Genomic DNA, 222771 nt, shown 5'->3' on the forward strand with positions numbered 1-222771 from the left:
GAGGTGCTCGGGTCAGTTCTGCGGGCGGTGAGGCCTCGGCCTCAGAGTTCTGCCTCTTCGACGGTGATCACCTGGATCATCTCCGTCACGCGGTCGGGCAGCGACACCTCGTCGCCGTCCACGCGGACGGTCATCATGCCGATGGGCGCCACGTCGAGGACTTCCACCCGCTGGTCCGGCGTAATTCCCTGCTTCGAGAGGTAGGACAGTTCCTCGGGGTCACGGTCGCTCACTCGTTCGACGACAACCACGTCACCGGGTTCCTGTTCCGCGAGCGTGATGCCAGGGGTTCCGTCCAGGGGCTCCAGCGTCTCGCTGGGGATGGGGTCTCCGTGGGGGTCGACCACTGGGTCGTCGAGGGCAGCGGCGACGCGACGCTCGAACTCCTCGCTGATGTGGTGCTCGAGTCGGTCGGCCTCGTCGTGGACCTCCGTCCAGTCGAACCCCAGTTGCTCCGTGAGGTACGTCTCGAGCAACCGGTGGTGGCGGATGACCTCGAGCGCAACCGTCTCGCCGTCCCGCGTGAGCCTCGTCCCCTGGTACTTCTCCCGTTCGACGAATCCCCGTTCCTCGAGCGTGTCGAGCATGCTGGATGCCGTCGGTGACGTCACGTCGAGCGCGTCGGCCAGCGCCGAGGTCGTCACCGGGCCGTCGCCGTCGCGCTGGAGGCGATAGATGGCTTTCAGATAGTCCTCCATCTTTGCGCTCAGCATTAGGGTCAACTAACGCCAAGGACAGGAAATAACTGTCGTTGGTCGGAGCGCCACAGATCGATACCGGTGACGCTGCGAGAACCGGCGCTCACTCCGTAGAATTTTAGGGCAGAACGCAGTAGGGCGCGTGTAAGCTACCACGGCCTAACAGCCGTGGCATTCAACATGGACTCACACTCTAACCGAATCTGGTACGGGAACTACCCCGTTCGTGGTCAACATCCCGTTGTTCAAGCGCACGCCTACGGGTGCGCCTCCCCCGCCCCCAGTCTGGTTGCGACGGAGCTTCAGACCGATGTTCTTCGCTGCGTTGTAGTCCGCGTGGTTCTCGTACCCGCAGTCCCGACAACAGAACGAGTCCTGCGACGAGCGATTCTGTTTGTGGGTGAATCCGCACGTCGAACACCGCTGGCTCGTGTACTGTGGGTTCACCTGTTGGATGGAGAGCCCAAGCGCTTCGCCTTTGTACTCGACGTAGCTGTAGAGTCGGCGGAACGCCCACTCGTGGAGCTTCTTGAGTCCACCCATACGATTGCGGATGTTCGTCAGGTCCTCGAAGGCGATGTACGAACACCCGTTCTCGAGCGCCTCGTCGACGATCCCGTTCGTGACCCGATGCAAGAGCTGCTCGAAACGTCCAGTTTCCGTTCGACCAACGGACTGGATGTTCTCGTGCGCCCATCTCGTCCCGCACTGTCCGAGCGATCCACGACGCTTCTCGTATTCGCGGTGCCAGTGGTTGAGCTCGTCTGCGCTCCAGAATGTTCCCGTCGAGGTGACGGCGATGTTCTCGACCCCGAGATCGACTCCAAGAACCGTTCCGTTCTCGGGTCGGTCGGGGACGTCCACGTCCGCCTTTGTTCGGACGTGCAGGAAGAACGAGCCCTCGCGATAATGGAGCGTGGCGCCGGTCGTTTCGAAGTCCTCGCTCGTGAGGTACTGCGAGTGGGGCGTGTCGCGGTCGTCGTCGGGAAACTGGTACCCGACGGTGACGCGCCCATCAACAGTCGACAGCGTTGCGTGATCGTCGTAGAACGTCGCGTTGCGGTGGTTGTACTCGCAGAACGGCGTCGTGAAGGTCGGGAGAGACGCCGATTCTTCATTCGACCACTTAGCGACGACGCTCTTGAGCGCGTCGACAGCACGGTCGCGTGCAGACTGCACGTGGTTACTGTGGAGCTCCGTTCGCTCACGGACGTCGCTGTACGTCTCCTCCTGAAGGACGGACTTGCGGGTCTCGACCCATTCACCGTCGTAGGCTGCGTCGACGACGTAGTTCGCAGCGTCGAGGAACTGTTGGATCGTCTCGTGAAGAAGGTTCGCGTCGCTCTCGTCGACGTCGAGTTTGACGGGAACGGTTCGACGAACCTCCATATAGTATCACAATATGTACTATGTACTTAAATATTAATAAGCAAAGCGAGAGTCGGCCTGCTATCGAGAGATGTATCGTTCATAAGTGTCGGTTTCCTCCTGCGCCTAAAGGCGCAGGTATCCACCTTGCTTCCCTATGATGCAGCTGGGTCACTACGGGACTGCCCTTCTCCTGTACTCACCGGTCGCCCGCTTTCTCCTCGCCAGCGGTGACGACGCCCTCGCTCTCGTCGGTGGCGCGCTCGCCATCGCGCTGGCGATGGCGCCGGACTGCGACCGCCCCATTCCGTTCGTGGACCACCGTGGCCCGACTCACACGTTCGGTTTCGCGGTTCTCGTCGGACTCCTCGTGGGCGCAGCGGGGTGGGTCGTCGGGTCGCAGGTCGACGCCGCGGCGGCTCGAACGTTCGGCCGGTTCGGGTTCGCCGTTGGCGCGCTGACGGTCGTCTCCCACCTGCTGGCCGACGTCATCACGCCGATGGGGATCCGGCCGCTCTGGCCGCTCTCAGACCGGCACTTCACGCTCGATCTGGTGTACGCGAAGAACTGGGCCGCGAACGTCCTGCTGTTCGTCCTCGGTACCGTCGCGACGCTACTGGTCGTGTTCGCGAGTCTCGGGAGCTGAGAGGGACGGATGTACCCATTTTGGCGACGCCGACCGGAAGGTAGCGTTTCAGCGGCTGCTGGACTACAGCGTGATTTTTCGACCGGTACGAAAATACATCCGTCCCTCTGAGATGCCCTAGATGAGGTCCTGATCTTCGAGATCGGCCATCACGTCGTCGACGAAGGCCTCGACGTCGTCGTAGGGGAAGTCCCCGGAGAGTTTCGTGTTGAGTTCCATCGCCGTCATGGAGAAATCGCCCGATTCGAACTTCGTCGACGGGCCGTTGGGAAGTGCCGGTACGAGGTCCATCGGACTGGAGATGGGGTAGTCTGCGCCCTCGAACGCCTCGGTGAACTGCTCTCTGAGGTCCGCTTTGTCGACCATTGTGTTGTAAAGTTTGCTCACTGGTCCCAAAAGTGGTTCGACTACGAGACACTCTCCCGTTGTTCCGAGTTTATCGGCGCGCGGGCCGACCTGCAAAACAGTTAATCGGCTTCGCCGAGCCTCTCCGGTGTGCGAACGAATCCCGTCACTCGCCGTCGTGCCCTCCAGACCGGAACCCTCCTCCTCGGCGCGCTCGCCGGCTGTCGAGGTGATCGAGGCCAAAATCGTGACGACAACGAGAATGAGGAGGACAACGAGACCGAGAACGACCCGTTCGGTGACCTGCGGCTCCGCGGTGAGCTACTCGCCGACGGGTTCACTTCGCCCGTCTCAGTGGCCGTTCCGGAGCCGGATCGCGTGTTCGTCGCCGACCAGACGGGACAGATCCACCTCGTCGAGGACGGCGACCAGCGGACCGAGCCGTTCCTCGACGTCTCGGAGCGCCTGGTCGCCCTCTCCGGGGTCACAGAGCAGGGATTGCTGGGACTGGCCTTCCATCCGGACTTCCCGGACGACGACCGCGTGTTCGTCCGCTACAGCGCGCCACCCCGGCCGAACACGCCGGACGATTACTCCCATACCTTCGTCCTCTCCTCGTTCCGGACCGGCCCTGACGGCACGACCGCCGACCCCGACTCCGAGGCGACGTTGCTCGAGATTCCCGAACCCCAGGCGAACCACAACGCAGGCGCCGTCACGTTCGGGCCCGACGGCTTCCTCTACGTCGCGGTCGGCGACGGTGGTGGCGGCGGTGACCAGGGCACCGGCCACGTCGAAGACTGGTACGACGCTACCGCGGGTGGAAACGGCCAGGACGTCACCGAGAACCTCCTCGGGAGCATCCTGCGAATCGACGTCGACGTCGACGGCAACGGCGGCGGCGAGGGCCGAAACTACGCCATCCCAGACGACAACCCGCTCGTCGGCGCGGACGGGTTCGACGAGCACTACGCCTGGGGATTCCGCAATCCCTGGCGCATTTCTTTCGGCCCCGATGGTCGACTGTTCGCGGCGGACGTGGGCCAGAACGCCTACGAGGAAGTCGACGTCGTCGAACGCGGCGGCAACTACGGCTGGAACGTCCGGGAGGGAACCCACTGCTTCGAGGCGGACAGCTGTCCGGACGAGACGCCCGACGGCGACCCGCTGGTCGACCCGATCATCGAGTATCCCCACGACGGTGAGGGAGTCGCCGGCGTCTCGGTCACCGGCGGCTACCTGTACGACGGCGACGCTGTCCCGTCGCTCCAGGGGACCTACGTCTTCGCCGACTGGCAGGCGGAGGGCGAGCTGTTCGTCGCTCGTGAGCGCTCGGAGGGGCTCTGGCCGGTGACGACCGTTCCGGTCGAGGACGTGGGACCGTTCGTGCCCACGTTCGGGCGGGACGGGGCCGGCGAACTCCTCGTCTGTACCAGCGAGGAAGCCGGAGTCAGCGGCTCGTCGGGTGCGGTGTATCGGCTCCGGCCGGCCTGAGGCTGGGTATCAACCCCAGTGGTTCCCTTCGATCGGCCCGTTACCGTCCCGGGTCTGCTCTGCCCCTTCGTCCTCGTCACGCGTGTCACGCCGAGCCAGCCGCTCGGCGGTCTCACGGTCTGTGGTCGTTCGCTGGTTCCGTTCGCCGCGCACCAGCGCGTAGAGGGCCAATCCGCCACCGACGGTGAGGAGGAGCGCTACCAGCGCGAACAGCAGGCTGACGCCGGGCACGACTCACCCCAGGAACACGTCGACGATGTCGCTGCCGGCCGAGCCGGTGTCGCGGTACAGTTCAGAGTACCCACAGTTGAGGCAGGAGACGACGCTGAACTGGTTCGTCTGTATATCGAACATCTTGCTCAGTCCGCCGCCGGTCGTAGAGATGGTGCCGACGTCAGTTTCGGTGTGACCGCACTTCGGACAGCCGGAGTCGGTCGCGTCTTCGGAGACCATAGCGGGTGTATCCGGACACGGAACCAAAAGCGTTGGTGAGGCTGAAAAATCGTTCGAGCGGTCGGAACCGGGGCGTCATAGTGGTGGTTGTAACTTTTCACCGGCGTTCGAAGGCACCCATCCCGTCGAACGCCGACGGACTCGCGCTGCTCGACCGTCGAGCCCTGTCTCATTGCGCTCGACAGGACGCCGGGAGACTCGCTGCACTCGTCTCCCGAGCCCCGACTCGCCATGCTCGTCGGGACGCCGATAGCCTCACTCCGTTCGTCTCTCGAGCCCGGCCTCACGCAGTTCGGCCGGACGCCGACGGACTCGCGCTGCTCGTCCGTCCAGCCCTGTCTCACTGCGCTCGACAGGATGCCGGGACGGGCTTACAACCACCACTATCAGTCGTCCGCGGCGACCGGTTCGCCGTGGCTCACTTCGGTCCCGAGCAGGTCGAGGAACTGCGCGATCCACTCCGGATGGTCGGGCCAGGCCTGCCCCGTCACCAGATTCTCGTCCGTGACGACGCCGTCGACCCAGGAACAGCCCGCGGCCTCGCACTCGGCGCGAACGGCCGGATAGGACGTCATCTCGTAGCCATCCAGCACGCCAGCCGCGGCGAGTATCTGCGGCCCGTGGCACAGCGACGCGACGGGTTTGCCCGCCTCGAAGAAGTGCTGGACCGCTTCGATAACTTCGTCGTAGGTCCGGAGGTACTCCGGGGCCCGACCGCCCGGGACGACGAGCGCGTCGTAGTCGGCGGGATCGACGTCCGCCATCGTCGCGTTCAGTTCGAAGTCGTGGCCCCGCTCTTCGAGATACGTCTGGTCGCCGCGGAAATCGTGAACCGCGGTCTTGACCGACTCGCCCGCTTCCCTGTCGGGGCACACCGCGTCCACGTCGTGACCGACCGCCTGGAGCGCCTGGAAGGGGACCATTATCTCTAAGTCTTCACCGAAGTCGCCGACGATCATGAGGATATCTGTTCCCATTGGTGACACCGTGCTCGCACGAGCACACTAGATGGTAACGATTGACACGACGATAAAGGCGCCGGCAGTGTCGTCAGTCGGACAGGTCGTCGAGGACGGTTCCGATGGCCGCCAGCGAGTCGAGGACGTAGTCTGGTTCGACGGGCGCCGTCGCGACGTCCGACCGGTCGCAGACGCCCGTAAGCACGAGAACTGTCGTCATTCCCGCACGGTCCCCCATCGCCAGTTCGGTGTTCAGCCGGTCGCCCACGACGAGGCACGCCTCCGGCGGCGCTCCGATCCGGTCCAGCGCGTACGCCAGCGCCGTCGGCGACGGTTTGCCGAGCACGCGGTCGACTTCACTACCGGCCGCGGCAGCCATAGCGCCGGAGATGGCCCCCGTCCCGGGGACGAACTGTCCCTTATCGACTGGGTACGTGCGATCCGGGTCGGTCGCCAGGAACGCCGTCTCCTCGTCGAGCCCGTCGAGCGCGGCCTGGAGGTGTTCGTAGGCGAACGACTCCGTCCACGACGCGAGGACGACGTCGGCACCGACCGGGTCGCTGGTGAGCGTGACGCCCTCGTCGCGGAGGACGTCCGACAGCGAGTCGCTACCGACGAGATAGACGGACGATCCTGGGTGCTCCTCGCGCAGGTACGCCGCCGTCACGTCCGCGGCCGAGCAGGCGTCGCCGGGCCGGGCGTCGACGCCCATCGCGACGAGGCGCTCGACGAACGCGTCGCCGGTCCGGGTCGGATTGTTGGAGAAGAACAGCGGTGCCACGCCGGCGGCGCGGAGGTCGTCGACGCCGTCGTCGGCGCCCTCGACCAGTTCGTCGCCCGTGTACACCGTCCCGTCGAGGTCGACTATCGCGCCGCGTAGCATCAGCCGATGGCACGGTCGTCGGGCGGAAAACCGTTCGCCTTCTGGGTCTGAACTGGGTCCGCGGCTTCACCCAGACTCACTGCTGCGGGCGTCTGACGGAACCCTTAATGGGCGGCTCCAGTGTTGTGAGGTATGAAGCGTCGCCAGCGCCGGGCGCTGTACTACCTCGGGACGTTCTTCGCGGTCATCGTCGTTTACGCGCTGGCGTACGAGTGGGGGATGGCGACGTTCGAGGGCAAAGAACGGGGCTTCTTCCGGTCGCTCCTGGTCGTCGTCGAGACGTTCACGACGACAGGGTACGGCGAGGACGCCGTCTGGGAGAGTCCGCAGATGATCCTGCTCGTCATCTCGATGATGTTCACGGGCGTGTTCTTCATCTTCATGGCCCTCCCGCTGTTCGTCGTCCCGTGGATCGAGGACCGCCTCTCGACGACACCACCCACGAGCGTCGCCGACCTCGAGGACCACGTCGTCATCTGCACCTACACCGATCGCAGTCAGACGCTCGTCGACGAACTCGACGTCCTCGACGTGGACTACGTCGTCGTGGAGCCCGACCGAGAACTGGCGACGGAACTGTTCGAGAGCGGAATCTCCGTCGTCCACGGTGACCCGGAGTCGGTCGACGACCTGGCGGCTGCGAACCTCCAGGCAGCGCGGGCGCTGGTGGTCGACGTCGACGACGAGACCAACGCGAGCGTCGTGCTCGCGGCCGGCCAGCTGGTCGAAGGCGACGGCGTCCAGGTCATCACGTTCGCCGAGAACCCGGACATGGCAGATTACCACCGCTACGCGGGCGCGGACACCGTTTTCTCACCGCGACAGCTCATCGGTGAGAGCATCGCGACGAAGGTGACGACCGGCCTCACGAGCGAGGTGGCAGACGCCGTCGAGATCGCCGACGACTTCGAAATCGCCGAACTCCCTGTGCAGGCCGGAAGTCGAATCGCCGGCGTCACCGTCGAGGACAGCGGGATCCGGGAACGGACGGGTGCCAACATCATCGGCGCGTGGTTCCGCGGCGAGTTCGTGACGCCGCCTTCGCCGAGTGCCCGCATCGACGAGCGGACGATACTGCTCGTCGCTGGCCACGAACACCAGCTCGAGACACTCAAAGAGTGGACGCGCTCGGAGACCAGACAGAACGGTCGCGGTGCCGTGGTCGTCGGTGGGTACGGCGAGGTCGGCTCGACTGTCAAACAGTCGGTCGCTGCCGCCGGATTCACCTGCCACGCAATCGACCTCGAGGAGAAGACCGGCGTCGACGTCGTCGGCGACGTGACCGATGCGGACACGCTCAGGGCGGCCGGCATCGACTCGGCGTCGACAGTCATTCTCACGCTCTCCGACGATACGCTCGCCGTCTTCGCCACTCTGGTCGTCCGCGAACTCAGCGAGGGCGTCGAGGTCATCGCTCGCGCGAACGAGCGGGAGAACGTCACGAAGCTCTACCGTGCCGGCGCCGACTACGTCCTGGCCCTGTCGACCGTGAGCGGTCGGATGCTCGCCTCGACGATTCTCAACGAGGACGTCATCTCCTTCGACCAGCAAGTCGAGGTCGTCCGCGTCGAGGCCGGTCGACTCGCCGGCCAGAGCCTCGAGGAGTCCGACATTCGCGCGCGGACCTCCTGTACAGTCATCGCCGTCGAGCGCGACGACGAGGTGCTCACGGATCTCCCGCCCTCGTTCACCTTCCAGACGGGCGACTCCGTCATCGTCGCTGGACCGGACAGCGGGATCAACGAACTGACTGCGCTCACGAGCGAGTGAGTAGCGGCTGTCCCGGTCCGCCCGCGTCAGGCGACCAGCGCGAGTGGCACCGGCGGCTCGATGAGCATCTCGACGCCGTCGCTGTAGTGGGCGAGGGGGTCCGTCTCGGCCGTTTGTACTTCGAACACGTCCAGCAAGTCGCTCCCAATCACCGATGCCGTCGCCGTCCTGAGTTTCCACGGCTCGTGGCCCACACTACCGCACAGGCGCGTGTCGAGCGCCCCCTGGGTGAAGTACCGGTAGCGCTCGGCGAGGAACGACGGGAGCGTGTCCGGTGACGCGGTCTGGGTAGCCCCCGACGGTTCGTACGTCACCTCGAACGCGCTCGTGGACTCGCCGTGGCCGGCCAGGCGAATCGCGATTTCGCCGCCGTTCGTCGACCGTTCGATGGTCGCTGTCGAGGTGGGGACCCGAAATAGACGGTTCGCGGCGTCAGCAACCAGGCGGTCGTCCACGGCCATCGAGAGCACGTACACGCCGCGGTCGCCCCCTGGTGAGCGGACGTACGTTCTGACCGTCACCGCGCGTACGTTCTCGCGGACCGGGAGGCCGAACACGTCGACACGGCGCATCGCCGTGGAGAGGACGCTTATCCAGGCCGTTCCGTCGGCAACGTCAGGCGTGAGCCAGCTCGGGACGACGTCTTCGACGACGGCTTCGGGAACCGGCCAGTGGAGGAAGCAGACGTCGCGGAGCGTCGTCGTCAGCGGGCGCCCGGCCAGTTGCATGGCGTCAGGTCGGGGCGGAACGGGCTTCAGTCCTCCCGTCGAAACCGTCGCCCCGAGAAACTTGGTGGTCGAGCGCGAACCCCGTCGTATGGAGTTCGACGTCGTACAGGGCGACATCGCACAGCAGTCCGCCGACGTTCTGGTCAACGCCGCCGGCACGAGCCTGCAGATGGGGTCCGGCGTCGCTGGCGCGCTGCGACGCGGCGCCGGCGAGGCGATCAACGACGAAGCCGTCGCCGAAGGACCCGTCGACCTCGGTGACGCCGCGGTCACGGACGCGTACGACCTGAACGCGGAGTACGTCGTCCACGCTGCGGCGATGCCCCACTACGGCGACGGCAAAGCGACCGCCGAGAGTATCCGCGACGCGACGCGGAACGCGCTGGCAGCGGCGGACGAACTCGGCGCCGAGTCGCTAGTGATGCCCGCGCTGGGCTGCGGCGTCGCGGGATTCGATCTGCAGGAGGGTGCGCGCAGTATCTGCGAAACAATCGACGAGTACGACCCGGAGACGCTGGACGACGTGCGCTTCATCACGTACAGCGACGACGAGTTCGGAACAGTTCGGTCGGTCGCCGATGCCGTCCGTCGCGGCTGAACGGGCCAGACGACGAGGCACCGGTCCGGTCTACAGCGACTCGGGTTCGATCCGGTCGACGTAGCGCCGGGTGAGCGCGTACAGCACCGCGGCGACGAGCACGTAGCCGAGAACGTGGCCGTACGTCGTCGGCGTCGGGCTGTCGATGGCGAGTTTCGCCGCCGTCGTCGCCGGGTGTTCGGGTAACAGCACTGCGCCGCCGAAGACGACGAGCGTCACGACGGAGTACAGCAACTGGGCAGGACGGCGCCGACCCAGATGGAGCCCCAGCACGACGCCGACGATGACGACGATGGCCGCGATGGCCGTCACGAGCGTCAGCGTCCACAGCGGGTTCGCCACCGCCGTCCCGTTGACGGCGAGGAGAAGTATCCACAGTGCCGCTTGCGCCGGGGCCAGGAGGATCATTCCCAGCGCCTTCCCGTCGACGACGTCGACGAGCGAAATCGGCGCGACGCGGAGCAGTTCGAGCGTTCCGCGCTCTATCTCCTCGGTGACGCTGTCGACGGCGACCGATCCGCTGATGAACGGCGGCAGGAAGAGCAACAGCGGAATGAGGACCGTGTAGGTGAACCCGAAGTACGGACTCGCGTTCGCCTCTGGCGGGAGCGGAAGAGGGTCGTGTTCGATGTCGTCCTGCCGCTCGGCGCGCTCCTGGCGCTCCAGCGTCTTCAGGACCTGCCGGACCTGGACGACGACCACTGTCGTCCTGATGCTCCCGTCCGGCACAGTGGCCGACACCTGCATCACCGACCCGCCGCCCTCGGCTGCGGGCGCGCTGGTCGCCGTCAGCACCGCGTCGACCTCACCTCTGTGGAAGGCCTGCAGGGCGCCCGCTGGCTCCTCGTACCCGACGGGCGTCGCGCCGGACTGGTGCTGGACGGCCTCGAAGAGGGCGGACTGCTGGTCGCCCGAGACGCCGATCTCGATCTGGCCGGCCTCGACCGACCCGGGGTCGTACAGCGACGTGAGACCGACGACGAGGAACGACGAGAACGCCGCGACGAACAGCTGTATCAGCAGTGCAAGCACGATGGTCTTCTCCCGCGACAGCGAGGAGAGGTCACGCCTTGCGACGACGAGTCGCGGGTCCCACGACCGGCCACTCTGCTTAGACAAGGGTGCTCACCACCGCGTAGTTGTAGGCGAAGTGTATCGCCATCGCCGCGAGGACGGCGACGGCGTACTGCCGTTTGCCCTTGCGCGCGCCGAGCGACGACACGCTCGCCGTCACGACGTGGAGGGCGAGCGGTGCGAGCAACAGCGCGGCGACGAGCACCGGGCCGAGACCGTCAGGGACGTTGCTCCCGATGAACGCCGCTTCGCCGGTCGGAACGTTCTGCAGGTCGGCCAACTGAGCGATGAGCACGAACTTCTCGGCGATGAAGAAACCGACGCCGCTCAGCGCGCCGACGACCAGCGCCGGGCGAAGCGCCCGGGAGTACCGCCCGCTGGAAAAGCCCGCGTAGAGGTGGAGGCTCTTGGCTATCTCTTCGATGACGACGACTGCGAGGAGCACCAGCGGGATGGAGATCTCCTGCAACGCGAACAGCATCGCGACCGCCGCGAGTTCGGCGACGAAGACGAACGGGAGGAGCAGCGCCGACAGCTTCAGCGCGCTCCACTTCGAGAAGATTCGCCCGGAGAGCGAGTCGAGCACCTTCAGCGGGATGGCCCGCTGGGTGAACATGTCCTCCTCGCGGTAGAGTCCCGCGCCGAGGCCGAACAGGACGGCTGCGGTCAGCGTCGGCGGCGACACCGAGAACGCGAAGTTCAGCAGCGATATCGACTGGCCCTGCAGGTCCCGGACGACGATGGTCAGCGGCGAGATAAGCGCGATCGGGTTAATCTGCGTGAAGATGGCCGGGACGAAGGCGTAGCTCGTCAGCGAGACGGTGATGGTCACGGTGACGAACGTGAGTTCCTTGAACGACCTGGCGAACATCGCCCCGCAGAACGTCGCGGCGAGGAACAGTGCCGCCAGGGGCAGGACAGCCAGCACCGCGACGTAGCTCCCGCTCGGTGCGATGCCGCTGAACCTGAGCGCGAGCGTGATTGCCGTGACGACGCCGACAGCGCCGAGGAAGTACGGCAGCGTCTTGCCCGCGATAATCTCGGCGCGACTCGCCGGCGAGACGAGCAACAGTTCGCCGCGGCGGTTGAGTCGCTCGGAGAGCATCGTCGACCCGTAGGCCTGGATGACGAAGTTCAGCGGGACGACGAAGAGGAAGGCGAGCACGAGCGACTCGAAGGGGAACGGCGGCTGGATGTCCGCCGGCGTCCCGCTCGTCGCGCCGCCGGTCAGCCTGGCGCCGAGGCCGCCGAGACTCCCGGCGGCGTCCTGGTCGGTGGTGGCCGTTCCGGTCCCGCCTGACCCGGAACCGGATCCGGCGGCCGAATCCCCTTCGCCGCCACCCGAGCCGTCACTGCCACCGCCGCTGCCATCGGCGGTCCCATCGTCCCCAGTCGCGAGGCTCTCCTCGACGCCGCTCTGTTCGACGTACAGCAGGTTCACGGACACGGGATACGCGGCCGTTGCGTTGTCCTCCTCGGCCATCCGTTGCTCGTTGTAGCCGTCGACGGTGTCCCGGAACTCCGACTGGGCGGCGTATCCCTTCGACGTCCGCGAGCGGTCGACCAGCGCCGTACCGACGAACAGCAGTTCCTGCTCACCCCGATAGATGCCGGGCTGGCTCGGGGGCACGGTCGCGAACGTCGAATCGTTGTCGGCTGGTGCGTAGTACGGGCTCGACTGGTCGACGCCGACGCGGTAGATGCCCGAATCCAGTCCCGCACCGGCGCCGCCCACCGCCAGCGCGGCGACCAGTCCCATCCCGACGATGGCCAGCACCATCACCACGACCGTCCGCCGGTCGACGCCACCGGCGTTCTTCGTCACTTCCCAGCGAGCGATCCGCAGGAGTCGTCGCCCGTCCATCTACGCCTCCTCGACGGTGCGTGGGTTCGGCGTCGCCGAGTCGGCGACGTTGAGGAACACCTCTTCGAGGCTCGACTCCTCGGTCCGGATGTCGATGACCTCGCCACCGCGGTCGTTCGCGACGGCGCGCGTGGCGTCCACGCCGTCCATGCTGTCCACGACGCGACACCAGGTACCGCTCTCCTCGATGGCGTCGGGGACCTCGACCGTCGTGTAGACGCGGTACCGTCGCTCGCCGTACTGGTCCTGTAGCGCTTCGAGGTCGCCGCGGGCGACGATCTGGCCGTCGTTCATGATCGCGACGCGGTCGCAGATAGACTCGACGTGGAAGAGGTTGTGGGCCGAAAAGACGATGGTCTTGCCTTCCTTAGCCAGTTGCTCGGTGAACTCGATGACGTAGTTCGTCGTCAGCGGGTCCAGCCCGCTGGCTGGTTCGTCGTAGATCAGGACGTCGGGGTCGTTGATCAGCGACCGGGCGATGGCGACCTTCCGTTTCATCCCCTTCGACATGTCGCCGAGCTTCCGGTCGTGGTGTTCGAGATCCAGTTTTTCGAGCGTGTCGAGCATCCGCTCCTCGGCGACGTCTCCCGGTACCTCGTACAGGTCCGCGAAGAACTGTAGATAGGAAATCGGCGTCATCTCTTCGTACAGCGGGGACTCCTCCGGCAGAAAGCCCAGTTGTTTCCGCATCTCCGGGTCCGAGGCGTCGAAGCCGGCCACGGTAGCCTCCCCGTCGGTCGGTTCGAGCAGCCCGGCGAGCATCTTCAGCGTCGTCGTCTTCCCCGCGCCGTTGGGGCCGATGACGCCGAACACCTCGCCCTCATCCACCGAAAACGTGCTCCCCTCCACCGCCACGAAGTTCCCGTACTCCTTGCGTAGTTCCCGCGCGTCGATCATCTTGTGGCGGCTTTCGAACGGACGACCGTATAGCTTCGGCCCCGATTATCGCCCGTCGAAACCATCGGATGGCACGTTAGTCTGCGATTTTCCGAATGAGATGGGTCGCATTGACCGTTCGAATTTGGATAGCTACAACTTTTTTGCGTTTCGACACCGACCAGTATTATGACGATGCGTCTCGGTCAGCTCTTTTCCGGACCGAGCGGATGGGAGAACGCTCGCGTCTCCATTTTCGGTTCGCTCGCGTTTTTCGCGATCTACGCGTTCTCTGAGTTTCTGGCCAACGGCGGAATGATAGAAATGCTCGTCATCGGGGCCGCTGCGGGAACCAGTGGCGTCGCCGAAACATTGCCAGAGGGTCAATGGCGGGCAGCGAGCGTCCTGCGACTGCTAGCTCTTGGAATGCTCGTTGCGGTCCTAGTAACCAGTCTGCTTTCGTTGGTCTCTAGTCTGCTTTCGTTGGTCTCTAGTCTGCTTTCGTTGGTCTCGTAACTAGCGGACTGTGTAATGACTGTGCGACAGATGTCTATCGCTCGAAACCCGAGGCTCCGCAAACGCGGTTTTCTGTAGAATTACTTCGTCGCTTTTTCGAGTCGTACGTTCGATACCTGGTGGATGTCGTCGCCGATGCCGTCGCCGTCGCAGTCGTCGTTGGGGCAGCGATAGTGCCAGCCATCCTCGGTGGCGCGCCGCTCCGCGAACCGCTCGCCGCACTCGTCACAGAACAGCTCGCCGGCGTCGCACGTGTCGCGGTGGAGCTCGAGTTCGAGCTCCGTGTTGAACGTGCGCTTGCAGTCCCGGCAAATGTGGGGCATAGTCGAAAGTTCCCAGGCGCGGTATTTAGAGACACCGGAACGTTTACGTACTGTCCATGGTTGGCACAGGTCTCCCACTTTCTCCGGAAACGAGTGGACGTTCGTCGATTGATCTCTCCCGTTCCTATCGCGTCGGCTGCCGTCAATCGAGATGCTGGCCGCTCTCGGGATGGATTCTACCGCGTACGGTAGTGGGCCATTATCCGGAAATCGGAGGTCCCAGTCGCTGTTCCGGGGTTCCTACCGCGAAGAAAAATCGAATCGACGCCGTATGCCGCTAGCGCGACCGACCTACAGCGGGTCTTCGACGTTGTCGGCGACTTCCTCGGGCGTGTCGCCAACGGGGACGCCGATAGACTCACTCCGTTCGTCTATCGAGCCCTGTGCTCGCTCCGCTCGCACAGGACGCCGTTGTTCTCCAGTGCGTTGATCTTGGATTCGGCGGTACCGTACCGGAAACGGACACCGGAATTCGGACGAAACGTCCGGTGTCGGGAAAACCGTGTTACAGCAGGTCTTCGACGTTGTCGGCGACTTCCTCGGGCGTGTCACCAACAGGGACGCCGTTGTTCTCCAGCGCGTTGATCTTCGACTCGGCGGTGCCGGTACCGGACCCGGAGACGATGGCGCCGGCGTGGCCCATGCGCTTGCCCGGCGGCGCGGTGCGGCCGGCGATGAAGCCGGCGACCGGCGTGTCCATGTACTCGCCGATATAGCGGGCAGCCTGCTCCTCGTCCTCGCCGCCGATTTCGCCGCACATGACGACCGCCTTCGTGTCCTGGTCGGCCTCGAACAGTTCGAGGGCGTCGACGAAGGACGTCCCGATGATGGGGTCGCCGCCGATGCCGATGGCGGTGGTCTGGCCGATGCCGCGCTGGGTGAGGCTGTCGACGACCTGGTAGGTGAGCGTCCCCGAGCGGGAGACGAGGCCGACGTCGCCCGACGAGAAGATGTTGCCCGGCAGGATGCCGAGTTTGGCGACGTCCGGCGTGATGACGCCGGGGCAGTTGGGACCGACGAGGTGGACGTCGGTCTCGTCCTGCTTGCGCTTGACGCGGGCCATGTCCTGGGTCGGGATGCCCTCGGTGATGGCGACGACGAGGTCGAGGGGCGCGTCGAGCGCCTCGAACAGCGCGTCACCGGCGAAGGCCGGCGGGACGAACACGACGGAGGCGTTGGCATCCTCCGCCTTCGCGGCCTGCTCGACCGTGTCGTACACCGGGACGCCGGCGACCTCCTGGCCGCCCTTGCCGGGGACTGCACCGGCGACGACGTTCGTCCCGTACTCGATCATCTGTTCTGCGTGGAACTTGCCCTCGCCGCCAGTGATACCCTGGACGACGACGCGGGTGTCTTCGTCTACTAGAACGCTCATTGTGATCCCTCCTCTGCGTACGCGACGGAGCGCTGGACGGCGTCCTCCAGCGTCTCCTCGACCGTGACCAGGTCCTCGTTCAGAATCTCCATCCCCTCCGCGGCGTTCGTCCCCGCGAGGCGGACGACGACCGGCTTGGGAATCTCGTCGAACTGTTCGAGCGCCTGGTTGATGCCTTTCGCGACCTCGTCGCCGCGCGTGATACCACCGAAGATGTTGAACACGACGGAGTCGACGTTCTCGTCGGAGAACACCATGTCCAGCGCGTTCGCGATGCGCTGGGCCTTGGCGCCGCCCCCGACGTCGAGGAAGTTGGCGGGCTCGCCGCCGAAGTGGTCGACCAGGTCCAGCGTCGTCATCACGAGGCCAGCGCCGTTGCCGATGATGCCGACGTTGCCGTCGAGGCGGACGTAGTCGAAGCCGTACTCGTCGGCCTTCTCCTCGAGTTCGCTCCCCTCGAACTCGCCTTCCTCCTCCATCTCGACGAGGTCGGGGTGGCGGAACAGGGCGTCGTCGTCCGTGTTGAGCACGGCGTCGGCCGCGACGACCTCGTCGTCGGACGTGATCATCAGCGGGTTGATCTCCGCGTCGGAGCCGTCCTTGTCGTCCCAGATCTGATAGAGCGTCTGCAGGATGCTGGAGACGTCGCGGGCGAGTTCGCGGTCGACGCCCGCGTCGTAGACGGCCTTCCGGGCCTGGTAGGGGTGCATCCCGAAGGCGGGGTCGACGTGCTCCCGCGCGATGGCCTCGGGGTTCTCCTCGGCGACGGCCTCGATGTCGACGCCGCCCTTCGTCGAGACCATGGCGACGGGTTCGCCCTCGCCCCGATCCATCGTGACGCCGACGTACAGTTCGTTGACGAAGTCGACGGCCTCCTCGACGAGGACGCGCTTGACCTCGTAGCCCTTGAGGTCCATCCCGAGGATGTCCTCTGCGTACTCCTCGGCCTCGGCTTCGTTCTCGGCGAGTTTGATGCCGCCGGCCTTGCCGCGGCCGCCCACGTGGACCTGTGCCTTGATAGCCACCGGATACCCGATCTCCTCGGCCGCCGCGACCGCGTCGTCGACGGTATCGGCGAGCTGAGCCGCGGGCGTCGGGATTCCCGCGTCGGCGAAGACCTGCTTCGCCTGGTATTCGTGCAATCTCATGTCATGCGAAAGCGGGGCTCGGGCCCGCTTAAATCCCGCTCATCTGGATTTCACCAGCGACGTTTCATAACGATCGATTTCTATCACTATCGGGCAATATCCTCCGCGGCCGCGACGCGATTGATCGAAAAGCGAGTAAACAACTAGTCGTCCTACAACTCGACGCCGCCCGGAATGAGGCTCCGCTGGCGCAGCAGGCTCCCGTCGGCGTCGTAGACGAGCAGCGTCCCCTTGTCGTACACCGTCGGGTTCCCCTCGGCGTCGACGAGGCGCAACCGGTACCGACTCCCGTCCTCGCCCCCGGTCTCCTTGCTGGCCCGAACGAGGTCGGAGACGGCGCCCGGGTCGACCCGTACCTCCAGGACGAACTCCCCTGTCAGTCGGTTCGCCACCGAGAGTACGCCGCCGCGCGTCGTCCCGTCATCGCCTGTTCCGTTCTCGTCCGTCCCGTTCTCCCCGTTCGTCAGTCGATACGTGACGTCGATCTCGCTCGATTCGAGCGGGCCGTCGTCCGTCCCGAGCCGTTCCGAGAGGAGGCCCTCGGGGCCGTCGAAAGCGATCGCTATCACTGGCCGGTCCTGCTCGTCGTCGTCGACGTTCGCGTCGAAGTAGTCGCGCCGCATCTGAGTATTCTCTCCTTGGGTACCCATGACAAAGAACGTAACGCCGCCGGATACTCGTCGGCGCGTCGATGCCCACAATTTAAGCCCCGCGACACTCGCCTCAGTGCATGGCCTGGGTCAAGTCAGAGTACGAGGGGGAGTTCGCCGTGCTGTCGACGTGGCTCGTCGCGTTGCTCCCGTGGTCGGCGACGGTGATGAACGTGCAGTTCCGCGGCGCCGGCGCCACCGTCGTCGTCATCCGCTTCCTGTACTTCCGCCTGCAGTACATCTTCGGCATCTCCTTCGGGAACCAGGAACGACCCTTCCTGCTGTTCACCGACGCCGTCTCGTTCAACCCCGAGTCGCTCGCGCTCGCCAGCTGGCTCTGGGTGGCCGGTGCACTCGTCTCGCTCCTCCCCGTCGGTGTCAGTATCGCCTACTACGCGGCTGAGGACCGCGTCGACTCGCAGTTCCCTGCCGACCCGGTCAGGGTCCAGGGCGTCCTCCTCGGTCTCGTGGGCGCGCTTCTCCTCGCCTCGAGTGTCCAGTTCGCAACGCAACAGAGCGTGACCGCACCGGTCGGTGCGCTGTTCGCGCTCGCGTTCGCTTACCTCCTTCTCACCGTCGATCGGGCGTAGGGTTCCTGCTGGGCGGTAGAACACTGTCGGTCGCTGTTGCGTCTGCTGATAATCGGGACCCCTCATTTATGTGCGATGGTACGAAACCTCGGAGCAACTGGCCACGAGCGCCGGGAGACCGATGTCAGAACACGAGTCCCCAGACGGAGACGACGCCTCGCGCGGACCGCTGGCCGACGTCCGCGAGTGGCTGTCCCGCACGGCGAAGGTCCTCAGCGGGTCGGCAGTGCCCGTCTCCAACTACGACCCCAGCCGCCACGGTACCATCGTTTCGTTCGACGGGCTCGACGGCTACGACGAGGTCGACCGCTACTGGCTCAACGCGCCCTTCGCTTTCGCGTCTATCAACCACGACCCGGAGGCCAACGAACACCGCTACCACGTCGTCGAGCCGAGTCTCGACGAGTTCGAGCGCGACCTGCTCGACAGGCTGTTCGACGACGTCCGTGACCCGCTCATCTACCGGGCGGACGTCGACGAGAATCCCGAGGACGCGCTCACAGAGGAGCTTCGCGCCCGCATCGAGGAGTACGGCGTCCTCGTCGAACCGGAGACGTTCTACCGCCTCTACTACTACCTCTACCGCTCGTTCCAGGGGTACGGCCGCATCGACCCGCTGATGCACGACCCCCACATCGAGGACCTCTCGTGTGACGGCGCGAACCTCCCCATCTTCGCCTACCACGACGACTACACCGACATCGAGACCAACGTCTCCTTCGCCGACGGCGAACTGAGCGACTTCGTCGTCCAGCTCGCCCAGCGCTCGGGCCGCCACATCTCCGTCTCCGACCCCGTCGTCTCGACGACGCTGCCCGACGGCTCTCGTATCGAACTGGCCCTCGGCGAGGAGGTGACGCCCCGCGGCTCGGCGTTCACCATCCGAAAGTACGCGGACGAGCCGTTCACCCCCATCGACCTGCTGAACTACGGCACGTTCAGCCTGGAGATGCTCGCCTTCCTCTGGCTGGCCATCGAGTCCAACAAGTCGCTCATCTTCGCCGGCGGCACCGCGGCGGGCAAGACCACGTCGATGAACGCCGTCTCGATGTTCGTCCCGCCCCGCTCGAAGGTGCTGACCATCGAGGACACCCGTGAGCTCTCGCTGTACCACGACAACTGGCTCTCCTCGGTCACCCGCGAGCGACTCGACGACTCCGACATCACGATGTACGACCTGCTCCGCTCGGCCCTGCGTCACCGCCCAGAGTACATCATCGTCGGCGAGGTCCGCGGGGAGGAGGCCATCACCCTGTTCCAGGCGATGAACACCGGCCACACGACGTTCTCGACGATGCACGCCGACTCGGTCCAGACCGTCATCAATCGCCTGGAGAACGAACCGATCAACGTCCCGCGCCCGATGGTCCAGTCGCTCGACGTCCTCTGCGTACAGGTGCTGGGCCAGTCCGGCGGCGAGCGCGTCCGCCGGGCGAAGACCATCGCCGAGATCGAGGGGATCGACCAGCGGACGGGCGAACTCGACTACTCAAACTCCTACGCCTGGGACTCGGTCGACGACTCCTTCCGCAGTTCGAGCAGCGACCTGCTCGACGAGATCAGGCAGGAGCGGGGCTGGACGCAGTCGGAACTCCGCCGGGAACTCGCCGACCGGAAGCGGTTCCTGCGATTCCTCCAGCAGAAGGGGATCTCCGACTACCGTCGGTTCACCGCGATGGTGAACAAGTACTACGCTGACTCGGACGTGGTCATCGAGCAGATAGACGCCGCCGACGTCGACGTTCCGTCCTGACATGGCGCTGAATCCACTCGGACTGGTCCCGCTGACCGTCGTCGTCGCGCTCGCAGCAGCCGTCTTCCTCGTCACCGTCGACGAGTCGTGGGACAGGGCGGCGACGCGATACGCACGTCGGCTGTTCGGGCGCTACGTCAGCGAGTCACCGGAGCGCTCGCGACTCCTGCGAGCGGCGTTCGTCCCGCAGACCTACCGGGCCTACGCCTCCCGTACCTACCTCTACGTCGGTGTCGCCAGCCTCGGCGGCGCCATCGTCGGCGCGTACATCTTTGGCGCGATACTGCTGTTCATCCCGGCCATCGTCGACCTCCTGCTGGGGCTACCGAACGACATAGTGGCCGCCCTGCGAATTCGCGGGTTCGAACTCGTCCTGGCGCCGAACCAGACCCTGCTGGTCGTTGCGTTCGGGGGCGTCTTCGGCGGGATTTCGGCTGCGCTCGGGACGTACGTCTTTCGATGGGAGCGACTCAAGAGTCGGGCGGCCGTCCGCCAGCGTAACGTCGAAGAAGGCCTCCCGCGCACCGTCGCCTTCATGTACGCGCTGTCTCGCGGCGGCGTCGCGTTCCCCGACGCGCTCCGGACCTTCTCCGAGAACGAGGAGATATACGGCGAGAGCGCCCGGGAGACCACCGTCGCGGTCCGGGAGATGGATCTCTTCGGTCGCGACATGATCACCGCTATCCGTCGAATGGCCGGCCGGACGCCCAGCGAGGAGTTCAAGACGTTCTCGGAGAACCTCGCGAGCGTCCTCCAGAGCGGCCAGCGACTCTCGGCGTTCCTGCGGAACCAGTACGAGCGCTACCAGGAGGAAGCGGCCGACCGCCAGGAGGAGATCCTCGAACACCTGGCGACCATCGCCGAGGCGTACGTGACGGTGCTGGTCGCGGCCGTGCTCTTCCTCATCACGATTCTGCTCGTGTTCGGGCTGACGACGACGGACACGCTCTGGCTCATCCAGTTGCTCGGCTACGTGATGGTTCCGCTGGCGAACGTCGGGTTCATGGTCTACCTCACACAGAAACTGGAGTCGCTTGGCATCGCCGCAAACCACACAACCTCGGTGCTGGACTCGACGGAGACTCGCTCTCCCGACCGGTCGGTCACCCACGACGGCGTTCCGCAGACCGACGGCGGCATCGTCGCGTCCAGTCGCGAGGGACTGTCACAGCTCGCGGTCTACGACGGCTTCGCGCGGATCAGCGGGATTCTGCGCTCGCCGCTCCAGACGCTGCTCTGGAATCCCTCCCGGATCCTGTACGTGACGGTTCCCATCGCGCTCCTCTCCGTCCTGATCCGGGCGCCGCCCGCGTTCGAGACCAGCGTCGTCAACGTCAGACTGCTCGACGACGTCCTCGTGCAGGCCGCCCTGCTGGTTCTCGGGAGCTTTGCCATCACCCGGACGGTATACGCCTATCGCGTCCGCCGCATCGAGGCTGCGACGCCCGAGTTCCTCGAACGCCTCGCGAGCCTCAACGAGGCGGGGATGACGCTCGTCGAGAGCCTCGAACGACTCCGGGGGAGTGACGTCGGTGCGCTCTCGCCGGAAGTCGAGCGCATCTGGGCCGACGTCAGGATGGGGTCGAACCTCGACGACGCGCTGGTCCGCTTCGGCCGTCGCGTCCGGACGACGTCTATCACCCGCGTCGTCACGCTGGTGACCAACGCGATGCGCGCGAGCGGGTCGCTCGGTCCGGTGTTGCGCATCGCCGCGACCCAGGCGCGGGCCGACCAGCGGCTCCGACGGCGCCGCCGTCAGCAGATGCTCTCGTACCTCGTCGTCATCTACGTCTCCTTCTTCGTCTTCCTGATCATCATCGTCGCCGTCCAGGAGGTGCTCGTCCCGGCGCTGCCATCGCACGTCCCGACGCCCTCGGCCGAGGAGACCAGCAGGCTGGGCGTCAACGCCGACCAGTTCGCTCGGTTCGGCAGCGTCGACAAGGCCGCCTACACCCTCGCGTTCTTCCACACCGCACTCGTCCACGCCGTCTTCTCCGGCTTTATCGGCGGGATGCTCGGGGAAGGGACGCTCCGTGACGGCGCGAAACACGCCGCCGTCCTGCTCGGCGTCGCCTACGTCGCGTTCCTCTTGCTCTCCTCGCCCGTCGCGTCGATAACGATGGACGGCCCCGCCGCGGGCGCCGAGACCGTGACCGTCGAATCCGCGTCGTTGTCCGAGGGCGGTTACGTCGTCCTCTACCTCGACGACCGCGAGGGGCCGGTCGTCGGCCAGTCCACGTACCTCGGTCCGGGTACCCACAGGGAGGTCGAAATTCAGGTGGATAGAGAATTACCGGACGGTCACACGCTCGTCGCCGTCGCCTACCAGGACGGCGACGGGGACCGAGCGTTGACGCTCGAGAACGGGGCGGACCAGCCGTACCCTGCACCGGGACAGAGCGACGTCGTCCGCGTCCCGGCCGAAATCGGCGGCTGAGCGCGGTCACTGATCGGCCCGGAACGCCCTCCTTATACCGGTGGATCACGAACTACACTCCCATGACAGTCCGTCACGACGACCTCACGGTCGACTGGCTCGGCTACGCGACTCTGCGGATCGAAGGCGACGACTCGGTCGTCTACTTCGACCCTGGACGGTACGGCGTCCTCACCGGCGACTGGGAACCCCACGCCGAGGGGATCCGACACCCGCCGGCCCGGGACTACGACGCGAAGGAAGGAGACGTCGTCTGCGTCACACACGTTCACCACTACGATCCGGAGGGGATCCGGCGGGTCGCCAGTGACGACGCAACCGTGGTGCTCTTCGAGGGGATAAACGTCCACGACAGCGACCGTGACCTGGACCGGCCGGCCGACCTCGACTACGACGTCGTCACCGTCGGTATGGAAGACGAACTGCTCGCCGGCGACGTTCCCATCTGGACTGTCCCGGCCTACAACGACCCCGAGGGCCCGAACGTGGACGCCGACGGCACGCCGGTCCACCCGAAAGGTATCGGCTGTGGCTTCCTGGTCGACGTCGACGGTACGCGCGTCTTCTGGCCCGGCGACTCCGACGTCATCCCCGGCCACGAGGAACTCGACGTCTCGCTGTTCGTCCCGTCCATCGCGAAGAGCTTCACGATGGATCGGCACGACGCCGCCGACCTCGCCGAGGCGATGGACCCGGACCTCGTGCTCCCGATCCACTACAACACGTTCGAGGCGCTGGAGAGCGATTCAGCCGCGTTCGTCGACGACGTGGCGTCCAGAAGCGTTCCGGTCGTGCTGGACGAGCGGTGACTTCGGCCGAGCGGTAGAAACGGAACCCCAGCTAGAGCACGCCCATCTCGTCCAGTCGCTCCGGGAGGTAGGTGTCCGTCACGAAGTCCAGCCCGCGAGCGGCCAGTGACTGCTGTTCAGCCTTCTTCTCGATGTCGAGTTGCAGTTCGATCTGTTCCTCCCAGAACTCCGTCTGGAAGCGCGGGTCTTCGAGTTCGGACTCCAGCGCGTTCACGTCGGAGTCCGACAGCGGGTCCGTCGGCAGGTCGTACTCGACGATGTCCTGCGGGCGGATACCGATGTACTGGGCGTCCGGCGTCGCGAGGTACTCGGAGAGATGGGCGGACTTGATTGAGCCGTAGGCCACCGAGCCGTAGATGCGATACGACCACGGGTCACCGTCGGCGAAGACCACGACGGGGAGATCGAGTTCGTCGCGCATCCGCTTGATGAGTCGCCGGGTCGCACGCGCTGGCTGACCACCGAGGTGGACGACGATGGAGTTGTAGTCGTCGTCGAAACCGTTCTCGACCAGGCGGTCGCGCATACCACCGGTCTCCACGGCCAGGACGAAGTCCGCGTCGTTGTCCAGGAACTCGATGGTGTCGGGGTTGTTCGGAATCTGGTAGCCACCCTGCCCGACGTCGTCCTGGCAGTGGATCTCGCGGTCGCCCCGCCGGGTCTGCTCGCGGAGGAGCAGCGGCCCCATCACCTTCGCGCCGGACTCCTCGGGGCGCATGTGGAAGTCCTCGCGCTTGACCTCGGAGACGATTTCGAGGTCTTCGATGAGGTTGTTCGACTCGTCCTGGCTGTTGAACTGGGCCTCGTCGAGGTCCCAGGACTCGGAGAGGTAGTACAACTCACGCAGGGTGGACGAGCGGTCCTGGTCGAGCTGGTCGGCCAGGAAGTCGATCGTGTAGGTCGCCTTCAGCAGCTTCTGGGCGCCGGAGACCGTCTTGGCGCTCCGGGTGCTGGAGCGGTCGCCGTACACCCACACCTTCTCGTCCTCGTCGTACTCGATGTTGGTCTTCGTCCGGGTTGGGATACGCATCCGGGGGACGTCACCGTCGGCGAACTGGTCGTAAAAGTCCGCCGCGAGATCAAGTAGCTGTTCGCGCGCTTCCGCTTCGTTGAGGTTGCTGTCTGTGCTCATAATTATGCGTTCACCGTCAGGAGTTCCTCCTCGACGCCGTCGACGGTGATGTCGAACTCCGCGTCACCCTCGACGCTGTACTCCAGCGTGGCTTCCTCGCCGGAACTCACCGTCTCCGACCACTTGACGAACCACTCGCCGTCCATCTCGACCACCTGGGCGCCGTTCGTGTCCTGGGGCTCGGCGCTGACGATGTCCGTCACGTCGACGTCGGCGTTCGTGTCGGAGTTGTTCTCGACGACGATTTTGACTGTGCCGTCCTCCACTTTCCGCTCGACGAGGACGTTGTTCATGATGCGGGCGATGGAGTCGTCGATGACGAGTTCGTCACGGCCCGTCACTTCCGTGAGCTTCTCGGCCATCTCGGGGAGGATGGTGGCGAGCTTGTTCTGCTTCTCGCGCCGTTGCTGCATCGAGCGGCGCTTGTTCAGGTAGGACTTCAGGTCGCGAGCGGCCTCGCGGATGGCGAGTTCGATCTCCGATTCCATCTCGGGCACGTTCGCGACGGCGTCCTTGGACTCGCTCGTGAAGGGCACGTTCGTCGAGGCGACGTGGACCATGATGACGACGGGGCCGTTCGGGATGCCGGAGCCGCCGGGCTGGTCGAGGCCGTAGTTGCGCCAGTTGATCGACTTGACGACGTCCGTCGTCGCACAGGCACCACGCTGGTAGACCAGCGGGACGCGGTTGGCGAAGCGCATCACTGTCGCCTTGTTCTCGGCCTCGACGTCGCCGCCGTAGGCCAGGCCCGCCTCGACGATGAACGGGTCACCGCCGTGGACCGAAGCGTCCCGGGTGGAGGCGGCGTAGAAGTCCGCGTCAAACTCCTTCTTCAGCCCCGCCTCGACCAGTTCGTCGGTGATGGGCGCGAGACAGTCGGTCGGTGGCGCGATGATGTCCGTCTCCCGCATCGCCTCCAGCAGTTCGCTGGCGGTGTCGCGGTCCCCGGCTATCTCCGAGACGTCGGGCGCGTCGTCCGGGACGGTCCGACCGATGGCCCAGAGCCGTTCGAGAACGTTCTCCCTGGCCGTCTCGCCGAAGGTGACGTCGTCGTACTCCTCGGTGTCTTCAGCGGACTTCCGGACGAACTCCGTGAGTTCGTCGTGCGTGAACCGGTCGCGGTGGCCGTCCTCGCGGACGAGTTTGGCCGCGATGCGGTCGGCGAGGCCCTTGATACCGGCGTCGTCCTTGCGGCTCGTGGTGGCCTCGTCGATCATCTGATAGAGGTCCGTCGCGCGATACTCCTGGGGCGCGTCCTCGTCCTCGGCCTCGGCGGTACCCGCGACGAGCCCCCAGACGGCATCCACGGCGTTCTCGCGCACCGTCGAGCCGAAGGTGACGTCGTGGTCGTCCTCGACGCCGTCGGCGACGTTGTCGACGATTTCGACGACGTCCTGGTGGGAGACGCGCTCCCGGCCGCTCACGACGTCGGCGACGTTCGTCGCGAACTGCGAGGTGGCGTCCGCACCCTTGTTCGAGACGGCCTGTTCGAGGAACGCCTTGTAATCTCGCTTCTTCTTCGCCTCGGGGGGCTGCCAGGCGAGTTCACGGCCGTAGTGTCGGTCTTTGAGATTCCCGATGACCTCCTCGGCGGTCTTCTGGCCGACGCGGGTGAACTCCCCCTGCATGAAACCGGAGACGGAGTACGAATCCGTCGCGTCGAGCATCTTGATCAGGGTCCCGAGTTCGACGCCGTGGGGGTGTGGCCGGATCTCCTCGGTCTCGGCGGGGAGCTGGTCGGTCGCCCGCTCGTACTTGAAGTGGTCGTTGGGCTCACGGAGTTCGATGCGAGCGTGAGGATTGACGACGGCGGTGTGCTTGATGTAGTCGTGGAGCTGCTGGCGGGCCCGCATGTTGGCCTCCATCTCCATCTCGATGCGGGTCCCGTGGGGCCGCTCCCACGTCGTCGTCTCCTCGACGTCGATCTCCGGTTCGTTCTGGTCCGTGTCGATGATCAGCTCGAAGTACTGGGCCTCGTCGCCACCCTGCGTTCGGCTGGTGATCTCCGCGGGTTTCCCGCTTGTGAGCTGGGAGTACAGCACCGCGGCGGAGATACCGATACCCTGCTGGCCGCGGTTCTGCTCGCGCTTGTGGAACCGGGAGCCGTAGAGCAGTTTCCCGAAGATCTTGGGGATCTGTTCTTTGGTGATCCCCGGTCCGTTGTCCTCTACTATCAGGCGGTAGTAGTCGCCCTGCTCCTGGATTTCGACGTAGATGTCCGGCGGGATGCCGGCCTCCTCGCAGGCGTCGAGCGCGTTGTCCACCGCTTCCTTGACGGCGGTGACGAGTCCCCGGGCTCCAGAGTCGAACCCGAGCATGTGCTTGTTCTTCTCGAAGAACTCGGCGATAGAGATGGCGCGCTGGCTCTCTGCCAGTTCCTCCGCAATCCCCTCCTCCTCCCCGAGTTCCGACTGTAGCGAGGTCATTCGTGGCCGCTTCTACCAGTTGCGGGATTAAAAGGTGTTCGGCACCGCGGTGAAAGTGATCCTCGCGCGTTCACCCCCGGGTTCGAGCGGTCCGATCGGGCTTCGACGGGGTCGAACGTTACTATACGTTGACTAATTTGTGCTCGGAAAGAAGCAAACGCTTCCGGTTTCCGGGGGCTTCCAACTCACACGCGCGTGCGCGGGCGGGGGATTTATCACCCCCGACCATCTACGGATAGCTACATTCTATGTCACAGGACAGGGAGTACGGTGCGAGCCAGATTCAGGTCCTGGAGGGGTTGCAGGCCGTCCAGAAACGGCCGGCGATGTACATCGGTTCGACCGACTCCAGGGGTTTGCACCATCTCGTCTACGAAGTAGTCGACAACTCGATCGACGAGGCGCTGGCGGGTTATTGCGACACCATCGACGTCACGATCCACGACGACGACTCGGTGTCCGTCTCGGACGACGGCCGCGGGATTCCGGTGGACACCCACTCGGAACACGACCGGCCCGCGCTCGAAGTCATCATGACCGTCCTCCACGCCGGTGGGAAGTTCGACAACAAGTCCTACCAGGTCTCCGGCGGCCTGCACGGGGTGGGCGTCTCCGTCGTCAACGCGCTCTCCGCCGAACTCGAGGTCGAGGTCAAACGCGACGGCGCCCTCTGGCGCCAGTCGTTCGACCACGGCGAACCCGTCGGTGACCTCGAACGCGTTCGCGACCTCGAACCCGACGAGGACAACGGCACGTCGATGCGGTTCTGGCCGGACGACGAGATATTCGAGACGACCGAGTACACATACTCGACGCTCGAATCCCGCCTCCGCGAACTGGCCTTCCTCAACTCCGGCGTCGAGATCACCCTTCGCGACGAGCGCGAGGAGGGCAAGACGGACACGTTCCGGTACGAGGGCGGCATCCGCGAGTTCGTCGAGTACCTCAACGAGACGAAGGAACCGCTCCACCGCGAGATCATCTACTTCGAGGACGACGAGGCGATCGAGGACGGCGTCGTCCAGGTCGAGATCGCGCTGCAGGGAACGAAAGACCTGCAGGGTTCCATCCACGCCTTCGCGAACAACATCAACACGCGCGAAGGTGGGAGCCACATGACGGGGTTCAAGACCGCGCTCACCCGGGTCGTCAACGACTACGCGACGGACAACGGGCTCCTCGACGACCTCGAGGAGAACCTCACGGGCGAGGACATCCGCGAGGGACTCACCGCGGTCATCTCTATCAAGCATCCCGATCCGCAGTTCGAGGGCCAGACCAAGACGAAGCTCGGCAACAGTGAGGTCCGCGGCGTCGTGGAGTCCGCGATGCACTCGGGACTCGCGACGTTCTTCGAGGAGAACCCGGACACGGCTCAGGCCATCGTGATGAAGGCCGTCGAGGCCGCCAAAGCCCGGAAGGCCGCCAAGAAGGCCGAGGAGCTCACCCGCCGTAAGTCTGCGCTGGAATCCACGGCGTTGCCCGGCAAGCTCGCCGACTGCCAGACGAAGGACCCGGCCGATTCGGAACTGTTCATCGTGGAGGGCGACTCCGCAGGTGGCAGCGCCAAGCAGGGCCGGAACCCTGACATCCAGGCCATCCTTCCCATCGACGGGAAGTTCCTCAACGTGGAGAAACACCGCCTCGACCGGATACTCGAGAACGGCAAGATCCGGACGATGATCCGCGCCATCGGTACCGGCGTCGGCGACGAGTTCGACATCGACAACCTGCGGTATCACCGGATCATCCTGATGACGGACGCGGACGTCGACGGCGCGCACATCCGGACGCTCCAGTTGACGTTCTTTTACCGGCACATGCGCCCGCTGCTCGAAGCGGGTCACGTGTACGCGGCACAGCCCCCGCTGTACCGCATCCGGTGTGGCGGCGAGACGTACGACGCGATGACCGAGGCCGAACGGACCCAGATCGTCGAGGAGAAGTGCGGCGGCGACCCGGACCAGGTCCAGCGGTTCAAGGGGCTGGGGGAGATGAACCCCCAGCAGCTCTGGGACACGACGATGAATCCCGAGACCCGCATCCTCAAGCAGATTACGGTCGAGGACGCCGCCGCGGCGGACAAGATGTTCAACGTGCTCATGGGTGACGCGGTCGGTCCCCGCAAGGAGTTCATCAAGGAGCACTCCCCCGAAGCAGAGTGGGTGGACATATGAGCTCCGAAGCGCCCGACGACGCCCCGTCGCCGGCCCAGCGGGTGAAGAACGTCCGCATCGAAGACGAGATGGAGCAGAGCTACATCGACTACGCGATGTCCGTCATCGCGGGTCGCGCGCTCCCCGACGTCCGCGACGGACTCAAACCCGTCCACCGGCGCATCCTCTACGCGATGCACGACATGGGTGTCACCTCGAACACTTCACACCGGAAGTGTTCGTCCATCGTTGGCGAGACGATGGGTGACTACCATCCCCACGGCGACAGCGCCATCTACGACACGCTCGTCCGGATGGCCCAGGATTTCTCGATGCGCTACCCCCTCGTCGACGGGCAGGGGAACTTCGGTTCGATGGACGGCGACCCCGCCGCGGCGATGCGGTACACGGAGGCCCGGATGGCCCCCATCGCCGAGGAGATGCTGGAGGACATCGAGAAGGACACCGTCGACTTCTCCGCGAACTACGACGACCGGCTGACCGAGCCGGACGTCCTCCCCGCGGCCGTCCCGAACCTCCTGCTAAACGGTTCCTCGGGCATCGCCGTCGGGATGTCGACGAACATCCCGCCGCACAACCTCGGCGAGATAATCGACGCGACGACCCACCTAATCGAGAACCCCGACGCCGCCGTCGAGGACCTGATGCAACACGTCAAGGGCCCCGACTTCCCGACCGGCGCGAACATCGTCGGCAAGGACAGCATCTACTCCGCGTACTCGACCGGACGAGGTCGACTCCGCGTCCGCGCGGAGTACGAGGTCGACCGCGAAGAGAACCGGATCGTCATCACGGAGATTCCGTTCCAGGAGAACAAGTCGCGGATGGTCGAGCGGATCGCCGACGACGTCAACGAGGGTGCCCTCGAGGGGATCTCCGACCTCCGCGACGAGTCCGACCGCAACGGCGTCCGCGTCGTCATCGAACTCAAGCGCGGGGCGAACGTCGACGTCGTGGAGAACCGTTTGCTGGAGAGCCACCTCGAGTCCACCTTCGGCGTCATCAACCTCGCGCTGGTCGACGGCCAGCCGAAGGTGCTCACCCTCAAGGAGACGCTCCAGCACTACGTCGAGCACCGCCGCGAGGTCGTCCGCCGACGCTCCGAGTACGACCTCGCCGAGGCCGAGGACCGCGCGCACATCCTCGAAGGTCGCCTCAGAGCGCTTGACATCGTCGACGACGTCGTCGCGGTCATCAGGAATAGCGAGGACCGCAACGAGGCGAAGGAGGCGCTGCGAGGCGAAGTCGACCCGGACGAACTGGACGGTGACCACGAGGTCGATCCGAACGTCACCCTCGACTTCTCCCAGGCACAGGCCGACCACATCGTCCGGATGCAACTCGGCTCCCTGACCTCGATGGAGTCCCAGGAGATCGAGGAGGAGTACGAGGGCGTCCAGGCAGAGATCGAACGCCTCGAAACGATTCTCGGCTCCGCCGAGGAACTCGACGCCGTGATCGAGGACGAACTCCAGGCGATCAAGGAGGAGTACGACGACGACCGCCGGACCTCCATCCTCGAAGACGAGGGCGAGGTCACGCACGAGGACCTCATCCCCGAGGAGGACAACATCGTCGTCATCACCGAGGACGACTACATCAAGCGCATGCCCGTCGAGAACTTCGACCCGCAGGGTCGCGGCGGCAAGGGCATCATCGGCGCCGACCCCAAGGAGGGCGACCGCGTCTCGAAGGTCTTCAGGGCCAACAGCCACGACTACCTGCTCTGTTTCACCAACCAGGGTCAGGTCTACCGGTTGAAGACCTACGAGATTCCGGAGATGTCCCGGACCGCCCGGGGCAAGTCCGCCATCAACCTCATCGATCTCGACGAGGGCGAGGAGATAACCGCCGTCGTCGACACCGACGAGTTCGAGGACGACGAGTCCATCACGCTCGTCACTCGCAACGGCTACGTCAAGCGGACCGCCGCGACGGAGTTCGAGAACATCCTCTCGACCGGCATCATCGCCGCGAAACTCGAAGACGACGACGCCCTCGTCGACGTCGAGGTCACCGACGGGACGCGGGACCTCGTCATCGCGACGGAGGACGGGATGACCATCCGCTTCGACGAGGACGAAGTTCGCAAGATGGGTCGTAACGCACGCGGCGTCCGCGGCATCGACCTGCAGGACGACGACAAAGTCGCGGCCATGGTCGCGATGGACGATGCGGACGACCGCGCGCTGTTCACCGTCACCCGCAACGGATACGGGAAGCGCACGCTGCTGGGCGAGTACCGCGCCCAGTCCCGCTACGGTATGGGACTCATCGACATCAAGACGAACGAGCGGAACGGCCCGGTCGCCTCGGCGAAAGCGGTAACCGAAGACGACCAGCTCGTCATCATGTCTGAACAGGGCCAGATCATGCGCATCCGCGCCGGCGAGGTCTCGCAGGTCGGCCGGAACACGATGGGCGTCACTATCATGGAGTTAGAGGGTGACGACCAGGTCGCCAGCGTGACCGTGGTGCCGGCGGATGTGGGTGCGGACGTGGACGCTGACGAAGAGTAGTACCGCGAGCGGCTTTTTCGCGGAGACGGTTCGATCACTCCAGCGCCAGCAGTCGCATCCCATCGACGTTCCCGTCGTCTCGCCGCTCGGTCACGACCGAGACGTAGATCGTACCGCCGGCGACGGCGAGGCCATGGACGTGGTCCTCGAACGTCCGTTCCCAGAGCCGGTCGCTGGAGCGGCGGTCGACGGCCGCGAGCGCTGCGTGACCGGGAGCGGTCTGCTCGACTGACCGGTCGTGTACCGTCGCGACGATAGTATCCCCGGCACCGACGACATCGATAATTGAGTGGTCGAACTCGCTCGCCCACGCTTCATCCCCATCGTGCGTGAACGCTCGAAGTACCCTGTCTCCGAGGCTCGTCACGACCAGGTCGTCGGTGACGACTGGTGCCGTCGGACGACCGACCGGATCCGGACGGTCGCGGGTCGCCTCGCCAGCGTGCCACTCCGGGGGTGACGAGACGCGCCACTGTTCCTCGCCGGTTTCGCGGTCGAGAGCCCGTAGTTGTCCGCCGTAGCTACCTTCGAATTCGACAGTGGCGAACACCGTGTCCTCGGAGACGGCCGGACTCCGGTAAATCCGTGGGCCCGTAATCCTCGATTCGGCGGGGACGGACCACTTCGTCGCCGCGTCCCGGGACGCGTGTGCCGGTTCGTCGTCGTCACGGTCTTCCCAGGGCCATTCGATTGCTGTCGCGGTCAGATCGACCGCCTCGGCGGTAAACGCCGTCGCGACGTAGGCGGTGTCCCCGACGACGGCGGGCGTCCCCTGCGCGTCGTGACTGCAAGCCCACGTCACTCGCCCCGTGGCATCGAGCGCAGAGAAGTAGCCGCCGTACTCCAGGTACAGTCGCCCGTCGGCGACGGTTCCGCTGGCGGTGTTGGCTCCGTGACAGGGGTCGCCGTGCCACGTCTCGTCGCCGCTCTCGAGATCCACACCGAAGACGCAGTCCACGCCCGTGACGTACGCCCGTTCGGCTCCGAGTGTCGGGGTTTCGAACCCCCAGGGTTCGGATTCTGACCGCCAATGGACTTTGCCGTCGGTCGAACGGAGGCACGTCACGTGGTCGTTCGCGTTCAGAACGACGCGGTCGCCCCGGACGAACGGCGCGTAGCAGTGTTCGAAGTCACGACTCCAGCGAACGTCCGGTTCGGAGCGCGGTGGAGCGGTGTCGCCGTTGTAACGGCTGTTCCGCGCGTCGTAGCCCTGTGCGGGCCAGTCTTCCGGTCCGGGCGTCGCGTCGGGGAGCGCAGCCGACTGTGATTCGCCCGTGAGCGCGGAGCAGCCTCCGAAAAGCGTCGTCGGACCGAGGACAGCGCTCCGGAGGACCGTTCGCCGGGAGGGGCGCTTGTCGGGCATCTGTATCGAGCACACCCGGCCCGTTGAAGTTACTTCTGGATGGACAGGCTCGGATTTTAGTCACGCTTTCTGCGCCATCGCGCGGTCGAACGAAGTCGTCCAAACGTGGAGTAGTTCTGAGATACTTTTTTGGAGTTCGGCCCGAAAATTATCGGGTAGGCCATGAGACACCTCCACTACGACGACCGAGCCGGTGGCCGCGTGCCGGGCTACCTGCCACTCGGCGCCTACGTGCGCTTGCTCGCGGGCGTTCTCGGTGCCGTCGCCATCGTAACGGGCGCCTGGGCGGGGTCGTTCCGCCGCCAAGTCCGGCGAGCCCTCCTCATGGGTATCCCGCCGGAAAACTGGCGGGAGCAGATCGAGGCGCTCTGGGCCGTCGAGTTGACCGGCGATCCGGTCCGGGACACGCTCGCCTTCGCCGTCTCCCGACTCGAATCGCCGGTCGTGGTCTGGACCGTCGTCGCGTTCGGTCTCCTCACGCTCGTGCTGGAATATCGGCGGGGCCGGTTCGATTCCGTGCTGGAGGAACGTGACTGACGATGTCCCGTAATCGATTCGGACGCGACGAAGTTCCACATCCGGTCGCACAGCCACCGCTCGCCGCGTTTCGGAGTCTGCTCGTCAGAATCACCGGTGCGGTGCTGGTCGGTGGCCTCGTGACCTGGCTCGTCCCGAAATCCCCGTGGTTCTACCGACTGCCGATGGATCCTCCTGTGACGGGCGAGGCGGTCTGGGGCGTCGAGGTGGGACAACCTGTCTTCTTCTTCCTCTTCGACTTTCTCGTCTCCCGTGTGACGTCGCCGCTGGTACTCAGTCCGGTGGTCGCCGCCGGCGTCGCCGCGCTCGCGTTCGAATATCGGAGGGGTCGGTTCGAAGCCGTGCTTGAACGAGGGGGCTGACGATGTCCAGTAAACGACACGAATATCGCGTGGACCGCCGCCCGGTAGCGCAGCCACCGCTCGACGCGTATCGGAGCCTGCTCGTCCGAATCGCAGGCGCGTTAGTAGTCAGTGGATTTCTGGTCGGCGGACTCCCGAAACCAGCTTGGTATTACTGGCAGGTGTGGGAAATGGCCGAGCGGTCCGAAGTTATCTGGGGCGTCGACGTAGTTCAGCCGTTCTTCCCCTTTCTCTTCGAGTTCTTCGTCTCCCGCGTGACGTCGCCGTTCGTCCTCGGTCCGGTAGTCGTCGCCGGCGTACTCGCGCTGGCGTTCGAGTATCGCCAGCGCCGGTCGGCGAGATAGCCTGGACACCGTGTTCCGGCCGAGACTCAGAGAATACGCTTGCCGAACGCGCTCGCGACGAGTTCACAGCCCAGTTCCGCCGTCTGGTTGTGCTGGTCGAGGATGGGGTTCACTTCGACGAGTTCGAACGAGCGCAACTGGTCGCCGACGTCCGCCACGTACTCCATCGCGACGTGGGCCTCTCGGTAGGAGACGCCGCCGCGGACCGGCGTGCCGACGCCGGGGGCCTCCGTCGGATCGAGCCAGTCCATGTCAAGACTGACGTGGACGCCGTCGGTGCCCTCCGTCGCGACGGAGATGGCGTCGTCGACGACGTTCGTGACGCCCCGGTCGTCGATGTCGCTCATCGTGTAGGCTGTGACGTCGGACTCCCGGATCAGCTGCTTCTCCCCGTCGTCCAGGTCACGGAGTCCGACAAGGGCGACGTTCGCCGGATCGATTCCGGGCGTCACGGCCCAGGGATCGTTTTCGAACGGGCCGACGCCGAGGATGGCGGCCAGCGACATCCCGTGGACGTTGCCGCTCGGCGTGGTCTGGGGCGTGTTGAAGTCGCCGTGGGCGTCGAACCAGAGGATACCGAGGTCGTCGCCGTCCGCCGCACCCGCGACGGACCCGATGGCGATGGAGTGGTCACCGCCGAGAACCAGCGGGAGGTGACCGGCCGAGACGGCATCACTCACCGCGTCGGTGATCCGACCGGTGACCGTCTCCGTCTCGGCGAGAAACTTCGCCTGGCCGTCGGCCGGCTGGGCGGCGTCCGGGTCCCGCTCTTCCGGTCGCGGGACGGCGACGTCGCCGCCGTCGACGCAGGTCAGACCAGTGGCTTCCAACTGGTCGGCCAGCCCGGCGTACCGGATGGCCGACGGCCCCATGTCGACGCCCCGCCGGTCGGCTCCGAGGTCCATCGGCACCCCGAGGATACGGACGGTTCTCGTCATCGAGAGAAGTTCAGGCGTGGACCGGCTAAAAGGCGCCGCCGTCCGCTGGGAGAATCGCCACTCGAATCGTCGTTACTTGTACTGAGCACAGACGCGCCGGATTCCCTCTTCGAAATCGATCTGGGGCTCCCAGCCGGTTGCCTCGCGCATCCTCTCGGCGTCTGCGCAGGTGTCGTGGACGTAGACGTCGTCGGGAATCGGGTTCTCGACGTACTCAGGTTCGACGTCGGTGCCGAGTTCGGCGTTGATCATCTCCACGACTTCGTTGAAGTCGTACGCCTCGCTCGTCCCGAGGTTGTAGATACCGTCGAGTTCGTGCTCGGCGGCCTGTTCGAGGCCGCGGACGATGTCGTCGACGTGCGTGAAATCGCGGGTCTGATTTCCGTCGCCGTAGAGGACGGGAGACTCGCCGCTGGCGACGTCGTCGGCGAACTGGGCGATGACGTTCGCGTACTCACCCTTGTGTTCCTCCGCACCACCGTAGCCCTGATAGACCGAGAAGAAGCGCATCCCGGCCAGCGAGAGGTCGTAGTGGTTGTGGAAGTATTCGGCGTACGTCTCGCGGGCCATCTTGGAGGCTTCGTACCCCGTGTTGACGGTGACGTCCATCGACTCGGGGGAGGGTTCTGTTCGACTGCCGTAGATGGAAGAGGTCGAGGCGTAGACGACGGTGTCACAGCCGTCCTCGCGAGCCTGGTGGACGGTGTTGACGAACCCTTCGACGTTCACCCGGGCGCCCTCCGTCGGGTTCTCTTCGTGCATGGCGTACGAGGAGAGCGCCGCGAGGTGAAACACGACGTCGACGTCGGTCGGCAGGTCTTCGTCCGTGACGCTCGCGTCGACGAACTCCACGTCGTCGTCGAGGTTCTCGGTCGTGCCGAGATACTGGTCGTCCAGCGCGACGACGTCGTTGTCGGCAGCCAGGTGGTTCGCGAGATTCGATCCGATGAAACCGGCGCCGCCGGTGACGAGAACGCGTTGGCCGTTCATGTACCAATTACGTCCACCGACTGACAAAGGCGTACCGCTTCGACCGATTCAACGGCCAGCGCGGCGTCCTGTCGCGCCGGCGACGCCCGGTCCACCGTCGGGTTTAAGGAACGGTATACCGAACCTTCCGTTATGTCATCGATCGAATTGACGCCCAGTCAAAAGAACATTCTCCAGGAACTCGTAAACCTGTACAAGGAGAGCGAGAGCGCGGTCAAGGGGGAGGACATCGCGGACAAGGTCGACCGGAATCCCGGGACGATCCGGAACCAGATGCAGAGCCTAAAAGCCCTCCAGCTCGTCGAGGGCGTCCCCGGCCCGAAGGGCGGCTACAAGCCGACCGCCAACGCCTACGACGCGCTACAGATTCAGGACATGGACGACGCGGCCCACGTCCCCCTCCAGCACAACGGCGAGACCCAGCCCGACGCCACCGTCGAGGAAATCGACCTGACGAGCGTCCACCACCCCGAGCAGTGCCGCGCAGAGATTCAGCTCCAGGGGTCCATCGCGGACTACCACGAGGGCGACACCATCACAGTCGGTCCCACGCCGCTCTCGAAGCTCCAGATCATCGGTACGCTCGCCGGGAAAGACGACACGAGCAACAAACTCGTGCTCACTATTGACGATATGCGCGCCCCAGCCGGCGAACCGGAACACTAGCTGTATCACTCTTTCTCTCCGTTCGACTCGTTCTTCTCCGACCTCTCGCCGTTCTCCGGTCGCTCCTGTCTCGATGGGTTTCGCGAGTTCCGACGACGAACGCCGAGCAGGCATTCGTTATGAATGATCGAGATAAACGGCGGCAAGCACGGCTCTTTCAAAGCATTTGTATCCTTTCAATTCCCAGCTAGCGGTGTATGACTGAGAAGGTCGTCGTCCTCGGCGCAGGGTATGCCGGCGCGGGCGCTATCAAGAGCCTCGAGGCACAACTGGACGGGGAAGCCGACGTCACCTGGATCTCTGACACCGACTACCATCTAGTTCTCCACGAATCGCACCGCTGTATCCGTGATCCGTCCGTCGAGGAACACGTGACAGTCCCCGTCGAGGCGATCAAGTCACCCGGGACGACGTTCCGGCAGGGCGAAGTGGTCGACGTCGACGCCGACGAGCGCGTGGTCGAACTGGCCGACGACGCCACCGTCGAGTTCGACTACCTCCTCGTCGCCATCGGCTCTCGGACGGCCTTCTTCGGCATCGAGGGGCTCGAAGAGTACGCCCACACGCTCAAGAGCCTCGACGACGCCCTCGGCATCCACGACGCGGTCGCCGACGCGGCCCGTGACGCGACCCAGAGCGACCCTGCCCAGATCGTCGTCGGCGGTGCCGGCCTCTCCGGTATCCAGACGGCCGGCGAGATAGCCAAGTACCGGGACGAACACCGGGCGCCCATCGAAATTCACCTCGTCGAGGGCCTGGACGAGGTCATGCCCAACGGCGACCCGGAACTCCAGGGCGCTATCCGCAAGCGCCTCCTCGAGCGCGACATCAACATCATGTGCGGCGAGTTCATCGGCGAAGTCGACGAGGACACCGTCTACATCGGCGACGACGACGAACTGGCCTACGACGAACTGATCTGGACCGGCGGCATCACCGGCCGCGAGGCCATCCACGACGTCGACGTCGACAAGGACGAGCGCTCCCACCGCATCAACGCCGAGCAGGACTTCCAGACGACGAACGAGCGAATCTTCGCCATCGGCGACTGCGCGCTCGTCGACCAGCCGGGCGAAAATCCCGCGCCTCCGACGGCACAGGCCGCCTGGCAGGCAGCCGAGGTCGCCGGCGAGAACCTCGCCCGCGCCATCCGCGGTCGCCCACTCCGGACGTGGACCCACAACGACATGGGGACGGTCGTCTCCATCGGCGACACCGCCGTCGCTCACGACGTCTCCTTCATGGGCGTCGGCGCGCCCATCGGCACCTTCGGCGGCTTCATGGCCGAATCGCTGAAGAAGGCCATCGCCGCCAAGTGGATCAACTCCATCACCGGCCCGCGCCGCGCCGTGAAGGCGTGGCCGGAGATGTAGTACCTTTTTACTTCGTCGGGTGTCCTCAGCCGCCTCCGGCGGCTTGCGGGCACCACTCCTCGTAAAAATCTACGCTAAAAACTTCCTTCACGCTCACTGCGTTCGCGTGAAGTGATTCGCGTGAGCACCGCGAACGCGAGCTCGTCAGAGCTTTGCTCTGACGGCGAACCGCGCTCCCGCTGGTCGCGCGGTATGCTCAACGCTATCTCTCTGCTCTCGACTACCGCTCGATGGACAGCCCGGCGTGCCAACGGTTCGCGCCGGTTTCTTCGACGACGTCGTCCATCTCGGCAAGGAACTTCACCGCGAGACTCGCGGTCTTCGCGGCCTTTCGCTCGCCCTCGGTGCGGAACTCACCGGTCACTCGATTGGCGTAGACCGTACAGACCGCGCCGGCGCGCAGTCCGTAGAGAGATGCCAGCGTCAGGATGGCAGCGGCCTCCATCTCGAAGTTGAGGACGCCCGCCTGACGGAGTTCCTCGATCTTCTCGTCGCTGTCGCGGGCTTCGAACCCGTCGAAGCCGGGCCGTGACTGGCCGGCGTAGAAGCTGTCCGTGCTACAGGTGACGCCGAGGTGGTAGTCGTAGCCGAGTTCCTCCGCCGCCGCGACCAGCGCCGAGACCACGCGGTAGTCCGCCGTCGCGGGGTAGTCCTCGCGGACGTACTCCTTGCTGGTTCCCTCCTGGCGGACGGCGCCGGTGGAGATGACCAGGTCGCCGACGCTCGCTTCCTCGCGAATCGCGCCACACGACCCGACCCGGATGAGGGATTCGGCGTCGACGCGGGCCAGTTCCTCGACGGCGATACCGGCCGACGGGGAGCCGATTCCGGTCGAGGTGACGGAGATAGGCGTCCCGTCGTAGGTGCCGGTCGCCGTACGGTACTCGCGGTGTTCGGCGACGACGTCGTGGTCGTCCCACGACTCGACGACCTTTTCGACCCGTTCGGGGTTCCCCGGGAGGAGCACGCTCTCGGCGACGTCGCCGGGGCCGACCGCCAGGTGATATTGCTCCCCGCCTTCGCTCGGATCTTCGCTGGGCTGCTCGTCGTCTACCGTCTCGTCTGTCTCGTCTGGACCGTCACCGGCCATCGTTATGCGAGGTCCTCCCTGCTGATGGTGGCGGGCAAGAGGTCGCCGAGGTGGTACTCGGTCGTCTCGTCGTCGCCCTCGTCGCAGACCACCGGGAAGTCCTCGTCACAGAATTCGGTGAGCGTCTGGCGGCACATCCCGCAAGGAGTCTGACCGTCGCGGGCGGCCGTGCTGACGGCGATTCTGGCGAACTCCTGGTGGCCGGCGCGGACGGCGCTGCCGATGGCGACCTCTTCGGCGTGGAGGCTGTTGCTGTAGTTCGCGTTCTCGATGTTACAGCCCGTGAAGACGGTGCCGTCGGCCGTCTCGAGTGCGGCGCCGACGTAGTACTCGGAGTAGGGAGCGTAGGACGACTCGGTCGCCTCCCGGGCGGCCTCGACCAGTGAATCCATGGACTGTGGGTCGACGGGGACGCTCAAATAGCCACCGACGCGCGACGGTTCGGCGGCGACGACTGGCTACGATTCGGCCTCGCCGGCGGTCTAGGACTCGGCTTCGACGGCGTCCTCGACGTCGGCGACGACGGCCGACACGAGGTCGTCGACGTCGTCGCTCTCGGCGTAGACGCGGACGTACGCCTCCGTGCCGGAGGGTCGAACGAGCGTCCACGAACCGTCGGGCAGCTCCAGGCGAACGCCGTAGTCGGTGTCCACGGTCGCGTCGGGGAACCGGTCCGGGAGCGACGACTGGAGGGTAGCCATCACCGCTTCTTTCGCGTCGTCCGGACAGTCAATGCTCACCTTACGGTACGGGCGCTCGGTGATGGGGCCCCGGAGGTCGGCCAGGCCACGGTCGGCGACGAGCTGTGTGAGTACTGCCGCGCTCGCCACGCCGTCGATCCACGGTCCGAAACTCGTGTGGATGTGTTTCCACGGCTCGGCGGCGAACACGACCGGGCCGGTCGCCCGGGCGATTCCCTCGTGTAGCGCACCGAGACGGACCCGCTCGACGTCGCCACCGGCTTCGCGGACGCGCTCGTCGATCCTGGCGGAGGCGTTGGGCGTCGTGACGACGACCGGATCGGCTTCGGTCGACTCACGGACGTAGTGTTCGGCCAGGATAGCGACGATGGTGTCCTCGTGAACGACCGACCCGTCCGCGGCGACGACGACGATGCGGTCCGCGTCGCCGTCGTGTCCGATGCCCAGGTCGGAGTCGGTGCCGGCCACGAACTCGCGAAGGGCTTCGAGGCTCTCCGGCGTCGGCTTGCTCTCCCGTGCCGGGAAGGTCCCGTCGACGTTGGCTTCCAGCGCCCGGACGTCAGCACCGAGTCGCCGGAGCACCTGCGGGGTGGCGAGGCCGGCCATCCCGTTCCCGCAGTCGACGGCCACGGTGAGGCCGGTCGACGTCGCACCGTGGGTTTCGGCGTACGTGGCGACGGCCTCGCGGTAGTTCGAGAGCGGCGAAATCGACCGGGGTGAGGTCCATTCGTCCCACGAAGCGGTGTCTGCCCCACTGGCGACCCGGTCCTCGATTCGTCGTTCGGCGTCGCTGTCGTACTCCGTGCCGTCGACGAACAGTTTGATCCCGTTGTCGCGGGCCGGATTGTGACTCGCAGTGACCATCACACCGCGTCGACCGCGCGACGCGAACGCGAGAGTCGGCGTCGGCACCTGGCCCGCGCGGAAGACGGAACCTCCCGCGCTCTCGACGCCGGCCTCGACGGCCGCCGCGAGCGCGGGACTCGTCTCCCGGCCGTCGTACCCCACGACGCACACGTCGCCGTCGGCCCCGACGGCCTGACCGACGGCGAGGGCCAGTTCGGGCGTCACCTTGTCGTCGACGGCGCCGCGGATCCCCGCCGTCCCGAACAGTGTCATATCCCAGTCCTCGGCAGGGGACTACTTGTCGATGGCGGTCACGGCCGTGCGAGCACACCGCTCAGGCGGGTTCGAGATACGGGCGAAAACGAACGACGGGAGACTGATCCGGTTACAGGAGTTCGTCGAACTCGTAGCTCTGGATGTCGACGCCCTCGTCGGTGACGTCGGCGAGGTAGACGCCGTTGCCGGAGCCGGTGTCGCGCTCGGCGGCGGCGTTGATGGCCGCGGCGGCGACTTCCTTCGCTTCCTCGTTGCTCATGTCCGCTTCGTAGAGGCTCTCGAGCGTCCCGTACGCGACGGTGAGGCCGGACCCAGTGACGGTGTAGTCGTCTTCCATGACGCCACCGGCGGGGTCGATGCTGTAGACGTGGTGGCCCTCGTCGTCGATGCCGCCGAGGATCGGATTGATGGCGAAGAAGGGACCACCGCGGGCGAAGTTCCCGGCCAGCGTCGCGAGGGCGCTGATGCTCATGTTCGCACCGCGCCGGGCCTCGTAGAGGTCGACTTCGGCACGGAGCGTCCGGATGAACGACTGCGCGCCGCCGACGCTCCCCACGAGCGTCAGCGCCGCAGTCGGGTGGATCTGCTCGACTTTCTGGACGTTCTTGTTCGAGACGAACCGACCGCCGAGCGAAGCCCGCTGGTCCGTCGCGACGACGACGCCGTCAGTGGTGGTGATCCCGATGGTCGTCGTCCCCGTCTTGTTGACGGACTCCTCGTCGCGGTCACTCGCGTCGGGGAGTGAGCCCAGTTCGGGCTCGTAGGGGTCCTGCTGGAACCGGTCTCGGTTCAGGGGGTCGTCGGCGAAGTTGGCCCCAGGCTCTGGGTCACGCATTGGACTCACCTATCACTCCAGTGCTGATAAAAGCATTCGTTCGGGTAGCTGTGGCCGCCAGGTGGGGACTGCCGGTCGGCTGTGTCGGCACCTAGTTCGGCGTCGCGTGGTCGTATGCCTCGTCGAGCCGGTTGAGTACTCTGTGCAGTGGGAGCGGGACGCCCAGTTTCTGGGCGGCCAGTGCGACCGGCAACAGGAAGATGCCGAGTAGCACGCTGAGTTGGTACAGTGCGAACACGCCGAGTTGGTACAGTCGGGATTCCATCGCCTTCGCTACCTTCTGGGGGAGTTCCACTACATAAGTGTTTGCAACGGGCCTCCAGAGGCGATTCGGCTGTGAAACACAGTTTGAGGCCTGCAAACGAGAGATCTACGGTTAGCATGAATTTGAGCTGGTTCAGAGTCCCGGCGCTGGCTCCGAAGCGGTAATACCGGAGTTGGAGTCGCCCGCCATTTCCATAACTTATGGCGAAGGAGACGATGACGTGCGCGGACCGGGATCAAAACAATAGAGTAGACGGACCGTGCACGTTGTGGTATGAACTATCTGGTCGCGATGGAAGCAGCCTGGTTGGTCCGTGACGTCGAAGACATCGACGACGCGATCGGTGTCGCCGTGAGCGAAGCGGGCAAGCGGCTCAACCAGTCGGACATGGAGTACGTCGAAGTCGAGGTCGGCGCGACCGGCTGTCCCGCCTGCGGGGAGCCGTTCGACTCGGCCTTCATCGCCGCCGACACGGCGCTCGTCGGACTGGTCCTGGAGATCAAGATCTTCAACGCCGAGTCGACGGAACACGCCCAGCGCATCGCCAAGAGCGAGATCGGCGGGTCGCTGCGGGACGTCCCGCTCAAGGTCGTCGAGACCATCGAGTTCGAGGGCGACGAGGCCGAGGTCGAATCCGACTCCTGAGGCCGACGTGCAGACAGATGCTCGCCACGGGGCGAGGCGTCTGGGCTGCCAGTGCCGATGGCTTTTTGTATTACCTGTAGTTATTACTCTGTATGGATTTGCCGACGCCCGAGGATCTGCGGGAGCGACGGACCGAACTGGAGCTCACGCAGAGCGAACTCGCCGAGCGCGCCGACGTCTCCCAGCCGCTGATAGCACGAATCGAGGGCGGAGACGTCGATCCGCGGCTCTCCACGCTCCGTCGCATCGTCAACGCGCTCGAAGAGGCAGAGGGTGGCATTCTGCGCGCCTCGGACCTCATGCACGCCCCCGTCGTCAGCGTCGCTCCCGACGATTCCGTCCACGAGACGAAACAGCTGATGGACGAGCGCGGGTACTCACAGGTCCCGGTGGTCAGGGACGGGATGCCACAGGGGCTCATCGGCAACAACGACATCCGCCAGCGGACGGGCGACAACGTCGGCGACCTCCCAGTCGCGGACGTCATGCACGAGTCCATCGCACTCGTCGAGCCCACCGCGACCATCGACGAAATCGACGCCTACCTCAATCACAACGCCGCAGTGCTGGTCGTCGAGAGCGGTGAGACCGTCGGCATCATCACCGAAGCCGACATCGCTGCCCGCGTTAGTTAGCGATTAACGCGCTAAACGGTGACAGCTGTATATATTCGACCGGGTCGTCGACCGATTCGATGACCCCTGAATTGCAGGAACGTGAAGACCCGATCGAACGTCAGCTGCAGGCGGCGCTTCGGGCCTCCGACGACGACGAGGCGCGATACCACCTTCGGGAAGCGCTGCAGCTTCGCATTGCGGAAAAGAGTGACGCGACCACTGGCGAGTAACGAGCCCCGATTTTCAGTTCAGATCTAGTCCTCGCACACTGACGGTCCCGTCACCGTCGGAAACTTGACCGATTCTCCTGCCGTCCTCGGTGGCGTCGACGACCGCTTCTGCGGCTGCTTCGGGTAGCGCCGCGACGAACCCGGTCCCCATGTTGAACGTCCGGTGCATCTCTTCGTCACTGACGTCGCCCGCCGACTGGACGAACTCGAAGACGGGCTGGGCGTCGAACGGGTCGTCGATTTCGTACCGGAACTCGCCCATCCGCGTCAGGTTCGTCCAGCCACCGCCCGTGACGTGGGCCGCGGCGTTCGCGTCGTGTTCACGGAGCGGTTCCAGTACCTCCGCGTAGATGCGTGTCGGCGTCAGGAGCGCCTCGGCGATGGTCTGGCTCTCGTCGTGCGGGAAGGGGTCGCCGTACTCGTGATTCCGGGTCGCCGCCTCCCTGGCGAGGGTGAGCCCGTTCGAGTGAATGCCCGAGGACGGCCAGCCGACGAGAACGTCGCCCACCTCGGCCTCGCCGGGGAAGACGGCGTCCTTGGGGGCGAGTCCCGCGCACGTGCCCGCGATGTCGAGGCCCTTGATCACGTCCGGCATGACGGCCGTCTCGCCGCCGACCAGCGCGACGCCCGCCCGTTTCGCGCCTTCCCGGAGCCCGGCGCCTATCTGTTCGGCCTCGTCGTCGTCTGGCTCCTCTACGGCGAGGTAGTCGACGAAAGCGACCGGTTCGACGCCGGCGGCGATCAGGTCGTTGACGTTCATCGCCATGCAGTCGATGCCGATGGTGGAGTAGTCGTCGACGGCTTCGGCGACGAGGAGTTTCGTCCCGACGCCGTCCGTCGCGAGCGCGAGGTACTGCTCGCCGATGTCGACGAGTCCAGCGTAGTCACCCTCGAACTCGCCCGCGGCGCCGATCAGTGCGGCCGTCGCCGCCTCGCTGGCGTCGATGTCGACGCCCGTCTCGGCGTAGGTGAGCCCCTCTGCCGCGTCGTCCGCGTCCTCCTCGGTCATGTGCGTGAGGGTGCGCGGCGCGGGCAAAAGGGCTCCGTTTCGTCAGAAGAACTCCGAGAGTTCGACGGGGCGTGGGGGGAAGGCCCGGTCGAGCGCCTCTACGAGTTCGTCGTCGTGAATCACCAGGTCACCGGCCCGCTGTGCGCGCTCGACGGTGCCGTCGCCGACGACCAACTGTGAGAGGGTGCCGACGGACACCGACACGTGTCCCGATTCGTTCGCGTTCTCGCCGCGGCGGCATCGGGCGTCGCCGTCCTCGATGGCGACGTGGAAGGTGGCGTCGTTCCAGTCGACCAGCCCGTCTTCGACGTCGAGGACGAACTCGGTGGCGACGTCGTCGGGATACGGGATGGCTTCGAGCGCAGTCGGCACGTCGGCGACGCGGACCATCGCCCCGTGGTCCAGTTCACAGGTGACGGTCTCCGGCGCGGCGATCCGGTCGAGTAGCTCGCCGGGCGCGTGGCTGGGGTCACCTGGAAGTTCGACGCTCTCGACCTGGGAATCGTGCGTGAAGAGGAGCCAGCAGACGTGGCGGAACGCCCTGTCGTCCACCGCCGCGACGTCGTGAACGGTGAGCGTCCGGTCGTCTTCGCCACCAGCGACGGTGTACACGACGTAGCTCTCCACGGTACCGTCACGTTCCCACGCGTAGACGTGGCGGCTGGTCCCGGACTGTTCGAACACGCGTTGGCGCCACCAGTGCTCGGTCCGCCGGAGTGTGAGCGACGTCTCCTCGCCGTCGGCCTGATTCACCCGACGGAGGCGTTCCCAGTCGTCCGGAGACGGACGGAAGAAGCGCCCCGTCTCGTTCACGGCGATCGGTTCCAGCGCGTCGGGCGGGAACCGGTACGTCGCGTGTTTGCCGGCGCTGGCCCAGCCAGTACTGGCGTAGAAGTCGTGGTCGAACGGCCACAGCACGACGAGGGGGATGTCGCGCTCGACGAACTCGCCGAGGGACTGCCGAAGCAACGTCGCCGCGCGCCCGTCCCGTCGGTACTCCGGCGGCGTCGCGACGGCCCTGAGTCCGCCGAGCGAGAGCCACTCGCCTCGGCAGCGTGCCTCGAACTCGAGGAGCCGGCAAATCGCGGTCAGTTCGCCCCCCTCGAAGAGGGCCCGGGGCTCACCGAACTGCTTGGACGGGTCCGCTACTCGGTCACTCTCGTCCGGTTGTTCCTCGGGGGAGAACGCGTAGTGTGCGACGTTTTCGAACGCCTGGAGACGGGATTCCGGGACGGGACGGTACTCCATACCACGAGTGGGGAGAGCGCGATCAAAAAGCTTCTCGCTCGCCGACGGCGGTCAGAAGATGGCGAACACGACCAGCGCGGCGAGGGCGAAACTCGGGAGCGCCACCACGGCGTAGGCTCCCTTGCTCCAGTCCAGCACCGTCTTGCCGTCGAGCGGACCGAACGGGATCATGTTGAACCCCGCCAGGAGGAAGTTGATCAACAGTCCGAACCAGGCGATTTCGGAGAGTATCCCCGACGGCGCGACGAGCCACGCGCCGACGAACACGGCGCCGAAGACGAGGTTCGTCACCGGGCCGGCGACGGCGATGAGGCCGTGTTCCCTGGGCGTAATCCGCCCGCGGTGGTGGACGGCGCCGGGCGCGGCGAAGAGAAAGCCCATGAACGCCCCGACGACGGCGACGAACAGCATGCTGTAATCGGCCCGGAACTCGGCGACCTGCCCGAACTGGACGGCGACGACTTTGTGGGCGAGTTCGTGGAAGAGGAAGCCGACGCCGACGGTGACCATCGAGACGGCGAACGTCGAGCCGAGTTCCCCGGCGACGCTGGCCACGTTGCCCCGGAGCGCGCTCTGGATCCCGGTCCGTTCGAGTAACACGGTGAAGGCCACGCCGAGCGTGACCCACGCCACCCCGAGGTCGCGGAGTTCGGGAGTGCTGAAGTTCATCCGCTCACCGCGGACCAGATGACGTCGGCGCCGGTCCGGGCGCCCTCGACGAGCAGTCCGCCCATCGCCTCGACGCCGCCGATGGGCGCCGACAGCCACGGGAGGATCGCCGGGAAGACGATCAGGCTCGCGATCATGCTCCCGACGTTGGTGAGGGCGACGACCATGATCAGCCGAAAGAGGGGCACCTCGCGCATCTGAGCGACCAGTTCGAGTATCGGTAGCTCCTGGTCGTCGAGAATCTCGTTGAGCGTCGCGATGTCGGCGACGCTGACGTCCTGGTACCTGAGTTCGACGTAGCCGGCGAACCAGCCAGGAGCGAGCAGTGGATTGACGCTCGTCATCCAGGCGATGCCGCCGCCGACGGCCGCGCTCGTCCAGCGGGCGCCCGCGACGAGCGCCAGTCCGCCCGCGCACACGGCGTTCACCACGAACCACGCGGCGAACAGTTCGAGCAGCCACTGCTGGCTCGCGCCGCCGAGCGCGAGCAGGACGAAGAAGGCCAGGAACGCGAGCGTGATAGCGTAGCCGACGATCTTGTAGACCGAGAATCGACCGCTTTCCTCCTGCCCGACGAGTGAGTCCATCGGCGGCAGCGAGGCCGGGTCGGCGAGGTATCGTTCGATGCCCTCCTGGTGGCCCGCACCGACGACGGCGACGACGTCGTAGCCAGCCTCACGAAGCGCGACAAGTCGGTGAGCGATGTAGGCGTCGCGCTCGTCGATGAGCGCCTCGGCGCCGCCCGGCGAGAACCGGCGGAACTCCTCCATCATGGCGCTGACGACGTCGCCGTCGGTGAGGTCGGACATGTCGAACTCCTCCATGTCCTCGTCGCCGCCCAGCGACGTCAGCAAGACTGCGATGGGGATCCCGACGACGAGACCGATTCCGAGCGCGACGATCAAAAAGTCCGCGGCGGCGATAGCGAGCCCACCGAGTAGCGGGATCGCCGGGAGCGTTCCACCCGCCCACGCGCCGGCGGGGAGGAGGACCGGACCGGCGATAGATTCGGCGGCGACGCCGACCACCAGTCCGATGGCCATCCCCAGCCCGGTCCCGACGACTCGCGGGTCGTCGAATTCGGCGAGTAGACTCCCCACGAGGACGAGTTTCTCCTTGAGCGTCAGCCGTGCCCAGAATCGCTGCACGGTGGTCTGGATCTCCCTGTCGACGAGGGCGACGCCGAGACCGAGTCGTTCTGCGGTCTCGACGCCGGCGAGCATGTCTGCCCCCGGGGAGATGTCGAAGCGGTCGCCGAGACGGGTCTGGACGTACGAGAGCATCCAGTAGGCCAGAAACTGGAAGACGGTGTTCCCCCGCAACATGTCGCTGGCGTCCAGGTCCTCCGGCGCCTCGCCCTTCATCTGCTTGTACCGGCCCTCGTCGAGTTCGACGGCGACGACGTCTGGCCGGCGGGATTCGATCGTCTCTTCGACCTCGTCGACGCTGTCCTGGGAGACGTGGGCCGTGCCCACGACCGTGACGCTGCCCTCTCCCCCACCCTGGGGCGGCAGGTCCCGGCCGGACTCGGCGGGTTCGGTCATCACCCTCGCTACTCATTCACCCCTGTTATCGTTGTCGGGACGGGAAGCGCCAGGGACGACGAAGGGGCGGTGTGCGTGCTCGCGGACTGTATGTCAGTAATAACAATTCGAAAACACGTCTTTCACCGCCTTGAGCGAACGCGTTCGGTGCCACACTGGACGATAACGTTGGGGTTATCTGGTTTCTATCGTCTCAGATAACGTGATATATACGGAGATCTTATACCTAGCTGGTTACCATGTACGATCTGACTGGATTCCAGCGTGATCTGTTGTACGTCATCGCGGGCCTCGAAGAACCCCACGGACTCGCTATCAAGGAAGAACTCGAGGACTACTACGAGAGCGAGGTCAATCACGGTCGACTCTACCCCAACCTGGACACACTCGTCGAGAAGGGGATGGTCGAGAAGGGCCAGCGCGACCGCCGGACGAACTTCTACACGCTCACCAGCCGTGGTCGGCGTGAGCTGTCGGCACGACAGGACTGGGAAGCCCAGTACGTCACCGCCTGATCACTGTTTCGCCCGGCGCAGTCACACGATTCTGTCTTCCTCTTTCGCGGTCGATACACTCTTTCGTTCCCGTCGGAAACTCGTCGCTATGCCGGATCTGATAGACACGTACATCGAGAACCGCTGGCTGGTCCAGCCCAACCACGCGAACAACCTCCAGACGACCCACGGTGGCAACGTTCTCAAGTGGATGGACGAACTCGGTGCGCTCTCGGCGATGCGTTTCTCCGGCGAGAACTGCGTCACCGCCCGGATGGACCAGGTGAACTTCAAGCGGCCGATCTCGGTCGGTGACGTGGCACTGATCCGGGCGTACGTCTTCGACGCCGGGCGGACGAGCGTCCAGGTTCGCCTGGAGACGTTTCGCGAGGATCCGCGGACGGGCGACCGCGTCCCGACGACCGAATCCTACTCCGTCTACGTCGCCGTCGACGACGACGGCGATCCGACGCCTGTCGCCGAGTTGACCGTCGACTCCGAGCGAGGCCGCGAACTCCACGAGCAGGCAGTCGCAGAACACGCTGACCGGTGAGCCGGTACCGGCGGCCAGAGTCCGTCGTTCTCGAACCTTGCTAACGGGTACCCTTTTCCCGACACCGACCATCTCTTCGGACATGCCTCTCGACGTTGACGCTCCGGAGCCGCCGGCGCTCGACCCCGCCCAGGACGCGGCGGACTACGACGACGCCGACCCCGGCGGGACCGAGTACCGACGCGAGGAACTCGAATCGTTTCTCGAGGACGGCGCCTGGGAACGGGCGTTCGAGGAGTGGGCCGACGGCACGGACCTCTCAGAGACGGCCTTCGGCGTCGTCCTCGACCTGGGCCTGATCGCCGAGTTCGACTTCTTCTGGGACGCCTTCGCCACCCGTGTCGGCTATCACGCCCCCGGTCTCCCGGAGAACTGGCGCGAACGGGATATCCACCCGGATCTCGACTCCTGGGACACGGTCTCGGGCATCAACGCCGCCATGGCGGAACTCGGCGGCGTCGTGAGCGAGGTGCTCGAGAACGAGTACGTCGACTGGGAGAGCGAGTACGACGGTCCCGACGACCTCCCGCAGTTCGAGTGAGGAGACTCCGGACCGGCACGCTGATTAGCCCCTGGAGAGATCCGTGTAGGTATGAACGAAGTGGTCCCACCGACCGAGCGGACCTGCGAACGATGCGGGCGACGGGACGTCTGGGACGAGGACGTCTCCACCTGGCGTATCGATTCCGAGGACGGTGAGAAACTCATCGGCGACCCGTACTGCCTCCACGAGTGGGACATCAACGGGAGCTACAACCCGCTCGCCGAGTGACCCCGTCGCGGCGCTCTCGCGACCACCGTCGCTGAAACTGCGGTACTGCCCGGATTACCTCGACCTCTTTTCCGCGGGGCCATCTATACTCCGCCTATGCCGACAGCCCTGGTCGCAGTTCCGCTCTCGGAGAGTGAACCGCTCGCACGAGCACTCGTCGAGAAGCGTCTGGCCGCGAGCGTCAACAGCGTCAACTGTACGTCGACGTACCGCTGGGACGGTGAGGTACAGTTCGCAGACGAGGCGCTCCTCATGGTCAAGACGACTGCCGACCGCTACGACGACGTCGTCGAACTGGTGGAGCGGCGCCACCCCTACGAAGTGGTCCCGATCGAACGGTTCGACGAATCGGACGCCGTCACCGACTTCGTCGAGTGGCGTCGAGAGAACGTCGCCGAGAAGTAATTGCCAGCGTCGGTCGGTGGCGAGGGTAGCCACCTCCTCGTGTAACAGAACTAGTCTCTGGCGGCTGGAACCAGCGATCCGGTCGTGTTGGCGTCCGTCCCGCTCTCGGTCGTCTCGTCACCGGACGTGTCGCTGGTCGAATCGCCGTCGGAGCCGTCCGTCCCGTTCCCGGCCGTCACGTTCTCCGAGCCGTCGGACTCGTTGCCCTGCTCGTTGGGGTTGAACAGTTCTGACCGCTCCATGTCGACAGTCGACACCGAGTCGTCCTTCCCGATGACCTGGCCCTCGCTGACGTCGGTCGTTCCGCTCCAGGAGTAGACGGTTCCGTTGTCGGCCTGGGTGGCGGTCTGGAACTGGTAGCTGGAGTTGGCCCGGACGCTCACGTTGGTGTGTCCCTCGTCGGGACCCCACTCGTCGTAGCCGGTCGTGGAGTAGGGGACGGTCATCGTGAACTCCCCGTTCTCGTCGGTCTCGGCGACCTGGTGGTAGGTGAACGTCTCGTCGGAACCGGGCATCTGCATCTCGACCTGTCCGCGGACGGTCGTGTCCGCGGGGCCGGTCCCCTCGATCGTCGCACCGGGGACGCGCTCGAAGACCTTCGTCCAGCGGGGTTCCGTGGGCTGAAGGAAGTCAGCGGCGCCCTGGCTGAGGCAGGCGTAACCGCCGCCTCCCTGGGGGACTGTCACGTCGCTGTTACAGTCCGCTCGGTTCTGGACTACGGTCGCTCCCTGGTCGCCGAACAGCGCCAGTCCGGTCGAGAGCAGACCGCGGTTGTAGTTGTTGCTCGTGGTGGCTGACCTGTCGCTGGCTCCCACGAGTCGGTAGTGCTCCATCGCTTCGACTCGCTGGCTCGGCTTGCCGCCGATGCCACCGATCCGTGCCGAGCTGTCGTTCGCGACGTAGGCCCGCGCGTCTGCCATCGAATCGAACTGGCGGAAACTGCTCGTGGAGTTCGGCTCCTGTGGCGGAACGGCGTTGACGGTCGCGCCGTTCTGCACCTGCGTCGGACTCCAGTCTATCACGTACGGTTCGGGCTCCACGGCGCTCCCGTGGTGCTGGTAGAGCCTGACGGCCGTCGTGTTGTAGAACTCCTGTGACTGGAGGCGGAAGTACGCGCCGTTCTGGAGGTTGTAGTAGATGCGCTGGGTGTAGTCGTCCAGGGTGACGTCGCCCTCGTCGTAGAACTGCGTGGGTGCGAAGAACTTCCCGCGGTAGTTGGAGTACGTGTCGACCATCTTGTAGTCGATGACGACGTAGCGGGTCTTCGCGTCGTCCTCGTCCATCTCGTCGAGGACGTCGTTGGCCTGCGTCTCGTTGGGCGCGATCAGGAAGTTCGCTGCCGATCGTGTTCCTTGCTGGAACGGGTTGGCGTTCGGAATCCGCTCGCCGATGGTAGTGATCCAGTGCCCGTAGTCCCACCAGGAGAGGACGCCGTACTCTCCCTGCGCGTAATCGTAGTCGTCCGTTTTCGAGTAGGTACCGTAGTAGTCCAGATTACCGTCGCTCCCGTTGAATGCGCCCTCCTCGGGCGTGTTCTCTTCCATCCAGCCGAGACCTTCACTCCACGCCCGGATGTCGCCGTCGGGGTGGTTGAAGCCCTGGTTGGGGGACCCTGCGGCCACCGCCGTCGGTGCGATGGGGACGAGGATGACGAGGAGGATGGCGACGATAGTCAGGGCCTGGTAGGCCTCGATGTTCGTCACGTCGCCGTCCAGTTCGAGGTCGATCCAGCCGACGACGATGCTCACCGCGTACCCCGTCAACACCGCGAGCGGGAACACGAGGTAGTACTGGAACCGGGCCTGGGTGAACGTCGTCGCGGTCATGAAGGCGAGCCAGACAACGATAAGCAGTTGCTCGGCCGGTATGTGGTCGTCCCAGATGTGGCGGGCAAGAACGACGAGACCGCCAAGGAAACCCAGGAACAGGGCGAACCCGTAGGCGTCGAACAGTTGCTGGATTCCGTAGCCGAGGCCCTGTCGCTCCCAGTTGACCAGTGGTTGGACTTCGCCGACGGTCCCACCCGTCTGACTCGTCGTGAACCCCAGTCCGAAGATTCGGAGAAATTGATTGACGAAGTAGTCGATTACGCCGGGAAGGACGAGCCACGTCAGGAGGACGAGGCCGGCGATGATCCCACCGACGCTCACCGGGTAGAGCGTCCTGTCGAGGTCGCGGTCTTCCCACTCGCGAGCCAGCCACGCCATGAATACGCAACCGCCAGCCACGGCGAACGCGAGGAGCGGATGAAGGATCGAATAATCGCTGGCAGTCAGCGTAGCGGTCTGCGTCGACGGGAGTATCGTGACGCCCGTGACGGCCAGCATCACCGCACCGGCGAATGCGGTGTGTTCCGGGCTCTCGCCGCGGACCACTTCGAGGCACATCTGGACGAGCAGGAAGACGCCGACGATACCGATGAGGAGGACGCCGAAGGGCCAGACCCAGAGGTAGAGCGTAATCGCGAACCCGGCGAGCGCGCTCCAGAGGAGCGTGGGCCGGAGCGTGCCGAAGTCACGTTCGACGACTTGCTCGTAGATCGGTTTCTCACGGTGGGCGGCAGTGATCGCGACCATCACGGCCAGGATGCCGAGCGCCTGGAACAGCGCCTCGGCGACGTGGTGGTCGGCGAAGCCGACCCGACTTCGGTTGAAGAAGGAACCGACGGAGAAGGCGAGGACGGTGACGGCGGTGATGCCACCGAGCCGACCGCCGAGGCGTCGGCCGATGACATACGTCGGGATGCCGGCCGCCGCGGCGAAGAATGCCGGGGCGACGAGGACGGTCAAGGCGACCGTCTGGTCACTCGGGGAACCGAGCCCCACGACGAGAGCGGCGGTCGCGATTATCTGGTCGAACAGCGTCCCGAACTGACCCGACGCGTTGCCGTACGGGAAGTAGGTCCACGGGTCGAACGGCATCGTCGCCGGCCAGTTCCGCACCGTATAGGAGACCGAGCGATAGTGATACCAGGCGTCGTTCCCGTGAAACAGTACCTCACCGTCGACGACGAAGTTGGAGACGCTCCGAAGCCGATTCCACAGCATGAACGCGAGCAACAGTGCGACGACCGGGATATGGTAGTTGGCTGTAACCCAGTCGGCGGCTGACTCGAGTTCGGGGTTCTCTTCGAGGCGGCCCCGCCATTGACTCATTGGACGGAAGGAGTCACATCGTCTCCATAAGCCTTGTCATATAACCGGGATCCGGCGTCGAACGCTTATATGCGAACGGCCCACCGCACTGCCCGTAATTCCGGGACAGGGATGCGAACGCGACCGGTGGGTTGGCGGATGAAAACGCCTTTCTCGCGTCACTGCTACCGGAGTGATATGCGCGTCTCGGTCGTCCTCTGTACGCACACGCTCGATCGATACGACGACTTTTCGGAAGCGGCCCGGAGCGTTCTCGACCAGACGTACGAGGACGTGGAACTTGTCCTCGTCTCCGACGGGAACGAGGCCGTCTACGACCGGTTCCAGGAAGATTTCGATGACCAGGGCGACGTCGTTCTCCACTGCAACGAGGAGAACGTCGGCCTGCTGGAGAGTCGGAACAACGGCGCGGCAGTCGCCACGGGTGACGTCGTCGCGTTCGTGGACGACGACGCCATCGCCGACGAACGATGGATTCAGGAACTAGTGGACGTCTACGAACAGCGGGATGTCCGGGCTGTTGGCGGCCGGATGACGCCCGCATGGGTCGCCGGGAAGCCTGCCTTCCTGCCCGAGGAGTTCTACTGGCTCGTCGGCGTGACTCAGCGCGGGTTCGGTCCCGCCGGCGGCGACGAGGACACACCTGGCGAAGTGCGCAACACCTTCGGGTCGAACATCTCCTTCGACCGTGAGACGTTCCTGGATCTCGGCGGCTTCGAGGACGACATCGGGGGGCGGAAGGGCGACGCCAACTTGCAGGGAGGCGAGACTGAACTCGCCGCCCGCCTCGATACCGAGTACGGTCATCGCGTCTACTACAACCCGGACGCGAAAGTCGCCCACAAGATCTTCGACTACCGCACCGACCCGGTCTGGCTCCTGGACCGGGCGTTCTGGCAGGGCTACTCGAAGCGGGGAATGCAGGTACTCGTCCCGGGATCTGCTGGTGAGGAGTCGGAATTCCTCGGTCAGCTTTTCACGAAGTTCGTGCCGTCGCGGATTAGCGACCTCGTCTCGGGGCCATCGGTCGAGAAGGCCCTTCAGCTAGTCATGCTCTTCGTTTTCACCGGGGCCGTCGGGCTGGGGTACCTCTTCGGGATATACAAGTGGAGATGACAATGAAAGATCAGAGTTCCGGTGCCGCTGACCTTCCCGATGTCTGTGTGGTCACGCATCCGCTCGCTGCCGCCGGCGAAAACGCGACCAGGAGTCTGTTAGATATACTGGCGGCCATCACGGGCGTGGCGCTCGTTACTGCCGACCTCCCGTTTGACTCGGAGATACGCGACAAACGAGAGGTGATAGAGGTGACTCGAAAGGGCGCGGGAGACTCTGTCGTCGTCGCTGCTGTACGATTCGCGGTAAACCAGGTGCGAATGGCCCGAACGGTGGCCGGACGTGACGAAGATGTGGTGCTGTTCTACGGGGCGACATCGTACGTGTTACCGATACTCGTTGCCCGAATCGTCGGGAAAACCGTACTCGTCGAACCCAGAGGTGACGTTCCCCTCACGCTTCGCCTCAATTGGGAACGAACGTTACCGTCTCCCGTCGCGCGATCGCTTGCGGGACTCGTCTGGGCCCTCGAACGGATAGGGTTCGCCCTCGCGCACGGTATCGTTACGTACACGCCCTCTATGGCGAAACAACTGGATCTAGACCCGGCCGCTCCGAAGGTGTTTCCATCGGGTGCCCGATATGTTCGAACCGACAAATTCGAAGTCGGCGTTCCGTACCGAGACCGCAACATGGTAGTCGGCTTTCTCGGACGGCTCGACGAGGAGAAGGGCATACGGGAGCTCGCCGCGGTCGCCAGGTCGTTGCCTGACGACGTGACGTTCAGGTTCATCGGCGATGGCGATCTGAGTGAGTGGTTGGCGGACGAACTGCGCACCGAGATTGAGACCGGAACCGTCGAGATGGCGGGTTGGGTCGACCACGACGAAGTGGCCGCCGAGTTGAACCAACTCCGGTTAGTCCTGCTTCCGTCACAGCCCACTGAAGGCCTGCCGACGACGATTCTCGAAGCCCTGTCGTGCGGGACTCCCGTGTATGCGACACCGGTCTCCGGCGTTCCGGACGTAGTCAGGGACGGCGAAACGGGCTTCCACATAACGTCCCGGGATCCGGAATCTCTCCGGTCCGGCGTCAAGTCTATCCTCGCACGCGACGATTTGGAAGCGATCAGTGCTCGTGGCCGCTCGCTGATAGAGGAGGAGTATAGCTTCGACGGGGCGTGTGAGCGATATCGGGCGATTCTTGCGGCCGTAGCATAGCCGAGACCGGCGAAAAATGGATTTGAATGGTGCGCGCTACTCCTTGTACCCGAGCCGTCGGAGTCGTTCCTTTACGTCTTCGTTCATATCCGGTCGTTCGACGCTATCGTCCTCGGTCGACTCGACGAGCTGCCGGTGCCGGTCGAGTTTCTGCCGGAGGCGGCGCTCCTCACTTGGATATTCGTCGATGACGTTCTCCTGCTCCTCGAGATCGTTCGCGAGGTCGTACAGTTCGTCGTTTGTCCCGTCGGGCCGCTCGATCAGTTTCCAGTCCTGTTCGCGGACCCTAAGGTGCTTGTCGTCGCCGCTGGACCAGCCCCCGATGACGTCCTCGCGCTCCCATTCTCCCTCGAACACGAGGTCAGCGAGATTGTAGCCGTAGAAGTTCGACGGAACGTCGAGTCCAACGGCATCCAGGAGCGTTACCGGGAGGTCGGCCAGCCCGACAATCTCGTCGTAGCTGCCTTCGTCGTCCCAACCTTCGACGAACAGCGGGACGTGATTCTTCACGTGAAGCGCGCGCGCGCCGCCGAAGTACCCGTGTTCGAGGAAGTGGTCCCCGTGATCTGCCGTCAGTGCGAACACGTAGTCGTCGCCCCAGTTGTCTTCGACGGCCTCCATGAGGCGGCCGACCTGCGCGTCGTTGAACAGTATCTCGGCGTCGTAGAGGTCGATGAACGTCTGGAGTTCCTCGTCGGTGACGTTCTCGGGTTCCTCTATCATCTTCCGTCGGAGTTTAATCGACTCTCGATCGCTAACGACGTCGTCCCTGAACTCCCGCTGATACTCCGCCGGCGGGAGGAACGGGTGGTGGACGTCCATGTAGTGAACCCACAAGAACGTGGGCTGCTCGTCGTCCCTCTCCATGAACTCGATGGCCATGTCCGTAATCTCGTCACCGGGGACGTGGTACGACCCGACGTTGACGCCGGCGGAGGACTCAAGGAGATCATATCCCCATCTGAGGAAGTCGAGAATCGGTCCGGAGAGATTCGTCTTCGCCCACTTCCGGAAACCCGCCGTCGTCGACTCTTCTGGGGCGGAGTCGTAGAACGTGTCCCATCCCCGGTCGTAGCCGAACTGTCCAGAGACGTACAGGTTCGAGTGGAACCCGCCGGTCCGGTAACCGGCGTCCTGAAAGACTTCAGAAACGAGCGTCTGTTCGTCGGAGATGCGGTCGTGTCCACCGTACATCAGCGGCGTCACGCCGGTGAGAAGAGACGGAAAGGAGAAGCGAGTCCCGCCGACGTGTGAAAATGCGTTCGTGAAGCGGCTTCCCCGCGAGGCGTACTCGTCGATGAACGGCGTGGTGTTGCGTTCGTAGCCGTGGTAGCCGACGTGGTCTGCCCGCAACGAATCGATAGTGACGAAGAGAACGTTTTTCATATCCGATGAGACGGTCACCGTCGTAATTAAGGATTCTCATACTTGATGTCGGGAGGGTAGCTCTATCCTCCGGCTAGGTCTCGATAACGCAACGTGGCTCACACCACACGGTTCCGTGCGGGCAACAGCGACCGCGTCTTCGAACGGACGCGACCGGAGAGCGAGAACAGCGTAGCGAAATAGACGACGGCGCCCAGCGTAACGAGCGCGAGAGTCCAGATCCGGGCGTGGGGGACAGCCGGTTCGACGGCGACGACTGCTACGCCCATCACACAGGCCGACAGTATCTGTGCGCCCACGGTCCGCACCGGAATCGTGACGTGGTCGAGGAGGCTGACCAAGGCGAAGTACCCCCCGGTCGTTCGCACTCCCGCGGATGCGGCAGTGGCGATAGCCGCGCCCGTCCAGCCGATCCACGAGACGAGAACCACGTTGAGGACGACGTTAGTCATGATGAAGGCGACGTTGACGCGCGTGGCGACGTCGGGCCTGTTCACCGCGTTGACGACGTTGAGTAACTGACTGGCGTAGACGTCGGCCAGATACGACCCGACGAGGATGACGAGTACCGTGGCGCCAACGGCGTACTCGGGCCGGTAGAACAGCAATATCCGCTCACCGATGAGCGCGGCCCCGACGAAACCCGGCAGGACGATGACGCCACTAAACGCGAGCGCCTCGTCGAGATAATGGGCGATCCGTTCGTGGTTACCGTCCGCGTCGAGTTCGCTCATTTCCGGAAACAGCGTGGCGCTGATCGACGAACTCGCCGTCCCGAGCAGTGAACCGATTCCCCACGCCACCTCGTAGACGCCGATCAGCGTCGCTCCTGCTGCTCCGGTCAGGAAGATGCCGAGGACGAGCGTGTCCATCCAGCCGTACACGCGCCCACGGAGAGCCCCTACCCAGGCGTACTTCGCGTACTCCCACAGGCTATTGAGATGTCGTCTGGCCGGGAGCGACGGTCGGATTCGGACGATAGCGACCCCAAAGATGGAGACGATCACGAGCGACGCCGCGTGACCGAGCGTGAGAGCTGCGACACCGAACCCCATCACTACGACGGCGACCTGAATCGTCGTCCTGACCACGCGGTCGAGCGCCTTGAGTCCGCCCGACCGCGCCACGAGCTTCTGACCCTGCATACCCGCGAGCGTGGTCTTCATGAGCGTCGCGGCGACCAGTAGCGTCGCTACCTCTGTGTTGTAACCGACGAGGACCTGAACGACGACCAGATCTGGTGGGTCGATGGTCTCTAGTACCCAGCCAAATCCGAGAATGATCCCTCCGAGTGCGACCGCTAACCCGGCGTTGATCAATACACCACCGCCAAAATACCTGTCCGGCTCTTCGCCCTCGCTCATTCGTTTCGTCACTGCCGACGAGACGCCACTCGCGGGAATGACGAGCCAGAAGAAACCCAGCGCGACGGCATAGGAGTAGTATCCGAGATCGGATGCACCGCCCATCACCCCGATGACGAACGTGGCGATAAACCCCGACAGCGAGATGACGATTTGGGTGCCGAAGTGGTAGAGAGCGGTCTTGCCGAGTCGCATCAGTCCATGTACCCGAGGTCGCGTAGCTGGCGATTGACGGCGTCGGAGAATTCACCCGATTGGCCGCGACCGATCGGTTGCCCGTACCGCTCCAACCATGACTCGAGTTTTTCAGAGAGTTCGTCCGCTATGTCGGGGTAGTCCGCCGATACGTCACGCTGCTCTTCTGGAAGTTCGAACAGTTCGGACCAGCCCACGCTTTGCTGGTACCGAAACGCGTCCGTCCGAAGCGACGTCAACGCAGACTCGTGGAACCGAGTTGTGTCGAAATCGGGGCTGTCGCGATATCGTTCTGGGAACTCTATCGGCCCACGTTGTGAAACGGCGTACTCCCGGGTCTCCGAACGGAGGTCCACGCCGACCGTTCCCTCGGCGTCTCCGCCTGCGATACCCAGAAGCGTTGTCATGACGTCGGCGTGCTGGACGATGCTGTCCCTGCCAACCGCCAGCGATTCCTCCAGCCCCGACACGACCAGTGGAACTCGGGTAACGGCGTCCGTCAGAACGTATTTGTGAGAGAGCAATCCGTATTCGCCAAACAGTTCCCCGTGATCCGCGGTAATAACAACTATGGTGTCTTCGGGCGTGTTCGCCCGAACGTATTTAACGAGTTTTCCGACCATCTCGTCGGTGTAGGCTATTTCGGCATCGTACATCGCTTTCAGTGCCGCCCATTCGCCGTCGTCCAGATCGCACCCGCCGGCGATTATCGACGGTAGATCGTAGTGGACGTCAAGGGCGAATTCGGCGGCTTCACGAGGCTTCATATCGATGTCGTCCGCGTACTCGTCGATGTATGAAAGTGGCGGATAGTACGGTCGATGAGGTTCGTTGTAGTGGAGATAAAAGAAAAAGGGACTCTCGTTCGACCGTAAGTCAAGAAGCCACCGTTCAGCGATCTCGTTCATCAGGAACGGCGACGCGTGCTTGGCAGTGTCGCGCGTCAATCCCGCCGAATGTTTTCGGATATTGAAAAGATACTTGGCGAGTGTCTTGAATCCAGCTTGGCGAATTGTTTCAGACGCGAGCCATTGGAAGCGATCGAATCCGCGGTTGAGTCCGGTCGCGGAACTCACGAAGGAATTGCGTGAGAGGCACGCTGTCTGGTAACCCGTGTTCGAGAATCGCTCTGCGATAGTCGTCACTTGCTCCGGGAGGACGTCGCCGTCGATCCCGAGCGTGTTTCTCGTCGGCGCGAGCCCAGTGAGTATCGCACCGCTCGACGGTTGCGTTGACTTACTGTGCGCGATACACGTATCGAACGTGTGTCCGTCGTCGCCCACCGCCGCCATTCGGGGCGTCGTATCGCGCTTATAGCCGTCCATGGTGGTGTGGTCGGCCCGAACGCTGTCGAGCGTAATCCAGACGATATTGGGCGAAGCCATTGGGGACTTACTGTCCGAAAGCTGCCGTGTCGTCTTCTGTATTCCGGTTCGGGTCCGAAAGAGATTAACCCGCCACAGTATTCCACCCGTACGAATGGTCCTCGTCGTCCTTGGCATCGACGCGCTCGACCCCGATCTCGTGGATCCGTCGAGACACCAGAATTTAACGCTCACTTCGCATCGATCGATCGAAACGATCGATAGCCACGCCGGTGAGCCCAGCACTCACGAGCTCTGGCCGACCATCATCACCGGGCTCGAACCGGCGGAGCACGGACTCGTTCTCGACGACGGAGTCGCGTGGGAGAATCCGCTGTTCCGTTACGGGAGCGCACTCGCCGATTACCTCGTCCCTCAGGGCCTCCAGATGAGAATCGGCGCCTGGTTGCTGACCAACACGCAGGCGGACGCCTTCCGCGTCCCCGCGACCTACTACGCCGACAACGACATATCGACAGTCTTCGACGGCAGAAAGGCGGCGCCCATCGGAATTCCGAACTACGTCGTCGATGTCGATACGGAGGACAGGGAACACAGCCTCAGGCGGAGCCTCGGTTCGCTGTTCGAACGGGACCTCGACGCCAAAGGCGGTCACACCTCGTCGGATCCCTACGAGTTCTACGAGAATTGCATGGAGATGGCGATGACCCGTATCGCTCGCACACGTCGCGGCCTCCGGGGCCGTCGCAACGAACTCCTCTTCGCCTACACGAGTAGCCTCGACTTGATCGGTCACGTAACCTACGACCTCCCCGAGCTCCAGATGGCGGCGTACGACGAACTCGACGAGTTCGTTGGCGAACTCCGTGACGATCTCTGCCCGGGTGACGAACTCCTGTTGATCAGTGACCACGGCCTCCAGCACGGAATACACACGCACGAGGCGATGGTCGCCGGAACGGACCCGTCACTGGTCAAAGCGATCGACAGCGTGCTTGACGTGCGTGACGCCATCGAGACGGAACTCAACGGAGGAAACCACCGTCCCACGCCAGATCAGACCGACGAGCGAGACGGCGATTCCTCCGGCGGCGAAGCGGTGAAGGAACGGCTCGAAGACCTCGGTTACATGTAGTTACGCGTTGGCCAGAACATCTTCGTAGAGGTCGCGATACGCAGTCGCGACCGATTCGATGGCGTAGTTTTCTTCGACCAGTCGGCGACCGCTGGCAGCGAGTCGGTCACGTTCGACCGGGTCAGCCGCGAGTTCAACGAGATGATCCGCCAGCACTTCCTGGTCGCCGGTCGGGTGGAAACGCGCGACGTCTCCGTACGGGTCCGTGAACGGCGGAATATTTGTGAAGATGGCTACATTTTCTGATGCGAGCGCTTCCACGGCTGCCGCGCTGAACCCTTCCCACAGCGATGGCATGGCGTACACGTCGATCTCGGAGAGCATCTTGTACACTCGCTTTCGGTCGAGGTATCCGAGAAAGTGGACCGACTCGTCGAGATTCAGATCGGTCACCAGTTGTCGCAACTCCGATTCTAGCGGTCCATCTCCGGCGAGGACCAGTTCGATCCGCCGGTCGGACCGCTCTCGGGCCAACTCCAGAGCCCGGACCAGCGTCTCGTGATCCTTCTGCTCTGTCAGCATCCCGGCCGTACCGACGACGACGGAGTCAGGGGAAGCTTTTGCATCTCCGAAAATGCTCCAATTCAAATCTCGGCCGGCAGCGAGTCGATCGAAGTCCACGCCGTTCGGTATGAAGGCAACTTTGTCGGCCGGGAGTAGCGCGTCCTCCCACCACTGAAACGAGTCGTACACCGCCCGAGAGTTACAGACGACGCGGTCCGCCAGTGGATTCGTCAGCCCGTTCGCGACTCTGCCGAGCCTGTTGAAGCCCATTCGCATGTTTCCTTCGCGCGAAACGGACGGTATCCCCAGTGAACGGGCAATAATCTTCGCGAAGGCGCCCGAATGATTGTGGTGGGCCTGAACTAGGTCGTATTGCCGCATGAAGTGCCGAGCGCGTCGAACGGTGTTCCAATCGACACCAACGGTCGTGTCCGGCGCATCGAGACTGGTGACGTCGATGGAATCAGACCCCGCGAACGGTTCCGCCGCGAACCAGGCCAGAACGTCTACCTCCACATCTGTGTTGTCAACGAGGCCCCGAGCGATGTCCGCGGGGACGCTCGTTTCACCGACCGCGTTAACGACGAAACAGACTTTGGGACCGTCCATTGTAGGGAAGCCATCCTCGGCAGGTTCCTATTAGTTCCGTTTCCAGTGCCCCGCGAGTCATTCGGTCCACTTGATCCGCTGTGCTCTGGTCACGACCGATACAAGGGCACGAAACGACTGAGCCCGATCCAGACGAAGAAACAACTTGCGATTAGCATCGGAATCACGACGAGTGATATCGCAATAACGGCCGTTTTGGCCAGAATAGTCGTGACTTTCATCGACGTAACCATACTGAGTGGGATCATCGATAAAATCGCAAGGAACGATATACTGACCGGCACGTGATTTTCAGTTGACGTAATTGCTGGTGTTCGCATACGGTTGCCTCCTCTACTAACTGTTGTTGCCCGTTTGTTTCATACATTTCTCGAAACCAGTCCGTGACTCCCCTCTCGCCCGTTCCGCTCACAGAGACCGGAATTGTATTATAGTGGCCTACTCCGGAATTACGTATATGATCCCTGTGCCGTTGCAAATACTTTCGGACTTCCATCTCTTGCTTTTCCTCGGTTTTTTCGGTGCGGCAGCGATAGCTATCAGGTATCACGATCGGAGGGGAGTGAGAGCGGGATTTCTCGCGTTCTTCGTCGTACTTCTGGTCGTGCAGGGAACCGTCGTTCCCCCTGGATGGCCTTTTAATGGATGGACCCTCTTCGGTAACGAAGCGCCGACGGAGGACGTCCGGTACGAGTTCCGCGTCGTCGACGCAGATGGAAACGAGCTACGGTACGACCCACGTGCCACGTCAGTGTTGATATCACCGGTAGCACACCGGTACGGCCAGAAGATTGACGATGAATACTGGGGTGAATCGTATACTGATCAGGAAGCGTCAGAGCTAGCGCAGTATCTCCTCTATCGAGCAACCAAGTATCGGACGACTGTCGAATCGGGCACCTACGACGGGACTTACAAGTTTCCACGACATCAACTCGACTACCGCTGGAACGAGCAGCGCCTGCAAGAGATAGGAGCGTTCGAAACGCTCCGTCTGTACCGAATTGCGATTCACGTTTCACACGACGGGAACGAAGTAGCGATGTCGGAAGCGGTCGCCTGGGAGTACGAAGCGTCGTACGGAGAGGCAAGGGGTGCAAACGCGTGACCTTCGTCAATTACTTCGCAACGGAACAGCGAGAGAGTCCGTTCAATCTAGCTGTCGCACGTGTTCTCGTCGGACTCTACGCGCTCTGGAAGGTAGATAGCTACGTGGACTGGGAGATCGTTCGCGTGTGGCCGGTCTATCTTCACGATGAGTATCAGTTCTTGCTGCTTTCAGAGGACCTGTGGTACCTCCCCGTTGAGCGGCTATTGGTCGTAATTACCCTCGTTGCGTTCGTCATCGGATTCCGGACTCGGATCACGGGATTCGTTTCTGCGCTTCTCCTGGCCCACATGAGTGCCATTCTCAATATGATCACGACTGGTGGCACTTCCACGACATTCCTCTACCCCGTGTATGTCCTCTTGCTTTTCGCCCTGTTCGCCGAAGAAGACCTGTTATCGGTCGATGGTTTACGTCGGACTGGTGGCAAATCTCTCGATCAGCTCACCGATAAACTAGATACTGGAACCTCCAAAACATATTCGATGTCGCCGCTGAAGTGGTTGCTCGTCGTTCTCGGAATTATATACGCGCATTCAGGTCTGACGAAAATCGTCGACGGACCCTTGACAGCCTGGATTGACCCCGCTAACTTGGCCCGGTATCTCGCTCTTTGGGAGACCATCTCGGGCCGAGAGTTGCTTTTCGTTGATTTCATAACCGGTTCACTGTTGCTCGCCACCGCCGTCGCCGCGGGAACCGTCTTCCTGGAGACAGGCTTTCTCGTAGCAGTACTCCTTCGTTGGTCGATTACGCCGTTCATCATCGGCCTCGGTGCAATGCACACAGGGATAGCGCTCGCCATGACCCCGTACTTCTTCGATATGTACCTGATCTACCTGTTGTTCCTCCCTTGGGACCGTATCTACGCGCGCATAACTAGCTCACGGGAAATTACGGTTACGTACGATGCGAACTGCTACTTCTGTGTTCAATCGATGTTGTTTGTAAAGTGGCTGGATACCGGCCGTACCATCAAATTCGTGGCGAATTCGCGCAGTGAGGAAAACCTGTCTTCGGACGACGCAGAACCCTCAGGAGCGATAGTTGCTGTTACAGACGGCGAGAGCGTCGAAGGATATCAGGCATTCAGAACGTTATTCAGTCACTTCGGCCTCCTATCGCCCCTCGCAATCGGGATGGCGATCGATCCTGTCGAGCGGATTGGTACGAGGATATACGGACGCGTCGTCTCGAACCAGTAGAATCGTTTTCACGATGTCGTCGATCAGAAGCGCGAACATCTGGATGGACAGAGAGGAACGTCAGGATTTGAGCCGCTCCACACCATTGCACGGCCAGCTGCGACGCTTCGATACATTCTTTGGCAGACCTCACAGAAATAACTTTCATGTGCGGAATCGCGGGCGTGTTCGGCAGGCAGATTGCCGGTTCTACATTTGATGAGATGATCGATTGTCTCACCCATCGAGGTCCCGACGACCATGGGCGATTCGTCGACGGTGACGTACCGATAGCGATGGGTATGCGACGTCTCGCCATCGTAGATTTGAAAGGCGGAGAGCAACCGATTCGGAACGAAGACGGCTCTGTTATCACCGTCTTCAATGGTGAGATCTACAACCACGAATCGATACGGGCAGACCTTGCTGACAAAGGCCATCGCTTCGAGACGCGTTCGGACACGGAGGTACTCGTCCACCTCTGGGAGGAGTACGGTACGGACATGACCCGGCACCTCGATGGGATGTTCGCCTTCGCTGTGTTCGATGCCGAAGACGACGAACTCTTCCTCGCTCGCGACCGGTTAGGAATAAAGCCGCTGTACGTCGCCGACACTGAATCAGGATTCGTCTGGGGGAGTGAAATCCAAGCAGTGCTCGCAGCCGGAGTCGATAGATCGATTGATGAACGGGCGGTTTACAACTACTTCACGCTTCGATATACACCGTCACCACAGACGCTTTTCTCGCAAATACAGAAGGTGCCCCCTGGATCAACAGTCCACGTCACGTCTGCAGGCGTTGAACGGCGCCAGTACTGGCGGCCGGGCGGTGACCCAGTCTCGGGCAGTCCGGACGAACTCGCATCGCGGCTCCGCACTCACCTCGAACGGTCAGTGGAACGGCGTATGATGTCGGACGTTCCGCTCGGAGCATTTCTCTCAGGTGGACTCGATTCGTCGAGTATCGTCGCTCTGCTCTCCGAGAAGATGGATTCGCCGTTACAGACGTTTTCGATCGGATTTCAAGCCGACTCGTACGACGAAAGTTCCGAAGCGCGATACGTCGCCGAGCATTTCGGAACGGATCACCACGAGATTACCGTGGATTTAGACTCTATGGACCTGTTTGATGGACTCGTCTCGGAGCTCGGCGAGCCGCTCGCTGACCCGGCAATCTTTCCGACGCTCCTGCTTTCAGACCTCGCGAGTGAGCACGTCAAAGTAGTCCTCTCTGGTGAGGGAGCTGACGAACTACTCGCCGGATACTGGTATTACAAAATTCAGGACGACCGACAGAAGTACGGACGATTGCCCGGGCCTGCTTTCAGGGTGGCAGCGTTAGCGGAGAAACACATCTCCGAAGGGGACAAGCGCCTCCGCTATTTCACATCCATGCGTGACGACGAAAGCGCTTTACAGGGGCTCATGCAACGATTCCAGATTCCCCCAGAGCGATACCTCGATTCGGATCAGACTCCCGATTCTAGCGGATTGACAGACGTTATCGACGCGTCTTTCGACCGGGCGATGACCGATCACTCTTTTGACCGGATCAGCGCTTTCGACGTCGCCTATTGGTTACCCGACGACCTGCTTTACAAAGTCGACCAAGCGAGTATGGCCCACTCGCTAGAGGCACGTGTTCCGTTCCTCGATCACGGTCTTGTGAACTTCCTATACCGCGTTCCTCGTAAACACAAGCGAGGTGAGTACAAACCATTACTAAAACGTGCGATGAGGGACGTACTACCCGATCGGACGCTTCAGCGGAGTAAACACGGTCTCGGCGTGCCTGTTAGCAATTGGTTCCGAGAGGGTCACGAGGCGATTGAAGGGTGGATCACCCGCGAACATCTCCAGACGACCCCCTACGTGAACCCAGACCGGGTGTTTGATCTGTGGGCAGATCATCGTTCAGAACGACGTGATTACGGACTCACGCTTTGGAAGGTACTCAATTACGTGGCTTGGTACGACCACTTTGGGACTCGTCAGTAATTTCTTCCGGCCATGAATTTGTCAAATTACTAATCACTTCGTCTATCTGGTCTGCGCGACGTTCGTACGTGTATTCGTACGCTCCTGTCTCACGTGGGTTTGAGATGGATGCATCGAGTGCATTCAAACTCGTGTCGGCGAAGTCGTCGACGTTAGCATTTTCGTAGAGATGGATCGATTCATCGTTGACTGCGATGTCCGCGATCGTCGGAACATCAGAGGCCACGACTTTGAGACCGCAAACGAGGTATTCGTAGAGTTTCAGGGGGGATGTGTAGTGGCTCGCGATGCGATCAGAATCTCTCAGCGGTACGAATCCGACGTCCGAAACTGCGAGATACTCGAATACGTCCTCCTGGGGTACGCGACCAACGAACGTTACGTCGTTCTCGACTCCGTGTTCCTCAGCAATCTCCCTGAGATCCGCTATTTCGTCGTCCGTGCCACCGACGACGACGAGTTTGGCCCGGACGTCGTCGACGATGAGTGAGAATCCCTCTATGACAAGTTCGAGATCGTTCTTCCAAGCAGAGATACTACCTGCGTAAACGAAGACCGAAGCGGATTCGACCGCGAGTTTGTCTTCGAGACGTTCCGAATCCGAGTCTGGAACTAGTGAAGCGGAGGCCGCATCTGGTACGACGGCGTCGACGGAGATACCTAATGACTCCAGGTCCGTTGCGATTGGCCGAGCAATGGTTAGGACGCCGTCGACTGCCTCTACACGATTCCGCTCCTCGTCTGAACCAATTTCGCCGATACCGCTGTACGCCTTGTGGGCCTCATAGATCGTCAGGGGGTAGACCCACGACGGAAGATGAGCTAACACGCGGAGGAAAGACACGTCACGAGTAAAGAGAACGTCATCGGAGCGAGAGCGAAACAACGCAGAGAGATAGTATCGGAGCCGGTCCGAGGTCGTGTCTTTCCCGGTAGTGCCAGTGTGGACGACTTCAAATTCAATTGAGAGGTTGTTGGCTCGTGCGTATTCGTGCGGATTTCCTGCCGCTAGTAGCGTTACGTTGTGGCCGAGACGTGTTAGGGCGTTACAGGTGTGAATTATTTGGTTTCCGTGGGCATTGGACGGGTCGAAGTCGGTGTGATAGACGTATGTAAGACGTGCCATTGCGGTTGAATACTTACACATTACTAAACGAGAGGAAGTAACCGTGACGCTTCGTTGGTCACTGCTAGAGAGGGCAGAAATAGGAGTGTTCAAATATCACGATGCACTTTTCGTTAACGTCATTATGTATTCGCTCGCTGGTATCAAACGGGCAATTCGTGACCCAGCACGGGCGATTCGGGAAGCTAACAAATTCTTTCATACCCGTGGATTTCGTCGCGATTTCAATCCCGACGGAGTGAACGTTCTCGATCGGGACTGGGACAATCTGATAATTCTTGACGCTTGCCGATACGATTACTTCAAAGAGGTCGCTGACCTACAGGGAACAACGGGATACGTCGAATCGATTGGGAGTGCCACCTACAGATTCATCCGGGGAACTTTCACTAACCGAACGCTTTACGACACCGTATACGTGATGGACAACGGCTGGTACCTGCAGTTAAAAGACGAGATTAACTCAGACATCTTCGATCACTACAACCTCCATAGCGGAAACTACGACGTTACCTGGGCAGACGAAGAGTTGGGAGTAGTTGCTCCCGAGAGCGTGACTGAATACGCGAAGCGAGCGGTCAACCAGTACGAAGACAAGCGACTCATCGTTCACTATCTGCAGCCACATCATCCGTTCCTCGGAGAGACGGGTGAGACTTTCACCCAGCACTCTTCTTCGTTACTCGAAGTAATCGACGAGAACGAGAACGCCACGAGAGAGCAATTGCGTCGCTCTTATCGTGAAAATCTGGAATTGGTGCTTGAGGAGGTTACAGAACTCCTTCCCGAACTGACGGGACGAACTGTTATCACGGCAGATCACGGTGAAATGCTCGGCGACCGTCACGACTTTTTCCCGATGCGTGACTACGGCCATCATCCAGGCATTTACAACGACGCGACGGTGAAAGTACCGTGGCACGTCGTCGAAAACGGCGAGAGGCGCGATATACGAGCCCAGGAGCCTAAGGAACAGGAAGAGATCGACGCTGCGAAGCTCAAAGAACAGCTCCAACAACTCGGATACAAGATGTGACCGAAGCGTACGTTCACAGCCGATCAGGTCCGTTCCAAGGCTTCGTACTCCCAAACAAGGTCAAAGTACCGCTTTAATCCAGCCACGAACGCCTCGTTTTCAGTTATTGCCGCTTGCCGCATGTGGTTCGGAACATCATCCTCCTGCACGAGCAGAATCGCCGTCCCGGAGTCGTACTCCATACTCGGGTCGGCCACAGTGCCCCGCCAGGGGAGTCGTTCCTCGCTGAACCGGATCCCGACTTCCGGATACGAATCAGAAATTTCCTCGACGATACCCGCCTGAACGTCTCTGTTCTCATCGCTCAGCCGATCGGGAGCGACCAGGAGCACGGAGACGTCGATTCCCCTGTCGAGGGCCGCCTCGAAGGCGGGGCGGACCGAGTCGAAGTACTCGAAGCTCTTCGACATAACGAGCAATTTTTCGTCGGCGTCGTCGTAGATCCGACGGGTCTCCCGCTCGCTGGGTTCGCCGACGTCGACGACGTGAAACAGTTCCGACGTCGGGGTGACCGACTCGGTGGCGCGCTCGAACAGCGGATCGTACTCGGAGAGGAACACCTCGCGGCGCGTATCCAGTTCGGCCTCGAACTGTTCGTACTCCTGTCGCTGGTTCTCGACGGCCCTGTCGAGGATTTCCTCGGGTGACTTCGACTGGTACTGCTTCGGTCGCCCGGGAATGACCTTGATGAATCCGCGGTCGGAGAGGGCGTCCAGCACGCCGTAAATGCGGGCTTTGGGGATTCCGGTCGCCTCGGCGAGGTTGGGCGCCGACGTCTGCCCGAGAGATATCAGCTCTTCGAGCGCGGTCTCCTCGTACTCCGTCAGCCCCAGCAGGTCGAAGACGTCGTCTGCCCGGCCGGTCATACGTCGTACTTTTATCGGCCCGTACAAAAGGGGGCCGAAACGTATATGGACCCGACGCCAGTAGTTACTCGCAAGATTAGTAACTATGGACGAACAGCAGATCGCGGAGTCGGAGGCGGTGGCGGAGGAGGTGGAATCAGCGGCGGACGACGCGTCACGGGCCGATTCACGGGCCGAAGACGACCACCTCGCCGGCGTCGAGGACGGCTGTGGCTGTACCGAAGTGTGGGAGCACCTGAGCGAGAACCGCGCGGACGAGTAGCAGAGATCTCACTCGAATTGGACGACCGATCTCCATGTGATCGACGGAGAGTCGGCGCCTCACTTCCGATCCGCAGCTTTTTGCTGGCGGCGTGACGAGTACCGCCAATGGCGGATAGCGACGACGTCTGCGTCCTCGTTCCCACGTACAACGAGGCCGAGACGATCGGTGCGGTCGTGACAGGGTTCGTCGACCAGGGGTACGAACACGTCTTCGTCGTCGACGGCGGGTCCGCGGACGACACGCAGGCAGTCGCGCGCGAGGCGGGTGCACGCGTCGTCGAACAGTCCGGGACGGGGAAGGGCCAGGCGGTCCGCGAGGCGCTTCAGCGCCACGTCGACCGGCCGTACGTCCTGATGCTCGACGGCGACTCGACGTACCGGCCGGAAGAGGCGGAGCGGCTCCTCGACCCGCTGCTCTCGGGGGAGGCCGAACACGTCATCGGCAACCGGTTTGCAAACATGCAGTCCGGGGCGATGACGCGGCTCAACCAGGTCGGCAATCGAATCATCAACCGTTCGTTCTCGCTCATCCACGGTCGGAACCTCGTCGACATCCTCTCGGGCTACCGGGCGTTCACGCTCGAATCGGCGAACCGGCTCCACCTCCGATCCGACGGGTTCGGCATCGAGACGGAGATGTCCGTCGAGTGCGTCAAACACAACGTCAGGACGGCGGTGGTCCCCATCACCTACGAGCCCCGGCCGGAGGACTCGGAGACGAATCTGCGCCCGTTTCGCGACGGCGCGAACATCATTCTCACGCTCTACCAGATGGCCAAGACGAACAACCCGCTGTTCTACTTCGGCAGCGTGGGAACGCTGAGTACGCTCACGGGCATCGGTCTGGCGGCCTACGTCGCCTACGAGTGGTTCGTCAGGAGCATCTCCCACGAGGTCATCGCGTTCCTCGCGGGGTCGGCGGTACTGCTCGGCGTCCAGTTGTTGATGTTCGCCGTCCTCTCGGACATGATCGTCGCCGTCAATCGAGAACAGACCCACCAGATCCAGCAGATCGCCCGCAAGATCGGCGACGAGAAAGGGGAAGATGCGGGTCCAGTGGGCGAGGACGCGGCCGGGCAGTCGGCGGACGTCGAAGAGTCGACGGTCGACGAGAGCGGCGTCGACCCGGCGGAGTCCTAGAACGGGATCAACGACCGTAACTGAGCGAGGAGGCTGTTGCCGGTGGCCTCACGTCTGGATTCGAACACGGGGTGCAGCGCGTTCAGCAGGTCCTGCTCGTGCTCGAACTCGCGTCGGTCGATCTCCTCGAGCGCTTCTGCGAGGGTCATCGCGTGTCCGGACGCGTCGTAGGGTACTTCGACGTGGCCCAGTTCGTCCCGCAGCGACTGTGCATCGGTCGGGTACGTCACTGCCGCGTCGCTCAGTCTGGCGTCCAGGGCCGCGATCCCGAACTCGATGACCTCGGGTCCGTCGTCGTCGTCGTTCGCCGGCGGGCGGACTCCCATTAGTGAATAAGACGGCCCTGGGGGTCGAAAAACCTGCGCTCCTGGCTCGAATGGCTGGGTACCGGGCGCCACTGATAAGCCACCGCGGTCCGTTCCGCAGTATATGTCGGCAGGTGTGCCGGTGGCGCTGGAGCCCTATCGCTGGCTCGTGGTGGTCGCGTCGGTGCTCGTCTCGTTCCTGGTTCTCGCGCTGATATCCGGGGACGGCAGGCGAACCGACGGCGTTCGCTCCCGACTCTTGCACGGCGTCCCCTGGGGAACGGCCCTCACCGTCGGGTTCGTCGCGTCGGTGTACCTCTTCGTCCAGGGTGGGCTCGCGCATCCGAGACAGCCGCTCGTCATCCCGTTCCGCTCGTGGTCGTACTTTTACCCGCTCGGAATGGTCACCGCCGCGTTCAGCCACGGGAGCTGGTCCCACGTCGTCGGAAACCTCGTGGGAACCGTGGCCTACGCTTCCATCGCGGAGTACGCGTGGGGCCACTATCCGAGAAAACGCGGCGCTCAGACGTTCACGGGCTGGCGAACGAACCCGTACGCCCGCATCCTCGCCGTTCCGGTCGTCTCTATCGTCGTCGGCCTGTTCACCGCCCTGTTCGCCCTCGGTCCCGTCGTCGGATTCTCCGGCGTCGTCTTCGCCTACGCCGGTTTCGCCGTCGTCCAGCGACCAGTCCTCGCGACGCTGGCGATCCTCGGTTCACAGGTCCTGAGCCTCGCCTTCTCCGCGGTGACGAACCCCCAGTCTGTCGCGTCACCGACGCCACGCGTCGTCACGCCCTGGTGGGCCGACATCGCCATCCAGGGTCACGCCATCGGGATCCTCGCCGGTATCTTGCTCGCTATCGCCCTGGCCCGATCGCGTGACGACTGGCCCGAACCCCGGCGAGTCTGGTTCGCGCTCGTCGCCTTCGCCACGTTCCAGGGCCTGTGGGCGATGTACCTCCCTGCGGACGGGGGTCGGTACGTCCTCTTCAGGTGGGCCGGCGTCTCGGTCGTGTTCCTCCTCGCGACGATCGTGGTGATCGCGGCGACGAGGCGCGAGGACGTCGCCGTTCCGTCATTCGGGAGCGTGCACAAGACGTTCGCCCTCGCGTTCGTCGTCGTCTTGCTGGCCTCGCTCTCCGGGTCGGCGGTGTTCTACAACGTCGCCCCCATCGACCAGCAGCCCGGTCCCGACCGGACAGTCGAGGTTCGCGATTACTCGGTCGGCTACGCCGAAGACATCCCGGAGGGGTACATCGACGCCGTCTCGATCCCGATCATCGACTACTCGCCCCAGATCAACACGAGCGGCGTCATCGTCACGAGTCCAGATCGATACATCTGGCGGACGGCCGTCGGACCGGCACGGCTCGAAAACCGCGGTCGCGTCTCCATCCTCGTCGGCGGACTCGGCTGGCGTGAACGCGTCGTCGTCAACCGGACCGGGTGGATACTGGCTGGCAACGAGGAGGTGTACAAGGTGTACCTCCGCCCCGAGGGCGAGGACCGGACGCTCGGCTTCTCGTCTGAGCCCGCAGCGGCCGACCCAACGATAGCCGGGCGTAACGTCACGATGCGTTCCACCGACGAGCAGTTCGAGTTCGTCGTCACACGGCGAGGTGAGACAATGGGCAGCGCGGCCGTTCCGGCGAACGGGACGTCGGTCACGACCGGCGGGCTTACGTTCCGTCGCGACGAGAGTCGCGTCTTCGCCATCGAGAACGAGACGCGCGTCCAGATCGCCCGACGGAACGGTGACTGAGCGAACGGCGATCGAGAGAACTACGCCTGAGAGGAGTTATCCGTCAGCCGACCACTCGATGCGGTACACTTCGGCGTCGATCGTCCGTTTCTCCTCGTCGTGGAAGTCGAACTGTCGAGGCAACTCGAACTCCGTCCGGTAGGAGTCGGTGACGTCGCCGCCCTCGTCGGCCGCGAACGACTCGACGAACTCCTGGCTCCCGTCGTTGTGGATGGAGTAGGAGACGCCCGCGACGTCGGCGGCGGTCGCCAGGAACGCCCGGTCGGCGTGTTCGTTCCCCGACTGGGCGCCGAACGGCGGGTTCATGACGATCGTCGTCTCCGCGGGGTCCGGTCGGAGCGGCAGGTCAGTCGCGTCGGCGCGGACCCAGGAGACGGAGGTGGTCGAGGCGACCTTGCGCTCGTTGTCCCGGGCAGTCCCAAGCGGCGCCGGGTCGATATCGACGCCGACGACGCGCTCCGGGCCGCGCAGCGCGGCACCCAGAGCGAGCATGCCCGTCCCACAGCCCAAGTCGAGGACCGTCTTTCCTTCGACGTCCCCCCGCAGGTCGGCGAGGTGAACGAGGTGAGCCGCCAGTTCCGGCGGCGTTCGGTACTGTTCGAGGGGGGCTCGCGGGTCCTCGAATCCCGCCACGACGCCGAGTTGCTGGGCCAGAGCCCGTTTTGTCGCCATCACTCACAATACATTATGCGCATTCAAAAAGTTTTGTAGATGCGCAGAAGTAATCGAGCCGCTGGTCGGGGAGTTCGACTTACCAGGTGTCGTGGAAGGTGTCGAACTCCAGCTGGTCCAGATCCTCCTCGCCGATGGCGATGCGGTACTCCTGGGGAGTGAGCATCGGCTGTTTGAACTGCGGGCCGTCGTCGGTGGTGATACGCGGACAGCCAGTGTTGACGTAGGCGTCCATCCCGAAGTTGGTGAGCCGGTCCGGCGTCACCTCGTCCATCGTGATGAGGTAGGCGTTGTCGTTGTTCTCGACGATCTCCTGGGCCTCGTCCCAGCGGCCCTGGCCAATCTTCGTACAGAAGATGACGCCCCAGCGCTCGGCGTCCATCGCCTTGTGGACGGAGGCGTAGCGCTGCTTCATGAACTTCTCCGTGTCGGCGACCGTGACGACGTTGTTGACGGGATCGGCGATGACCACGTTCTTGTCGGGGTGTTCCATCGCGAGGCCGAGCGGGTGGAACTTGCCACCGCCGACGTACAGCATCTGGTCGGCGTCGACGTCGGCGCTAGCGTAGTTGCAGCCGAGGACCTGGCCCTCGTGGGTGAGGCGGTCGTCGCCCTTGCGCGTGTGGACGGTGTAGCCGCGCTCCCCCAGCCACGCCTTCATCTCGTCGAACTTGTTCATGTGCTGGGCCGTAGTGACGAGACCGACGTCCGGATCCTCCTCGGGCGAGGCCAATTCCTCTTCGCGGGCCTGCTCCATGATGGGGAAGACGTCGACGTTCGAGAAGAGCGGGACGTAGATGATCTTCTCGGACTCCTTCATCGGCGAGTGGCCGAAGTGGACGAAGACGTCCGTCCGGCGCATCATGTAGGTGTCGAGGTCGCAGGCGCCGTAACAGGGCTGACCGGAGATCATCACCTGGACGTCCTCGGGCAGCAGTTCCCGCAGGTCGTCGGCGACCGCCGGGCCGCGTCGCTTGAGTCCTTCCGGGAACTGGAGGCCCACGGTCTCGGCGTCGCGTTCGTCGACGGCGTCGACGATGCGGTCGAGTTCGTAGTCCCACTCCCTGTCGTGCTTCAGCGAGAGACCTGTGTTCCGCAGGTCTCCGTCGGTACGCTCCTGGCTCATTACCCCGGCGTAACGTCCGAGCGCGTATAACAGCCGCGTTTCGGTGACTACGTGAGTGCCCGCAACGCGCCGTGAGGAACCCGGTGGGGTTCCGTCGGCGTGATTCAACAGAAGTTCTGCGTCGCGTACACCTCCCCGTCTTCGCCGTCGTAGTAGACGCCGATTCCCTCGGCGTTCCACCGTTCCCGGAGGATGTTCTCCCGGTGTCCGCTGGAGTTCATCCACATGTCCACGAAGGCGGTCGCGATCGCCGACTCCGAGGGCTCCCCGATAGTACCCCGCATCGCGATGTTCTCGCCACCCCCGACAGCGCAGTCGTAGCCGGCCTGATCGTACCGGTCGACGAAGCTGTCGCCGTCGGGCGCGGTGTGGCTGAAGTAGTCGTTCTCCGCCATGTCCCGGCTGTGGTTCCGGGCGACTGCGCTCAACTCGGAGTCGTGTTCGAGCGTACCCAGCCCGTTCTGACGACGGATTTCGTTGATCTGCGCGTGGATATCACGCTCGACCGCACGCTCGTCGAACGCTTCGTCTGTCGACGATTCTGTCTCGGTAGACGTCCCCGATTCGGTCTCGGTAGCGGTTTCCGTCACCGTCTCGGTAGTGGTCTCCGTCTCCGTGGGTGAGTCGGTGGTCGTTGCCGTCGGTGACTCGGTCGCCGTTTCTTCCTCCGTCGCCGTTTCGGTTTCAGTCGCCGTTTCGGTTTCAGTCGCCGTTTCCGTCTCGGTAGCAGTGTCCGTCTCCGATGGCGTGCTCGATTCGGTCTCCGTCGCTTCAGTTTGGGCCCCGCCGTCGTCCTCACCGTCACCATCGTCTGCTATCGGTTCGTCGTCGTCACCCTGCGCGTCATCCCCCTCCCGGGTATCGTCGCTTTCCTCACTGGACTGACCAGTCCCGCTGGATTCGTCGTCCTCCTCCGGTGTGTCGGGCGAATTGTCGCCGAAGCCGTACCCGTCGTCCGGGATGAACACCGAACAGTTCCCGTCCTCAACGTATTCGAAAGCCGTCGCGTTCGCGGCCGTCGCGTTTTCTTCCGACGCGTCACCGATTTTCTCGGAAGCGCTAACGGTGCCGACCCCAGCGGCAAGTACTGCCGCGACGAACAGCGCCGCGGCGATGGTCACCCCGATCCGCTGCCAGCCCCGTCGATTCGCGGTTCGATTCGCCTCATTCGTCATGGACTGCCTCCCCTGTTGACATGCTCCGTGGGGCACTACTGGCCCGGTTTAGTTCATTATCTGCGTCGTAAACGAAATTCCAGAAAACCGCCGCGTAATTGGGCCGACGCCGGCATTCGGTCACGACTCCGCCGTACACAGCGGAAATGCGAGATTAAGCGCAAACTGTAGCCTGGAACGAGCGATTACGGAGCGGCGGAGCCGACTGGCTTCTACACCGCGCCGATTGCTCGCCGTCGGTACTTTGGTCAGTCCACGGCGACCGCAAGCCGAGAAACGTCTGGTGCGGTCAGGACTCGTCGAGTAACTCGTCCACCCGGGAGTCGCGCCGCCCCATCATGACCGAGACGACCCGGTCCTGGAAGGCGAGGAAGCCAAACACGAGTACGGCCAGTCCGCCGCCGAACAGCATGGAGGTCTCCATACCCGGAGTTCACGCTCGCTGCCTATAAGCCTTCCCGGGGGTCCCGGACCCCGTTCTCGGGCGTCTCCGGCAGGTCTATAGGCGACGAGTCCCCAACGTCGATCAATGAGCGTCGAGACCGAGACCCGCGACGATGCCGGTGAGAACCCCGCCGACCAGCTCGCCAGCGAGTTCGGCGAGGCCATCACCGAGATGCCCATCTACCAGCGATTCGCAGAGGCCAAGCGGGCCGTCGAGAACGACGAGGCAGCCCAGGAGCGCATCCAGAAGTTCGAAACCATCCGCGAGGACTTCATGCTCGCCCGCCAGACGGGCCAGGCTGACGAGGAGGGCCTTCGCGAACTCCAGGCCGCCCAGGAGGAACTGCACGAACTCGACGTCATGAGCGAGTACCTGGCCGCCCAGAGCGAACTCGAACTCCGCCTTCAGGAACTCAACGAAGTCGTCTCCGACGAACTCGTCGTCGACTTTGGCGAGAAGGCTGGCGGGTGCTGTGAGGACTAGGGAGGCGCGCCCGAAGGGCGGGCCTCCGACAGTCCGAGGGGGAGCGAAGCGACACGCGAGGACTAAAACGGCGCCGACCGGAGGGAGGGGCCGTCTCGAATCCGAACGGTGAACGAAGTGAACCGTGAGGACCAGGCTGGCCTGAGCGAAGCGAAGACCAGTTATACTGCGAACGGGGAGCGGAGCGACCCGTGAGTGAGTTCTGAGCGAAGCGATGATCGCCGTCTGTGGCCGAATAAAAGAGGTGGCTTCGAAACGCATTAGCCCCAGCCATCCGACTCCTCGTCCATGACAGTCGATAGCGACTGGGGCGACTGGTTGCCGCGCGCCGTAGAAGACGCCGACCCGGACGGACTGGCAATCTGGTATCTCGGGTGTAACGGGTTCATCGTCAAGTCCAGCGGCGGGACGACGGTGTACATCGATCCCTATCTCGGTATCGGGGACCCGCCGCGGACGCTCCGGATGATTCCGGTGCCGTTCAACCCCGAGGACGTCTCGGAGGCCGACGCGGTGCTGGCGACGCACGAACACATCGACCACGTCCACGGGCCGTCGCAGGGACCGATCCTCGAACAGACGGGCGCGGACTACTACGCGACGGACTCGGGAATGGCCGTCGTCGACGAGGAGGGCTGGACCGACGAGTGGGACGTCACGGACGACCAGTTCACCGAAATCGTCGAGGGCGACACGCTGGAGATCGGCGACCTCACCATCCACGTCGAGCCTGCCAACGACCCAGACGCGGAACACCCGATCTCGTACGTCTTCGAACACGGCGAGACGACGTTCTTCCACGGCGGCGACGCCCGTCCGGGCGAGTTCGAGGAAATCGGGGAGAACTACGACATCGACCTGGGCGTGCTCGCCTTCGGCGCTATCGGCAACATCGACGACAAGGAGACGGGCGAACCGGTCCGGACCCAGTGGTACAGTGACGAGAACATGATCGTCGAGGCGGCCAACGAGCTCCAACTCGACACGCTTCTCCCCAGCCACTGGGACATGTGGAAGGGCATGACAACAGAGCCGACAGTTCTTCACAACCACATGAATAGCTTCTCATACCCTGAGTCCCTCGAAATCGTCGAGATTGGCGACCGAGTGGACTGTTGAATGTATATTTCCTAACCGAACGGGAAAGAATAATGATAGTAAGTATCTTTAAGACCACGGCAAAAAGGTAATAGCAACATGAGCGATTCCCAGGCGTACGAGGCAGTTCAAATCGCCTCGGATGGGGTGACCGTCACGAAGCGTTTCGAGGCGGACGAGTTCCCCGTCCCCGCGATCGCGTTCAACTTCGAATCGAGGCGGAGCGAGCCGGTGACGGTTCGACTCTCAGACGTTGTCCCCGACGACGTGGCGGTCGAGGACCTGGGATTCCACCCCGAGTACGGCAGCGAGTACTGGACGATCGACGACGACGAAATCTCCTTCGAACGGGAGATCGAACCCGACGCCGAGTACACGACTGTGTACGGTATCCGTGCGACGGGCACGGACAACGTCGAGCAGTTCCTCACCGAACCCCAGTTCGACGAGGTCGACCCGCCGCTCGAGGACGACGAAGGAGCCATCGTCGGCGACGGGTCCGACGCCGTCAAGGACGTCATCTCCGGCGACGCCGACAGCGTTCCCGGCCTCGACGACGTCGACGACGACGACATCGAGACGCTCGACCTGAAGGATCCCAACAACGAGGGCGGGGCACAGTCGAGCGGGTCGGGGGGCGACAGCGACGACGGCGACGGGGATTCGGACGGCGCCTCTGGCGACGGCACGGCAGTCGAACTCTCCGGCGACAGTCTCGTGGCGGCACTGGCCAACGAGCTGCGGAACCAGAACGTGACGAAGGACGACGTCCAGCTCCTCCGCAAGGCCTTCGACCTGGCCAGCGACAACGACGGGAGCGTCAAGGCGCGAGTCCAGAAGCTCCAGCAGGACGTCACGAACGTCATCGCCTACACGGACGCCCTGGAGGAGTTCCTGGACGAGAACGGCACGGCCGACGAGATGGTCGACGAGTTCCGCGAAGAGGTCTCGGAATTCCGCGAACAGGTCGAGTCCTTCGACAGCGAACTCGACGAGGTCCAGAACACGGCTCAAGCCAACGAGGAACAGATCTCTACGATCTCCTCGGACGTCGACGCGGTCGAGGGAACTGTCGACGACGTCGAAGGGACGGTCGATGATGTCGAGGGGACCGTCGACGACCTCGAGGCCCGGATGGACGAACTCACCGAGGAACTCGACGACGTCCGCGACGAGATGGGCTCGGGCGACGTCGACGAGAAGATAGCGGAGATCCACGACGAGATCGAGGAGCTCAAGGAATGGCGCGAACAGCTCTCCTCGGTCATCGGCGGCGGCAACTAGGAACCGGACTCGTTTTATCGGCGCCCGTCTAGTTTGTTCTCAATGACGACGATCAGAGTGGCCGTCCCCCGCAAGGGGCGACCTCTCGAAGCCGTTCTCGAGACGGTTGCTTCCGAGGCCGACGCCACCGACGTGGCCGACCGGATCATCTCGACGTTGCGCTACGAGAAAGCGATCACGAAAGGTGACGCGGCCGCCGAGGACACCGTCTACGACCGCCTGGCCGACTACAGCGACCTCTCCGACCCGACCGAACCCGAGTACACCCTGTTCCGTGACGACCGCGACGGGATGCCGCGCCGCGTGGTCTTCGACAGCCTGACCGTCCCGTTCGGCGATCTCGACGTCCAGCTCGTCGGTCGCGAGGAGCCGTTCCGGGCGCTGCGTAAACACGAGTTCGCGCTCGGGTTCGACAGCGCCGACCTCGTCCTCGAAGAGGTCGTCGAGCTCCGGGAGGACCCGCTGACGGACATCGCCGACATCAACGACCGGATCGACCCCGTCGACACGGACGTTCGCGTCGTGACCGGGATGGGGGATACGGTGTACCACACGCTGCTCGCGACGCCGGCCGTCGTCGATTCGCTCTCGCCGTCGCTCACGCGCGAGTTCGTCACCGAATACGAGGGCCCGCTGTGTATTTCACCGCGGTACGAGCGTCTCGTCGAGGCGATTCTCGGCACGGACGCCAGCGACGGCGTCGAGTTCACGTACCCCGACGACGAGCGCGAGGAGGAGGCCGCTATCGCCGACGCGGGACTCGGCGTCTACGTCACCGTCACCGGGTCCACGGCCCGCGACCACGGCCTGGACGTCGGTGCGCAGCTGTTCCCCAGCGAGACCGTCTTGCTGGAGAACCAATCGGAACTCGACGACGACGTCGAGCGCGTTCGCGACCTGTTCCAGGCGGAGAATCGCAGTGCGATTCCCGCCAGGTGACGTCGATTTCGCTTCTGCGTCGGTCGATTGCCGGAACGACTGTCACGGGCCCGAGAATAGGAACGTATTTACCCACCACTCGGTAAGAACACCCAGTAATGGAACGACGACGATTTCTTCGGAACGCGGGAGCAGGTATCGTCGGCGTCTCGGCGTTCGCCGGCTGTAGCAGCCCCGGCGGAGACGACGAGCGTCCCAGCAGGACGGAGTCGGGAACTGGCACGACGACGGGGGCGGCGACGACCACGTCGCTCGGTGGGACGCTCCGCGTGGCGACGTACTCGTCGTTCACTGGCGAGGAGACCGCCGGGAACTGGCTCAAGTCCGCCTTCGAATCGGAGTATCCCGACGCGACCGTCGAGTTCACGACGCCGGAGAACGGCCTGAACCAGTACATCCAGCGGGCCAACGAGGGCGCACCGATAGAGGCCGACCTGTACGTCGGGCTCAACACGGGGGAACTCGTCCGGGCCGACGAACAGCTCGACGACCCGCTGTTCCAGTCGCTCAGCGAGGACGTCGCCGGCGTCGACGGAATCAAGGACGGCCTCCAGGCCGATCCGGAGGGGCGCGCGATACCCTACGACACCGGCTACATCAGTCTGGTGTACGACGAGAACGAGGTCGAACAGCCCGAGACCTTCGACGCACTTCTGGAACCGGCCTACGAGGGCGACCTCATCGTTCAGAACGCTCAGCAGTCAGACCCCGGACGAGCCTTCCTCCTGTGGACCATCCTGGCGAAGGGTGTCGACGGCTACCTCGACTACTGGCAGGGATTACAGGACAACGGCGTGCGGATCATGTCCGACTGGAACCCTTCGTATGAAGCGTACATGAACGACGAGGCGCCGATGATCGTCTCGTACTCCACCGACCAGGTGTACTACCACGGCGAGGGCGTCGACATGGCGAAACACCAGGTCGGCTTTCTGAACGACCAGGGGTACGCCAACCCCGAGGCGATGGCGATGTTCTCCAGCGCGTCGAACGGTGACCTGGGCCGTCGGTTCGTCGAGTTCGTCCTCTCGGAGGAGGCACAGGCCCAGATCGCGGACCTGAACGTTCAGTTCCCCGCGGTCGAGGGCGTCGAGATGGACGAGGAGTTCACCCGGTACGCCTACGAACCGCCGGAACCGGTCACCTTTACCTACGAAGAACTCGCAGGCAACGTGAGCACGTGGATCGAGGACTGGGCGCGCCAGGTCGCGAGCAAGTAACGATGCGCGAACGGGCCGAGCGGTTCGCGGTACCTCTCGGTCTCGTGACGACCGTCTCCGTCTTGATCGTCGTCTTCTACTACCCGGTCGGGAACGTCTTCGCCGACGCCGTCTCCAGCGACGGCCGGCCGACGCTCGTCCCCATCCTCGACGTTCTCACAGACCCGTTCTACACTGGCATCGCCCACCACCTCTTCGCCGACCCGCTCGGCGTCCCGGCGGGGATTCTCCAGTGGTTCTTCGCGGTCGAACTCTCCCCATCCGGCCTCGACCTCCCGCCCACGTCCATCGGCCTGTTCGGGTTCACCGCCTACCAGGCCGCTCTCTCCACTGTCGCAAGCGTGGCTCTCGGGCTGCCCGGCGCGTACCTGCTCTCCCGATACGAGTTCCCCGGTCGCCACACCATCAGGTCCCTGACCATCCTCCCGTTCGTCCTCCCGGGGATCATGGTCGCCGTCGGCTTCCTGGCGATGTTCGGCCGAAACGGCCTCTTCAACGACCTCCTGGCCGTCGTCGGTCTGGGTCCGGTCGAGGCCCTGTTCACGCTGGAGATCGTCGTCGTCGCCCACGCCTTCTACAACGCGCCGCTCGTTACCAGGCTCGTCACGACCGCCTGGGAGTCGGTAGACCGCCGGCAGGTCGAGATGGCACGGTCGATGGGGGCTACCCCGTTTCGGGCCTTCCGGGACGTGGTCGTCCCCCAGTTGCTTCCGTCGCTGCTGACGGCCTCGTTGCTCACGTTCGTCTTCACGTTCATGACGTTCCCCATCGTCCTGGCGCTGGGCGGGCTCCAGCTTGCGACCGTCGAGGTGTGGCTCTACGCCCGGGTCCAGAACCTCGAATTGACGGAGGCCGCCGCGCTCGGGACTATCGAGACCGTCATCTCGCTCGGGCTGACGTACCTCTATCTCCGCTACGAGGCGCGCCAGGTCGCGACGGGACGCGCCGGCCCCTCGCTGGCGCGCCGACAGTTGGTCGACGGCGTCCGGTCGCTCCGGGATCCCCGTCGACTCGCGATCGCCGCCTACGGCGTCGTGGTCCTCGTCGTCTTTGTCGGCCCGCTCCTGAGCATGGTCGTCGAGAGCGTGACCGGCCCGGGTGGAGAGTTCACCCTCGAATACTACCGGTTCCTCCTCGCCCAGCAGACCTCGTCTGCCATCGGGACGACGAGGCCCCTCCCGGCCATCGTCAACTCGCTCCTCTTCGGCGTCGGCACGCTGGTGCTCGCGCTGCCGATGGGCATCGTCGTCGCGGTCGTGGCCAATCGCGACGTTACCGGGAGTCGCGGCGCCGAGGCCGTCCTCTCGGCCCCGCTCGCCGTCAGCGGCATCGTCGTCGGTCTTGGCCTCCTCCAGACGCTGGTCTTCGGGACGGTCCTGTTCGACTACCGGATCACTGTGCTCGGACCGATCGCCATCGTCTTCGCGCACGCCGTCGCCGCGTATCCGTTCGTCACCCGCAACGTCGCGCCGGCGCTCGGCGGCCTCGATCCGCGACTGGTCGACGCAGCGCGGTCGCTGGGTGCCTCCCGGTTCAGGTCCCTCCTCGACGTCGAACTCCCCCTGGTGGCGTCGGGGGTGGTCGCCGGCGCCGCGTTCGCGTTCGCCATCAGCGTCGGCGAGTTCGATTCGACGGTCTTACTGGCGGAGGGGGTCGACAGCTACACCATGCCCGTTGCGCTCGAGCGCTACATTGGTAACCGATCGCTCGGACCGAGCCTCGGCGCCGCGACGGCGATGGGAACGGTACTGCTCGGCGTGACCGCCAGCAGTTTCGTCGTGATCGACCGCGTCGGCGGACGGTGGCAACCGTGACCGACGCCGGCGTCGAACTCGACGGGGTGAGTGTCGACTTCGGTGACGTCAGCGCACTGAACGACGTCTCCATCACCGTTGAACACGGGGAGTTCTTCACGCTCGTCGGCCCCTCGGGGTGTGGCAAGACGACGACGCTGCGCGCGATAGCCGGGTTCGAATCGCCCACGGAGGGAACCGTCGCCATCGACGGCGAAGACGTGACTGGCCGGCCGCCGGAGGACCGTAACGTCGGCGTCGTCTTCCAGAACTACGCACTCTTTCCCCACATGAACGTCCGGGAAAACGTCGCCTACGGACTCCGGTTCCGGGACCCGCCTGGCGGGGTCTCTCGGCGTGAACGTGTGGACGAACTGCTCGAACTGGTAGACATGGCCGGACTCGGGGAACGCGATCCGACCGAGCTATCCGGCGGTCAGCAACAGCGCATCGCCCTGGCGCGTGCGCTCGCTCCGGGTCCGGAGGTCCTGCTCCTCGATGAACCGCTCTCTGCGCTCGACGTCCGCCTCCGAGAACGCCTCCGCGTAACGCTCCGAGAGATTCAGCAGTCCCTCGACATCACGACGGTGTACGTCACCCACGACCAGGAGGAGGCGCTGGCGATCAGCGACCGGGTCGCCGTCGTCGCAGACGGGGAGATCGAACAGGTCGGCTCCCCTGAACAGATATACCGATCCCCCGCGTCCCGATTCGTCGCCGAATTCGTCGGCGACAACAACGTCTTCGAGGCCGCCGTCGACGGCTCGGACCCCCCTCGCGTCTCTATCGACGACCAGACCGTCCCGCTCGCGGCAGCGTCCACGGTCACTCCGGGGGAACGAGCCACGCTGTCGATTCGGCCCGAGGATCTCTCCTTCGACGAGCGAGACGTCGCGATCACGGCCACCGTCGAACAGGTGGAGTTCCTCGGTGACGCGTACCGCGTCCACTGTGAGTGGGGCGAAATGCCGATACTCGTGAAGACCACGCACGACGAGATACCGCGAGGGACCACAACGATCTGGTTCGACGCGCCCGACGTGCACGTCGTCGGCCGGTCCGTCACCGAGTGAATTCTCCGGGCTACTTGTGGGTCGCGGGCAATCGATCGGTATGCCCGACCTCGGCAAGATAGACAGGGAGTTCTTCGACTCGGTCATCTATCCCCATCTCGGCGCGGAACGGGACGACGTCGTCGTCGGTCCGCGACACGGCGTCGACTTTGGCGTCCTCGACGTGGACGGCACGGCTGTCGTGACCGCCACCGATCCCATTTCGATCCTCCCGCAACTCGGATTCGAGCGGGCCGGCCGGTTTGCCCTCGACGTCGTCCTCGCCGACGTCGCGGTATCCGGCGTCCCGCCCTCGCACCTCTCGATAAGCCTGACGCTCCCGCCGGAGATGACCGACGAGGAGCTAGCCGAGATGTGGGTCGGCATCTCCGACCACGCCCGGGAACTCGGCGTGAGTATCGTCTCCGGTCACACCGCACGCTACGCCGGCGTCGACTACTCCTGGGTCGGCGGTGCGACCGTGCTGGGCGTCGGCGATTCCGGAGACGTCGTCCGGCCGGACGGAGCGACTGTCGGAGATTCCATCGTCGTGACGACTGGTCCTGGCGCTGAAGTTGCGGCCCTCTTCGCCGTCCTCTTTCCCGACCGGCTCGGCCTCGCCGAGTCGACGCTCGAAACTGCCAGGGGCCGTCTCGAAGAGTTCGGTGTCGTTCGTGACACGATGGCGGCCGTCGACGCCGGGACGGTCACTGCGATGCACGACGCGACCGAAGGCGGGCTGCTCGGTGCGCTCACCGAGATGGCCCACGGCGCCGGCGTTCGTTTCGACGTCGACGGGGAAGCCGTTCCGGCCGCGCCGGGCGTCGGTCCGGTAACTGACGCGATCGACGTCGACCCGTGGGAGGTGACGAGCACGGGCACGCTCGTCATAATCGTCCAGGCCGAAGACGCAGAATCCGTCGTAAATGCACTCCAGCGACGCGGAACGCGCGCAGCCGTCGTCGGTCAAGTCTCCAGCGGCTCCGGCGTCTTCGTCGACGGCGACCAGCGGCACCCCCCGGAGTCCGATCCGGCCTGGAACGCCCTGGATCGTCTGAGCGAACGGTAACGAAGTCGAATCCTTCAACCCGAATTCTGCCGCTGAGACCCGTCTATCGTCGCATTTGGGACATCGCCTCGCAATACGGTCAACACCTGGTTCTGTATAGCTCCATACGGTTTATATGATCGGCTCGAACCGTCATACCCCCAGTTCGTAGACGTTCGCGAGGTACTCTGACCGGACGCGATCGCCCCATTCGTGGGTGTACGTATCGATGACGTCCTGGGCGACGTCGCCACGGAGGTACTTCACGATCCCTCTATCGCCGGTGCGATCCCGGAGGTGTGTCGTGAAGAAGTGCCGGAAGTAGTGTGGCGTGACGTTCTCCGCTGCCCCGCCACCGTCTCGGTACCAGCCACGCTCGCGGGCGTGCGTCTCCACGATGTGGTGGACCATGTCCGGAGTGAGCCGCTTTCCCCAGCCGCTTCGCGTGCTCGTAAAGAGTGGTTCCGCCGACGAGCGGGCGTCGGGGCGTATCGTCAGCCAGCGGAGTAACGCCCGCCGGAGCTCGTCGTCGACGGGAATCGTGGTGTCTCGTTTTCGCTTGTTCGAAGCCGTTCGTTCTTCGCCGTTCACGACGACGTTCCGCGAAGGTTCCGAAGAGACGAACAGCGAGTCCGGACGGGATTCGATCTGTACGCGGACGTCGGCGCCGACCTCCGGACCCGACTCGAGGTGGAGATCTCTGAGGTCCAGGTTACACAGCTCCCCGACTCGCATACCGGTCTTGAGGAACGTGACGACGATTGCACGTTCCAGCGGGTGGCGGACGTCCGCCACGAACGCTCGCATTTCGGGGACGCTGATCTCCCGACGGGCAGGGTCGGTGTTGATAGACTCGTCCATCTCCTCCATGACGAGCGTCATCGGATTGGCATCGAAAGCGCCGACCTCCGTCATGTAGGCGTAGAACCGGTGGAGATAGGAGGCGTACGTGGCGACGGTGGACTCGCTCTTGTCGCCCCGGAGGTCGTGGACGAACGCCATGCAGTCGCGATGGCTCGCTTCTGCCAGCGGGACGGGGCGGGCCCCGTCGCCGAGGAACGCTTCGAAGTCCCGGAGGACGCGTTCGTAATACGAACGAGTGCGTTCGGTCTTTCCGTGGTAGGTGACGTCGTCGAGGAAGTACTCGACTGGATCGTCGTCCACCTCGACAGTGTCGTTTCGAGCGCTCATACGAGCGTGTATCCCCCGTTCCGGCCGCTGTACTGGACCTGGCCATCGGCTTGCAGATCCTGGAGCGCGTCTTCGAGACGCTCCTCGACGTCGTCGGTCAACGCAGCGACCAGTTCGTCCCAGTCGTAGAACTCGTCCGATTCGAGGATATCGACGACCCGGTCTTCCAGGCCCGACCCCTGGGGTTCGGGCGTCGAAGATGGGGCTGCAGCGGCTTCATCAGCAGGTTCGATTGACGCAACGTCGGTATCCACCGAAATGTCGCTCCTCCCGGCCTGTACCATCGATCGGACGAACTCGCTCAGACTCATGTTCATCGCCTCGGCGTCTCTGGCCCACTCGTCTTTCTGGTATTCCGGCACGTACGTCTGAACGTGTGCCCGGCCCGTGTCGACGGACCCGTCGCTTGCCATGTACGATAGCTTGGCCCCCAGTTACATCAATCTAACTCAATCACCCAGATAAAGACCCTTATTTGTGGAAGTGCATTCCAATTCGGCAGTCTGTGTCGATTATATCTGTGTGTCTAACTCCCAAATTCACCGATGAAACTTAGGGACACAGATAATAGTCTTCGGTCGCGCTTGCCACCTCGGAGCTCTCACCGATTTGCATTCGCGAAATGCTCGCGGTTACGGAAGTCAGAGCGCATTACTATGCTAGAGATTGCAGAGCCAGGAACCGATTTGTCATGCAAGGTCTCGAACTTCTTCGAGACTCGGCAAACAGACCTCACGAGACGAATACGACGACGCACCAATCTCTTGTCAACGAACCACCGTCGTCACGAACTCCAAACCGATTTTGGACTGGTTGGCCCAATGGTACAGAACTTCCGTAGAGGATCTCATTTGCCATGGATGCCGATTATTGTCCGCCCCACTGGACCTTCACATTGGACAGGTGACGGCATCGTTCTGGTTCAGACTACGCAATTCGGATGGTCGAGCTTCGTCGAAATCCCGTATCCGATCACTGGTAGGCCAGACTTGCAGTGGCATCCGAACGACCCGATCACTACGTACCGATGCCTTCAGAGGAATTGCGGCAGTTCTGAGGCCGCTGGGGAGTCACGAGACGTTTCTGTGTAGGTGGGCGCAGGTTACCTGGAAGGTAGCTTCAGAGACCATTGCTCAGGCGCATTGCCATCGAGAGCCATCACAACGGTACTTACGACTACGATGTATCGACGAGGTACCAGGTCCACGAGTATGGATTCAGACGCGGGAGAATTGTCCGCGTGGCCAGACGGGTATCTGGGGCATCACGTCGGTGCAGCCGATACGTCGCCCAGCTCACTATCTGTTCAGCAGAACTCGGTTGCGAGAGTAGTTCCGATACGATGGCGATCGCGATGGCCTGATCCCTCCAAGGTCCGGCCTACTGACGTCGAAGCCTCGTAGTGATCTACCGCCATAGGTCGTGGCACGACAACCAATTCATGAACAGTGGTGAGTCTGAACTTGGATGTCTCGAAGACGGCGTAGCGAGGATCGAACGAGATATGACTGGATGTGAAGTGGCGATCTCAGAGGTCTCTAAACGAATAAACTCGTTGTTGATTGCTAATTGAGACGGTGGATGTCGAACTCGTAAACTGTATAGCGCTATACGCAAGCAGTGCGTCTTATACGAGACATTTTGTAATTATTACTACCCGATTCGACCTCACCGACCCGTTTATCGATTGTGTACTTTTGGAAGCGACATAATTCGCCCTTACACGAAAATTTGGTCAGTAGGCCGGTAGAAACACCCAACAATCTGCACACGCGTCAGTCAGTGGGTTTGTCTGAGCGAGATACATCGATGGGATTGACCTGGGTGGCAGTTGGTAAACGAGAACCAGTGAGGAGGGTCGAAAAGCGTCTGCTGCGAGTACTGATCTCCGTCGACGACGAGGGACAGGTGCCGACGGGCAGGCCCGTTTCGTCGGAGAGTCATCTGGCAGAGTTACGGTACTCGTCCTTGCTCGGTCCGGTGAGTCGTATCCTCCCCGTCGATTCTTCAGGTAATAGACGTACTTCCGTCGCATTCTGCACTCGAACAGTAAGCCACTGTTAGTGATGGTTGTAAGCCCGTGCCGGCGTCCCGACGAGCACGGCGAGTCGGGGCTCGACGGACGAGCAGAGCGAGTCCGTCGGCGTCCGGCCGAACCGCGTGAGGCCGGGCTCGGGAGAGGAGTGAAGCGAGTCTGCCGGCCTTCGACGTGGCCGGTACCGGCGAACGCCGGTACAAAGGTACAACCACCACCATGAAACGGTCTTCGCTGACGCAGCGTCGCTCCTCGTTTCTTCGCCGTTGTCTTATCCGATCCCGACTGGAGTTCCCGACTGATTACGGCGCCTCGTGGTTCGTGCAGACGGTGGAAACTTCGAACCGACCGCCAGGTTTCGACTGGTACGGAATCGAACGGACCGACGTCGGTTACGACCAGCAGAGATCCCATGGCACCCGGTCGACCCAGCGTACCCGATAGGTCGGCGTCTACCGTCGCCGTGAGACTGGAAGAAGCGGGTGTGCGGACCGATGCTCGCACTGCTCGAAGGTCGTACTGAGACGTCGCGAGAAAAAGCAGCGCCGGTCGATCAGTCGTCGCCGTCGTCCCGGGTCGCCTGGGACGGACCGCCGGAGAAGACGAACTCGTGTTCGGCTTCGGTCTCGAACCGGTTGAGGATGTCGCCGAGCGGGCGCGCGTAGCGCTTGAGTTTCTCCGCTCGCGAGGAGACCTCGTTCAGTTCGGCGGCCTGTTCCTCGGCCGCGCCGGCGACGTTCTCGGACTCGGCCATCATGCGTTCGCTGGTCTCGGCTGCCTGCTGCATCGTCGTCGCGACCTGGCGGAACTGGTCGATGGAGTCGCCCATGTCGACCGAGGGGTTCTCCGCCTGGAACCGTTCGAGCGTGTCGACGAGTTCGTCCAGGTTCTCGGAGACGCCCTGGAGCCGGTCCTTCTGCTCGTAGGCGTCGTCGGAGATCTTCTGGATGGACTCGGCGACCTGCTCGGAGGCGTCACGGACGGACTCGGAACTGGCCAGCACGACGTCCCCGGACTCGGCGACCTCGTCGGCGAAGCTCTTGAGCTGACCCGTGGTTTTCTCGAGTTCCTCGATCATCGAGTTGAACTCGTTCGCGATGCGGTCCATCGACTCGTTCTCGCCTTCAGTCTGCATGCGCTGAGTCATGTCCCCGGCGGCCGTGGCCTCCATGGCCTGGCTGAACTCGTCGGCCTTCTGCTGGAGGTAGTTGTTGACCTCCATCGCCTCGGCCCTGGACACTTCGGCTTCCTTCCGTGCCCGTTCGGCCTCGTCGATCTGGTTCTTCAGGGAGTCGCGCATGTCGGCGAACCCGTCGTACAGGCGGCCGATGTTGTCGATGCGGGAAGAGTTGATCTCGACGTCGAGGTTGCCCTCGCGCATCTCCTCGGTCTTCCGGGTGAGTCGGTCGATCGTACTCGACGTACTGTAGCCGAGGATAGCACCGACGCCACCGATGAGGACGACACCGCCACCGGTGGCGATCAGTCCCCACTGCTGGACGTCCTGCACGAATCCGAACACGGAGGAGTACGGTGCGTGGACGAGCACGACCCAGTCGGTACCGGAGACCGGTGAGAAGCCCACCGTGTACCGCTCGTCGATGACGTTCTCGTTGGCGGGCATCTCCTGGATGACGCCGGCGTCCTGGCTAGACGAGCGGAGTCCGATGGCCTTCTGGAGTGGTTTGTCGGCTTGTCCGCCACTGTAAGAGTACAGCGTCACGTTACCGACGCCGGATTCGCCCTGTCGAGGCTCGTCGATCATGACCTTGCCCTCTTCGTTGACGACTCGCGTGAACCCGCCCGTCGCCCGGTCGGCCCCCTGTAGCGATCCGGCGATGTTCTCGAGGCTGTACTCGATCAGGACGTACCGACCGTCCCCGGACGGGACGGGACTGACGAAGCCGACGACGTGCTGCCGGTTCGTGAGGTACGTCTCCGACATCGCGACGTCGCTGGCGCTGGAGAACGACTCGTCGAGGAACCAGCTCTGTGGTCGCCCCGAGAGCGTCGGTCCCTCTCGAAGGGTGTTGCTGGCGACGACCTCGGCCTGGTCACCCGAGAGGTCCACGATGTGCATCCCCACCACTTCGCCGGAGAGTTCGGACTTCTCGTTTTCCAGTTTCAGACTGAGGTCCTCGTTGCTGTCCCAGCCCTCGTCGCTGGACAACAACTTGGTCGAGAGGCGGTTCCGCGACACCCACTGCTCGATGATGTCCGCTTCCTGGAGCGCACCGTTCCGGTACTCGTTTTCGACGTTCGTCTGCGTCTCGCTCTTGACCTGCTCGGTCGCGACGAGTCCGATGACGCCCACGGACATCCCCATGACCAGGAGCACCAGGCCGAATTTGAGCGCGAAGCTCCGTCTGATGAAGTTCGGCGTCAACGTCTGGGCGATCCCCCCGGAACCGCCCGCTGCGGAGTCGTCTCCGCTCATTTTCGATACCCTCCGCTGCCACCCTGCGTCGGTACGACACCATCGCGAGGCGTGTCACAGTCGGACCGACGTGAACACGGCTCGGTTTGTCGTACTGTCCTGCAGTACATAGCTCTCCTTGTAGCATTTGATCACATAAGGGTTTGGGACGTTTCGGGCTACCACTAGGGTAGCACGTGGTCCGTCGGCACTCCCGCGACCCCACTCTGGTTGGTCGGGATTTATACTCGCTGCCGGTCCATCCGACTGTATGACGGACCTCGTGACCTTCGGCGAGACGATGCTCAGGCTCTCCCCACCGGGAGACGAGCGGGTCGAGACGGCAGACGAGTACGACGTCCACGTCGCGGGCGCGGAGAGCAACGTCGCCGTGGCCGCCCAGCGCCTCGGCCTCGACGCCGCCTGGCTCTCGAAAGTGCCCGACAGCCCGGTGGGCCGCCGGGTGACGAGCGAACTCCGCCAGCACGGCGTCACGGTCGACGCCGCGGCGTCCCCCGACGGACGGCTCGGGACGTACTACCTCGAATCGGGTGACGTCCCGCGCGGAAACAACGTCATCTACGACCGGGCGAACGCCGCCGTGACGACGGCGACGCCCGACGAACTTCCGACAGAACGGGTGCGCGGGGCGACCGCGTTCCACACCACCGGTATCACGCCCGGGCTCTCGGAGACGCTGTTCGAAACGACGGGAGACCTGCTCTCGCTCGCCCGCGAGGCGGGGACGACCACGACGTTCGACCTGAACTACCGGTCGAAAGTCTGGGACCCGGCGGAGGCCAGACCCGCGGTCGAGACGCTGTTCCCCGACGTAGACGTCCTCTTTACGGCCCAGCGTGACGCCGAACACGTGCTCGGGCGCGACGGTGACGCCGAAGCCATCGCCCGTGGACTCCAGGCGGAGTTCGACTTCGACGTCACCGTCGTCACTCGCGGGAGCGAGGGAGCGCTCGCGGCCATCGACGACGAGGTGTACGAACAGCCCACGTTCGAGGCGACGGACGACCACCCCGTCGGCACCGGCGACTCGTTCGTCGGCGGCTTCCTGTCCCGATACGTCGACGGGGCCGACGTCCCGACGTCGCTCGAATACGGCGCGGCGACGGCGGCCGTCAAGCGGTCTATCCCCGGTGATATCGCGGTCGTCACGCCCGACGAGGTCGCGTCGGTCATCGAAGGTTCGACGGCCGCTATCTCCCGGTAACGGCTCCTCTCTGTCTCGCCTGCTCCCGTTCGCGGTAGATAAGGTTCTTATCCCCTCCGTCGGTATTTCCCGGTATGATTAGTGTCGTTCTCGAGTCGAGAACCGGAGGTCGGTGGTATGATACGTAGCGCGAAGATCGTCTGCACGCTCGGCCCGGCCTCGGAGTCCGTCGAGCAGATAACTGCCCTCGCGAAGGCGGGGATGTCGGTGGCTCGGCTCAACGCGAGTCACGGCTCGCCGGAGCACCGCCGCGAGATGATCGAGCGTATCCGTGAGGTAGATTCCCGTATCGAGGCGCCGGTCGCGTCCATGCTTGACATGCCGGGCCCGGAGGTCCGGACCGCTCCCATCCGAGATTCCATCGAACTCGTGGAGGGCACCACCGTCAGGTTCGTGGAGGGAGACACGGCGACGCCGGAGGAGGTCGGCCTCTCGACGTCCATCGCCGCCGTCGAACCCGGAGACGTCGTCCTCCTGGACGACGGTCGAATCGAGACGACGGTCGAGCGGGTCGAAGACGACGTCGTCTACGCGACCGTCGAGAGCGGCGGGGAACTCGGCGCCCGGAAGGGAGTCAACGTGCCGGGCGTCGAACTCGGCCTCCCGGTGATCACGGAGAACGACGAGCGGGAACTCGACGTCGCGGCGGAGATGGAGCCCGACTTCGTGGCCGCCTCGTTCGTCCGCGACGGTGAGAGCATCTACGAGATCGAGGAGGCACTGGAGGATCGGGGCGTGGACATCCCCATCATCGCGAAGATAGAGCGGGCCGGGGCCGTCGAGAACCTCGATTCCATCATCGACGCGGCCGACGCGGTGATGGTCGCCCGGGGCGACCTCGGCGTCGAGTGCCCGCTCGAAGACGTCCCGATCATCCAGAAGCGGATAATCAGGCGGTGCCACGTCGCCGGCGTCCCGGTCATCACCGCGACGGAGATGCTCGATTCGATGATCCACGAGCGCCGACCCACGCGCGCCGAAGCCTCCGACGTCGCCAACGCCGTCCTCGACGGAACGGACGCCGTCATGCTCTCGGGAGAGACGGCCATCGGCGACCACCCCGTTCGCGTCGTCGAGACGATGGACCGCATCGTCCGCGACGTCGAGTCCAGCGAGGAGTACGCCGAGTCCCGGGAACAGCGCGTGCCGAACGCCGACGACACCAGGACCGACGCGCTGGCCCGCTCGGCCCGGTTTCTCGCCCGCGACATCGGCGCGTCGGCAGTCGTCGCCGCCTCCGAGTCCGGATACACGGCGCTGAAAGCCGCCAAGTTCCGGCCATCGATCCCCATCGTCGCGTCGACGCCGAGCGACAAGGTCCGCCGCCAGCTGGCGCTGTCCTGGGGGATCATCCCCGTCACGACGCACTACACGAACGAAGGTGCGGACGCGATCATCCAGCAAGCGGTCCAGTCCGCGCTGGACACGGACGCGGCCACGGGCGGCGACACCGTCGTCGTCCTCGCGGGCATGATGACCGAACTCGAGGGGCTCAACACCGCGAACACGCTCAAGGTCCACGTCGCCGCGGAGACCGTCGCCAGCGGCCGGTCCGTCGTCGACGGTCTCGTCTCGGCGCCCCTCCACCGGGTCCCGGACGGTGACCTCACGTCGATACCGGACGGCGCCATCGTCTCCGTCTCGGCCGACTTCGAGGGGGAGTTCGAGGGCGACATCGGGACGATCGGCGGGATCGTCGACGCGCACGAGGGGATGACGAGTTACGCCGCCATCGTCGCCCGCGAACTCGACATCCCGATGGTCTCGGACGCGCAGATCCCCGGACACGTCGCCGACGGCGACGTGATAACCCTCGACGCCGAACGCGGCGTCATCTACGAGGACGCCATCGGCGAGCACGGCGGCCGCGAATAGGGTCGAAAGCGGGACGAGGAGTTGTCCGACCCCACCGACGTCGAATTTTTAATTCAGTTCCGTGCTCGAAGATCTGTGTAGTTAAGTAGCGAAAGGTACACCCCTCAGATAGAATGCCCGCTTACGCAGGGGTCGACCTGGGCGCCACGAACGTCCGGGCGGTTATCGGCGACGAGACCGGCCGCGAACTCGGTTCGCACGCGGCCGAGACGCCGCGCGGGCCGACCGGAATCGCCGTCACCGAGGCCATTCTCGACACGGTCCGACGGGCCGCCGACGAAGCCGACGTCGAACCGACGGCCATTCGGGCGGCCGGCATCGGCTCTATCGGGCCGCTGGACCTGGCCGAGGGGATCATCGACAACCCGGCGAACCTGCCTGACACCATCGACCGCATCCCACTGACCGGCCCCGTCTCAAAGCTGATCGACTCAGAGGACGTCTACCTCCACAACGACACGACCGCCGGCGTCATCGGCGAGCGCTTCTTCTCCGACCGAAACCCCGACGACATGGTGTATCTCACCATCTCCTCGGGCATCGGCGCCGGCGTCTGCGTCGACGGCAACGTCCTCACCGGCTGGGACGGCAACGCCGGCGAGGTCGGCCACATGCAACTCGACCCGACGGGGTTCATGCCCTGTGGCTGTGGCTGGGAAGGCCACTGGGAGGCGTACAGTTCCGGTAACAGCATCCCCCGATACGCCACGCAGCTCCACCGCGACGACCCGGTGGAGACCTCGCTCCCGGTCGAGGACGACGACTTCGGCGCCGCGGACGTGTTCGCCCACGCGGAGGAGGGCGACGAGTTCGCCGACTTCGTCCTCGAACAGGTCAACCACTGGAACGCGATGGGCGTCGCGAACCTCGTCCACGCGTACGCGCCGCTGGTCGTCTACGTCGGTGGCGCCGTGGCGATACACAACCCCGACCAGATTCTCGACCCGATCCGGGAGCGCATTCCGGACATGATCCTCGGCAACATCCCGGACGTCCAGTTGACGAACCTCGGCGACGACGTCGTCGTCATGGGCGCGCTCGCGAGCGCGCTCACGGGCGGAACCGGAAAACGGTAGAACCAGGTCTAGCTGTTCTGGAGGTCGTACAGGCGCGCGAACACCATCGGCGGAAATCGGGGCTCGACCCGGCTGGGCGGTCGCCCCTGGCGGTCGGCGTCGGTGTTCTCCTCGCGAGCGAGTATCCCCGCCTCCGCCAGTTCGTAGAGGAACCGCTTGACCGTCCCCGGTGAGAGGTCGATGCGGTCCGAGGCCGCGATGGCGTCGGTGGTGGCCATCACCGTGGCCCGGTCCGCGGCGTCGAGGCCCACGAGTTCTCGCAACACGGACTGCCGGTTGGCAGGTAACGCCAGCACCCGGCCGAGCGAGACGGACGGACGCGGGACGTCGGCGATGCCGGTCGAGACGTCCGCTGGTTCGATGCGGTCCCGGCCGGCCGCCGCGGCGGCGTCGGCAGCGGCGAACAGCGCGGCGAGGGCGTCGTGGGCGTTCCCGTCGGCCCACTCCGCGATCTCCCGGGCCTGGTCGTGGGCGAGCACCCGGGTGGCCAGCCCCGCCGAGGCCCGGTCCATGACGACGTCGACGAGCACCTGTCGTCGGTAGGCGGGCACCTCGAGTGCCGTCGCGTCGCACTCGTCCCACCCGCGGCGGTCGGGCGGGTCGCGACCGACGCAGATCCAGCGGAGCCCGTCGAAGGGCTCCAGCGCGTCGAGTATCGTCGCCCGGTCCAGCGTCGCCGGTTCGTCGACGTGGTCGAGGACGGCGACGACTGGTCGGTCGGCGACCCGGTCGGAGAGGCGGCAGCGAACCTCCTCGGTCCCGACGCCGTGTTCCGGGACGGGGTCCTCGACGAGCCCGTCCAGCAGGCCGTGGTAAAGCCCGAACTCGCTGGCGGCCTCCCGGAGGTCCAGGGAGACGAACGACGGCGTCGAGACGGGTCGTGATCGCGTAGCCGTGTGGATGACGGCGTCCGCGTGGTCCGGCAGATTCCGGAGGTGGGCGAACAGCGCCGACAGCACGGCCGACTTACCCGCCCCCTGGGGGCCCCACACGTAGGCGTTCTCCGGCAGGTCTCCCTCGAAGACCGGGTCCAGGTGGTCGAGGAGGCGTTCGAGGAACGGCCCCCGGTCGGCTGGTTCGGCGACGTGGGTCACCGGCGAGAGGTCCTCGTAATCGAGGATCAACTCGGCCGCGTCGCCGCGGCGACGCCGACTAATTCGCGATTCGATGTCCATGCTCTCGTTCGCTAGGTGACCGTCGACCAGTTGTGTACTTCGATACGACGGCCGTTTCGCCGGAAGTGCGGTGGTGGGATATCACGACTATAGTGCCAGGTACCCCGCGTTCGGCAGCGCGCCCAGCAGGAAGAGGACGCCGATCACCAGCGTGTATATCGCGATGGACATCGCCGGCGGGTCCACGTGCGTCCCCGAGTGGGCGTACGCGACTCGCTGAGTGATTTCGCCCAGGAGCGCACCGACGAGCCCGCCGAGCGCGGCGACGACCATGAGCGTCGGTTCGCTCACGGCGTAGGCGCCGGCGATGACCGCGAACGTGGAGCCACCGAGGGTGATGTGGTGGGTCACGGGGAAGTTCGCGACGCCGAGGTTGAGAAAGAGCAGGCTCGCCGCGGAGATGCCGTAGGCCATGAAGACGGTGCCGGTGATCATCCACGTCCAGCCGCCGAGAACGCCGCCGACCAGGCCGATTGCCGCGACGCCGGACCACCTGTACTGCTGTGGCAGCCACGGCTCGACGGCGGGCCGGTCGCTCCCGTCGTCCCGGAGTTCGTCTCGCTCGAACGGCGTCATGTCGAAGTAGCCGTTCCCGGCGGGGGAGCCGAGGAGGGGATAGCCGAACACCAGGCGCGCCAGGAACGCGGTCGCGACGACGGAGAAGGCGATGCCGTCGATCGGCACGCCGAGGCCGCCGAAGACGCGGGCGATGAGCATCCCGAGGATGCCGAAGGCAGCGCCGACGGCGAGGATGTCGGGCTTCGTCCCGAACGCGAACAGGATGTCCTTCCCGAAGTGATAGTCCCAGTCGGGCTCCATCTCGGGGTACCGCTTTGCCGCGTACGCGGTGGCAGCGACGCCGGCGGCGAAGCCGATGTGCGGCCCGGTCACGGGGCCGAACCCGATGACGCCGGTGACACCGGAGGCCAGTTCCGCGCTCGCCAGTTCGTTGTATCGCGTGCCCGGTCCGGCGAGGGCCGCGAGGCCCTCGCCCAGCAGCACGACGAAGCCGGTGAAGACGAACGCCGGGAGGGCGCCGACGGCCGCCCCGAACGCGCCGCCTGCTGCCGCGGCGATGACGAGGGCAGCGAAGTGCTCCCACGGCACGTCCAGGAGGGGAACCTGCAGGACGACACCGTCGATCATCTCACTCCTCCCGCGCCCAGTCGAGGGAGCGCTCGACGGCGTCGCCCCACCGGTCGTACATCCTGTCGGCGCGCGCGGCGTCCATCTCCGGCGTGAACTCCCGGTCGACGTGCCAGTTGTCCCTGAGTTCGTCCACCGACTCCCAGTAGCCGACGGCGAGGCCGGCGGCGTAGGCCGACCCGAGCGCCGTCGTCTCGTCGACCTCCGGGCGGACGATACCGGTCCGGATGATGTCGGCCTGGAGCTGGCAGAGGAAGTTGTTCTTGACCGCGCCGCCGTCGACCCGGAGCTGTCCCATCTCGATGCCGGAGTCGGCCTCCATCGCCTCGGCCACGTCGCGGGTCTGGTAGGCGATGGCCTCCAGCGTCGCACGGACGATGTGTTCCTTCCTCGTGCCGCGCGTCATTCCGACGATCGTCCCGCGTGCGCGCCCGTCCCAGTGGGGCGCGCCGAGGCCCGTGAACGCCGGGACCACGTAGACCCCGTCGGTCGAGTCGACGGAACTGGCGAGTTCGGCGGTCTGGGCGGCGTTGGTGATCAGGTCGACGTCTTCGAGCCACTCGATGGCCGCGCCGGTGATGAAGATGGACCCCTCCAGGGCGTACCGGACGGGTTCGCCGGATCGCTGGAAGCCGACGGTGGTCAACAGACCGTGTTCTGAGTCGACGGCCTCGTTCCCGGTGTTCATCAGGAAGAAGGAGCCGGTGCCGTAGGTGTTCTTCGCGTCGCCCTCGTCGAAACAGGTCTGCCCGAACAGCGCGGCCTGCTGGTCACCAAGCGCGCCGGCTACGGGAATCTCCGCGCCGAGGAACCCGCCGGGGTCGGTGTGGCCGTACAGGTCCTCGTCCGAGGAGGGTCTGACTTCCGCGAGCATCGACCGCGGGACGCCGAACTCCTCCAGAAGTTCGTCGTCCCACTCCATCTCGTGGATGTCGAACAGCATGGTCCGCGAGGCGTTCGTCACGTCGGTGATGACGTTGCCGGTGAGTTTCGAGATGAGCCACGTGTCGATGGTCCCCATCCGGAGTTCCCCGGCTTCGGCGCGGTCCCGGAGGTTCTCCGGGCGACTGGCCTCCAGTTTGAGCGGGTCTGCGTTGTCGAGGATCCACTCCACTTTCGTCGCCGAGAAGTAGGCGTCGGCTTCGAGCCCCGTCTTTTCACGGATCCACTCGACCTTGTCCTCGGCCTCCAGTTCCTCGACGCGGTCCGTCGTCCGCCGGTCCTGCCAGACGAGCGCGTTGTGGACCGGGTCGCCGGTCTCGACGTCCCAGACGAGCGTCGTCTCGCGCTGGTTCGTGATACCGATGGCGGCCAGCTGTTCGGCCTCGAGGTCCGCTTCGTCGAGGGCGCGGACGACGACGCTCTTGGTGTTCTCCCATATCTCGACGGGGTCGTGCTCGACCCAGCCGGGTTCGGGGTAGATCTGCTCGTGTTTCTCGTACGCGTTTGCGACGACCTGGCCGCCGTGGTCGAACACCATGAAGCGGGTGCCGGTCGTCCCCTGGTCGATCGCGCCTACGTATGTGTCGGTCATGTCGGTGATCTCTCTGGAGCTGGCGGGTAGTTACGCTCGTTACCGCCTTGTCGGTAAAGTTTATGTGGAATCAGTATAAAACTTCGCGTCGTGCCGACACGTCCTCACAGAAATCCCTGAAATGTACCAGAATGGCGAATTTGGCCGCAACGAGTGATGCACGGTGGCAAGTAACAATCTGGTACGAACGTGATGATTACTGTCTGGGTATGAGTGTCGGTAAAGATTGAAGTGGCCGGCCCGAGACCGTTCACGTAGTTGCATGGCATCGACACCCAGGGTCGTCGTCGTGGGCGGTGGGTCGACGGGCGTCGGCGTCACCCGCGACCTCGCGATGCGTGGCCTCGACGTGGTCCTCGTCGAACAGGGGAACCTCACACACGGGACGACGGGCCGGATGCACGGGTTGCTCCACAGCGGCGGCCGGTACGCCGTCTCCGACCAGAAGAGCGCCCGCGAGTGCATCGAGGAGAACCGCGTTCTGCGGGATATCGCCGCCCACTGCGTCGAGATGACCGGCGGATTGTTCGTCAAACGCCCCGAGGACACTGAGGAGTACTTCGAGCAGAAACTCCACGGCTGTGAAGAGTGCGGCATCCCCGCGGAAGTCCTCTCCGGCCGCGAGGCCCGCGAACGGGAACCGCACCTCGCGACGGACGTCGAGAAGGCCATCGCCGTCCCCGACGGGGCCGTGGACCCGTTCCGCCTCGTCGTCGCGAACGCCGGCAGCGCGATGGAGCACGGCGCCCGCATCGAGACGCACGCGAAAGTCAGAGACCTGATCGTCGAGGACGGGGAGGTGGTCGGCGTCGACGTCGAACACGGTGCGAAACCCGGCGAACGGGTCCACGGCGTCCAGTCCGGGCGCGAGGAGATCAGGGCAGATCACGTCGTCAACGCGACGGGCGCCTGGGCCGGTCGGATCGGCGACATGGCGGGTCTCGACGTCGAGGTCCGCCCGTCGAAGGGCGTGATGACGATCATGAACGTCCGCCAGGTCGACACCGTGATCAACCGCTGCCGCCCCAAGGGCGACGCCGACATCGTCGTGCCTCACGAGACCACCGCGATCCTCGGGACGACCGACGAGGAGGTCGAAGACCCCGAAAACTACCCCGAGGAGCAGTGGGAGGTAGACCAGATGATCGACACGCTCTCGGAACTCGTCCCCATCCTCTCGGAGGCCCGTTCGATACGGTCGTTCTGGGGCGTCCGCCCGCTGTACGAACCGCCGGAGACGGGAACCGCCGACCCGACGGACATCACACGCGACTACTTCCTGCTCGACCACGAGGACCGCGACGGCGTCCCCGGGATGACGAGCATCGTCGGCGGGAAGTTCACAACCTACCGGATGATGGGCGAGGAGATCGCCGACCACGTCTGCGCGAAGTTCGGTATCGACGCGGACTGCCGGACGGCCGAGGTTCCCCTCCCCGGTAGCGAGGACTTCCAGGTGCTCAGAGACTACATGGACGAGTTCGGTCTCCGGTCACCGATCGGTCGCCGCAGCGTCGAACGACTCGGGTCGCGGGCCGACGAAGTGCTCGGGACGGACGCCCCGAACCCGATCGTCTGTGACTGCGAGGGCGTCACGCGGGCGGAGATGCGAGATGCCATCGACCAGGCGGGCAGCGACCTGAACGCGAGCCGGATCCGGACGCGGGCCTCGATGGGCAACTGCCAGGGCGGCTTCTGCTGTCACCGGATGGCGAACGAACTCCACCCCCAGTACGGGGAACCGGTCGTCCGCGACTCGTGGGACGACCTGCTCCAGGAGCGCTGGAAGGGCCAGCGCCACGCGCTCTGGGGCGAACAGCTCTCCCAGGCGATGCTCAACTACGCGCTCCAGGCGACGACGCAGAACAGGGACAGCGATCCCGCGAACCGCGACGGTTCGATCGCGTTCGACGCGTTCGACGGCGGGCCGGAGGCTGGCGCGATGGCCGACGGCGGTCCTACGGAGGCCAGCGATGGCGATTGAGTCGGACGTGCTGGTCATCGGCGGCGGCCTCGCGGGGACGATGGCGGCCCTCTCGGCCGCGCGCGAGGGGGCGAACGTTCGACTCACTTCGTACAAGCAGAGCACCCTCCGGATGGCGACGGGGCTCGTCGACGTCCTGGGGTACGTCGACGGTGAGGGACCGGTGGCCCACCCCTTCGACGCGATGGACCGGCTGCACGCCGAGCACCCCTACAGCGTCCTCGGCGAGTCGACGGTCCGGGACGCGCTCTCGCTGTTCGACGATTCGGTTCCGGGCTACCGCGGCGGCCATACGGACGCGAACGCGCTCGTCCCAACCCACGGCGGGACGGTCAAGCCGACGGCGCGCTACCCCGCGAGCGTCGCGCCCGGCGTCGCGTCGGCCGGCGGCGACCTGCTCCTGGTCGGCTTCCAGACGGTGACCGACTTCGACGCGCCGCTGGCGGCCAGCCACCTCGAAGCGGTCGGCGTCCCCTTCGCCGTCGGCGGCGTGACTATCCCGTTCCCTGGCGACCTGCGCGACGACGCGAAGGTGACCCGGTACGCCCAGGCCCTCGACGAGGACGAGGAAGTGACCGGCGGCGGACGGCAGCTTGGTACCCGGAAGGATCTGGCCGAGCGAGTGAAGGCGAAACTGGACGGGCACGAGCGCGTCGGATTTCCAGCGCTGCTCGGCGAGGAGGACCACGACGACGTCCGCGCCGACCTGGCGCGCTATCTCGACGTGCCCGTCTTCGAAGTCCCGATGGGACCGCCGTCGCTCCCGGGGATGCGCCTCGAGGACCGGCTGTTCGCGGCCCTCGACGATTCGGGGGCGTCGATCGACAGCGGCAACCCCGTCGTCGACTACGAGGCCGACGGTGACGGCCGCGTCGACAGCGTGATTCTGGACCGCAACGGCAACCGAGTCCCCTACCACGCCGACCAGTTCGTCCTCGCGACGGGCGGCCTCGTCGGGAAGGGCATCGAATCTGACCGCACGGGCGTGCGTGAGCCGATTTTCGACTGCCACGTCCCCCACCCGGCTGACCGCTACGACTGGTTCGAGGACGGCGTCTTCGACGACCACGAGTTCGCCCGGTTCGGCGTCGACGTGGGACGGGAATTGCGACCGCGGGACGAGGGCGGCGACCCCGCGTTCGACAACCTGCGGGCGGCCGGGAGCGTGGTTGGCGGCTACGACCTGGCCGCGGAGAAGTCGGGCGCGGGCGTCTCGATAGCGACGGGATACGAGGCGGGCAGGCGAGCGGCCGAGGAGGTGTGACCAATGAGTGACGCAGACAGAACTGACGAGACGACGTTCGACGCGGGAGAATCGGGACCGGACGAGGCGTTCGAACCGGTCCAGGTGTTCCCCGAGGCCGAGGAGATGGACCTCCGGCCCGGCGCGGACTCCTGTTACAAGTGCTCGACCTGTGACACCAACTGCCCGGTCGCGGAAGTCGACGACGAGTTCCCCGGCCCGAAATTCCAGGGGCCCGAGCAGTGGCGATTGAAGCAGACCGACGAGGACTACGACGTCGACGACTCGGTTATGAAGTGCTCGAACTGCATGCGCTGTGACAGCAGTTGTCCCTCCGACGTCCCGCTCAGCCAGATGCACAACACCGCACGGGGCGAGTACGTCCGCGAACAGCAGTCGAAGACGTCCGTCGAGTACTGGCGGAATCGGTTACTCGCCAACTACCGGACATCGGCGTGGCTGGCGAGCTACGTTCCCCGCCTGGCGAACGCCGCGATGAACTTCGGGCCGGCGCGCTGGGTCATGGAGAAGGCGATGGGCGTCACGAGCGAACGGGAGTTCCCGTCGTTCGCGACGGAGACGTTCCGCGAGTGGTGGGCGTCTCGCGGCGGCGCTGAGGCGTCGCGTGAACGGGCCCGGCGGGCCCGCATCGAACGGGGGCTGGTGGCCGCCGCGGATGGCGGAGACGGCGGAGACAGCAGAGACGGAGACGACGGGACCGACCGGAAGATCGCCTACTTCCACGGCTGCTACGCGAACTACAACACGCCCGAAGTCGGTAAGGCCCTGGTTCGCGTGTTCGAGCAGTTCGGCTACGAAGTAGTGGTTCCCGAGCAGGGTTGCTCGGGGACGCCGATGTTCGCCAACGGGATGCTCGACGACGCCCGGCGCCACGCCGAGACGAACGTCCCCTCGCTGTCCGCGCTGGTCGAGGAAGGATACGACGCGGTCTGTTCGTGTACGTCCTGTTCGATGGCGCTCCGCCAGGAGTACCCCGAACTGTTCGACTACGACGGCGTCGACGACGTCGCCTCGAACACGTACGAGGCGGTCGAGTACCTCCGCATCAACGAGGATCTGTCGGGAGCGCTATCCGGCGTCGAGGTGGAGTATCCGGACCTGTCCTATCACGCACCCTGTCACGCGCGGAACCAGGGACTCCACCGGCAAGCGGTCGAACTGTTCCGCGACCTGGAGGGCGTCACCGTCACCGACGTCGGCGACTCCTGTTCCGGGATTTCGGGAACCTACGGCTGGAAAGCGGACCGGTACGACGTCTCGATGGCCATCGGTGAGGAGATGTTCGAGCACATGGAAGCGGCCGAGGGGACGACGGGGCTCACCGAGTGTCCGACCTGTGCGATGCAGATGGAACACGGAACGGGCTACGAGATCCGCCACCCGCTGCAGGTGCTCGAAGCTGCGCTGGTCGACGCCTGAGAGGTGTCCGCGGGGTCCGATCCGAAAAGGGAGCGGCCGCTCAGTCGCCCCGGACGAACGTCACGGGGGCGGGCGCTTCGAGCATCACCTGTTGTGCCGTGGAACCGAAGACGGCCTTGCCGGTCGGCGAGCGCTTCCGACCGCCGACGACGACGAGGTCTGCGTCCTCGGACGTCGCGAGGTCGACGATGGCGTCGCCGTGGTCACCGACTTCGGAAGCGATCGCGTAGTCGACCTTCTCGTCATCGAGTCGACCGGCGATGTCGCGGACGGTCGCGTGCCTGTTCGCGACGTCGATGGCAGTCGCGTCTTCCGGTTCGTCGAAGTCCAGGCGCGAGGCGGCCTCGCGGAACTCCTCGTCGGTGAAAACGTGCGCGAGGACGACGTCCGCGCCCGTCGGTCCGGCGATGTCGACGACGATGTTCGCCAGTTGCTCGACGCGGTCTCTATCGTTCGGTCCGAGTGCCAGAAGTATCGTTTCGAGTGCCATACAGGTAGATACGGGCCGAACAACGTAAAAATCCCGGCCGTCACAGCCCATACCCCTCACCGAACCGTCACGTCCGGGCCTCGTTCGCGGATCAGGTCAGCGATCCGTAACAAAGGTTCTAATGGATAGCTCGAATAACTCGATCAAATGGTTTCGGGTGCCGATCTCTACGGACTTCTCCTGCTTCTGACGGTCGTCCCGGCAGGCTGGTTGCTACAGCTCGCGTGGGACAAACGCGAAAAGCCCGGTGGCCGATGGCTCGCCCTCCTCCTCGTCGGGATGGCCGGCTGGTCGGTGAGCTGGGCCCTCGTCGTGCTCGTCGACGACCACACCTGGTCGCTGGTCAGCGTCGACACCCTCCTCCTGTTCGTGAACCTCTCTGTCATCGGCTGGTTCATGCTGTCGCTGGAGTTCACGCGACAGAAACGATACGCGCTCAGACACGTTCTCCCGCTGTTCGTCGTCCCGGCAGTGACGCTGCTACTCGTGATGACGGACGCGTCCCACTCGATGCTCTGGGGACCGGAGCTGTCCCTCGACGCCGCCACCGGCATCATCCTCGACCAGGGTCCGTGGTTCTACGCCCACGCGACGTTCAACTACCTCCTGTTGCTGGTCAGCGGCGTCCTCCTCGTGAACAACCACACGGAACTCGAGGGCATCTACCGGAAACAATCGGCGATTCTGATCGCCGGCTGGTCCATTCCAGTGCTGACGAGTATCGCCTACAACTTCGGCGTCTTTCCCCAGAGCTACCTGAATCCGACACCGATCGGGTTTCTCGCCGGCGCCGCACTGTGGGGGTGGGGACAGTACCGGTTCCGGTTACTGGAGATCGCCCCCGTCGCTCGTCGTCACGCCCTCGACGAGATGGACGAGGCGGTCGTCGCCGTCAACGACGACGACGTCGTCGCGTATCTGAACGAGGCCGCAGTCGAGATGTTCGATCTGGACCCGACGGCGACCGGCAAACACCTCCCGTCGTTGCTGGCGGCGTATCCGGAGATACTCGAACGCCTCGAAGACGGCGAGGTCGACGACGAGATCGTCCTGGAGCGTGAGGGTCGTCGCCAGTACCTCTCCGTGCAGAAGACCTTCCTCGGCCGGAGCGACGGGTCGGAGGGGTCGGTGGTGGTCTGCGAGGACGTCTCCGAACTCAAACGCCACCAGCGCGACCTCGAACTGCTGAAACAGGTGTTCGCACGCGTCTTCAGGCACGACCTCAGTAACGATCTGAACGTGATCCGGGCCCACGGTGAGTTACTCTCGGCCAACATCGACGGCCCGCGGGCCAGTCACGCGGAGACGATAGTCCGCACGTGTGACGACGTCATCGAGACGAGTCGGAAGGCCCGCGCCATCGAGAAACTCGTCGACGCCGGCCGGGACCGGTACGAGACCGACCTCGTCCACGTCGTCTCGGAGGCCGTCGAATGGTTGCGGGAGAACTTCGACGACGTCACCGTCGAGACCGACCTTCCACGGGACGGGTTCGTACTCGCCGACGGGGAACTCGAACTCGCGGTCCGCTGTCTGCTGGAGAACGCCGTCGTCCACAACGACTCAGCCGAGCCGTGGGTCCGGATAGCCGTCACTGAACGGCCTGACGAGTTCGTACTCACCGTCGAGGACGACGGGCCCGGAATCAGGCCTAACGAGCGTCACGTCTTCGAGGACCGCGAGGTCGACCCGCTGTCCCACAGTAACGGACTCGGCCTCTGGACCGTCAACTGGGTCGTCCGGAACTCGGGCGGAGAGGCTCACTTCGAACACACGGACCGGGGAACGAAGTTCGAACTCCGTCTCGAACGGGCCCACCGTGCGGACGCGACCCCGCCGGGTCCACAGGACTAGTCCTCGGCCTCGTCCAGTCCCCAGGAGTACAGGGCGAAGGTGCACGAACAGTCGGCGTCGAACCCACACTGGGGGCACTGTCGGCCCGACAGGTCCACGTCGTCGAACGTGGCGAGTTCTTCTCCCCCGAACTTCGCAGCGAGGCTCTTCGTCGCCCCGTCGTCACGGAGCCACAGGACCGTCAACACCGGCGGCGTCTCCGCCAGGTACGCCAGGCCGTGGCTCGCGAGCGCCGTCCCGATCCCCTCCTGCTGATGTTCGGGGTGGACGGCCGTCGCTTTGAAGACGCCGACGGGGAAGTGCTCGGGTTCGAGGTCGGAGTCGGCCATCGCCCGCTCGGCCGAGACGACCATCACGTCGGAGAACGACGCCTGGTCGAAGACGGCCGTGACCGTGAACCCCAGGATCGTCTGCTCCCTGGTCAGCTGCGCGGCCGTCTCGATCTCGTCGACGCCGTCGTCCTCGACGTAGACGTAGATGTGACGGTCGTCGGGCCGGACGTACGATTCGAGGATGTCCTCGACGGATTCGAAGTATCCTGGTCCGAGCGACGCCTCGCTGATTCCCAGTATCTGGGCGCCGATGTGGGACCCGTCTTCCAGTAACTCGATCCTGTCGGCGAGATTCCGGAGCGCCGCCGTCCTGTCGCCCGCCCTGGTGACGAGGCCGGTCTTTTCGTCTGTTATCCGGTAGGACCCCTCCTGGTCGTGGCCGACGAACGTCTCGGTGGGGCGTTCCCAGCCGACGTACTTGTCTCCGAGTTCCACTTTCTCCAGCTCTCCGCGCTCTGCGAGACTGTCGAGATGCGCGCTCACGACCGCCTCCTCACCGTCGACGGCGTCGGTCACCGTCCGGGTGCTCAGGGCCGCCTCGGTGCTCTCGTCGAACACGTCGAGGATGGCGTCCTCGAGTTCCGGTTCCACCACCACCTCATGGTCGCCTGTTTCCTCAGGCATACTGGTACCACATGGACGGGGACGTGAAATAGTTATGTGGAGATTTGGCACACGTAACGAGGGCTCCCCGGCGTGGAGGTGGGATCGGCCCGGTTCGGGACTGAACTCCGGCTGGAAGGGGTGTTGGGTCCCGACGATACCCGTCCAGGTACCGCGTGATCAGCCGGTGTTCTTCATCCCGGCTGCGATGCCCTGGACCGTCAACCGAAGCGTCCGCTGCTCGGACTCGGTGAGGTGGGACTGCTGTAGCAGACGGACCTGGAGGAGGTTGAGCGGGTCGACGTACGGGTTCCGTCGTTCGAGATTCTCCCGGAGCCACTCCCGGTCGAGCAGTTCCTCGCGTTCCGTGATGGTCGTCACGAGGTCGACGGTGTGGTCGTACTCGGCTTCGATGCGCGAGAAGATCCGTTCGCGCAACTCGTCGTCGGCCAGGTCCGCGTACCGCTCGGCGATGTCGAAATCGGTCCGGGCGAGCGCGAGCGTCGCGTTGTCGAGTTTCGTCCGGAAGAAGGGCCACTCCCGGTACATCTCCCGGAGCGTCTCCATCTCACCCCCGTCGTCCAGGTACGCCTGGACGCCGGTCGCGACGCCGTACCAGCCGGGGATGATACAGCGGGCCTGCGTCCACGAGAACACCCACGGAATGGCACGGAGGTCCTCGACGCTCCGGTCTCCACTGCGCGAAGCCGGTCGGGACCCCATGTTGAGGTTCTCGATGACGGTGATGGGCGTCGCCTGTTCGAAGAAATCGACGAAGCCGTCGGTCTCCAGGAGTGACCGGTACTCGAGGCGGGCGGCCTCGGCGGCCGTCTCCATCGCCATCTCCCACTCCTCGGGGACCTCCTCGACCGGCTCTTCCATCGCGTTGAACCGCGCCCGCATCTGGGCGTCGAGCATCTGTTCGAGGTTGCGCTCGGCGATGTTCGGGTTGGCGTACTTCTCGGCGATGGACTCGCCCTGCTCGGTGAACTTGATCTGGCCCGACACCGACTCGTTGGGCAGCGCGAGCATGGCGTCGTTCATCGGCCCGCCGCCCCGGGAGATAGAGCCACCACGGCCGTGGAACAGCCGCATGTCGACGTCGAAGTCGTCGGTGATCGCTGCCAGGCGCTTCTGGTTGCGGTAGAGGCTCCAGTTGGCCGCCAGGAAGCCGTTCTCCTTGTTCGAGTCGGAGTAGCCGAGCATGATCTCCTGGACGCCGCCGCGCGCTTCCAGGGCCTCCTCGTAGGCCTCGTTCTCGAACAGCGTCCCCATGATGCGCCGGGCGCCGTCCAGGGCGTACTTCGACTCCAGCAACGGAACGACGTCGAAACCGCAGTAGCCCGGCAGGTCGACGATGCCGGCCTGATCCGCCAGGAACAGCACTTCGAGGACGTGGGACGGTTCCTCGCACCAGCTGATGCAGTAGGTGTCGATGGCGTTGACGCCGAACTCTTTCTGCCACTCGGCAGCCTTCCGGAAGAGGCGAACGACGCGAGCGGCGTCGTCCGAGAGTTCGTCGGTGTCGTCCACGTCGACGATGGGTTCGTCCTGCAGGATGGCGTCGGTGAGGAGTTCGACCCGGCCCGCCTCGTCTTTCGCCTTGTAGTCGATGCCTTCGGATTCCAGCGCCTCGTCGATGGCGTCGGTGTGCTTCTGGCGGTGGTCGCGCAGGTCGAGGCTCGCGAGCGTGAACCCGAACGTGTCGACTTTGCGGATCAGCGGATCGACGTGGGCCTCGGCGATCACGTCGGCGTCGTTCCGCCGGAGGTCGTCTGCGAGGGTCCGCAGGTCCGCGAGTAGCGCGTCGGCGTTCTCGTACCCACCGGAACGGACGTCAGCGACGCGGAGGACCGACTCGCGCATCAGCTTGAGTTTCTGGCGATACGGCTCGTCCGGATACCGTTCCTCGGCCTCGACGGCGACGCCGGCAAGTCGTTGCTTGTGGTCTTCGAGACGCTCGTCGAACGCCCCGCTCGTCTCGATGTTGCTCGCGTCCTGGCTCAACACGCCGGAGAGCGCCTTGAGCCGGTCGCGGTACAGCGGCAGGACGACCTCGCGCTGGCGCTCCAGGGTCTCTTCGGTGACTTCAGGAGTTACGTAGGGGTTGCCGTCGCGGTCCGACCCGGCCCACGACCGGAACTCGTAGAGCTTGGACACGTCGACCGCGTCGGGGTCGTACTCGTCGGCGAGCGCCGATTCCAGCGACTCGTAGACGTCGTCGATGACGTCGAAGAGGACGTTCTCGATGTACCACTGGACGTTGAGCGCCTCGTCGGTCACCTCGGGGCGGCGATCGCGTACCTGCGGCGTTTGCCAGAGACTCGTCACCTCCGCGGCCAGGTCGCGCTCGACGTGGCGCTGCTCGTCGTCGGTGAGCCGGACCTCGTCCAGCGTCTCCAGGTCGCTCGCGACGGCTCTGAGCTTCGCCTTCACCGTCTTGCGCCGGGCCTCCGTCGGGTGAGCCGTGAAGGTGGGCTGGATGAGGACGTCGTCGAGGACTGCCTCGACCGTCTCCGGGTCGGCCCCGCGGTTCGCCAGGTTCTCGACGGCCTGTTCGACGCTGTCGTCGAGCGTGCCGTCCTGACTCCCCTGACGGATCTGGCGCACGCGCTGGCGCTCCTCCGCGAGGTTGATGAGTTCGAAGTACGTCGTGAACGCGCGCGCGACGACGTCTCGTCTCTCCGGGTCGAGTTCCGCTATCGTCTCCCGAACGGCGTCGCGCGTCTCGGCGTCCCCCCGTCGGTACGCGATGGAATCGGTCCGTAGCTGTTCAACAGTCTCGAACGCGCTCGTCGACGACTGGGATTCGAGCACGTCACCCAGTAGTTCGCCGAGTTCTCGGACGTCTTGGTTGATCTCTCTGGCGTGCAAAGTCATACCCGAGAGTGCAGAGGCGAGTCCTAAAACATTAGCGGAAGCCCACACGTGAGCGGACGAGCCGTCTCAGTTCGTTTCACGGAGGGATTCGAGTGCCGAGAATTGTGATTCATGGATAGTGAACGCATGTTCACCGTCTTTTCACCGGACTGCAACAGCTCTCCTCCCAGCCGGTTGGAAAGAACACCACCGAGAAAGCGGACGAATGGCGGCCACCGACGACTCTCGGGTTCGACGTGGACGAAAGCCTGGACGAAGTCCGTTGCCCGTGTACTGTCCGCACCAGGACCGGGGCCGAAAAAAGGGACGGGACAGTGACCGAGAACGAGACCGAGGCTGAAACTGTGTCGGTACAGGGCAGACTGGCCGACTGCAGTCCAGAGGTGATTCGTTCAACCTGAACGAATGCCAGTTACGTACTGGTTAATCGAACGGGACAGCCCGACTCTCTCGACGGCGAGAACTTCCTGATGCCGGTAGATTCCGATAGCCCAGTATCGATTTTAATAATTTCGGCCCCCGATCGGCGGTAGATTTAAGCGATACTGGGTGCGTTTATTTACCAAATTTCACCGATGACACTCAGAAATCCTCTCCAACGTCTGATCGCCGTCGCGGTCGGTGGCCAGTTCGTCCACGGGCTGTACCAGCTCGTCGTCGTGGCCGCAGCGCCGCCAGGGGCCCGGGTCGCACTGGTGGGTGCGGGGCTCCTCGCCGCGGTCGCTGGTGGCGCGTACTCGTTCCGGAGTCTCACTCGACAGACGTCTTCTATGGAGTCCGAACTCGCACGCGTGCGTGAAGAGCGAGACGACGCACGAACCGAGGCGGCAGACCTCCGAGCCGAACTCGAAACGGTGGAGTCTGACCTTCGCGCCGCGCGCGAGGCCACCCCTGCCTCACCGTCACCGACTGCCGTTTCGACCGACGGTGGCCTCGCGGCGGCAGACGGCACGTCGATGGCGGAGATAGACGACTACCTGTCCGAGGCGGCCCAGGTGGTCGACGCCGCTGGCGAAGGGGACCTGACCCGTCGCATGTCGGTCGAGATCCCCTCGGAGGCGCTCGCGCAACTCTCCGAGGGGTTCAACGAGATGGCCGACGCCTTCGAACAGACCATCGAGACTGCGGAGGGGTTCTCAGAGGAGGTCGCCGGGTCCAGCGAACAGGTCACGACCGCGACGGAGGCGGTCAAAGACGCCAGCGAGCGCGTGGCCGGCAACATCCAGGAGATCGCAGACGTCTTCCACGAACAACACGATCAGATCTCCCAGATCAGCAACGAGATGTCCGAGATGTCCGCGACGATCGAGGAGATCGCCGCCTCCAGCAACGAGGTCTCGGAGATGGCCGACAAGACGGAACGTCGGACCGTCGAGGGGATCGAGGCGGGCCGCGAGGCCCACGAGGCGATGGTCGACTCGTCGGAACAGACCGAGACGGTCGTCGAAACGGTCGAGGAACTTAACGAGCAGATGGACGAGGTCGGTCACATCGTCGACCTCATCGACAACATCGCCGAACAGACGAACATCCTCGCGCTCAACGCGTCGATCGAGGCGGCACACGCCTCCAATGGCGCGAACAACAACGGGTTCGGCGTCGTCGCGGACGAGGTGAAGTCCCTCGCCGAGGAGACGAAGGGCGCGACCAACCAGATCGAGAGTCTCATCGCGGAGATACAGGACCAGACCGACGACGCAGTGGCGGAGATACAGGACATGCAGGGCTCCGTCGAACACGGCCGCGAGACCGTCTCCGAGAGCGTCGAGGCGCTGGAGTCCATCATGGAACACGTCCAGGAGACCTCCAGCGGCGTCAAAGAGATCAGCAACGCGACCGACGACCAGGCCGCGTCCTCCGAAGAGGTGGCCTCGATCGCAGACGACGTGGCGAAGACGTCCCAGGACAACGTCGAAGCGGCCGAACACGTCGCTGCCATCGCCGAGGAACAGAACCTCGCGCTCGGCGAGATGTACGTCAACGTGAAGATGCTGACGATGCGGTCGAAACAGCTGTCGGCGCTGTTCGAGCAGTACGAGACGGAGGAGTAGCGCCCGTTGGCGCCCCTATTTTTATATCGCCACCTGTCGCAACTGTGAGTATGGAGGTAGGCGTACTCACGGTTCCGCTGGGTGACCAGTCCCTCGAAGACGCACTCGAATATCTCGACGGCATCGGCGTCGAGGCGGTCGAACTCGCCTGCGGCGGGTTCACCGGCGACGACCACCTGAAACGCGAGGAGTACCTCGATAACGAGGAGAAACAGGCCGAGTTGCAGGCGCTGCTCGACGAACACGACATGTACATCAGCGCACTCGCGACGCACAACAACCCGCTCCATCCCGACGAAGAGCGAGCGGCCCGGGCCGACACGGAACTCCGCGAGGCCATCGAACTGGCCGGTCAGCTCGGCGTCGACGCCGTCACGACGTTCTCCGGCCTGCCGGCGGGTAGCGAGGCCGGTGACGTTCCGAACTGGATCACCGCGCCGTGGCCACCCGAACACGGCGACGCGCTCGAGTACCAGTGGGACGTCGCCACCGACTACTGGGGCGACGCCGCCGAACACGCCGCCGAACACGACGTGAAGGTCGGCCTGGAGATGCACCCGAACATGCTCGTCTACGAGCCTCACGGGTTGCTCCGCCTGCGCGAGGCGACCAACGAGTACATCGGGGCCAACTTCGACCCCTCGCACCTCTACTGGCAGGGCATCTCCATCACCGACGCAATCCGCCTGCTAGGCGAGGAAGACGCCATCCATCACTTCCACGCCAAGGACACCAAGGTGTACGAGGAGCAGGCCCGCGAGAAGGGAATCCTCGACACGGCCCCGTACACCGACGAGCCGAACCGGTCCTGGCTGTTCCGCTCTGTCGGCTACGGCCACGGCGAGGACCACTGGCGAGACGTCGTCTCCACGCTGCGGATGGTGGGGTACGACGGCGCGCTGTCTATCGAACACGAAGACTCGCTCACGTCCGGCCGTGAGGGCCTGGAGAAGGGCGTCGACCTGCTCAAACGCGTCGTCTTCTCGACCCAGCCCGGGGACGCGTACTGGGCGTAGGCAGGCGCAGGGACGAACGCGGACCGGAATCTCGTTTCGCTACACAATCTTATTACACAAGGCGGACAAGGGAGCGTCGGGTGGGTGAGACACCCAGTGATACCATGGATTTCGAACTGACGCACCAGCCGGCGTACACGCACGTGATCGTAGAACTCGAAGACGGTGAGACGGTACTGGCCGAACCCGGCGCGATGACCAGCCACTCCCCGAACGTCTCGATGGACACGACGACCAGCAACGACGGGCTCCTGAGCTCGGCGAAGTCGATGCTGGGCGGCGAGTCCTTCTTCGCCAACGAGTTCACCGCGACGGGTGGCTCGGGCAAGGTGACGCTCGCGCCGCCGACGCCTGGCGACGTCATGCATCACCACCTCGACGGCGAGAAGCTGTACGCCGTCGACGGCGCCTGGCTCGCCTCTGACCCCGCCATCGACATCGAGACGGAGTTCGGCGGGCTGAAGTCGATGCTCGCCGGCGCCAGCATCACGCCGCTGACGCTGGAGGGGACCGGCGACGTCTTCATCGAGGCCTTCGGCGGCCTGGAGACGGTCGAACTCGAGGCCGGCGAGTCCTACCACGTCGACAACGAGAACGTCGTGGCCTGGGACGGCTCGGTAGAGTTCGACGCCCACCGACCCGGCGGGATGAAGTCGACGCTGTTGAGCGGTGAGGGGCTCGTCTTCGACTTCACCGGGCCCGGCACCGTCTGGTACCAGACCCGCGGGCTCAACGCGTTCGCCTCCGCCGTCGCCGAGGTGCTCCCCGGCGGGGACAGCGGGGGCGGTGACGGAGACACCGGCATCGGCGTCGACGACTTCCTCTGATCCCGGACCCTCGGCTCGCGAGGTTCCGCGACCATGAGAGTTATTCCCTGACCGTACGAGAGGTAACCCATGACACTCGATGTCGGTATTCTCGGATACCGCTTCATGGGCAAGGCACACTCGAACGCGCTCGACCGCCTGCCGATGTTCTTCCCCGACGCGCCGGAGACGAATCGCGACGTCGTCGTCGGCCGCGACGAGGAGGCCCTCGCGGACGCCGCCGAGCAACTCGGCTTCGACCGTACCGCGACCGACTGGCGCGACGTCGTCGACGAGGTGGACGTCTTCTACAACCTCGGGCCGAACCACGTCCACCGGGAACCCTCCATCGCGGCGCTGGAAGCCGGCACGCCGGTGTTCTGCGAGAAACCGCTCGCGCCGACGCTAGAGGGCGCCGAGGAGATGGCCGACGCCGCCGAGTCGGCAGACGTCACGGCGGGAATTGCATTCAACTACCGCTTCGTCCCGGCCATCCAGTACGCGAAGAACCTGATCGACGACGGCGAACTCGGCGAGATACACCACTTCCGCGGGCGATACCTCCAGGACTGGCTCGTCGACCCGACGGCGCCCTGGAGCTGGCGCAACGACGAGGAGATGGCCGGCAGCGGCGCGCTTGGCGACCTTGGCGCTCACACCATCGACCTGGCGCACTTCCTGCTGGGCGACGCAGCGGGCGATATCGACCGACTCAGCGGCCACCTGAAGACGTTCGTGGACGAGCGACCGGTGCCGGGGGAGGACGGCGGAACTCTGGAGGGGTCCGGCAGCGACGACGCCGTCGAGACGCGCGAGGTGACCGTCGACGACGCCTACACCGCCCAGGTCGAGTTCGAGAGCGGCGCGATGGGAACGCTGGAGGCCTCGCGGTTCGCCAACGGCCACGACAACGCCCACACGATCGAGATAGAGGGCTCGAAGGGGAGCCTGAAGTTCGACCTCGAACGGCTGAACGAACTCCAGGTCATGCACGAGGGCAATCGCGGCTTCGAGCGCGTCCTCGTCACCGACCCCGACGACCCCTACCTCGAGCACTGGTGGCCCCCGGGTCACGTCATCGGCTGGGAGCACACCTTCGTCCACGAGAACTACGAATTCCTCTCGGCCGTCCGGGACGGCACCAACTACGAGCCGAGTTTCCAGGACGGCCTCGCGGCCCAGCGCGTGCTCGACGCCGTCGAGCGGAGCGACGAGCACGGCGAGTGGGTCACGGTCGAGTGAGTCAGGCGACGGTCCAACCGTAACCTCGGGCGGTTTTAAGCGACTGGCGGCGCCACAGTCGATATGACACTCCAGGAGCGGCTCGACTCGTATCTCGACGCCAACGACCTCGAAGCGGTCTGGTTCGCCCGGCCGAACTCCTTCGCGTGGCTCACCGATGGCGGCGACAACGTCGTCGATCGAAGCGGCGACGTGGGCGTCGCCGCCGCGGGCTACGACGGTGACGGAGTCACGGTCGTCACGGACAACATCGAGGCCGGCCGCCTCCGGGACGAAGAACTCGCCGGGGACGTGGCTATCGAGACGTTCCAGTGGTACGACCAGTCGCTGGGGGAGGCCCTCACAGCGTTCAGCCCGGAGCCGGCAGCGGCGGACTTCGACGTCCCCGGGATGGAATCCGTCGACGCATCGACGCTCCGCCAGCCACTCACCGAAGGCCAGGTCGCCACCTACCAGAAGCTCGCCCGTGACGTCGCGGCGGCCATCGAGGCCGTCGCCCGAGACACCTCGTCCTCCGACACCGAACTCGGCGTCACGGCCGAACTCCGGCGGGAACTCGGAGCGCAGGGGATCTCCGTCCCCGTCGCGCTCGTGGGCAGCGGCGAACGCGCCCAGTCCTACCGGCACTACACCTCGACCGACGCCGAACTCGGCGACTACGCCCTGCTCTCGGTGACGGCGGAGCGGGACGGCCTGTTCACCAGCTGTAGCCGGACCGTGACCTTCGACCCGCCGGACTGGCTCGAAGAGCGAACCCACGACGCCATGCGCGTCGAGGCGACGGCGCTGGCGGCGACGCGCGAGGTGGGCCGTGACGGCGGCACCGCGGGCGACGTGTTCGAATCGATCCAGGACGCCTACGCGACCCTCGGCTGGGAGGGCGAGTGGGAGAACCACCACCAGGGCGGCGCGGCGGGCTTTGCCGGCCGGGAGTGGATCGCCACTCCCGAAAACGACGCCCCGGTCGACCTTCCGATGGCCTACGCCTGGAACCCGACCGTCCAGGGCGCCAAGAGCGAGGACCTCCATCTCGTCACGGCGGCGGCCGTCGAACCCATGTCGGTCACCGGCGACTGGCCCACCACCGAGGTGTCCGCCGTCGGGTACGACCTCGAAATCGAGCGGCACCTGCCGCTAGAACTGTAGTCAGTCGCGAAAATCAGTCCCGGACCTTCCTGCTCGGCTCACTGCGGTCGCCGCTCGGTCTCAAAGAAGTCCGCTGCTCACGGGTCACTTCGTTCCCCGTTCGATGTCAAGAAGGTCCGCGAAGAACGAAGTGAGGAGCAGACCTTCCTGCTCACGGGTCACTCCGTTCCCCGTTCGCTTTCAAGGAGCCCCACTCGTCACTGCGTTCCTCGTGCGCCTCCCTACTCCTCACTCCCGACCCGAATAACCTGCAGCAGAGAGTATACAGGCACGTCGGCGATGTCACCGACGCCGCGCTTGTCCGCGAGGACGACGCAGGCGACCGGGTTACCGCCCTGCTCGCGGATCGCTTCGACTGTCTCCGTCATGGTCGTCCCGCTGGTGATGGTGTCGTCGACGACGTAGCAGTCGCGGTCGCGGATCTGGGCGAAGTTCCGGGAGAAGGATCCGTCGAGGCCCTGGTCCTTCTCGTCGTCCCACTGGTGCTTGGTGGGCGCGTAGGTCCCCAGGTCGGTTTCGAGCTCGCGGGCGACGGTCGTCGCCAGCGGGGCGCCCGCCTTCTCGATACCGATAGTGAGGTCGACGTCCTCGCCCTCCTTGGAGAGGAGGTCGGCCATCGCCGCACCGAGGTGGGAGAGACGCTTGCTGTCGCGACCGATGGCGCTCCAGTCGACGTGGATGTCGTGGGGGCCACTCGTGGGTTCGACGACTGGTTCGGCGCCCGTGTCGCTTCGCTCGACGAGCCAGCTCGCCGTCTCGCGCGAGACGTTCAGTTCGTCCGCGATCTCGCCCTTCGAGAGGCCGCGCTCGGCCAGCTCGGCCGCGCCCTCGATGAGGTCGTCGATGTTTTTCATGGTCCTAGGGGTATCTGGGCGGGGGAGGGATTAATAGCCAGTGCAATCGATCGCGAAATCGAACCTTCGTTCCCCAATGACAAATTTGTAATATATCGGCACCTATTTACTTCGTGTGGTGGTACACTAACGTGGCTGGGTCGTGTCCGACGACGTCGTCACCGGACGTCGATTCGAACAAGCGCCACTGCCACCCACTGCCGCGTGAAACGCCACGCCCGGCCACGAGTCGTGAACCGGCGGGGAACAGCGCAGTTTGCACTGCCATGGTCCTATCATTCCCCGTCGGTGTCTCGACGACTGCGCCACTCCTGTCCCAGGCCGAGAGGGTTCGTGCTGCAATCATCTACCGACAGAGTCTACCGGTCACCGACTGGGAAGGCCAGCGCGACTGAACGCTCGCTGCCGTCAACGTTTTTACTCGCAGGTGTAGTGGGTGCTGTATGGACTGGGAACGGTTGGATCTGACAGGGGAATCGGTGCACGGGACGGCCGGCGCTGATTCGTGGACGTCGGCGCAGCGGTCGCGACGCGAACGGCCACACCGCAGACGTGAGTGCGCAGTGGGAGAACATCCGGCGAACGCCCCGAACCCGGGTCGAAGCTCACCGGGAGGGCGCGGACCAGCGAGCACGAACCGATGAAAGACAGCGAACTGATTCAGATCCTCGAAGACGCGGGGCTCTCGCCCTATCAGTCCGAGGCGTACGTGACGCTCCTCGCGCTGGGGAACGCCTCGGCGACCGACGTCGCCGACGCGTGCGACGTCCCCGACCCCCGGATCTACGACGTCCTGCGGGACCTGGAGGCGAAGGGCTACGTCGAGACGTACCAGCAGGACAGCCTGACGGCCCGGGCCCACGACCCGAGCGTCGTCCTCGAGGACCTCCGGTCGCGGTCCAGTGAGTACCTCGACGCGGCCGAGGAGATCGAAGAGCGGTGGAACGAACCGGCCGTCACGGAACACGAGGTGAGCATCGTCAAGCGCTTCGACACGGTGATGAACCGCGCGAAGACGCTCGTCGGCGACGCGGAGACGCAGATCCAGTTCGCGGGCCACGTTGACCAGTTCCGGTCGATGACCGAGGAACTGGCCGCCGCCCACGAGCGGGGCGTCACCGTCAAGATCAGCCTCTGGAGCGACGAGGGGAAGGCGGACCTGCCGGACGAGTCCGAACTCGAGGGGGTCTGTACCGAGGCCCGGTACCGGAACCTGCCCTCGCCGTTCGTCGTCATCGTCGACCGGACGTCCACGAGTTTCGCGCCGAACCAGCGCTCGACCAACGAGTACGGCGTCCTCGTGAGCGACCGAACCTACACCTTCGTCTTTCACTGGTTCTTCCTCACCGCGCTCTGGGAGAGCTGGGAGACCATCTACACCGCGCGGACGGCCGACACGCCCACGACGTACGTCGACATCCGGTACGCCGTCCGCGACCTGGAGACACTGCTGAACGAGGGGGCAACCGTCGAGGTGACGGTCCAGGGCTACGAGATGGAGACGAACGATCCCACCGAGATTCACGGCGTCGTCACGGACGTGACCTACTCCGGCGACCCCACCGAGTACGACCAGCAACTGCCGCTCTCGCACCTCGCCGGCCGCGTGTCGCTCACCGTGGACACGGGGTCGGACGTCGTCGACGTCGGGGGCTGGGGCGCGATCCTCGAGGAGATAGAGGCCGAGTCCATCACTATCGACGACGTCGAGTACGAGTGACCGGGTCCGGACGGTCCACACGTCGGTGCTCGTCCGACGAGACGGCGACCCGGCCGCTCACCCGGAGTCCTCGCCGACCTCGACGCAGCCGCCGTCCGCCGCCGAGCGGTAGAGAGCGTCGATGACTCGCTGAACCGTGAGCGCCTGTTCGACGGTATTGCGCGCTGGCTTCTCTCCGCGCACGACGGCGTCGAGGAAGAGCTTGTCACCACCCTTCCAGCCGGTGTACTCCAGCGACGCGTCGGTCACGGTCGACTCGACGAGGTGGTCGGTCCCCTGCCGACCGGCGTCGAACATCCTCAGTTCCTCGCCGCCCAGTTCGAGGCGGGCGCCGGCCTCGCTCCCGCGGACGACGAACTCCTCGGTCTCCGTCTGGTTGGCGGCCCACGACACCTCGAGCGAGATGGTCCGGTCGTCCGCACAGCGGATCATCGCCGTGGCGGAGTCCTCGACGTCGAACACCGCCTGTTCGGTGCTGTCGTACCAGTCGTCCGGGTCGACGTAGTCCTCGCGCGCGCCGAAGGCCGACCGCGTCACCGCGAACACCTCCTCGACGGGCGGGAACTCCATCAGGTAGAGCGCGAGGTCGATGGCGTGGACGCCGATGTCGATGACGACGCCGCCACCGGAGAGTTTCTCGTCCGTGAACCAGGAGCCGACGCCGGGAATCCCGCGCGAGCGGACGTAGTTCGCCTGGACGTGGGTCACCTCGCCGAAGCGGCCCTCGCGCTGGTAGCCCTTGAACACCTCCGTGCCCGTCGCGATGCGGTTGTGGAAGTTGACCAGGCAGAACCCTGCGGAGTCCCGGGCGGCCGCCGCGATGCGTTCTGCGCTCGCCAGGTCGTCCGCCAGGGGCTTCTCGCAGAGGACGTCGTGGTCCCGTTCGAGGGCGGGGACGACCGCCGCCTCGTGGAAGGTGTTCGGCGTCGCGACGACGACAGCGTCGAGGGATTCGGCGTCGTACATCGTTTCGAACTCGTCGTAGGTCGTCGCGCCGTACTCGTCCGCGAACGCCGCGCGAGTCTCCGGGACGACGTCGGCCCCCGCGACCACCTCGTGGCCGAGTTCCGTCGCGTTCGTCGCGTGCGTCTGGCCCATGAAGCCGAGGCCGACGATACCCAGCCGTACCGAATGCGTGTCGTTACTCATTGTCGTGTCTCGAATCGTGTGGCGCTGTCTTCCAGTGGTTGTGTGGGCAGGGGGCCCGGGTCTGTGCGGCGTCGACGGTCACGAGTCGTCCCCCGCGGAGAGCGTGACGTCCGTCGCCTCGTACTCCTCGACGAAGGCGCGCGGCCCGCCGACGGATATCGTCTCGTCGCCCGGCGCGACGAGGAGGGATTCCTGAGTGGGAAATCCGTTCGCGTACGGACGTACGAGGCTCTGGTTCACGTCGACGACGGGTCCGGTGAGCGTCTCGACGGCAGCTGTCGTCCGGGCTGGTCTGACGGCCACCTCCGCCTCGAGCGACCGGTCCGCGGCGAGGTGCAACGCCGCGTCGAATATCGCGTGCCGGAACCCGTCGTAGGCCTCGGGGAGCCCCGACGCAGTTGCGACGTGGGCTTCGCTCCCCATCGGCCAGTAGTTCGCGATGAAGGAGTCGAACAGGGCTGCGGCGATGTGGGCGTCGGCGTGGTAGATGGCGTACTCGCTGGAGTTCGAGTCCAGGATCGCGTCGGCGGCCCCGACCAGCCCGTCGGTCCGGTCGGTCGTGAGGATGACTGGCGCCGGGGCATCCCAGGTCTGAACGACGTGGGCGAGACCGTCGTCGACGGTTGTCTCGCCGTCGTACTCGGTGACCAGCAGCAGGCAGAACGTCCCCGTCTCGTGGGCCGCCTGGAGTACATCCGTGACCGCCGGGACGGCGGCCGCGGGCAGCGAGAGGACGACCTCCGTCTCCGCCGAATCGACGAGTTCGGTGACCTTCCGGAGTATCGTCTGGCGGGACTTGATGACGCTGAACGTCTCCTCCTCGTAGCTCTCCGAGTCGAAGATGCTCTCTAGTTCCGCCTCCATCGTGTACAGCTGCGAGACCAGGTTCTCGATCCCTTGCGAGGGCGGCAGCGCCCGTATCTGCGTCGGGACCACGTGGTCGTCGATGGCTATCAGACTCTTCGCTTCCAGTCTGTCCGCGACGACGTACGTGTAGCTCTTCGAGAGGTTGGCCTCCTCCGAGACGACGCTGATCCTGGTTGTTCCGTTCCGGAGAATCGTCAGGTACGCCAGCGCCTCCTTGTCCGAGAGGCCGAATCGCGTGAGTCCGTCGACGATGTCGTCTTCGTTCATCGTGTGTGGTTCTCTGTCCGTTCGATGGGTTCGTCAGGGGTTCAGAGCGCTTCGCACACCGCCGGCGGCGTCCGGGTGGCCCGGCGAGAATAGTTGTCGTGAGTATATGTCAGTGATATTCTCGCCTCGTTCGTCGCCGTCCGGTGCGTCACGAAACGCCACGTACGGAGTTGTTTCCAGTGACCCAATAAACTTTCTTGTGATATAACAAATCAGTTCCCTAACCTATTTGTTTCTGTGAGAACAACAACAAAAGAGAGCCATGACAGCAGCGAACACGGACCACGACCGAGAGCGGAGTAGCATCTCCCGACGCCGGTTCGTCGTCGGTGCCGGTGCGTCCGGTCTCGCCACCGGTCTCGCCGGGTGCTCGGAGCTACTTGGCGGCGGTAACGGCGGCGGTGGCGGTGGAGGCGCGAACGGGACACAGGCCGGCGACGCGGGCGGGGGCGAGGCGACGACAGTCACCTGGGGGTTCGACGCGACGGTGGCCCAGGACCACGCCGACGAGATCAGCAGCGCGCTCCACAGCGAGGGCGGGCTCGCGGACGACGTCGAGGTCCAGTTCGAGCAGGGCCAGCCGGACACCGGCGAGCGACGGGCGAACTACAACCGGCTCCTGAACGCCGGCGAAGCCACGCCCGACATGTTCATGATGGACAATGGCTGGGTGAACATCTTCATCCAGCGCGGCCAGATCCAGAACCTCTCGGAGCTGCTGAACGACGAGCAGTTGACCACCATCGAAGAAGAGTACTTCTCCGGGTTCACCGAGACGGCTATCAACCCGGAGACAGGGGACCTCTTCGGCGTCCCGCTCTACCCCGATTACCCGACGATGCTCTACCGGAAGGACCTCGTCGAGTCGGCGGGATACAGCCCGGAGGAGAACAACTGGGCGACCGAGCCGATGACGTGGGAGGAGTGGTCAAACGTCGCGGCCGACACGTACGACAACGCGGACGTCGACTACGGCTTTACCACCCAGTGGGACATCTACGAGGGGACGGCCTGCTGTACGTTCAACGAGGTGATGAGTTCGTGGGGCGGCGCGTACTTCGGCGGCCGGGACAACCTCTTCGGGACCGTCGGCGAGCGACCGATCACTGTCAACTCCGAACCGGTGATCCAGTCGCTGAACATGATGCGAAAGTTCGTCCACGACGAGGACTTCGAGAACCTCCAGGGGTACGGCGGCGGCTTCACGACGTCCAACATCCTCGGCTGGATCGAGGACGGCTCCCTGGCGCCGTTCACGAACGGGAACGCCATCTTCCACCGGAACTGGCCCTACGCGATCAACGCCGCGGCTTCCGAGTTCGGCGACGACCTCGGGACGATGCCGATTCCGTACGCCGTCCCCGAGAGCGAAGCCCAGTTCCAGGGCACCGGCGGCACGACGTCCGCCCTCGGCGGGTGGCACATCACGGCGAACCCCAACAGCCAGAACCTGGACGCCGTCGCGCAGGTCATCGACGCGTCGATGCAGGAGGATTTCCAGCTGTTCCTCCTGGAGACGGAGGGCTGGCTGCCGCCCCGGAGTGAGCTGTTCAACTCCGAGACGGCCGCGAACGTCGACCCGATGGGCAACTACATGAACACGCTCCAGGTCGCGGGTGAGAACACCATGGCGCGACCGGTCACGGCCGTCTGGAGCGACGAGTCCAGCGCCATCGCCGAACAGGCCAACGCCGCCGTCAACCAGGACCTCTCCTCGGCCGACGCGATGGCCCAGCTCGAATCGACCCTCTCGAACATCGAGGGGTAACGCGACCGCTCCCCCATCACTGCCGATAGACACACACACTATCCATGAACGACCTGGCCACGGAACGGGGTACCGGCAGATGAGTTCCGAACAGGCGACCGGATCCAGTCGCGAGTCACGACGGACGGGACCGCTGGTCACCCTGATGCGGCGAGTAGAGAACCTGAGCGACACGCAGTACGCGTACCTGTTACTGTCCCCGGTGTTCGTCCTGCTCGGAATCGTGGCGCTGTATCCCCTGTTGCGGACGTTCGAGCTGTCGCTGTTCGAGACCAGCATCAACCAGGCGTCCCAGACGTTCGTCGGGTTCGACAACTACGTCCAGCTGTTCACTGGCGAGAAGGACCGCTGGCTCCCCGGGACGTCGACGTTCCTGCCGACCAGCCTGACCTTCGACGCGATGATATCCAGTGCGCTGGTCGTGACGCTACTGTTCGCAGTCGTGGCGGTGTCGTTCGAGACGATCATCGGCCTGGGACAGGCGCTCGTCCTCGACCAGGACTTCCCCGGCCGCCGCTGGGTGCGCGCGGCGATCATCATCCCGTGGGCGGTCCCCATCGTCATCCAGGGGATGATCTTCTTCCTGATGTTCCACCCCGAGATCGGGTTCCTCGTCCAGCCACTGGCCGACCTGGGGCTGCTCGCCGAGCGGAACACGCTCAACGACCCGGCGAGCGCGCTGTTCATCGTCACCGTCGCCGACATCTGGAAGACGTCGGCGTTCATGGCGCTGCTCATCCTCGCAGGGCTCCAGAGCATCGACCGGAACCTCTACGACGTCGCGAAGGTGGCGGGCGCGACCCGGTGGCAACAGTTCAAACTGATCACGTTCCCGCTCATCTTGCCGACCATCGGTATCGCCGTACTCTTCCGCACCGTCCAGGCGATGCGCATCTACGGCCTCATCGACGCGGTCGCCGGCTGTGAGGTCGTGCCGTCGCTGTCCTGCATGGTCGTCACGACGTTCCTGACCAGGCAAGGCACCTCGGCGGCCATCGCGTTCGTCACTGCAGCCATCATCGGCGTCGCGGTGACTGCTATCATCTACCAGCAGTACAAGGAGGGGATCTGAGATGGCGACGTCAGACCGACGCGACGACAGGGTCGAACCGGACGAGCCGGAGGGCGGTCCGCTCGAACGCTGGACCCAGCGCGCCATGCAGAACCCCGAGCGGGTGTACCGCGCGCTGTTCTACGTGGTCATGATCTTCTTCATGGTGACGACGCTCTTCCCGTTCTACTGGCTGCTCGTGCTGGCGCTGACGCCCCAGAGTCGGCTGTTGCAGGGGAGCTTCCTCCCGCAGATCGACCTGTTCGGGGCGGCCGCCGAGTTCCCGCTGCCGGTGGCGAAGGGGTTCAATCCCGCGGCGTTCGTCTCGGTCTTCGAGCAGGTGCCGTTCCACCTGTTCATGCTCAACAGCTTCGCGCTCGCGGTGACGACGACGGTCATCGTCCTCGTCATCGCCAGCCTCGCCGGCTACGCGTTCGGCCGACTCGACTTCCCGGGCCGGGGCGCGCTCATGCTCGGTATCCTCGCGATCAGCTACTTCCCGCCGGCCGCGTTCGTGATCCCGCTGTTCGAGGCGTTCACCGGCAACGTCCCGATAACGGTCCCCTTCACCGAGATTCCGCTGTTCACGCCGCCGCGACTGCTCAACACGCCGGGGTCGATGGTGATCCCCTTCAGCGCGCTGTTCCTGCCCCTGTCCATCTTCATCCTGACGACGTTCTACGCACAGATCCCGGACGGGCTGGAGGACGCTGCGCGCGTGGAGGGAACGACCCGGATCGGTGCGCTGTTCCGGGTCATCATCCCGCTGTCGGCGCCCGGCGTGGCGACCGCAGCCATCCTGACGTTCATCGCCGTCTACAACGAGTACTTCTTCAGCACGATCATGGCGACGTCCTTTGCCGCGGGCAACTGGTCGCCCCTCGTCGGCGGCATCCTCAGCTACCAGACCCAGTACACGACCCAGTTCAACCTCATGGCGGCCGCGAGCATCGTCGGGGTCCTGCCCGTCGTCCTGCTCGTCGTCGTCGCCCAGGAACGCATCGTCAGCGGGCTGACCGCGGGCGCACTCAAGGAGTAACCATGGCACGACTCAAACTCGAACACGTCACGAAACGCTACGAAGACGTCACGGCCGTCGACGACGTGAACCTCGACATCGAGGACGGCGAGTTCGTCTGTCTCGTCGGTCCGTCGGGATGTGGCAAGTCGACGACGATGGAGATGGTCGCCGGGCTCACGACGCCCTCCGAGGGGACCGTCACCATCGGCGACCGCGACGTCACGAACCTGCCGCCGAAAGACCGCGGGGTCGCGATGGTGTTCCAGAACATCGCGCTGTTCCCCCACATGGACGTCTACGACAACATCAGCTTCGGGCTGCGGCTGCGCGACTACCCGCGGGAGGAGATCGACCGCCGCGTCGAGCACGCCGCCGACATCGTCCAGCTAGAGGGGATGCTCGACCGGATGCCCGACGAGATGTCTGGCGGGCAGCGCCAGCGGGTCGCCATCGCGCGCGCAATCGTCCGCGAGCCCGACGTCTTCCTGATGGACGAACCGCTGGCGAACCTGGACGCGAAACTCCGCGTCCACATGCGGACGGAACTCCAGCGCCTCCACAAGGAACTGGACACGACCATCATCTACGTGACCCACGACCAGGCCGAGGCGATGACGATGGCTGACCGCATCGCCGTCCTCGACGCGGGCAAACTCCAGCAGATCGACCCGCCGCTCGTCTGTTACAACGAGCCAGCCAACCTCTTCGTCGCCGGCTTCATCGGCTCGCCGTCGATGAACTTCGTCGAGGGGACCGTCACCGAGTCCGGGCTGGAATCCGAGTACTTCGACCTGGAGTTCGACCACGCGGCGTTCCAGGGAGTGGGAGTCGGCGACGCGGTGACCATCGGCGTCAGGCCGGAGGACGTCTACCCGGCGTCGGAGGCGGCGTCGCTCTCCAGCGGTTCCAGACCAATCGAGGTGATCACCGACGTTCTCGAACCGATGGGCGACGAGATATTCACCTACCTGCTGATGGGGGAGGGCGAGACGTCGATGGCCCAGGAGGCGGCCACGAGCGACCAGTTGCTCATGAGCATCGATCCCAACACCGACATCACGGAGGACCAGGAGATGGACGTCGTCCTCGACCGGCGCAACGTTCACCTCTTCGACGCGGCGAGCGGCCAGGCGCTGACGCACGGCATCGTCTCGCCGCCGGACGCCGACGGCGCGGCCGGGTCCCCGGCGGAGACCGACGACTGACCATGGCGGGTGAGACAGTCGCGCTCGTCTACTGGGGCGGGATGGTCGTCCTCTTTTTCTTCTGGGTGTACGGTATCGTCTCGTTCATGTTCGACCTGAAGAACAAGATCGTCCCGGGGATCGTCCAGTACAGGCGCGGTCGCCGGAAGCTGAAAGCCGAGCGCGAGGAGGAGGCAGAGCGGGAGGAACGGGAACGACAGCTCTACTAGCGGCCCGACCGGGTCACCCATCGCTCTCTGGCTCGGGTTCGGGAATCGTCAGTACTCGCTGTTCACACTCGGGACAGACGCGCGTCTCCTGTGCGTATCGAGGTGACCCGCAACAGCCGGTCGTCGACGACGGGACGAGTTCGGTCCCGCACACCGGACAGGCGTCGAGGAACTGCCGGAGCACCCGCGACGCCGCCATACGTACCGCTTCCGGCTCGACTGCGTCGGGCAGCGTCCTGACGGCGGCCAGTTCGGCCACCAGGATGGGACGCGGAATCAGGTCGTGGCGGCCGTCGACGACGAACCAGTGGTCCTCGTCCGACCGGACGGGTTCGACGGACTCGACCGAGGGAACCGCTGCAACCGCTTCCGCGAGCGCCGTGGGAGAGCGAGCCGCGAGCGTCGCCATCTCCTCGTGCCAGCGTCGTTCGAACGCGTCCTCGAGTACCACGTCCTCACCCTCCAGTCGGACGACGCCGGCCGCGCCCAGCGTCGCGAGGACGTCCCCACCGTCGATCGATTCATCGTCCGAGAGGGACCCCTGCTGTGGCGGGTTCCGGAACCAGTCGTCGGGGACCGGGAGCGCCTCGACTAACTGGGGGGCAAAGCGCGGCGTGTACGGGACCAGGTAGCCGCGTCGCCAGACGAGGACCGCCCCGGTGACGAGCACGGCGACGGCGAGCCAGGGGCCGGACGCTGCGGCGACCAGCGCAGTGACGACGACGAGGAAGGCACCGTTGACCGCCGTACACGGCAGGCACCGGTTCGGTCCAGTGTGGGCGGGGTCCTGCAGCCGGGAGAGACCGCGCATATCTGCTGTAGAGGTGCCGATGCCGTTTCAACGTTGGTGCGCGAATCGTGGTGGTCGGGCCCGCCTCTCGCGGTTCAGTCCGCTCCGGTGCCGGTGGTCTGCTCGTGCGATCCCTCACGCTTTAACCGTCCGTGCTGCGATATGTCGGATGTCGATGACTGACGAGTGCGGCCCCGGCGACGGAAGGCGTCCCGTCTCGCGGCGTCGATTCCTCGCGAGCACCGCTGGGACCGGTCTCGCCGCGGCACTGGCGGGCTGTCCGATCGGCGGCCGCAGAACCCCACACGGAGCGACAGTGACGGAACGGTCCGAGAGTGAGACGGTCGGGACGACCCGGGAGCCGACCGACGACTCGACCGTCAGGTGGGCGTTCGAACCTCTCACTGAAGCGGAGGGGGACGCGATAGCGCGCGCGCTCCACGACCACGGCCTCTCCACCGACGTCGACGTGCGGTTCGAGCCCGGAGACCCGGACCCGGCCCAGCGTCTCGCCGAGTTCGACCAGGCCCTCGCGTCGGACGAAGACGGTCCTGACGTGTTCCTCGTGGAATCCGACTGGGTGATCCCGTTCGCCGCTCGCGACCAGCTGGCCGAACTCTCTGCGCTCGTCTCCGAGGAGCGCCTGGCGGAATCCGACGGGGAGTACTTCGAAGCCCTCGCCGCGCTGGGTCGCAGTCCCGACGGGGAAACACAGTATGGCGTGCCGGTGGCCGCGGATTTCGGGACGATGCTCTACCGGAAGGACCTCGTCGAGGCGGCGGGGTACGACCCCGTCGAGAACGACTGGGCGACCGAGCCGATGACGTGGGAGGAGTGGTCCAACGTCGCGGCGGACGTGACCGACCACGCGGGCGTCGACTACGGCTTTACGACCCAGTGGGACATCTACGAGGGGACGGCCTGCTGTACGTTCAACGAGGTGATGAGTTCGTGGGGCGGCGCGTACTTCGGCGGCCGTGACAATCTCTTCGGCCCGGTCGGCGAGCGACCGATCACTGTCAACTCCGACCCGGTCGTCCGGTCGCTGAACATGATGCGCAAGTTCGTCCACGACGAAGGCGTGTCGGGGCTGGAAGCGTACGCCGGCGGGTTCGCACCGACCGAGATACTCGGCTGGATCGAGGAAGGGTCACGGGTTCCGTTCACGAACGGCGACGCGGTGTTCCACCGCAACTGGGCGAGCACGTTGACGGCGATCGTCAGCGACCTCGAAGACGGGGGCGCGTCGGAGCGCGCCGAACGGATCGGTGCCATCCCTCTCCCGTACGCCGTCACCGAGGACGAGGCCCGCGCAGACGGTACTGGCGGGACGACGTCGGCCGTGCGCGGTCGGTACGTGACGGTGGATTCCGACAGCCAGGACCGGGACGCGGTCGCGCAGGTCCTCGAGGTGGTGACCGACCCGGGCTTCCAGACGGACCTGATCGCTATTCTGGGATGGTTGCCGCCACGGCCCGCGCTGTACGAGTCGGGTGACGTGTGGAACACCGGGGGAGTCGGCGAGTACGCGCCGACCTTCGGCGTCGCCGGCGCGAACGCGATGCCGGCGCCGGTGACGCGAGTGTGGAACGACCAGGCGAGCCTCGTCGCCCAGCAGGCGAACCGCGCCGTCGGTCAGGAGGTGTCTTCGAGCAAGGCGATGGCGGACCTCGCATCTAACCTCGAGCCGATCGAACGGTCGGCCTGAGTGAGGGTCTTCGAGAGCGTTCTGCCGCCGTAGGCTCTGCTTACCGCGGTATGGACGGTCATCTGCCCTCGGATCGTCCCCCCGATTCTCTCCACACAGTACTGCCGGCGTACCACTGCTGCCGGGAGAAATGGGAGATTACCGGCCGCGTACAGACTCCTGGGGCCGCTCTGCAACGACTACCGCGTCACCGCGGCGGCACCACAACCCGTCCCCAATTTGCGGGTCCTGTTCGTTTCAGTTTGGACAGCAAGTGTAGTTAATCAGCTGATTACTACGGCAAAGGCGGCATCCACAATGTTACGAGACGGGATAGTCCAGAATATCGAGTGATAGCAGCCAGGAACAACAGGTGTACTAAATGAAACCTCACCGTTTATGCGAGTGTAGCCATTACTACCAATTAACGAGTATTATGATGGCCATACCAGAACACCCCTCCCCCGTCGTTCGATTCCCGACCACTCCTCACCGGCCCGGTGGAGGAGCGAGATGACGGCTGTCTCGGACGTTCGCGTTGGATTCGTCGGCCTCGGGAACATCGCTCAGCTCCACGCGGACGAGATAATCGGCTACGGCGGCCAGGTCGTCGCCGGCACCGACGTCTCCCCGGAGGCGCGCGCGATGTTCGCGGAGGACTACGGCGCCGAGGTGTTCGAGGTCCACGCCGAGATGTACGAACTGGTCGACGCCGTCGTCGTCTCGACGCCCAACCGCTTCCACGAGGAGTACGTCGTCGCCGCGCTGGAAGCCGGCCTCGACGTCCTCGTCGAGAAGCCCCTCGCGCACACGCTCGAGAGCGCCCAGCGCATCGCCGACGCCGCCCGCGACGCCCAGGGGTTCTGTATGGTCGGCTTCCACAACCGGTTCTGGGGCCCGGTCCAGGTGCTCAACAGCTACCGTGAACAGGGAAAACTCGGCGACGTCACCCACGTCGAGGCCAACTACATCCGGCGACGCGGTGTCCCCGGCCGGGGAAGCTGGTTCACCCGCAAGGACGTCTCCGGTGGCGGCGCCGTCATCGACATCGGAACGCACGCGATCGACCTCGCACTCTACCTCATGGGCTACCCGGACGTGGAGGAAGTGTCGGCGACGACCCGGTCACAGTTCGGTTCAGAGGAGGAGTACAGCTACCTCTACATGTGGGGCGAGGACCGCGGCGTCGGGAACTTCGACGTCGAGGACTCCGCCACCGCGTTCATCCGCTGTGCCAACGGCGCCACCATCTCGCTGGAAGTCGCCTGGGCGGCGAACCGTGAACCCAGCCAGGACTTTTTCGTCCGCGGCACGGACGCCGGCGCGCAGTTCGACATCTCCGAAGAGGGGATGACCGTCCACGAGACCGCCGACGACGGCGTCAACCACCACCGCGACATCGACGTCGAGACGACGGACCGGGAGGCCCACGGCATCGAACAGCAGCACTTCCTGCGGGCCGTCGCCGAAGGGAGACACCCGGCCATGAACACCGTCGAACAGGGCCTGGAGGTCCAGAAGATAATGGACGGTATCTACCGGTCGAGCGAGGAAGGACGAGCCGTCGCTATCGAGTAATCCCGACCTACCGGCCGCCCGCCTGTCCAGGATCCCTGTCCGAGACGGCGGCCCAGGGCCCCTCTCCAGACACCGGCCAGACCACCACGTCGACGGAACCGACGAGGGTTCCCGTGGCCTCCTGTCGGAAGACTGATTGTGAACGTCACCGAACGCTCGCCCATGGCTGCCCCCGATCTGAGGGACGCACTGGAACGGGTCATCACGCACTTCGACCTCGGCGAGTACGAGGTCTCCGCCTATCTCGCTATTCTCGAACACGGTGAGGTGACGGCGTCGGAACTGTCCGAGACGACCGACATCCCACAGCCGCGCGTCTACGACACGGTGCGCAGCCTGAGTGACGTCGGACTAGTCGAACTGAAGGACACCCGCCCGATGAAGGTACTCGCTATCGACCCGCGCGAGGCCTTCGACGAGGTCCAGGAGTCCCTCGACGAACTGGTCGAGGACCTGTCCCAGCGCTACACCGCGCCGACGCGGAAACCGGAGGCGGTCTCACTCGTCAAGTCGCGACCGAGCATCCTCCGCTACCTGGACGACATCATCGCGTCGGCCGAATACGAACTGATGCTGTCGCTGACCCCCGGCCTCCTCGAACGGTTCGCGGGGAAACTGCAAGAGCGGGCCGAGGACGGCATCGCCATCGAGATACTGGTCTCCCCGACCACGGAAGCCCCCTCGACCGACGACGTCGACTACCCCTCGATCGCGTCGACGGTCCGGGCCCGCCGCGGAATCACGACACCCGTCGTCGCCGTCGCGGACGGGAACTACTCGATGTACGCGACGCGGGAAAGTATTCGCGGAGACAACGACCGCTACGGCGTCATCTTCAACCGCTCGGAACTGGGCTTCCTCGTCTCCGGCTTCTTCAACATGGTGCTGTGGACGACCGCCGAGGAGATATACTCCGACGGCGAGAACCTCCCGTTCCCGCGGCGATACGGGACGATTCGCCGGTGCATCTCCGACCTGCAGGTGCTCGAAGGCGAGTTCTACGCGACCATCGAGGGCCGGGACGTCGAAACCGGCGACCACTGGGTCGTCGAGGGCCGCATCTCGGAGGCGACGTTCGGCCAGAACCGGGAGGTTGCGACGCTCACCGTCGACACCGACGACGGGCCCGTCGACGTCGGTGACCAGGTCGCCTCCTACGAGGACATCGAGGCCTTCGAGATTCGCGTCGGCCGCGAGGAACCGCCGGGGACCGTCGCCGACTAGTCCACCGGTATTCAGTCGCCCCGTTTCGACGGACAGGGTAAACTATTATTTGGCTCGGAGCGCCGATTGTGTACATGAACGCGAGACACGACGGGTCGAGTCCGGCCCGACGCCCTGTCGCCCACGTGGGCACTATTTCGAATCCGGAACCCGACGCCGTCGAGCCCGAATTCGACCCCGAGAGCGGGCCTGCGGTGGGGCGCTCGCTGACGCGTCGCCGAGGTGAGCGACGGTGAGCAAGCAAGAAGAGCCGGACGGCGACGACGCGGCCGAGGCGACCGAGCCGTCGGACCCGGTCGAGGAACTCCGGGAACGACGACGCGAGGCCGAACGCGGTGGCGGCGAGGCGCGAATCGAGGCCCAGCACGAGAAGGGGAAGATGACCGCCCGCGAGCGCGTCGACTTCCTCGTCGACGACGGGACGTTCACGGAGGTCGACGCGTTCGTCGAACACCGCTCGACCAACTTCGGGATGGGCGAGAAGACGTTCCCCGGCGACGCCGTCGTCACGGGCTACGGCGAGGTCGACGGCCGGAAGGTGTTCCTCTTCGCTCACGACTTCACCGTCCTCGGCGGCTCTGTCGGCGAGGTCGTCGCCGAGAAGATCTGCAAGGTGATGGACCGGGCCATCGAGAACGGCGTCCCGGTCATCGGGCTCAACGACTCCGGCGGCGCACGCATCCAGGAGGGGGTCGACTCACTGGTCGGTTTCGCCAAGATATTCAATCGCAACACGGAGGCCTCCGGCCTGATCCCCCAGATCTCGGCGGTCATGGGGCCGTGTGCCGGCGGCGCGACCTACTCCCCCGCGCTGACGGACTTCACCTTCATGGTCGAGGACACCAGCCACATGTTCATCACCGGCCCGAACGTCATCGAGACGGTCACCGGCGAGCAGGTGTCGAAGGAGGAACTCGGCGGTGCCGGCTCGCACTCCTCGAAGTCAGGCGTCGCCCACTTCGCGTACGATTCTGAAGAAGAGGCCCTGGAGAACATCCGGCGGCTCCTCTCCTATCTCCCACAGAACAACATGGAGGACCCGCCGCGGGTCAAGCCCTGGGACGAACCGGACAGGGAGGTGCCGGAACTGGCCGACATCGTCCCGAACGCGCCGCGCAAGCCCTACGACATGACGGAGGTCATCGACCGGGTCGTCGACGAGGAGTCCTTCTTCGAGGTCCAGGAGAACTGGGCGCGCAACGTGGTCGTCGGCTTCGGCCGAATGGACGGCCGGTCGGTCGGAATCGTCGCCAATCAGCCTCGCGTGAGCGCGGGCACGCTCGACATCGACGCCTCGGAGAAAGCCGCCCGCTTCATCCGCACCTGCGACTCGTTCAACGTCCCCGTCATCTCGTTCGTGGACGTCCCCGGGTTCATGCCCGGCACCGAGCAGGAACACAACGGGATCATCCGCCGGGGCGCGAAGCTCATCTACGCGTACGCGGAGGCGACGGTCCCGCTGCTCTCCGTCGTCGTCCGAAAGGCCTACGGCGGCGCCTACATCGTCATGTCCTCGAAGTTCCTCGGCTCGGACGTCAACTACGCCTGGCCCGGCTCCGAGATGGCGGTGCTCGGTCCCAGGGGTGCAGTCAACATCCTCCACCGCCAGGAGATCGCCGACGCGGACGACCCCGACGCCCGCCGTGAGGAACTGATGGACGAGTTCCGCGAGGAGTTCGCCCACCCCTACGGTCCGGCACGACGGGGCTACCTCGACGACGTCATCGAACCGAAGGAGACGCGGAAACGGCTCGTCGACGATCTGGACCTGCTCACGCGCAAGCGCGAGGATACGCCCCCGAAGGACCACGGGAACATCCCCCTGTGACCATGTCGTCGCTCGAATCTACGGACGGCCGGTCCGAATCGACAGACGGTCAGTCGGCAGAGGGAGACCACGCGGCAGCGTCCGAACTGGTGTCGCTCACGCTCGGCGACACCGATGTCGCCGTCGACGTCCCGGACGACGCGACGGCGGCCGAGGCGGCCGCGATCGTCGCCACCGTCGGCGGGCACCTGACGGACCAGCAGCGAGCCGCGGCGGCGGCCCGGGACGCCGAGACCGTCGAGTACGTCGACGAGTGGTGCTTCGCCGACAGGCTCCGGTCGTTCGGGAAACGCCGCCTCCCCCGAAACGTGCGGAAGGGCGAAGAGTGGAAAGCCGCCGGGCGAGCGTTCCCCCGGTAACGGATCGAGTTCGTCGGCGGCGTCGGTTTTCGTGCCCCGACATCAGTGGGACTGCGCCCTATTCACCCGACAGTCGGAACTGATTGCGCGCGCGACTTATCAGTGAGCCACTACAAGTGGGACTGATGTCTCCAGACCTTTCCATCGACGCCGACTGGAACGCACAGTACATCGACGGCGAGTGGGTGCCCTCCGAGGGCGACGACGAGATAGCCGTCGAAGACCCGTCGACACGAGAAGAGATAACGCGCGTCCCGGCCGGCGTGGAGGCCGACGTCGACGCGGCGTACGAGGCGGCCGCCGCCGCACAGCCCGAGTGGGAGCAGACGCCGCCAGCCGAGCGCGAGCGCGTGGCCCAGGAGTTCGCCCAGTTACTCCACGAGTACGAGGCGGAGATAATCGAACTGCTGGCACACGAGGCCGGCGGGTCGCAGATAATGGGCGCGACCTCCGTCCAGATAGCCTCGGACCAGGCCGCAGAGGCGGCCACCTTCCCGCGGCGAATGAAGGGTGAACAGGCGGACTCGAACGTTCCCGGCAAGGAAAACCTGGTCAGGCGCGTCCCGCAGGGGGTCGTCACCGTCATCTCGCCGTGGAACTTCCCGGTGAACCTCTCCGGACGGGCGATCGGCCCGGCCATCGCGACGGGGAACACTGTCGTCGTCAAACCCGCGACGAACACGCCCATATCGGGTGGGTTGCTCTTCGCGAAACTGTACGAGGAAGCGGGCGTCCCCGACGGCGTCGTCAACGTCGTGACCGGGCACGGGTCCGATATCGGCGACGCGGTGGCCGGTCACCCCGAGAGCGACGTGGTGACGTTCACCGGGTCGACCCCCGTCGGGCGTGGCGTCGGCGCGACGGCCGGCGAGAACCTCTCGACGGTGTCGCTGGAACTCGGGGGCAACAACGGCCACATCGTGACGGCAGACGCCGACCTCGAGGCGGCAATCGACTCGGCCGTCTTCGGCTCGTTTGTCCACCAAGGCCAGGTCTGCATCTCGATCAACCGCCACATCGTCCACGTGGACGTCTACGACGAGTACGTCGAACGGCTCACCGAGCGCGCCGAGTCGCTCCCGGTCGGCAGCGCACACGACGAGGAGACGGTCGTCGCACCGATCATCGACGAATCTCAACGCGATCAGATGCTGGAGTACGTCGACGAATCGGTCGAGGAGGGAGCGACTGTCGAGACGGGCGGTGAGACAGTCCCGATGGACGGCGTCGACGACTCGCTCCTCGTCGCGCCGACGGTCCTGTCTGGGATGACCAACGAGATGTCTGCCGCGTGCCACGAGCACTTCGGCCCCATCGCACCGGTCATCCCGTTCTCGGACGTCGACGAGGCCGTCGAGATCCACAACGATACCCAGTACGGCCTGTCGGGGTCGGTCCACGCCGGCGACGTCGGTACGGGGATGCAGATAGCCGAGCGACTGGACACCGGGATGGTCCACGTCGGCGACCAGCCGATCAACGACGAGGCCCACGTCCCATTCAGCGGGACGAAGGCCTCCGGTGTCGGCGCTTTCAACACCACTGCGATTCTCGCCGAAGTCACAGAGGAGAAGTGGATTTCCCTTCAGCACGAACGTCGGGAGTACCCCTTCTGATCCCCGTTCAGCTCACTGGAACTCCTTGAGTATCTCCAGGCTCCGCTGGGTCTTCGTGAACTCGGTCATCAGTCGCTCCTCGCCGCAGCTCCGGCACTCGAACGTCGCGTCGGGCGACGGGAGGTCCGAGGGGTCCGCTTCCCAGTCTTCGCCGCAGCTGGGGCACTCCAGGTCGATCCAGGATCGAGGCATACCACGACGTCTGGGCTGCGGACGAAAATATGTTGGCCAGACTGACGGATCCTGCTGCCAGCGGACCCACTCCGCCGGTGTGGTTCCAGCGGAGACTGCGAGAACCGCAACGAACACAACCCCTCCGTGAGAGACACCGGACATGGACGTCGCAGTAATCGGCGCGTCGATGACGCAGTTCGGGCAACGCGACGCCTGGATCCGCGAACTGATCGCGGAGGCGGGCGAGGCCTGCCTGGCCGACGCGGCCGTCGCTCCGGACGAAGTGGACCACCTCTACGTCTCGAACATGGCCAGTGGCGAGTTCGAGGGGCAGGGCGGCATCATGAACGCGCTCGCCCACGACCTGGGGCTGATGCCGGCCTACAGCGAGCGGGTCGACCAGACCTCCTCCTCGGGCGGCGCCGGTATCTACGAGGCCTGGCAGTCCATCGCCTCGGGCGCCAGCGAGATGACGCTGCTCGTCGGCGGCGAAAAGATGACCCACAGGACCACCGCCGAGGCGACCGACGTCATCGCCTCCATCACGCATCCGGCGGAGTACAAACACGGCGTAACGTTGCCCTCCTTCGCGGGGATGACGGCGCGTCACTACCTCGAACGCTTCGACGCGCCCCGGGACTCGCTCGCGAAGGTCGCCGCGAAGAACCACGCCAACGGCGTGGACAATCCCCACGCCCAGTTCCAGAAGGAGGTCGACGTGGAGACGATTCTGGACTCGCCCATCGTCGCCGACCCGCTGCGTCTCTACGACTTCTGTCCCATCACGGACGGGAGCGCAGCGCTCATGTTCTGTCCGGTCGACGTCGCCGAGGAGTACACCGACGACTATGCCGTGATTAGCGGTATCGGTGGCGCCACCGATACCCACGTCGTCCACGAGCGCGACGACCCGACCGTCATGGGCGGCGTCGTCGAGTCCGGGAAACAGGCCTACGAGATGGCTGGCATCGGACCCGACGACGTCGACGTGGCCGAACTCCACGACATGTTCACCATCCTCGAGTTCCTCCAGATGGAGGGCCTGGACTTCGCCGATCACGGCGAGGCCTGGAAAGACGTCGAGGCGGGCCGGACCGAACGGGACGGCGAACTCCCCATCAACACCTCGGGCGGCCTGAAGTCCAAGGGCCACCCGCTCGGCGCCAGCGGCGTCGCGCAGGGGTACGAGATATACAAGCAGGTCATCGGCGACGCCGGTCCGCGACAGGTCGAGGCCGACACGGCCCTGGCCTGCAACGTCGGCGGCTTCGGGAACTGTGTCATCACCACCATCATGGAGGCAAGCCAATGACGTTCGACGCGCACATCTGTCAGAACGGTCACGTCACGTATCCCGGGCACACGCTGTGTCCTGAGTGCCACGAACCCCAGACCGACACGGTCGACCTGGCCGACCGCACCGGCGAAGTCGTCACGTGGACGACGTCGACGGCGACGCCCCCCGGCGTCCGCGCGCCCAACACCATCGCCATCGTCGAGTTCGACGTGAGCGACGCCACCGACGGCGGCGACGATTTCGTCCGCGCCATCGGCCAGGTGACCGAAGACGACGACGTCGAGACCGGTGACGCGGTCGAACCGGTGTACGCCGAAGAACTGCGGGACCCCGAGGCCGGGATCAAGGAACCGGCGAGTCAGGCGTGGGACGGGTACCAGTTCGAGCCCGTCGAGTGAGTGGATTTAGCCGGCCGTCAGACCACGAAGCGTTCGCCGGCAGCCAATTATAGCGATGCCGCTTCCTCGCCGTTCGCTCGTCAGTTCCCGGCGTCGTCGCCGGGTCCCTCGCCCTGATTGTCCGTCTTCCCATCGTTGCCCGACCCATTACCGTCGCTCTCGTCACCGTCGCCCGCGGAATCACCGTTTTCGTCTCCGAACTCCTCCTTGATCGACTCGAGTTCCGCGTCGACGTCGACGGGGACGGACTCGTCGGGAAGCGGTTCTGCCGAGCCCCCGGAGTCGGTCGAATCGGGGGCCGGGTCGTCGTCAGCTCTTTCTCGTAGCTTCGCTTCGACCTGGTTTTGCAGGCCGCGAGCCTCGTCGAGCAGTTCGCGCGCGTCGTCGTCCTCGGGCCGGCCCTCGACGGCGTCCTGCAGGTCTGCCAGCGCTCCGTCGAGTCGCGAGAGCGTCGTCCGGCTCAGGCGTTCCGCGCGCTGTCGGACCTCGGTGCTACCCGTTCCCGTCGTCGGCGCGCGGCCGTCTGCGAGCCGCAGGGCGCGCTGGAGTAGCTTCAGCGCCTCGATGTTCGTCCGCAGGAGGAGGATGACGCCGGGGATGCCGACGTCGCTCGTGAAGCGCATCAGTTCGCGCGGCGACGGCGGGCGCGGCAGGCCGCGCTCCGTCCGCGGTTCGAACTCTTCTTCCAGTTCCTGTAACGTTCGGACCAGGTCGGCGACCAGTGGACCGACGTCGGTGTCGTCGGGCGAAGAACTCATGTCAGTCTCTTGGAGACAGTATCATAAAAAGCCGCCGCGACGTTTAGGCGGACCAAAATCCTTTTAGCTTTAGGGGTGCCTAATCGTACTCGATGAGCGAGTCCCCGGACGCGGTCGAACTGCCAGACGTCGACGAGGAGACGACGGTGACTGCCCACTGTTGCAATCCGGACCGGACCGTCTTCACCGAAGAAGGCAACTCCGATGGCTGGATAGCGACGGATCTCACGGTCGAACTCGACCGATAAAGTCGAAGGCCGATTCTCCGAGCGGTTCCCCGGCTCGAACGTTCTACTGCGCCGTCTCGGCGACCAGCGTGTCGTTCTCGAGGTAGTGTTCGACGTGGTGGGCGTCGTCCTCGACCTCGACGAGAATCTCGCGCAGGATCTCTGCGGTCGCGTGGTCGCCGAGGTTCTGGGCGAGTTCGACGTGGTCGCGCAGCGACTCGATGATGTCGCCGTAGATCTCCAGATCGTTCTCCAGTGACGCGCGGATCGTGTAGACGTCTTCACCCTCGGGCGACACCGTCGCGGCGTCCTGAATCTGGTCGAAGCCGGCGGCGGGCGTCCCGCCCAGCGCCTGGAGGCGTTCGGCGAGTTCGTCGGCGCCCTCCTCGGCGTGGTAGGCCGCGTCTCCGAGGAACTCGTGGAGTTCGAGGAACTCCGCGCCGGCGACGTTCCAGTGGTGCTTCTTGAGCTGGTGGTACAGGACGTACGTGTCCGCCAGATCCGCGTTCAGCGCGTCGATGATCTGCTCTGCCTTGTCGACGGGGATCCGAAGGGCGTTCTCTTCGACGCTACCGAACTTGCGGTGGACGGACTCCTCTTGCTGGCTCATAGCTATCAATAGATTGGGACGCCAGGCACTTAAAGACACCTCTATCGGAAAACTTCGTTCCCGATTCGATAACAAATGTTTTGGTCTGCCGAATAAATTCCCTGCGTTCTGTGGGTCCGCGTGGGACGTCACCCCTCGCCCGCCGCTCCGTCGCCGACGGATCTGTCGAGGACTACGTACGCCTGACGACCAGGGGGATCAGACGGGGCGTCCGTTCGCTCTTCGACAGTTCGCCGGTGAACGTCCCGGACGGCGTCGAGCATCGCGTCCGAGAGGGCGAGGGCGTCGCCGAACTCGGCCCATACGTGGTCGGGAACCACGAGGTAGTAGGCGTCTGAAGTTCGCTCGAGGAGCGGCGACTCGTACTGTCTTCGCCACTCGTAGGCCAGGTTCTCGACGCCCGGGAGCGCCTCGACGCTCTCCTGGTGGCGCGCCACGGCACCCGACAGATCTGCTCCGCTCACGTCGTGGGTTCGGGCCGCTACCGCGAGTACGTCGGCGTCGAACGGGTCGGAGTCCTCACCAGTGGTCGTCACAGCCGGGGCTTCGAAACCAGCGTGGAAAAACGGTACGGCGAACGCACTGGTCCCCCGTTGGAACCGAATCCAGACCGACGTCGACGAAGTCGGTAAAAACACCCCCAGTATAATCCGCAGGTGTCCTGCCAGTAGCAGCAGTTATTTGCGGGCGACGAACGAACGTGCGTGCGAGGAATGGGACAGTTATCTACCCTGTTTGCGCCGGAACGTGTCGCGGTGATCGGGGCCACGGACAGCGAGGGGGCGGTCGGTCGCGCCATCACCGAGAACCTCCTCGAGTCGTTCCAGGGTGACGTCGTCGCGGTCAATCCCTACCAGGACGACGTGTTCGGGCTCGAGTGCCACGATTCGGTCGCCGACGTCGACGACGTCGCTATCGACGTCGGCGTGGTCGTGGTCCCGCCGGACGTGGCGGTCGACAGCATTCGCGAGGCCGGAGAAGCCGGTATCCGGAACGTCGTGGTGATCACGGCGGGGTTCGGCGAGACGGGAAGCGAGGGGGCCGCGCGCGAGCGAGCGCTGCGTGCGGTCGCCGCCGAGTACGACCTCAACCTCGTCGGCCCGAACTCGCTGGGTATCATGAGCACCCCCGTTGGCCTCAACGCGACGTTCGGCAACGAGATGGCCCAGGAGGGTGACGTTTCGTTCATGAGCCAGTCGGGCGCGTTCGTCACCGCGGTCCTCGACTGGGCCGCCGAGCGAGACGTCGGGTTCAAAGACATCGTCTCGCTGGGGAACAAGGCCGTCCTCGACGAGAGCGACTTCGTCGACCAGTGGGGCGACGACCCCGACACCGACGTGATCCTCGGCTACCTCGAAGACGTGAGCGACGGCGCTGCGTTCATCGAGACGGCCCGAGAGGTCACCCAGGAGACGCCGATCGTGCTCGTCAAGTCCGGTCGGACCGACGCGGGCGCGAGTGCCGCCGCATCCCACACTGGTGCTATCGCTGGGTCCGAACGGGCCTACGAGGCCGGACTCGAACAGGCCGGCACCATCCGCGTCGAGACGGTCCAGGAGCTGTTCGACTACGCGCAGATACTCTCCGACCAGCCCCTGCCCGACGGCGATGAGATCGCCATCGTGACCAACGCGGGCGGCCCGGGCGTGATGACGACCGACGCCGTGGGCGATTCGGGGATGGCCCTCGCGGAGTTCTCGGACCGCACGATAGAGAAGTTGACAGAGACAATGCCCGCGGAGGCGAACATCTACAACCCGGTCGACATCATCGGCGACGCGCCCGCGGCCAGGTTCGAGGCGGCACTCGAGACGGTGCTCGCCGACGAGAACGTCTCGATGGCAGTCGTGGTCGCCTGCCCGACGGCAGTTCTATCCTACGAGAACCTGGCGGAGGTGATCGTCAAACAGCAGTCGGCGTTCGACCAGCCCATCGCGGCGACGCTGATGGGCGGGAAGTCCGTCGGCGACGCCGCCCCGATGCTCAACGACGCGGGCGTCCCGACCTACTTCGACCCCGCCCGGGCCGTCGACAGCCTCGACGCGCTCCGGCGCTACGGCGATATCCAGGCGCGCGAGTACGTCGACCCCGAGACCTTCGAGGTCGACCGGGAGCGGGCGCGTGGCATCCTGGAAGACGCGGCCGAGCGCGGGCGAAACCGCCTCGGCGTGGAGGCGATGGACCTGCTCGACGCCTACGGCATCCCGACGCCGCAGGGCGACGTCGTCAACTCGCCGAGCGACGCCCAGCAGATCGCCCGCGATATCGGCGACGACGTCGTGATGAAGATCGTCAGCCCCGACATCCTCCACAAGTCCGACATCGGCGGCGTGGAGGTCGGCGTCGCCCCCAAGGACGTCCGCGACACCTACGAGGATCTGGTCGTTCGCGCCCGAAACTACCAGCGGGACGCGACCATCCTCGGCGTTCAGGTCCAGGAGATGGTCGACCTCGAATCGGGCACCGAGACGATCCTCGGCGTCAACCGCGACCCGCAGTTCGGCCCGCTCGTGCTCTTCGGCCTCGGCGGCATCTTCGTCGAGGTGCTGGAGGACACGACGGTCCGCGTCGCGCCGGTCTCCGAACCGGAAGCGACGGCGATGCTCGACGAGATAGATTCGGCGCCGCTGTTGCGCGGCGCGCGCGGCCGGGACCGCGTCGACGAGTCGGCCATCGTCGAGACCGTCCAGCGGCTCTCCCAGCTGGTGACCGACTTCCCGGCGATACTCGAACTGGACATCAATCCCCTCGTCGCGACGCCGGACGGTGCGACGGCGGTGGACCTGCGACTCACGATCGACCAGGAGGAACTATGAACACAGTACTCGTCACTTCGACGGACGACGGCATCGGCAAGACGGCCATCGCGCTCGCACTCGCGCGAACGGCCCAGGACCAGGGCAAGACAGTGGGGTATATGAAGCCCAAAGGGACCCGCCTGCAGAGCGCGGTGGGCAAGACCCGCGACGAGGACCCGATGCTGGCCCGCGAGCTGCTCGGTATCGACGCCGAGATGCACGAGTTGGAGCCCATCGTCTACTCGCCGACGTTCGTCCAGGAGGTCGTCCGCGGCCGCGAGGACCCCGACGAACTCCGGGAGCGCGTCGTCGACAGCTTCCATGACCTCTCGGCGGACACCGACCTCATGATCGTCGAGGGGAGCGACGACCTCTCGACGGGGAGCATGGTGGACCTGACGGACGTCGACATCGCCGAGGCGATCGACGCCAGCGTACTGCTCGTCTCCGAGTTCGACGCCGTGGGCGACACGGACGACGTCCTCGCCAGCGCGGAGCGCATCGGTGACAACCTCGGTGGCGTCCTGTTCAACGGCGTCGCCGACGCGCAGATGGACGTGCTGACCGACGACGTCCTCCCGTTCCTGGAGGGACGGGGCGTCCCGGTGTTCGGCGCGCTCCCGAACGTCAAGGAGCTCTCGGGCGTCACGATACGCGAACTCGCTGACAGCCTCGGCTGCGACGTGCTCACGTCCGAGGCAGGGCTCGACACGCACGTCGAGCGCTTCACCGTGGGCGCCATGGGCGGCAACAGCGCGCTCACGCAGTTCCGTCGGACCCGCGACGCTGTGATGATCACCGGCGGCGACCGGTCGGAGGTTCAGGCCGCCGCGCTCGAAGCGTCGGGAATCGAAGCGATGCTGTTGACCGGTGGATTCCGCCCGCCGAACGCCGTCCTCGGGAAGGCAGCGGACGCCGGCGTTCCGATCCTCCTCGTCCAGTCCGACACCAGGACGACCATCGACCGCGTCGAGGAAGTGCTACGCTCGGGCCGCACGCGAAGCGAGGCGACCGTCGAACGGATGCGGGAACTCCTCGACGGCGGCGTCGACGTCGAATCGATCCTGGACGCCGGAGAATAAAACCAGATAACGGGCGTAGGGACCTCCTACGGCCCTGAACGGTATTCACTACTTATGGGAATGGATGGCAAATGTTAACGTGGAGCCACCAGGCTCCGTAGTGTCACACGCTGGGGGTACCACCCCCTTTCCGTTCGTGCAGTCCTGTGCCCGTCCGACTCGGAGCGTCCGTAACCTGGGTCAGCAGTCGCTCGCTCGACGGCGCCGTACGCCACGTGGAGAACGAACCTTCCTCATTTTTGCCTGCCCAGTCGCCGTCTGCCGTGTGCGAACTCGACAACGGCGCCAGTGAGATCACCCCGAAGACTCGACGTCGGCTTCGCTGGTCGCCGTTCCGGCAGCGGTGTCGACGGTCTCGTCGTTGTCGACGTCTTCGGCGGAACGGGCTTTCACAGCGGCCGGATCGAACTCGTTGCGGTCAACGTTGGGTTCGAGGCCGGCGCGCTCGATTATCTCGATGTCGTCGCCAGCGGACTGACCCTCGGTCGTGAGGTAATCGCCGGTCAGGACACCGTCGGCACCGGCCTCGAACGGCAGGTGCTGTTCGTCCGCGTCGAAATTGGCCTCGCGGCCGCCGGTGAGGCGAACGCGGGCGTGCGGGTGGAGGAAGCGGTAGACGGCGATGGTACGGATGATCTCTTCGGTCGTGACGTCCGGCAACCCACGTTCCGCCAGGGGCGTTCCCGCCACTGGATTGAGGATGTTCACCGGGAGCGAGGAGACGCCGACGCCCTGGAGGGCCACGGCGGCGTCGACGCGGTCGGTGGGCGCCTCGCCCATGCCGAGGATGACCCCAGCACACAGGTCCATTCCCGCCTCCTTCGCTACCTTCAGCGTCTCGACGCGGTCCGCGAAGGAGTGGGTATCCACGATCTCGGGGAAGTACCGCGGCGACGTCTCGATGTTGTGATTGTAATGGTTGATGCCCTCGTCGGCGAGAATTCGGGCCTCCTCCTCGGTGAGGATGCCGAGGCTGGCGTCGACTTCGACGTCGGTCTCGTCGCGGACCAGCCGTATGGCACGGAGGACGTCGGCCCACTCCTGGGGACGTTTCTCCTTCGAGACGCCCTTCTCGGCGACGACGATGCCGAATCGCTGGGCGCCGTCCCGTTCGGCCCGTTTCGCCGCCGCGAGTATCTCCTCCGGGTCCAGAAAGTCGTAGGTGTCGATGCCGGTGTCGAAGTGGACCGACTGGGCACAGAACCCACAGTCCTCGGCGCAGTTACCGGCCTTGGCGTTGACGATGGAACAGGCGTCGACGGTGCCGTCGCCGAAGTGGGCGCGGACCGCGTCGGCCGCGGCCGCCAGTTCGTCGACTGGCTGGGCCAGCAGCGCGAGGCCGTCGCGTCGGTCGAGTTGCTCTCCGTCGAGTACGCGCGCCATCGCGTCGTCTATCGTCCGGTTGCTCGACTCGTAAACCACGATCCTATCATCGGTTGACGGTTGGAAAAACGTTCGGGAACCGGTGGGTGACTACGGCGCGTTGTCGACCGACCCGTTCGACGGTCCCCAGTAGTAGACCGGGCCGAGGGTCAGGTAGGCCATCGCGGCGACGAGCAGCGCGATGGGAAAGACGCCGTGGAACGCCGACGGGACGAGGATGGCCAGGGCCTGTATCGCACCGAGGGCGAACGCGTCCCGGACTGCGAGTTTGGGATAGCGGACCGGTGCGACCATGAGGACAGAGAGGACGACGGTCGCCCCGAGGAGCACGGGAACCGGAACGAGGCCCGAGAGGTACGCCGCCGCGAGGATGACCGCGGCCAGCGCGTTCGGGATACCGGGGCGGTCCTCGCCCTCACCGACGTACACCTCGTAGAACGCCGTCCGCAGGATGGAGAAGGCGGCGAACCCCGCGGGAACGAGGAGCGCGATAGCGAGCACGAGCGGAGAGAGGTCGTCGAGACCGCCGTACTCCAGTCGGACGACCCCGTAGACGAACAGGCCCGGAGTCGTGCCGAACGACACGATGTCGGTGATAGAGTCGAGCAGCGGCCCGACGTCAGAGTTGCCGGCGCTGCGGGCGATGATCCCGTCGAGGGCGTCGACGATGGCGGCCAGAAGCACGAGCCGGGCCGCGAGTCGCGGGTCGGTGAAGGCGACGACGCCGGCGACGAACCCGACGACGGCGTTGATCAGCGTCACCCCGTCGGCCGGCCCCAGCCGACGGCTCACCTGCAAGCTCATACGGGCACGTCAGCGACTGCGTACATTAAGCGTCCGGATTCACGTGACACGACGCCGGTGCGAGTCAGGACGTCGTTACCCGTCCGCGCGTCGGCGCCGTGGCCGGAAACCGCACGACTGATCGGGTGCGCCGTCGTCCGCGCTCCGTCAGACACCTACCAAGAGTTAAGGTCCCCGGAACCAAGCCAGCATATATGGATCCGGACAGCGTTCCGCAGGAGATTACGACGCTCGTGGGCCGTGAGGTGTACTCCAACAACGGCGTCTTCGTCGGCGAAGTCGAGGACCTCCGCCTCGACCTCGACAGACAGGACGTCACTGGCCTCGCACTGCACCAGCTGAACAGGGAACTCTTCTCGGGCGAAGTCGACGCCTCGCGCGGCGTGATCATCCCGTATCGCTGGGTGCAGGCCGTCGGCGACGTCGTCATCGTCAACAGTATCGTCGAGCGCCTGACCGGCCCCGCGGACGAAGACGAAGAAGAAGTCGCTGCCTGATTAGCTCCCGTTCGACGACTCGCTACTGCTACTACTACTGTCGACGCCCATCGCCTCGAACAGTTTCGTTCGCACCGCCTCTTCGGTGAGCGCCAGTAGCGTGTCGCGGCTGTCCTCGCTGGTCTCGATTCCGGTGAAGATACCGAGCGGGATCTCGACGCTGGCGTCGGTGGAGTGTCCGGCCGTGTCGCCCATCTCGCCGAAGGCGTCGTGGAGCACCTTGCCGATGTTCATCCGGATGTCTTTCGAGCGGGCGGCGAGGTAGATGGTGTCGTCGGCGAGCGCGAACACCGCCGTCGTCGTGATCCCTTCCAGGTTGAGAAGGTGCTGAGCAGCCTGGGCCAGCGCGTCCCGGTCGCGGATGAACCCTGCGTTGGAGACGAGGTGTGAGCCCTTGACCTCGCGATTGCGGATAGCCTCCGCAAGGACGTCCAGCGTCTCGGGCGACATCGACGGCGACTCGACCTGTTCGAGTGTGTCGTGGTCGGCGAAGGGGTAGAGGTACGCCGCCGCGGTCAGGTCCGCGGGCGTCGTGTCGCGCTTGAAGTCCAGCGTCTCCGCACGGATGCCGTACAGCAGCGCGGTCGCGACCTCCTGTTCGAGGGTGAGGTCGAGCTCCTGGATGTACTTCGTGAGGATGGTCGACGTCGCCGAGACGTTCGGCCGGATGTCCACGAACCGGGCGTCGTGGTCGTGGTCGTGCTCGTAGTGGTCGATGATGACGTCCACGTTCTCGGGGTCCGGTTCGACTCCCTTCGCCGTGTCGACCAGCGCGAACGTGTCGTAGTCGTCCATGTCGACGGCGCCCCGCGAGACGAGTTCGATGCCGAGCAGGTTGACGAACGCGCGGTTCTCCTGGTGACCGATCTCGCCCTCGTAGACGATGTCGGCCTCGACGTCGCGGCCCTGGGCGATCGCCTGGAGCGCCGCGGCGCTGGCGATGGAGTCCGGGTCGGGCGAGCGATGGATGAGGATCGACATCCGCCGTTCCGTCCCGTCGATGACGTCGGCGAGCTGGCTCGCCTTGTACTCGAGTTCGCCCGTCTCCAGGGCCCGCAGTGCCGAATCGGCGATGACCGCCGACGGGTTGATGACGACGTCGGCGCCGAGCTCGGTGAGTTCGTCGGCCGAAACCGGGTCGTCCGCGCGCGCGACGACGAACTGGTCACCGTCGTCCGCGGCACGGATGTTCTCCAGCGCCTGGGCGTTGGCGTCCACGTCCGACGAGAGGATGAGCACGACGTCGCGGTCCGCCAGGTCCCCGACGATGGATTGCTCTCTGATGTCCGCGGTCTGTGCGTTCAGGTCCTGGTCGCGCAGCGCCTCGACGCGACCCTCGTCCCGGTCGAGGATGAGGACGTCTTTCCCCTCCTCGACCAGTTCTTCGGCGACGGCGTGGCCAACACTCCCACAGCCGAGGATAGCGTACCGCGACATGGAAGCCATCGCGATACCGGTAGCGGTACTCATCTGTTGTCTTTTGCGAGGTGGTGGAGGCCCTTATATCAACCTCTTCCATGGCTCCACTGGGTCCCGTAGCCCGCTTGCGGTTTTACCGTTCCGGGTTTATTTCACACCAGCTATCCCGTACCTTTCTGTCGCCACAGTGGCCCGTTGCCGTCCCGCACTCCGGGGACCGAAAGGAAACCTATTTTACCCGCCACCGGGAATCCTGAGTTGTCTTGGGCCGGTAGCTCAGTCCGGCAGAGCGACGGACTCTTAATCCGTCGGTCGAGGGTTCAAATCCCTTCCGGCCCGTTTTCCTGCGAACGAAGTGAGCAGTGAAAACGCCGCTCCGACCCTCGCGAACGACTCCGCGTTCGCTCAGTCCCGTCCGACCCGTTTGCCTGCGTTTTCGTCCCGCCTCACAGCTCCAGAACCATCTCCACGTGGGGAATGTCAGTCTCGTCCTCGACGGGGCCGAGAGATTCGTAGCCGAGCGATTCGTAGAACTCCGCGACGCGTCTCTGGGCGTGGAGGAGCGTGCGGGATCTGTCTTCGTCTCTCGCGTAGGCGTGGGCCGCTCGCATCACGGCTTCGCCGACACCGCGGCCTCGGAACTCGGGGAGGACGGCGACGCGCTCGACCTTCGCCGTCTCTCCGTCTATCAGGCGGACGCGGGCGGTGCCGGCGGTGTCGGAGCCGATGCGCGCGACGAAGTGACGGGCCGCACCATCTCGGTCGTCGAACTCGACGGGTTCCGAGACGCCCTGTTCCTCGACGAAGACGGTGCGGCGGATGGCATGCGCCTCACCGGGTCGGTCGCTGGCGATTACCTCGATGTCGTCCACTGGGGTCATTCGAGTGACTTCTCCATCTCGACGTGCGGGATGCCCGCGTCCTCGAAGACGTCGCTGGTCGTGTGATAGCCCAGCCGCTGGTAGAATCCCTCGACTGCAGTCTGGCTGTGGAGGACGAGCGTCTCGACGCCGCGCTCGCGGGCGACGGCTTCGACGCGGTTAACGAGACGTCTTCCCCATCCCACTCCGCGGTACGGTTCGCGGACTGCGACGCGCTCGACCTTGGCCGTGTCGTCGTCGATTTGGCGGAGGCGGGCCGTCCCGATGGGCGTATCGTCCTGGCGAGCGATCAGGTGTGTCGCCTCCTCGTCGTGCCCGTCGCGTTCCCGCTCCGGCGGCACGCCCTGTCCCTCGACGAACACCTCCTCGCGAACGGCGATGGCCTGGTCGCGAGACTCGTCGTCGGCGGCGATCTCTATCGACGTATCGGTCACTGCCCGGTGATAGGCCGTCGGAGGCGCAAGAATGTTTCGCGGATCGAATCGGACTGACACGCGCGCCGATCGCCGTAGAGGGGCCGACGGGAGCTACTTGCTGGTGCCAGCACGCTGGTCATCCGCCGCCAGCAGAAGTATTCATCCAATTATCATGATGCGGCGTCACTACATCAGAACTATCGGAACCGGCGCGTGCGTCGGCCTGACCGGCCTCGCGGGCTGTGGCAGCCCGGACGACACCGCGGTGACGGAATCGCCAGCGGTCGACGGCGACGAGACAGCGAGGACGGTCGCTACTGGCGGTGAGGACGACGGAGCAGGCGGCGATTCGACCACCGTCGCGATGATTACCGACGGCGACCAGTACTACTTCGACCCGATCGGACTCACGGTCGACCCCGGGGCGAGCGTCACGTGGACCAACGAGTCTGGCAGCCACTCCTCGACGGGCTACGTGGAAGGGAATCCGCAGGCGGAGGTGACGCGGATCCCCGAGGGCGCCGAAGGGTGGAACGGCGAGACGCTCACCGAGCAGGGGGCGACGTTTTCCCACACGTTCGAGGTCGAGGGGACGTACGACGACTACTGTATTCCCCACAAGAGCCTCGGGATGGTCTGGCGAGTCGTCGTCGGCGAACCCAGTGGACTGGACGGCAATCCGCCAGACGGGGCCGTCCCGGACGAACAGGCGACCGTCGACGCAGGTGCGGTCTCCTACGACGAATTCCAGTCCGGGTGACGGGTAGAGACAGAAAGATAGCGGACGCAGTCAGTTGCTAGCAGGCACTCAGTTGCCGTCGGGGCTGTAGTTGGGCGCCTCGTCGGTGATCATCACGTCGTGGGGGTGACTCTCCTGCTGGCCGGCGGCGGAGACGCGGACGAACTCGGAGCGCTCCTTGAACTCCGGGATGGTCTCTGCGCCGACGTAGCCCATGCCGGACTGCATGCCGCCGACGAGCTGGTGGAGCTCAGACTGGACCGAGCCCTTGTACGGCGTCGCTGCCTCGACGCCCTCGGGGACGAACTCGTCGTCCTCGTCTTCCTCCTTCAGGTAGCGGTCGCCGCCGCCGTCGCTCATCGCGCCGACGGAGCCCATGCCGCGGTACTGCTTGTACTTCTTGCCGTTCATCGTGATGACGCGGCCCGGCGCCTCGTCCGTGCCCGCGAAGTAGGAACCGAGCATGACGGCGTCGGCACCGGCGGCGACGGCCTTGATCGCGTCGCCGGAGTAGCGGATGCCGCCGTCGGCGATGACGGGGACGTCGTGCTGGCTTGCGACGTCGGCGACCTGGGAGACGGCCGTGATCTGAGGCATCCCGGCGCCGGTGACGACGCGGGTGGTACAGATCGAACCCGGGCCGATGCCGACCTTGACCCCGTCGGCGAAGTCGACGACGTCCTCGGCGGCCTCGCGGGTGCCGATGTTACCGACGACGACGTCGGCGTCGACGGTCTCCTTGATCTCGCGGGCGCTGTCGACGACGTTCAGGTTGTGCGCGTGCGCGGAGTCGATGAACAGCACGTCGGCGCCGGCCTCGTCGGCTGCCGTCGCGCGGTCGAGTTCGAACGGCCCGACCGCGGCCCCGGCGACGAGTCGGTCGTTCTCGTCGCGAGCCGCGGTGTCGTACTCGCGGCGCTGGAGGATGCCCTGCATCGTGACGAGGCCGATGAGGCGGTTATCGTCGTCGACGATGGGGACGCGCTCGATCTTGTGTTCGTACATCAGTTCGAGCGCCTCGCGGGCGGTGACGTCCTCGGGGGCGGTGACGACCTCGTCGGTCATGGCCTCGTCGACGGCGTCGTCCTCGCCGACCTCGAGGTACGGGCGGATGTCCGTGCCCGAGATGATACCCAGAACCTGGCCATCGTCGTCGACGACTGGGGCGCCGGAGACGCCCTGTTTGTCCATCATCTGGTCGACGTCCCGGACGGTCTGGTCCGGCGCGGCGGTGACGACGTCGCGGATGATCAACTCGTCGGCGCGCTTGACGCGCTCGATTTCGGCGACCATCTGGTCGACGTCCATGTTTCGGTGGAGGACGCCCAGTCCGCCGTGTCGGGCCATCGCGATGGCCATGTCGCTCTCGGTGACGGTGTCCATCGCCGCCGTGAGGACGGGCACGTTGATCTCGACGTTCTTCGAGACCCGCGTCGCGGTGTCAGCCTCGTCCGGTTCGACGCGCGACTCCTTGGGTCGCAAGAGTACGTCGTCGAACGTCAGCGCTTCCGGTACCTGGAGTTTTTGCGAGAAGGGCTCGCGCTCGTTCGCCATGTAAACCGTCACAGACGGTAGCTCAAAAGCGTTGCGAGACGCACAGACGCGTGGGCTCCGGTCCCACACGAATCCGGCGAGAATGTGGATCATCACTTGGGAACGCCGGATCGGTAAAAGATGGAAGAAAGCACGTCGGAAACCTGACTGATGCCGACCGTGTGCGGCCAATTCTCACACAACGTTTATACTTCGACCAAAGAAAATGATAGATATGCAATCCGTCAGCCCCACCGGCACGGACGGCAGCCGACGACCGACCTCTTCGCTCGCAGAGGTCGGCAAGACATTCCTGGTGGGCACTCGCTTTACAGCGAACTGGCGGTCGGCGTTCCCGATTCCCGACGCTCTCCTCGCGTATCGGCGTCGTCGCACCCACGGGTCCGCGGGTGAGGGCCACCGATAACGGCCGATGAGTAGCTCTCAACACCCGGTCGCCGTCGGACTCGAGCGGCGCGTCGGCGGCGCCACGCGACTCCTCGCGACGGTGATGCTGTTACCCCTGTTAGACGGCGTCTTCGCCGCCGTCGTTCTGGCAGGGGCCCTCTCCAGTGTCACCGGAATCATCGAGGTCGGTCTACTCATCTTCGGCGGGTCCGCGACGCTCGCGGTCATCCTCGCCGAGATGGACGGCGACGTCAGGGAGGTGACGAAGTCGATACTGCTGGTCGGTGCAGTGGTCGTCGCGGGCGCCGTTATCGTGGCCGCACTCGCCCCGACCATCCGGAGCGTGCTCGTCCCCGGCGTCTTCGACCGCTTCGCGGCCATCATCATCCTCGCCATCGCGGGTCGGACCGCCAGCGCTCGCATCGGGGAGATACTGCCGCGTCCGTCGATGATACTCGTCATCGGCCTCGTCGTCAGCGTCGACCTGAACGGCCTCTCCGTCGTCGTCCAGACCGACCCAGAACTCATGGTTCGCGCGGCGGCGGCCGCCAGCGTCGGCGTGGCGTTCGCACTGACTGCGGCCCTCGCCGGCCCGTGGCTCCGCAACGCCGTCGACATCGACCGATTCCGCTTCGGTAGCGCCGTCGCGCTGGGGGTCCTCCCGCTGAGTCTCTTCGGCGCCATCCCGGGGGACGCCCCCGTCGCGCTCGCGGTGCTCGGCGTGACGACGCTGCTTGCCTTCGATCCAGGCCGCGCCCGACAACGCGACGACGAGTTCGACCCCGACCGCGTCGACGTGACGGCGGCGTTCACCGACGGCGGCGCCTCGCAGGGCGTCGAACACGACGACGCCGACACCGAACCCCACCGCGCAGTCCCTTTCGGCGACGACGTCGCAAACGGTGAGAACGGCGACAGTGACGACGACGGCGACGAGCGCCTCCCCTGGCTCTGATGAGCAAGGCTTAGGAGCCTCACCCTCCCCAACTCAGGCATGGCTGACAACCGCGTCGTCCAGGGACGGATGGTCACGCCCGAGAGCCTCGCCGAGATAATCGAGGGCGAGTCCGTCATGGACGCCGAAGCGATCGAGGACGCCGAGCGGGAGTGCCCCGACTGCGGCGGCGACGTCATCAAGGTCGGCTACATGCCCAGCGTGACGGAGTTCGTTACGGGCTTCAAGTGCCAGGACTGCGACTGGGCCGACACCGACCGGGAGTAATCGTAACCCCTTTAGTGCAACTCGGCAAATGACGATTCACGGGGCTGTGGCCTAGTCCGGGAAGGCGGCTGACTCCAGAGGTCACACGCCAGGTGACGATATCCAGAGCTGATATACCGAGCGTCCGACTGATCATCGGTCGCGTTGACGACCCTCTGGAGTACCGAGGCGTGGTACGGAGATATCAGCCGATCGTGGGTTCAAATCCCTCCGGCCCCATACTCACCTTAATTTTAACTTAAGGTTACGAATATTATCCTCCTGTAGTAAATGGTCTCAGCAGCGGGTAGACTGGCCGTACCCGCCGAATGAGTTCGTCCGTGCTTCTCGCCTCGTCGAGGATGGCGCTACTGACCAGGAGGTCCGCGAAGCCGTCCGTGAGGTGGAAGACCGATGAACGTCTGTTCCGCCTGCGGATGGACGGACTCGCCGCTCAGTCTCGTTGAGGCGGGCGACGGTCTCCTCTTGCTGTGTGATACCTGCGAGAAGGTGGTGACCGCGCGATGAGCTCCGTCAAGGAGACTCGCGAGGTTCCCCTCACTCGGGAGCAGATTCTCGCCACGCTCGACCCGGACCACCCAGAGCAGCGGTGGTATCGATGCAGCTTCTGTTCTGAGGTCTGCATCAACCCAGTCGGGACGATCCCCGAGAAGTGGGATCGGTGCCTGGACTGCGCAACCGAGCGGGTCACCTCCTGGAACTTCTGACGTGGCTACACAGGACCACCCAGAAGGCCCCTCTCGGCATACCAACCTGAACAACTCTGTAACCCCTGCTGAGGCGGGTAGCTCGGGGGAATCGGAGTTCGGACTCTCCGAGCCCGAGGTCGACGTTGGGACGCTCGTAGATCTCCACGTTCGAGAGCTACCCACTTCGGCCGAAAGGGTCGCAGAGTTCCACGAGGAGTACCCCGAGCTGGCCTCGCTTCCGTTGACCGGGCGACACGGTACGTCGCTCCGGCGCGAGTACACCCACGAGCGGTGGGAAGACTGGGACAGCGAGCCCGCGCACGAGTGGGAAAACGGCGTGAGCGGGTCGCGCATTGCCGAACGGAAGCCCTACACCTGGGGCGAAGCCGTCCGCGAGACCCTGGAGAGCCACGAGGACACGCGTCGAACGACCGTCAACCTCGAACGAGGGCGACTGTCTGACCCGGAGTACGAGACCTACTCCGTCGAGGCCGAGACGCGCTGGTTCGCTTCGTACCAGCGACGGTACTACGCCCAGATGAAAGCGTGGCTCCGTGAGCTATGTGGCGGCGAAAGGCCGTCAGGCGGCGAAACTGAGCCGTACTTCGACGACCCGCATATCGCGTTGCTGACCCGTTCCGCGTCGTCCGTCCCTGACGGCGAGCGCGTCGGGCCGATCGACCACGAGACGGTCCGCTCGGACAGCTGGCGCGACTGCTACCAGACCATGCGAAACACCATGGAAAGCCTCGGTTTCGAGGGCGACCAGTGGCAGTACGACCGCCGCGCAGAGCCACACACCGGGGAACGCGGCGGTGGTATCAACCACTGCTACGGGCACGACCACATCGTGATCGTCACCGACGGCCCGCTGTCGGCCGCCGATCTCCGGCCGGTCGTCGAGAAGCACGTCGAGTCCTGCGACTGGGCGGGCGCATCCGCGCACGACCTCGACGTCGAGGACTGGGACGCGAACGCGGAAGACGTCGAGACGGTCACCGTGAAACCCGCCGACGAGGTGGAAAACCTCGCGGCGTACGTAGCGAGCTACTGCGGGATACGGCCCGTAGACCTTCACGAACGGAGTACTGAGTACGTGGCCTGGGCCTCCGCCGTGACCGCCGCGAACGTCAAAACGGTGTCCCGATCGGACTCGGCGAAGTGGGCGGCGACGGCCGACGCCTGCCGGCAGCGGGCGGAGTCGCCACACTCGGACCAGGACCGAGACCATGGCGAGTTCGTGATCCGCTCGACGAGTCGTGGCGCCGACCTGGAGTGTGCCGAGTGCAACAGTCCGCACGGCATCGACCAGAACCAAACCCTGACCGCTGCCCGGTCGCCGGATTCCGTCGCTGTAGCCGACGGTGGCGTCGTCGATCGTTGTGAGCAGCTGAAAGCGCGCTGGCCGAGCGCCCGGGAGGGCGCGACGATCGGCGAAGCTCCCCGACGGGTAGCCATGCGGCAAGCCATCGAGGACGAGCTCGACGAAAACCCGGACGCGACCGCGTACGAACTCTACCGTTCGTACCAGGGCGTCGAGGACGCCCCGGAGAAGATACGAAAGTGGTACCTCGTCCGCGACTTCCTGGAGCGCAACCCGGACGCCGACCCACCGGAGGTGATCGGCCGTCTTGGCTTGCCTCCAGGTGACGCCGAGATCGTCGAGCGCGTCGTCGAGGGCAAGGCCCCCGAGCTCCCCGAGGAGTTCCGGGAGGTCCTGGCCGAGGTCGACGCGGGGATCGACCCGTACGAGCCCGAATCGTTCGAGCGGCCGCCGTCCTGGCACGTCAAGTCCGTGACGATCGGCCAGGAGGAGTACCCCGCCAGCGCCGGTACTGGCGTCGAGATAGTGGAGACGCGGATGCCTGTGAAGCGGCTGCTCCACGAGACCAAGCTCGGTAGAGACGGGGGCGAGGGAACATATTGGAGATGCGAGAAGACCGGCGTAGCCATGTGGGGCGGTGAGTCGATGGCTCGATACCTCGTGAAACACGGTATCGAGCATCCCGCCCCCGTCGATGCTGTCGTGACAGCAGAGAGAGTCCCCGATCCGGACGGACCTGGATCGATATCTGTCATAGACGCTGATTGAGCGAGGAGTTATTGATAAATATACAAAATTGCTCCTAAAGATAAAGAAAAGACACCAAATAAGACCACAAATTGGGAGAATAATCTCTCAGAAGGAATGGGTCTTAATCTTGTAAATTCTTCCCAATTAGTTCGGTCATAGGATACAGAGCGATCTTCAGGGTCGTCCCATCGTGTAATGTTTGCCCAAACGCCCTTTTGAATTCGAAGAAGTGGCTCAATTTCGGCAGTCTCTCTATCAGATAGCTTATCTTCAATTTGTCTTCGCATTATTTGTCCAGAGCGCTGTTTTACTCGAAATAGGAACATCATATACCCAGTTGCGACGAAAATGAATCCTCCTAATATGAGTACCGACAACCAATCTACAACTTTCTCAAATCCAAGTCCTGCCAACACTACCGTCGTAGATATTAGCAAATAATACGTTTGATGTATCCTTTGTCCGAAATATCGAATTTCGTCATTGAGTTGCTCATACCCAGTTAGAAGTACTGTCAACCGGTCACCTTGGATATCTGAAAATGGTTTGCCATCTTTAGTATTGCTTTGAGGATCCCCTTTGGCCATACACTTCTCTAAGAGTCAAGGAACATATTATCTGCCACCATCTGTCAATTGCATTTTAAAAGCCATCCTGTGGCGTGATCCAATATTAGTAAAAGAATACGTCTCAATAGACGATGAAATTCGACCTATTTTCCCTATTATCTACCCCCTCCCTCCTTTTATATGCTAGTTCCAGTTCTAGCAAAAACCGCAATGCAACAGGAAATCGACATGGATTCCCTGGAGTGGGAATCCGATGACGGTCCGGACGGAGAGGAAACTGATGAAGACGACTGGATCTCCTCGGAGGAGATGCGGGAAGACGACTGGTCCATCGCGGGCGAAGTGCGCCGAATGGAGGAGGGAGTCGGAGACTACAACTCCAGGCTGTACGAGCTCGCCGTCGACCTGGGAGAGACGCGGCTGTTCTTCGGCAAGACCTCGATTGACCGCACTGTCGACCGCCTCGAAGTGAAGGAGGGCGACGTGATCGCCATCCGGAACACGGGCGAGACGTGGTCGTTCGAGAACGACGACGACGAGGAGGTCGAGGTCGCCGAGTTCGAGGTCGCGCTCGTCGACAAGGACGCCGACGACGGTGGTGAGAACTGATGGCGCGAAACCCGTCGATCGAGCAGACGTTCAAGAAGCTGAACCTCCTGACGGCCCTCGGAATCACGGCGTTCACTGTGCTGAGCCTGACGATGCTCGGAATCACGGGCGACGCGGTCACGCTGATGGAGACGTACCAGTGGCTCCCGCTGACCGGGACGCTCGCGGCGATGGTGATCGTCTTCATCTCGTCGGGCACGCGTGATCCGTCGTACTACCACCCCGTCGAAATGGTGTGGGTCGTGCTCTCTGTCGTGCTGATGGGCGCTCACGCGTTCCTCGTCGAGGTGCAAAACGCAGTGGCTTCGTTCGACCCGTGGGGCACGGTCGTCGTGTTCATCGTGCTCCTGATCGCAACCGCGATTCTCGCGAGGTGACCCATGGAGCGAGAACTTGCCGTTCACGTCTATGGGTACACCGCTGTAGCCGTTCCCCTGGCAACGGCTGACTGGACTGGCGTACTCGGTGCGCTCGCCGCGGTCCCGATCTTCGCCTGGGCCTGCTACGGCCTGTTGAAGTCTGGCCAGTCGAAGCGCGAAAAGCTCGAAGAGGAGACGGCCCGCGTCGAGGAGCTGGAAGAGAAGATCGAGCGTATCGAAGCGTCGAACACGCCGCTGGCTGCTGACGGAGGAGAAACCGATGTCGAAACCGCAACTGCATGAGACAACAGGCCCGGACGGGCCGTCGATGACGCGACGTACTGCGCTGAAAACACTCACTGCTGGCGGGACAGCTGCCGCTGTCGGTACTGGTGCTGGTCCTTCCGAGCTTGAGGCAGTCGGTGACGCTGAGGCTATCGCCTGTGGTGGCCTCTGCCTGGGCGCTGCCGCCGTCGGTGCTGGCATCGCCCTGGGTTGGGCCCTTCGAGAGTACGAGGTGATTGGTGCTGATACCGTGTCTGACGGGCTGTCCGGTAGTGCTCTGAAAGAGCACATCGACAGTACGTCCCGTAACTGGTACTCGCAGAACCAGAGCACCTTCGTCGACAATCGCAACATCATCGAGGCCGGTGTCAAAGACTCCGCCTACGCTGATGGAAAGATTGCCGCGATTCAGGCGATTAACAACGAGAAGACCCAAGCCCAAGTCGAAACTGCTGCGCTCAACAAGATCGACGCCCGTGAGGAGACGGTCATCACGAACTTCCTGAAGAGCTGGAACGAGACGGCGAATCAGGTGATGAACCTCGGGATCGCGGCTGACCAGCACGCCGACGTGAACGCGAAGTACCTGAAACCGTACTCAACGAACCTCGACTCGGTGGATTCTGCGTACTGGGACCCGGCAAACTGGTCCACCGACCACGAGGCGAACGGCGACACGACCAAGACGTACACGTTCAACAACGGAAACACGTTCACGGTCCAGAGGGTCGCCTGTGAGGTTAGTAACCTCTCGTACACCTCTGGTAGCTACTCCGGTACGACCGGCTGGTTCTGGGATCCCACGACGAGCTCCCCTGATGACAATTACGGAGACCACTACGTGATCTCCCAGGGGAACACGGTGGAGTGGGCGCACCAAACGGAGTGGAACACGATTCTCACGTCCCTGGAAACCGCGTTCCAGACCGCCCGTGACGGCCTGATCCTCTGGGTCGATAATGTCTACGGCAAGGTTCAGGCTGGCGAGCTCGACCCGAAGAACCTGCTGACCCCCTCGGAGCTGTCTGAGATGACTGCCGACCAGGAGGACTACAACCAGGCAATCGCGGACCTCATGGCGCTGAACGTCTCGGTCGACCTCGAGCGCGAGGCTGAGATTCACCTGCCGAACGACGACGTGACGCTGTACGGTTCGCTGGCGACGACCGGAGACACGACCCTGAACACGGGCACCGTGGACCCGTCGGCTAACAGTATGTCGTACTACTTCACGTATGACCTGTCCCAGGGTGACGGTACGTGGTCCAACTACCAGACTGGCGTAGACGGTGGCACGGTGACGTTCACTGCAGAACCCTGGAAGGGGACCGAGTACGCGATCGATACGTCCGCTGGCGAGACCGCGACGGTCGCGGCATCGGACTTCACCGACCAGGGAGACGGGACGTGGACCGTCGATGTGAGTGATCAGCTGGAAACAGCTATCACGAACATCGACTCGGTGATCGTCTACAGCTCCACGTCGAAGACCGAGTACAAGACGGTACAGCTGACCGAGCCATTCGAGATCGTGAAGTTCACCGACTCGCAGGGCAACGAGTACGACTCGGCAACTGTCACGTCTTCGCAACCCCACGACGATACCAACTACATCACCCAGGAGGAGTGGGACAAGCGCCAGAAGCGGTACGAGGAGCTGATCGACAAGTACGAGGAGTCGAAGGGCGGCGGAGTCGGCTTCGACCCGTCGCAGTTCTCTGCGTTCGGTATCCCTGGTATCGGCATCCTGGGCGGAGCTGCAACGCTCGCGGCCGGCTTCATCGCCTGGGCCGGAACTCGGTGAGTATCAGATGAATGTTCGCTTTTTCGCGCTGCTGATGGTCGTAGCCACAGCTGCCGCATCCGGTATCGGGACCAGCGCCGCGGTGCCGCTCCAGGTGGACGCAGGAAACGCGTCCGTTGACGTCGAGGTCGGCGACGACTCGGAGGACTCGAACGAATCGACGATTCCGGAAGAATGTACCGAGGAGGTCGACCGGGCAACGGTCATTTGCTCGTCAACGCTCGACGACGGGACCGCGGTACTCAAGCTCTGGTCGTTCCGTTCACAATCCGTCACGCTGTACGACGCTGGTGCGTTCATCGAGGGCGGCGAGGTGACGGAAGGCAACTTCCGTCTTCTCCCGGATCGCGTCAACCGCGTCAAGCTCGACGTGACAGTGACTGACGGCGGCTTTGCTGGCGTCTCCATCGGAACGCGTTACCTGACCTACGCAGAGCCCATCGAGAAGCCCAAGCCGGGCTTCCTGCCGGGTTCGCCCCAAAGCGAGGACCCGGCGATAGCGGCGCTTACGATGTTCCTGCTGTTCGGCTGTGCGTTCCCTGTGTCGTACGTGGGGCTCAAGCGGTACGCCGGAGGTGTCACCGATGAGCTCTGAGGAAACCAGCGCGGCGCCCGCGGAAGGCTCGACGACGACCGGCGCCGAAGTGATGATCAAGGCCGTCCGTAAGACGTTCCTGCTGCTGATGTTCGCCGTCGCTTGCTTCGGTCTCCTGGCCGCTGTGTACTTCGAGGTCATCACGCTCCCCGCGCGCGGCCTCGCCATCGCGTTGATGGTGAGCTGCATCGCGGCGCCGTTCGTGGTCACGTACGCGGTGCTTTGCTGCTGGTGGGCTATCCAGCGGAGCAAGATACCGCTCGTCCTGGTCGACCGCGACCAGAAGGAGTTGCATCTCAAGTACTTCTCCCCGTCGGAGTGGAACTCGTTGGAGGTCGAGGGCTCGCTCGCTGACCGGCGGACGAACTCCGGAAAGGCGTACATCGCCGAGGAGGTCGAGGTCGAGCAGCGCGAGCGCGTCGACCCGGTCACCGGCGAGACGGAGACGTACGCCCAGCGCGTGGCAACTGCGTCCTGGGAGGGCTTCATCACGCCGTTCGAGCTGATGGAGACCGTTTACGCGTTCAAGAAGGCGAAAGACGAACTCGTACCCCTGGCGCAAGAGGCGCTGGAGGCCAAAGCCGGCGCTGATATAGACGTGCTGAAGAACACTGATCGGTTCGCTGGCGGCCTCCTGGTCGGCGCTGAAGAGGATACGTTCTTCGACGACCCGGGCGACGCGTTCGACTGGGACATGTCGGGCGGCGTCGACCTGGAGGAGATGAACGAGCGCGACCGCGCCGTCGACGACGATCCCGACCGCGACGACCTGCCCGAACCCGGAAGCCGGGAGCTGCAACAGAACGGCGACGCCCCGGTGGTCGAGGCCGATGACTGAGGCTGCCCTCGCTGCGGCAGAGTGGCGAGAGGTCTCCGAGGGGCGCCTCCGTTCCGGCAACCTCCGGACCTACCCGCTCGCTCCGTTCCTCCAGGGCGACCAACTCAAACGGTACGTCTACTACAAAAACCGATACGACCAGATCCGCCAGTACGTCGGTACTGAGCGGCTTCCCTCGTCGTTCGAACAGTCCGCGTACTGTCAACAGATGGTAGCTGCTCACGGCTCGGACCTGGCTTCCCAGGCTGTCCGTGAGGGCTGGCTGCCGCTGCTGTCGTACCTCACGGGCCTGACCCATCGCGAGAGCGACTTCTCTACTGCGCAACTCCTGCAACACCTACTCGCTGACATGCGGCGCGACGGCTGGCTCTCTACGTTCGTCGGGAGTACTGACGGCGGAAAGACGAACTCGGCGCTGTTGCTTGCCGGGCTCGCCATGCGGGATGACCCGGAGATGCATCTCGCTACGAACATCGACCCCGTCGAGTGGCACGACCACGACCTCGATGACCGGACCCACACCAACGTCACCACCCGGACCGGACTCGAAGAGCTGATCGAGCAGTACGAGGACCTGTTCGTCATCCTCGACGAGATGAGCACACAGGCGAACGCTCAAACGTCGAATTATGACGTCAACGAACACCTCTACCCGCTGATTACGCACAAGAGCAAGTACGGCCTCCGGATGGTGATCATCGGTCACCGAGAGTCTGGCTACGACATCGCCCCGCCGATTCGGGAACACTCGACGTACTTCGTCCGGCAGCTCCGGGAGGAGCGAGACCGTGGCGAAGACGTCTACTCGGCTGAGTTCTACGAGAGCATCGACGACGGCGAGCTCGTCGAGGAGTCGTTCACGCTGAAACCCGTTCCCGAGGTTCAGGCGTACTACGACCCAGACGACGATAGCGCCATGTTCCAGCTGGACAAGTGACGCCGATCTCCTCTCCGACCCCGAACCCAGAACCCTTCTTCCGTTCTCTCAACTCCCATCCTGCCAGCCTGCCCGCCCGACCCCCTCAACGGGGTGAGGGCGGGCTGGCTGTCTCATAGCCCGCTGCTGTACCACCGTCGGGCCCCCGACCGAAGGGAGGGGAATCCCAATGCGGTCACGTTGCTGTAGCGACCCGGACCCAAGCCGCATAGCGCCCGCAGCGAGCGGAGCGAGCGAGGGAAGAGAGGCTGGACGGAAGCGCGTCCGTGTGCTGTCTACTCGACTCCACGGATCGCGTGAGCGATGTTCTCCAAAGAACTGTCGCTACTGTAGAAATCGATACTTGTACTCCCTGTACTTACACTGAGTTTCCATTTCGCGTAGTAAATTCCTGTTCCTACCCCCATCATGCCGACGAATGACCCGAGAATACCTATTACAATCGCTGCTACACTGAGAGTTCCGGAAAATACTCCTGAGAGTAGGAACGCAATCATCCCTACCACGCCGAATACCAATCCGAATATCATATTCGAATTGAGATAGCTTGGTTCCTCTACTGATATTCTGCTAATGCTCGGTATCCGAATGTCGGTAGTCTTCTTTCCTTCTGTGTATACCAATCGCACATCGGTACATGCTAAGGTTCCAGAACCGGCAGAATCGTAGGAATTGGGTCTCGTGGCCGACACTTGTTGAACCACGTTCTCTCTCTTCTGGACGTAATCATCTAGCCTCATCTGATATCCGAGTATCTACCAGCCCCCTTAATCCTTTTATCCGTTTCACACTTTCACTTTCACTCCGGTGTTGGCTGGCTTATTAGCCAATTACGTACCAAAAAGAAATTGGATGCAATCAGGAATCGGTTGTAGACTCAAGCTCGCTTGCGTCGAGTTCTTCATCAAGAAAGGACTCGCCCTCTTCGGTAATACGATAGAGACCTCTACCGATACGCTGCGTCAGTCCGTATTCCGTCATTCGCGAAAGGCGGGCGCTTGCGTAGTCGGCCGAGGCAATATCGAACTCACCGATAACCTGGGGCGTCAAGTTGCCCTCGTCGCGAAGTGTTTCGAGGATCACCTCGTCGACGGGCTTCATCCAGTCTGCTCGCTTTCTAACCACTATCCGAGAATTGAGGGTAACCCTAAAATCATTAGTGAATTCCTTACACTCCAAAAGACTTCCTCGAATAGTGATCGACAACTCTCGATAGAACTTATCGAATTCACCGAAGAGTATTTGTAATTGGCCAGTAAACTGCTGGTTGACTCACCCTCTGGCCTTGCAGAAAGGTCCGGCGTGCTAGGACACGCCGGGGGTGGGCCGATCCGATGCTGTAAGCGACCGATCGACCCATGCTTATCAACGACAAGCGGACTAATAAAATCGTCCGCCACGAGTCAGTTGAATCGGATTCATTTCGAGTACGTTCACCAGCCCGTCTCCGGTGCCCAGATTGCGGACACGAGCGGCCGTGTAATTCCCATCCCGCTGCTGCGTCAGCCCAGCGGAATCTCCCCTGCCCTAATTGCAACCGAATGATGGCCGTCTCGGGAGGTGGCAACTGATGGGCCACCAGTGCGGGACCTGCGGCTCCTTCGTCGAGTACGTCGGGATGGTCCGCGGCTACCTCGCGTGGCGGTGCAATCGCTGTGAACGAAACCTCGAATACACGGAGGTCGAGTTCGAATGACTGGGTCTCCTCGCGGCCCGCCAGCTGGTGATTCTCCGGACCTCGAGATCCCGGAGTCGATCGACCTGTTCATCTCGCGCAACCGTCCCGACTGGAAGGGCGCGACGGCGAGGACCTACCGGAAGTCCCTGGACACGTTCGAACGGTACGCCGACGAAGCCGACCTGGTGAACATTTCCGAACTGGAGATGTGGCAGGTCGGCAAGTACACCGACTGGCTGCTCCAGCAGGATTACGCGCGCGTCACGGTCCAGAGCAAACAGAAACAGGCCCGTCGGTGGCTGAAGTGGCTGGAGTCGCAGGGATACATCCCGGTCGGGACGCACCTCGCCATCGAGCCGCTGAAGCTCGACGACAAGGACCAGACGAGTTCCGATACGCTCCAGCCTGAAGACCTCCGTGACTTCCTGGAGTTCTATCGGGATGCCGTCGCGTGGCACGGAAAGAGACGTCACGCGCTGTTGGAAGTGATCGGCCACACCGGCGCGCGTCGATCGTGCATCCGCGCGCTCGACCTCGGCGACTACGACCCCGATGAGCGCACACTGAAATTCATGAACCGGCCGGAGACGGGAACTCGTCTCAAACGCGGCGATATGCACCAGCGGAAGGTGATCCTCTCGGAGAAACCGAACAAGGCGCTCCACGAGTACGTCGAGCGGGAACGCCACGACGTTCATGACGACCACGGCCGCCGTCCGCTGTTCGCGAGCCGGCGCGGACGCCCAGCGAAGAGTACGATCACGAGCTGGGTGTATCAGCTGACGCTCCCCTGTGTAATGCGGGAGTGTCCGCACAGTCGGCAGCGCCGAAACTGTGAGTGGACGCAACAAACGAAATCCTGCCAGTGCCCGTCGTCGAGCTCGCCCCACCCGGCTCGACGTGGGAGCATCACGTGGCAGCTGAACATCGGTCGCTCGATCGGCGACGTTGCCGACCGCGCGGCAACTACCCCCGACGTGATTCGCCGGTACTACGACCGGCCCGATCTCGACGATGACCTCCGGAGACGCATCACCGACTTCGATGGTATCGACATTTGCGAACACACCGATCCGACGGATCTCGACGTGGAGGTGAATTCATGAATTCAAACGATACAGACCCTGCAGTCCCGTTTCGTCGGGACGGTCCCCTCCGGCCCCACTCTTTCAGCGAATCAAATCCACGAGCACCGCCTAGCGTGTGCTCGTCTCCGGGGAGCCCCAGACCACCGTAACTAATCGAGGAGCGGCAAATCAGTCGTTTGCGACTGGCTCTTCGATGATCGCGAGCCAGAAATCCTCGACGGATTGCACGAACGCGATGAACTCGTCGGGTTCGATGGGTTTCTGAATGTAGTGGTCGGCCTCGATGCCGTGGGACCGGGCGATATCCTCGCCGACGTCGGAACTCGTCAGGACGGTGACGGGGATGTCCGAGAGGGCGGGTTCGTTCTGCAACTCCGAGAGGACATCCCGTCCGGCCGTGGCGGGAAGGTTCGGTTCGAGGAGGACGAGGTTGGGGCGAGGGGCGTCGGCGAACCCGCCGCGCTGGTGAAGGAAGTCGATGGCCGATTCGCCGTCGGAGACGGTGTGGAGACAGTTGGCCAGTTTGCCGTCTCGAAACGACTCCGTGAAGAGTCGGGTATCGCCCGGGCTCGGCTCGACCAGCAGGATGTCGATGGGGTCGCCCGGCTGTTCGTCGTCTACCGGCATTGCTACACGTATCGCGTCGAGGTTGATAAAGAGGCTCCAGGGATGGCTAGCGGTCGATTACCAGTTGCTCGCGGATAGCTCGTCTGGTCACTTCGGGGACTGTCGCCGCCCGAGCGCGTATCCGAGCCAGAAGAGCGTACCCGGGATCACCACGTAGGTGGCGAAATCGAAGACCATCGCGTAGAACGTTACCGCTCGACCGAGAGAACCGAACTGCGGGAGCCAGAACGGAAAGACGGCTCCCTGGCCGCCCCCGACGCCGTCGAGGGACTTCCAGAGCGCGCGGTTGCCGACCACGACGGTCGCCACGAGCACCGTCAGGACCAGCGCCGGCGGTCGAACGTCATCGGCGCGGGCGGGGAGTGGCCGAACCATACGCTGTCTCCGAACAGGCGATTGATACATTTCGTGGCCATTCGGACGGTATCACAACTCGTCGAGGACGTTGACTATGGCGTCGATCCCGGAATGGCCGCAGTAGCGGACGCTGGTACTCCGGGGGTCGTATTCGAGAACGTCAGCCTCGGCGAGTTTCGGCAGGGTCGAATGGTGGAGTCGTGCTGCGATCTGTTGGGAGTCCTCCTGGTGGCTTTCGCTGAGCGCCGCAGCGACGTCGCTCACTGTCGCCACGTCCGCTGTGGACTCGTGAAAGTACCGAAGCGTCGCGCGGCGGTATCTGTCCGCGAACAGGCCGAGCAGTTCGTCTCTCTCGTCCATCGTTGCTGATCCCTGGCATTCCATCGATTATCTCCGTGGCAGAGTGTTCCCTGCCGCCTACTGCACCCATCGAACGGGACTGAAACCACGGGCAGTTCCCCATCGCAGGTCCAGTACTCGTGGACCGCGCCGGCGAGGACAGGGGACTGACCGAGTACGATACTTTTTGGCTCGAGCGGCGGACGTGTATGTCATTCGTTCACCCACATCGTCAAATTCAGATCGAGGACCATGAATTCGGGCACTCACACCGAAGCCACTATGCAAGAGAATACGCACTCGACAGTACTGCCGGCCGTCGGATAAGAGGCGAAAGCCAGGTAGTGAGGCGCGCCCGCTACTCAGGAACTCACGCCGACGCGACCGGAGCTATCGACGACCACGTGGCGATCGGCGTACTCGAATTCGACCTGGACGCTGGTCCCGTCAGCGGATTCGAACAGCGCGTCCAGCGCGTCCGGATCGATCGATTCGTAGAGCGGTGGGAGCGCCAGCGGATCGGTGTCGGTCTTCGCCGCGACCTCCCGTATCACCGTCTCACTGGGCGAGACGTCGTCGAAGGTTCGAAAGCCGTCCCGTCCGTTTTCCATCGGTGTACGACGCAAGAACGACTATCGATAAAACAATATCGGCCTTTCGACGGTCCTGCGCGTGGCAGCAGACGACAGATGGGACCGCGAACACTGCCACTGTGACTCGACGTGCCGGCAGAACGCACGGATAGCCGCTCGGCTATCCACCCGTTGGCGTGCGACAGAAAGTGCCAGGTTACTGCTCGACGAGCGAATCGGATCCGCACTCCGAACACCGCTCACCGGTGTGCTGGATGAACACCGACCCGCAAGCGGTACACTCGTGTAGCACGGTCTTTGGCTGCTCGTCCTCGGGCGCCGCCTCGGTGTCCGTCGACTGGCGATTCGAGAACTTGTTTCGTATCTTCGTCAGGGGACCAGACATCACCCGTCGCTAAGCGGCGCTTGGCCAAGACCGTTTGACCTAATGAATTAGGGACGTGGCGGCGATAGCTGGTGGTCAATTCGGCGCTTCCGGAGGTGTGGTTGAGACGTACGTACCCACCGCTGGCGACGACCGGTCCCTGTAGGGGGCTCTCCACGGCGTGAAACTGGCTCGAAGGTGAGAGGAGCTGACGACCAAACTCGCACACCGGGCTTCGTCTCTCAGATGTGGCGATGGTCAACCGACTGTACGTGACGGTGCGGGAGAGGACGGGGGGACGAGACTGCACAGGACGGAGTGACGGGACTGCACAGAACGGAGTGACGGGACTGCACAGAACGGAGTGACGGGACTGCACAGAACGGAGTGACGGGACTGCACAGGACGAGACGGTGGGATGGTGAGACGGGACGATGGGACGGGACGAACGCGGTCCCCGAATGCTACCGGGTTCGAGCGTTTTTTGACGACGTCACACTGACTGTTCGTTCAGGACGGTGATCCGGTAGGTGTCCCGCGTCGGAGGATCGCTCGCGCTCCTGAGAGACCGCGAGTTCGCCGCGCTCGCCGGCACGGCGTTCGCCAGGAGCCAGGCGTTCTCGACGATACTGATAGCCCTGGCGCTGTACGCCGACGCGTTCGGGACGACCGGCGTCGTCGAGGGGCTCTGGGGGACCGGGTTCGCCTTCGTCCAGTTACTCGTCGTGCTCCCGCTGGGGCGCAAGATCGACACCGGCAACGCCAAGTCGTACCTGCTCGCCGGGTTCGTCCTCAACCTCGGCGTCTTCGCCGGGTTCGTCTTCGTCGACAACGCCATTCACGTGGTTCTCATTCGGATGGTCCAGGGGCTCGGCGCGTCCGTTCTCTGGATAACCGGATCGACCATCATCGGCGAGATAAGCCCCGACGGCGAGCAGGGGCGGTGGCTCGGGTCCTACAACCAGTTCGGCGCGATCTCGTCGCTCGCCGGCGACGTCGTCGGCGGGTATCTCCTGTTCGCACACGGCTTCACGTTCACTTACGTCGTCCTCGCGGGCATCACTGTCGCGACGTTCGTCCTCGTCTGGTCGTTCCTCCGCACGAATCCGGGCGGGCGGAAGGACCCCGAAGACGCCGGTGGCGTCGAGACGTTCCGGACGCTGCTGGCCAGACCGATGGTGCGGGCGCTCGTCACCTTCCGGTTCACCTTCAGCGTCGGCAAGATGGCGGTGATCATCTTCCTCCCCATCTACGCGCGCACCGAGTTCGGCATCTCCGCGTTCGCCATCGGGTGGATAATGGCCGGCGGAAAGCTGACGAAGGCGCTGACCCAGGGCTACGTCGGTGACCTCACCGACAGACTGGGACGGCGCCACCTCTTCGTGACCGTCGGTGCGGGGCTCTACGGGCTCGGCACAGCCCTGATACCGCTCGCCGCGTACTTCGAGGGGACCGTCGATCCGGTGCGGTTCACCGCGTTCGGCGGCACACAGGAGCTAGGTGGTGCGTTCTTCGCCATGTTCGCCGCGTTCAGCGTCCTCGGCGTCGCGGACAGCATCCGCCTGCCCGCGAGCATGTCGCTGTTCGTCGACGAAGGCGCAGAGTACGACGCCGTCGCCTCCAGCATGTCGCTGCGGTCCATCTCCTGGAAGGTCGGTCAGGTGATCGGTCCGGTGCTCATCGGCGGCGTCAAGGACTTCGTCTCCGCGGAAGCGGCGTTCCTCGCCGCCGCGGGGTTCGTCGCGTTCGCCACGTCTGTCTTCGGCGTCACGACGATCAGAGCACAGCGCCGGAAGCGAGCGGACTCCGTCCCGGGAGACTGACGAGACAGCCCGTTCGCGAGGGGACGCAGCTGCGCAGTCGTCGACCGACGAACCGGAGTAACACTCAAGTGTGCCAGGCGCTAACGTTCATCTGGAGCCAGAGAGCTCCCGGCGGGAATCACCGCTGACGCCTCTGGAAGCCGTACCGGATTCCGATCAGCGTCGACGGCGGACCTGGCCGCCCGCCGTCACGGCTTTTCGATTTTTCACTCCGTCCCAGTGACCACCTTCACCGCGGTACGCGAACCTTGATAGGCGTCCACCCGAGAGGACACGACTATGGACGGGGAGCGGCTCCCGGGAACGGCGACGGACGACGGGACCCGCATCGTCACCCACGTCGACATGGACTGTTTCTACGCGGCCTGCGAGCGCCTGCGCGAGCCAGCCCTCGGAAGCCAACCTCTCGTCGTCGGGATGGGCTTCGAACCCGGGGAAACCATCGGTGCGGTCGCGACCGCCAGCTACGAGGCCCGCGAGTACGGCGTCGACAGCGCGATGGCCATCTCGGAGGCCCTCGAACGACTCCCCCGTAAAATCGACGCCGTCGACGACCCCCATCTGGACGTCGACGAGGCCGGCTTCTACCGACCCGTGGACATGTCCTACTACGAGTCCGTCAGCGCCGAGGTCAAGGAGATACTCAACGAGCGCGCCGACGTCGTCCGCGAGGTCAGCATCGACGAGGCGTACCTGGACGTCAGTGACGAGATCAGCTGGGACGAAGCCGAGGAGTGGGGAGCGCAACTGAAATCCGACATCGAGGACGCGGTCGGCGTCGCCGCGAGCGTCGGCGTCGCCCCGACGATGAGCGCCGCGAAGGTCGCCAGCGACCACGACAAGCCCGACGGCCTCGTCGTCGTCGAACCCGGCGGCGTGCGTGATTTCTTCGCCGACCTCCCCGTCGACGAGGTCCACGGCGTCGGCCCGGTGACGGCGGCCGAGCTCGGCGAGATGGGCATCGAGACGGCGGGCGACCTCGCCGAGGCCGACCTCGACACGCTCGCGGACCGCTTCGGCGAACGCGGGATGGAAATCTACCGCTACGCCCGCGGCGAGGACGAACGCGAGGTCACGCCCCGGGGCCTGCCCAAGAGCCTCTCGCGGGAGTCCGCCTTCGCCAGCGCGACGAGCGACGAGGACGCGAAACGTGACCGCGTCCGCTCGCTCGCCGACTCGGTCGCCGACCGGGCGACCAGCAAGGATGCCCTCTACCAGACCATCGGTATCAAGGTCGTCACGCCACCCTACGACGTTCACACGCGCGCGCACTCGCTCCCGGGCCCGGTCGACGAACCGTCCCTGGTCGAGGACGTGGCGCTCGACCTGCTGGAGGAGTTCAGGGGCGACCGCGTCCGGAAGGTCGGCGTCCGCGTCTCGAAGCTCAGTTTCTCCGGCGGCGACCAGTCCAGCCTCGACGGGTTCGAGAGCGCGACCGGGTCGGCCGAATCCGCCGATTCGACCAGTTCGTTCGAGCGCAGCAGTCACGAGCCATCACCCACGAACGCGACGACGGACGACGGTCCGGTTTCTGAAGGGCAGGCGAGTCTCGACGGGTTCGAAGCAATGGCTGACGGAACAGACAGGTCTGACGACGACAGTCCCACGGGTTCGACTGGCGACGATGCCGACGACGAAGCGGCTGAAAGCGGCCGCTCGTCAGACGGTCAGTCGACGCTCGGCGAGTTCTAGACGCACCCCTCAGGCCACGCCGTTCTCCAGGTTCTCCAGCAGTTTTCCGACGAACAGGCCCGTCCGGGGCGCCATCTCGTCGTCGGCCGCGGTCTCGACCGGGTGTGCCTGGAGCGTCCGGACGAACTTCTCGCCGTGGGTCATCGCCTGAATCATGTCCACGACGTCGACGACGAGGCCCTCGTCGGAGGTGTCCATCGCCGGGTGGCGCTCCTTCGCGGCGTCGGTGTAACTGATCGTCCAGGCCGGGCCGCCGATGACGTCGAGGATGTCGTCGACGTCGCCGACCTCCACCTGCCCGTCCTCGCTCCCCACGTAGACGGTCCCGGCCTCGACGAACGTCGCGTACCGGGTCATGCCTCCCCACTCACAGGTGACGTATGAGCGCCATTCGGTTTAGCGTTTTGTGCGGCGAGCGGTGGTGGTGCGACCAACCTGTGTCGCGCGTGACATGCGTCTGACGGACAGTTATGGGCCGCTAGACACTGCTCTATAGCAAGATCGAATGGCCGAGACAGAACACATCACAGTCGCGACGACGAGTCCCGGTGTCGGCGGGGCGGAGGAACCCGGCAGATCCGTCGACCTCCCGGTCGTCGAACTCCTCACCGGCCGCGGGTTCGTCACCGGGAAGTCAGGGTCCGGGAAGTCCAACACCGCGTCGGTCATCGCCGAGAAACTGCTCGACAGCGGATTCGGCATGCTCATCGTCGACATCGACGGCGAGTACTACGGACTCAAGGAGGAGTACGAGATCCTCCACGCCGGCGCAGACGACGAATGCGACATCCAGGTGACCGCCGAGCACGCCGAAAAGATCGCCTCGCTCGCGCTGGAGCAGAACGTGCCCATCATCCTCGACATCTCCTCGTTCCTCGACGGCGACGAGGCCGAGGAACTCCTGAAGGAGGTCGCCCGACACCTCTTCGCCAAGGCGAAAAAGCAGAAACAGCCCTTCCTCATGCTCGTCGAGGAGTGCCACGAGTGGATCCCGGAGAACGGCTCCGTCGGCGAGGTCGGGAAGATGCTCATCAAGATCGGCAAGCGCGGACGCAAGCACGGCCTCGGCATGGTCGGCATCAGCCAGCGCCCGGCCGACGTGAAGAAGGACTACATCACCCAGTGTGACTGGCTGGTCTGGCACCGTCTGACCTGGAACAACGACACCAAGGTCGTCGGTCGTATCATCGACTCGCAGTACGCCGACGCCGTCGAGGACCTCGACGACGGCGAGGCTTTCCTCATGACCGACTGGTCCGAGTCCATCCGCCGCGTCCAGTTCCACCGCAAGCAGACCTTCGACGCCGGCGCCACGCCCGGCCTCGACGACTTCGAACGTCCGGAGCTCAAGTCCGTCAGTGACGACCTGGTCTCCGAACTCTCCGAGATAAGCGAGGAGAAACAACAGACCGAGGACCGGGTGAAGGAACTCCGGGAGCAACTCGACGAGAAGAACTCCCGCATCGCCGAACTGGAGACCGAACTGCAGGACGCCCGCGACATGCGCAAGATGGCCGAGCAGTTCACCGACGCGCTCCTCCAGCACGTCGACGGCTACAACCCGGGCCGGACGGAGAAGGAGAAGCAACGCCGGCGACGGGCCCGCTGGGAGGAAGACGACGGCGAGAAGGCGGCCGAATCGTCCCCTGACGACGCGACGGCAACGGCCGACGCCGCCAGCGAACCGGACGAACCGTCGGCCGACCACACCTCCGGCGGCGGCTTCGGCGACGCGTTCGGGATGTTCGCCGACGACGGGGCCGCGATGGCCGGCGGCGACGACGGTGGAGCGCCCGGCAGCGACGATGCGGCCTCCGCGGCAGCGGCGTCGGCCACTGGGGACGCGGCGAGTGCGTCAAACGGAGAGAGCGAGAACGGAGACGGAGCGACCGCTGCGGTCGACTTCGACTTCGAACCGCAGGACTTCACCGACGACGCGAGTGACGGCGGCCAATCGACGGCGTCAGCCAACGGTACGGAGTCGAGACAGTCGACTGCGTCGAACGGCTCGGCGTCGTCGAGCCAGTCGAAAGAGACGGGTGGTGCGCTCCTCGTCGAACGGGAATCCAGCGAGTCCGACTACGAGACGCCGGCGTTCCTCCACGACGTCGAGGCCGATCTGCGAGAGCTGGACGAGAAGGCCCAACGGATGCTCCAGTACTACGTCGAACAGGGGCCGGACACGCCGCTCAACGCCCACTTCTCCGCGGGCGGGTCGGGCGACCGCACGAGGGCGTACGCCTACAACCGTGAGCTTCGACTGGGCGGCTTTATCGAGCACGCCAGCTGCGGGCGATACGAATCCGTGTTGCGTGAACTGGTGACCGACGAGGCGCCGGCCGACCTCTCTGCGCCCGACATCGCCGACGCCGTCGCCGACTTGCGAGAAGTCGTCGACGCGTCGGCGTAGCACTGTCTCTCGCGGGTCGTTCTCCGAAAATTCGGAACGGTCAGATTCGAGCGGCGCTACATAGTGGTGGTTGTAACTTTTTACCGGCGTTCGTCGTGGCCGGTACCGTCGAACGCCGGTAAGTGCTTACAACCACCACTATCAGTCGAGCGGCTCGACCAGGTCTTCGAGCGCGGCGCGCGGGTCGTCGGCCTTCGCGACGCCGCTGGCGAGCAGGACGCCCGTCGCGCCCAGATCCTGCGCCGAGACGACGTCGTCGCCGGTCGAGATACCGGCCCCGCAGAGCACGTCGACGGACTCGTCGACGGCCGCGGCGGCCTCGACGGCGTCCGTCACGATGTCGGGATCGGCCTTGCTGACGGGCGTGCCGGTGCCGATGAGTTCCGGCGGTTCGACGGCGACCGAGTCCGGGCCGAGCGCGGCCGCGGCACCGATCTGGTCGGGGTTGTTGGCGCAGACGATGGTCTCCAGATCCGCGCGGTCGGCCGCCTCGATGGAGCCGTCGATGTCGGCGAGTTTGAGTCGGTTCTCGGAGTGGTTGATCAGCGTGCCGGTCGCGCCCGCGTCCGCGGCGGCCTCTGCGAGCGTGCTCCCGGTGTGACTGCCGTGTTCGACCGGACTGACGTGCTGGGCCCACGTCTCGACGCCCGTGTCGGCCACGGCAGAGAGATGAGCCGCCTGGGGTGCGATCGCGACGCGGACGCCGGTTTCCTCGCTCACGTCCTGCGCGGCCTCGGCGACGGCCACCGGGTCGCAGGGATACGCTTTCAGGTTGACGAGTACGAACATATCGAAACACGACCCGGGTGGCGCATATATGTTGCGCAGTCAGTGAACGCCTTCGCCGGTGCGCAGCGTTTTCGAACAGTGAGTGGACAGTGACGGTTAAGGTGTATAGCAGGAGATATCCAGACGAATACACGTGACAGGGGACGCGACGTCTGACGCGACAGTCCTCGTCATCGAGGACGAGCGACACCTGGCCGACCTCTACGCCGACTACCTCGGTGACGAGTACGCCGTCGTCACCGCCTACACCGGCGAGGAGGGGATCGAACGTCTCACGAACGACGTCGACGTCGTCCTCGTCGACCGCCGGTTGGCGGGATTCTCGGGCCACGAGGTGCTCCCTGCCATCGAGGACAGCGACGTCGACTGCCGCGTGGCGATGGTGACGGACGCCCCGCCGGACTTCGACGTCATCGGCCTCGGCGTCGACGACTACCTCGTCAAGCCCGTCACGCGCGAGGAGGTCTTCGACGTCGTCGACCGCCTGCTGGCGGTCACCGAGTACACCGATGCGCTCCAGCGACTCACGCGGAAGAAACTCACTCGGAACGTCCTCCGCGTCGAGCGCTCACGAGCGGAGCTGAGCCAGAGCGAGCGCTACCGGGAACTCCACCGGGAAATCAGCGACCTGCAGGAGACGGTCGACGAACTCGCCGCTGAACTCGATCTCGAAGAACGCGAACTCGTGCTGTAGAATGTCAGGAATCGGGAAGTCAGAGGCAGTCCCGAGCAACTCGAGAAGCCACGAATAGAACGCAGAATCGCCACGCGGTAGCAGCATCGGTCTGACGTACCAAAGGTCGTGGATACGACCGTCGACGGGTCCCACGCACACGACAGAGACCTCGGGAAGCACTGTGGTGACCATCTCCGAAGGTGTCGTTTTCACCGTCGCCGTTATCTGATCAGCGAGAGGAGCTCTCTCGCATCTTCGAGTTTTTTCTGCCGTAACTGCTCTTCGATGTCGGGGGAATCCAGCCCATCGAGTGCGTTCAGCGCGCGGTCGATACCGTAGATACTCCGGACGAGTCGTTCGCCTTCTTCGTACGAAATCTCGTCGCGGGCGATTCGGTGTTTTCGCTCGAGCCGTTCCCGCTGGAGTTTCGTTTTCATTTCGTCGATGCGGTCGCGCTCACTCTCTGGAATGGTATCGAGGCGTTCGCATTCGAACACGAACTCGTTCAGGTCGATCGTCGTTCCCTGTACGCTGATCTCGTCGGGGATTTCTTGGCCGATGGTCCCCGATGGCCGTCTGACCTTGTCGACGAGGCGCTGTCGCTTTCTCTCGTTCATGAGTCCTGTTTCCCGGCGATACCCAGTGGGCAGATTCGGTGTTCGACCGGCGTAAAATAACTACGCGAGACCACACTGGAACTGGTAAGCGTTCGTTCGATGACCATCGCTGATTACGTTCGAAGTTCGTTCTGCGAGGGATGTATTCGTTCGGAGCAACCAATTACTCAAAGGATATTGATACGAACGTTTACCATCCGAGCGCTGCACCTTCGAACGATGGAGGGGGAAGAACCGAACCCGACCAGGGTGTTCGACCTGGTGAGTGATTCGACTCGGATGGGAATTCTTCGAGCGCTCGCGGACGCGTACAGCGATGACCCGACCGATCCGTGGCTGGAGTACACGGAACTTCAGGAGGCGGTCGGGATTCGGGACAACGGGAACTTCAACTACCACCTCGACCAGTTGGGCGACCTCGTCGAGAAAGAACCGGCGGGATACATGATCTCCCGTATCGGTATGGGAGCCGTCTCGGCGGTTTCCTCGGGCGTCTTCGACCCAGAGTGGACGTGGGGTCCGGTCGACGCACCGGGAGAGTGTTACTACTGTGAGGATTCGTTGCAGCTCCACTACGAAGACGGGATACTCAGACTCACCTGTGGAACGGACGGACACGCGATACCCCTCTCGGTCCCGCCGAGCCTCCTCGAATCACATCCAGCAGACGAGGTGGTCGAGCGAATCGCGTTCCTGGAAAACCGATGGGGCGCGTTACTCCGCCAGAACATCTGTTCGGAGTGCCACGGACGCGTCGACGGAGAGATCGAGATGGGCGGTGCTCGAAGCGACCACTATCACTATCACGGCCACTGCCACCGCTGTGGGTTCCAGCACGGGATTCCGGTCGGGATGTATCTCGTCAGCCACCCCGCCGTGACTAGTTTCTTCTACGAGCACGGCGTCGACGTCCGGACCGTCCCGTTCTGGACGCTGGAATTTTGCAAACCCAACAGCGAGACGGTGCTGTCTACGGATCCACTCCGTCTACGGGTGGACGTCACTCGGAAGAACGAGACGGTATCCCTCACACTGGACAGAGCGGGAACAGTCACTGCGACGGAGCGAACGCAGACGACCGCCTGAAAACGCGGGTTACTTCGTTCCCCGTTCGTCTTTTCCGCAGGTATCGCTCCGTTCGACCTGCCTGTCTCACGGCTCGCAATACTCCCCGTTCGGTCAACCACGGTCCTCACTTCGTTCGGACCGTTCAGTCCTCGCGTGTCGCTTCGCTCCCGCTCGGTCAACCACGGTCCTCACTTCGTTCGGACCGTTCAGTTCTCACGGGTCACTCCGTTCCCCGTTCGTCTTTTCCGCAGGTCTCGCTCCGCTCGACCTGCCTAATCCTTCCGCTTGACCACGTCACCGAGCGTGTAACTCCCGCTGCTGGAGCCGCCTTCCCACTCCTCGTCCGCGTCGCTCGACCCGGCGGTGAGCGTAATACCCAGCGCGCTTTCGAGTTTCTTCTGGACGTCGTCGCTCGGCAGCGTGTCGCCGCGTTCGAGTTTCCGGATGAGGCTCGCCTTCTCGTTGAGTTCGTTGGCCAGGTCCTCCTGACTCATGTCGGTGCTCTCGCGGGCGTTACGGATGCGCTCGTCGTAGTCCTGGGCGAGTTCGTCCATCTGGTCGAACATGTCACGGCGGCGTCCCCCACCGGAGCTCCCCGATGACCCACTGGACCCACTCCCGGTGCTCGAGGAGGACCCGGATGACCCCGACGAGCTACTGGTCGAATACTTGGTGGACGTGCTCGACGAGGAGTCCTCGGTCCGAATCTCGGTGCCGAACTCCGTGCAGTCGTCGCACACGTCGAGTTCCGCGCCCTCGATCTTCACGCGGTTCGGACTCCCGACGTCTTTCCCGCACATCTCACACTGAACCATGTCCGTCGCTTCGACACGCCGCGGCATAAATCGCACGCACCGTCAGGAGAGCGCGCGCATCGAGTAGTAGAACCGCTGCAGGGCCGTCAGGTGGCCGACGAGGGCGAGCGCGACAAGCAGCCAGCCGACGATGGTGAGTCCGGCGAGGGGGTCGGTGTAGAACGCCGCGACGCCGCCCGTGATGCCGATGAGTGCGAGGCGGTCGGCGCGGCCCACAAGCCCGCCGTAGACGCGGTCCAGACCGACTGCCTGGGCCTGGGTTCCGAGGTAGGAGGTCATCAGCACGCCCGTGACCGCTGCGAGGCCGATGTCGTACCGGCCGATGCCGGCTGCGAGGCCGACGAGGAGGACGATGTCGGCGTAGCGGTCGAGGACGTGGTCGAGCAGGTCCCCGGCGTCGGAGCTGACGTCCAGTTCGCGCGCGAGGGCGCCGTCGACCAGGTCGAGCCAGCCGTTGACGAAGACGAGCACCGCACCGACGAGATAGAGGACCGGGTCGGAGCCCGCCAGGTAGAAGACGACGGCGGCGGCCGCCGCGGCGACGAAGGCGACGACGCTCACGCCGTCCGGCGAGATACCGAGGCGTTTGGCGCCGCCGACGAACGGCCCGAGCATCTTGTCGGCCAGTCCGCGGTACTTGTCCAGCGTCATAGCCAGTCGATGTACGTGACGTCGCCGGCGCTCGGTTCGCGGTCGTCAGCGACGACGGCGGATATCTCCCCAGCGACGTCTTCGGGCGACCGGTCGGTCGTGTCTATCTCGTAGACGCTTTCGAGTCCGTGGTTCTCGACAGCTTCCGAGAGGACCACGTCCAGTGCCTCGGACTCGGCGTTCTCGTACGCCTTCGCGTCGCTGTCGCCGCGCTCACGGAGGCGCTCGACGACGGTGTCGGGGTGTGCACGGAGGACGACCACGCGGTCGGCGTCGAAGTTGTGCGCGAGGTGCGACTCGAAGAGCACGTCGTCGCGACCATCCAGCCACTCGGCGACGGCGTCGAGGTCGGCGATGACGCTTCCGCGGTCCTCGTCGGTGCCCTCGTCGAACCCCTCCGACTTGATCACGTCGTTGAGGTGGACGACGTCGAGGTCGAAGTCGGGGTCCTGCGCGAGTAACTCGGTCGCCGTCGTCTTTCCGGTTCCAGGCGTCCCCGTGACGGCGACCCTCACTCCGCCAGCACCCCGTTTATCGTCTCGACGGCAGTCTCGGCGTCCTCGCGCGTCCCGCAGGTGATCCGGATGCACTCGGGGAGGCCGAAACTGGTGCAGTCGCGGACGATGACACCCTTCCGCTCTGCCGCGTCGGCGACGGCCGTCGCGTCGCCGACTTCGCAGAGGACGAAGTTCCCGCCGCTGTCCCACGTCGGGGCGTCGAGGTTCTCGTGGTAGTACTCCCGGGCCCAGTGGGCCGTCTCGACGGTCTGTTCGACGTGGTCGTCGTCGTCCAGTGCAGCGAGGCCGGCGCGACACGCCAGCTCGCTCGCGGCGAAGGGGGTGTTGATGCGCGCGTAGGCGTCGGCCCATTCCGCGGGAACCAGGCCGTAGCCCAGGCGGACGCCAGCGAGGCCGTACACCTTCGAGAAGGTCCGCAAGACGGCCACGTCGTCGCGTTCGCCGAGGAGTGTGGCGGCGCTCGGGTTCTCGGTGAACTCGCCGTAGGCCTCGTCGACGAGGATCAGCGTCTCCTCGTCGGTTCGCTCGGCCAGTTCGACGACGTCGTCGCTGGTCATCTCCGAGCCCGTCGGGTTGTGCGGGCTCGTGACGTAGACGATACGCTCGCCGTCGTAGGAATCGAGGACGACGTCGGGCGTCTGGGCGAAGTCGTCGGCCCTGGAGATTTCGTAGGTCCCGACGGTGCCGTGGTGGAACCGGGCGCTCATCGGGTAGTACGCGAAGCCGGGTTCGGGGACGAGGACGCCGTCGCCGGGTTCGAGCATCGCGCGGGCGAGGTAATCCAGCACGCCGTCGCCGCCGTTGCCGAGCCACACCTGGTCGGACTCGACGGACCATTTCTCAGCGAGGGCGTCGACCAGGTCTGCGTGGGACGCCTTCGGGTACGAGTGCATCCGGTCGGCGCCTTCCCGGATGGCCTCGACCGCCGCGGGGCTCGGGCCGTACATGTTCTCGTTCGACGCGAGTTTCACGAGGTCGTCGGGGTCCAGACCCAGTTCGCGGGCGACTTCGTCGACGCCGCGACCCGCCCGGTACACGGTGTGGGCGGAGAGGTCGCGTGGTTGCATGGGTGAGGCAAGCAGACGGCGCGGCTTAAACGTGCCCAACTGGCGTGATCGGTTCGCACGGGAGTCGACACGACCGGGAATGGCGGCCGGTTTCACCGGGCTTGAAGAGACCTGCTCCCCACCAACTGGCATGGGATTCGTCGAAGCCGCGGTGTTCGGGGTGCACATGCTCTTCGCGGGACTGTGGTCTGGCACCGTCCTGTTCGTCACACTCGCCGTCTTACCGACGGCGATGGATGGAGACGTAAACGTAGCTCCGCTGGAATTCGTAACGAGCCGGCTCAAACAGATATCGCGGGCGAGCGCGCTCCTGCTCCTGCTGACCGGTGGACACCTCGCCGGGACGTTCTATACCGGGTCGTCGCTACTGAACACGACGCGGGGCAACCTCGTCCTGGCCATGGTCGCGCTGTGGTTCCTGCTGGCGGCGTTCACCGAGATCGCCGCGAGTAAGCTCTCGGACGGACTCGCACAGCAGAAGATCAGAGAACCGGCGCGGAACGCCCGCCCGTTCCTCCTCGCGGCGTCGCTCGTCTCGGTGCTCCTGCTGCTCGACGCCGGCGCGCTGCTCGGACTGTAACGGCGGTCGCGACGGAATTTTTGGAGAGAAGAACTGCCCGGTTGCAGTCAGGGGATGCGAACGGTGTGCGAGAGCGTGCCGACGCCCTCGACTTCGACCTCGACGCGGTCGCCGTTCTCCAGCGGGCCGACGCCCGATGGCGTCCCCGTCGAGATGACGTCGCCCGGTTCGAGCGTCATGTAGCTCGTTATCTCCTCGATGAGTTCCGGGATGGAGAAGATGAACTCGTCACGGGAGGAGGACTGGCGGGTCTCGCCGTTGACGCGGGACTCGATAGTCGCGTCCTCGGGAACGTGCTCCGGCGTCGCGACGAGCGGGCCGATAGGACAGGCGTTGTCGAAGGCCTTGCCGCGGACCCAGTTCTGCTCCTGGCGCTGGTCGTCCCGGTTCGAGAGGTCGTTGACGCAGGTGTAGCCGGCGATGACGTCCTCGGCGCCCTTCGCGGTGACGTTCTTGCACTGCTCGCCGATGACGACGCCGAGTTCCGCCTCGAAGTCGATGCGCTCCTTGTCCGGCAGCAGCGTTACCGTGGAGTTGTGACTGGCGACGGTGTTTGGCGGCTTCAGGAAGAGCATGGGCCGGTCCGGGATGTCCTTGCCCGTCTCCTCGGCGTGGTCGGCGTAGTTCAGACCGACGCAGACGATCTTCGTGGGCTCACAGGGCGGCAACACCTCGACCTCCTCCGGCGAGTACGACTCGTCGCCGAAGGCGATGCGGCCGTAGGGGCCCGCGGCCGCGGTGACGACGGGTTCGCCGTCCTCGACGGTCCACCGGCCGCCCCGGACGTTCCCGGCGGAGTCGCGGAATCGGACGCGTTTCATGCCTCGGGGATCACGACCTGACCTGATAAGCGTTTACAAGGGGAGTTCCGGCCCCCTCGGTCGGTTCGACGCGCGTCTACGGAGCCATCGTCAGCCGTGAATGGTCGTTCGGGTCGGTGGAATCGTCACCGGTCACTGAAACCCCGATTCGGAGCCGCGATAGACCGGACCGAACCGCTTTTGCACGGGCACGGGCTATCCGCGGTCGATGAAACTGCTCGTGGTGGGTGCCGGCGCGATGGGTCGGTGGTTCGCCGAGCGCGTCGCCACCGCGGACGACCAGGTCGGGTTCGCCGACACCGATCCGGACGCCGCCCGGGCGGCCGTGGACGCCGTCGGTGGCCGCGTCGTCGACCCTGCTGCCGAGGAGCCGTTCGGCGTTGTCTGCGTCGCCGTCCCGATGCCGGCCGCGCGGGACGCCATCGAGGCGTACGCTCCCCGCGCAGAGCGTGCAATCTGTGACGTGACGGGGAGCATGCGCGACCCGATGGCGGCGATGCGGGAGCACGCGCCCGACTGCGAGCGTCTGAGCCTCCACCCGCTCTTTGCCCCGGAACGAGCACCAGGCAACGTCGCCGTCGTCACGGACAACGGCGGCGAGGTGAGCGAGACCGTCCGCGAGCGGCTGACGGCCGGCGGGAACGACGTCGTCGAGACGACGCCCGAGGAACACGACGAGGCGATGGAGACCGTCCAGGCGAGGGCACACACGGCCGTCCTCGCGTTCGCCGCTGCCGCCGAGGACGTCCCCGACCACTTCCAGACCCCAATCTCCGCGGGCCTGTTCGACCTCGTCGAGCAGACGACCGGCGGCGAAGGACGGGTCTACGCCGACATCCAGGCGGCCTTCGATGGTGCCGACGACGTCGCCGCCGCGGCCGCAGAGATCGCCGACGCCGACGCCGACCGATTCGTCGACTTCTACGACCGCCTCTCATGAATCCAGACCAGCGCGAGCAGGTCGTCTCGAACGCCAAGTACCTGCGCAACGTCCGCCCGCTCGACCCCGACGAGATATCGGAGTACGTCGAGGGCCAGCCCCACCCGGCCGTCGTCCGGCAGGTCATCCGCGAGGAGGCGATGGATCTGGGCGTCGTCGAGCGCGACGACGGGACTTTCGAGCCGGCACCCGAGGAACCGATCTCGGTCGCTTTCCACGGCGTCGAGGAGTTCCCGGAGCGACACGCCGCGACGCTCGAAGAATTACTCGTCGAGGAGTACGGTGTGGACTGGCCCGAGGGCGAGAGCGGCGAGCGCCTCCGGGACCGGATCCGCCAGATCAAGGACCGGTATCTCCGGCAGGTCGACGTGACCTACGACGATCTGACGGCGCTGGGCTACGCGATTTACCACCTCCCCGACTACTACGCGACGACACAGTACGTTCTGGCGGACCTGGCGAACGAGGGGTTGATCGAACGGCCGCTCCGCGTCCTCGACGTCGGCGCCGGCGTCGGCGGCCCTGCGCTCGGCCTCCTCGACCTGTTGCCCGAGGACGCACTCGTCGACTACCACGCCGTCGAACCGAGCGCCGCCGCGGACGTTCTCGACCGGATGCTCGACGACTACGGCCCGAACGTTCGCACGACGATACACCGGGAAACGGCGGAAGCGTTCGAACCCGGCTCTGCAGATGAGCGCGGAAGGGAGGACCGGACGGCGTTCGACCTGATCCTGTTCGGAAACGTCCTCAGCGAACTTGACGACCCCGAGGCCGTAGTCAGGCGATACCTCGACGCGCTCGCAGCAGACGGCTCGCTGGTCGCGCTCGCCCCGGCGGATCGGAATACGGCTATCGAACTGCGGGAGATCGAGCGAGCCGTCGCGGACCGCGGGCCAGCGACGGTGTACGCGCCGACGGTCAGGCTCTGGCACGGTGAATCTCCCGAGAGCGAGTCCTGGTCCTTCGACGTGAAGCCAGACATCACCGTTCCCGAGTTCCAGAGACGACTCGACGAGGCCGCGACCGACCCGGACCACGAACCCGGCGAGTTCGTCAACGTCGACGTACAGTACGCCTACGCCGTGCTCCGGCGAGACGGCGAGCGGGCCATCGAGGCCCAGGGAAGCAGGGAGTTCGCGGCGAAGATGGTCGACGCGGAGGCCCACGTCACCGAGCGCGTCAACCTCGTCGCCGTCAAACTCAGCAACGACCTCTCGGACGGCGGTAACCCGCTCTTCCTGATCGGCGACGGGAGCCAGGAGACCGACCACTTCGCCGTGCTCACGGACGAGTCGGCGCTCAACGCCGACCTGCGGCGGGCCGACTACGGTGACTTGCTCTTCTTCGAGAACGCGCTGGTACTGTGGAACGATGACGAAGCAGCCTACAACGTGGTCGTCGACGGCGAGGCGGTCGTGGACGCGGCCTAGCGCACCGGGACGACGACACGGGCGGTGTACTCGTCGTTCTCGCTGACGATGGCGAGCGGGCCGTCGGGCGCCGTCTCGAGCCTGAGATCGCCGTCGAGCGTCCGGACGGCGTGTGCGAACGCGTCGCCGTAGCGGTTCTGCACGGACGGACCCTCGACTCGTCGTCCCGGGAGGCGGGCGCACGCGGAGACGCCGCGCCTGGACACGTCGAGCGCCGGTCCGTCCTCGGTGACCGAGAGCGGGTACGTCGCACCGTCGACGGCCTCCACGGCGTCGACGATGCGTGAGAGGGACGCGGCCGTCGTCTCGACCACCGTCGGGGCCGGCTCCCCATCAGCGAGGCGGAAGCGGCCGCCGTCGAACGTCTCGGGCATCTGTTCGGGGACGTCCGAGAGGAACGACTCGTCCGGTAACTCGTCGAAACGGATGATCGTCTCTCCGGCGCTGACGCGTAACTCCGTCGCATACCTGCACTCCGGGTCGCCGAACAGGTCGATGCGGGTCTGCTCGTCCCGGTCGATACAGGCGGCCATCTGTGTGATTCCCTTGGCGTCGAGCACGGCCTTGACGGGAGCGTCGCCGTAGACCCGGACGTCGTCGAAGTACTGCTCGGTGTAGCTGACGAACCCGGCAGGGGCCGTCGCCAGTGACCCCGCCGGCGTGTCTACCCACCCATCACCGACGCGAAAGAGCATCCGCCTGAAGTACGGAGACGGGACGTCCTCGGGCCACAGAGCGGTCTGGCGGACGGCGAAGACGAGATCCGGTAGCCCACCGGTGATGCTCGCGAGTCGTTCGACCATTCCGGTCTTGGTACTCCCTCTCCCATTATATGATATTCGGTTTTCAGATGCACTTGCGAGTCAATTTTTGACTGACAGATCTCGCGACGGACGGAAGCCAGCGGCGGCCGTCGCCACGCCTCCACTACCCGGCAGGCTTTTCGTCGGCACGCCCACAGACCGGACCATGGTAGGAACGGAGCCGTCGATCCTCCTCACGAACGACGACGGCATCGAGAGCGTCGGCTTTCGCGCCCTCTACGACGCGCTGTCCGAGGTTGGCGACGTGACCGCCGTCGCTCCGATAGCGGACCAGAGCGCCGTCGGTCGGGCCATCTCCCACGAGGTGACCGTCCACGAGTACGACCTGGGCTACGCCATCGAGGGCACCCCGGCAGACTGCGTGGTCGCCGGCATCGAGTCGCTCGTCCCGGATGCTGATCTGGTCGTGGCCGGCTGTAACGAGGGCGCCAACCTCGGATCGTACGTCCTCGGCCGGTCGGGGACGGTCAGCGCCGCCGTCGAGGCGACGTACTTCGACGTGCCGGCCATCGCCGTCTCGATGTACATCCCCGTCCGCGAGGACACCGCGTTCTCCGACGTCGAGACCGACCCCGAGAGCTACGCCGAGGCCCAGCGGATCACTCGCTACCTGGCGGACAACGCCCTCCAGTCGGGCGTCTTCGAGCGCTGTGACTACCTCAACGTCAACGCACCCGTCGCCGAATGGGGGCCCGCACCGATGGCAGTCACCGAGCCCTCGACCGTCTACGAGATGGGCGCCGAGAAGGACGGCGACCTGATCACGCTCCACGACCGTATCTGGGAACGGATGGCCGAGGGCGACATCCCGGACCCCGATGGAACGGACCGTCGCGCGGTCGTCGACGGCAAGGTGAGCGTCTCGCCGTTGACAGCGCCCCACACGTGTGAACACCACGACTCGCTCGACGCGCTCGCCGAAGCATACGACCCGACCTGAACCGCCGCGAAGTCGGCTCTGGACCTATATTTTAGACGTTATATACTGCATAAAAACGCCGGAGCTCCAGTGCGTTTACGTACCTCCCCGGGAAACTGCCCGGCGATGGACGGCGTCCTCTGGCAGTTGCTCGCCAGTTCCCGCGGAGCAGCGACGCGTTCGCGACTGGTCCGGGAACTCGAGGAGAGACCGAAGAACGCCAACGAGCTCGCCGAGTCGCTCGGCGTCGACTACACCACCGTCAGACACCACCTCGACGTCCTGATGGAGCACGACGTGCTCGAACCGACCGGGGACGACTACGGGGCAGTGTACGTGTTCACGGACCAGGCCGACGCCCACTGGGACGTGGTCGAGGAGATACTCGGGACGGTCCCGGAAGAGGAAGCCTGATCTGGGACCACATTCGGACAGCGGATTCAACGAAGACGTAGTACCGCAAGACCGTCATGAGCCGGATTGGCCCGCAGTGAAGCGACGAGTTGGGACGGAGTTCGGACGGAATTGGGAAAATCCTGAAAGGGAATTCGGCCGACTGTCAGGCCGTGCCAACTACACGGCGAAAGTTCGTGGGGATTGCGGGGAGTACAGTCGCGCTCGCCGGGTGTCTGGGAATCGGAGAGGGCGGGTCAGGGTCGGACGCAGACAGCGGATCTGGGTCGGGGTCGGGATCTGACTCTGGATCCGGCTCAGACTCCGGCTCGGACACAGGTTCCGGGTCGAATTCCGGGGCGGAGTCGGGAACAGACTCGGGACCAGCTGTCACCGTCCGCTCGCACGAGGAACACGGGGAGATCCTCGTCGGGAACGACGACATGGCTCTCTACATGTACGACAGGGACTCGCAGGGCGAGGGGGAGAGTGCCTGCGGCGCCGACTGCGCGGACGGCTGGCCGCCGCTGACTGTCGACGGGGAGCCGTCGAAGGGGGACGGCGTCGCCGCGGAACTGACGACGTTCGAGCGGGAGGACGGCGCGACGCAGGTTGCCGCCGCCGGATGGCCGCTGTACTACTTCGCCTCGGACGAGGAACCAGCCCACACCAGAGGGCACGGCGCCAGCGACGTCTGGTGGCTCCTCCGGCCCGACGGGTCGAAGGTGGAGTAGGGGTCACCGACTGCGGCGTGCGACGACCGGTCGAACCTCGTTCGTCAGCAGACGCGCGCGTCAGTCGATACACTGTTTAGCCGTCAGCGGTCGAGTAAGACCGTGACGCTCGGAACAGTCGTCGAAACGGACCGTCGGGCAGGTGGGCCGGCGTGAGGTACCGCAATCTCGTCCTGTTCCTCGCGCTGGCCGTCGCCTGGGGCTCGGCCTTCACCGCTATCAAGGCAGGCCTGGAGTTCTTCCCGCCGGTGCTGTTCGCGGCCTTCAGGTACGACGCCGCGGGCGTCCTGATGCTCGCGTACGCGGCGTACGCCACGGATCAGTGGCGTCCGAAGTCCCGTCAGGAGTGGTGGCTGGTCGGCGTCGGTGGCCTTCTGCTGATCGCCGCCTATCACGCCTTCCTGTTCGTCGGTGAACAGGGGACCACGAGCGCCGCGGCGGCCATCATCGTCAGCCTCTCGCCGGTCCTGACCACCGGCTTCGCGCGCGGCCTGCTCCCGGACGAGCGCCTCACGTCGCTGGGAATCGCCGGGCTCCTCCTCGGCTTCGCCGGCGTCGTCGTCCTGAGCAACCCCGACCCGGGCAACCTCGTCACGACGAGTACCGTCTCGCAACTGCTCGTCTTCCTGGCCGCCGCGTCGTTCGCGCTCGGCAGCGTCCTCACTCGTCGTATCGACGCCGACCTCCCCATCGAGACGATGGAGGCCTGGTCGATGCTGCTTGGCGCGCTGCTGATGCACGTCGTGAGCCTCTTGCTCGGCGAATCCGTGGCCGACGTGAACTGGACCGCGGACGCCGTCCTCGCGCTCAGCTATCTGGTCGTCGTCGCGAGCGCACTGGGGTTCCTCGTCTACTTCGACCTGCTGGAACGCCTCGGCCCGATAGAGATCAACTTCGTCTCCTACGCGGCCCCCGTCGTCGCCGCCGTCACCGGATTCCTCGTCCTCCAGGAGACGCCGTCCGTCTTCACCGTCGCCGGGTTCACGTTGATCGTCACCGGGTTCGCGCTATTGAAACGCGACGCCCTCCGTGACGAGGTGCTTTCGATCCGGCGCTCGATCGGAACGCGGGACTAAACCCACACGGCAGACGGTACCGTCCCACAATCCGGGAGAACACTGAAGCGCGCGCTCGTACTCTGGAACCGCATGAGCGAAGCGGACGCCATCGACCGAGCCGACGAACCAGTCACCGTCTCCTCACTGGTCGCCGACCTGCGCGAACTCGGCGTCGAAGCGGGCGACACGCTCCTGGTTCACTCGTCGACGAGCGCACTCGGCTGGGTTTCGGGGGGACCGCCGGCCGTTATCGACGCCCTCCAGGAGGTACTGACCGACGCGGGAACGCTGGTAATGCCGACCCACACCAGCCAGTACACCGACCCGGCAGACTGGCAGGCGCCACCGGTCCCCGACGACTGGGTCGGTCAGATCCGCGAATCCAGACCGCCGTACCGGCCGGACGTTACCCCGACGAGAGGGATGGGCGCGATACCGGAGTGCTTCCGGACCTATCCCGGGACCGTTCGCAGCCGCCACCCACAGTTCTCCTTCGCCGCGTGGGGTGGGGCGGCCGACGCCGTCGTGACCGATCACGGCCTGGACGACCCTCTCGGGGAGAACTCCCCGCTGGCCCGGGTCTACGACCGCGACGGTGACGTCCTCCTGCTGGGCGTCGGTCACGACAGCAACACGTCGTTCCACCTCGCGGAGCACCGGGCCGACTTTCAGAAAGAGCGGACAGTGAGCACGGCGCCGATTCTCGAAGACGGCCATCGAGTGGACGTCGAGATATCCGCCCTCGAGACGAGCACGGGGGACTTCGACGCGCTGGGGACAGCGTTCGAACGAGAGGTCGGACTCGTCTCGGGGGCGGTCGGCGCGGCGACGGCCAGACTCGCCAGCCAGCGGGCGCTCGTCGACTTCGCCGTCGAGTGGTTCGAGACGAACCGTGTCGACGCGCCGGAGTGACCGTCGGCGCCGTCTCTCAGGTCCCGAACCTGGGGCGACGAGCCGCACGGACCGTCTCAGATACCGGCGTCACGCATCCCGGCGCGAGCGTCGAGCGAACGGGGTGCCCGTACCAGCTGGTGAACGACAGTCAGGCACTGACCGCCTAGGTTGCCACGGACGAGGCGGTCGTTGGTCCGTCGTCGGGCCGAGGGGCTGCGGACAGGCCTCACCAGCGGATCCCCGACGGCGGATCTCCGACCCGCCGCCGAACCGACCCCCGGGCGAAGTACTATACGGGCTGGCGCACGTCCGCCTAGCTATGCGGCGATCCTTCGTCGAGATCCTTGAACGGAACGCCGACCACGCCGAGGCGTTCCAGTTCAGCTTCGACGACCTCCAGGACGACCAGCACCCCGACGTCGTCAGCGTCTGTTGTTCGGACTCGCGCGTCCTCCACGACCACGTGTGGGGCAACGACGAACCCGGCCACATCTTCACCTGTAGCAACATCGGCAACCGCGTCACCCAGCGCGGGGCCTCGGGCGACGTCGTCTCGGGCGACGTCCTCTACCCCGTCGAACACACCGGCACAGAGACAGTCGTCGTGATGGGCCACACCGGCTGTGGAGCCGTCACGGCGACCTACGACGCGCTCAGCCACGGGCTGTCGGACCTGCCCGGTATCGAGCACTGCCTCGAACTGCTGAAGCCCCACGTCGAACCCGGCGTCGAGGCGCTCCCCGACGGCCTCGACCGGTCGGCCGCCGTCAACCACCTCGTGGAGTACAACGTCGACCGGCAGGTGTCGGTGCTCCGGGACAGCGACGAGATCAGTGACACCGTCGACGTCATCGGGGTCGTCTACGACTTCCAGGGCGTCTACGGCGGTCGTCGCGGGGAGGTGCACGTGATCAACGTCGACGGCGAGCGCTCCGCCGAGCGGTTACGGGAGGAGTACCCCGAGATCGACTCGCGCATCGACCGCCTCTGGACGTACTGAGAACCGACGTCGGGTCAGTGAACGAGCGGTTCGCGCACCTGCGGCTCCCACTCGAGGTCGCCCTGGTAGTGGAACGCCTCTTCGTCCTGCTCCGGATTCACGACCGTGAGCGACAGCCAGCCGTTGTCGAACAGTTCGGCGACCTCCGCGTGGTCACGGAGAATATCGGTGACCCGATCGACGGGGGCGTGGATCACCGCCGTGAGACGCAGCGGCTGGTGGTACGGCTGGTCGTCGGCCGCCATGAGCGACTGCAGTGGGAGCCCGGTCATCAGGTCGCCACCGTTCCCCTGCACGACGCCGACGTTGCCGCGCGGGTTCTGCGTGACCTTCGAGCCGCTCCCGTAGACGCCGTTGTCGACCGTCGCGAAGTAGTACTGGTTGTTGATCCACTGGGTCACGACGAGCGGACCGGTCACGATGGCCTCCAGCGCCTCGCCGTCCGGGTCAGTGGTCCAGTCGTAGGAGTGCAGGAAGGCCCGACCGTCGAGGTCGCGTCCCTCTGTCAGTTCTCGCGGACCGATCACGAAGGAAGCGTTGCCGGCCAGTCCCCACTCGGGACGGGTCTCCGCCCAGTCGGCCGTCCGTCGTTCCGTGTCCCGGACGGCGTCCGCCCGGTCGCTGCCCGGCATCGACTCCGTGCGTTCGGCTGCGGCCGCGGCGCGCGCCCGTTCGAGGTCATCGCGGATGCGTTCGAGGTCCGTCGCGTGGCTCTCGGGGACGTGGCCGTCGAACAGGGTGACCTCGTCTGTCGTCGTGTTGTGCTCGCCGGCGAGGAACACGGTGTCGGCGGGGACGTCGAATCCACGCGTCCGCAGGGCCGCCCTGACGTCCTCGTCGTTACAGATGGCGGCGAGGACGCGCGCGTTCGGACCGCCCGGGTTCCCGGCGCAGGCGCCGCAGTCGAGGCTCGAATCGAACGGGTTGTTCGTCGTCTCGCTCGCGTGGCCGGTGAAGACGACCAGTCTGGCGAACTCCTCCCATCCCATGAGGTCGAAGGCAGTCTCGGCGTAACTGACTTTCTCCGCCAGGGTCATCCCCTGGGGGAGCGCTTCGTCGCCCTCTGGGTCGGCGCAGCGATCGACCGTCGGCCTGCAGATCTCGGCGGGGTCCGGCGTCCAGTCGTCGATGGCCCCGGAGACGTCAGCGACCTTCGACGGGAAGAGCGTCCGTGCGGCCATCGCGCCTCCATAGGCGCTCCCGCCCCCCTCGACGAAGGTGAAGGCGGCCGCCACGTTCGTCTTGAGAGACTTGAGGTGCTTTCGGCCGGCCGTCGTCAGCTGGGACCACCAGTCGCGGGGCGTCTTTCGGGCGTCGGTGTCGGAACGGCGACGTTCGGTGACGCGGTGCTGTGGGTCCACTATCGGCGGACAGGCGTCGACCTCGACGTCGGACTCGTAGGCCTTGTAGCGCATGGGAACGCCGAAGAAGCCGGCGTAGCCGTGGGTCTCGTACGGGCCGGCGGCCTCGACGTGGCGCCGGATAACCTCCGAACGCGTATCGATGCAGAAGACGAGCTGGGCGGTCGGGCGCTGGTCGTCGGTGGACTGCGACGCCGTGGCCCCCCGATCGATGTGGTCGAGGAGCCGGGCGCGGTAGCTCTTCTCCCACGCTGTCAGCCACATCTCGGGTAGCGGGACGTCCTCGTCGCCTGTTCCAGCGGTCTCGTCAGCTTCCCCCTCGCCCTCGTCGGGGGCGACGGGCGCGTCCAGCAGGTCGGCCAGCGTCAGCCGCACGGCGAGGTACTCCAGCAGCGAGACGGGGTACGCTTCCTGCCACGGGCCGGCGTGGCCGTCGGCGCGCTGTTTGATGAAGCCGGTCCAGCCGGGGAGTGCGGCGAGGTGATGTTCGAAGAGGGCTTCCCAGCGACCCTGTGGGTACTCCGAGAGGACCGTCTCCAGCGCCGTTGTCGGGCTCTCGGGGAGGTCGGCGGGGTCCTCACAGGTCGGCACCTCGTCGTCGTGGGGGACCAGGTCCCGCCAGGCGGCGTAGAACCCCTGATCGCGGCCCGGCATCGACCACTGGGCCTGCCCCTGGTCGAGGAACGCGGCGAGCCACTTCGAGAGGACTCGGTCGAGCGTCTCCGCGGCGGCGTCCGTCTCGGCCTGCCGCCCGGACTCGGCCGCTGTCATCTCCTCGAGCAGCGTCTCCGGCTCCCCGGAGACGTCGTGTGCGTCCAGTTCCGCCGCCAGCACGTCGGGGTCGATCTGGCCGTTCTCCCACGCCTGGCGGAATACCGACGGGTGCGGATAGCCCCGACCACCGAACAGCTGTTCGGCCTCTGCGACAGCGCGGTGGAACGGATCGTCCTCGAACCCGGCCAGGGGGTTGGCCGTGACGAAGGAGTGGAGCGGCCAGACCGTGCCGACGGTCTCGGCGGCGCGGTCGATACTGTCGGTGAGAGCGTCTGGTTCAAGCGTCATCGTACTCCTCCTTGCGCGTGAGAATCGTGTCCGGGTCCGGCTGCGAGATGTTGAGCAGTGCCACGTACAGGCGCTCACTCGAGCGGTGCCAGCCCAGTTCCGTCGCCAGGTACGCCCCGGTGAACAGCCCAGCGAGGGCGACGTGGACGACGGTCAGTTCGGTCGGTGCCTCCGACATCGGAGCGCCCGAGATTATCGTCGAGATGGCGTTGAACAGCGCGGCGTAGGCGCCGATGGCCGTCAGGACGATCACTGGCACGCTGACGAGCCTGAGCCACGGCAACAGGACCGCTCGCCGCAGGATGTCCCGCGTCGCGTGCATCGTCGTCAGGACGACGACGAACGTCAGGAAGAGCCCGCTATTCAGTTCCGTTCCCTTCCCGGTGAGCATGGCGAACAGGACGCCGCCGCCAATGGCCGTGAGGAGGCTGACACCGACGCGGGCGAGCGAGGATTCGGTGTGTTTCCCGACCCCCGGGGTCGTCCGTTCGACTGCCTCACCCGAAGAGAGGAACAGGTACGCCTTGTAGAACCCGTGGAGCACCAGGTGGGTGACGGCGGCGGCGAAGAAGCCGAGACCGCACTGGAGGATCATGAAGCCCATCTGTGCCATGGTCGAGGCCCCGAGCTTTCGCTTGACGTCCGTCTGGACGAGGAGCATGGCCTGACCGAGCAGCGCGCTGAAAGCGCCCACGACGACGATGGCCGACATGAGAAGCGTCTCGCCGGAGAGCAGCGGTGCGAAGCGAGTCAGCAGGATCCCGCCCGCGTTGACGAAGCCGGCGTGCATCAGGGCGGATGCCGGCGTGGGCGCGGTCATCGACGACAGCAGCCACGTGTGAAACGGGAACAGCGCCGACTGGATCGTCGCCGCGAGGAAGAGACAGCAGACGGCGGCGAGGAGTGCCAGCGGCGGTATCTGCTGGGCCTGTTGGAGAATTCCGGTGATGGCGGTCGCGCCAGTCGTCCAGCCCAGGATGGCCACGCCGGCAGCGAGCAGGGCGCTACTCGCGAGGAAGTACCGGCGAGCGGTCCCCGCAGCGGCCTGGGCCTGAGCCCACTCGCGTTCGTGGCCGATGAGCGACGCCATGAGGAGGCCCATTGCCAGCCACGCCGCCACGAACAGCACGACGTGGTCGGCCGCCGTCATCGTCATGACGACGACGGTGAACGCGAAGATGCGACCGAAGTACCCCTCGAGGTAGCGGTCGCCGGCCATGTAGCGACGGGAGTAGCTGTGGACGATGCCGCTGAAGAACGTGACGACTGTCCACACGACCGCAGTCAGCCCGTCGACGACGAACAGGTCCAGTACGGACCACCCACCTCCTTCCCAGGCTGTCAGCGCGAGCACGCCCAGGCTGAGGAGAAACAGCGCCCAGACCGCCGCGGTCGCGGCCCGCGGAACGAGTGAGTCAGACACCGTCGCTGTTTCGGAGAGCGTCACTGCCTCGTTCGAACGCGTTTGACCTGCCATTGTTCGTTTCCTCGGCGCGACCAGCACAGCGCTCCGTCACCACACGCACTCCGAGACGTCTGGCGTCACTCGCGCGACTGGTCGTCGTTACTATCGATTGGAACAGACCGGTTATTATATCCATCGAAATTACCAATATGTTCGCTAGACTAAAATGAAAGAACGTTATGGTCGGCAGAGTCGACGACGGCGGGTGGACGCGACGAGTCACTGACGGCGGCCGGATCCGGCCAACCGTCGTTGCATCGACGACGACGTACTCCGTTCAGGCACCACTGTCGGACGTGAGCACGCCCGTGTGCGTCGCGATTCGGATCGAGCGAAGAGCGGTAGCGGACGAATAAAACACCACTGAAAGAACGATCCGGTAGTGAATCCCCGTAAACCGAACGGTTCGTTCAGAGGGAGCGACTCGGTGGGGTTCCATGTCACGAACGCGGATCGACTAACGGAGATTCAGCGCGAGGAAAAGCCGTCGAACGGCGTCGCCTCGTGACTGCGAACGAGTACCTCGTCGGCGACGGTCAGCCCCATGTCGAGCAATTCCTGTGCGACGGGGGTGATGTCGTCGTCCGTCTCGCCGACGGCCGTCACGAGAAGGTTCTTCTCGCCGGTGACCAGTTCCTGGGCCGAGACGACGCCGGATATCTCCAGGATGTCGTCGATGAGCTCGCCGCGTTCCGGGATCGGAGCCGTACAGAAGAGGAGCATCCGGAGTGGATAGCCGGACTGCTGGTAGTCGACGTCGGCGCTGTAGCCCTTGATGATCCCGTCTGATTCGAGCCGCTGGATGCGCTTGCGGACCGTGCTCGACGATGCGTCCGTCCGCTCGGCGATCTCACCCGACGAGAGGTTGCGAGCGTCGTCCTGTAGCGCGAACAGGATCTCTCTGTCGACGTCGTCGAGTTCGTACTCCGTCATGGCCGTGGTTCCCCACGGAGAGTATAAGGACCTTGGGCCTGGAGAGCGCGGCGTGGCCGGCGAGCAAGAATTCCCAGATCTGGACTCTCGGATAGGGCAGTGAGCCGGCTATCGAGACTCGCGTTGCTCGACCTTGTTCAGTTCGATAAGCAGTCGGAAAATCGCTTTCACGAGGTTGTCGTCGACGTCGAAGCGCTGGGCGTTGTCGCCGGCGCGGTCCATCACGGCCTGTTCCTGTGCCTCGTCCGTCGTCGGGAGCCCCTGCTCGTCTTTCACCTGTGCGATGGTGTCGGCGACGTAGGTGCGCTGGGCGATGAGTTCGACGATCTCGCGGTCGATGTTCTGTATCTCTTCGCGCAGTTCGTCCAGGTCCATGTCGTCGGGATTCGTGCTCATAGTATCTGGGTACCCTCCGTCTGCGTGGTCGTCAGCCAGGTCCGGCCGGGGCGCTCGCTCCAGTACTCGCGGACCTGTTCGAGCGCGGGTCGCTCACCGACGGCGGTGAACGACGGTCCGGTGCCCGAGAGCGAGACGCCCTCGACCTGTCGAAGCCCCTCGACGAGGGGTTCGGGGTCGAAGCCGAGCGCCGCGCAAAAGGCGAAGCCGTTGACGGTCATCGCGCGCTGGTACTCGCTCGATAGCGCCAGGTCCTCGACGAGTCGGGCCATCGGCGCGATCTGCTGGCAGCGGCGGACGTCGGCGTCCGCGCTGAAGGACTGCTCCGGCGGCGTCCACACCAATACGTCCCAGTCGACTTCCTCCCTCATGAGGAGGTCGTCGTCCTCGTTGTCGGTGATAGTGACGCCGCCGAGCATGGACGCCGACGCGTCGTCGAACGCGCCAGTGGCGGTGACGCCGACGTCGCGGGCAGCCATCACACCCAGACGAGCGGCGTCCTCACGGGTCATCCGGTCCGACTTGGCGAGCGCGTCGAGTGTCGCGAGAACCGTCGCGTTCGCGGCGGCGCTGGAACTCTTCAGGCCCGAGGCCATCTGGACGTCGCTCTCGGTCCTGACCGTCCCGCCAACGTCGTCGGGCCCGTGCGCGTCGACGACGTACTCGACGCACGTCTCGATCAGTCGCGTGTCCGCGTCCGGTTCGTCCTCGACGTCTCCCTCGAAGCCCTCGGCGTCCTCGGAGAGCTCGACAGTCGCCGTGGTGTACTCGTCGATGGCGAACGCCGACCCGACGCCGGTCGAGAGCGCGTTGAGGACCGTGCCCGCGGCCGGGGCCGATGCCTTCCCCTGCATTAGGTGAGTCTCCCGCGCGCCGATATTTACCTGTGGCGATGACATCCTCCGCGCCGTAAACGGCGCGGTTTCCTCCGTGGGAGTCTCAGCCGGTCTCAGATTCCCCGGACGCAACATTCCCGTCACGGTGGACGGTACTCGGGTCTGTGCGCTGTTCTTTGGGACGTGCCCTCTCGGGAGAGCGTGGTGACTCCGACCAGGTGTGGTCGTCCCACTCGAACCGCACGGGCCGTGCCATCGGCCTGACTGCTTTCGCGGTATGCCGCTTCAGGAACGTTTCTGAGGCTGTAAGGTCGGCGTGTCCCTCGAATCCACACGGGCAGGTGAGCGTGTCTTGGTGCCGTGTCGTCCTGTCTGTCGAACCACACTGCGGGCACTCCTGGCTGGTCCACGCTTCCGACCGTACTTCCACCGAGATACCGTATTCCTCGGCGGTACAGGCCAGTCGCTCGGTGAATTGCTTGAACGCCCAGAAGTTGTGAGTCTTGGCGTTCGTCTCGACCGACCAGTGCGTTTCGAGTACGTTGGTCAGGCCACCGATATACACCGTATCGACGCCGTCCTCGTAAAGCCGTTCCAGCAGGTCACGGCACAACGCTTTCTGGGCGTGGTCACGACGGCGGGTTCGTTTGCGATACAGTCGCTGGATTCGCTCGCTACTGTACCTGCCTTCCCGTAGCTTGGACTGCAACCGGGCAATCGCTCGTGTCGTCTCGTGGAAGCGGTCGAACAGGTCCCGGCCTTCGTAGAGATACTGCTGGCCGGTCGTGGTGGTACAGGCGACGAGATTGTTCGCACCGATATCCAGAGCGGCCGTCTCGTCGGCCAGTGGAGTGTCCCGGACGTCGTCAGAAACAGTCACGGGTTGCGAAGCTCGGAAGGTGCAATCAGTCTCGTCGTACCACAGGTCCAACCGGCCCTGTTTCTCGTAGTCGGGCCAGTTCGGGTCGCCAGCGATTTCCAGCCGGAGACGCCCGATGTGGTCGTATCGGTCTTTCAACTCGCTCCCGACGAGTATTTCGAGCCGGGAGAGCTCGCCCCAGTCGATAGTGTACGCATCGTTGCGAATGACGCCTTTGAGTTGCCGTCCATCGTCCTCGTTGCCGCGGAAGCCCGGCGGTTCCGGGTGTTCCGTGACCGACGTGTTCGACTCGTCGTGATACTGGTCTTTCAGCCGGAAGAACGCTCGCCACGCTTCCGTGTTCTTCCGAATCACCTGTTGGGCGGTGGACGCGCCGAGAACGCCTTTGTATCGGCCTTCGAGGCTGCCAGTGTCGGCGTCCCATACGTTACCCTCAAAGCCATCCTCGTCGTTGTCAAGCAAATCGAAGATTTGCGTACATCGCGGAGCTTTGCTCCGCTCAGTACCGCATGAGGCGCTCGTAGTTCACTTCGTTCCAGAGAGCGGCGGAAGCGTCCAACAGATCCCGTAGCAGTTGCTCTCCGGTATCGGAAAGCGGTCGCACGGCGAACGTGTTGGTGCGCTTTACGACAACAGATGTTTATACTTTTAGTCTAAAAGTCTTTTCGTCATGCGCCCCAACATCGACATTTCACACACACTCGGTGGCCGAGTCAAAGACTACGCAGAAGCGAACGATCTGGACCTCTCGGAAGCCTATGCAGACGTGTTAGAAGCAGGGCTGGAAGCGTTGGAGACTCAGGACCAGCAGTAACGTGGCGGTACTGTAACCGAGTATACGCGATTCAAGCCCGTAGTAAACGACGGGACTCTCTCGCTGTTGAAAGGTAGGACGGCGCACGAGTGAACGCGAGCGCGCCGTTGAAATAGCGAGCAGTTGGTCGCACGAACGCGGCGCTTTTGACGGTCCACGCGCAACCGGAAGCCATGAGCGCTCGCAACGACGTCGCCCCGGACACGCTCGGCGTCGAACTCACCGAGGACGGCATCGCCGTCGAGTACAACGATGGCCGGACCGTCTTCTACCACGGCGTCCCGAGGAAAGCCGAAGAGACGGTCAGGACGGCGCCGGCCAAGGACGCTCACGTGCTCGTCACCGACGCCTCTGAGACCCAGGGCATCCTCGTCTACGTGAACGACCTGAACACCCACGACGACATCCTCGACGACACCGGCGTCGGGCGGATCATGCTCGACGACGAGGAGGACGAACTGTTCCCCGGCGTGGTCGTGCGCGACCACCAGATGCGCGTCGAAGTCGAGGCGGACCTGGACCAGGTGGACGGACGCGTGTTCGTGTTCGAAGAAGACGAAATGGGAGAGCGGAGTTACGAAATCGTTCCGTCCGAGTCCGATTCCAACGCGAGCGAGTGACGCGAGCGAGCGGTTTTTTGGTCCAGATTTTTGCCCGAGTGGTTCGCGAGCAGCGCGAGCGAACCCGAAGGGGAAAAAGGTGGTCGCGGGAGGAGGAGATGGGAGAGCGGAGTTACGAAATCGTTCCGTCCGAATCCGATTCCAACGCGAGCGAGTGACGCGAGCGAGCGGTTTTTTGGTCCAGATTTTTGCCCGAGTGGTTCGCGAGCAGCGCGAGCGAACCCGAAGGGGAAAAAGGTGGTCGCGAGAGGACGAGATGGGAGAGCGGAGTTACGAAATCGTTCCGTCCGAGTCCGATTCCAACGCGAGCGAGTGACGCGAGCGAGCGGGTGACGCCGGTCTACTGGATGTAAGATGGGTCCTCCGAATCGCAGTTCTCCTCGTGTTGTCGCGCGTCGTCCTGATCGTCGAACATCAGGCCGCAGTACTCGCACTTGAACCACGTCATATCGTCCCGCTCCGTTTGGACGACCATGTGAATCTCATGGCTGGCCAACAGTAAAGGTATTACTCCAGTAACGGGCGAGTTTGGCGGCCTTTCGTCGGCGCGGGTATTCGCTCGGACCCGGAGAATCGCAACGCGAACGCTCAAGGCGCTCGGATCCCAACGCGACGACATGAGCGGTCAGAACGCGGCCGGACTCGAACTCTCCGTCGAGGGGGCCAACAAGCGCGACGCCGGACGGGGCATCGCGCGCCTCCCGGAATCCGCCCGGAGTCGACTCGGCGTCCTCAGCGGCGACCCCGTCATCGTCGAGGGCGACCGGCGGACCGTCGTCAAGGTGTGGCCGGCCGACGAGGACGGCCAGTTCGTTCGCGTCGACGCGGACACGCGGGCCAACGCCGGCGTCAACATCGGCGACGTCGTCACCGTCCACAACGCCACGGTCGACGACGCGACGAGCGTCACGGTCCAGCCGGCCCAGCCACTCCCCGGAAACGAAGCCTACGAACACACCGTGAGGGATCGGCTGGTCGACCGGATGGTCCAGGCCGACGAGCGGGTCCACGTCGAGGGACTGGGCACGTTCCTCGTCCGCACGACGACGCCGGACGGCTCGGTCCGGGTCGCCGACGACACCCGACTCACCGTGCTCCCCTACGGCGGCGACGAGAGCGCCTCGCGTACCGCCGAACCGAGCGAGCCGACCGGCGAGAGCCCCTCGCCCGAGGACGCCGACATCGACGTCTCCTACGAAGACATCGGCGGCCTCGACGAGGAACTGGACCTCATCCGCGAGATGATAGAGGTGCCCCTCTCCGAGCCAGAACGTTTCCGCCGCCTCGGAATCGACCCGCCGTCGGGCGTCCTGCTCCACGGCCCGCCCGGCACGGGGAAGACGCTCATCGCCCGCGCCGTCGCCAACGAGGTCGACGCCTACTTCGACACCATCTCCGGCCCCGAAATCGTCTCGAAGTACAAGGGCGAGTCCGAGGAGCGACTGCGCGAGGCGTTCGAGCAGGCCGAGGCCAACGCCCCGGCGATCCTCTTCATCGACGAGATCGACTCCATCGCGGGCGCGCGCGACGAGGACTCCGACATGGAGAACCGCGTCGTCGCCCAGCTGTTGACGCTGATGGACGGGCTCGAAGACCGGGGCCGCGTCGTCGTCATCGGCGCGACGAACCGCGTCGACACCATCGACGAGGCGCTCCGCCGCGGCGGCCGGTTCGACCGTGAAATCGAAATCGGCGTCCCCGACGAGGGCGGCCGCCGAGAGATCCTGGACGTCCACACGCGCGAGATGCCCATGACCGACGACGTCGACCTGGACCGCGTCGCCGGTCGGACCCACGGCTTCGTCGGCGCCGACCTCCAGTCGCTGACGACGGAGGCCGCGATGAACGCCCTCCGTCGCGAGAAGGAGGACCCGGACGTCTCGCGCGAGGACTACGACGCGGCGCTCGCCGCCGTGGACCCCTCCGCGATGCGCGAGTACGTCGCCGAGTCCCCCACCGTCACCTTCGACGACGTCGGCGGCCTGGAGGAAGCGAAGGACACCCTCACCGAGGCCGTTCAGTGGCCGCTCGTCTACGGCCCGCTGTTCGACGCCGCGAAGACCGATCCACCCACCGGCGTCCTGCTGTACGGCCCGCCGGGCACCGGGAAGACGTTACTTGCCCGCGCCGTCGCCGGCGAGAGCGGCGTCAACTTCGTTCACGTCAACGGCCCCGAACTGCTGGACCGTTACGTCGGGGAATCGGAGAAGGCCGTCCGCGAGGTGTTCGACCGTGCGCGCCAGACGGCCCCGAGCATCGTCTTCCTCGACGAAATCGACGCCGTCGCCGGCCAGCGCGGCGAGACCCACGAGGTGACCGAGCGCGTCGTCTCCCAGTTGCTGACCGAACTCGACGGCGTCACCGACAACCCGAACCTCGTCGTCCTCGCCGCGACGAACCGCCGGGACGGCCTCGACGACGCGCTCCTCCGGCCCGGACGGCTAGAACAGCACGTCGAAGTCCCGAACCCCGACGAGGCCGCTCGCCGCAAGATTCTGGAGGTCCACACCGAGGGGAAGCCACTGGGCGACGACGTCGACCTCGACCGACTGGCTGCGGTCACGGAGGGTAGATCCGGCGCCGACCTCGAGGCGCTGGTCCGCGCCGCGTCGATGCGCGCCATCCGCGAGGTCGCAGACAGCGCCAGCCCAGACGAGGCGAACGAGCGAGCCGAGGACGTCGTCATCGAGGGGAGCCACTTCGACGACGCGATGGACGGACTCGACTGGTCCGGGTAATCCGGCCGACTGGCCGAACAGACGCCGTCTGCGAATCTCGACCCACCTTTTTGTCCGTCCGCGACCAACTTCCGGGACATGAGCGGACAGCAAGACGACGCCTCAGGGCACTACGTCGACGGCGAGTGGATCGACGGCGACGGCGACGAGACGTTCGAGAGCGTCAATCCAGCCACGGGGGAGCCGCTGCGATCCTTCCGGCGCGGGACCGAATCCGACGCCGAGCGAGCGGTCGACGCCGCGGCCGACGCCTTCGAGGAGTGGCGCGAGCTGTCGTACGTCGACCGCGCGGAGTACCTCTGGGACATCTACCACGAACTCCGCGACCGTCACCAGGAACTCGGTGAGATCGTGACGAAGGAGTGCGGGAAGGAGATCAGCGAGGGGAAGGCCGACGTCACCGAGGCCTGGCACATGGTGGAGTGGGCCGCCGGTAACGCCCGTCACCCCCACGGTGACGTCGTCCCGTCCGAAATCGCGAGCAAAGACGCCTACATGCGGCGCAAGCCCCGCGGCGTCGTCGGCTGCATCACGCCGTGGAACTTCCCCGTCGCCATCCCGTTCTGGCACATGGCCGTCTCGCTCGTGGAAGGCAACACCGTCGTCTGGAAGCCCGCCGAACAGACGCCCTGGTGCGGCCAGGTCGTCGCGGAGATGTTCGAGGACGCCGGGATTCCCGACGGCGTCTTCAACGTGGTCCAGGGGTTCGGCGACGCCGGCAACGCCATCGTCGAGGCCGACGACGTGGACACTGTCCTCTTTACGGGCTCCGCCGAGGTCGGCCAGCAAATCGCCTCGAAGGTCGGCGGCGAACCCGGCAAGCTGGCGGCCTGCGAGATGGGCGGGAAGAACGCCATCGTCGTCACCGGGGAGGCCGACCTCGACGTCGCCGTCCACTCGGCGATACTGTCGAGTTTCAAGACGACGGGCCAGCGCTGCGTCTCCTCGGAGCGGCTGATCGTCCACACCGACGTGTACGACGAGTTCAAGGAGCGCTTCGTCGACCTCGCGGCAGACGTCGCGGTCGGCGACCCGCTCGACGCGGACACGTTTATGGGCCCGGTCATCGAGGAGAGTATGGTCGAGAAGTTCGGCAAGTACAACGACCTGGCCCGGACGGAGGGCGGCGAGGTGCTCGTGGACCGGGCAGACCTCGACCCAGAAGAGATTCCCGACGGTCACGAGGACGGCCACTGGGCCGGCCCGTTCGTCTACGAGATCGAGTACGACACTGACCTGCGCTGTCTGAAAGAAGAGGTGTTCGGCCCCCACGTCGCGCTCGTCGAGTACGAGGGCGACGTCGACCGCGCCATCGAAATCCAGAACGACACGCCGTACGGCCTTGCGGGCGCCATCATCTCCGAGGACTACCGCCAGATCAACCGGTACCGCGACCGCGCGGAACTCGGACTCGCGTACGGGAACCTCCCCTGTATCGGCGCCGAGGTCCAGCTTCCCTTCGGCGGCGTCAAGAAGTCGGGGAACGGCTACCCCAGCGCGCGCGAGGTCATCGAGGCGGTCACCGAGCGGACGGCGTGGACGCTCAACAACTCGACGGAGATACAGATGGCCCAGGGGCTGTCAGCGGACATCAAGACGGAATCGGAGTAGCAGCGACTCGAAAGCGGGTACGGTGCGACGTGAAGGCGATAGCGCGGAACTGGACCCGGACGCGCGGGAGGGCCACACTGCCCAGGTGCGGACCGGTCCCGGAGCGTTCAGGCCCAGCGAGTTGCGAGGGAGGCTGTCCGGACAGCCTTTCGGACGCGCGTCGCCGTGGCCGAGCAGCGAGACGGGATTGCGCCGGCAGCAACGTGAAAAGCGCCGTGCCGGCATTGGAGTATGATACGTCTTCCGTGATAAAGCTCCGGGTTACCGCCGGTCGGCGAGCGCCGGGAACTCGTCCCGAATCTCTTCGACGCGGTCCGGGTCGAGGTCGGCGACGACGAGGGTCTCTTCGTCGTTCGCGCTCGCCAGCGTCGTTCCCCACGGATCGTAGACGGCCGACCGACCGAGCAACGTCGCCTCGTCGAAGCTCCCGACGCCGTTGACGGCACCGAGGTAGAGCTGATTCTCGACGGCGCGCGTCCGGGTGAACAGCTCCCAGTGTTCCACGCGCGGGTACGGCCAGGCGCTCGGGACGAGCGCGAGGGTCACACCGGCGTCGACCAGATCCCGGTACAGTTCGGGGAATCGCAGGTCGTAACACGTCGTGACGCCGACAGTGAACCCGCCGAGGTCGGCAGTCTCGATGGATTCGCCGGGGACCAGCAGGTCCTGTTCGGCGGAGCCGTACCCGAACAGGTGACGTTTTCGATACGTTGTCCGGTGCGTCCCGTCACCGTCGAAGAGGACGGCGGTGTTGGCGTACCCCTCGTCGGCCGGCGTCTCGAATCCCGCCGCCGCACTCGCGGCCAGGTCCTCGACGATACTTCCCGCGAGGACGGCGACGTCGTGTTCGACGGCGGTCTGGCGTATCCGCGAGAGCGTCTCGCCGTCGAGGGGTTCGGCGCGGCGCGCGTACGCGTCGAAGGCGAAGTAGCCCACGTTGAAGATTTCCGGGAGGGCGACCAGGTCCGCCCCCTGCTCGGCCGCGTCCGCGATGGCCGACAGCGCGCGCTCGGTGTTCGCTTCGACGGCGGCGCTCCCGATACGAAACTGTGCGAGCGCGAGTTTCACGGCCCGTCCTCCAGGTCGGTACGGAGGGCGTCCTCCAGGTTGGACAGTTCCCTGTCGAGGTTCCGCTCGAAGAACCGCTCGACGCCCGGCAACCGGCCGTCGACGACGAAGGTGTTCGTGAGTCGCGTCCCGCCGTCGACCGCCTCGAGTCGGTGTTCGCCGCTGACGCGCATGACGCTCGACTTGCCGGTGAACTTCACGTACTCGTTCTGGCGGCGCTCGACGTCTTTCGTCTCGACGGTGATGGTCCTGTCGACGATGGGAATCGGCAACGCGACCTGCCAGGTCGCCGAGCCGTCGTCGTGGACTGTCCAGTCCTCGACGACGCTGAGCGGTGCGGCGCGCCTGTCCGGATCCGCGATGAACTCCCACACTCGCTCCGGGGAGGCGTCCACGACGAGCTCGCGCTGGACCCGGATCGTCATACGTCAACGGTGGGGGCGCTCCCCGAAAAAACCGCCGAACTAACTGGGCGTGACTCGCCACGTCGTCGAGCGCGCACGACCCCACTTCTCGATGTCGACCTCCTCTGCCTCCTCCGCCAGGCGGGGGAGGCGAGCGCCGACTTGCTTGGACGAGAGGCCGAGCTGCTCAGCGATGTTCTTCGCGCGGAAGTAACTCTCCCCACGCGCGACGCTATCCCGGAGGTAATCGAGAATGCGGCGGTCTTCCTCGCTGAACTGACCCATACCTCTGCAGAGGGGGTTGAGACCCTTAACGGTTCCTTTCGTTCACGATAGGATATCAGTTATCGTAGACGTGTATGGCGGATACGGCGAGGCCACCGGCCAGCAACGCGACACCGAACGCGATGGCGGCGGTTATCTGGGTCGTTCCCGCCGCTTCGCCAGCGGCGTGAGCGATAGCGTAGTTGTAACCGAGTACGGTCGTCGCGATGGCCGCGCCGAGGGCGACCAGCGAAAAGAGGAGTCCGAGACCGACGCCGAAGTCGGACTGCGTCGTCGTAGCCATACTCGGGGATTCCCCGAGCGCCCACTTAGTTCATTCGTCAGCGGATGGCTGCCCCGGTCGCGAGCGGGTATCGAAATCGGGCGAGCTATCGCCTCACTGGATGGTCGTGTGCTCGGACTGCTCGTTGAGCGCCAGGTTCGTGGCGATCTCGGAGTTCCGGACGGCGAACCCCGCGGTCTGCTGGAGGCTGACGAGCACCTCGCGGACCTCCAGCAGGCTCTCGTTCGACATTTCCGGCAGGTCGCGGAGGATCTCGTGTTCCCGGTCGCCGATCTCAGCGAACAGCTCCTTCACCTCGATGGCCAGGTCGTAGTCGCGCTCGACGGCGGCCTGGACCGCCAGTTCGGTGAGTTCGTCGACCTGGTCCGTAAACTCGCGGATCCGGCGCATCGTCGAGGAGTCGATCGACAGGGAGTGGTCGTCGGCCTCCAGGGCGATTTCGGCGATGTCCTCGGCATTGTCGGCGGTGAGTTCGAGGTTCTTGGCGATCGAGCGGTAGCCGATCAGGGGGAACCCGTCCTCCAGGCCGACGGCCCGCGCCAGGTTCGGGTTCTGGTAGGCGGTGAAGATGAGGCGCAACAGGAGGACGAATATCTTGTTGGCCTGACGCTCCCGGTTGAGTGCACGCTGGGCGAGGTCGGGGTTACTGTTGGCCAGCGCCTTGATCGCCTCGTTCCGCATGGTGCTCCCGGTCGATTCCAGCCGCTGGAGGAGGTTGTCGAGGGTGAAGTCCTCGGGGTCGACGGAACACCGGATCGCGATCCGTTCGGGCGTCTCCTCGATGACGCCGAGGCCCATCAACTGGGTCTCCGCGTTGTAGACGGCGTTGATGTGGGCCGAATCGAGCGTCTCGCCCTCGGCGGCCTCGACGTGGATGATCCGACGGCCGAGGACGTACTGGGCGACGATGGCCCGTTCGACGGAGCTGGCGTCGAGGTTCTCGGCGTAGATGATCGCCTCGGACTCTTCGGACTGGACCGATTCCGGCAGCACGGTCAGCGTTCCCTTGCCACCCATTCTGAGCGACACCTCGTCACCCTTCTCGACGTTGTGTGCGCTCGCCCACTCCGCGGGGAGCGTCATCGCGAGGGTCGAGGGACCCAGGCGCTGGACTTTCCGGGTTTCCATACGTCCTTAGTCGGGGGCAGAATACCTTAGTCTTATGCATACGCCCATATATCGTCCAGGCACGATAAGGATGAAATCAAGAGGTGGTGGTTTCCGGGCCTCCTTCCGCGCGAGCGATCAGACGACCTCGACGAGTCGACGCTCGAACGCCCCGACGCGGACCCGGAGCCAGCCGCGCAGTTCCTCGTCGAGGGCTGGGTCACCCGTGTCGACCCGCAACGTACCGATCGTGTCGAGTTTGCTGCGAGACGCGACGACCTCGACGTCACACTGTCGGAGGACGGCAGGTGAGAGCTGCTGGTTCCCCCGGCCGAAGACGAATCCCTGACCGCCGATGGGCGAGACGACGACGACGTTCTCCTCGCCGAGCGCGTCGAGTATCTCCCGCTCGCCGCCGTCGCGGACGACCACCTCGCCGTCGCGCCAGACGTCCACGCCGAGCGGGGATCCGTCGAACCCCAGCGCTTCCTTGATCGCCCCGACGGTGCTCCCCGGACCCAGCACGTAGGTCACGCCGTCGCGGACGTCCTCTGTGAATCCCGATGCGAGCGTCTCGACGGTCCCGCCGCCGAGTTGCTTCGAGGACTGGCGTTGCTCGGCGACCGGGACGGTCGCGACCGCCCGGAGTTCAGTGTGGACCTCGCCCTCGCGGTACTGGTCCTCGTCGACGTCGTTGACCTCGGCGCGTTCGGTCTCCGAGAACGTCGCGGCGACGTGACCCGCGGCGCGCGGCGAGACGGCAAACACGGAGGAGTAGATCTTCACGCCCGCGGGGACGCCGAACATCGGAACCTGACTGCCCTCGTCTTCCAGCGTCTCGGCCACGTCGGCCGCCGTCCCGTCGCCGCCGACGAACAGGACGAGGTCGACGCCGTCGGCGACGAAGGCCCACACGGCCGATCGGGTGTCTGCAGCCGTGGTCTCCGCAGGATCTTTCGGACGCCCGGCGACGAGCGGTTCGAACCCCGCCTCGCGGGCTACGTCCGCTCCCATCGGACCGCCGAAGGTGACCAGTTCCACGCCCTCGTCGCCGGCGTACTCCCGGAGGGCGTCGAGTGCTTCACGCGCCCGTCCGGGTGCGCGGGGCTCCGCGCCTCGTTCTCGCGCCGCTTCGACCTTTCCGTCGGTTCCCTTCAGGCCGACGCGGCCGCCCATGCCGGCGATGGGGTTGACCACGAGGCCGATCCGTCGCATGGGACGTGGTTGGCGCGGCCCCGGCAAAAGCGACCCGGAGCCGATCGCCGAAATCGACGGTATGAAGCCACCGGGGGTGAAATCCCCCACCATGTTCGTTCCACTCCAGGAGACCGTCAACGCGGGCGTCGTCAACGCTGCGGGCTGGGCCGTCGGCCTCGGTGGGATCGCCCTGACCGCGCTGTGGCTCCGCGACCTGTACAGCTAATCGCCGGCGAGTTCGACCCGTTCTCGCATCCAGGCGGCGGCCTCGGCCACCAGGTCGGGGTCGGTGCCGGTGAACCGAATCCGGACGTTCTCTCCGGGGTAGCTCCCCACTTTCACCGGGAACTCCTCCTGGACAGACGCCAGCCTGTCCAGCAGTGCGCTCTCGGGTTCCGGCGTCTCGACCACCTCGACGTGCCGGGACCCGACCGCGAACTCGTCGGCGACCTCCGCGAACATCCGCTGCATCTCGTCGGGCACGCCCGGTAACACGTAACAGCTCATGACGACACAGCCGGGGGCGACGCCCTCGTGGTTCGGCAGGACCCTGGCACCTTCTGGGACGTGGCCCGTTCGCTCTGTCAGGTCGTCCCGCGAGTACCCGCCGTGTTCTTCCAGCCAGTCGAGAGCGTCCTGACTCTCGACGACGTCGCGACCGAACGCCGCCGCCACCCCCTCGATGGTGCGGTCGTCGTGGGTCGGACCGAGTCCGCCGGTCACGACGACGGCGTCGTACTCGGCGTGGTACTCGTTGACGACCCGGGCGATGTCGGCAGTCCGGTCGGGGACGACGGTCGTCCGCTCGACGGCGACGCCACGGTCGCTGAGTTCCCGACCCAGCCAGGCGGCGTTCGTGTTGACGGTGTCCCCAGTGAGAAGTTCGTCACCGACAGAGACCAGCGCGACGCGCATAGGAGCGATAACGGTGCCGTGAATAAAAGCCTCTAGCGCATCCCCGGCGGCGGCCCCCGGTCGCGCGGGTCGTCCTCGCCGTCGACGTCGATGGCCGACTCCTCCCGGCGCCGTTTCAGTTGCAGTATCTGGCGGTAGTAGTACAGCGCGCCGCCGCTCCCGACGAGGATCGCCACGACGGCGACGCCGGTGAACAGCAGGAGGTCACGCTGGAGGTACCACCGCACGCGGAGTGACTGACTCGTCACGTCGTCCCAGGTGACGACCATGTAGCCCTCGTCGTTCACGTTGGTCTCGTAGTTCCCCGGACTGACCTGCGAGAGCAGCGGCACGCCGACCCGGGCGTTCTCCGGGAGTCTGACGGCGGTTGACCCCTCCACGAACACGGGCGTCGTGAACTGCTTGCCGTGGCGCTCCGAGGTGAACGCGACCTGTCCGGTGCTGTCGTTCGGTAGCCCCAGTATCGTCCGTTCGCGGGTCTGTTCGACCGAGAGCGCGGAGTCGTTCGAATCGATTATCGTCCCGTTCTCGTAGCGATACCGCAGGGCGGATATCTGGAGGTTGTTCTCGGTGCCGAGTTCGTCGCGTTCGTACAGTTCCAGGGTCGACGTGTTGGAGGCGTCGTATACCGCCTCGTACGACGACCGGTTGACGACGATGGAGACGTTTCTATCGGTGTCCCACTCGTAGGTGGCGTTCTCGTTGAGCGCGGCCTGATCGGGTTCCCCTGGACCGAACACGCTGGAACAGCCGGCGAGTGCGACGAGCACGGCGAGCAGTCCGAACAGCGCCAGCCGTCGCCTCATGGAACGACGCAGAGCAGTTCGGCGGGGAGGTACTCCCCGATACTCGCCAGCAGTCCCGGCGGGTCGGTGTTCTCACCGCAGACGATACTCTGTTCGAGCAGGCCGATGCGCTCGACCGTGACGATGTCCTGGGCGTGGCCGGCGCGGTTCACCGTCGCCCGGACTTCGGCCCGCGTCGCGCTGTTGACGTTGACCCGGCCGTCGCCGCGCGTCCACTCGTACAGGCGGTCGACCTCGTCGTCGGCGAGTCGAGCAGGGTCTTCGTTCACGAACCGGAGCGGCATGTGCTGGACCAGGCCGAATCGCTTGCGGACCTGCTCGGGACTCCCGCGGCCCAGCTCCAGGTTCTCGGCGGAGATTCTGACGGCGTTGCCGAACCCGGCGTCGAGGACGAAGCCGTCGTCGTCCCAGCGCTGGAGGGTGCCGGTGTACGTCTCGCCCTCGGCCATGTCGGGGACGACCTCGCCGAACTCCTCGCGGAGGACGTTACGGGCCGCCGTCGCGTCGGGACCGTCGACGGTCACCGACGGGAAGTCGTCGTCGCGGACGCCGACGTCGAAACTGACGTCGAGGTCGCCGATTTCGTTGCCGACGAGCGAGGTGAGCGAGTCGAGCGCGCGCTCTCGCGCGTCGCCTTCGATGTACAGCTTTGTTGCGAGTACGACCATCAGGCCTCAGCTTCCGTTTCCGTTTCCGCGTCGACGTTGAGTTCGTCGCGCAGTCGCTCGATGCGGCCGTCCATCGCGTCGACCAGTCTCGTGTTCTCCATCGTCTCGACCTGGTTGCCACATTCGGGGCACTCGAAGCCGAACTCCATCGCCTCGGCGAACTCGAAGCGGATGCCGCAGGTCTCACAGAGGTAGAACTCGTTGTCGCGCTCGTATGCACGGCGCTCCTCGAGAGCTTCGAGGAGGCGGTACATCTCCGATTCGAGCGCCTCCGGGATGTTCTCGTAGTGGAACGTCCAGAGGTAAGTGAGCCACCCCGAGTCCTCGTCGCGCAGGCGACGGTACGTCGCGAGATCGTTCTCGTAGAGAATGAACAGCGCGCGACGGACGTCGTTGAGTTCGAGGCCCAGCTCCTCGGCCAGTTCCTCGTCGGTCACTTCGCCGTCCGGCGGCGCGGCGGCGACCGGCATCCCCTTCGGTCCGACCAGTTCGTGGAGGTATTTCTGTATGACGGGATCCTCCAGAAGGTCCTCAAAAGCCATTAGTAACAGTTGCGACCGTCGTGCGGTTAAGTTTTTAGCTTTGGCCGTCGTTTCGGTCCGGGAGCGCCGCGCCGTCTCGGCCCGAGAGCCACCCGGAGTTTTACGGACGCGAGCGACGGACTAGCGCCATGGCATCCGTCACCGTCTGGAACGAGTTCGTCCACGAGCGCGAACACGACGCCGTCGCGGAGATTTACCCCGACGGCATCCACGAGACCATCGCCGACGCGCTTGCAGAACGCGGCCACGAGACGCGGACGGCCACGCTCCAGGAGGACGAGCATGGCCTCACGAGCGACGTCCTCGACGAGACGGACGTTCTCTTCTGGTGGGGTCACACGGCCCACGACGAGGTCGACCACGCGGTCGTCGAGCGCGTCTGCGACCGCGTCCACGAGGGAATGGGGTTCGTCGCGCTCCATTCGGGACACTTCTCCAAGCCGTTCAAGCGGTTGATGGGGACGCCGTGTTCGCTCACCTGGCGGGAGAACGAAGAGCGCGAGCGGCTCTGGGCCATCCACCCGGAACACCCCATCGTCGACGGGATCGAGAACCCAGTCGTCGTCCCCGAGGCCGAGACCTACGGCGAGCCGTTCGCCGTCCCCGAACCGGACGAACTCGTCTTCACCTCCTGGTTCGAGGGCGGCGAGGTGTTCCGGTCGGGGTGTTGTTACCGCCGTGGGCTCGGCCGCGTCTTCTACTTCCGGCCGGGCCACGAGACGCATCCTATCTATCACGACGAGACGATCCAGCAGATACTCGCCAACGCTGCCGAGTGGGCGAGCGAGAACGCCGACACGCCGGCGGATCTGGATACGGAGAACGTCACCGAGCCGCCCGAGGGGGCCTACCGGGACTGACCGCCCTGACCGAGAGAACTACTCCTCGACCGACTCGACGCGCTTGCCGGTCTCCTTCGGGACGACCACGCTGTCGGCGTCCTCCCACTCGCGGTCGAGTTCCTGGCCTTCGAACAACCGGTCGAGGAAGACGGCGAGGCCGGCGATTTCGGAGTGGGGCTGGTTCGTCACGCCGACGTTCCAGTCGGCGTGCTCGTACACCTCGAAGGGGACCTTCTCGGCGCCGACGACGACGAGCAGGGGTTTCTCGCGGTGCGCCTCACGGATTTCCGCCTCGACGTCCTGGACCGGAAGTCCGTACATGGTGAGGTGAGCGACACTCCCGTCCCAGTCGCGGATGACCTTCGTCGGCGAGTCGGTCGTCTCTACCTCGAAGGGGCCGCCGAACCGGTCCGTGATGTCTTCGATGGTCTCCTGTCTGCTTGCGCCCGGACCGGCCAGGAAGAGGCGGTCGGCACCCAGCGCGCGCGCCGTCAGACCGACGTGGGTCGTCGTCCGCTCGTCGCGACCGGGTCGGTGTCCCAGTCGGAGGACGGCGACCTCGGGTTCGTCTTGCATGGTGGCCGAGAGGACGTGGTCACGGGAAGCCGTTACGGAAGCACGCAGGAACGTCGAACCGAATCCAGACGGCCGTCCGAAGCGACTCACTCGGTCAGCAGTTCGAGTCCGTCGGGCCGACCCCTCTCTTCCGTCCGGCGGTCACTCTCCAGCAGTTGCTCCATGCGCCGTTCGAACTCCTCGTCACCGACGGTACCCTCTGCGTAGCGCCGCTGCAGGACGGTGACCGGATCAGCCTCCGATTCGTCCGCCTGGGACCGTCCTGCGCTGGCCGTCTCACCGGGAGACGATTCCCTCGTGAGTCCGTAGAGCAGTTTCGCCCCCGCGAGTGCCGGCAACGCCGTCGCCGGAATCAACACCAGCCCCGGGAGGAAGACGGTCCAGCCCGGTCGGAGGACCGACAGAAACCCCATCCAGGACATGTAGAGCGCGGGGAGACCGAACACCAGAACGCCAAACAGGCCGAGGAGGAGGCGCGCGAGCGGGGAGTCGGGGGCGTATTCGTCCACGACGTCGAGCATGGAATCGCGTTCCCCCGGGTCGGACTAAAATTAACCGGTGGCGATTCGACGAGATTCGAGCTGTAGACGTCGGTTCTACTCCCGTATCGTCTGCCTGGTACCGGTTTCGACGGCGTCGGCCGGTTCCTCGAGGTCAGTCAGGCTGGCTAGCTTTCGCTCGAACTCCGCCTCGTCTACCTCCCCCGCGGCGTACTGCTGCCGGAGCGTCGAGACCGGATCCGCTGCCACTGGGTCTGCGCCGACATCGTCGGTCGGTTTGCCGGCCGTCGCACGCTCGGCAACGTCCTTCAGGAGGTGATTACCGGCCGCGACGATGAAGAGGCCGGCCAGCAACACGAGCACCGAGCCGAGCCGGCCGACGTACAGCCACATCTGGATGGGCCACCACAACGCGAAGAAGGCGTAGAGGGTCACGGGAACGCCGAACGTCACGAGAGCCGCCCCGACGACGAGGCGAGGCCGAGGGGCGTCGGGGACGTAGCGGTCGACGGGACCGAACATGTCTCGACAATCCGTGACCGCCGACAAGAATCTTACTGGCCTCTGGACTGGTGGCTCGAAGGACTACTCGACGGCTCGTTCCACGCCGTCGCCGCCGGCCAACAGGTCGGACCGGTCAGTTTCCACGAGACGTTCGACTCTCCGTTCGAACTCGTCTTCCGTCAGTTCCCCGGTGGCGTACCGTCGCTTGAGAGTCGACATCGGGTCACCTCCGTCTCCGGCCGGTTCGCCGGAATCGGGAGACGTCGCCACCAGAGCATCCCCGCTAGCGCGCGCACGGTCGGCGACGTCACGGAGAGATACCTGGGTGACGCGGGCCGACGCGAGAAAGGCGAGGAACATCCCGGCCGGGATCGCCAGGTAGGAGACGTGCACGTCGGTGATCGGCCCGTACTGGTTGATGGCAGTGAGTGCGAAGAGGACGAAGAGACAGAGGAACGTCGTCGTCAGGGCGACGGGGACGATCAGCCGCGGATACGGATCCGACGGCGTGTACCGGTCGACGAAGTCGCTCATAGCGATTGACTGATCCCCACTGGCCAAAAAATTACGGGGGTGGACGGTGAGCGCCGGCAGTCCATCACGCGACTGACATCACAAAGGCAATGGGGGAGCGAAGTGGACTCGCAGGCATGAACCTGACGGACAGGCGGATACTCGTCACCGGCGGCGCGGGTTTCGTCGGATCGCACCTCGCAGAGCGACTCGTCGCGGACAACGACGTCGTCGTCGCCGACGACCTGACGAACGGTGAGGCGTCGTGGGTGCCGGACCAAGCCACGCTCGTCGAAGGCGACCTGACCGACCCGGACTTCGTCGCCGAGGCGATAACGGGCGACGTAGACGTCGTCTTCCACTTCGCGGCGGACAAGAACGCTGCTGCGGACGATATCCAGCAGTACCGCACGAACAACCGGATGACGGAAAACGTCCTCGAACGGATGGACGAGGTGGGCGTCGACAACTTCGCGTTTACGTCTTCCTCTACCGTATACGGCGAGGCGCCGCGACCGACGCCCGAGGACTACGCGCCGCTGGAACCGATCAGTATCTACGGCGCGAGCAAACTCGGCGAGGAGGGTCTCGCGTCCGTCTACGCCCACAGCCACGACATGACGGCGTGGGTGTTCCGCTTCGCCAACATCGTCGGTCCGCGACTCCAGGTCGGCGCCGTCATCCCAGACTTCATCCAGAAGCTGAAGGAGGAACCCAACTCGCTCACCATCCTCGGCGACGGCCGCCAGGAGAAGTCCTACATGCACATCGACGAGTGCGTCGACGCGATGTGCCACGTCGTCGAGAACTCGGACCGGCCGTTCAACGTGTACAACCTCGGGACGCGAACGACGACGTCGGTGACGACCATCGCCGACATCGTCAGCGACGAGATGGGACTGGACCCCGACTACGAGTACACCGGCGGCGACCGCGGCTGGACCGGCGACGTCCCGCGGATGCGCCTCTCCATCGAGAAACTCTCCGCGCTCGGCTGGCGGCCTGACCTGTCCAGCGACGACGCCGTTCGGCGGGCGACCCGCGAACTACTGGCCGACTGGTAGACCATCTCGGTTCTCACCGACCGCGTTCGCACCCTCAGGGCGCGTACGTCCCGGTGAGTTCGTCCTTCTCGACGACGTGACCCTCGGCGGCGCCGAAGAAGTCGTCCTTGCTCGCGCCCGCGTCGAGGTCCAGTTCGTCGTCGAGCGCGTACAGCAAGAACCGGTACGTGTGTTCGCCGTCCGGCGGTTCCGGGCCGCCCCAGCCCGTCTCGCCGAAGTCGTTTTGCCCCTCGACAGCGTTGGTGGGCAGCCAGCCCGCCGGTATCTCCGAGAGTTCTGGATCGACGTTCCAGACGACCCAGTGGTTCCAGATCTTCCCCGCGGGGTCCCTGGCGTCGGGGTCGTCGACGACCAGCGCGAGCGACGCTGTCCCGGTCGGGACGCCTCCGATTTCGAGCGGTGGGTTCGTGTTCTCGGCGCTGTAGCCGTGTTCCTCGGGAATCGAGTCGCCGTCCGCGAACGCGGGACTCGTGAGCGTGAGGTCTGCCATGACGTATCACGCCGATCCGAACGGCGTCACCAAAAATCCCGCCGGCCCGGGGAACGAAGTGACTTTAATCGGCCGTGACCTACGCCGCGGCGTGCAAGTCGTCGGGTACCGCTCACGGACGAACGAGCCGGCAGCCCTCCGCATCGCCGACGAGGGCACCGTCCGCGACGAGTGGCTCGAACCCGGCGACGAACTCGCCTATTCGCTGGGCGAGCGCCACTGCGCCGGAACGGTCGAATACGCGGCCGGCGATGGCGACGGCGATTGCGACAGCCACGATGAGAGCGACGCCGTCCACCTCCCGTGCGACGCAGCGAAAGCGCCGTACTGCGACGTCCACACCTCGCGCTGGCCCTGTGCGCGCTGTACCGGCAACTGCGACATGCCCATCGACAACTGCCACGAGGAACACGCCATCTACCTCGCCGCGTTCGCGCCCGACGTGTTCAAGGTCGGCGTCACGAAGTCCTGGCGCCTGGAGCGACGCCTCCGCGAGCAGGGCGCCGACAGAGCGGCACACCTCAGGACTGTCGCCAACGGCCGCGTCGCCCGGGAGATCGAGGCCGAGATCGCGACCAAAACCGGTGACCGCGTTCGCGTCCCCACGAAGATGCGGGGATTCCACGAGACTGTAGACGAGGACGCCTGGACGGACCTGCTCGCCGACTACGACCACGAGGACACCTTCGCGTTCGACTACGAACTCGGACTCGCCGACCGGCCGATGCCGGAGACGATCGCGACCGGGACTGTCGTCGGGGCGAAGGGTCGGGTAGCTATCCTCGAAAACGGTGGGACGACCTACGCCGTCGACCTGCGGGACCTGGTCGGGTACGACATCGTCGACGAGGGGAGCGACAGGGAGTTACAGTCCAGCCTCGGCGCGTTCGGCTGAGTTAGATTCGCCTCGTTTTGAACATACACAAAACATTTAGTAGGTGAACGTGGCCACAGCAGTGTGCAACGGGAAACCGCATTCGTGGGTGGCCTCGCCGTCGTCCTCCTGGCCATGCTCGTCGGGGCCGCCGTCGTCCCCGGCGTCGTGGCCGAACCGCGCGAGGACATTCGTCCGAGTCACTTCGTAATCCAAGACGATCAGTGGTCGATCCAGCCGGTCGACGTGTCGGGCCGCACCGCGACCCTCCAGGTAGAGACGCGCATCCGTCACTGGGGCGGCGTGGGTGAGAACGTTACCGTGGCCGTTCGCGCCGTCGACTCCGAGTCCGGCCTGCTCGAAGACCGGACAGAGACAGACCTCGGCGCTATCGAAGGCGAACGGGAGACGCCCGTCCGGACCAATCTCACGGTCGCACGACAGGGCGGCTATCACATAGAGACGTTCGTCTTCGAGGACAGCGTCACCGAGGCCGAACACCGCCGTTCGATCAGCGGTGTCGAGGCACTGAAACCTGCGTACGCCCGGTCGCCCGTCGAGTTCCACGACTACGGGGGCGGCGAGTCCGGGAAGCCCACGATAGACAAACGGATCGAGGCTGTAGAGGACGGCACTGCAACCCTGGACCTCACGGCGCACCTCACGAACCAGGGCGACGAGACCGCCGGTGACGTGACGCTCGTCGTCACCGCTCGCCAGGCCGACTCCCACGTCGTCGCCGGCCAGGCCCAGACCGATGTGGGGTCGATACGCCCCGGTCGAACGGCCAGGCCGACGGTCGAACTGACCGTTCCGGAAGAGTACAACTACTGGCTCGACGCCACGCTGCTCAAAGACGACGTCATCGTGGACACGGTGACCGAACCGGCCAACCTCGACCCGCAGGAGACTCTGCAGGAAGACGAACGCCAGACGGAAGTCACATTCGACGCCGGCGATTTCACCGGGACGGAACGTGACCGCAGCCAGGACCGGAGCACGGATACGCCGACTGGGAGCAGCGGCCCCGGCTTCGGAACCGCAATCGCCCTGGTCGGACTCGTCGGCGCAGCACTACTCGCAGCACGGAGGAACCAATGACAGAGAACGTAGATAGCGAGAACACAACAGAGACGACGACCGGATCGGACAGCCAGTACGACTACGACGGCAGGGACGAGAAGACCATCGTCGACCACCTCCAGTGGGCGCTGTTCGTCATCCTCATCCTGGTCGTACTCGTGGCGACGTTCCAGTTTTACTTCGCCGCGTCGTCGGCCATCGACCAGTTCGTGACCGGTCGGTACCGGTCACTGTTCAAGGCCGGATTCAACCTCGCCATCCTGCTGGTCAGCGGCCTCGGTCTGTCGCTGCTGGTCCGCAAGATGCGATAGACGACAATCCTTTTCCGCGGGCCGCGCAAATCCGGGCGTATGGCAGACGACGAACCTGCGGACGACGACGTCGAGGGTGAGGAGAGCCAGGACGACGACCAGAAGTCCTTCCGCGAGCGCGTCGAGGAGATCCGACAGGAACGCGCCGAAGAGCGCGAGGAAGGCGAGGGCGACGGCGAGATGAGCCGCGAAGAGCGCATGGAAGAGATGATGGGCGGCGGCGGCCCCGGCGGTATGGGGGGCGGCGGCAACCCCTTCGCGCAGATGATGGGCGGCATGATGGGCGGCGGCGGTCCGGGCGGGATGGGTGGCGGCCCCGGTGGGATGGGCGGCGGCCCGCCGGGCGCCGGCCGACAGGAGGAGAGCGGTGGAGACGAGGAACTGACGCGAGAGGTTCGAAAACTCCGCGACGAGGTCCACGACGTCCGCCGCACGCTCGACCGCATCGCCGACGCGCTGGAAGACTAGCGCTGAAGGGCCGCCTCGTTCGGAACGGTTTTTCTCTGTTTCCGTCGATTCGAGCGGTTTTCGTTACAGGAAGGCACCTGTGAGTTTTGTAACCAGTAGCCGTGTGTGCTGAGCGGGTGGTTCTTGGTGAGACTGGTGAAAAGAAGAGAGTCAGCAGGACCCAGAAAGCCCTCACGGCTCTCGACCGCTCCGGGGCTCGCTGCGCTCCAGTGGGTGCTTGTTCCGGAAGACTCGCTTCGCTCGTCTTCCGACGTTCGCCTCGTTTCACTCGGCTCACCTTCGCCCGGGAGGGATCGAGAGCCGCTCGCCCTTTCAGGCCGCCAGGGACCGAAGGCCTGCCCTTCCCCTGGTCGCGCGCCCCTCGCGTCTGCTCGGGACGCGCTCCCGGCCGGGTGGTGCGGTCAGGACGCGTGTCGCGCCGCCAGGCGCGACCGGGGAGGGATGGGGAGGCAAGCGCGAGCGGCTCCGTGCGCGAGCAACGCGGACCCTGGAGGACTGAAAGGGCGAGGCGTGGTCGGCGAAGCACGGGCTCGCAAGCACCGCAGCGCTAGCGAGGAGCGCAGCGTGGTCCGCGCGAGTCGAGCGCGCCGAGGGCTTTCGAGTTCTTTGACGTCGTGGTCACAGCAGCTCTGCTAATTCGCTCAGGCCTTGATCTATACTACTCATTCACGAAGCGTAGACGGAAACGCCGAATTCCGGCCTGACCCGCGAGAAGGAGCTCCAAAAAATAGCGCAAGCAGTTTCACCGAAAACTGCGGAGTCGTTACTCCTCGTACGCGAGGTTCATGACCCACTGGGAGAACGTGTCGCTACTCGGGTCGATCTCCTCGTCGCCGACGAACGGTGATAGCTGGTCGCCGGCCATCAGCAGCGAGAAGTCAAGATCGCGTGGGGCGGGCGTCAGGTAGTAGGTGTTGTGACCCTCGTAGACGGTGTCCTCGCGCTGGATCATGTCCTTCTCGAACAGCGACTCGACGATGCGGCTCCCCTTGCGCGAGGAGACGTCGAGTTCCTTCCAGAAGTCGCTCTGGTGGATACCCCCGGATTCACGGATGAGTTCGAGACCGGCACGCTCGTCGTCGGAGAGGTTCGCCTCGACGGCTGCCATGCTCATGTGAGTGTAATGGGACGGTGTGCGGCTTAAACCTGACTTTCGACCTGCCGGTACTCCGTCCTGCACGGCGGTCCGTCGGCGTAGCGGTGCGTCTGCTCGTCCTCGCCGAGCGTCAGGAGCGACGACGAGCGAGTGCCGAATCCATCCCCGTGCACGCAGACACCGTACTCGTGGTCCGAGACGGCTGTCTGCGCGCGGTCGAGCCACGCCGCGCTGTCTTCGCCGGGCTTCGGTTGCAGGTGGTCGCGCAGGCGATCGGCATTCGCGGCCTGGTCCTCGCCGGCCTCCTGGCGAACGCCGGGGATCCGGTACTGGCCATCGGCGCCGACGTTGACGACGACGTGGACGCCGGGCTGGAGGTTCGAGACGGCCAGCTGGCCGTCCCACTCGAAGTACAGCGCCGCGTTCTCGTCGGCGACGACGAGGTTGAACCCGTCGTACTCGTCCTCTCGCACCGCGCGCTCGACGTACCGGGCCGCGTCCTCGGCCGTCTCGCTCCGGAGCGCGTCGCGGACGAGCAGGCCCCTGGAACGCTCGCCGCCGAACGAACCGTCTATCCAGCGGTTCGTGATGGCGACGAAGACGCCGTGCTCGTTGTATCCGATCCAGGTTCCACCGGCCGCTTCGTCGACTGGCGCGACGACCTGTGGCTCCCAGTCGCGGACGGCCGGAGGATTTGAGGGACGGCCGACCTGTTCGTCACGGTTCGCTGCGACAGCGAGGTAGTCCTCGAACACTTGCCACGCGAAGACGAGCGTACACACGACCCGTCATACGTCTGCGGCGGAAATAAGCCTCCCGTCGACTCCGCACGCTCCGGGCGCTCACTCACCGTCGAGCAGCGAACGGGCGCGCTCCCTGTCGACGGTCCCCGAGGCGGTGCGCGGGAGCGCCTCGACGAATCGGACGGTCTTGGGCACCTCGTGGTCGGCCAGGTCGTCGCGACAGCGGTCCCGCAGTTCGGAGACGGAGAGCGAGGCGTCGGACCGGTCGACGAGCGCGCCGACGCGCTCGCCCCACTCCGGGTCCGGAATCCCGACGACCGCGACGTCCTCGACGCCGGAAAGGCGACGTATCGTCGCCACGACGGCAGCGGGCTGGACGTTCTCGCCGCCAGTGACTATCTGGTCGTCGACGCGGCCGACGACCCAGAGTCGCCCGCCCTCGTCGTGATACCCCAGGTCACCCGTCTCGAAGCCGTGACGGCCGAACGCGGCTGCAGTGTGGCCCTCGTCCAGGTAGCCGGGCGTGACTGTCGGTCCGTCGACGACGATTTCGCCGACCTCGCCCGTCCTCCGAGAGTCCCCCATGTCGTCGACGATAGTGACCGTGGTTCCGCGAAGCGGCGTTCCCACCGTTCCCTGGTGTTCGAACGCTGTCTCGGGGAGCGCCGTCGCGACCTGTGAGGCGGTCTCAGTCGCGCCGTAGGTCGGACAGACCGGCACGTCGCGGGACTCACACCTGTCGATCAGTGGCTGAGGCGTCGGCCCGCCACCGAGCAGAACGAACCGGAGGTGCTCCGGCGGCGTCCATCCCGCGTCGAGCAACCGCTTGAGCATCGTTGGGACCAGCGAGACGCCGGTGACGTCGTCCTCCTCGATCACGCTGGCCGTCGCGTCCGGATCGAATTCTGACTGGAGGACGGTCGTCGTCCCGTAGAGCGTCGACCGAACGAGGGGGGCGAGCCCGCCCATGTGGTACATCGGCAGGCAGACGAGCCAGCGGTCGTCGGGGACGACGCCGAGCCGGTGGGCCGACCCGACCGCGCTCGACACGAGGTTGTCCAGCGTGAGTCGGACGCCCTTCGGTTCGCCGGTCGTACCCGAAGTGAACACGAGCAGTCGGTCCGCGCCCGCGTCGGAGTCGACCGGCGTCACTTCATCGCCGGAACGGAGTTCGAGCGCGTCGACTGCTGGAGAGTCCGGCTCGTCGACGCTAGCGACGGGAACGCCGTCGGGAGCGACGTCGACGGCGACGTCCGCGGTGTCCGCCGAGCAGACCAGCCCGTCAAGTCCCGCGCGCTTCGCCTGCGCCGCGAGCGTCTCTTCGTCCAGGCGGACGTTCAGGAGAACAGCAGTGGCACCGGCGCGCGCCGTCGCGAAGTACAGGTCTGCGAAGGGAACGCCGGTGTTCAGCAGGAATCCGACGCGGTCGCCCGGTCCCAGACCGAAATCGCGCTGTAGCCCGGCGAGACGACGCGCGACTCGCCGGTCGAACTCGTCGTAACTCCAGCTATCCCCGGATTCGGCGTCGACGAGCGCGAGGTTATCGGGGGACGCGTCGGATCGAACGCGCAACAGATCCGGCGTCGGGTAGGCCACCGGGTCGTCGACCGGCCACTCGCTGGGGTCCGGGAGCGTCACGAGCCGACCTCCGAAGGCTCCATCCCGAGACCGGATGACTGCGGAACGGAAATCCGGCCGTCGTCGACCAGTGCCGGGTCCGGGCCGAGGTCCTCGGCCAGCAGGTCGGCGGTCGCTAGCCCGCAGGGGGCGACGTCCGGAATCGCCGCGGCGACGTGGACGGCCGCGGTCCGCGCGACGACGCCGTCGACGGTCGTCGTCACGACCGGTTCGGCGCCCGCGTCGCGAGCGCGCGTCGCGATGGTGTGTGCGTCGCCCGGGCCACCGAGGACCATCGGTTTGACGATAAGGACGTCCGCGGCGTCGCGTTCGAGCACTTCGGCGACGCGGTGCTCCACGAGCGTCTCGTCGACGGCGACGCAGACGGGACCGCCAGCGAGGTCAGCCAGGCCGTCGAGGTCGTCGGCCGCGAGGGGTTGCTCGACGTACGCGACGTCGAGGGGTTCGAACGCTTCGAGAGCGGACGCCGCTTCCTCGCGGGACCACGCGGCGTTCGCGTCGGCGCGAAGCGACACGTCGTCACCGACCGCCTCCCGGACGGCGCGGACGCGGTCGACGTCCGCGACGACCGCCCTCGCACCGACCTTGAGCTTCAGACAGTCGAAGCCGCGGTCCACGGCGTCTCTCGCGCGCTCGACCGTCTCGTCGACGTCGGCGTCGCCGACCGTGGCGTTGACGGGGACCGACTCGCAGCGGCGGTCGTCGTCGAGCCACTGGTAGAGCGGGACGTTCTCTGCGCGGGCGTCGGCGTCGAACAGCGCCGTCGTGAACCCGTGCCGGGCGGCCGGCGCGTCGGCGACTTCCAGGTCCAGCAGCGCCGAGGCGTGTCCCTCGGATCCGGCGGTTTCGAGCGCCCGAGTCAGCGTCGACCGGCAGGCGGACAGCGACTCGGTCCACCCGGGAAGCGGCGTCGCCTCGCCCAGGCCAGTCTCCTCTCGGTGGTCGTACCGTGCGAGGAGGCCCTGGCGAGTCTCGATGGGGCCACTGGCCGTCTCCAGGGGTGTCGACAGCGCGAGTGAGAACTCGTCGATACTCATAGGAGGGCTGGGGCGGCGAGGCCGGCAGCGAACAGGAGCGAGTGGACGAACAGCGTTTGACCCACCCGTTCGAGCGCCGGGTTCAGCGCGTCTCCGTCGGTCCGACGCATGACGGTCCGCCCGACAGAGAGCGCGAGTGGGAGCGACAGCAGCGGTGCGAGCGCCCAGAGCCCGAATCTATCGTCCAGTGCGAGAAGCACCGGGACGACGTAGGCCATCCCGACGAGGAGTGAGAACTCGACGCGGCTCGCCCGATAGCCGAGCATCACCGCGAGCGTTCGCTTACCGGCCTGGGCGTCCGTTTCACGGTCCCGGACGTTGTTGACGACGAGGAGGGCAGTCGAGAGGCCCGCGGCGGGGAGGCTCGCGACGACGGCGGTGAGCGGCAGGGTTCCGGCGGGAAGCCCGAGCGGGAAGAGGCCCGCGTCGGCGAACGTGACGGCCTGGACGTAGTAGGTGCCGGTCACCGCGACGAGGCCGAAGTAGACGAAGACGAACAGGTCGCCGAGGCCGCGGTAGCCGTAGGGATAGGGGCCGCCGGTGTAGAGGACGCCGGCCAGAATGGAGCTCAGTCCGACGACGAGGATGGGCACGCCACCGATTGCGACGAGGTAGACGCCGACGACGACCGCGAGTGCGTACGTCGCGACCATCGCCAGTTTGACCCGTTCTGGCGGGATGAGACCGCCAGCGGTGACCCGTGTGAACCCCTCGCGGTCCTCGGTGTCGGCGCCCTTCACGGCGTCGTAGTAGTCGTTGGCGAAGTTGGTCCCGACCTGGATCAACAGCGCCCCGACGAACGCGGCGACGGCGGGGAGCCAGGCGAACACCCCGTCGTGGACGGCCAGGCCCACGCCGACGACGACGGGCGCGGACCCGGCCGGGAGCGTCTGGGGCCTGGCCGCCATCAGCCAGGCTTTCGTCTTCGAGACGTCAGCGTCTGCGGTAGCCATTGGGGAAATGTGAGGACTGGTGCACGTTCAAGATTGGCATCTCGTCGTCGATCGGGGTCCCGCTGGTACGGGAAGCGGATCGTTCGGCCAGCCCGCAGTGGCGACGGGTCGACTCGAACGGATTGCAGGATACTCGCCTGGGGCGTGCCAGATACATCAGCAAGCCGAGTGGTTACACCGGACGCGGTCGTACCCGACTGACGCATGGTCGAGACGTACCACGTCGCCTTCGTCATCTTCGGCCTCGCCATCTTCGCCGCCGTGGTGTTACCACGGCTGCTCATGCACCGGCCAATGTCCCTCCCGATCATCTACGTCGGCGCCGGTTTCGTCCTCTTCGCGATCCCACACGGTGTCGGACCGCCGGACATGGTAGAGAACTCCGTCGTCGTCGAACACCTCACCGAACTCGTCGTCATCGTCTCGCTGATGGGGGCCGGCCTGAAGATAGACCGACCGTTCTCCTGGCGCGGGTGGGGAACGACGTGGCGGCTCCTGGGAATCACGATGCCGTTGACCATCGGTGCCGCCGTGTTTCTCGGGTGGTGGGTCCTCGGGCTCCACATCGCGACGGCGGTGCTCCTCGGAGCAGTCGTCGCGCCGACTGACCCCGTCCTGGCGTCGGATATCGAAGCCGGCCCGCCGCTCTCCGAGGTGGAGGAGGAACCCGACGTCCAGCAGGAACACTCCGTCAGGTTCGCGCTCACCTCTGAAGCGGGGCTCAACGACGGCCTGGCGTTCCCGTTCACGAACCTCGCTATCGTCCTGGCGGCCGCGACTGCTCCGGCGTCGCTCGCCTGGGTGGGAGAGTGGACCCTCTACTACGTCCTCTACAAGATAGTCGTCGGCGTGCTCGCTGGCATCGTTCTGGGTTACGCCGGCGGGCTGGTCATCTTTCGCCTGCCAGCCTCGTCGAAGGTTTCGGAGGCACTCGCGGGCGCCGAAGCCCTCTCCGGCACGCTGTTCATCTACGGCGCGACGGAGATAGTGGGTGGATACGGCTTTCTCGCCGTCTTCGTCGGCGCGCTCGTCGTCCGCAAGTTCGAGTGGGAACACGACTACTACCGTACCCTCGACGAGTTCGCCGTGATGGTCGAGCGCCTGCTGATGGCGGTCGTGCTCGTGCTGTTCGGCGGCGCGCTCGCCGGCGGGTTGCTCGCCCCGCTCACGCTGACAGAGGTCGGCATCGGCCTCGCCCTGTTGCTTGTCGTCCGGCCGCTGGCCGGGACGATCGGGCTGCTGGGTTCCGGCCTCTCCTGGCCCTCGCGGGCGATCGTCGCTTCGTTCGGCATTCGCGGCATCGGGTCGTTCTACTACCTCTCCCACGCGCTGAACGAGGCGTCGTTCGCCGAACTGGAACTCGTCATCGCCGCCGAACGCCTCTGGGCGCTGCTGGGCTTCGTCGTCCTCGCATCGGTGGTCATCCACGGCATCACGGCCAGTCCCGTCATGGACGCCTTCGAGCGGTGGGAGGAGCGAACCAGGCCGGTCCGGGAGGCGCGGGCCGACGGCACGGGTGAAGCGCCAGCCGACGGAGAGAGCGATCAGTAGTGCCAGGGCACGTCGTCGAAGTCCGGCTCGCGGCCCTCGTTGAAGGCGTCGCGACCTTCCTTCGCCTCGTCGGTCATGTACGCCAGCCGGGTGGCCTCGCCGGCGAACACCTGCTGGCCGACCATCCCGTCCGAGTCGAGGTTGAACGCGTACTTGAGCATCCGAATCGCCGTCGGTGACTTCCGGTCGATCGCTCCGGCCCACTCCAGGGCCGTCTCCTCCAGTTCGTCGTGCGGGACGGCCTCGTTGACCATTCCCATGTCTGCGGCCTCCTTTGCGTCGTAGGTCTTCCCGAGGAAGAACACCTCTCGGGCCTTCTTTTGGCCGATCTGGCGGGCGAGGTACGCGGAGCCGAAGCCGCCGTCGAAGGAGGCGACGTCGGGGTCCGTCTGGAGGAACTTCGCGTGCTCCTCGCTTGCGAGCGTGAGGTCACAGACGACGTGAAGGCTGTGGCCGCCGCCGACGGCCCAGCCCGGCACCACAGCGACGACGGGCTTGGGGATGTGTCGAATCTGGCGCTGGACTTCGAGGATGTGGAGGCGGCCGACGTTCTCGGGTGCCTCTTCGTCGCCGATGTCCTCGTTTTCGTCGTACTCGTACCCGGAGTCGCCACGCATCGACTGGTCGCCACCAGCACAGAAGGCCCAACCACCGTCCTTCGGCGACGGGCCGTTCCCCGTGAGGATCACGCAGCCCACGTCGGTGAGCCGTTTGGCGTGGTCCAGCGCGGTCGACAGTTCGTCGACCGTCTCCGGGCGGAAGGCGTTGCGGACCGCCGGCCGGTCGAAGGCGATGCGAACCGCGCCGACGTCGTCGGCGCGGTGGTAGGTGATATCCGAGAAGTCGAAGCGGTCGATCGGTTCCCAGCGGTCGGGGTCGAATACGTCCGAAACCATGTCGGTGCTGGGTCGGGGCGGCCCAAATAGGTTCCCGTGGCGGTCGAAAACTACTTT

Annotated in this window: 218 protein-coding genes, 2 tRNA genes and 1 pseudogene; 112 read left to right on the forward strand and 109 right to left on the reverse strand. The window is 64.9% G+C overall.

Annotated elements, in window-relative coordinates:
* Window positions 1–41: 41 nt before the first annotated feature.
* Complete coding sequence (locus tag AC5FRV_RS04000; RefSeq protein WP_493559807.1) at window positions 42–713, reverse strand: metal-dependent transcriptional regulator; 672 nt, start codon at window positions 711–713, stop codon at window positions 42–44.
* A 171-nt stretch (window positions 714–884) separates the two neighbouring features.
* Window positions 885–2087: an RNA-guided endonuclease InsQ/TnpB family protein gene (locus tag AC5FRV_RS04005; RefSeq protein ID WP_493559808.1), complete on the reverse strand. Its 1203-nt coding sequence runs from the start codon at window positions 2085–2087 to the stop codon at window positions 885–887.
* Window positions 2088–2223: 136 nt separating this feature from the next.
* Here AC5FRV_RS04005 and AC5FRV_RS04010 point away from each other — a divergent pair, with 136 nt between their 5' ends.
* Window positions 2224–2712, forward strand: a complete 489-nt coding sequence (locus tag AC5FRV_RS04010; protein ID WP_493559809.1) for a metal-dependent hydrolase — start codon at window positions 2224–2226, stop codon at window positions 2710–2712.
* 117 nt (window positions 2713–2829) lie between these two features.
* Here the strand turns inward: AC5FRV_RS04010 and AC5FRV_RS04015 are convergent, their stop codons facing one another.
* The gene (locus tag AC5FRV_RS04015; RefSeq protein ID WP_493559810.1) at window positions 2830–3078 is read right to left on the reverse strand and encodes an MTH865 family protein; all 249 of its coding nucleotides are present in this window, start codon (window positions 3076–3078) and stop codon (window positions 2830–2832) included.
* A gap of 129 nt (window positions 3079–3207) precedes the next feature.
* On the opposite strand from AC5FRV_RS04015, the gene AC5FRV_RS04020 reads away from it, so the two are divergent.
* Window positions 3208–4551, forward strand: a complete 1344-nt coding sequence (locus AC5FRV_RS04020) for a PQQ-dependent sugar dehydrogenase (protein WP_493559811.1) — start codon at window positions 3208–3210, stop codon at window positions 4549–4551.
* Window positions 4552–4560: 9 nt separating this feature from the next.
* On the opposite strand, the gene AC5FRV_RS04025 is transcribed toward AC5FRV_RS04020, so the two are convergent.
* The 4 genes from AC5FRV_RS04025 to AC5FRV_RS04040 form a co-directional block, all read right to left on the reverse strand.
* On the reverse strand, window positions 4561–4782 hold the full coding sequence (locus AC5FRV_RS04025; RefSeq protein WP_493559812.1) for a DUF8143 family protein: 222 nt from the start codon (window positions 4780–4782) through the stop codon (window positions 4561–4563).
* A gap of 3 nt (window positions 4783–4785) precedes the next feature.
* Window positions 4786–5004 carry a zinc ribbon domain-containing protein gene (locus tag AC5FRV_RS04030; RefSeq protein WP_089817361.1) on the reverse strand — a complete coding sequence of 73 codons (219 nt, stop codon included), beginning with the start codon at window positions 5002–5004 and terminating at the stop codon, window positions 4786–4788.
* A gap of 386 nt (window positions 5005–5390) precedes the next feature.
* Window positions 5391–5981 (reverse strand): DJ-1/PfpI family protein, encoded by a 591-nt coding sequence (locus tag AC5FRV_RS04035; protein ID WP_493559813.1) that lies wholly within the window; start codon window positions 5979–5981, stop codon window positions 5391–5393.
* 73 nt (window positions 5982–6054) lie between these two features.
* Window positions 6055–6846: an HAD-IIA family hydrolase gene (locus AC5FRV_RS04040; RefSeq protein ID WP_493559814.1), complete on the reverse strand. Its 792-nt coding sequence runs from the start codon at window positions 6844–6846 to the stop codon at window positions 6055–6057.
* A 132-nt stretch (window positions 6847–6978) separates the two neighbouring features.
* Here AC5FRV_RS04040 and AC5FRV_RS04045 point away from each other — a divergent pair, with 132 nt between their 5' ends.
* A complete protein-coding gene (locus AC5FRV_RS04045; protein WP_493559815.1) occupies window positions 6979–8616 on the forward strand; it encodes a potassium channel family protein in 1638 nt (545 codons plus the stop codon).
* A gap of 26 nt (window positions 8617–8642) precedes the next feature.
* Here the strand turns inward: AC5FRV_RS04045 and AC5FRV_RS04050 are convergent, their stop codons facing one another.
* Entirely contained in the window at window positions 8643–9344 is a 702-nt protein-coding gene (locus tag AC5FRV_RS04050; RefSeq protein ID WP_493559816.1) for a YqjF family protein, read from the reverse strand.
* Between the two features lie 88 nt (window positions 9345–9432).
* On the opposite strand from AC5FRV_RS04050, the gene AC5FRV_RS04055 reads away from it, so the two are divergent.
* Complete coding sequence (locus AC5FRV_RS04055; RefSeq protein WP_493559817.1) at window positions 9433–9942, forward strand: macro domain-containing protein; 510 nt, start codon at window positions 9433–9435, stop codon at window positions 9940–9942.
* 30 nt (window positions 9943–9972) lie between these two features.
* On the opposite strand, the gene AC5FRV_RS04060 is transcribed toward AC5FRV_RS04055, so the two are convergent.
* From AC5FRV_RS04060 to AC5FRV_RS04070, 3 genes are read right to left on the reverse strand one after another with little or no spacing between them, the layout of a single operon-like run.
* Complete coding sequence (locus AC5FRV_RS04060) at window positions 9973–11061, reverse strand: ABC transporter permease (RefSeq protein ID WP_493559818.1); 1089 nt, start codon at window positions 11059–11061, stop codon at window positions 9973–9975.
* On the reverse strand, window positions 11054–12880 hold the full coding sequence (locus AC5FRV_RS04065; RefSeq protein WP_493559819.1) for an ABC transporter permease family protein: 1827 nt from the start codon (window positions 12878–12880) through the stop codon (window positions 11054–11056). Before AC5FRV_RS04065 ends, AC5FRV_RS04060 begins: the two co-directional genes overlap by 8 nt.
* Window positions 12881–13777: an ABC transporter ATP-binding protein gene (locus AC5FRV_RS04070; RefSeq protein WP_493559820.1), complete on the reverse strand. Its 897-nt coding sequence runs from the start codon at window positions 13775–13777 to the stop codon at window positions 12881–12883.
* 174 nt (window positions 13778–13951) lie between these two features.
* Here AC5FRV_RS04070 and AC5FRV_RS04075 point away from each other — a divergent pair, with 174 nt between their 5' ends.
* A complete protein-coding gene (locus tag AC5FRV_RS04075; RefSeq protein ID WP_493560151.1) occupies window positions 13952–14272 on the forward strand; it encodes a DUF8011 family protein in 321 nt (106 codons plus the stop codon).
* An 80-nt stretch (window positions 14273–14352) separates the two neighbouring features.
* Here AC5FRV_RS04075 and AC5FRV_RS04080 read toward each other — a convergent pair whose 3' ends face one another.
* The 4 genes from AC5FRV_RS04080 to AC5FRV_RS04095 form a co-directional block, all read right to left on the reverse strand.
* Window positions 14353–14595: an HVO_2901 family zinc finger protein gene (locus tag AC5FRV_RS04080; RefSeq protein WP_493559821.1), complete on the reverse strand. Its 243-nt coding sequence runs from the start codon at window positions 14593–14595 to the stop codon at window positions 14353–14355.
* Window positions 14596–15100: 505 nt separating this feature from the next.
* Window positions 15101–15970: a succinate--CoA ligase subunit alpha gene (gene sucD / locus AC5FRV_RS04085; RefSeq protein ID WP_493559822.1), complete on the reverse strand. Its 870-nt coding sequence runs from the start codon at window positions 15968–15970 to the stop codon at window positions 15101–15103.
* Window positions 15967–17118 carry an ADP-forming succinate--CoA ligase subunit beta gene (gene sucC, locus AC5FRV_RS04090; RefSeq protein WP_493559823.1) on the reverse strand — a complete coding sequence of 384 codons (1152 nt, stop codon included), beginning with the start codon at window positions 17116–17118 and terminating at the stop codon, window positions 15967–15969. Before sucC ends, sucD begins: the two co-directional genes overlap by 4 nt.
* A 152-nt stretch (window positions 17119–17270) precedes the next feature.
* The gene (locus AC5FRV_RS04095; RefSeq protein WP_493559824.1) at window positions 17271–17741 is read right to left on the reverse strand and encodes a DUF5793 family protein; all 471 of its coding nucleotides are present in this window, start codon (window positions 17739–17741) and stop codon (window positions 17271–17273) included.
* Between the two features lie 107 nt (window positions 17742–17848).
* Here AC5FRV_RS04095 and AC5FRV_RS04100 point away from each other — a divergent pair, with 107 nt between their 5' ends.
* The 4 genes from AC5FRV_RS04100 to AC5FRV_RS04115 all read left to right on the forward strand — a co-directional run bounded on the left by AC5FRV_RS04100 (window position 17849) and on the right by AC5FRV_RS04115 (window position 23357).
* A complete protein-coding gene (locus AC5FRV_RS04100; protein ID WP_493559825.1) occupies window positions 17849–18358 on the forward strand; it encodes a DUF7549 family protein in 510 nt (169 codons plus the stop codon).
* Between the two features lie 121 nt (window positions 18359–18479).
* A complete protein-coding gene (locus AC5FRV_RS04105; protein WP_493559826.1) occupies window positions 18480–20111 on the forward strand; it encodes a type II/IV secretion system ATPase subunit in 1632 nt (543 codons plus the stop codon).
* Between the two features lies 1 nt (window position 20112).
* Entirely contained in the window at window positions 20113–22548 is a 2436-nt protein-coding gene (locus tag AC5FRV_RS04110; protein ID WP_493559827.1) for a type II secretion system F family protein, read from the forward strand.
* Window positions 22549–22610: 62 nt separating this feature from the next.
* A complete protein-coding gene (locus tag AC5FRV_RS04115) occupies window positions 22611–23357 on the forward strand; it encodes an MBL fold metallo-hydrolase (RefSeq protein ID WP_493559828.1) in 747 nt (248 codons plus the stop codon).
* 31 nt (window positions 23358–23388) lie between these two features.
* Here AC5FRV_RS04115 and AC5FRV_RS04120 read toward each other — a convergent pair whose 3' ends face one another.
* Together AC5FRV_RS04120 and AC5FRV_RS04125 are read right to left on the reverse strand one after the other, a co-directional pair.
* Window positions 23389–24489 (reverse strand): DNA topoisomerase IV subunit A, encoded by a 1101-nt coding sequence (locus AC5FRV_RS04120; protein ID WP_493559829.1) that lies wholly within the window; start codon window positions 24487–24489, stop codon window positions 23389–23391.
* Between the two features lie 2 nt (window positions 24490–24491).
* Entirely contained in the window at window positions 24492–26915 is a 2424-nt protein-coding gene (locus AC5FRV_RS04125; RefSeq protein ID WP_493559830.1) for a DNA topoisomerase VI subunit B, read from the reverse strand.
* Window positions 26916–27163: 248 nt separating this feature from the next.
* On the opposite strand from AC5FRV_RS04125, the gene gyrB reads away from it, so the two are divergent.
* Together gyrB and gyrA are read left to right on the forward strand one after the other, a co-directional pair.
* Window positions 27164–29092, forward strand: a complete 1929-nt coding sequence (gyrB, locus tag AC5FRV_RS04130) for a DNA topoisomerase (ATP-hydrolyzing) subunit B (RefSeq protein ID WP_493559831.1) — start codon at window positions 27164–27166, stop codon at window positions 29090–29092.
* Complete coding sequence (gyrA, locus tag AC5FRV_RS04135) at window positions 29089–31611, forward strand: DNA gyrase subunit A (RefSeq protein ID WP_493559832.1); 2523 nt, start codon at window positions 29089–29091, stop codon at window positions 31609–31611. The genes gyrB and gyrA overlap by 4 nt, the downstream gene beginning before the upstream one ends.
* A gap of 34 nt (window positions 31612–31645) precedes the next feature.
* Here the strand turns inward: gyrA and AC5FRV_RS04140 are convergent, their stop codons facing one another.
* Complete coding sequence (locus tag AC5FRV_RS04140) at window positions 31646–32974, reverse strand: outer membrane protein assembly factor BamB family protein (RefSeq protein WP_493559833.1); 1329 nt, start codon at window positions 32972–32974, stop codon at window positions 31646–31648.
* Between the two features lie 162 nt (window positions 32975–33136).
* Here AC5FRV_RS04140 and AC5FRV_RS04145 point away from each other — a divergent pair, with 162 nt between their 5' ends.
* From AC5FRV_RS04145 to AC5FRV_RS04155, 3 genes are all read left to right on the forward strand, one after another.
* Window positions 33137–33511 carry a hypothetical protein gene (locus AC5FRV_RS04145; RefSeq protein WP_493559834.1) on the forward strand — a complete coding sequence of 125 codons (375 nt, stop codon included), beginning with the start codon at window positions 33137–33139 and terminating at the stop codon, window positions 33509–33511.
* Window positions 33512–33513: 2 nt separating this feature from the next.
* Window positions 33514–33873: a hypothetical protein gene (locus tag AC5FRV_RS04150; protein WP_493559835.1), complete on the forward strand. Its 360-nt coding sequence runs from the start codon at window positions 33514–33516 to the stop codon at window positions 33871–33873.
* A 170-nt stretch (window positions 33874–34043) separates the two neighbouring features.
* The gene (locus tag AC5FRV_RS04155; RefSeq protein WP_493559836.1) at window positions 34044–34217 is read left to right on the forward strand and encodes a hypothetical protein; all 174 of its coding nucleotides are present in this window, start codon (window positions 34044–34046) and stop codon (window positions 34215–34217) included.
* A gap of 26 nt (window positions 34218–34243) precedes the next feature.
* Here the strand turns inward: AC5FRV_RS04155 and rocF are convergent, their stop codons facing one another.
* Together rocF and AC5FRV_RS04165 are read right to left on the reverse strand one after the other, a co-directional pair.
* Window positions 34244–35155 (reverse strand): arginase, encoded by a 912-nt coding sequence (rocF, locus tag AC5FRV_RS04160; RefSeq protein ID WP_493559837.1) that lies wholly within the window; start codon window positions 35153–35155, stop codon window positions 34244–34246.
* A 72-nt stretch (window positions 35156–35227) separates the two neighbouring features.
* A complete protein-coding gene (locus AC5FRV_RS04165; RefSeq protein ID WP_493559838.1) occupies window positions 35228–36145 on the reverse strand; it encodes an NAD-dependent epimerase/dehydratase family protein in 918 nt (305 codons plus the stop codon).
* Window positions 36146–36277: 132 nt separating this feature from the next.
* On the opposite strand from AC5FRV_RS04165, the gene AC5FRV_RS04170 reads away from it, so the two are divergent.
* Both AC5FRV_RS04170 and AC5FRV_RS04175 read left to right on the forward strand, forming a co-directional pair.
* Entirely contained in the window at window positions 36278–36811 is a 534-nt protein-coding gene (locus tag AC5FRV_RS04170) for an HTH domain-containing protein (RefSeq protein WP_089817381.1), read from the forward strand.
* Window positions 36812–37008: 197 nt separating this feature from the next.
* Window positions 37009–38184 (forward strand): NAD(P)/FAD-dependent oxidoreductase, encoded by a 1176-nt coding sequence (locus AC5FRV_RS04175; RefSeq protein ID WP_493559839.1) that lies wholly within the window; start codon window positions 37009–37011, stop codon window positions 38182–38184.
* Window positions 38185–38404: 220 nt separating this feature from the next.
* Here the strand turns inward: AC5FRV_RS04175 and AC5FRV_RS04180 are convergent, their stop codons facing one another.
* From AC5FRV_RS04180 to AC5FRV_RS04200, 5 genes are all read right to left on the reverse strand, one after another.
* Window positions 38405–39274, reverse strand: a complete 870-nt coding sequence (locus AC5FRV_RS04180; protein ID WP_493559840.1) for a nucleoside phosphorylase — start codon at window positions 39272–39274, stop codon at window positions 38405–38407.
* Between the two features lie 2 nt (window positions 39275–39276).
* A complete protein-coding gene (gene cdd / locus AC5FRV_RS04185; protein WP_493559841.1) occupies window positions 39277–39666 on the reverse strand; it encodes a cytidine deaminase in 390 nt (129 codons plus the stop codon).
* 90 nt (window positions 39667–39756) lie between these two features.
* Window positions 39757–41094: a phosphohexomutase domain-containing protein gene (locus AC5FRV_RS04190; protein ID WP_493559842.1), complete on the reverse strand. Its 1338-nt coding sequence runs from the start codon at window positions 41092–41094 to the stop codon at window positions 39757–39759.
* 112 nt (window positions 41095–41206) lie between these two features.
* Window positions 41207–41932, reverse strand: a complete 726-nt coding sequence (psmB, locus tag AC5FRV_RS04195; protein WP_493559843.1) for an archaeal proteasome endopeptidase complex subunit beta — start codon at window positions 41930–41932, stop codon at window positions 41207–41209.
* Window positions 41933–42023: 91 nt separating this feature from the next.
* Window positions 42024–42227, reverse strand: a complete 204-nt coding sequence (locus AC5FRV_RS04200) for a hypothetical protein (protein ID WP_493559844.1) — start codon at window positions 42225–42227, stop codon at window positions 42024–42026.
* A 243-nt stretch (window positions 42228–42470) separates the two neighbouring features.
* Here AC5FRV_RS04200 and AC5FRV_RS04205 point away from each other — a divergent pair, with 243 nt between their 5' ends.
* Together AC5FRV_RS04205 and AC5FRV_RS04210 are read left to right on the forward strand one after the other, a co-directional pair.
* Window positions 42471–42842: a DUF555 domain-containing protein gene (locus AC5FRV_RS04205; protein ID WP_089817386.1), complete on the forward strand. Its 372-nt coding sequence runs from the start codon at window positions 42471–42473 to the stop codon at window positions 42840–42842.
* 92 nt (window positions 42843–42934) lie between these two features.
* Window positions 42935–43477: a CBS domain-containing protein gene (locus AC5FRV_RS04210; RefSeq protein ID WP_493559845.1), complete on the forward strand. Its 543-nt coding sequence runs from the start codon at window positions 42935–42937 to the stop codon at window positions 43475–43477.
* 225 nt (window positions 43478–43702) lie between these two features.
* Here AC5FRV_RS04210 and purM read toward each other — a convergent pair whose 3' ends face one another.
* From purM to AC5FRV_RS04230, 4 genes are read right to left on the reverse strand one after another with little or no spacing between them, the layout of a single operon-like run.
* Entirely contained in the window at window positions 43703–44698 is a 996-nt protein-coding gene (purM, locus tag AC5FRV_RS04215) for a phosphoribosylformylglycinamidine cyclo-ligase (RefSeq protein WP_493559846.1), read from the reverse strand.
* Window positions 44699–44740: 42 nt separating this feature from the next.
* Window positions 44741–45946 (reverse strand): GNAT family N-acetyltransferase, encoded by a 1206-nt coding sequence (locus AC5FRV_RS04220; protein WP_493559847.1) that lies wholly within the window; start codon window positions 45944–45946, stop codon window positions 44741–44743.
* Window positions 45947–45997: 51 nt separating this feature from the next.
* A complete protein-coding gene (locus tag AC5FRV_RS04225; RefSeq protein ID WP_493559848.1) occupies window positions 45998–46615 on the reverse strand; it encodes a zinc metalloprotease in 618 nt (205 codons plus the stop codon).
* The gene (locus AC5FRV_RS04230; RefSeq protein ID WP_493559849.1) at window positions 46612–48159 is read right to left on the reverse strand and encodes a TraB/GumN family protein; all 1548 of its coding nucleotides are present in this window, start codon (window positions 48157–48159) and stop codon (window positions 46612–46614) included. Before AC5FRV_RS04230 ends, AC5FRV_RS04225 begins: the two co-directional genes overlap by 4 nt.
* A 239-nt stretch (window positions 48160–48398) precedes the next feature.
* Between AC5FRV_RS04230 and AC5FRV_RS04235 the strand changes: the two genes are divergently transcribed.
* From AC5FRV_RS04235 to cutA, 5 genes are all read left to right on the forward strand, one after another.
* Entirely contained in the window at window positions 48399–48674 is a 276-nt protein-coding gene (locus AC5FRV_RS04235; protein WP_089817392.1) for a PadR family transcriptional regulator, read from the forward strand.
* Between the two features lie 88 nt (window positions 48675–48762).
* Window positions 48763–49206: an acyl-CoA thioesterase gene (locus AC5FRV_RS04240; RefSeq protein ID WP_493559850.1), complete on the forward strand. Its 444-nt coding sequence runs from the start codon at window positions 48763–48765 to the stop codon at window positions 49204–49206.
* A gap of 82 nt (window positions 49207–49288) precedes the next feature.
* Complete coding sequence (locus AC5FRV_RS04245) at window positions 49289–49747, forward strand: DUF7992 family protein (protein WP_493559851.1); 459 nt, start codon at window positions 49289–49291, stop codon at window positions 49745–49747.
* A 51-nt stretch (window positions 49748–49798) separates the two neighbouring features.
* Window positions 49799–49978: an HEWD family protein gene (locus tag AC5FRV_RS04250; RefSeq protein WP_493559852.1), complete on the forward strand. Its 180-nt coding sequence runs from the start codon at window positions 49799–49801 to the stop codon at window positions 49976–49978.
* Window positions 49979–50074: 96 nt separating this feature from the next.
* Complete coding sequence (cutA, locus tag AC5FRV_RS04255; protein WP_493559853.1) at window positions 50075–50383, forward strand: divalent-cation tolerance protein CutA; 309 nt, start codon at window positions 50075–50077, stop codon at window positions 50381–50383.
* A gap of 50 nt (window positions 50384–50433) precedes the next feature.
* Here the strand turns inward: cutA and AC5FRV_RS04260 are convergent, their stop codons facing one another.
* Complete coding sequence (locus AC5FRV_RS04260; RefSeq protein WP_493559854.1) at window positions 50434–53538, reverse strand: oligosaccharyl transferase, archaeosortase A system-associated; 3105 nt, start codon at window positions 53536–53538, stop codon at window positions 50434–50436.
* 177 nt (window positions 53539–53715) lie between these two features.
* Here AC5FRV_RS04260 and aglG point away from each other — a divergent pair, with 177 nt between their 5' ends.
* The gene (aglG, locus tag AC5FRV_RS04265) at window positions 53716–54654 is read left to right on the forward strand and encodes a glucosyl-dolichyl phosphate glucuronosyltransferase (protein WP_493559855.1); all 939 of its coding nucleotides are present in this window, start codon (window positions 53716–53718) and stop codon (window positions 54652–54654) included.
* 2 nt (window positions 54655–54656) lie between these two features.
* Entirely contained in the window at window positions 54657–55814 is a 1158-nt protein-coding gene (locus AC5FRV_RS04270) for a glycosyltransferase (RefSeq protein ID WP_493559856.1), read from the forward strand.
* Between the two features lie 36 nt (window positions 55815–55850).
* Here AC5FRV_RS04270 and AC5FRV_RS04275 read toward each other — a convergent pair whose 3' ends face one another.
* The 3 genes from AC5FRV_RS04275 to AC5FRV_RS04285 all read right to left on the reverse strand — a co-directional run bounded on the left by AC5FRV_RS04275 (window position 55851) and on the right by AC5FRV_RS04285 (window position 60144).
* A complete protein-coding gene (locus AC5FRV_RS04275) occupies window positions 55851–57200 on the reverse strand; it encodes a sulfatase family protein (protein WP_493559857.1) in 1350 nt (449 codons plus the stop codon).
* A 98-nt stretch (window positions 57201–57298) separates the two neighbouring features.
* Window positions 57299–58759 carry an oligosaccharide flippase family protein gene (locus AC5FRV_RS04280; RefSeq protein WP_493559858.1) on the reverse strand — a complete coding sequence of 487 codons (1461 nt, stop codon included), beginning with the start codon at window positions 58757–58759 and terminating at the stop codon, window positions 57299–57301.
* Window positions 58759–60144, reverse strand: a complete 1386-nt coding sequence (locus AC5FRV_RS04285) for a sulfatase (protein ID WP_493559859.1) — start codon at window positions 60142–60144, stop codon at window positions 58759–58761. Before AC5FRV_RS04285 ends, AC5FRV_RS04280 begins: the two co-directional genes overlap by 1 nt.
* A gap of 94 nt (window positions 60145–60238) precedes the next feature.
* Between AC5FRV_RS04285 and AC5FRV_RS04290 the strand changes: the two genes are divergently transcribed.
* Complete coding sequence (locus AC5FRV_RS04290) at window positions 60239–61219, forward strand: alkaline phosphatase family protein (RefSeq protein ID WP_493559860.1); 981 nt, start codon at window positions 60239–60241, stop codon at window positions 61217–61219.
* Here the strand turns inward: AC5FRV_RS04290 and AC5FRV_RS04295 are convergent, their stop codons facing one another.
* Complete coding sequence (locus tag AC5FRV_RS04295) at window positions 61220–62332, reverse strand: glycosyltransferase family 4 protein (RefSeq protein ID WP_493559861.1); 1113 nt, start codon at window positions 62330–62332, stop codon at window positions 61220–61222.
* Between the two features lie 433 nt (window positions 62333–62765).
* Here AC5FRV_RS04295 and AC5FRV_RS04300 point away from each other — a divergent pair, with 433 nt between their 5' ends.
* From AC5FRV_RS04300 to asnB, 3 genes are all read left to right on the forward strand, one after another.
* Window positions 62766–63440: a hypothetical protein gene (locus tag AC5FRV_RS04300; RefSeq protein ID WP_493559862.1), complete on the forward strand. Its 675-nt coding sequence runs from the start codon at window positions 62766–62768 to the stop codon at window positions 63438–63440.
* Window positions 63437–64645 (forward strand): DCC1-like thiol-disulfide oxidoreductase family protein, encoded by a 1209-nt coding sequence (locus AC5FRV_RS04305; RefSeq protein ID WP_493559863.1) that lies wholly within the window; start codon window positions 63437–63439, stop codon window positions 64643–64645. Before AC5FRV_RS04300 ends, AC5FRV_RS04305 begins: the two co-directional genes overlap by 4 nt.
* 146 nt (window positions 64646–64791) lie before the next feature.
* A complete protein-coding gene (gene asnB / locus AC5FRV_RS04310; RefSeq protein WP_493559864.1) occupies window positions 64792–66624 on the forward strand; it encodes an asparagine synthase (glutamine-hydrolyzing) in 1833 nt (610 codons plus the stop codon).
* Here asnB and AC5FRV_RS04315 read toward each other — a convergent pair.
* Entirely contained in the window at window positions 66581–67750 is a 1170-nt protein-coding gene (locus AC5FRV_RS04315; protein WP_493559865.1) for a glycosyltransferase, read from the reverse strand. The genes asnB and AC5FRV_RS04315 overlap by 44 nt on opposite strands.
* Window positions 67751–67793: 43 nt before the next feature.
* Here AC5FRV_RS04315 and AC5FRV_RS04320 point away from each other — a divergent pair, with 43 nt between their 5' ends.
* Window positions 67794–68786: an alkaline phosphatase family protein gene (locus tag AC5FRV_RS04320; protein WP_493559866.1), complete on the forward strand. Its 993-nt coding sequence runs from the start codon at window positions 67794–67796 to the stop codon at window positions 68784–68786.
* Window positions 68787–68809: 23 nt separating this feature from the next.
* Here the strand turns inward: AC5FRV_RS04320 and AC5FRV_RS04325 are convergent, their stop codons facing one another.
* Window positions 68810–69652, reverse strand: coding sequence for a TrmB family transcriptional regulator (locus AC5FRV_RS04325; protein ID WP_493559867.1), 843 nt, complete (start codon window positions 69650–69652; stop codon window positions 68810–68812).
* An 85-nt stretch (window positions 69653–69737) separates the two neighbouring features.
* On the opposite strand from AC5FRV_RS04325, the gene AC5FRV_RS04330 reads away from it, so the two are divergent.
* Together AC5FRV_RS04330 and aglJ are read left to right on the forward strand one after the other, a co-directional pair.
* A complete protein-coding gene (locus AC5FRV_RS04330) occupies window positions 69738–69914 on the forward strand; it encodes a DUF8595 family protein (RefSeq protein ID WP_493559868.1) in 177 nt (58 codons plus the stop codon).
* A gap of 107 nt (window positions 69915–70021) precedes the next feature.
* Entirely contained in the window at window positions 70022–71056 is a 1035-nt protein-coding gene (gene aglJ / locus AC5FRV_RS04335) for an S-layer glycoprotein N-glycosyltransferase AglJ (protein ID WP_493559869.1), read from the forward strand.
* Here aglJ and AC5FRV_RS04340 read toward each other — a convergent pair.
* Window positions 71053–71382, reverse strand: a complete 330-nt coding sequence (locus tag AC5FRV_RS04340) for a hypothetical protein (RefSeq protein ID WP_493559870.1) — start codon at window positions 71380–71382, stop codon at window positions 71053–71055. The genes aglJ and AC5FRV_RS04340 overlap by 4 nt on opposite strands.
* Before the next feature lie 103 nt (window positions 71383–71485).
* On the opposite strand from AC5FRV_RS04340, the gene AC5FRV_RS04345 reads away from it, so the two are divergent.
* On the forward strand, window positions 71486–73123 hold the full coding sequence (locus AC5FRV_RS04345; RefSeq protein ID WP_493559871.1) for a rhomboid family intramembrane serine protease: 1638 nt from the start codon (window positions 71486–71488) through the stop codon (window positions 73121–73123).
* A gap of 36 nt (window positions 73124–73159) precedes the next feature.
* Here the strand turns inward: AC5FRV_RS04345 and AC5FRV_RS04350 are convergent, their stop codons facing one another.
* From AC5FRV_RS04350 to AC5FRV_RS04365, 4 genes are all read right to left on the reverse strand, one after another.
* Window positions 73160–73795 carry an METTL5 family protein gene (locus tag AC5FRV_RS04350; RefSeq protein ID WP_493559872.1) on the reverse strand — a complete coding sequence of 212 codons (636 nt, stop codon included), beginning with the start codon at window positions 73793–73795 and terminating at the stop codon, window positions 73160–73162.
* 79 nt (window positions 73796–73874) lie between these two features.
* The gene (dph2, locus tag AC5FRV_RS04355) at window positions 73875–74921 is read right to left on the reverse strand and encodes a diphthamide biosynthesis enzyme Dph2 (protein WP_493559873.1); all 1047 of its coding nucleotides are present in this window, start codon (window positions 74919–74921) and stop codon (window positions 73875–73877) included.
* A gap of 104 nt (window positions 74922–75025) precedes the next feature.
* Complete coding sequence (locus AC5FRV_RS04360; RefSeq protein ID WP_493559874.1) at window positions 75026–76096, reverse strand: CAP domain-containing protein; 1071 nt, start codon at window positions 76094–76096, stop codon at window positions 75026–75028.
* Between the two features lie 289 nt (window positions 76097–76385).
* Window positions 76386–76520, reverse strand: a complete 135-nt coding sequence (locus AC5FRV_RS04365; protein WP_493559875.1) for a hypothetical protein — start codon at window positions 76518–76520, stop codon at window positions 76386–76388.
* A 105-nt stretch (window positions 76521–76625) separates the two neighbouring features.
* Here AC5FRV_RS04365 and AC5FRV_RS04370 point away from each other — a divergent pair, with 105 nt between their 5' ends.
* The 8 genes from AC5FRV_RS04370 (at window position 76626) to AC5FRV_RS04405 (ending at window position 85479) form a co-directional block, all read left to right on the forward strand.
* Window positions 76626–77024, forward strand: coding sequence for a YlbF/YmcA family competence regulator (locus AC5FRV_RS04370; protein WP_493559876.1), 399 nt, complete (start codon window positions 76626–76628; stop codon window positions 77022–77024).
* Between the two features lie 288 nt (window positions 77025–77312).
* Window positions 77313–78143 (forward strand): MBL fold metallo-hydrolase, encoded by an 831-nt coding sequence (locus AC5FRV_RS04375; RefSeq protein WP_493559877.1) that lies wholly within the window; start codon window positions 77313–77315, stop codon window positions 78141–78143.
* 78 nt (window positions 78144–78221) lie between these two features.
* Entirely contained in the window at window positions 78222–79406 is a 1185-nt protein-coding gene (locus AC5FRV_RS04380; protein ID WP_493559878.1) for a hypothetical protein, read from the forward strand.
* Window positions 79407–79448: 42 nt separating this feature from the next.
* Window positions 79449–80345 (forward strand): phosphoribosyltransferase HisG-related protein, encoded by an 897-nt coding sequence (locus tag AC5FRV_RS04385; protein ID WP_493559879.1) that lies wholly within the window; start codon window positions 79449–79451, stop codon window positions 80343–80345.
* A gap of 98 nt (window positions 80346–80443) precedes the next feature.
* Window positions 80444–81565: a thiamine ABC transporter substrate-binding protein gene (locus AC5FRV_RS04390; protein ID WP_493559880.1), complete on the forward strand. Its 1122-nt coding sequence runs from the start codon at window positions 80444–80446 to the stop codon at window positions 81563–81565.
* 2 nt (window positions 81566–81567) lie between these two features.
* On the forward strand, window positions 81568–83379 hold the full coding sequence (locus AC5FRV_RS04395) for an ABC transporter permease (RefSeq protein ID WP_493559881.1): 1812 nt from the start codon (window positions 81568–81570) through the stop codon (window positions 83377–83379).
* Window positions 83367–84431, forward strand: a complete 1065-nt coding sequence (locus tag AC5FRV_RS04400) for an ABC transporter ATP-binding protein (protein WP_493559882.1) — start codon at window positions 83367–83369, stop codon at window positions 84429–84431. The genes AC5FRV_RS04395 and AC5FRV_RS04400 overlap by 13 nt, the downstream gene beginning before the upstream one ends.
* A 40-nt stretch (window positions 84432–84471) precedes the next feature.
* Window positions 84472–85479, forward strand: a complete 1008-nt coding sequence (locus tag AC5FRV_RS04405; RefSeq protein WP_493559883.1) for an AIR synthase family protein — start codon at window positions 84472–84474, stop codon at window positions 85477–85479.
* Between the two features lie 132 nt (window positions 85480–85611).
* Here the strand turns inward: AC5FRV_RS04405 and AC5FRV_RS04410 are convergent, their stop codons facing one another.
* The 3 genes from AC5FRV_RS04410 to AC5FRV_RS04420 form a co-directional block, all read right to left on the reverse strand.
* A complete protein-coding gene (locus AC5FRV_RS04410; RefSeq protein WP_493559884.1) occupies window positions 85612–86649 on the reverse strand; it encodes a tyrosine-type recombinase/integrase in 1038 nt (345 codons plus the stop codon).
* Window positions 86646–87062 (reverse strand): DUF5805 domain-containing protein, encoded by a 417-nt coding sequence (locus tag AC5FRV_RS04415; RefSeq protein WP_493559885.1) that lies wholly within the window; start codon window positions 87060–87062, stop codon window positions 86646–86648. Before AC5FRV_RS04415 ends, AC5FRV_RS04410 begins: the two co-directional genes overlap by 4 nt.
* Window positions 87063–89237: 2175 nt before the next feature.
* Complete coding sequence (locus AC5FRV_RS04420; protein ID WP_493559886.1) at window positions 89238–91121, reverse strand: PDC sensor domain-containing protein; 1884 nt, start codon at window positions 91119–91121, stop codon at window positions 89238–89240.
* Between the two features lie 250 nt (window positions 91122–91371).
* Between AC5FRV_RS04420 and kdgK1 the strand changes: the two genes are divergently transcribed.
* The 3 genes from kdgK1 (at window position 91372) to AC5FRV_RS04435 (ending at window position 95276) form a co-directional block, all read left to right on the forward strand.
* Window positions 91372–92325, forward strand: coding sequence for a bifunctional 2-dehydro-3-deoxygluconokinase/2-dehydro-3-deoxygalactonokinase (kdgK1, locus tag AC5FRV_RS04425; protein WP_493559887.1), 954 nt, complete (start codon window positions 91372–91374; stop codon window positions 92323–92325).
* A 120-nt stretch (window positions 92326–92445) separates the two neighbouring features.
* Complete coding sequence (gene pyk, locus AC5FRV_RS04430; RefSeq protein ID WP_493560152.1) at window positions 92446–94200, forward strand: pyruvate kinase; 1755 nt, start codon at window positions 92446–92448, stop codon at window positions 94198–94200.
* Window positions 94201–94313: 113 nt separating this feature from the next.
* The gene (locus AC5FRV_RS04435) at window positions 94314–95276 is read left to right on the forward strand and encodes an ROK family protein (RefSeq protein WP_493559888.1); all 963 of its coding nucleotides are present in this window, start codon (window positions 94314–94316) and stop codon (window positions 95274–95276) included.
* Window positions 95277–95284: 8 nt separating this feature from the next.
* On the opposite strand, the gene AC5FRV_RS04440 is transcribed toward AC5FRV_RS04435, so the two are convergent.
* The 3 genes from AC5FRV_RS04440 to glpK all read right to left on the reverse strand — a co-directional run bounded on the left by AC5FRV_RS04440 (window position 95285) and on the right by glpK (window position 99131).
* Complete coding sequence (locus AC5FRV_RS04440) at window positions 95285–96451, reverse strand: AAA family ATPase (RefSeq protein WP_493559889.1); 1167 nt, start codon at window positions 96449–96451, stop codon at window positions 95285–95287.
* Window positions 96452–96538: 87 nt separating this feature from the next.
* A complete protein-coding gene (locus AC5FRV_RS04445) occupies window positions 96539–97597 on the reverse strand; it encodes a DUF7973 family transport facilitator (RefSeq protein WP_493559890.1) in 1059 nt (352 codons plus the stop codon).
* Between the two features lies 1 nt (window position 97598).
* On the reverse strand, window positions 97599–99131 hold the full coding sequence (glpK, locus tag AC5FRV_RS04450; protein ID WP_493559891.1) for a glycerol kinase GlpK: 1533 nt from the start codon (window positions 99129–99131) through the stop codon (window positions 97599–97601).
* A 262-nt stretch (window positions 99132–99393) separates the two neighbouring features.
* Between glpK and glpA the strand changes: the two genes are divergently transcribed.
* The 3 genes from glpA to AC5FRV_RS04465 are packed head-to-tail and all read left to right on the forward strand — an operon-like array spanning window position 99394 to window position 103798.
* Complete coding sequence (glpA, locus tag AC5FRV_RS04455) at window positions 99394–101115, forward strand: anaerobic glycerol-3-phosphate dehydrogenase subunit GlpA (RefSeq protein ID WP_493559892.1); 1722 nt, start codon at window positions 99394–99396, stop codon at window positions 101113–101115.
* Window positions 101105–102379, forward strand: coding sequence for a glycerol-3-phosphate dehydrogenase subunit GlpB (gene glpB, locus AC5FRV_RS04460; protein ID WP_493559893.1), 1275 nt, complete (start codon window positions 101105–101107; stop codon window positions 102377–102379). Before glpA ends, glpB begins: the two co-directional genes overlap by 11 nt.
* A 3-nt stretch (window positions 102380–102382) precedes the next feature.
* Window positions 102383–103798, forward strand: a complete 1416-nt coding sequence (locus AC5FRV_RS04465) for an anaerobic glycerol-3-phosphate dehydrogenase subunit C (protein WP_493559894.1) — start codon at window positions 102383–102385, stop codon at window positions 103796–103798.
* 40 nt (window positions 103799–103838) lie between these two features.
* Here the strand turns inward: AC5FRV_RS04465 and AC5FRV_RS04470 are convergent, their stop codons facing one another.
* Complete coding sequence (locus AC5FRV_RS04470) at window positions 103839–104288, reverse strand: universal stress protein (RefSeq protein WP_493559895.1); 450 nt, start codon at window positions 104286–104288, stop codon at window positions 103839–103841.
* Window positions 104289–104435: 147 nt separating this feature from the next.
* Here AC5FRV_RS04470 and AC5FRV_RS04475 point away from each other — a divergent pair, with 147 nt between their 5' ends.
* Entirely contained in the window at window positions 104436–106142 is a 1707-nt protein-coding gene (locus AC5FRV_RS04475) for a histidine kinase N-terminal 7TM domain-containing protein (protein WP_493559896.1), read from the forward strand.
* Here AC5FRV_RS04475 and AC5FRV_RS04480 read toward each other — a convergent pair.
* Complete coding sequence (locus AC5FRV_RS04480; protein WP_493559897.1) at window positions 106139–107098, reverse strand: hypothetical protein; 960 nt, start codon at window positions 107096–107098, stop codon at window positions 106139–106141. The two genes, AC5FRV_RS04475 and AC5FRV_RS04480, sit on opposite strands and share 4 nt — an antisense overlap.
* Window positions 107099–107257: 159 nt before the next feature.
* Window positions 107258–109957 (reverse strand): phosphoenolpyruvate carboxylase, encoded by a 2700-nt coding sequence (ppc, locus tag AC5FRV_RS04485; RefSeq protein WP_493559898.1) that lies wholly within the window; start codon window positions 109955–109957, stop codon window positions 107258–107260.
* A 575-nt stretch (window positions 109958–110532) separates the two neighbouring features.
* On the opposite strand from ppc, the gene AC5FRV_RS04490 reads away from it, so the two are divergent.
* The 5 genes from AC5FRV_RS04490 (at window position 110533) to AC5FRV_RS04510 (ending at window position 116218) form a co-directional block, all read left to right on the forward strand.
* A complete protein-coding gene (locus AC5FRV_RS04490; protein ID WP_493559899.1) occupies window positions 110533–112008 on the forward strand; it encodes a methyl-accepting chemotaxis protein in 1476 nt (491 codons plus the stop codon).
* Between the two features lie 50 nt (window positions 112009–112058).
* The gene (locus AC5FRV_RS04495; RefSeq protein ID WP_493559900.1) at window positions 112059–113024 is read left to right on the forward strand and encodes a sugar phosphate isomerase/epimerase family protein; all 966 of its coding nucleotides are present in this window, start codon (window positions 112059–112061) and stop codon (window positions 113022–113024) included.
* Between the two features lie 104 nt (window positions 113025–113128).
* Window positions 113129–113851, forward strand: coding sequence for a TIGR00266 family protein (locus AC5FRV_RS04500; protein ID WP_493559901.1), 723 nt, complete (start codon window positions 113129–113131; stop codon window positions 113849–113851).
* 69 nt (window positions 113852–113920) lie between these two features.
* Window positions 113921–115072 (forward strand): Gfo/Idh/MocA family protein, encoded by a 1152-nt coding sequence (locus AC5FRV_RS04505; protein ID WP_493559902.1) that lies wholly within the window; start codon window positions 113921–113923, stop codon window positions 115070–115072.
* Window positions 115073–115135: 63 nt separating this feature from the next.
* Window positions 115136–116218: a M24 family metallopeptidase gene (locus AC5FRV_RS04510; protein WP_493559903.1), complete on the forward strand. Its 1083-nt coding sequence runs from the start codon at window positions 115136–115138 to the stop codon at window positions 116216–116218.
* A 221-nt stretch (window positions 116219–116439) separates the two neighbouring features.
* On the opposite strand, the gene gfcR is transcribed toward AC5FRV_RS04510, so the two are convergent.
* Window positions 116440–117072 carry a transcriptional regulator GfcR gene (gfcR, locus tag AC5FRV_RS04515; protein ID WP_089817441.1) on the reverse strand — a complete coding sequence of 211 codons (633 nt, stop codon included), beginning with the start codon at window positions 117070–117072 and terminating at the stop codon, window positions 116440–116442.
* 640 nt (window positions 117073–117712) lie between these two features.
* On the opposite strand from gfcR, the gene AC5FRV_RS04520 reads away from it, so the two are divergent.
* Window positions 117713–118792: a TrmB family transcriptional regulator gene (locus AC5FRV_RS04520; RefSeq protein ID WP_493559904.1), complete on the forward strand. Its 1080-nt coding sequence runs from the start codon at window positions 117713–117715 to the stop codon at window positions 118790–118792.
* A gap of 57 nt (window positions 118793–118849) precedes the next feature.
* Here AC5FRV_RS04520 and AC5FRV_RS04525 read toward each other — a convergent pair whose 3' ends face one another.
* Window positions 118850–119941, reverse strand: a complete 1092-nt coding sequence (locus AC5FRV_RS04525; RefSeq protein WP_493559905.1) for a Gfo/Idh/MocA family protein — start codon at window positions 119939–119941, stop codon at window positions 118850–118852.
* Window positions 119942–120019: 78 nt separating this feature from the next.
* Window positions 120020–121075 carry a TrmB family transcriptional regulator sugar-binding domain-containing protein gene (locus AC5FRV_RS04530; protein WP_493559906.1) on the reverse strand — a complete coding sequence of 352 codons (1056 nt, stop codon included), beginning with the start codon at window positions 121073–121075 and terminating at the stop codon, window positions 120020–120022.
* A gap of 262 nt (window positions 121076–121337) precedes the next feature.
* Between AC5FRV_RS04530 and AC5FRV_RS04535 the strand changes: the two genes are divergently transcribed.
* The 5 genes from AC5FRV_RS04535 to AC5FRV_RS04555 all read left to right on the forward strand — a co-directional run bounded on the left by AC5FRV_RS04535 (window position 121338) and on the right by AC5FRV_RS04555 (window position 126329).
* Window positions 121338–122843 (forward strand): extracellular solute-binding protein, encoded by a 1506-nt coding sequence (locus AC5FRV_RS04535; RefSeq protein ID WP_493559907.1) that lies wholly within the window; start codon window positions 121338–121340, stop codon window positions 122841–122843.
* A 79-nt stretch (window positions 122844–122922) separates the two neighbouring features.
* Window positions 122923–123915, forward strand: coding sequence for a carbohydrate ABC transporter permease (locus AC5FRV_RS04540; protein WP_493559908.1), 993 nt, complete (start codon window positions 122923–122925; stop codon window positions 123913–123915).
* A gap of 1 nt (window position 123916) precedes the next feature.
* Window positions 123917–124933 (forward strand): carbohydrate ABC transporter permease, encoded by a 1017-nt coding sequence (locus AC5FRV_RS04545; protein WP_493559909.1) that lies wholly within the window; start codon window positions 123917–123919, stop codon window positions 124931–124933.
* 2 nt (window positions 124934–124935) lie between these two features.
* Window positions 124936–126120, forward strand: a complete 1185-nt coding sequence (locus AC5FRV_RS04550; RefSeq protein WP_493559910.1) for an ABC transporter ATP-binding protein — start codon at window positions 124936–124938, stop codon at window positions 126118–126120.
* Between the two features lie 2 nt (window positions 126121–126122).
* Entirely contained in the window at window positions 126123–126329 is a 207-nt protein-coding gene (locus AC5FRV_RS04555) for a DUF8005 family protein (protein ID WP_493559911.1), read from the forward strand.
* 13 nt (window positions 126330–126342) lie between these two features.
* Here AC5FRV_RS04555 and AC5FRV_RS04560 read toward each other — a convergent pair whose 3' ends face one another.
* Window positions 126343–127140, reverse strand: coding sequence for a DUF8054 domain-containing protein (locus AC5FRV_RS04560; protein WP_493559912.1), 798 nt, complete (start codon window positions 127138–127140; stop codon window positions 126343–126345).
* A 154-nt stretch (window positions 127141–127294) separates the two neighbouring features.
* Between AC5FRV_RS04560 and AC5FRV_RS04565 the strand changes: the two genes are divergently transcribed.
* The 6 genes from AC5FRV_RS04565 (at window position 127295) to AC5FRV_RS04590 (ending at window position 135411) form a co-directional block, all read left to right on the forward strand.
* A complete protein-coding gene (locus tag AC5FRV_RS04565; protein WP_493559913.1) occupies window positions 127295–128827 on the forward strand; it encodes an extracellular solute-binding protein in 1533 nt (510 codons plus the stop codon).
* Between the two features lie 492 nt (window positions 128828–129319).
* The gene (locus tag AC5FRV_RS04570; RefSeq protein WP_493559914.1) at window positions 129320–130384 is read left to right on the forward strand and encodes a Gfo/Idh/MocA family protein; all 1065 of its coding nucleotides are present in this window, start codon (window positions 129320–129322) and stop codon (window positions 130382–130384) included.
* Window positions 130385–130546: 162 nt separating this feature from the next.
* The gene (gene trmB / locus AC5FRV_RS04575) at window positions 130547–131608 is read left to right on the forward strand and encodes an HTH-type sugar sensing transcriptional regulator TrmB (protein WP_493559915.1); all 1062 of its coding nucleotides are present in this window, start codon (window positions 130547–130549) and stop codon (window positions 131606–131608) included.
* Window positions 131609–131840: 232 nt separating this feature from the next.
* Window positions 131841–133436 (forward strand): acyl-CoA carboxylase subunit beta, encoded by a 1596-nt coding sequence (locus tag AC5FRV_RS04580; RefSeq protein ID WP_493559916.1) that lies wholly within the window; start codon window positions 131841–131843, stop codon window positions 133434–133436.
* Window positions 133437–133438: 2 nt separating this feature from the next.
* Window positions 133439–133795: a DUF8022 family protein gene (locus tag AC5FRV_RS04585; RefSeq protein ID WP_493560153.1), complete on the forward strand. Its 357-nt coding sequence runs from the start codon at window positions 133439–133441 to the stop codon at window positions 133793–133795.
* Window positions 133796–133920: 125 nt separating this feature from the next.
* Window positions 133921–135411, forward strand: a complete 1491-nt coding sequence (locus AC5FRV_RS04590; RefSeq protein WP_493559917.1) for an aldehyde dehydrogenase family protein — start codon at window positions 133921–133923, stop codon at window positions 135409–135411.
* Between the two features lie 12 nt (window positions 135412–135423).
* Here AC5FRV_RS04590 and AC5FRV_RS04595 read toward each other — a convergent pair whose 3' ends face one another.
* Window positions 135424–135603, reverse strand: coding sequence for a DUF7836 family putative zinc-binding protein (locus tag AC5FRV_RS04595; protein ID WP_493559918.1), 180 nt, complete (start codon window positions 135601–135603; stop codon window positions 135424–135426).
* A 142-nt stretch (window positions 135604–135745) separates the two neighbouring features.
* On the opposite strand from AC5FRV_RS04595, the gene AC5FRV_RS04600 reads away from it, so the two are divergent.
* Complete coding sequence (locus tag AC5FRV_RS04600; protein WP_493559919.1) at window positions 135746–136897, forward strand: thiolase family protein; 1152 nt, start codon at window positions 135746–135748, stop codon at window positions 136895–136897.
* Entirely contained in the window at window positions 136894–137280 is a 387-nt protein-coding gene (locus AC5FRV_RS04605; protein ID WP_493559920.1) for a Zn-ribbon domain-containing OB-fold protein, read from the forward strand. The genes AC5FRV_RS04600 and AC5FRV_RS04605 overlap by 4 nt, the downstream gene beginning before the upstream one ends.
* An 80-nt stretch (window positions 137281–137360) precedes the next feature.
* Here AC5FRV_RS04605 and AC5FRV_RS04610 read toward each other — a convergent pair whose 3' ends face one another.
* Entirely contained in the window at window positions 137361–138038 is a 678-nt protein-coding gene (locus AC5FRV_RS04610) for a DUF7547 family protein (protein WP_493559921.1), read from the reverse strand.
* 92 nt (window positions 138039–138130) lie between these two features.
* Between AC5FRV_RS04610 and AC5FRV_RS04615 the strand changes: the two genes are divergently transcribed.
* Window positions 138131–138286: a hypothetical protein gene (locus AC5FRV_RS04615; RefSeq protein WP_493559922.1), complete on the forward strand. Its 156-nt coding sequence runs from the start codon at window positions 138131–138133 to the stop codon at window positions 138284–138286.
* Between the two features lie 43 nt (window positions 138287–138329).
* On the opposite strand, the gene dpsA is transcribed toward AC5FRV_RS04615, so the two are convergent.
* On the reverse strand, window positions 138330–138875 hold the full coding sequence (gene dpsA / locus AC5FRV_RS04620) for a DNA starvation/stationary phase protection protein DpsA (protein ID WP_493559923.1): 546 nt from the start codon (window positions 138873–138875) through the stop codon (window positions 138330–138332).
* Window positions 138876–139003: 128 nt separating this feature from the next.
* On the reverse strand, window positions 139004–139411 hold the full coding sequence (locus AC5FRV_RS04625) for a DUF8048 family protein (RefSeq protein WP_493559924.1): 408 nt from the start codon (window positions 139409–139411) through the stop codon (window positions 139004–139006).
* A gap of 177 nt (window positions 139412–139588) precedes the next feature.
* Between AC5FRV_RS04625 and acs the strand changes: the two genes are divergently transcribed.
* Complete coding sequence (gene acs / locus AC5FRV_RS04630; RefSeq protein ID WP_493559925.1) at window positions 139589–141691, forward strand: acetate--CoA ligase alpha subunit; 2103 nt, start codon at window positions 139589–139591, stop codon at window positions 141689–141691.
* Window positions 141688–142755 carry a phosphotransacetylase family protein gene (locus tag AC5FRV_RS04635; RefSeq protein ID WP_493559926.1) on the forward strand — a complete coding sequence of 356 codons (1068 nt, stop codon included), beginning with the start codon at window positions 141688–141690 and terminating at the stop codon, window positions 142753–142755. The genes acs and AC5FRV_RS04635 overlap by 4 nt, the downstream gene beginning before the upstream one ends.
* Before the next feature lie 294 nt (window positions 142756–143049).
* On the opposite strand, the gene bioB is transcribed toward AC5FRV_RS04635, so the two are convergent.
* Window positions 143050–144177: a biotin synthase BioB gene (gene bioB, locus AC5FRV_RS04640; protein WP_493559927.1), complete on the reverse strand. Its 1128-nt coding sequence runs from the start codon at window positions 144175–144177 to the stop codon at window positions 143050–143052.
* A gap of 51 nt (window positions 144178–144228) precedes the next feature.
* On the reverse strand, window positions 144229–144942 hold the full coding sequence (locus AC5FRV_RS04645) for a protein sorting system archaetidylserine synthase (RefSeq protein ID WP_493559928.1): 714 nt from the start codon (window positions 144940–144942) through the stop codon (window positions 144229–144231).
* Window positions 144943–145136: 194 nt separating this feature from the next.
* Between AC5FRV_RS04645 and AC5FRV_RS04650 the strand changes: the two genes are divergently transcribed.
* Entirely contained in the window at window positions 145137–145439 is a 303-nt protein-coding gene (locus AC5FRV_RS04650; protein ID WP_089817467.1) for a PRC-barrel domain-containing protein, read from the forward strand.
* On the opposite strand, the gene AC5FRV_RS04655 is transcribed toward AC5FRV_RS04650, so the two are convergent.
* A complete protein-coding gene (locus AC5FRV_RS04655; RefSeq protein ID WP_493559929.1) occupies window positions 145440–146909 on the reverse strand; it encodes a DHH family phosphoesterase in 1470 nt (489 codons plus the stop codon).
* A 214-nt stretch (window positions 146910–147123) separates the two neighbouring features.
* Here AC5FRV_RS04655 and AC5FRV_RS04660 point away from each other — a divergent pair.
* Window positions 147124–147197, forward strand: a tRNA-Lys gene (locus tag AC5FRV_RS04660).
* A 107-nt stretch (window positions 147198–147304) separates the two neighbouring features.
* Here AC5FRV_RS04660 and AC5FRV_RS04665 read toward each other — a convergent pair.
* Window positions 147305–147739 (reverse strand): GNAT family N-acetyltransferase, encoded by a 435-nt coding sequence (locus tag AC5FRV_RS04665; protein WP_493559930.1) that lies wholly within the window; start codon window positions 147737–147739, stop codon window positions 147305–147307.
* Window positions 147736–148173, reverse strand: coding sequence for a GNAT family N-acetyltransferase (locus AC5FRV_RS04670; protein WP_493559931.1), 438 nt, complete (start codon window positions 148171–148173; stop codon window positions 147736–147738). Before AC5FRV_RS04670 ends, AC5FRV_RS04665 begins: the two co-directional genes overlap by 4 nt.
* Before the next feature lie 154 nt (window positions 148174–148327).
* Here AC5FRV_RS04670 and AC5FRV_RS04675 point away from each other — a divergent pair, with 154 nt between their 5' ends.
* Window positions 148328–148915: a plastocyanin/azurin family copper-binding protein gene (locus tag AC5FRV_RS04675; protein WP_493559932.1), complete on the forward strand. Its 588-nt coding sequence runs from the start codon at window positions 148328–148330 to the stop codon at window positions 148913–148915.
* A gap of 48 nt (window positions 148916–148963) precedes the next feature.
* Here the strand turns inward: AC5FRV_RS04675 and guaB are convergent, their stop codons facing one another.
* Window positions 148964–150448 (reverse strand): IMP dehydrogenase, encoded by a 1485-nt coding sequence (gene guaB / locus AC5FRV_RS04680; RefSeq protein ID WP_493559933.1) that lies wholly within the window; start codon window positions 150446–150448, stop codon window positions 148964–148966.
* Between the two features lie 412 nt (window positions 150449–150860).
* On the opposite strand from guaB, the gene AC5FRV_RS04685 reads away from it, so the two are divergent.
* The 5 genes from AC5FRV_RS04685 (at window position 150861) to AC5FRV_RS04705 (ending at window position 154838) form a co-directional block, all read left to right on the forward strand.
* Window positions 150861–151790 (forward strand): DUF5794 domain-containing protein, encoded by a 930-nt coding sequence (locus AC5FRV_RS04685; RefSeq protein WP_493559934.1) that lies wholly within the window; start codon window positions 150861–150863, stop codon window positions 151788–151790.
* Window positions 151791–151829: 39 nt separating this feature from the next.
* Window positions 151830–152057: a DUF5795 family protein gene (locus AC5FRV_RS04690; RefSeq protein ID WP_493559935.1), complete on the forward strand. Its 228-nt coding sequence runs from the start codon at window positions 151830–151832 to the stop codon at window positions 152055–152057.
* Between the two features lie 40 nt (window positions 152058–152097).
* Window positions 152098–152276 (forward strand) — tRNA-Trp (locus AC5FRV_RS04695).
* Window positions 152277–152560: 284 nt separating this feature from the next.
* Window positions 152561–152764 carry a hypothetical protein gene (locus AC5FRV_RS04700; protein ID WP_493559936.1) on the forward strand — a complete coding sequence of 68 codons (204 nt, stop codon included), beginning with the start codon at window positions 152561–152563 and terminating at the stop codon, window positions 152762–152764.
* A gap of 223 nt (window positions 152765–152987) precedes the next feature.
* The gene (locus AC5FRV_RS04705) at window positions 152988–154838 is read left to right on the forward strand and encodes a hypothetical protein (RefSeq protein WP_493559937.1); all 1851 of its coding nucleotides are present in this window, start codon (window positions 152988–152990) and stop codon (window positions 154836–154838) included.
* Between the two features lie 8 nt (window positions 154839–154846).
* Here AC5FRV_RS04705 and AC5FRV_RS04710 read toward each other — a convergent pair whose 3' ends face one another.
* Complete coding sequence (locus AC5FRV_RS04710) at window positions 154847–155407, reverse strand: hypothetical protein (protein WP_493559938.1); 561 nt, start codon at window positions 155405–155407, stop codon at window positions 154847–154849.
* Window positions 155408–155599: 192 nt separating this feature from the next.
* Here AC5FRV_RS04710 and AC5FRV_RS04715 point away from each other — a divergent pair, with 192 nt between their 5' ends.
* The 7 genes from AC5FRV_RS04715 to AC5FRV_RS04745 are packed head-to-tail and all read left to right on the forward strand — an operon-like array spanning window position 155600 to window position 160816.
* Window positions 155600–155998 carry a hypothetical protein gene (locus AC5FRV_RS04715; protein WP_493559939.1) on the forward strand — a complete coding sequence of 133 codons (399 nt, stop codon included), beginning with the start codon at window positions 155600–155602 and terminating at the stop codon, window positions 155996–155998.
* Window positions 155998–156375 (forward strand): DUF8023 family protein, encoded by a 378-nt coding sequence (locus AC5FRV_RS04720; RefSeq protein WP_493559940.1) that lies wholly within the window; start codon window positions 155998–156000, stop codon window positions 156373–156375. Before AC5FRV_RS04715 ends, AC5FRV_RS04720 begins: the two co-directional genes overlap by 1 nt.
* 3 nt (window positions 156376–156378) lie before the next feature.
* The gene (locus AC5FRV_RS04725; protein WP_493559941.1) at window positions 156379–156660 is read left to right on the forward strand and encodes a hypothetical protein; all 282 of its coding nucleotides are present in this window, start codon (window positions 156379–156381) and stop codon (window positions 156658–156660) included.
* Window positions 156638–158446 (forward strand): Env/VP5 family phage fusion protein, encoded by a 1809-nt coding sequence (locus AC5FRV_RS04730; RefSeq protein ID WP_493559942.1) that lies wholly within the window; start codon window positions 156638–156640, stop codon window positions 158444–158446. Before AC5FRV_RS04725 ends, AC5FRV_RS04730 begins: the two co-directional genes overlap by 23 nt.
* A 34-nt stretch (window positions 158447–158480) precedes the next feature.
* Window positions 158481–159041 carry a DUF8063 family protein gene (locus tag AC5FRV_RS04735; protein WP_493559943.1) on the forward strand — a complete coding sequence of 187 codons (561 nt, stop codon included), beginning with the start codon at window positions 158481–158483 and terminating at the stop codon, window positions 159039–159041.
* Window positions 159042–159093: 52 nt separating this feature from the next.
* Window positions 159094–159879, forward strand: a complete 786-nt coding sequence (locus AC5FRV_RS04740) for a hypothetical protein (protein WP_493559944.1) — start codon at window positions 159094–159096, stop codon at window positions 159877–159879.
* Window positions 159872–160816 (forward strand): hypothetical protein, encoded by a 945-nt coding sequence (locus tag AC5FRV_RS04745; RefSeq protein WP_493559945.1) that lies wholly within the window; start codon window positions 159872–159874, stop codon window positions 160814–160816. The genes AC5FRV_RS04740 and AC5FRV_RS04745 overlap by 8 nt, the downstream gene beginning before the upstream one ends.
* A gap of 275 nt (window positions 160817–161091) precedes the next feature.
* On the opposite strand, the gene AC5FRV_RS04750 is transcribed toward AC5FRV_RS04745, so the two are convergent.
* Complete coding sequence (locus AC5FRV_RS04750; RefSeq protein ID WP_493559946.1) at window positions 161092–161556, reverse strand: hypothetical protein; 465 nt, start codon at window positions 161554–161556, stop codon at window positions 161092–161094.
* A 118-nt stretch (window positions 161557–161674) separates the two neighbouring features.
* A complete protein-coding gene (locus AC5FRV_RS04755) occupies window positions 161675–161941 on the reverse strand; it encodes a winged helix-turn-helix domain-containing protein (RefSeq protein WP_493559947.1) in 267 nt (88 codons plus the stop codon).
* Window positions 161942–162386: 445 nt separating this feature from the next.
* Between AC5FRV_RS04755 and AC5FRV_RS04760 the strand changes: the two genes are divergently transcribed.
* Window positions 162387–162512: a hypothetical protein gene (locus AC5FRV_RS04760; RefSeq protein ID WP_493559948.1), complete on the forward strand. Its 126-nt coding sequence runs from the start codon at window positions 162387–162389 to the stop codon at window positions 162510–162512.
* Window positions 162509–163600, forward strand: coding sequence for a tyrosine-type recombinase/integrase (locus AC5FRV_RS04765; RefSeq protein WP_493559949.1), 1092 nt, complete (start codon window positions 162509–162511; stop codon window positions 163598–163600). Before AC5FRV_RS04760 ends, AC5FRV_RS04765 begins: the two co-directional genes overlap by 4 nt.
* A gap of 150 nt (window positions 163601–163750) precedes the next feature.
* On the opposite strand, the gene AC5FRV_RS04770 is transcribed toward AC5FRV_RS04765, so the two are convergent.
* The 5 genes from AC5FRV_RS04770 to AC5FRV_RS04790 all read right to left on the reverse strand — a co-directional run bounded on the left by AC5FRV_RS04770 (window position 163751) and on the right by AC5FRV_RS04790 (window position 165883).
* Window positions 163751–164209, reverse strand: a complete 459-nt coding sequence (locus tag AC5FRV_RS04770; protein ID WP_493559950.1) for a response regulator — start codon at window positions 164207–164209, stop codon at window positions 163751–163753.
* Window positions 164210–164296: 87 nt separating this feature from the next.
* Entirely contained in the window at window positions 164297–164584 is a 288-nt protein-coding gene (locus AC5FRV_RS04775) for a hypothetical protein (RefSeq protein WP_493559951.1), read from the reverse strand.
* Between the two features lie 51 nt (window positions 164585–164635).
* Window positions 164636–164926, reverse strand: coding sequence for a DUF7344 domain-containing protein (locus AC5FRV_RS04780; protein ID WP_493559952.1), 291 nt, complete (start codon window positions 164924–164926; stop codon window positions 164636–164638).
* A 341-nt stretch (window positions 164927–165267) separates the two neighbouring features.
* Window positions 165268–165516: a DdfA family disk-determining factor gene (gene ddfA / locus AC5FRV_RS04785; protein ID WP_493559953.1), complete on the reverse strand. Its 249-nt coding sequence runs from the start codon at window positions 165514–165516 to the stop codon at window positions 165268–165270.
* Window positions 165517–165694: 178 nt separating this feature from the next.
* Entirely contained in the window at window positions 165695–165883 is a 189-nt protein-coding gene (locus tag AC5FRV_RS04790) for a hypothetical protein (RefSeq protein ID WP_089817478.1), read from the reverse strand.
* A gap of 509 nt (window positions 165884–166392) precedes the next feature.
* Here AC5FRV_RS04790 and AC5FRV_RS04795 point away from each other — a divergent pair.
* Both AC5FRV_RS04795 and dinB read left to right on the forward strand, forming a co-directional pair.
* Window positions 166393–167685, forward strand: coding sequence for an MFS transporter (locus AC5FRV_RS04795; RefSeq protein WP_493559954.1), 1293 nt, complete (start codon window positions 166393–166395; stop codon window positions 167683–167685).
* A gap of 279 nt (window positions 167686–167964) precedes the next feature.
* Window positions 167965–169377 carry a DNA polymerase IV gene (gene dinB, locus AC5FRV_RS04800; protein WP_493559955.1) on the forward strand — a complete coding sequence of 471 codons (1413 nt, stop codon included), beginning with the start codon at window positions 167965–167967 and terminating at the stop codon, window positions 169375–169377.
* Between the two features lie 9 nt (window positions 169378–169386).
* Here the strand turns inward: dinB and AC5FRV_RS04805 are convergent, their stop codons facing one another.
* On the reverse strand, window positions 169387–169734 hold the full coding sequence (locus tag AC5FRV_RS04805; protein WP_493559956.1) for a hypothetical protein: 348 nt from the start codon (window positions 169732–169734) through the stop codon (window positions 169387–169389).
* A 148-nt stretch (window positions 169735–169882) separates the two neighbouring features.
* Here AC5FRV_RS04805 and AC5FRV_RS04810 point away from each other — a divergent pair, with 148 nt between their 5' ends.
* Entirely contained in the window at window positions 169883–171787 is a 1905-nt protein-coding gene (locus tag AC5FRV_RS04810; protein ID WP_493559957.1) for an ATP-binding protein, read from the forward strand.
* A 141-nt stretch (window positions 171788–171928) separates the two neighbouring features.
* Here the strand turns inward: AC5FRV_RS04810 and tpiA are convergent, their stop codons facing one another.
* The gene (gene tpiA / locus AC5FRV_RS04815) at window positions 171929–172576 is read right to left on the reverse strand and encodes a triose-phosphate isomerase (RefSeq protein ID WP_493559958.1); all 648 of its coding nucleotides are present in this window, start codon (window positions 172574–172576) and stop codon (window positions 171929–171931) included.
* 133 nt (window positions 172577–172709) lie between these two features.
* Here tpiA and AC5FRV_RS04820 point away from each other — a divergent pair, with 133 nt between their 5' ends.
* Complete coding sequence (locus AC5FRV_RS04820) at window positions 172710–173270, forward strand: response regulator (RefSeq protein ID WP_493559959.1); 561 nt, start codon at window positions 172710–172712, stop codon at window positions 173268–173270.
* Window positions 173271–173473: 203 nt separating this feature from the next.
* Here the strand turns inward: AC5FRV_RS04820 and AC5FRV_RS04825 are convergent, their stop codons facing one another.
* Window positions 173474–173869: a DUF5788 family protein gene (locus tag AC5FRV_RS04825; protein WP_493559960.1), complete on the reverse strand. Its 396-nt coding sequence runs from the start codon at window positions 173867–173869 to the stop codon at window positions 173474–173476.
* Between the two features lie 219 nt (window positions 173870–174088).
* On the opposite strand from AC5FRV_RS04825, the gene AC5FRV_RS04830 reads away from it, so the two are divergent.
* Window positions 174089–174955 carry a winged helix-turn-helix domain-containing protein gene (locus AC5FRV_RS04830; RefSeq protein ID WP_493559961.1) on the forward strand — a complete coding sequence of 289 codons (867 nt, stop codon included), beginning with the start codon at window positions 174089–174091 and terminating at the stop codon, window positions 174953–174955.
* A gap of 254 nt (window positions 174956–175209) precedes the next feature.
* Here the strand turns inward: AC5FRV_RS04830 and AC5FRV_RS04835 are convergent, their stop codons facing one another.
* From AC5FRV_RS04835 to hisC, 4 genes are read right to left on the reverse strand one after another with little or no spacing between them, the layout of a single operon-like run.
* Window positions 175210–175752 (reverse strand): multiprotein bridging factor aMBF1, encoded by a 543-nt coding sequence (locus AC5FRV_RS04835; protein WP_493559962.1) that lies wholly within the window; start codon window positions 175750–175752, stop codon window positions 175210–175212.
* Between the two features lie 42 nt (window positions 175753–175794).
* Window positions 175795–176403, reverse strand: coding sequence for a CDP-alcohol phosphatidyltransferase family protein (locus AC5FRV_RS04840; protein ID WP_493559963.1), 609 nt, complete (start codon window positions 176401–176403; stop codon window positions 175795–175797).
* Window positions 176400–176918, reverse strand: coding sequence for an adenylate kinase family protein (locus AC5FRV_RS04845; protein WP_493559964.1), 519 nt, complete (start codon window positions 176916–176918; stop codon window positions 176400–176402). Before AC5FRV_RS04845 ends, AC5FRV_RS04840 begins: the two co-directional genes overlap by 4 nt.
* Window positions 176915–177988: a histidinol-phosphate transaminase gene (gene hisC, locus AC5FRV_RS04850; protein ID WP_493559965.1), complete on the reverse strand. Its 1074-nt coding sequence runs from the start codon at window positions 177986–177988 to the stop codon at window positions 176915–176917. Before hisC ends, AC5FRV_RS04845 begins: the two co-directional genes overlap by 4 nt.
* 130 nt (window positions 177989–178118) lie before the next feature.
* Here hisC and AC5FRV_RS04855 point away from each other — a divergent pair, with 130 nt between their 5' ends.
* Complete coding sequence (locus tag AC5FRV_RS04855; protein ID WP_493559966.1) at window positions 178119–178568, forward strand: CopD family protein; 450 nt, start codon at window positions 178119–178121, stop codon at window positions 178566–178568.
* Between the two features lie 47 nt (window positions 178569–178615).
* On the opposite strand, the gene AC5FRV_RS04860 is transcribed toward AC5FRV_RS04855, so the two are convergent.
* Window positions 178616–179389, reverse strand: coding sequence for a fumarylacetoacetate hydrolase family protein (locus AC5FRV_RS04860; protein ID WP_493559967.1), 774 nt, complete (start codon window positions 179387–179389; stop codon window positions 178616–178618).
* Between the two features lie 208 nt (window positions 179390–179597).
* Between AC5FRV_RS04860 and AC5FRV_RS04865 the strand changes: the two genes are divergently transcribed.
* On the forward strand, window positions 179598–180329 hold the full coding sequence (locus AC5FRV_RS04865; RefSeq protein ID WP_493559968.1) for an NAD(P)-binding domain-containing protein: 732 nt from the start codon (window positions 179598–179600) through the stop codon (window positions 180327–180329).
* On the forward strand, window positions 180326–181762 hold the full coding sequence (locus AC5FRV_RS04870) for a small ribosomal subunit Rsm22 family protein (RefSeq protein WP_493559969.1): 1437 nt from the start codon (window positions 180326–180328) through the stop codon (window positions 181760–181762). Before AC5FRV_RS04865 ends, AC5FRV_RS04870 begins: the two co-directional genes overlap by 4 nt.
* On the opposite strand, the gene AC5FRV_RS04875 is transcribed toward AC5FRV_RS04870, so the two are convergent.
* On the reverse strand, window positions 181759–182565 hold the full coding sequence (locus tag AC5FRV_RS04875) for a hypothetical protein (protein ID WP_493559970.1): 807 nt from the start codon (window positions 182563–182565) through the stop codon (window positions 181759–181761). The genes AC5FRV_RS04870 and AC5FRV_RS04875 overlap by 4 nt on opposite strands.
* Before the next feature lie 166 nt (window positions 182566–182731).
* Here AC5FRV_RS04875 and surE point away from each other — a divergent pair, with 166 nt between their 5' ends.
* The 6 genes from surE to AC5FRV_RS04905 all read left to right on the forward strand — a co-directional run bounded on the left by surE (window position 182732) and on the right by AC5FRV_RS04905 (window position 187584).
* A complete protein-coding gene (surE, locus tag AC5FRV_RS04880) occupies window positions 182732–183526 on the forward strand; it encodes a 5'/3'-nucleotidase SurE (protein WP_493559971.1) in 795 nt (264 codons plus the stop codon).
* Between the two features lie 105 nt (window positions 183527–183631).
* Window positions 183632–183919, forward strand: coding sequence for a winged helix-turn-helix domain-containing protein (locus AC5FRV_RS04885; protein WP_493559972.1), 288 nt, complete (start codon window positions 183632–183634; stop codon window positions 183917–183919).
* A gap of 176 nt (window positions 183920–184095) precedes the next feature.
* A complete protein-coding gene (locus AC5FRV_RS04890; protein ID WP_493560154.1) occupies window positions 184096–184632 on the forward strand; it encodes a COG4315 family predicted lipoprotein in 537 nt (178 codons plus the stop codon).
* A gap of 152 nt (window positions 184633–184784) precedes the next feature.
* A complete protein-coding gene (locus AC5FRV_RS04895) occupies window positions 184785–185708 on the forward strand; it encodes a DMT family transporter (protein ID WP_493559973.1) in 924 nt (307 codons plus the stop codon).
* Between the two features lie 72 nt (window positions 185709–185780).
* Window positions 185781–186602: an AAC(3) family N-acetyltransferase gene (locus tag AC5FRV_RS04900; RefSeq protein ID WP_493559974.1), complete on the forward strand. Its 822-nt coding sequence runs from the start codon at window positions 185781–185783 to the stop codon at window positions 186600–186602.
* Window positions 186603–186903: 301 nt separating this feature from the next.
* Complete coding sequence (locus tag AC5FRV_RS04905; RefSeq protein ID WP_493559975.1) at window positions 186904–187584, forward strand: carbonic anhydrase; 681 nt, start codon at window positions 186904–186906, stop codon at window positions 187582–187584.
* Window positions 187585–187598: 14 nt separating this feature from the next.
* Here the strand turns inward: AC5FRV_RS04905 and AC5FRV_RS04910 are convergent, their stop codons facing one another.
* The 6 genes and pseudogenes from AC5FRV_RS04910 to AC5FRV_RS04935 all read right to left on the reverse strand — a co-directional run bounded on the left by AC5FRV_RS04910 (window position 187599) and on the right by AC5FRV_RS04935 (window position 195121).
* Window positions 187599–190007 carry a DUF2309 domain-containing protein gene (locus tag AC5FRV_RS04910; RefSeq protein ID WP_493559976.1) on the reverse strand — a complete coding sequence of 803 codons (2409 nt, stop codon included), beginning with the start codon at window positions 190005–190007 and terminating at the stop codon, window positions 187599–187601.
* Window positions 189997–191484 carry a proton-conducting transporter transmembrane domain-containing protein gene (locus tag AC5FRV_RS04915; protein WP_493559977.1) on the reverse strand — a complete coding sequence of 496 codons (1488 nt, stop codon included), beginning with the start codon at window positions 191482–191484 and terminating at the stop codon, window positions 189997–189999. The genes AC5FRV_RS04910 and AC5FRV_RS04915 overlap by 11 nt, the downstream gene beginning before the upstream one ends.
* Window positions 191485–191940: 456 nt before the next feature.
* Window positions 191941–192405, reverse strand: coding sequence for an Lrp/AsnC family transcriptional regulator (locus AC5FRV_RS04920; protein WP_493559978.1), 465 nt, complete (start codon window positions 192403–192405; stop codon window positions 191941–191943).
* A 108-nt stretch (window positions 192406–192513) separates the two neighbouring features.
* Window positions 192514–192801 carry a chorismate mutase gene (locus tag AC5FRV_RS04925; protein WP_493559979.1) on the reverse strand — a complete coding sequence of 96 codons (288 nt, stop codon included), beginning with the start codon at window positions 192799–192801 and terminating at the stop codon, window positions 192514–192516.
* Window positions 192798–193655, reverse strand: a complete 858-nt coding sequence (locus AC5FRV_RS04930; protein WP_493559980.1) for a shikimate kinase — start codon at window positions 193653–193655, stop codon at window positions 192798–192800. Before AC5FRV_RS04930 ends, AC5FRV_RS04925 begins: the two co-directional genes overlap by 4 nt.
* A gap of 85 nt (window positions 193656–193740) precedes the next feature.
* A pseudogene (locus AC5FRV_RS04935) lies at window positions 193741–195121 on the reverse strand (RNA-guided endonuclease InsQ/TnpB family protein).
* Window positions 195122–195187: 66 nt separating this feature from the next.
* Between AC5FRV_RS04935 and AC5FRV_RS04940 the strand changes: the two are divergent.
* Complete coding sequence (locus AC5FRV_RS04940; protein WP_493559981.1) at window positions 195188–195331, forward strand: hypothetical protein; 144 nt, start codon at window positions 195188–195190, stop codon at window positions 195329–195331.
* Window positions 195332–195504: 173 nt separating this feature from the next.
* Window positions 195505–195951: a DUF5796 family protein gene (locus AC5FRV_RS04945; protein ID WP_493559982.1), complete on the forward strand. Its 447-nt coding sequence runs from the start codon at window positions 195505–195507 to the stop codon at window positions 195949–195951.
* Between the two features lie 340 nt (window positions 195952–196291).
* Here the strand turns inward: AC5FRV_RS04945 and AC5FRV_RS04950 are convergent, their stop codons facing one another.
* The gene (locus tag AC5FRV_RS04950; RefSeq protein WP_493559983.1) at window positions 196292–196426 is read right to left on the reverse strand and encodes a DUF7128 family protein; all 135 of its coding nucleotides are present in this window, start codon (window positions 196424–196426) and stop codon (window positions 196292–196294) included.
* A 142-nt stretch (window positions 196427–196568) separates the two neighbouring features.
* Between AC5FRV_RS04950 and AC5FRV_RS04955 the strand changes: the two genes are divergently transcribed.
* Both AC5FRV_RS04955 and AC5FRV_RS04960 read left to right on the forward strand, forming a co-directional pair.
* Window positions 196569–198689 (forward strand): AAA family ATPase, encoded by a 2121-nt coding sequence (locus tag AC5FRV_RS04955; RefSeq protein ID WP_493559984.1) that lies wholly within the window; start codon window positions 196569–196571, stop codon window positions 198687–198689.
* Window positions 198690–198767: 78 nt separating this feature from the next.
* Complete coding sequence (locus AC5FRV_RS04960; protein WP_493559985.1) at window positions 198768–200300, forward strand: aldehyde dehydrogenase family protein; 1533 nt, start codon at window positions 198768–198770, stop codon at window positions 200298–200300.
* Window positions 200301–200561: 261 nt separating this feature from the next.
* On the opposite strand, the gene AC5FRV_RS04965 is transcribed toward AC5FRV_RS04960, so the two are convergent.
* The 10 genes from AC5FRV_RS04965 to AC5FRV_RS05010 all read right to left on the reverse strand — a co-directional run bounded on the left by AC5FRV_RS04965 (window position 200562) and on the right by AC5FRV_RS05010 (window position 207575).
* Window positions 200562–201368, reverse strand: coding sequence for a carbon-nitrogen family hydrolase (locus tag AC5FRV_RS04965; RefSeq protein ID WP_493559986.1), 807 nt, complete (start codon window positions 201366–201368; stop codon window positions 200562–200564).
* On the reverse strand, window positions 201365–201793 hold the full coding sequence (locus AC5FRV_RS04970; RefSeq protein WP_493559987.1) for an SRPBCC family protein: 429 nt from the start codon (window positions 201791–201793) through the stop codon (window positions 201365–201367). Before AC5FRV_RS04970 ends, AC5FRV_RS04965 begins: the two co-directional genes overlap by 4 nt.
* 39 nt (window positions 201794–201832) lie before the next feature.
* Entirely contained in the window at window positions 201833–202057 is a 225-nt protein-coding gene (locus AC5FRV_RS04975) for a DUF7123 family protein (protein WP_089817520.1), read from the reverse strand.
* Between the two features lie 55 nt (window positions 202058–202112).
* Entirely contained in the window at window positions 202113–202340 is a 228-nt protein-coding gene (locus AC5FRV_RS04980; protein ID WP_493559988.1) for a DUF7525 family protein, read from the reverse strand.
* A 93-nt stretch (window positions 202341–202433) separates the two neighbouring features.
* The gene (locus AC5FRV_RS04985) at window positions 202434–203468 is read right to left on the reverse strand and encodes a PhoU domain-containing protein (RefSeq protein WP_493559989.1); all 1035 of its coding nucleotides are present in this window, start codon (window positions 203466–203468) and stop codon (window positions 202434–202436) included.
* A 117-nt stretch (window positions 203469–203585) separates the two neighbouring features.
* Entirely contained in the window at window positions 203586–204662 is a 1077-nt protein-coding gene (locus AC5FRV_RS04990) for an ATP-NAD kinase family protein (protein ID WP_493559990.1), read from the reverse strand.
* 204 nt (window positions 204663–204866) lie between these two features.
* On the reverse strand, window positions 204867–205559 hold the full coding sequence (locus AC5FRV_RS04995; protein WP_493559991.1) for a competence/damage-inducible protein A: 693 nt from the start codon (window positions 205557–205559) through the stop codon (window positions 204867–204869).
* Window positions 205560–205591: 32 nt separating this feature from the next.
* The gene (locus AC5FRV_RS05000; protein WP_493559992.1) at window positions 205592–206365 is read right to left on the reverse strand and encodes a DUF5803 family protein; all 774 of its coding nucleotides are present in this window, start codon (window positions 206363–206365) and stop codon (window positions 205592–205594) included.
* On the reverse strand, window positions 206362–207033 hold the full coding sequence (locus tag AC5FRV_RS05005; protein ID WP_493559993.1) for a DUF2110 family protein: 672 nt from the start codon (window positions 207031–207033) through the stop codon (window positions 206362–206364). Before AC5FRV_RS05005 ends, AC5FRV_RS05000 begins: the two co-directional genes overlap by 4 nt.
* A complete protein-coding gene (locus tag AC5FRV_RS05010; protein WP_089817527.1) occupies window positions 207033–207575 on the reverse strand; it encodes a transcription factor in 543 nt (180 codons plus the stop codon). The genes AC5FRV_RS05005 and AC5FRV_RS05010 overlap by 1 nt, the downstream gene beginning before the upstream one ends.
* 128 nt (window positions 207576–207703) lie before the next feature.
* Between AC5FRV_RS05010 and AC5FRV_RS05015 the strand changes: the two genes are divergently transcribed.
* Window positions 207704–208435 carry a ThuA domain-containing protein gene (locus AC5FRV_RS05015; RefSeq protein WP_493559994.1) on the forward strand — a complete coding sequence of 244 codons (732 nt, stop codon included), beginning with the start codon at window positions 207704–207706 and terminating at the stop codon, window positions 208433–208435.
* 18 nt (window positions 208436–208453) lie between these two features.
* Here the strand turns inward: AC5FRV_RS05015 and AC5FRV_RS05020 are convergent, their stop codons facing one another.
* The 4 genes from AC5FRV_RS05020 to AC5FRV_RS05035 form a co-directional block, all read right to left on the reverse strand.
* Complete coding sequence (locus AC5FRV_RS05020) at window positions 208454–208993, reverse strand: tRNA (cytidine(56)-2'-O)-methyltransferase (RefSeq protein WP_493559995.1); 540 nt, start codon at window positions 208991–208993, stop codon at window positions 208454–208456.
* 86 nt (window positions 208994–209079) lie between these two features.
* Entirely contained in the window at window positions 209080–209514 is a 435-nt protein-coding gene (locus tag AC5FRV_RS05025; protein ID WP_493559996.1) for an SHOCT domain-containing protein, read from the reverse strand.
* Window positions 209515–209589: 75 nt separating this feature from the next.
* Window positions 209590–210015, reverse strand: coding sequence for an SHOCT domain-containing protein (locus AC5FRV_RS05030; protein WP_493559997.1), 426 nt, complete (start codon window positions 210013–210015; stop codon window positions 209590–209592).
* Between the two features lie 63 nt (window positions 210016–210078).
* On the reverse strand, window positions 210079–210531 hold the full coding sequence (locus AC5FRV_RS05035; protein ID WP_493559998.1) for an SHOCT domain-containing protein: 453 nt from the start codon (window positions 210529–210531) through the stop codon (window positions 210079–210081).
* Between the two features lie 116 nt (window positions 210532–210647).
* Here AC5FRV_RS05035 and AC5FRV_RS05040 point away from each other — a divergent pair, with 116 nt between their 5' ends.
* Complete coding sequence (locus AC5FRV_RS05040; RefSeq protein WP_493559999.1) at window positions 210648–211574, forward strand: NAD-dependent epimerase/dehydratase family protein; 927 nt, start codon at window positions 210648–210650, stop codon at window positions 211572–211574.
* A 34-nt stretch (window positions 211575–211608) separates the two neighbouring features.
* Here AC5FRV_RS05040 and AC5FRV_RS05045 read toward each other — a convergent pair whose 3' ends face one another.
* Entirely contained in the window at window positions 211609–212064 is a 456-nt protein-coding gene (locus AC5FRV_RS05045; RefSeq protein WP_493560000.1) for a YbhB/YbcL family Raf kinase inhibitor-like protein, read from the reverse strand.
* Window positions 212065–212155: 91 nt separating this feature from the next.
* On the opposite strand from AC5FRV_RS05045, the gene AC5FRV_RS05050 reads away from it, so the two are divergent.
* The 4 genes from AC5FRV_RS05050 to AC5FRV_RS05065 all read left to right on the forward strand — a co-directional run bounded on the left by AC5FRV_RS05050 (window position 212156) and on the right by AC5FRV_RS05065 (window position 214800).
* Window positions 212156–212959, forward strand: coding sequence for a DUF2797 domain-containing protein (locus tag AC5FRV_RS05050; RefSeq protein WP_493560001.1), 804 nt, complete (start codon window positions 212156–212158; stop codon window positions 212957–212959).
* 63 nt (window positions 212960–213022) lie between these two features.
* Window positions 213023–214039 (forward strand): DUF7490 domain-containing protein, encoded by a 1017-nt coding sequence (locus AC5FRV_RS05055; protein ID WP_493560002.1) that lies wholly within the window; start codon window positions 213023–213025, stop codon window positions 214037–214039.
* A complete protein-coding gene (locus tag AC5FRV_RS05060; protein ID WP_493560003.1) occupies window positions 214036–214332 on the forward strand; it encodes a DUF8060 family membrane protein in 297 nt (98 codons plus the stop codon). Before AC5FRV_RS05055 ends, AC5FRV_RS05060 begins: the two co-directional genes overlap by 4 nt.
* A 39-nt stretch (window positions 214333–214371) precedes the next feature.
* On the forward strand, window positions 214372–214800 hold the full coding sequence (locus tag AC5FRV_RS05065; protein ID WP_493560004.1) for a hypothetical protein: 429 nt from the start codon (window positions 214372–214374) through the stop codon (window positions 214798–214800).
* A gap of 763 nt (window positions 214801–215563) precedes the next feature.
* On the opposite strand, the gene AC5FRV_RS05070 is transcribed toward AC5FRV_RS05065, so the two are convergent.
* The 5 genes from AC5FRV_RS05070 to AC5FRV_RS05090 are packed head-to-tail and all read right to left on the reverse strand — an operon-like array spanning window position 215564 to window position 220267.
* Complete coding sequence (locus AC5FRV_RS05070) at window positions 215564–215914, reverse strand: helix-turn-helix transcriptional regulator (RefSeq protein ID WP_089817537.1); 351 nt, start codon at window positions 215912–215914, stop codon at window positions 215564–215566.
* 26 nt (window positions 215915–215940) lie between these two features.
* A complete protein-coding gene (locus AC5FRV_RS05075) occupies window positions 215941–216678 on the reverse strand; it encodes an NRDE family protein (protein WP_493560005.1) in 738 nt (245 codons plus the stop codon).
* Window positions 216679–216738: 60 nt separating this feature from the next.
* Window positions 216739–218277 carry a class I adenylate-forming enzyme family protein gene (locus AC5FRV_RS05080; RefSeq protein WP_493560006.1) on the reverse strand — a complete coding sequence of 513 codons (1539 nt, stop codon included), beginning with the start codon at window positions 218275–218277 and terminating at the stop codon, window positions 216739–216741.
* On the reverse strand, window positions 218274–219314 hold the full coding sequence (locus tag AC5FRV_RS05085; RefSeq protein WP_493560007.1) for a mandelate racemase/muconate lactonizing enzyme family protein: 1041 nt from the start codon (window positions 219312–219314) through the stop codon (window positions 218274–218276). The genes AC5FRV_RS05080 and AC5FRV_RS05085 overlap by 4 nt, the downstream gene beginning before the upstream one ends.
* Window positions 219311–220267, reverse strand: coding sequence for a 1,4-dihydroxy-2-naphthoate polyprenyltransferase (locus AC5FRV_RS05090; protein ID WP_493560008.1), 957 nt, complete (start codon window positions 220265–220267; stop codon window positions 219311–219313). Before AC5FRV_RS05090 ends, AC5FRV_RS05085 begins: the two co-directional genes overlap by 4 nt.
* A gap of 204 nt (window positions 220268–220471) precedes the next feature.
* Here AC5FRV_RS05090 and AC5FRV_RS05095 point away from each other — a divergent pair, with 204 nt between their 5' ends.
* A complete protein-coding gene (locus AC5FRV_RS05095) occupies window positions 220472–221818 on the forward strand; it encodes a cation:proton antiporter (RefSeq protein ID WP_493560009.1) in 1347 nt (448 codons plus the stop codon).
* Here the strand turns inward: AC5FRV_RS05095 and AC5FRV_RS05100 are convergent.
* Complete coding sequence (locus tag AC5FRV_RS05100) at window positions 221812–222714, reverse strand: 1,4-dihydroxy-2-naphthoyl-CoA synthase (protein WP_493560010.1); 903 nt, start codon at window positions 222712–222714, stop codon at window positions 221812–221814. The genes AC5FRV_RS05095 and AC5FRV_RS05100 overlap by 7 nt on opposite strands.
* Between the last annotated feature and the right edge of the window lie 57 nt (window positions 222715–222771).

This window comes from Halomicrobium sp. HArcel3 (assembly GCF_058933135.1).

What these genes read in the sequence shown, in the direction of transcription:
- AC5FRV_RS04380 (WP_493559878.1), top strand. Translation starts at nt 78,222, where the DNA reads ATGAGCGATTCCCAGGCGTACGAGGCAGTTCAAATCGCCTCGGATGGG.
- AC5FRV_RS04805 (WP_493559956.1), bottom strand. Translation starts at nt 169,734, where the DNA reads ATGACCCGGTACGCGACGTTCGTCGAGGCCGGGACCGTCTACGTGGGG.
- AC5FRV_RS04280 (WP_493559858.1), bottom strand. Translation starts at nt 58,759, where the DNA reads ATGCGACTCGGCAAGACCGCTCTCTACCACTTCGGCACCCAAATCGTC.
- glpK (WP_493559891.1), bottom strand. Translation starts at nt 99,131, where the DNA reads ATGACCGACACATACGTAGGCGCGATCGACCAGGGGACGACCGGCACC.
- AC5FRV_RS04570 (WP_493559914.1), top strand. Translation starts at nt 129,320, where the DNA reads ATGACGGCTGTCTCGGACGTTCGCGTTGGATTCGTCGGCCTCGGGAAC.
- AC5FRV_RS04875 (WP_493559970.1), bottom strand. Translation starts at nt 182,565, where the DNA reads ATGGTCGAACGACTCGCGAGCATCACCGGTGGGCTACCGGATCTCGTC.
- AC5FRV_RS04205 (WP_089817386.1), top strand. Translation starts at nt 42,471, where the DNA reads ATGAACTATCTGGTCGCGATGGAAGCAGCCTGGTTGGTCCGTGACGTC.
- AC5FRV_RS04250 (WP_493559852.1), top strand. Translation starts at nt 49,799, where the DNA reads ATGAACGAAGTGGTCCCACCGACCGAGCGGACCTGCGAACGATGCGGG.
- AC5FRV_RS04295 (WP_493559861.1), bottom strand. Translation starts at nt 62,332, where the DNA reads ATGGACGGTCCCAAAGTCTGTTTCGTCGTTAACGCGGTCGGTGAAACG.
- surE (WP_493559971.1), top strand. Translation starts at nt 182,732, where the DNA reads ATGGTAGGAACGGAGCCGTCGATCCTCCTCACGAACGACGACGGCATC.
- AC5FRV_RS04610 (WP_493559921.1), bottom strand. Translation starts at nt 138,038, where the DNA reads ATGAGTTCTTCGCCCGACGACACCGACGTCGGTCCACTGGTCGCCGAC.
- AC5FRV_RS04715 (WP_493559939.1), top strand. Translation starts at nt 155,600, where the DNA reads ATGCAACAGGAAATCGACATGGATTCCCTGGAGTGGGAATCCGATGAC.
- dinB (WP_493559955.1), top strand. Translation starts at nt 167,965, where the DNA reads ATGGACGGGGAGCGGCTCCCGGGAACGGCGACGGACGACGGGACCCGC.
- AC5FRV_RS04465 (WP_493559894.1), top strand. Translation starts at nt 102,383, where the DNA reads ATGAGTGACGCAGACAGAACTGACGAGACGACGTTCGACGCGGGAGAA.
- AC5FRV_RS04950 (WP_493559983.1), bottom strand. Translation starts at nt 196,426, where the DNA reads ATGGTCGTCCAAACGGAGCGGGACGATATGACGTGGTTCAAGTGCGAG.
- AC5FRV_RS04790 (WP_089817478.1), bottom strand. Translation starts at nt 165,883, where the DNA reads ATGTCTGGTCCCCTGACGAAGATACGAAACAAGTTCTCGAATCGCCAG.
- AC5FRV_RS04340 (WP_493559870.1), bottom strand. Translation starts at nt 71,382, where the DNA reads ATGGGAGTCCGCCCGCCGGCGAACGACGACGACGACGGACCCGAGGTC.
- AC5FRV_RS04150 (WP_493559835.1), top strand. Translation starts at nt 33,514, where the DNA reads ATGTCCCGTAATCGATTCGGACGCGACGAAGTTCCACATCCGGTCGCA.
- AC5FRV_RS04980 (WP_493559988.1), bottom strand. Translation starts at nt 202,340, where the DNA reads ATGGCTACGACGACGCAGTCCGACTTCGGCGTCGGTCTCGGACTCCTC.
- AC5FRV_RS04065 (WP_493559819.1), bottom strand. Translation starts at nt 12,880, where the DNA reads ATGGACGGGCGACGACTCCTGCGGATCGCTCGCTGGGAAGTGACGAAG.
- AC5FRV_RS04600 (WP_493559919.1), top strand. Translation starts at nt 135,746, where the DNA reads ATGGACGTCGCAGTAATCGGCGCGTCGATGACGCAGTTCGGGCAACGC.
- AC5FRV_RS05045 (WP_493560000.1), bottom strand. Translation starts at nt 212,064, where the DNA reads ATGGCAGACCTCACGCTCACGAGTCCCGCGTTCGCGGACGGCGACTCG.
- AC5FRV_RS04760 (WP_493559948.1), top strand. Translation starts at nt 162,387, where the DNA reads ATGGGCCACCAGTGCGGGACCTGCGGCTCCTTCGTCGAGTACGTCGGG.
- AC5FRV_RS05000 (WP_493559992.1), bottom strand. Translation starts at nt 206,365, where the DNA reads ATGAGGCGACGGCTGGCGCTGTTCGGACTGCTCGCCGTGCTCGTCGCA.
- rocF (WP_493559837.1), bottom strand. Translation starts at nt 35,155, where the DNA reads ATGACGAGAACCGTCCGTATCCTCGGGGTGCCGATGGACCTCGGAGCC.
- AC5FRV_RS04530 (WP_493559906.1), bottom strand. Translation starts at nt 121,075, where the DNA reads ATGAACGAAGACGACATCGTCGACGGACTCACGCGATTCGGCCTCTCG.
- AC5FRV_RS04180 (WP_493559840.1), bottom strand. Translation starts at nt 39,274, where the DNA reads ATGGCCGGTGACGGTCCAGACGAGACAGACGAGACGGTAGACGACGAG.
- AC5FRV_RS05095 (WP_493560009.1), top strand. Translation starts at nt 220,472, where the DNA reads ATGGTCGAGACGTACCACGTCGCCTTCGTCATCTTCGGCCTCGCCATC.
- AC5FRV_RS04655 (WP_493559929.1), bottom strand. Translation starts at nt 146,909, where the DNA reads ATGAGTACCGCTACCGGTATCGCGATGGCTTCCATGTCGCGGTACGCT.
- AC5FRV_RS04245 (WP_493559851.1), top strand. Translation starts at nt 49,289, where the DNA reads ATGCCTCTCGACGTTGACGCTCCGGAGCCGCCGGCGCTCGACCCCGCC.
- AC5FRV_RS04225 (WP_493559848.1), bottom strand. Translation starts at nt 46,615, where the DNA reads ATGAACTTCAGCACTCCCGAACTCCGCGACCTCGGGGTGGCGTGGGTC.
- trmB (WP_493559915.1), top strand. Translation starts at nt 130,547, where the DNA reads ATGGCTGCCCCCGATCTGAGGGACGCACTGGAACGGGTCATCACGCAC.
- AC5FRV_RS04375 (WP_493559877.1), top strand. Translation starts at nt 77,313, where the DNA reads ATGACAGTCGATAGCGACTGGGGCGACTGGTTGCCGCGCGCCGTAGAA.
- AC5FRV_RS04925 (WP_493559979.1), bottom strand. Translation starts at nt 192,801, where the DNA reads ATGAGCACGAATCCCGACGACATGGACCTGGACGAACTGCGCGAAGAG.
- tpiA (WP_493559958.1), bottom strand. Translation starts at nt 172,576, where the DNA reads ATGTTCGTACTCGTCAACCTGAAAGCGTATCCCTGCGACCCGGTGGCC.
- AC5FRV_RS04505 (WP_493559902.1), top strand. Translation starts at nt 113,921, where the DNA reads ATGACACTCGATGTCGGTATTCTCGGATACCGCTTCATGGGCAAGGCA.
- purM (WP_493559846.1), bottom strand. Translation starts at nt 44,698, where the DNA reads ATGACCGAGGAGGACGCGGACGACGCGGCAGAGGGGCTCACCTACGCC.
- AC5FRV_RS04040 (WP_493559814.1), bottom strand. Translation starts at nt 6,846, where the DNA reads ATGCTACGCGGCGCGATAGTCGACCTCGACGGGACGGTGTACACGGGC.
- AC5FRV_RS04765 (WP_493559949.1), top strand. Translation starts at nt 162,509, where the DNA reads ATGACTGGGTCTCCTCGCGGCCCGCCAGCTGGTGATTCTCCGGACCTC.
- AC5FRV_RS04750 (WP_493559946.1), bottom strand. Translation starts at nt 161,556, where the DNA reads ATGAGGCTAGATGATTACGTCCAGAAGAGAGAGAACGTGGTTCAACAA.
- AC5FRV_RS04230 (WP_493559849.1), bottom strand. Translation starts at nt 48,159, where the DNA reads ATGACCGAACCCGCCGAGTCCGGCCGGGACCTGCCGCCCCAGGGTGGG.
- AC5FRV_RS04435 (WP_493559888.1), top strand. Translation starts at nt 94,314, where the DNA reads ATGCCCGCTTACGCAGGGGTCGACCTGGGCGCCACGAACGTCCGGGCG.
- AC5FRV_RS04675 (WP_493559932.1), top strand. Translation starts at nt 148,328, where the DNA reads ATGATGCGGCGTCACTACATCAGAACTATCGGAACCGGCGCGTGCGTC.
- AC5FRV_RS04540 (WP_493559908.1), top strand. Translation starts at nt 122,923, where the DNA reads ATGAGTTCCGAACAGGCGACCGGATCCAGTCGCGAGTCACGACGGACG.
- AC5FRV_RS05040 (WP_493559999.1), top strand. Translation starts at nt 210,648, where the DNA reads ATGAACCTGACGGACAGGCGGATACTCGTCACCGGCGGCGCGGGTTTC.
- AC5FRV_RS04155 (WP_493559836.1), top strand. Translation starts at nt 34,044, where the DNA reads ATGGCCGAGCGGTCCGAAGTTATCTGGGGCGTCGACGTAGTTCAGCCG.
- AC5FRV_RS04010 (WP_493559809.1), top strand. Translation starts at nt 2,224, where the DNA reads ATGATGCAGCTGGGTCACTACGGGACTGCCCTTCTCCTGTACTCACCG.
- glpA (WP_493559892.1), top strand. Translation starts at nt 99,394, where the DNA reads ATGGCATCGACACCCAGGGTCGTCGTCGTGGGCGGTGGGTCGACGGGC.
- AC5FRV_RS04125 (WP_493559830.1), bottom strand. Translation starts at nt 26,915, where the DNA reads ATGACCTCGCTACAGTCGGAACTCGGGGAGGAGGAGGGGATTGCGGAG.
- AC5FRV_RS04830 (WP_493559961.1), top strand. Translation starts at nt 174,089, where the DNA reads ATGGAGGGGGAAGAACCGAACCCGACCAGGGTGTTCGACCTGGTGAGT.
- AC5FRV_RS04030 (WP_089817361.1), bottom strand. Translation starts at nt 5,004, where the DNA reads ATGGTCTCCGAAGACGCGACCGACTCCGGCTGTCCGAAGTGCGGTCAC.
- AC5FRV_RS04395 (WP_493559881.1), top strand. Translation starts at nt 81,568, where the DNA reads ATGCGCGAACGGGCCGAGCGGTTCGCGGTACCTCTCGGTCTCGTGACG.
- ddfA (WP_493559953.1), bottom strand. Translation starts at nt 165,516, where the DNA reads ATGGAAAACGGACGGGACGGCTTTCGAACCTTCGACGACGTCTCGCCC.
- AC5FRV_RS04015 (WP_493559810.1), bottom strand. Translation starts at nt 3,078, where the DNA reads ATGGTCGACAAAGCGGACCTCAGAGAGCAGTTCACCGAGGCGTTCGAG.
- AC5FRV_RS04650 (WP_089817467.1), top strand. Translation starts at nt 145,137, where the DNA reads ATGGATCCGGACAGCGTTCCGCAGGAGATTACGACGCTCGTGGGCCGT.
- AC5FRV_RS05025 (WP_493559996.1), bottom strand. Translation starts at nt 209,514, where the DNA reads ATGCTCGACGTCGTGGACGAATACGCCCCCGACTCCCCGCTCGCGCGC.
- AC5FRV_RS04360 (WP_493559874.1), bottom strand. Translation starts at nt 76,096, where the DNA reads ATGACGAATGAGGCGAATCGAACCGCGAATCGACGGGGCTGGCAGCGG.
- AC5FRV_RS04855 (WP_493559966.1), top strand. Translation starts at nt 178,119, where the DNA reads ATGGGATTCGTCGAAGCCGCGGTGTTCGGGGTGCACATGCTCTTCGCG.
- AC5FRV_RS04590 (WP_493559917.1), top strand. Translation starts at nt 133,921, where the DNA reads ATGTCTCCAGACCTTTCCATCGACGCCGACTGGAACGCACAGTACATC.
- AC5FRV_RS04775 (WP_493559951.1), bottom strand. Translation starts at nt 164,584, where the DNA reads ATGGTTCGGCCACTCCCCGCCCGCGCCGATGACGTTCGACCGCCGGCG.
- AC5FRV_RS05035 (WP_493559998.1), bottom strand. Translation starts at nt 210,531, where the DNA reads ATGAGCGACTTCGTCGACCGGTACACGCCGTCGGATCCGTATCCGCGG.
- AC5FRV_RS04370 (WP_493559876.1), top strand. Translation starts at nt 76,626, where the DNA reads ATGAGCGTCGAGACCGAGACCCGCGACGATGCCGGTGAGAACCCCGCC.
- AC5FRV_RS05030 (WP_493559997.1), bottom strand. Translation starts at nt 210,015, where the DNA reads ATGTTCGGTCCCGTCGACCGCTACGTCCCCGACGCCCCTCGGCCTCGC.
- AC5FRV_RS04495 (WP_493559900.1), top strand. Translation starts at nt 112,059, where the DNA reads ATGGAGGTAGGCGTACTCACGGTTCCGCTGGGTGACCAGTCCCTCGAA.
- AC5FRV_RS05060 (WP_493560003.1), top strand. Translation starts at nt 214,036, where the DNA reads ATGACAGAGAACGTAGATAGCGAGAACACAACAGAGACGACGACCGGA.
- AC5FRV_RS04960 (WP_493559985.1), top strand. Translation starts at nt 198,768, where the DNA reads ATGAGCGGACAGCAAGACGACGCCTCAGGGCACTACGTCGACGGCGAG.
- AC5FRV_RS04000 (WP_493559807.1), bottom strand. Translation starts at nt 713, where the DNA reads ATGCTGAGCGCAAAGATGGAGGACTATCTGAAAGCCATCTATCGCCTC.
- AC5FRV_RS04635 (WP_493559926.1), top strand. Translation starts at nt 141,688, where the DNA reads ATGAACACAGTACTCGTCACTTCGACGGACGACGGCATCGGCAAGACG.
- AC5FRV_RS04190 (WP_493559842.1), bottom strand. Translation starts at nt 41,094, where the DNA reads ATGACACTGTTCGGGACGGCGGGGATCCGCGGCGCCGTCGACGACAAG.
- AC5FRV_RS04745 (WP_493559945.1), top strand. Translation starts at nt 159,872, where the DNA reads ATGACTGAGGCTGCCCTCGCTGCGGCAGAGTGGCGAGAGGTCTCCGAG.
- AC5FRV_RS04930 (WP_493559980.1), bottom strand. Translation starts at nt 193,655, where the DNA reads ATGCAGGGGAAGGCATCGGCCCCGGCCGCGGGCACGGTCCTCAACGCG.
- AC5FRV_RS05010 (WP_089817527.1), bottom strand. Translation starts at nt 207,575, where the DNA reads ATGGCTTTTGAGGACCTTCTGGAGGATCCCGTCATACAGAAATACCTC.
- AC5FRV_RS04740 (WP_493559944.1), top strand. Translation starts at nt 159,094, where the DNA reads ATGATCAAGGCCGTCCGTAAGACGTTCCTGCTGCTGATGTTCGCCGTC.
- AC5FRV_RS04440 (WP_493559889.1), bottom strand. Translation starts at nt 96,451, where the DNA reads ATGGACATCGAATCGCGAATTAGTCGGCGTCGCCGCGGCGACGCGGCC.
- AC5FRV_RS04145 (WP_493559834.1), top strand. Translation starts at nt 33,137, where the DNA reads ATGAGACACCTCCACTACGACGACCGAGCCGGTGGCCGCGTGCCGGGC.
- AC5FRV_RS04345 (WP_493559871.1), top strand. Translation starts at nt 71,486, where the DNA reads ATGTCGGCAGGTGTGCCGGTGGCGCTGGAGCCCTATCGCTGGCTCGTG.
- AC5FRV_RS04235 (WP_089817392.1), top strand. Translation starts at nt 48,399, where the DNA reads ATGTACGATCTGACTGGATTCCAGCGTGATCTGTTGTACGTCATCGCG.
- AC5FRV_RS04860 (WP_493559967.1), bottom strand. Translation starts at nt 179,389, where the DNA reads ATGAAACGCGTCCGATTCCGCGACTCCGCCGGGAACGTCCGGGGCGGC.
- AC5FRV_RS04115 (WP_493559828.1), top strand. Translation starts at nt 22,611, where the DNA reads ATGACAGTCCGTCACGACGACCTCACGGTCGACTGGCTCGGCTACGCG.
- AC5FRV_RS04710 (WP_493559938.1), bottom strand. Translation starts at nt 155,407, where the DNA reads ATGGCCAAAGGGGATCCTCAAAGCAATACTAAAGATGGCAAACCATTT.
- AC5FRV_RS05085 (WP_493560007.1), bottom strand. Translation starts at nt 219,314, where the DNA reads ATGAGTATCGACGAGTTCTCACTCGCGCTGTCGACACCCCTGGAGACG.
- AC5FRV_RS04825 (WP_493559960.1), bottom strand. Translation starts at nt 173,869, where the DNA reads ATGAACGAGAGAAAGCGACAGCGCCTCGTCGACAAGGTCAGACGGCCA.
- AC5FRV_RS04330 (WP_493559868.1), top strand. Translation starts at nt 69,738, where the DNA reads ATGGACGAACAGCAGATCGCGGAGTCGGAGGCGGTGGCGGAGGAGGTG.
- AC5FRV_RS04690 (WP_493559935.1), top strand. Translation starts at nt 151,830, where the DNA reads ATGGCTGACAACCGCGTCGTCCAGGGACGGATGGTCACGCCCGAGAGC.
- AC5FRV_RS04510 (WP_493559903.1), top strand. Translation starts at nt 115,136, where the DNA reads ATGACACTCCAGGAGCGGCTCGACTCGTATCTCGACGCCAACGACCTC.
- AC5FRV_RS04325 (WP_493559867.1), bottom strand. Translation starts at nt 69,652, where the DNA reads ATGACCGGCCGGGCAGACGACGTCTTCGACCTGCTGGGGCTGACGGAG.
- sucC (WP_493559823.1), bottom strand. Translation starts at nt 17,118, where the DNA reads ATGAGATTGCACGAATACCAGGCGAAGCAGGTCTTCGCCGACGCGGGA.
- AC5FRV_RS04565 (WP_493559913.1), top strand. Translation starts at nt 127,295, where the DNA reads ATGACTGACGAGTGCGGCCCCGGCGACGGAAGGCGTCCCGTCTCGCGG.
- AC5FRV_RS04955 (WP_493559984.1), top strand. Translation starts at nt 196,569, where the DNA reads ATGAGCGGTCAGAACGCGGCCGGACTCGAACTCTCCGTCGAGGGGGCC.
- AC5FRV_RS04700 (WP_493559936.1), top strand. Translation starts at nt 152,561, where the DNA reads ATGAGCTCCGTCAAGGAGACTCGCGAGGTTCCCCTCACTCGGGAGCAG.
- aglG (WP_493559855.1), top strand. Translation starts at nt 53,716, where the DNA reads ATGCGCGTCTCGGTCGTCCTCTGTACGCACACGCTCGATCGATACGAC.
- psmB (WP_493559843.1), bottom strand. Translation starts at nt 41,932, where the DNA reads ATGCGTGACCCAGAGCCTGGGGCCAACTTCGCCGACGACCCCCTGAAC.
- AC5FRV_RS04075 (WP_493560151.1), top strand. Translation starts at nt 13,952, where the DNA reads ATGCGTCTCGGTCAGCTCTTTTCCGGACCGAGCGGATGGGAGAACGCT.
- AC5FRV_RS04390 (WP_493559880.1), top strand. Translation starts at nt 80,444, where the DNA reads ATGGAACGACGACGATTTCTTCGGAACGCGGGAGCAGGTATCGTCGGC.
- AC5FRV_RS04685 (WP_493559934.1), top strand. Translation starts at nt 150,861, where the DNA reads ATGAGTAGCTCTCAACACCCGGTCGCCGTCGGACTCGAGCGGCGCGTC.
- cutA (WP_493559853.1), top strand. Translation starts at nt 50,075, where the DNA reads ATGCCGACAGCCCTGGTCGCAGTTCCGCTCTCGGAGAGTGAACCGCTC.
- sucD (WP_493559822.1), bottom strand. Translation starts at nt 15,970, where the DNA reads ATGAGCGTTCTAGTAGACGAAGACACCCGCGTCGTCGTCCAGGGTATC.
- aglJ (WP_493559869.1), top strand. Translation starts at nt 70,022, where the DNA reads ATGGCGGATAGCGACGACGTCTGCGTCCTCGTTCCCACGTACAACGAG.
- AC5FRV_RS04405 (WP_493559883.1), top strand. Translation starts at nt 84,472, where the DNA reads ATGCCCGACCTCGGCAAGATAGACAGGGAGTTCTTCGACTCGGTCATC.
- AC5FRV_RS04840 (WP_493559963.1), bottom strand. Translation starts at nt 176,403, where the DNA reads ATGACGCTGGACAAGTACCGCGGACTGGCCGACAAGATGCTCGGGCCG.
- AC5FRV_RS04605 (WP_493559920.1), top strand. Translation starts at nt 136,894, where the DNA reads ATGACGTTCGACGCGCACATCTGTCAGAACGGTCACGTCACGTATCCC.
- AC5FRV_RS04995 (WP_493559991.1), bottom strand. Translation starts at nt 205,559, where the DNA reads ATGCGCGTCGCGCTGGTCTCTGTCGGTGACGAACTTCTCACTGGGGAC.
- ppc (WP_493559898.1), bottom strand. Translation starts at nt 109,957, where the DNA reads ATGACTTTGCACGCCAGAGAGATCAACCAAGACGTCCGAGAACTCGGC.
- AC5FRV_RS04945 (WP_493559982.1), top strand. Translation starts at nt 195,505, where the DNA reads ATGAGCGCTCGCAACGACGTCGCCCCGGACACGCTCGGCGTCGAACTC.
- AC5FRV_RS04905 (WP_493559975.1), top strand. Translation starts at nt 186,904, where the DNA reads ATGCGGCGATCCTTCGTCGAGATCCTTGAACGGAACGCCGACCACGCC.
- dpsA (WP_493559923.1), bottom strand. Translation starts at nt 138,875, where the DNA reads ATGAGCCAGCAAGAGGAGTCCGTCCACCGCAAGTTCGGTAGCGTCGAA.
- cdd (WP_493559841.1), bottom strand. Translation starts at nt 39,666, where the DNA reads ATGGATTCACTGGTCGAGGCCGCCCGGGAGGCGACCGAGTCGTCCTAC.
- AC5FRV_RS04120 (WP_493559829.1), bottom strand. Translation starts at nt 24,489, where the DNA reads ATGAGCACAGACAGCAACCTCAACGAAGCGGAAGCGCGCGAACAGCTA.
- dph2 (WP_493559873.1), bottom strand. Translation starts at nt 74,921, where the DNA reads ATGAGCCAGGAGCGTACCGACGGAGACCTGCGGAACACAGGTCTCTCG.
- AC5FRV_RS04095 (WP_493559824.1), bottom strand. Translation starts at nt 17,741, where the DNA reads ATGCGGCGCGACTACTTCGACGCGAACGTCGACGACGACGAGCAGGAC.
- AC5FRV_RS04735 (WP_493559943.1), top strand. Translation starts at nt 158,481, where the DNA reads ATGGTCGTAGCCACAGCTGCCGCATCCGGTATCGGGACCAGCGCCGCG.
- AC5FRV_RS04720 (WP_493559940.1), top strand. Translation starts at nt 155,998, where the DNA reads ATGGCGCGAAACCCGTCGATCGAGCAGACGTTCAAGAAGCTGAACCTC.
- AC5FRV_RS04045 (WP_493559815.1), top strand. Translation starts at nt 6,979, where the DNA reads ATGAAGCGTCGCCAGCGCCGGGCGCTGTACTACCTCGGGACGTTCTTC.
- AC5FRV_RS04780 (WP_493559952.1), bottom strand. Translation starts at nt 164,926, where the DNA reads ATGGACGAGAGAGACGAACTGCTCGGCCTGTTCGCGGACAGATACCGC.
- acs (WP_493559925.1), top strand. Translation starts at nt 139,589, where the DNA reads ATGGGACAGTTATCTACCCTGTTTGCGCCGGAACGTGTCGCGGTGATC.
- AC5FRV_RS05065 (WP_493560004.1), top strand. Translation starts at nt 214,372, where the DNA reads ATGGCAGACGACGAACCTGCGGACGACGACGTCGAGGGTGAGGAGAGC.
- AC5FRV_RS04055 (WP_493559817.1), top strand. Translation starts at nt 9,433, where the DNA reads ATGGAGTTCGACGTCGTACAGGGCGACATCGCACAGCAGTCCGCCGAC.
- AC5FRV_RS04170 (WP_089817381.1), top strand. Translation starts at nt 36,278, where the DNA reads ATGTCATCGATCGAATTGACGCCCAGTCAAAAGAACATTCTCCAGGAA.
- AC5FRV_RS04240 (WP_493559850.1), top strand. Translation starts at nt 48,763, where the DNA reads ATGCCGGATCTGATAGACACGTACATCGAGAACCGCTGGCTGGTCCAG.
- AC5FRV_RS05070 (WP_089817537.1), bottom strand. Translation starts at nt 215,914, where the DNA reads ATGAGCATGGCAGCCGTCGAGGCGAACCTCTCCGACGACGAGCGTGCC.
- gfcR (WP_089817441.1), bottom strand. Translation starts at nt 117,072, where the DNA reads ATGAAAAACATCGACGACCTCATCGAGGGCGCGGCCGAGCTGGCCGAG.
- AC5FRV_RS04645 (WP_493559928.1), bottom strand. Translation starts at nt 144,942, where the DNA reads ATGAGCTTGCAGGTGAGCCGTCGGCTGGGGCCGGCCGACGGGGTGACG.
- AC5FRV_RS04490 (WP_493559899.1), top strand. Translation starts at nt 110,533, where the DNA reads ATGACACTCAGAAATCCTCTCCAACGTCTGATCGCCGTCGCGGTCGGT.
- kdgK1 (WP_493559887.1), top strand. Translation starts at nt 91,372, where the DNA reads ATGACGGACCTCGTGACCTTCGGCGAGACGATGCTCAGGCTCTCCCCA.
- AC5FRV_RS04535 (WP_493559907.1), top strand. Translation starts at nt 121,338, where the DNA reads ATGACAGCAGCGAACACGGACCACGACCGAGAGCGGAGTAGCATCTCC.
- asnB (WP_493559864.1), top strand. Translation starts at nt 64,792, where the DNA reads ATGTGCGGAATCGCGGGCGTGTTCGGCAGGCAGATTGCCGGTTCTACA.
- AC5FRV_RS04910 (WP_493559976.1), bottom strand. Translation starts at nt 190,007, where the DNA reads ATGACGCTTGAACCAGACGCTCTCACCGACAGTATCGACCGCGCCGCC.
- AC5FRV_RS04350 (WP_493559872.1), bottom strand. Translation starts at nt 73,795, where the DNA reads ATGGCGACAAAACGGGCTCTGGCCCAGCAACTCGGCGTCGTGGCGGGA.
- AC5FRV_RS04550 (WP_493559910.1), top strand. Translation starts at nt 124,936, where the DNA reads ATGGCACGACTCAAACTCGAACACGTCACGAAACGCTACGAAGACGTC.
- AC5FRV_RS04560 (WP_493559912.1), bottom strand. Translation starts at nt 127,140, where the DNA reads ATGCGCGGTCTCTCCCGGCTGCAGGACCCCGCCCACACTGGACCGAAC.
- AC5FRV_RS04110 (WP_493559827.1), top strand. Translation starts at nt 20,113, where the DNA reads ATGGCGCTGAATCCACTCGGACTGGTCCCGCTGACCGTCGTCGTCGCG.
- AC5FRV_RS05020 (WP_493559995.1), bottom strand. Translation starts at nt 208,993, where the DNA reads ATGCAAGACGAACCCGAGGTCGCCGTCCTCCGACTGGGACACCGACCC.
- AC5FRV_RS04975 (WP_089817520.1), bottom strand. Translation starts at nt 202,057, where the DNA reads ATGGGTCAGTTCAGCGAGGAAGACCGCCGCATTCTCGATTACCTCCGG.
- AC5FRV_RS04260 (WP_493559854.1), bottom strand. Translation starts at nt 53,538, where the DNA reads ATGAGTCAATGGCGGGGCCGCCTCGAAGAGAACCCCGAACTCGAGTCA.
- AC5FRV_RS04220 (WP_493559847.1), bottom strand. Translation starts at nt 45,946, where the DNA reads ATGGAGTACCGTCCCGTCCCGGAATCCCGTCTCCAGGCGTTCGAAAAC.
- AC5FRV_RS04585 (WP_493560153.1), top strand. Translation starts at nt 133,439, where the DNA reads ATGTCGTCGCTCGAATCTACGGACGGCCGGTCCGAATCGACAGACGGT.
- AC5FRV_RS04920 (WP_493559978.1), bottom strand. Translation starts at nt 192,405, where the DNA reads ATGACGGAGTACGAACTCGACGACGTCGACAGAGAGATCCTGTTCGCG.
- AC5FRV_RS04865 (WP_493559968.1), top strand. Translation starts at nt 179,598, where the DNA reads ATGAAACTGCTCGTGGTGGGTGCCGGCGCGATGGGTCGGTGGTTCGCC.
- AC5FRV_RS04500 (WP_493559901.1), top strand. Translation starts at nt 113,129, where the DNA reads ATGGATTTCGAACTGACGCACCAGCCGGCGTACACGCACGTGATCGTA.
- AC5FRV_RS04420 (WP_493559886.1), bottom strand. Translation starts at nt 91,121, where the DNA reads ATGAGCGGAGACGACTCCGCAGCGGGCGGTTCCGGGGGGATCGCCCAG.
- AC5FRV_RS04475 (WP_493559896.1), top strand. Translation starts at nt 104,436, where the DNA reads ATGGTTTCGGGTGCCGATCTCTACGGACTTCTCCTGCTTCTGACGGTC.
- guaB (WP_493559933.1), bottom strand. Translation starts at nt 150,448, where the DNA reads ATGGCGAACGAGCGCGAGCCCTTCTCGCAAAAACTCCAGGTACCGGAA.
- AC5FRV_RS04915 (WP_493559977.1), bottom strand. Translation starts at nt 191,484, where the DNA reads ATGGCAGGTCAAACGCGTTCGAACGAGGCAGTGACGCTCTCCGAAACA.
- AC5FRV_RS04810 (WP_493559957.1), top strand. Translation starts at nt 169,883, where the DNA reads ATGGCCGAGACAGAACACATCACAGTCGCGACGACGAGTCCCGGTGTC.
- AC5FRV_RS04730 (WP_493559942.1), top strand. Translation starts at nt 156,638, where the DNA reads ATGTCGAAACCGCAACTGCATGAGACAACAGGCCCGGACGGGCCGTCG.
- AC5FRV_RS04885 (WP_493559972.1), top strand. Translation starts at nt 183,632, where the DNA reads ATGGACGGCGTCCTCTGGCAGTTGCTCGCCAGTTCCCGCGGAGCAGCG.
- AC5FRV_RS04835 (WP_493559962.1), bottom strand. Translation starts at nt 175,752, where the DNA reads ATGGTTCAGTGTGAGATGTGCGGGAAAGACGTCGGGAGTCCGAACCGC.
- AC5FRV_RS04665 (WP_493559930.1), bottom strand. Translation starts at nt 147,739, where the DNA reads ATGACCCCAGTGGACGACATCGAGGTAATCGCCAGCGACCGACCCGGT.
- AC5FRV_RS04555 (WP_493559911.1), top strand. Translation starts at nt 126,123, where the DNA reads ATGGCGGGTGAGACAGTCGCGCTCGTCTACTGGGGCGGGATGGTCGTC.
- AC5FRV_RS04470 (WP_493559895.1), bottom strand. Translation starts at nt 104,288, where the DNA reads ATGGCACTCGAAACGATACTTCTGGCACTCGGACCGAACGATAGAGAC.
- AC5FRV_RS04140 (WP_493559833.1), bottom strand. Translation starts at nt 32,974, where the DNA reads ATGCCCGACAAGCGCCCCTCCCGGCGAACGGTCCTCCGGAGCGCTGTC.
- AC5FRV_RS04270 (WP_493559856.1), top strand. Translation starts at nt 54,657, where the DNA reads ATGAAAGATCAGAGTTCCGGTGCCGCTGACCTTCCCGATGTCTGTGTG.
- AC5FRV_RS04970 (WP_493559987.1), bottom strand. Translation starts at nt 201,793, where the DNA reads ATGACGATCCGGGTCCAGCGCGAGCTCGTCGTGGACGCCTCCCCGGAG.
- AC5FRV_RS04210 (WP_493559845.1), top strand. Translation starts at nt 42,935, where the DNA reads ATGGATTTGCCGACGCCCGAGGATCTGCGGGAGCGACGGACCGAACTG.
- AC5FRV_RS04285 (WP_493559859.1), bottom strand. Translation starts at nt 60,144, where the DNA reads ATGGCTTCGCCCAATATCGTCTGGATTACGCTCGACAGCGTTCGGGCC.
- AC5FRV_RS04940 (WP_493559981.1), top strand. Translation starts at nt 195,188, where the DNA reads ATGCGCCCCAACATCGACATTTCACACACACTCGGTGGCCGAGTCAAA.
- AC5FRV_RS04525 (WP_493559905.1), bottom strand. Translation starts at nt 119,941, where the DNA reads ATGAGTAACGACACGCATTCGGTACGGCTGGGTATCGTCGGCCTCGGC.
- AC5FRV_RS05100 (WP_493560010.1), bottom strand. Translation starts at nt 222,714, where the DNA reads ATGGTTTCGGACGTATTCGACCCCGACCGCTGGGAACCGATCGACCGC.
- AC5FRV_RS04105 (WP_493559826.1), top strand. Translation starts at nt 18,480, where the DNA reads ATGTCAGAACACGAGTCCCCAGACGGAGACGACGCCTCGCGCGGACCG.
- AC5FRV_RS04165 (WP_493559838.1), bottom strand. Translation starts at nt 36,145, where the DNA reads ATGAACGGCCAACGCGTTCTCGTCACCGGCGGCGCCGGTTTCATCGGA.
- AC5FRV_RS04445 (WP_493559890.1), bottom strand. Translation starts at nt 97,597, where the DNA reads ATGATCGACGGTGTCGTCCTGCAGGTTCCCCTCCTGGACGTGCCGTGG.
- gyrA (WP_493559832.1), top strand. Translation starts at nt 29,089, where the DNA reads ATGAGCTCCGAAGCGCCCGACGACGCCCCGTCGCCGGCCCAGCGGGTG.
- AC5FRV_RS04005 (WP_493559808.1), bottom strand. Translation starts at nt 2,087, where the DNA reads ATGGAGGTTCGTCGAACCGTTCCCGTCAAACTCGACGTCGACGAGAGC.
- AC5FRV_RS04415 (WP_493559885.1), bottom strand. Translation starts at nt 87,062, where the DNA reads ATGGCAAGCGACGGGTCCGTCGACACGGGCCGGGCACACGTTCAGACG.
- AC5FRV_RS04870 (WP_493559969.1), top strand. Translation starts at nt 180,326, where the DNA reads ATGAATCCAGACCAGCGCGAGCAGGTCGTCTCGAACGCCAAGTACCTG.
- AC5FRV_RS04985 (WP_493559989.1), bottom strand. Translation starts at nt 203,468, where the DNA reads ATGGAAACCCGGAAAGTCCAGCGCCTGGGTCCCTCGACCCTCGCGATG.
- AC5FRV_RS04480 (WP_493559897.1), bottom strand. Translation starts at nt 107,098, where the DNA reads ATGCCTGAGGAAACAGGCGACCATGAGGTGGTGGTGGAACCGGAACTC.
- AC5FRV_RS04035 (WP_493559813.1), bottom strand. Translation starts at nt 5,981, where the DNA reads ATGGGAACAGATATCCTCATGATCGTCGGCGACTTCGGTGAAGACTTA.
- AC5FRV_RS04315 (WP_493559865.1), bottom strand. Translation starts at nt 67,750, where the DNA reads ATGGCACGTCTTACATACGTCTATCACACCGACTTCGACCCGTCCAAT.
- AC5FRV_RS04365 (WP_493559875.1), bottom strand. Translation starts at nt 76,520, where the DNA reads ATGGAGACCTCCATGCTGTTCGGCGGCGGACTGGCCGTACTCGTGTTT.
- hisC (WP_493559965.1), bottom strand. Translation starts at nt 177,988, where the DNA reads ATGCAACCACGCGACCTCTCCGCCCACACCGTGTACCGGGCGGGTCGC.
- AC5FRV_RS04520 (WP_493559904.1), top strand. Translation starts at nt 117,713, where the DNA reads ATGAAAGACAGCGAACTGATTCAGATCCTCGAAGACGCGGGGCTCTCG.
- AC5FRV_RS04545 (WP_493559909.1), top strand. Translation starts at nt 123,917, where the DNA reads ATGGCGACGTCAGACCGACGCGACGACAGGGTCGAACCGGACGAGCCG.
- gyrB (WP_493559831.1), top strand. Translation starts at nt 27,164, where the DNA reads ATGTCACAGGACAGGGAGTACGGTGCGAGCCAGATTCAGGTCCTGGAG.
- glpB (WP_493559893.1), top strand. Translation starts at nt 101,105, where the DNA reads ATGGCGATTGAGTCGGACGTGCTGGTCATCGGCGGCGGCCTCGCGGGG.
- AC5FRV_RS05005 (WP_493559993.1), bottom strand. Translation starts at nt 207,033, where the DNA reads ATGGTCGTACTCGCAACAAAGCTGTACATCGAAGGCGACGCGCGAGAG.
- AC5FRV_RS04900 (WP_493559974.1), top strand. Translation starts at nt 185,781, where the DNA reads ATGAGCGAAGCGGACGCCATCGACCGAGCCGACGAACCAGTCACCGTC.
- AC5FRV_RS04290 (WP_493559860.1), top strand. Translation starts at nt 60,239, where the DNA reads ATGGTCCTCGTCGTCCTTGGCATCGACGCGCTCGACCCCGATCTCGTG.
- AC5FRV_RS04175 (WP_493559839.1), top strand. Translation starts at nt 37,009, where the DNA reads ATGACTGAGAAGGTCGTCGTCCTCGGCGCAGGGTATGCCGGCGCGGGC.
- AC5FRV_RS04770 (WP_493559950.1), bottom strand. Translation starts at nt 164,209, where the DNA reads ATGCCGGTAGACGACGAACAGCCGGGCGACCCCATCGACATCCTGCTG.
- AC5FRV_RS05090 (WP_493560008.1), bottom strand. Translation starts at nt 220,267, where the DNA reads ATGGCTACCGCAGACGCTGACGTCTCGAAGACGAAAGCCTGGCTGATG.
- AC5FRV_RS04100 (WP_493559825.1), top strand. Translation starts at nt 17,849, where the DNA reads ATGGCCTGGGTCAAGTCAGAGTACGAGGGGGAGTTCGCCGTGCTGTCG.
- AC5FRV_RS04050 (WP_493559816.1), bottom strand. Translation starts at nt 9,344, where the DNA reads ATGCAACTGGCCGGGCGCCCGCTGACGACGACGCTCCGCGACGTCTGC.
- AC5FRV_RS04410 (WP_493559884.1), bottom strand. Translation starts at nt 86,649, where the DNA reads ATGAGCGCTCGAAACGACACTGTCGAGGTGGACGACGATCCAGTCGAG.
- AC5FRV_RS04275 (WP_493559857.1), bottom strand. Translation starts at nt 57,200, where the DNA reads ATGAAAAACGTTCTCTTCGTCACTATCGATTCGTTGCGGGCAGACCAC.
- AC5FRV_RS04070 (WP_493559820.1), bottom strand. Translation starts at nt 13,777, where the DNA reads ATGATCGACGCGCGGGAACTACGCAAGGAGTACGGGAACTTCGTGGCG.
- AC5FRV_RS04080 (WP_493559821.1), bottom strand. Translation starts at nt 14,595, where the DNA reads ATGCCCCACATTTGCCGGGACTGCAAGCGCACGTTCAACACGGAGCTC.
- AC5FRV_RS04615 (WP_493559922.1), top strand. Translation starts at nt 138,131, where the DNA reads ATGAGCGAGTCCCCGGACGCGGTCGAACTGCCAGACGTCGACGAGGAG.
- AC5FRV_RS04595 (WP_493559918.1), bottom strand. Translation starts at nt 135,603, where the DNA reads ATGCCTCGATCCTGGATCGACCTGGAGTGCCCCAGCTGCGGCGAAGAC.
- AC5FRV_RS04385 (WP_493559879.1), top strand. Translation starts at nt 79,449, where the DNA reads ATGACGACGATCAGAGTGGCCGTCCCCCGCAAGGGGCGACCTCTCGAA.
- AC5FRV_RS04990 (WP_493559990.1), bottom strand. Translation starts at nt 204,662, where the DNA reads ATGCGACGGATCGGCCTCGTGGTCAACCCCATCGCCGGCATGGGCGGC.
- AC5FRV_RS04725 (WP_493559941.1), top strand. Translation starts at nt 156,379, where the DNA reads ATGGAGCGAGAACTTGCCGTTCACGTCTATGGGTACACCGCTGTAGCC.
- AC5FRV_RS05015 (WP_493559994.1), top strand. Translation starts at nt 207,704, where the DNA reads ATGGCATCCGTCACCGTCTGGAACGAGTTCGTCCACGAGCGCGAACAC.